Here is a 207,328-nt window from a genome sequence, read left to right on the forward strand (position 1 = left end):
AAGTATTCTCTTATTTCTATCTGGGGCAGTTGATGATTGAATTTGATAAGCTACAAGAGCTCAATATTGACTATGAAAACTTGCCAACCCTGATGGAGCAGGAGTTGGCTAGAAAATGGTAGCTTCTTATTGTTCAAAATATATCAGGGGATCACTCAGTGCGCGGGCAAGACAGGTTTTTTATGATGTACAGAGGTCATGTGTTTATAAACCAGATTTTTGTAATAAACCGTTATTTTGCCAAGACCATTTTTGCCAAGACCATTTTTGCCAAGACCATTTTTGCCAAGACCATTTTTGCCAAGACCATTTTTGCCAAGACCATTTTTGCCAAGACAAATAACGATAACCAGCGACACACCGTATTTTATACGGATAACATGGCTAACTACTTCCGGTACAATATTGATTCAATTAGTCAAATTTAAAGGTGCCGTTTATGTACTCCAGCTCGGAACTACAGATAAAGTTATCAGCCAGTCATTTATTAGAAATGATTAAAACTAAATTCCAGGATTATAGGACGGAATACCTAAATCAAAAAAAAAATGAACACAGAATAGGCCCGCCAATAACCTGGCCCACACATCCTGTTGCCCATATTGAGTTTTGTAAAACAATATATCTGGAAACAAAAAAAATTTTTGATGTTCATCAAAATGACTTATCTCCTGCAGATAAAATGGTTGTTTTGAAGGATTATATGCAACTGTGGAAAGATGTAGACGGTTACCTGGATATTAAACACACGGAATTTTCCGTGCAATATAAAGATGCTAGATTTTTTAAGTATGCAATTTCTTACAATCCCCAAGTTCCAATGTGTGCTGGATTTAATTTGAAAAATATTGCTTTTAGAAATTTTCGTAATAACGGCATCATTTTTCCATCAGTTAATTTTACGAATGCTGATTTTAGTCATACTAAGTTGTGTGACATTAGTTTTTATGACTGTAATTTTATTGGCAGTAATGCAGAAAAAACAAACCTGCTTCAATGTAAATTTGAAAAATGTAATCTTGAGGGGGTTGATTTATTAAATGCTTATCTGTGGGAAACAGTATTTAGAGAATGTATTATGTATAAAACCCAATATAATAAAAAAGCTGATAGTTTAAATATAATTATCTCTAAATGTTTTAAAGATAACCTTTTAAGCGCGAGTTGTGACGGAAAACTCAACGAGGCAGTGCGATTAGTAGAAACGTTCCCAGATTTAATACATTCAAAAACTGATGCAGGAAATACTCCCTTGCATTTAGCAGCAATGACGGGACAAGTTGAAGTAATTGAATTTTTATTAAAAAATGGAGCAAGAATAGATACAGTCAATCATGCTGGGTCGAACCCATTTCATAAATTTTTGCAGTTTCTTGATCCCTATTTAACAGAAACTTTTGAACGAATCGTAAACCTTTTCATAGAAGCTGGACTTGATCTAAATAAAACTTCTCATGTTTCTAAAAGTTACTTAGGCCAGTTGGCATCCTCTGGAGACTTGGAAGCCTGTAAAATTCTTGTAGCAAAAGGTGCTGATTTTAATATCCAGGATCAGTTTGGCTTTACTCCTTTGCATTACGCTTCTTGTGGAGATAAAAATGATTATTTTGAAAAGGAGCAAGAAGAGGTCGCTAAATGGCTTGTTAGTATCGGTGCCGATAAAAATATTAAAGCCAATAATGGTAAAAGGGCTCTAGACTTTGCTGAGGAATTTGAACATAGAAGCATTGTTGATTTATTAAGACCTAATCCCCCCTATCCATTCTTCTTGCACTATCTAAAAGTAAAACCCAAACAACTTACCCCCGAAAAAGTGGCTAATGCTTTATGGTTATCCGATAAAGATGCTAAAACTACCCAAGTATCTAAATCAGAATTTCGATTATGGGCTAGTAAACAAGAGCTGCACTTTAATCCAGACGATGTAGAACACTGTCTATCATCCTATGTGATGAAAAAATAGTTATAAATAGATTATGGGCTGTTGACAATTCAAGTTTCGACGTCCTGCGACTTGTTGGCGGGATCTAATTCAATCTTTATAGGCGCAATATATTCTTGTTTTGCGCAAGATCTCTCGATTCCGCGAACAAGTCGCGGAAAGTGGGCTTGAAAATAATGTAATGTCAACAGACCTAAATTACTGTCATTATTTTTTGCACTCATACACAATGCTGGAGTCATCTTTATCCGGTTCAGCGGATCGATTAAATGCTTTTATCATTTTAATTTCTTTAAAACCCGCTTCTTTCAGCAGATCCATTAAAATTGCGGGATCGTCATAGATTCGAACATTAAAACGCTCAATTTCAGTTTGAATGATCTGCCCTTTTTCAACAAGCTCATATTTATCAATTGAATAACAAACTTTGTTTTCAAAGGTTGTGAGCCGATTGACCAATATTAAATTACCATCTGGCTTGTCACAAGCAACACCTCGCCAAACTCCAAGTTGCTCCGGGACTATTTTAGATGTTTCTGCTTCAAACAATAAAATTCCCTCAGGATTCAAATGATCATAAAAAAGCTTCAACGATTTTTTTATTGTATCTAAATGAATCAGGTGCCCAAATGAACCACTGGGAATAAAAATCAGATTATATCTTTGGGTGCTACTTAAATCTTCAGCAAAACCTTGCCATACATCGGGCTTTAGATGCTGCAATTGAGCTTTAGCATGTAAGGCAGCCAACATGTGCTCACTGGCATCAAAACCTGAAATTTCAAAATGTTCTTTAAGTAGAGGCAATAAAAATCGCCCGGATCCACACATCGGTTCTAAAGCAACTCCACCTGCATTGGCGACGTAAGAACGATAAAATGCATAAGCGTCCTCGGGTGGTTGAGGTCTGATTAAATCATAAAACTGTGTGCATAAATTAAGGTAACTATCTAAATTTTTTTCCATGATGACCTTATACTAAGGAACAAATCTTTGCAAAATCCAGGATTCATGAATACAGGTTGCTTTTAATGAGTCCGATATTCGATGTTCATTTAATTGATAAAATTTTATTTCTTTTGGAACAATGGTATAACCAACATATTCTCGAGGCCTTTCCGGGAGAGTTTTTTTATATTTCTCCCTTAAAATAACCAACTCTTCGTCTAGTTCATGTTGTTGTTTTATCGTCTGGCCTGATTTGGTGCCATAAACTAAAAATCGTAATCTTCTCTCTTGATCATAAGTTTCCCAATTTTTTACGTTTTCAATTTCGTCCAGAGGATTTATTCTGCCTGAAACAGTAATTTGTCTTTGTGTATTGGGTAACATAAAAGTAAAAGAAACATTGGGATTGACGGAAATATGCCTTACTTTAGCGCTACCCAACTGAGTAAAAAAAATTAAACCCTGTTCGTTTATTTCACGGATAGCCACTGTACGGCTTTTGGGAAATCCCTGTTCATCTACAGTACTGAGAACTCCCATCTTAAAGGGTAGTGATTCCGCTTCTACCCAAGCATTAATTAAGCGTACCAACCACCAGTAATCAACATGTTCAGGTAACTCTTCGAGAAGCCAGTCTCTGTCGGTTAATTTCATTTCTATAGGCACATTTTGTAATCGGATGACGAAGATTATACTACTACTTTAACAATCAGAATATTATTCTGTCTATCAATCGATTGATTTCTACTATAATCTGTAACGCCTCAATTAAAAGTTGAATTTGATAATCTTTATAGTTACTTATAAAAGAACAGGAGAGTAAAAATGTCTGATGAAATAAATCCGTTATTTACAGCTAAGGCAACTGCCGTTGGCGGACGAAATGGTCGAAGTGAAGCGAGTGATGGCTCAGTGGCAGTTAATCTTTCTGTGCCAAAAGAGTTAGGCGGTCAAGGCAAACCAGGAACGACTACACCAGAACATCTGTTTGCAGCGGGTTATGCTGCCTGTTTTGGCGGTGCACTTGATTATGTAGCCAAACAACACAAAAAAAATGCGACTGAAGCTAAAATTAACTGCGCTGTTTCAATTGGACCTCGGAAAAAAGGTGGCTTTGGAATTTCTGTTCACATGCTTATTGAAGATAAGAGTTTAAAAAAGGAAGAGTTGGCAGAATTGGTAAAAGAAGCGCACGAGCAGGTTTGCCCCTACTCCCATGCTACCCGTGGTAACGTTGATGTAGTATTTGACGTAATTGGTTCTTGAATGCACTGATTGTAGAATTCGTTGGGTCAGTGACCCAACGAGCTACTGTTAGAAATGGAGTCACACTTACTGTCTGATGCACTTTTGATTGTTATAAGGACGGATGTATTCAACAACCTTAAGTTCATTTGGTAAATTTGATTCATCATAAAACAAATCTTGGTCTTTATTATTCCCTGATTCTTTTATAAAGACTTTACCCTCTTTTCCTGCCCCGCACAGAGTTTTATAAGCTACAAGTCGATGACACACCGAGGATAATCCATGCTTGAGTTCATTGATATAATCATCTGAAGATCCCATATTGCATGAATACAGTTCAATTTGTTTGAGTTCTTTATCTGCAAGCTCTAGATCCTCTGTTATCCATTCAATATAGGAATCTGCATCAAGCCCGGCAATTAGATGTTCATTCAGACAACCCTGGGCAATGATCAGGAGCGAATCTCCGGTTGAAACATGATCCAGGAATTGAGTTATCGATTCAGGATCATCCAGGAAAACAAGCTCACAAGGATATCCATAACGATCTTGTGTAGTAATGATTTTTTCTTGAGTTTGTTCATCTGGGGCATAGATAAAACGCTGTTTTTGTTTTGTTTGTAGTCTTAGTAAATAGCTGATTTCAGTATTGGAATTCAGTTCATGAGCAGATTCCTTTGGCTTATAATCTGAATCGGAGTACCGTTCAATAATTACAGTCTTACTTGATTGACAGTTTTTGGCCTCAGAGTTACTAAATAATGAATGTACACCTGACAGCCTGTCTTTTTTTTCATTTGACATGACTCTATTTTAAACCTTTAAGTACAAAATTGGCCCATTATAACACAAATTAAGTCGATCAGAACCAATGATAGACTTTATATATACAACGCTTAACCTGTAAATTGTTTATAGCTGCTCCCTTCTCCCTCGAGGGCTACCCTGTGGATAGATTTCTGTATAAAAAAATCAACAAACCATGAAATAGTAAATCATTTTTTGAATTCCTTCTCAAAATATTCTAAAGTGAATCATTGAGTTAATTAAATAACAATGAACTGTTCAGGAACAATAATATTATGACAACCTATATGTTCCCAGGCCAAGGATCACAGGTAATCGGAATGGGACGCGAATTATTTAATGAATACAATTCCTATGTTGAGCAAGCAAACAGCATTCTAGGATACGATATTGCCGCCTTATGCCTGACAGATGAAAATCAATTACTCAACCAGACACAATATACTCAACCCGCCCTCTTTGTTGTGAATGCCCTCTCCTATTTTAAAAAACTACAAGAACAACCTGAAAAGCCTGAGTATGTGATGGGGCATAGTCTGGGTGAATATAATGCACTTCTCGCTGCGGAGGTGTTCGATTTTGCAACTGGTTTAAAATTAGTGCAAAAACGAGGAGAACTCATGAGTGCAGCACTGGGTGGTGGTATGGCTGCAATTATTGGCTTAAAAGCAGAGCTAATAGATGCTGTACTCCAAGACCATCAACTCAATACCTTGAGTATTGCGAATTATAACTGCTATACCCAAATAGTTATTTCCGGACCAGCGAAGGATATTTTGTCGGCGCAACACTATTTTGTCACAGCTGGAGCCATGGCGTATATTCCTTTAAAGGTTAGCGGAGCCTTTCATTCACCCTATATGAGCAAGGCGCAAGAAGTATTTTCAGAATTTATTAAACAATTTACCTTTTTACCACCACGAATTTCAGTCATCTCAAATGTTACTGCCAAACCTATGATGGTGAGTGATATTCCATCAAGTATTGAAAAGCAAATTACCCACCCGGTTAACTGGTCACAAAGCATTGAATATTTGCTAGATCAAGGAGAAACCGATTTTATAGAAATTGGCCCCAGAAAAGTACTGACAAACCTTGTACAAAATATTAAAACGGGCATGTAACATTTAAGTTCGTTTTATCCAGAAAATCACTTATGGTGGTAAACACAAGAAATAACGTCCTCATTCACATCGTCAATACTTCCATCGCTATGATAATAATGACCCTTAATCAACAACTGGCTGCCCATTAGAGTCATAGTGACTTTGCTAAAAAATACATTTAAAGAACGTGCCTGATTCACAAAGAAATCGGTATTAATAAAAATTAACGCAGAATAATCATTACTCCAGCGGACTGTAGTTGTGTTTAGCTTTGTCTCATTTGAATTAGAAGAAGAGCTCGACTTGATTTCACCCAACTCATACTGTTCCTCCATAAAACCATAGGAAATCCTGAATTGAGTCCCATCATGCTTGATCGTGATGTCTACCGCAGGGTTATTATCACACTCTCCCTCCCAGATTCCAGAGAAATTAAGTTGCTGAGCTTGAGGTTTAGCAATAGTGTCTGAAAGCGATTTTTGAATTTTATAGGATTGGTGATGCCATGGTAACGCAGATACATTATTAATCAGACACATCAGCGTTAAAGCAGTAAATAAGAATCGAATCATTTGAACATCCTTGTATCACTACAGAATAAGATAAAGTACATATTGAATAACAGTTTAACTTAAAACCATGGAATAAAAAACTTCTGCAAGGGAGGGCTAAAGCAGAATCGCCTTGAATTTGAGCAAAAAAAAAGCCTGATTGAAAAATCAGGCTTTTTGCAATGAGTGTATCACATACTAAGTCTTGTATCGGATTCGACATCAATGTCTTCATTTACTGCATCTTCTGCCTTCACGTCTACCTCATCCTTAAGCGTTACAGCTGCGTCTGGCGTAACAGGAGTTGTAGATGGGCTTGCACTTTCTTTAAAGAAGCTAAAGAGGCTCTTCATTACGTTAGTCATTATTCCTTGCAAGAAAGAAGTAATGGGTGTTAGCAAGAAGTTAACAAACGCAGCACCCAACTCTTTTTCTATTGCTGGTTTCGCTCTATTAATTGCATCAGCACTTTGTTGTTTAAAAGCATCAACAGACAGTTTTTTTGCTTGAAAACAGGCATCACCTAAATCAGACAGCTTGTCATGCAACAGATTAGCAAGAGTGAATCCTAATTGTTCGGAAGCAGATAAGTCACCCTTTTGTAAGTTCGTATCTATCTTTTCTTTATAGCCCGCCAATAAATTTCTAAATTTCTTTCCTATAGTACCGAGAGTACTGTCTAAAGACTCCGTACCTTCGACTATAACTGATTCCAGTTTTTCCGCAGCGCTTTGGCCTAGTTGAGCACCTAAGGATGCAACACCTTCTGTAACATGCCCTTTTATTTCATTGATTGTTGTATCAAATGCTGCCATTGCAACCTCCTTTATAACGCGTTTTTTAGTTTGACTGACTAATTCACTTGCAGCAGAACCTGCTTTACCCAATAAATCTTGAATTGTTTCAACAACACCTGATGGCTCATTAACTGCTATAGGTTCTTGGGGGTTAGTACTCGGTACATCAGGCTTAATTTTATCCATGACCATTCCTACAGTAGTCCGGCCTATAGATCGCCCCACTGCTTGAGATGCACTATTCAATATTCTTGATGCTGTATTACTTACAGCGGAAGTTACGGCACTAATCGAATTGGTTACTCCTGAATAAAGACTTGAAAGTATTGACATGATTTCTCCGCTTTGTTTAAGTTCAAGCCAATAGTAACGTCAGATGCTTAACAATTTATTAACTGTTCTTAACAATACAGTAACATTACTGATAATTTACGCTGGGCTGTATTATTTTTATACATTGGCGGTTTTGAGTGTTTTATTTCGGAGTGCTGAATTTCATATAGGTATGTTATGAAGAGTAACTCACATTCACATTGTCTATGCTTCATTATTATTTATTAATTGTTCCTATGGATACTACTTGTACACACACATCAATAAGAATATGATCTCAATCCAATGAATATCCAATTTAAGCTTTAAATAATGAACCATTTGTTCGCTTTCATTTTAGCAATCATCAGTCTCAGTAGTACTGCCAATACACTAACAAAAAAAGACTACACTTCGTTACTAAAAGAATACAATGCCTGTTTTATACTCTACAGTGTTAACGAATCCAGGATAATCAGCGAGTATAATCCTGATAATTATTGTAATGAACGAATTTCACCAGACTCCTCTTTTAAAATTCCCTTGTCGCTAATGGCATTCAACCAGGGCATTATTAATCAAAATACTACCTTTAAATGGGATGGAATTAAACGAGATTTGCCTGACTGGAATCAAAATTTAAGCCCACATACCTGGCTTAAATTTTCTTCTGTTTGGGTGTCTCAACTGCTTACCCCACAATTAGGTTATGCCCGTATAAAACATTATCTTGCTGGCTTTGATTATGGCAACCAGGATTTTACTGGTGATCCTGGAACGAATAACGGATTGACCTTTGCCTGGTTGGGAAGCAGTCTGAAAATATCCGGCTTTGAACAGCTGAAATTCCTGAACAGCATGCTGAATAATGAGTTGCCAATCAATAGCGAAGCTGTAAATCAAACCAAGAACAATATGTACTTGGGAACTTTGGATAATGGCGCAGAATATTATGGAAAAACAGGTTCGGGTCGGCATGGCAGAAACGAGCGCTTATCCAATCCAAGCAAACTGAGAGATGGCTGGTTTGTTGGATTCATTAAACAGGGTAATCAACAGTACATTTTTGTCAGTAATCTGACTGATAAAGTGCCCGCATCAACCGATAAATCCTATGGCTCGGTCGCTTTATTGCCTGCTGGTAGCCAGGTTTTAAAACCAATAACCTTGAAGTTACTTAATACCTATTTTTCTAAATAATCAAGGTCGGCCAAGCTTAAAGCCATAAATACCATTATCAAATGAATGCATCTACATAAATTGCTTTGTGATTTTCTTGCGCTTCAATATCCGCAGTTTCTTCATTTCTCACAGCGTATTGCTCGAATCCTTTGAGATGAAAGGTCTTGCCAAAAAATGACACTGTATTTTTAAAAATGCTGTCCCCTGGTTTTCTGTTAACCTGATAATGAATAACAGGAACACCAATGGCTGAGACTAACATCAAGGCAACAATTAAATAAAAATAGTGCTGGTACCATTTCTCGCCACTTTCATCGACGAGCAAACCTAACAAGACGGGTAACATGATTCCACCTAGCGCACCAACTGTTCCAAATAATCCAAACATGGTAGAAGGACTCACTTTATTAAGTTTACCATCGTTGGGGGTAGACCATGAAGGTGAGGAAGCAATGCTCAATGGTGTAGTTAAATTAATTCCAAAGCCGGCATTATTAATAGCCAAACAGGTATAAAGCCCCCATCGTGGCAAATTACCTACAGCTAATGAGGTCGAACCAATAATAGCCATGGCACACCCAAGTAAATGTACCTTTACACCTCCGGATTTATTATCCCAATATAAAATCATTTTCGAGGCAACAGGTCGTGCAAGAATAGTAATCAGATTTGCCAAAGATGAGGTCACTACAGCTTCATCAGGTGTTAAACCAAAACCGTTAGCCAAAAGCCTTGGCAAAACAGATCTGGATACAAAAAAACTTCCCAGCGAGCCAAATAACGTAATCCCTAAAAGCAGAGACCGTCGGTCAAATAATACAGAGAAGTTTTCTTTCAACATGTCCAGGATTGAGACATCATTATAATTAGTTGTAAGAAAATCTTCTAACTGCCCGGATTCAATGGCTAATTGTTTTGCTTTCTCATGCGGAAATTGAGTGCTGAACTGATGATAAGGAGATGGATTTCCGAATGCCCACTCAATCAATCCTCCTGCAAGGATTAAACTGGAGTATATTGACAATGGAATATAATAACCGAATTGGCTTAAAAAATAAGACGCTATGGGTGTAGTTACAGCAGCTGAATCAACTAAAAACGAATACAGCAATTGTAAATTGGGAACATCACTTTTTTTAGGAACCCATTTTAAGGTATCGATCATCAGTAAATTGACACCAGCTCCATGCCCAATTAAAAAACCGGATGAAAGCATGATTCCATAGCGCCAATCAAAACTGTTAACCAAGGTAATGTCCGTACACGAAACTAAAACCGTCAGACCAGTCAAACCCATCAAAGAAAGTGCCATTAATGCTAACCCTTCCCTTTTGCCTCCGGTTTTGTTGACGCGCCATGTCATCGGGATATAAGTCAATAGATTAGAGATAATCGGTGAGACAATAAATAAACCAGCCAAAGCCTGGTTGAGTTCTTTCATCCCCATAAGAGGAATGACCATAGTGGATGAAGCACACCGAGTGGAATAAGAAGCTAAAACATCAATAACATAAGATCGTTTAAATGATCCCTCTAACTGAACTACAACACTATTGTCCGGAGTACTGTGTGTATCAACAGGATCATGAGCCACAACAGCAGGGTTAATGTCTGTATTGGCTGCTTCTTCAGTGATGCAATTATTTACTGTCCCTTCTGTTTCATTCGCAATATTTGAACTGTGTTCTGTCTTTATCATGCAATTAACACTTATACCGATTCAGTTACATCCTGTAATGCCATACTCAATGGCACTGCATCCTTGTATTTGAGCTCAAACCAATCATTTCATAGTGTCTCTCACTCCGTATTAAAAACGTGTTACCAGCTTAGGCATTAAGTTATTTTTTCTTTTTTTTTGATATATGAATTACTTTTTTAACCACGGCAATCACATCACCATCAGAATTTTTAACCTCTATAGTGAACTCTGGCTCAATTTTATGATGACGTTCAATTTCCTCTTTAAACAGTTCAATTTGTTCACTGCTTAATTCAAACTTGGCAAAAACAGTTCCTCTTGCCGGAATTTTATAACGTATAGAAGCCGATTTATCCCATACAATATAATTTTTTCCTAACAAATTCATCAGCATTAGCATATAAAATGGATCAGTCATCGAATATAAGGAACCGCCATAGTGGGTACCGACGTAATTTTTATTCCAAAATCGCATTTTCATTTGTACTTCGATGGAACTTAGATCCTTGTTAAAACGTTTAACGCTAATACCAGCACCCCAAAATGGAGGCCAGAAACGCATTAATTTAAAAATAGTTGAAAGTTTCATAAGATAATCCCAAAGCGAGCATTGATTTGATGTAACTAATTTATAACCCCCTACAGCTTCTAGCAAATTGATGCACAGCGCAAATCATATGAGACAATGTCTTTAAGAGATTGTGTGATTTGAGCTGATTTGGTTTGAGAAAATAAACCCAACCGGCCATTTAAATAATAATTTATACCGAAAGCTATGAGATAACCAACACCCAGCAGTGCACAAACCATAGCTATTTCTGCCAATATCCATTGAAGGTCCCGATGAACCTTCAGCATATTTTTTGAGTTCTGAATATCTGAGAGGCATTTTTTTTTATACCGTAACATTACTGATGGATTGAGATGTTTCTCAAGATAATGAGTATTTCGAGTCACTGTTGTTTTCAAATGGTGCATCACATCTGCTGCAGCAATAAACCCTCTGTTACGTAAATCCGCCTCTTTATGTTTCATAATATTCAGCTGTTTTTTTATGAGGATGATTTGGGGATTGGCTCTTAGTTTAAATTCATTTAGAAAGGATGGATTAACGTATTGCGGATCCTCCATTTTATAATGCTCTGTACTAATTTGTGACAATAGAGAAATTACCTCATCAATTGATGGCCTTTCTTGAGGTTGTTGCATCAACATTCGGTTTAGGCTCCCCTTAATTAACTGCTGATCTGCCTCATCAAGATACAACTGAATTTCAGGAAGTGAGAATAAGTGCTCATTAGTAGATTTGGTTTTTATAAAGTCATAATTTTTTGAACGGTTGATGTAATAATTCTGATGCGGATCACCCCACAAATAGCTTAATACCCTGCCTGCTGAATAAATATCGGACTTGGGTGTATAAACCGGTCTACTCTCAAAAGATTCGGGAGAGCGATACGCTCGTGTACCAAGCCTACGAAAATCTTGATGTTCCTGAACCATCGCAAAACCATAATCAATCAAGATGACCCTGGGAGGATCCTGACTGAAATCGATCATTATGTTTCCAGGTTTTATATCTCTATGAACCAATTGTCGTTCAGTGACCTGAGATTTGATAGCATTTAAGATTGCCAAGGTTAATTCAAGACGTTTTTGCACGGTCAGGCTGGGTATTTTATCGATAATATGGGTGCGCTTTTGGGGGTTTAAAACCTGCTCAAGGGTATATCCTTTAGCCTGCTCAATGACCAAATAACTTAGTTTACCTTGGGCCTGTTCAGAAAACACAGGCTTCTTGACACGCAAATGCGCGGCCTGAGCCAGTCTATCGTATTCATTAAAAACTGATCGCGTTTTCTCATTATCAAGATCCTCCTGGATTTTAACCACTTTTGGCCTTCCAGTTTTAGCGAGTATTCGCCCGTCTTCAATACGGATAAAAGTAGCAATAATAGGATAAACTACCGCATAACCGCCTTTACCTAGAGGCATCTTATTTGTGTCAAATACAGATAATTTATAACCGGATTTACCTTCTTTACGCTGACTCTTAATGAACGACTGAGTAAAATTAAAGTGATATTGAGTATTATTGTAAATGTACTCATAACTCCGCTTGTTGTGCCACATTCCATCCGTAGTACTGCTTTGTAAAAAGGAATTCAGAGCCAATTCATGATCGCTAGTTCCTGCACTCCATTTATAAATTTGTACTGGTTCAACAGTAACTTGCATTGTTGGGATCATAATCGGGATTAAAGATTAATAAGACCACGATTTTTTTTATAATACAATAGCACCGCATAATTGTTAAATAATTTGAACTCATCGACAAATTCTCATTCAATATTTCATTAATTTATAGTATAAAATGAATTTTTTACATCAAGGAGAGAGTTGTGGGTAAACTGAATGCGGGTGGAATGGCTGCACTTGAAACAGAACGAGCAAAACGAAATGATGAATTAAGATCCTTAGTTTCAAGCCCTTTTGATTCAGGAAATTTAGAACAGCTGAATGCATTGAAAAAATACATCAATGATTTTGAATACAGTGTCAATCAAATGTATGTATACCAAGCCTTAAGCAATGGTCTCAAAGCATGGGGAGGATCGTTTATTGTCGCACGATTTTTACCCATCCCTGATTTTATTAATCCAATCCTGTCGGCATGTCTCTATTTTGGTGTTGCCGGGTTTATACTTGAGCGATTCAGTATCTCTGATTTTTATAATCAATTAAACGAGATGAAGCAGTTATACAACTGGTGTTTAAAAGGTGGGAATACTCATTATGATGAACGCATTGATAATACTCAGGGTCTTTTAAATCCTGATATTCAACGGATGATACAGTTAATGGCACCTTTATGTACGACTGAATTTATGATGGCCTGGCCCAATGAAGCAGAACGAGCAGAAGAACCAACAGGTTATATTTCCAATGCCATTTCAATCGGTTATTCGTTCATGTCATCACCTTTCTCTCTTTTCTCAAAATCCCCACTACCAAGTGGTGACCAAAGAATAAAGTTGCATGATTTAAAGATAAGCGTCGAAACTCGAAAATTAGATCTCAATGCCTATACTGGATTTAAACAAGCCATCGATTATTTCATGACAACACTGACGAATACCGATTACAAAGCATTGTTATGGTCAAAATGGGATGATCTTAAGAAGCTAGCACCGACTCCTGTCGCTGCACTGCTCTCTTCTCCGAAAATGGATTAATTATAAGACCAACTGATCTGCGCTGTAGATCAGTTGGTGTGGTTATGAATTATTTTATTTAGAAAGGCTGTATATAATGACATGTATTTTTAGCGATCGGATGCTTCTTGATCAAGAATATAAGCGCTTGTTTTTGGAGAAATTATCATCCAAGGCTAAATTAAAGGAGTGTTTATCTGCTCGCTATGATAAAAAAGAAATTACCGATGCTGAATTAAATGGTCTATTGCTCAATAATCATAAAAAAATCTATGATTTTATCGGCAAAAGTAATAAAAATCGAGTTCGTCATTTTTTCGGATCAGTAACACAAATTGATTTACGAGATTCACAAGTACGATTGATAGACAGAGTAATTCTTGACAGCATCCATTTTGAAGTAATTAATAGGCTCTTACTTAGGTTCATTGATGAATACAGTAAAAATCAAACAGACATTGATAAAGAATGGGATCAAGAAATTCAAAGCTGCGAGGAACGTGATAACCTGCCGATAATGCTTATTATTCAAAATGGGATAAAAGCAAATAAGCACAGAGTATTTAATGATCTGGTTTTCCCCAAAAAGAAAGCAGCCGCACTTTTTCACTTGAAAGGACAAAACATCACGCCTAATGAACACCTTTTCATTAATTGGCTACCTCCCTCTAAATCTCATTCTCGCATGAACGGGTCTCAATTATTGTATGCAGGCATTGCGTTAATTTTAACCGTGTTATCTGCCTTTTTTATTTATATGATTTCATCAAATCTGGCAGGTTCTGCAAGTTCAGCATTTAGTGCGTCAGCTGTTGCAACTTTGAACCCAATTGGTTTTGCAAGCGGACTGCTTGTTGCACTCATCTTAAGTGGAATAATAAGTAATGCCTGTTCTAATTCGAAAACAAGATTAATTAATCCCTCTTTAAGCATTCAAAAACATCAGTCAGATCTAGAGTCCACAGAATATATGTTTAGCAAATTGTCTAAGAAAGAACATATTGCTAAATCAGATATAGAGCCTCCAACAACAGGTGTTCGAACATTATTCGCAAATGACGATACCACAAATAATCAACCGCTAACAACAGATAATGCTGATTTAAATGGACATAGTAAGGGTTTTAATCAGAATCGATGATCCACCGAATTATTTAAGGTGCAAGTATTCACGCTTGACCGTTCATTGTGTGTTGAAAAAAAGCCCGGTTTTTTTGAAGAATCTCTACTTTCGGTATTAAATACATCAATTGTAGAGGATTGATTATTAGAGGATAAAACACCGCAATAGGCGCTTTTTATATCCTTCATTGCATCAAAATCCTCAGCTTTGTTTTTAACACTGACAAGATAGTCCCAATCAAAATCAATCATATCAAGATCAGTAAAGGTTTTTTCAACCTCTGCAACCGCCTTGACCATGATGTATTTATTACCAGAATAAGTCCCCATTGATTCGGATTGTAGAGATGGCACTACAACTGGCGCACCGGTAATTTTGCAATATTTCGCAGCCATCACTAAAGTTTGATGAGCCAGCTCGTCCATTAGATCAGAGTCTAATTTGCCAAGTAAAGTATCAAACACAGATTTAAGGTGTTCCGCAATAAAATCGTAATTAGAAAAGCAACGAATTAAATCTGCACTATGAACCAATTTAAATATTTGCTTGAATAGTTTTATTTTCGTCCGACTTTCTTCCGTTATGTACTGGTGTTGATATGAGTATATTGGATTAGGGCTTTTATAATCAAAACAGATCGTAATCGCATCGACTAATACTGGATCGTATCCTAACTTTAAGGCTATTTGTCTAAAAATTTCAGCCGAACGTGGACTATAACTCCTATCACCCGACCATCCCAATTCATTGGTTCTTCCTGAGCGATATAAAAACAAAGCCAACTCGAGGCAGTTTTTCTCTTCAAGTGAGAGAGATAAAAGAGCATTAAAACTATCTGAATCCAGAGTACCTTTGAACATAAACTGCATCAATTTTAGTACGCTATTAAATAATTGAACCAAACGGATACTGTGTGTAGTTCCATGATTTGAACGAAATGCATATAGATTGCGCCTAAAATCATATTCCAGGGGCATGTCTACGTAAGGAACCTCTATAATGTCTTCAGACAAACATCGAAATAATCGATATTTAAGCCCTTGTGGATTAGGTAAGCGCCAATAATCTATAAAATGCTCCAGTTTTCTATGCGTAACCAGAATCCTGTGTTGAAACTCTACCGAATACTTTAACTCAACCGGGAGTTTGATCAGTTCTCGATCTTCCCCGACGATCAATAGTTTTTTAAGCGTCTTAAATTCGCCCTTTGTTAACTCAAGATGAAGGCCCACGCCAACTTGTAAATGCTCAAACCACTCTAGAGCGGGATGTTTGATGTCTTTAAGAAATTGAGTAATACTTTGGCTCAACTTCTCAAGATCCGTGGCTTTTATATGCTTTTGAAATGCATTGTCTATTTTAAAAGCATATATATTAGGATCAACGTATTCAAATTTGAACAAATGCATTCAATTTCCTTTTCCACTGTCTCATCGTTAACGACAGTACATTGGCCTTACTCTGAAGTGCTCGATTCGAGTCAATTGACTAATCCATAGTATGCGTGTGTACTGCAGACTTTTTGCTCCACAAAGGGTTTATGAAGCATTCTTCAACTCGCCTTATGATATCTGCTCATTTTATGACAGGAATAAAGTACAAACACCAAAGAGATTTTGGCAAAATTAAAGTAAGCATATTGTATCAAAATTGAACCAATACGTCTACCACGGATGTCCCATTAAAAATATGACGTCTTTCCGAGCGTAGCGAGGAATCTCCTGCAGGATTGCACGATCCATTAAAATGCGGCCATTAAAATCATATCAAGAGTTGAGTCTCCCCAACCAGCCTTTTTCTACAGAAGCGGTGCTCAATTCTGCCATGTCCTTTATCGATTTTCTCATAAAAATCGGTGATTTTAGAGTTATTCGTTTTTGCCACTTCAGTCTCTAAAAACAAGCGAATATCATGATGTAGTATGCTGTGATTAGCTTTTAATGCGAGAACATAATCAGCAAATTCCTTGGAAAAAACAAAGAGTTTAAAAGGTAATGATAATTAATACATGAATTCAGATTGTGCCAATTTGCAGGAGATTCCTCGCTACGCTCGGAAAGACGTCATATTTTTAATGGGACAGCCGTGTACGTCTACAGATATATGCAACTAAGCACATTAGTTAGTGGAGAGCTTCAAAAACAACTCACTACCCTTCTCAGAAAATAAAAAGCACTCGTCCTCATCGAATTTAGAAACAGCCTCCTTTTTTTCCACAAACTTGCTCAGGTCTCGATCTACTTTGACGAATGGAATAAAGAATTTTGAACTATGCCGAATTTCATCTGCCACCTTTTTTTCAACAATGCCCTTAGTTGGTCCTTTAACGGCCATAACAGACAAATCATCCACTGTTTTTTCAAATTCTTCGCGGAGATGAGCCGCTAAATTGAGGTAATTTTTATAGACTAATTGTTCAGCTATTTCAGGAGTTAATAATTTAGGAACAAACAAACGTACCTGTAATGTATGCTGATTTCGCACTCCTCTACCTGGTGTTTTTAACTGTACCAAAGTCTCGAGAGCGCTGGGATTCTCCGGGTCTACTATCCCGTTTTGTTTTGAAATGTACGCGATTTCATCAACCAAATGATGAGGAATTAAATATTGATAAAGAACGCCCTGCTTTCCAAAGCGTTCATCTGTAACCAGTTTTTGGAATTTCGCGTAGAGCTCATTTCGTTCTAATTCGTATCCAAATAATAACCCCATTTGATCCAGAATATTATTGATTAAACATTTGAAATCAAGTCGAGTAACTGATGAATTATTATAAAAATAATCTACTGTGGATTCATCAGAAGCATAATCGGCATTTTGCCACAAGCTGGGATTACACGATAATATATGCCATAAATTATATTCGCTATTATCAAGTGCCTGATCTTGAGACATTATTTGTTTCATGCGCTCAAAGCTTTCACATACTTTGCCTATAGGCTTTGATTTAATACCACGTATCCAGGCTATAGATTTTGATCCATCATTAAGCTCTGCCAATTTACGACAGAACAAATCCAATGCATAGCTGGCTTTAGTTGTAGAGTGATAAACACTGACATGTGTGTCCAGGTATTGCCGTTCTACATCTATACACTGTTCCGTCGGGATTAGATCAATACTTTTTCGATTCCAGCCCTCAACGTACGCAGTATCCTGGCCATGTTTATTATGCGCTTTAAGTAAAAATCCACCTGAATTTATATCCGGTTGAGTATGATGCTCATGCTCAATCCATAATTGTGTTGGAGATTTAAATCCAGGATTGCATTCCGGCCTTACTCCAATAAGACGATAAAGCACTGTTTTGGGAAAATTAGCTGATTCTACAGCTAGTTTTCGGTTTCCATTATTTCTTAATTCAGTAAATTGTGCCCCGGTAACTGGGGCTCCTGTCCGGTTGCAAAGAGTTACTGCATAGGAAAGAAATTGATCCGAAATGCTACTAATATTGAAATGTAGGGCAAGTAATTTTTTTAGCTCCTCTTCAATCGGTTTTTTTATCTCCTCATAGTTCTCAAAACAACGAACCAAATCACTTTCATGACTTAACTTTAATAATTTAGTGAATAAATGTACCTTTTCTTTAGTTTCTTGAATACTTTGATTAGTGAGCTGAGGGAGTACAGAATGTTCCGCATGATAATCAAAACACAGTGCCAGAACATCAACTAATGCTGAGTTAAACTCTAAATCCAGTGCAATTTGCCTGAACACAGCAGCAGAACGCGGGCCATAAGTAAGGTCACTCTGCCAACCTCGTTCATTGGTTCTACCCGACCGGAATAAAAATGCCGCTAGCTCGAGGCACGCGACCTCTTCGGCAGTTAACGATTGGGCAATATAACTGCTTTCTTTATTTCCATATAATCGAATACAGGTAAGATAATTTGAAGTCAGGAGCATTTGCCTGATGGCATGAGTCGTACCATGATTCGGATGATATGCTATAAGTGCGTGATGTTGTAAAAAGTCATTAGGCTCATCTATATAAGGATTTTCAATAATGTCCCTGGATAATAGTTCATAAAGTGCAAACTTTAATCCATTGGCAGATTCCCAGTAGCGTTGAAAGTCCTCCAAACTTCTGTAGGAAAAAGATACAGGAAGATTCGGTTCTACAGGCGAAGTTTGTAATTCCAAAGGCAGCTTGACTGTTTTTTTGTAACTGCTGGCCAAGAGTAACTCATAAAACTCCTGTTCAAGTGTTTCTTTATCAAATTGAAATTCATGATATTGATCAGCGGACAAATCCAGTGCACTTAACTGATGGTCACAAAGCCATATGTTCAGATCTGAAGTAAAGGCGGGTAGATCGGAATTTTTAATGTATTTTACAAACTTATCATTAACAATCAGTTTATAACATAGAGAGTCATCTTTACTTAAGAGTAGTTTAATCATACTAATTATTTAACATTCGGTTTAATATATGGGCAGTGCTGGTCAGTATATCAAACGAATATTAAGTAATTCTTAACGGCTATTATTAAGTAAAATTTGAGCGGTAAAACTGCTTCGTAAATAAAACCCTCGAGGTAAAGTCTTTACTTTATTGCCATTCGCATCATAACAATAACATAATGACTTACCGTGTGCTGCTTTAGGCCTAACTTGCAAATAATTACCGACGGTTGCGTTGAGGTGCTCCAGATGTCCAGAACTGATTTGCCAGGTTAAATAATCCCAATCTGATGACAGCACGTCTTCTTCTTGTTCACTTGGAGACCATAAAAATCCATTCCCTATACGTCTGTGTTCAAAAGGAGCATCTTTGTCACCCTCAATCGGTATCCATAACACCCGCTTTAACTTGGCATAACATTGTGAAGTCCTCCAGTTCTGATGATGAATCGTCAACAGTGGAATGGACGTAACAAAGGTTGATTCTGCCGGCCTTCCGGATTTTGCAATCGGCAGTGTTTTGAGTTCAATTCCCAATTCTTGGAAATCAGGCTCTGATTTATTCTTGGCATCCGTACCCAGGACATGTTCCAAGGCCATGCCAACCCATCCTTTTCTATGAACGGGATTTGAAGGGATCGCTATTTTTACTTCCATACTTAACTGAGCAAAACTTAATCCTTGCAGACGGTTGCTTCGTGTGAGTAATTCGTTCTCAGTCGTTGGGGGATTGATTTTTGGAGTAAAAATCTGCATGTCCTTCTTTAAATTCTACAGTTATAGGTTCAATAGGCGGTTTTATCCCCGCTGCTTTAAATTGCGCGGTAATAGCAAACAAAACTTTGGAGCGTATTTCAACGCGATTATGAGCCTGAACATTGATAAAATATCGTGCTTCAAATTCGATTAATGCTGTATCAATTTTTTTCAAGAACACCTGAGCGGGAGGATCACCCACTATCTCAGGAATAATAGCCAGAACGTCTAGAATCAACTGTTGAATCATCACCGGATCATCTGCTCTGCTCACTTTAATTGGGATGACTGTTCTTACAATGCCATCCTGATGTGTCAAGTTTGTAAAGGGCTTATTGAATGTTTCCGCGTTAGGTATCAACACTTGCGTGTTATCCCAGGATGATACCCGCATTGAGCGGATGCCTATGTGTGCAACCTGGCCTTCGTACTCACCGATGGTAATCAAATCACCTTCCCTGACAGGGCGCTCAATAAGCAACATAATGCCACCCACAATGTTTGAGGCGAAATCTCGTAATCCAAACCCCATCCCAACTGCCAAGCCCCCTAAAATCATGGACATGCCACTGAAATCAAGACCCAGAACATGCAAGGTGATAAAACTACCCAACAAAATGACCGCGTATTGAGTAAAAACAGATAAGCTATTTCTTATCCCTACGTCTTTGGCGTTTTTAAAAAGCCAGCGATAGCAAAACTCCCGCGTCCACTTTGCCGCCCATACAAATATAGCCAATAGAATAAAAAATTCGATAACACTAAAAACGGTAATATGTATTCCAGTAAAATTGACAATACTGTATTGAGCCAATTTTTCAATGCTAATAATCACCAAAGAATCTGAATGCCATCCAAACAATTGGAATAAAATAAGAACGCTCAGCAAGAATAAAACAATGCGTAGTATGCCATCCAGGGGCTTTAGAAACACCTCAATCCATAACCAGCCATTTTTAAGTGAGGAGATCATCCATTCAGAGAGCAGTTCCAAAGCATCAAATACTAAACCTCTGGCAAGAATATATCCAACAAGCACGGTAAGAATGTACGCTTGATAACGGCTCATAGTCCATGCCAAATTAACAAAGCCTAATAAACCGATTATAGCCGTTGTAAATAAAGTGATTGGAACCAGAATGACTAATAGTGAAATAGCATTTTTCACATATCTTTTTTTACCTTTTAATACAGGCCTTAACAAATAAGGTATAACATCCTTACTTTTCCAGGCAACCAAAGAAACAGCAAGGATAAACAGCATGAATAAACGGTTAAATATATCTTGAAGTAATAAATTCAATGGAAGTATATGGCTGAATACCATCAGTGCAGTAGTCCATCCTCCAAACAGTAATAACCATTTGAGTCGATAATACAATTTTACATCTTTGCCTGAAGAATCAGTAATTCGTTCTAATAAAACCAATCGTGCAATTAAAATAAGCAGTCGAAAGGTAAACCATACAGTAATGAGATTGAATAATAATTGGTAATTGGAGAATGAAATGTTGGTGATATAAAGTACAACCCATACCATGGCAAAGATACAAAGATACGGGATGTTTCTTTGTACCAAAGTCAAAGCACCGTCGTACAGATATCCTGTTAAACGGGATCGTTCTTTATCACTGCTCAGTGTTTTCAAAAATCGGTTTAGGAGATAAAAAATGGCAATTATCAAACCCAGTGTTGTCCATAAAATGACAATCGGCAGAGTGTCCAACCAACTGTAACTATCATATACCTTCATAGTTAAGGTTTTAATGTATTTATAAAATAAATTGGGCATATCAATGAGTTTGTGCAAAATTATTGACCAACTATTCATGTTGTATTCTGCAAGGGGTTGCCGTACTGAAGTCTGTTTTTTAAGTTCATTTTGATACTCATCCAGACTTTTAATCAATTGAATTTTTTGAGTTTCTGCATCTTTAAGTTGTTCTTTTATACTGAGCTGCAAAGAGCTAATTGATTTCTTCAGTTCAGGTTTTATTGACAGGTTAGTCTCGGCGTTAAGCGTTTGTACAATCTGCTGTAAAGCCTTTTCTATGGTTGTGTATTGATTAATGGATTCTCGATAAGTATCAGTGACAAGCTGCAAGGTTTTTGTATCTGAATTATTTAACAAGAGAATTTTTGCTTTAATTACTTGCTTTTGAACCGTTAATCCATCCAGATATTGATGAATTACAGCGATATGCTGATTATTAATAAAAAAACGAGCTTCAAGATCAATCTGTTCATCTGCATTGCTGCCTGGGTGTGAACTACCCTGTTTAAACACATTATTTTGATATAACAAGCCAAGTTCTTTATTCAGTTCTGCTCTTAAGGACTTAATTTGAACTAATTTTTGCTCCAGTTCAAAATTTGATTTCCAAAGTTTTAATTTCTTTATTTCATCATTTAAAACCACTTGAAACTGTTGTGCCAAATCAAGATTTTCATTAATCAACTCTATAGTCTTCTTATTGACAGTCAATAAAGTTTCTACTTTACCCACCCGCTCTTGAACACTGACATCCCCATTTGCAATGGGCAGCTGCTGTAAATATTTTAGACGTTGATTCAAGTATGTTAGTTGCTTGTTCTGGTTTTCAAGAAAACCTTCAAAGGTCTGAATTTTAGCACGGTTCATGGTCAGCAAAGCGCTTGTTTGCTGCATTTTAGCATTGTACTGCTGTTCATCTAACGGTACTGTTTGCTGCTTTGCATCGTTGATGGATATGGTTAAATGGGTTTTTTCCTGAGCTAAATACTCAACAAGAGTCGCGTTTATTTGTTCATCAGGCAGGGTAACGGGATTAGAGGGCGATGCGGTATGTAACTGCCCACTCAGACCAAGGAGCAGTATGAAAAACATAAACGACATACACCACCATCTCTTCGAGTTGGAGGTGTATGTGCCCATTTTATTTTGTCGTATTAGTGGGTGCAAGTCGTATTCCCAATTCATTCAATTGTGCATTACCAGTCGGAGATGGAGCACTGGTTAAAAGACAGGATGCTGTTTGTGTTTTTGGAAAAGCAATGACATCTCTTATGGATGAAGAGTCAGTTAGCAACATGGCTAATCGGTCGATTCCCAAGGCAATTCCACCATGCGGCGGTGCTCCATACTGTAACGCATCCAGCAAGAAGCCAAATTTCTCACGCGCCTCATGCTCATCAATACCGAGCAGATCAAAAACAGTCTGTTGCAATTGAGGCTGATGGATACGAATAGATCCGCCACCAATTTCATAGCCATTAATTACGATATCATAAGCCTTGGCTAGAGTGTTGGTTGGATTGGCTCGTAGTGCTTCAGGTGATAAATCCTGTGGAGATGTAAAGGGATGATGCATGGATTGTAAACGATTGTTCTGATGGTCCATCTCAAACATAGGCCAATCGACCACCCACAAGAGTTTCCAGTCATTGCTTAACAGATTACGATCATGACCGATTTTCACTCGCAAAGCGCCCATTGATTCATTAACAATGTGCGTTTTATCAGCACCAAAGAAAATGACATCACCGGTATGAGCTTCAACTCGTTTAAGAATTGAAACCACTGCGTCGTCGGAAAGGAACTTTAAGATGGGTGATTGAAGCCCAGCCATACCATCATCCAGATTGTTTACTTTAATGTAAGCAAGACCTTTGGCTCCATATATTCCTACAAATTGTCCATAACCATCCAGATCCTTACGGCTGAGATCACATCCATTAGGAAGTTTTAAGGCAACAACACGTCCATCACTGGAATTTGCAGCAGATGAAAATACATTAAAATCACAATCTTTAACCAAGTCAGCAACATCAACCAATTCGAGGGGATTTCGCAGATCAGGTTTATCACTACCAAACCGTCTCATGGCCTCAGCGTATGACATTCTGGGTAGTTTTTCTGGTATTTCGATATTCAGAGTATTCTTAAAGACAACTTTTAAGAGCCCTTCAATCAGTTTCAAAATATCTTCTTCATCGATAAAGGCCATCTCAATATCAAGCTGGGTAAATTCAGGTTGTCGATCAGCACGTAAATCTTCATCCCGAAAGCAACGAACGATTTGATAATATTTATCAAAGCCTGACATCATCAATAATTGTTTGAATAATTGGGGCGATTGAGGCAATGCATAAAACTGTCCAGGATGAACACGTGATGGCACCAGATAATCTCGAGCACCCTCTGGAGTCGCTTTAGTGAGCATGGGTGTTTCTATGTCAAGAAAATCCTGCTGATTCAGATAGTTACGTATGCAACTGGTTAATTTATGCCGTAACATGAGCTTATTCTGCATTGAAGTACGGCGTAAATCGATATAGCGATATTTATATCGTAAATCTTCGTTAACAATTTGGTGATCATCGGGCAAAAATGGGGGAGTTGGTGACTGATTCAGGATTTCCAGTCGAGTACCGACTACCTCAACCCGGCCAGTAGCCATTTTATCATTTATCATCCCTTCTGGTCGATTACGAACGATTCCAGTAATACGAACAACAAATTCAGATCGTAATTTTTCAGCAACAGCAAATGTATCCTGATTCTCCGGTTCATAAACCACCTGGAGCAAGCCGGAACGATCACGAACATCCAGAAAAACAACACCACCATGATCACGTCTATGATGTACCCACCCACATACAGTGACTTCTTGGTTTAAACAGGATTCATTCACAGATGAACAGTAGTGTGTACGCATAAAACCACCTTTATATTTTTATTGTGTTTTTGCCAATGCTGCCAACTGCGTTGGACTGCATCACGCCGAGAGATATTATAAATTTTAAAGCCTCATCCACGCTCATATTTAACTCTATTGCGTCCTTCTTCGGTACCATCATTAAAAAACCTGAGGTGGGATTTGGCGTTGTAGGGATAAATATAGAGACCATTTCTTCATTGGCTTTCTCATTGATTTCAGAATTCCCTGATCCTGTTTGAAAACCAACGCTCCAGATCCCTTTTCGCGGGTATTCAATGAGTAGCACTTTGCGGAACGCTTCGCTATTTGTAGATAATACCGTATTGATTACTTGCTTGACGGCATTATAAATAGATCGTACCAATGGAATTTTTGCAAGGATTGACTCACCCCAGCTCATTAGTCTTTGGCCAAAAAAATTGGTTGCAAAAATTCCTGTTGCTATAAGTAGCAACAAAGAAATAATGACGCCCACACCCGGGATATGTATTCCTAATAACTGCTCAGGCTGATAAGCCTTGGGAATTAACGCCATTGTATTATCAAGTAAATCAATAATAAAACGAAGAACGCCTATGGTGACTAATATAGGCAACCAAACTACCAGTCCTGCCAGCAGATAGCGTCTTAACGATACAGACCTCACTCAGAATCACCCTTGGTTGATTTGGCTGAATCAGAAGTTTTGGCAGGTGTATCCTTACTGGTTGTGTCAGTTGAGGGAGCTGCGCTCTTCTTTGATTCTGAAGATGTTTTGGATGTAGAGCCTTTGTCTTTAAAATCAGTGGCATACCAACCAGTACCTTTGAGTTGAAAACCGGCTGCAGAAATCAATTTGATTACTGACTGTTCAAAACATTTGGGGCACTGTGTTACTGGCTTATCTGTAAATTTTTGCATCAAGTCAAAATGATGATGACAACTTGTGCATTGGTATTCATAAATTGGCATCGAATATAGCTCCGTTAACTTCAAATATCTCAGATTTAACATTGCATTATAACCAAGTAATGATGGATGGACAACCTTTAAAATGAGATAGACCACGGCTGTCACATTAAAAATGCGAGGTCTTTCCGAGCGTAGCGAGGAATCTCCTGCGAATTGGCACAATCTGAATAAATGCATTAATTATCATTACCTTTTAACCTCTATGTTTTTACAAGGAATTTAATGATGTCATCAGAAGATGTCCCTGGATTTTTCTATCATTTCGACACGCTCGAAGCTCCATGAATTGATAGAAAGAAATTGTATCCTTTAATGGAACTATTATTTTTTGAACAGGTTACAAAATACCAAAAAGAAATTTAAGGATATGAGCATTAGGCGCCTGCAGAAAAAGGCTGGCTGGGGAGACTCAACTCTTGATATGATTTTAATGGCCGCATTTTAATGGGATCGTGCAACCCTGCAGGAGATTCCTCGCTACTCTCGGAAAGACGTCATATTTTTAATGGGACAGCCGAGTGCGATAGACCCTACATGACAAAAACTTTCCTGCCCGCCTGCACGGGCAGGAAAGTTGTTTTATCATGTACAGAGTGAGATAAATGTTAAAGATTAATCAGGAATCACCAGAATTTAAAGACCAACAAAAAACAAGATGATTAAAAAAAATTGCCACCTAAGATTTTATGCTGGATAAATTAATATCGATAAGATCACCGGCATAAGGCAAAGTTGCTAATAAAGGAAATTTCAGCAAGTTTTTTATAGTTTGAATATTTTCCTCAAGAAGCAACATATCCGGATCAAGGCAATTGGCAATCCATCCTGCACATTCAATCTGGTGCGCCTGTAGGGCAAGGCCTGTAAGTAAGGCATGATTGATACATCCTAATTGCATACCTACTACTAAAACTACAGGAATCTCAGTGAACTTAAGGAAGTCAACCCATGTTTCCTGGTCAGTTAAAGGAACCATTAACCCTCCAGCCCCTTCAATAAATAAAGTCTTCGCTCCCTGTACTTCCAAATTCAGACAATAATCAGCCAACTCATGGATATTAAGATGAGCTCCGACGTCATCTGCTGCCAAATGGGGAGAAACAGGTAGTGGAAAACGCCAGGGGTTGGTCTGCTCCATGGATAAGGGGCTGTTGTGTATCAGCTGTTCCGCATCAGAACTGATCAATTGGTTCTTATTTACTGAGCAACCGCTGGCCACTGGTTTTATGGCTACTGATTGAATAAAAAAATCAACTAATTTTCTGGTGACGTAGGTTTTTCCACAATCAGTATCAGTGCCGGTAATAAAGTATCGATTCATAATATAAATCCTGAAAACTTTTCAATAAATTCATCGGTGTGGGATAAAAAAGGCATATGAGCTGCTTTGTGAAACAAAATGTATTTGAAATCAGGATAAATGGTCTGCATGTAATGCATGGTCTTAACCGGGGTGATCGGATCCAAACGACCAAACATAAAACAAACAGGTAGGTTTAAGGAATTTAAACCATCCCTAAGATCCCACTCCTCTAAAATTTTGAGGCCAGACTCCAAACCGCATTGGGAAGGAAGCGCTCCCGTCTCGAAGTGAATCTTTTGTTTATTGAGTTGAAGGCTCACAAATTCTTGTAGTGTTTTAATAGTATCCTGAGAAAGATTTTGATAAAAGTGAGCAAATACATCTTTGGAAACACCGGGCCACTCTGGTTCAGACAGAAATCGTGGTGAACTGGTAATGTTTACTAGTTTAATGATTCGCTCAGGCTCCTCTATTGCCAGGCGAGTAGCGAATAATCCCCCAAGAGACCACCCTGAAAGTATAAACTGTGAAGGTAGTCTGGATAATAAATTCGCTTTAAAAGAATTCCAATCCTGCATGGGGCTCAAACCAAATCCCGGTAAATCTACCAGTATTATTTGGTATGCTGCTTCAAAGTGAGGAATCAATGAACGCCAGACTTGACTATCAAACCCCCAGCCATGGAAAAAAACCAAAGGTATTCCCGTTCCATAATTAGTAATGTGCAGATTCATAAATTTTATCTAAAGTATTGAACAGCGTGTTAATATGCTCTTCCTGGTGATTGAAATTCAAAATAATTCGTAAACCTGTTTGTTTGGTACTGACCGTTGGTGAGCGAATAGGAGAGCAACTCAACCCAGCCTTTCTAAGTTCCTTATCATAATGCAATGCTAAATGAGGACATCCTAATTGAAGTTGCTGAATGGGAGTGTTGGAAACGCTCCATTGTAATGGTGATGTGTTTATTTTCTGTTTAAAATAATCAATCAGCTGAACTAAGCGTCTTCGTCTATCATCTGCAAGTATAATGACATCCAGAGTTTTGAGTATGCCATAGCTTAAAGCAGGACTTGGAGCCGTGGAATAAATGAGCGAACGAGCTGCTTGTAAAAGTGCATTAATCCAAACTGTTGTTCCGGCGACTACAGCGCCTTGAGATGCAGCAGATTTTCCCAATGGAAGAACTCGTAAGGGTACTTCATTCTGCGTTAAGCCATAATAACTAACAGCTCCCCTGCCTTGTTCACCTAAAATACCAAAAGAATGCGCTTCGTCAACCAAAAGTACCGATCTTTTTTCTTCACATAATTCCGATATCGTGGAAAGGGGGGCAATCTGTCCGCTCATACTGAAGATACCTTCTGTAATGACGACATTCTCCTCAACTGTTCTCATCAGTTTGTGAGATAAGTCATCCATGTCATTATGAATGTATCGTGTGAACTCAACTTGAGCTAATCCCAATCCATCATAAATAGAAGCATGAACCCCTTTATCAATAAGGCAGCGAGCATTAATTTTACCCATTAAAGAGGCTACAGCCAGATTTGCCGCATAACCCGAAGAAAATAAAATACATTCATCAACGGCCAATAATTCGGCAAAAGCCCGCTCTGCCGCTTGATGATTTGCATGATAACCGCTTAAAAGCATTGATCCGCCACTACCTGATGGATACATGGCATAACCCTCTTGATACGCTTTAGTAATACGACGATCAGTACTTAATGATAAATAATCATTACTATCAAAAGGCATTAGAGCAGTTTGTTGCGCATCAGATACACGACGTGTTCTCAATAACCCTTTTTGACTCAAGCTCTCGGTATAATCTCTAATTTTTTGATTTAGAGTCATTAGACCATCTCGGTTAAGCCCAGTTTATTAAACAACGCTTTGTCCTTAGCTCTCTGAGGATTTTCTTCTGTTAATAATTTATCGCCGATGAATACAGAATTCGCACCTGCAAAGTAGCACAAAGCTTGTAATTCATCACTCATTTCAGTTCTTCCAGCCGTTAAACGGATAACGCTTGCCGGCATTAAAATTCGTGCAGTAGCAATAGTTCGAACCAGTTCGATGCCTTCAACCGGCTCCGCCTTGGCAAGACGCGTTCCTTCAACAGGAATCAGGCGATTAATAGGAACACTCTCAGGCGGCGTTTCCATATTAGCCAAAGTCAATAAAAACTCTATTCTATCTTCTCGAGTTTCGCCCAGACCAAGAATACCACCACAGCATACATTGATTCCTGCAGCCCGAACATTGCTGAGGGTATCCAGGCGATCGCTAAATTTACGGGTAGTCACAACCTGCTCATAATATGAAGGTGATGTATCGATATTATGATTGTAATAATCAAGCCCTGCTTCTTTTAATGACTTCGCTTGTTCCTGGTTCAGCATCCCTAATGTCATACAGGTTTCCAATCCTAGCGCTTTAACGCCCTCAATCATTTCTTTTAATTCAGGCATTACTTTATCAGGCGGACAACGCCATGCAGCACCCATACAAAATCGCTTCGCACCACCGTCTTTCGCTTCCTGGGCACTTTTTAATACTTCAGTTACCGACATTAACTTTTCTTTCTCAACATGAGTTTTAACATGTCCGCTTTGAGAACAATACCCACAATCTTCTGGACATGCTCCGGTCTTAATACTGAGCAACGTTGCAAATTGTAAGGAATTTGAATCATGGTGTGCTCGGTGCACTGTATGCGCCTGATACAACAAATTATTGAACGATTGTTGATAAATTGCTGCAATCTCAGATACGGTCCAGTTTTTCTTAGGCTCAGTCACAACTACCCCCTTTTATTCATAATGTTGAACATGATAAAGTCACGCCAACACTTGTCAACCAAAATTTTAAAGAATGGTCAACGTAAACAAACTCATCTCCAGAGATTTAAAACACATCTGGCACCCTTGCACCCAAATGAAGGATTTTGAAACTTCTCCGCCTTTGATTATTGAACGGGCTCAAGGAAGCTATCTCTACACCAATCAAGGTCCAATAATTGATGCTATATCAAGCTGGTGGTGTAAATCCCTGGGGCATGGTCATCCTGCGGTACTGAGCGCGATAAAGCAGCAAATGAATTATTTTGAACATGTAATAGGTGCCAATACCACTCATCCATCCATTGTAGAACTTGCAGAATTATTGACGGAAATAACAGGTAAACAACATGTTTTTTTTGCCAGCGATGGAGCCAGTGCTGTAGAAATTGCCATGAAACTGGCAATTCATGGAACGCAAATCAGAGGATTTAAAAATAAAAATGAATTTGTTGCGCTCAAAAATGGATATCATGGCGAAACGCTGGGCACTATGAGTGTCAGTGATTTGGGGCTGTATAAAGCTCCTTATGAACATTTTGGCGTAACATGCCATTTTATAGAACAAATACCTTATGTTTCTGACCCAACAGATCCTTTGTGGAATGATTGCGATGAACATTGGTCAGCAGTTATGAATCAACTCGACCCCCTCAGTGATAAGGTTTGCGCAGTGATTCTCGAACCTGTTATCCAGGGAGCTGGTGGCATGTTGTGTTACAGCCCTGAATTTTTAAAAAAACTGTCCAGTTGGACAAAGTCTAAAGGCATTTATCTAATCGCAGATGAAATTATGACTGGAATGGGACGTACAGGTGAATGGCTGGCCTGTCATCACGCAGGTATAGAACCCGATCTCATTTGCTTATCCAAGGGATTAACATCTGGTTCGCTGCCATTAAGCTGTGTCATGATAGACAATGCCATATTTGATTTGTTTTACGCTGATTACAGCTCAGGTAAGTCCTTCCTGCACTCACACACCTACAGCGGCAATCCTTTGGCAGTTAGCGCTGCTTTGGCGACAATCAAAACCTTTCATCATGAGCAAATCCTCAATAAATCCAGGTCACTGGGGCAAATGATGTTCCAAAAAATGCACCATATTGCTGAACAATCAGGTAAGTTAACTAATGTCCGAGGACTAGGAGCTGTGGTTGCTGCTGATCTCATCGATGCAGGTGATTGCCGTATCGGGAATCAAGTCTATCAACATGCGTTACACTATGGCGCACTGATTAGACCCATAGGAAATACAGTATATTGGATGCCACCTTTAAATACTGAACCCGAAACTATTGAGAAATTAGCGGAAATAACACTACACTCTATAGAGGAAGCCTATTTCAAAGCGCAACACTATGAGTAATGTATTAAAAGATATATCCCAGCTTATAATTCGACAATTTAAATATTTCTGGATTATCCTTACAGTTATTGTTCTTGCCTTGTCCCTATACTTCAACTGGAATTTAAGTATTAACAGGACTTACGAACAAGTTTCCACTATTGCGACAAAAATAAGTAATCGTGTTGATGGATTTATTGAAGATTTATTTCAGGAAGTATATACCTTGCCAGTATACGGTAGCAGCTTTTCTGATTGCCAATCCGAGTTGTATCCATATTTAGAGCACATTACATTAAACAATATGAATATCGCAGGGATCTCGATAAGTGATAAAAACCAACAATTAATCTGTTCTTCCTTGCCCAATAATGACACAGTGATTTCATCAGCACCTAACGCTCGTTCTTTGACAGGACCTTATCAATTACCCCTTTTCGACCAGCCCATGTATCTGATCCAACAAAAAATGGGCAACTATCGTATAGGGATCCTTGTCCTATCGTCTATTTTGCAAAATACACTTAAGGTATCAGACATCAGTATCAATTCAGTCGCTTTACATAATAATTTTGATAAAGAGGATGTTATTAAAGTTGAACGTACTGATGGCAGCACTCTCTGGAAATTAAGTCAAAAAATCGAAGTACAAACAGAAGAAATGGCCAACCAATTGTACGTCTCGGAAAAAGTACATAGTATCGATGGAATGGTGGTTGCCATTACAGAGAATCGACAAACATTAATCAGTAATCTCATCTATTATGAGCTTTTGGTATTACTGATTATTCTGATCTGCTCCACATTAATTTACCATGCTTTAAAAAAAATCATTACCAAACGCTACTCCCTGGAGGGAGCAATTAAACTTGCCATAAAAAATAATGAGTTTTATCCCGAATATCAGCCATTATTTAACTGTGAGAAAGGTTCCTTTAGTGGTGTAGAAGTCCTTGTTAGATGGCGAGATAGTGAGGATCAACTCATTATGCCCGATTTTTTTATTCCAGAGGCAGAAACTACAGGGCTTATAGTGCCTTTAACACTTCAGATTATTGAAGTTTCATTGAAAGAAACTCAATCCATACTGCAAAAAGATAACGAATTTCATATTGCTTATAATCTTTCAGCACTGCATTTTACAGATCCTTTATTTTTTACCCAGTGCAATCAATTAGCTCAGCAATTTTCCATATCTCCAAAGCAAATTATATTTGAGCTGACTGAGCGAGAACTATTGGATAAAAATAACAGTGTGTTCATAGGATCAATGAACAAATTAAGAGATATGGGCTACTCACTGGCCGTTGATGACTACGGTACAGGACATGCGAGCATCAGTTACCTGCAACATTTTCCATTTGACTATTTAAAAATCGATAAACTCTTTATACAGGCTATAGGTACCAAAGCAATTACAGAATCGTTAAATGATGCCATAATACAAATGGCAAAAGGTTTAAATTTAATTATCATCGCAGAAGGCGTTGAAACACAAGAACAAGTTGATTATTTATCAAACAATGGCGTGCGATTTCTACAGGGTTGGTATTTTTCAAAAGCATTGCCAATTGACCGATTAGTAACTCTTTTACAGGGAGAAAAAAGATGAACTATGCTAAGTGTTGTTTGCTTGTTTTGCTCTGCTTTCCTTGCTCTGGATTTTCTGCTTCTGAAAATGAAAATTCAACTTATTGGCAATGCATTACCCAAGACAAAGCAAATAAACAATGGACAGCGAGAAACAGTTATCAGAAGGTTGCCCTGAACATCGCCTTTTCCATGTGCAAAAAAGAAAGTGAATTTCCCACCAGTTGCAAGGCGTCCAAATCCAATTGTGAAGGATTTTATATGGGCATGAGTACCAAACCTCTCTGGCGCTGTACCGCCATGGATCAAACTGCTGTTCCATGGAATAGTAATTTTTACCCTCAACGAGATGATGCTGCGCTTGCTGCAAAAGCTTATTGTAGAGAAAACAGCAGCGTACCGGATACCTGTTACATTAATATGGTAACCTGCAAAAATTTTAATGAAGGATTTAACCTTCCATGATCTACAGTATTGGATTAACAGGTAATATAGCCAGCGGTAAAACAACTGTTGCACAGATTTTTTCTGACTTGGGAATTGAAGTTTTCAGTGCAGATCAAGTATCCAGAGAATTGACCGCTAAAAACACTGCCGCCTATTATGAGATAGTCAATCACTTTGGCTCCCAAACCCTTTTGGCAAACAATGAATTGGATAGAAGGCAATTAAGGGAGCTCATTTTTACTCAACCTCAAGAGCGACTGTGGCTGGAAAACCTGCTGCATCCACTTATCAGGCAGCAATTGGAACAAAAAATAAAGAACTGTGCCTCGCCCTATAGTGTAGTCGAAATTCCTCTCTTGCTCGATAAGAATCACTATCCTTATCTTAACAAAATTTTATTAGTCACAGCTCCGCTGGAAGTTCAGTTATTCCGTGTGATGGAGCGTGATCACTGTACAAAGGAACAAGCGATGGCTGTTTTATCGACTCAACCCATAATCAGTGAACGGTTAAAAATCGCAGATGATGTGATTGTTAATGATTCTGGATTTTCAGAATTAAAAGAAGCCGTACTCCGCCTACACTCAAAATATTTAAAATCACTGAAACAAACCTCCCTTTGATCGCTAATGCAGTCAGGATATTCACGAGATTCTGCGCATAAAGCGCAGAGCGTAGGTTAAAGAAGCACTTATCAACAGCCCCTAAAATACCGACAGAACCATGTATCAGGTGTAAACTCCAATTTGTGACAGAACCAACCTGGTGTACACAGACCATTAAAAGAGTAAATGTATGTATGACTTTATTACCAATAAACATGTAAAAATCTGGATTGGGCCGCTAAAGTTACAAAATGAACTTCGTTTGAGAAACTTGCGAACTATAAACCCAGACTGTGAACTTTATTTAATCTATGACCGTCGATTATTGTCTACTTCAGAAGATTGGTTTATTCAGAATTTATGTAAAGATCTTAATATTATGTTATTTGATGTTTTAGCTGATATTGTTCCGCAATGTGTTGCTACTGAGGAGCTGAATTTAATAGATGACTACAATGAAGCTATCCAATCAATTGAACAAGGAGGAAATCCAGCTGCAGCAAGTGATATTTTACGTTGGCTAAGTCCAATATATAAATTGGGTATCTATTCAGATATGGATGTATTCATTGATGTTAATAGCCTACCTAAGAGTATTAAAGTAAGTAAGCCATTGTTATTTAATTTAGGCAGTCTTAAAATTTTTGATACAGACTCCCCTGCGATCAACAATGACATTTTAGCTGTTGTTAATAGTAGCCATGCATTACCCCAAATTCAGAAAATTCAAGAGACCATACATAATGGATGCCGACTTTATAGAATGGGAGAAGATCCTTTTAGTTATTTACAGGAACTATATAGTTCTTTGCCTTATCATCCAGATACTTCTATTTTAACTTACTTCTTGTCTGGCTCTTTACCTTTTCATTCTGAGCTTCCTAGCCTTGCAGAAGGTAAATCGATTGGGCAAACACGCGCGGAAATCATTCGTATTACCAACAATAGTGCCAGTTTTCATGAATACTCTCCCTGGAAAAGTTTATTTTATAAAATCCTCTCACTAGGTTCAGATTCTTCATTAAATAAAATAATCAAAACGTATCGAATGGTGTTGTTAAAAGATAGTGTTATCTATACCAGCGGGCCTGGAGCCACATATGTTGCTCTTAATGAATATCCCCATTATCCAGGGGACTATTACAGAAAAGAAAAGGTACCCCATTCATTTGAGCATTATGGATTAGATAAACATTTTCTGACAGGCAATAGAGTACCTCTTCATTCAAGTTATATAGACTTAATTAAACTTTATAGTGCTCATCATAACGATCTATCGTGGTTGCAAGAAGGTAGAAATAGAATTGACGAGCATGAAGCTATAATCTCAAAAATTTCCACACGCATAACCGCATCGTTAAGTAATACAAACTTAATCAGTAACTGTGAACCATGCTTCCCAGCTAAAGCAATACCACCTCAAATAACTACCGAACTAGGCAAGCTAGCGCAATTACATATGAAACAACTGGCAGAGTTGCAGCACCAGTTTAGAATGAACACGGCGTGCATTGAGGAAAGAAACATTACATTTGCTAGTTGTTCAAAAGTGAGTGACGCTTTGATATGCGTTCAAACACAGGTCAACTTTCAATCTTCATCATTTTTTTCTACAAGTCAAACTTTTCCTAGAGACTTAGAGTATTCCTGTAGCTCACTATCAAACGGTGAGCCAAGTTTAGTATGTTCTACTCATTTTTCTCAAGAACTATGTGACATTGATAGTGTTTCAGATTCAAGTCCAAATTTAGTATCAACCCTTACTACCGCAGCCACTTACAGTGCTTTAGCAGCAGCTATTCCAGAAGCGGTAGGTGATGCGCTAAAACTGATATGTCATATTTCAGAACACCAAGCCAATTATGCTACCCAAGCAACCTTTCTTATTTTTATTGCTTTAACAGGATCATGGCTTTTTTTGGTTGTAGGGATGGTAGGACAATCAGTTGGAGAGAGGGTTGGACTGTCAAAATCGTCTGCTCGGCTATTCGGCAATACGGTAGCGCATAGTGTGAATATCGCACAAAACCTGGCTCCTTCTTCACTATTAACTATTGGAGTTGGACTAGCTGCCGGAAAATTTGGCTTATGGGCAGAAAAGAAAATTGCCAAGCAATTTGAAGGTCTTCAAACAAAAGGAACGTTAAGTATAAATTAACTAATGCTGATATAGGGACGGGGATCCAAATTGTGTAGGAAAATAACTCATTATACAATGACTATGCAAAATGAGCCATTGACAGTTCTAGAGCATTCACGGCTGTCCCATTAAAAATATGACGTCTTTCCGAGCCTAGCGAGGAATCTCCTGCAAATTGGCACAATCTGAATTAATGCATTAATTATCATTGGACGTTACATTACGTGAAGAGGATTCTCGCGTACGCAAAGATCATGCTCCTGAAAATAGGGCGATGGTTCGGCATATTATTTTGAACAGGTTACAAAATACCAAAAATAAATTTAAGGATATGAGCATTAGGCGCCTGCAGAAAAAGGCTGGCTGGGGAGACTCAACTCTTGATATGATTTTAATGGCCGCATTTTAATGGGATCGTGCAACCTTGCAGGAGATTCCTCGCTAGGCTCGGAAAGACGTCATATTTTTAATGGGACAGTCGTGGTAGAGCATTTAGAATCGGCTTTGATAAGAATGCGATCAGCGACCTTGCTTGATATTTAATATTCATTTTTCATTGCCAGTACCAAGAACTCTTTTATTTTCAATATCTTTTATGATAGTCTAAACGCACAAATCAACCTTTCGTACTTTAGTTACTTAAATGTATTTAAAAATCAAAGACTAACCTGTTACACCTAAATTCTCAGGTAATTTTAAATAAATAGTCTATCAAATTGATCAAAGTACTCAATGCAGAAGGTCAGATTATGCTAAGGATGGCTTTATTATATGTATAACAACACAATTACTTTTCAACTTGCAACTCATTTCTTACCACGAGTAGCACTACGGCTAGAGTATTTATTTAAAACGATTAATCAAGCGTGTAGTGAATCACATGAAGTAATACATCGATTTGCTTTAAAAAATATTATTGAAATCATTAATCTTGTTGAAAAACCTGAATTAAAAAGCCGTTTTATCAAAGAACTGATTCGAATTGAGCATGTATTAAAAAAAATTAACGTATTCGATAATATGGTGCTTTTTGATGATTTAGCAACTCAGATACATATTTTAAATCATGTCCCGGGCCGTTTTAACAACTCCATACATGATGATGAATTCCTTAAAACATTACGGCAAATTCATCATCCCAACACCAAAGAATGTGAGTTTAATTCGCCTCAACTGGTCCTTTGGTTTGAATCTGATGCGCAACTCAGACAGAAGAACATTAGCCAATGGGTCACTTCATTAAAAGATCTGGAAGATACCGTTAGAATTTATTTATCCTTACTGAGAGAGGCAGCCCAATACAATCCAATAACCGCGTTTAATGGCTTTTATCAGCACAATATATCGCCTAAATCGGCTAATCACCTGATTTTATTAAAAATGGATAAATCCATGGGAATCACGCCAAAACTGCAACTAGGACATAATAGTTTAACGATCAGACTCTACGAATTAACTACTGCTCAAGAAATTAGGGACCAATCAGTAGATATGGAAATAGCATTCTGCCAATTATAACCACTTCAATTTCGATAAGAGATCGGTTTATAAATGAAATTAATTACTTTAAACATTTGGGGTGGTCATCTGAGAAATCCTCTGTTGAAATTTATTCATAACAACAGGGATATAGACATTTTCTGCCTTCAGGAAGTTTATTACAACGCACACCGAACACTTGCAGACAAAGAACGCGAAATCAGTTTTAATATTTTTTCCGATTTGCAACGATTACTTCCCAATCATTACGCGATTTTTAAACCCGCCGTTGAAAATGTATATGGGATTGCAATATTAATCAAAAATAACATCGATATTATTAGTGAAGGAGAAATTAATATACATCAGAAACAACATTATCCAGGAATTGGACACAATCATGATAGAAATTTACAATGGATTGAATGTGAAATTAACTATAAGCCCTATTCAATACTCAATGTTCATGGACTATGGAATGGTAAAGGAAAAAAAGATACACCTGAGCGTTTAAATCAATCTCATCGTATTCGCCAATTTATGGATACCCTAAACACCCCTAAAATATTGTGTGGTGACTTCAATTTAAGACCTGATACAGAAAGTATGCATATTCTTGAAGAAGGAATGATTAATTTAGTCAAAACAAACAACATCCGCTCAACCAGAACTCGGTTTTATACTAAAGAAGAGAAGTTTGCGGACTACATTCTGACTTCACCTGAAATCAAGATCAATCAATTCAGGGTGATGGATGATGAAGTATCCGATCATTCCCCCCTACTGCTTGATTTTATATAAATGAATCAAATACCACTATAGGAAATCATGCAACTGTTTCTGAACTTTGAATCAGATTGATAATGGCCAAATTAGCTTGAGGAAACTCTTCAGGATTAAGATTGTCTTTATGAATCCATTTCATAGCCAATTGCCCCTCTTTACAGCGAGGTTTACCAATAAAATGAGTCACATGAAAAACAATTAACTGAACCGTTTTATCTGAATATTGATAATTAATCTCGCCAAGATAATGTGAATTTAACACAGTGAGACCAATCTCTTCACGTACTTCACGAACTAAAGCTGCCTCAGGAGACTCATCCTGCTCCAGCTTACCGCCAGGAAACTCCCAACATCCTCCATGCGGAACATGGAAAGGACGTTGGGTGATTAAAATGCGCTGCTGTTCATCTGTGATTATCGCAACTGCTACCTTCACACTAAACTACCATGACAGGATTTATATTTTTTTCCTGAACCACAAGGGCAAGGATCGTTTCGACCCGTTTTCTTTTCTTGGCGTCTGAATGTTTGTTCAAGGTGCTCCTCTTTGCCATTAGGATTCTCATGCTGCAAATTCATTTTACGAATTTGTTCTGCACGACGTTGCTCTTCTACTGCATTGGCATCTTCTTCAGTTTGAATTTCGACAGATAAGAGTAGCTTGATGACGTCATATTTTAAGTTATCCAGCATCATAGTGAAGAGACTGAACGCTTCCTTTTTATATTCCTGTTTCGGATCTTTTTGAGCATATCCACGCAGATGGATGCCCTGACGCAATTGATCCATTGCAGCCAGATGCTCACGCCAATGGTTATCCAGGGTTTGCAAAATGACTGATTTCTCAAACTGAGAGATAACAGGCCGGCCAGTTTTTCGTACTTTTTCATCATAGTGTTCTATTGCCAAAGCAAGAATTTTATCTTTGATTTGCTCAGGCTGAATACTGTGATCTGCATCGATCCATTCGTGAACCGGGGCTTTGATTTTGAACTCATCCAACAAAACATCAGATAATGCTTTTGGATCCCACTGATCTTCCAGGCTTTGAGGAGGGATATAAGTATCAACAAGACTATTGATGACTTCATCTCTCATCATTGCAACAACTTCTTCCGTGTCGGCCATCTCCATAATTGAAGCGCGTTGGGTATAAATCACTTGTCGCTGATCGTTTGCGACATTATCATAATCCAAAAGCTGCTTTCTGACATCGAAATGATGCCCTTCAAGTTTCCGTTGCGCATTTTCAATCGCTTTAGTTACCAAACTATGCTCAATAGGCTCACCTGGCTTCATTCCTAATCGACGCATCATTGATGCTACTCGTTCCGATGCAAAAATACGCATTAGATTGTCTTCAAGCGACAAATAAAATCGACTGCTTCCGGCATCACCTTGACGACCAGCACGACCTCTTAATTGATTGTCGATACGACGAGATTCATGACGCTCCGAACCAATAATTCTTAAGCCGCCAGATGCCAAAACTTCATCATGACGATTTTGCCATTCCGTTTTAAGTGCTTTTTTATCTTCATCAGTTGCCGTATCAGGCAATTGAGCCAAATCAGCGGACAAGCTACCACCCAAAACGATATCCGTTCCACGACCAGCCATATTGGTTGCAATGGTAACTGCACCAGGACGGCCTGCTTCAGCGATAATTTGCGCTTCTTTTTCATGGAATTTGGCATTGAGTACCTGATGTTTGATATTGGCTTTCTTCAGAAGCTGACTTAAATATTCAGATGCTTCAATCGATGCAGTTCCCACCAGAACAGGTTGATTACGAGTACTGCATTCCTTAATGTCTTCAATAATTGCCTGGTATTTATCCGATTGATTCAAATAAACCAAATCTGCCTCATCTTTACGCATCATGGGCTTGTTGGTTGGTATCACCACTACTTCAAGGTTGTAAATTTGTTGGAATTCATAAGCCTCGGTATCGGCTGTACCCGTCATACCCGACAATTTATTGTACATACGGAAGAAATTCTGGAATGTAATCGAAGCCAGAGTCTGATTTTCATTCTGGATTGCCACACCTTCTTTTGCCTCGACAGCCTGATGCAAGCCTTCAGACCAACGTCTTCCAGGCATGGTACGGCCAGTATGCTCATCGACAATGACGACTTGATTGTCTTTGACAATATAGTCAATATCACGATGAAACATCGCATGTGCCTTTAAAGCAGCATTGACGTGATGCATTAACATAATATTACTTGCATGATAGAGACTTTCACCGGGATCCAGCAGATTAGCCTTGGTAAGCAACTCTTCTATATGCAGGTGACCCGCATCAGTCAAATGAGCCTGTTTTTGCTTTTCGTCAATTGTATAATCACCCTGATCGCCCTCTTCTTCCTGTTTCTTTAATTGAGGAATCAGTTTATTAATTTTGATATACAGTTCAGAGCTGTCTTCTGCTGCTCCGGATATAATTAGAGGAGTTCGCGCCTCATCAATCAGAATCGAATCGACTTCGTCGACGATAGCAAAATTTAATTCCCGCTGAACTTTGTCTGTCAGACTAAACGCCATGTTATCGCGCAAATAATCAAAACCAAACTCATTGTTCGTGCCATAAACGATATCGGCTTTATATGCGTCCTGTTTATTGGCGTGCGACATGTCTGGATAAATAACGCCTACGGTCAAACCTAAAAATTCAAATATGGGCTTCATCCATTGACTGTCACGCTTGGCAAGGTAATCGTTAACTGTAACGACATGTACACCACGGCCGCTAATGGCATTTAGATAGGCTGGCAAGGTTGCAACCAGGGTTTTACCTTCCCCTGTTCGCATTTCTGCAATATTTCCTTCATGCAGAACCATTCCACCAATAAGCTGTACATCGAAATGACGAAGACCCAAAGTTCGAACAGACACTTCTCTGACTGTAGCAAAAGCTTCAGCAAGTAATTCGTCCAGGCTTTCCCCTTCATTATAGCGAGCCTTAAATTGTTGTGTCTTGGCAGCTAATTCTGCGTCAGTTAATGCCTTCATTTGCTGTTCAAATGAATTGACGGCCAATACTGCCTTTTCCATACGCCGTAATGTACGTTCATTTCGGCTTCCAAACATTTTCTTAATCAACGTATTCAGCATGGCCTGGATAATCCTCTGGAGGTTCTAAATAACAAACTCATTAATGTACTAGAAAACCGAATAAAATGCCACGAATACATGATGTTTGGATGAATAATTAAGGTAAAACTTAAATCTCATGGTCATCATAATATTAGGGGCTGTTGACAATTCATTATATTCAAGCCTACTTTCCGTGACTTGTTCGCGGAATCAATAGATCTTATGCAAAACAAGAATATAATGCGCCTATAAAGAGTGAATTGGATCCCGCGAACACGTCGCGGGACGTCGATACTTGAATTGTCAACAGACCCTAACTTCGATGAACATTTTTTATTGCATAAAAACACGTCATCTCGAGCCTTTGCGAAGCAATGCAGATCGGTTCTTCACAAACCCTGAATCAGCAGAAGTGCTTGAAAATCATCATCTGCACCTGCTGTACCTAACATTTTATTCTCTACTGGTGCATTTGCATTAAAACTGGTATGAGCACTCGGGTTCTTATGCGCAAAACCGGGTATAGGCACCTGGTGCCATACCCGGTAAGAAAAACGCTTATACAGAAAAGCGATAATGGAGACCTAATTCAGCCTGGTTGCTGTACACTTTGTTAAATCGTGTTGGTGCACCCGATGCTGGTGTATTGTTTGCTGCTACTGCATTATACTGACCTGAGTTTTTAACTTCACCAAGTGAAACAAAGGTGTAGTTAATATCTAAAAACAGACAATCGTTAAGATTAAATAAGGTACCTAATCCTGCCTGCCATGCAAAAGGTGTTGTTGAAGCACCAAATTCAATTTGATTGGCTAATGGCCAATAGATATCATTGGTTTTATTACGAGCGACCCCAACGCCACCCATGATGTATGGGTTAAATCCCATGGTGGAAAAAGAAGGACTTGATAAATAACCATTAAACATCACGGTAAAATTATTAAAATTACCTGAGGCTGTTTCTGGAGCATCATCTGTTACTGAATAACCAATATTAGGTCTACCCTGGAAAGTAACACCAGCGCGCAGATAGTCATTAAAAACATAACCAGCCCCAACGCCATAACCCCAGCGGTTATCAATAGAGGCAGCAACAGCCCGAATATTTTGTGGTCCGAAATAGGATGCAGTGTTGGCTTCAGAGTAATTTAACCAGTTGTAGTCCACCATACCCTGTATATAAAAACTGCTGGTTTCTTGAACACCCATATCTCCAGCAAAACACCCAAGGCTTACACCTAAACCGAGAATAATTCCGTATGTATTTTTATGCATTTAAGTTCCTTTGCTTGAAAAAATCTCGATGATTTTAATAGAAAAATTGACTTTAATGCAAACTATAATTCAGATTTTGGAGAATACACATTACCAGGACATTAATATACCTGTTCTAATGGTCATTATTTGGAGACACCATAAGGTATGTTTACAATTCTTCTCCTGGATCAACTATGTCTCTGTTAAGTAACCTTGTTGCTCGCAACTGTCTCTTGATCACATCTTGCCCACGACTAGCGGAATTGATCGCAGAACCAGGATGGCTGTGCTAAAACACGGGATCCCGCGGTCACAGCCACGGGATTTCGCATGATATGTGAGAGCATGCTGCATTTCGCAATCCCGCGGCGAAGACCGCGGGGATCCATAAAGTAAAACCGGACTGGTTTGTGAAGATGTGTATAAGATTCAGTTGCTCGCAACCAGGATTTTATGCACAAACTATTAGAAGCTTAAGAACCATGATCCTGGGAACAAGTCGCGGCAGGTAGTCTGCGGAGATGAATTGTAAACACGCTCTAATATTATGCTTCGTTATATGCAGTTCATACTGTTTCATAATCCCTTTTTGATTCCAAATCGTTTAGATAGTCGATTAGCTCTGCGCACCCTTCAGTATTTTTTGATTGTAAAAACTGCATTAACTTCTTTTTCCATTGACTTGCTCCGGGCAAACCATGAGCCAAATTAAAAATGGGTTTAATCAATAGACTTAGTGGAGTCCCTTTTTTGTGCTCAACAGACAGATAATCGAGATAGCGAATCAGTAGCGTGCTCCGCTTGATCTGCCCCGATTGTGGGTATAAAGCATGGTGAATCTCTGCTATGCGATAGGGATTATCACAGGCCAGGCGACCCAACATCACGCCATCGACATGCCTTAGGTGTTCTTCAATGTCCCGAATCGTCACAATATTTCCATTAATGATTATCGGAATATGAGGAATTTCCTGCTTAAGTCGATAAACATAGTCGTAATTGACGGGAGGAATAGTTCTGTTTTGCTTTGGATTCAGGCCACTCAACCATGCCTTACGAGCATGAACGATTAATTTATCACATCCGGCATCAATCAGGCGATGAGCAAAATCACTAAAAAAAGCATAACTGTCCTGATTGTCTATGCCTATTCTAGTTTTCGCTGTAACAGGAATGGTCACTGCCTGTTTTAATGCACGAATACACTTAGCAACCTGAACTGGCTCATTCATTAAGCAGGCTCCAAAACGACCAGCCTGAACCTTATCGCTTGGACAGCCTAGGTTTAAATTGATTTCGTCATACCCTTTCTGCTCAGCAATTGCTGCACATTGAGCAAGGGCATGTTGATCAGAACCGCCCAGCTGAAGTGCAATGGGATGCTCCATTGCAGAAAAAAACAAAGATCTTTCCGGATTATTAACAACTGCCCCGGTTGTCTGCATCTCGGTATACAATAAAGCATGAGGAGCCAATAAACGCATTAATACGCGAAAATGGGTATAGGTCCAATCTATCATGGGAGCAATAGATAATTTAGAGTCCAAGGTCGTTCACCAATTAATTAAAGTGAGAATTATAACGCAACACACGGCAGCTGAGCAAAATTTAAACTCCAAAATACTATTCCTGATTCATAACATTCATGGCCTGTATTAATAGTTGCACTCTGGAGCGTCCCATATAAAAATTGATATCCAATTTATAGGCGGCATGTAGGTGTTTGACCCGGTGATTAGGCCAGGTCTTTAAATCAACATTAAATGCAATGGCATCTATCTGAACTCCGCTTTTCGGAACCGCAAGTGTCATTTTCAAATGGTTTTTACCAACAAGACGCTGATCCAGAATTTCAAATACATTATCAAAAACCGGTTCCGCAAACTGCTGCCCCCAGGGGCCTGCCTGTTGAATTAACTGAGCTGTTTCCAAACTTAACTCTTCAGGTTGCAACGGCCCATCAGTTAATAACTCTCCCTCGCATTGAGACAGTTCGATGTGTTTATTCACTTCAGATACTAAAGCGTCACGAAACGAATCCAGGTTCTCCGGACGAATACTTAAACCAGCAGCCATGGCATGCCCTCCAAATTTGGTAATCAAACCTGGATGATCTTTATCTACTGCGGCCAATACATCCCTTATATTCAAATCAGGAACGGAACGGGCGGAACCTTTTAATTCATGCTCACTTACAAAAGCGAAAGCGATAACGGGGCGATGATATCGTTCTTTCATTCGTCCCGCTAAAATACCAATAACTCCCTGATGCCAGGTTTTATCAAAAATACATAATGCTATTGGCAAATGATTATTCTTATCTGGGTGAATAGACAATTTATCCAAAGCAAGCATGGCTTGTTCTTTCATTTCAGATTCTATGTGCTTTCGCTCCTGATTCAATTCATCCAATTGTTTGCAAAAGTTTTTTGCCTGAAGTGGATCGGATGTCATTAAACATTCGATTCCTAAAGCCATATCATCCAATCTCCCCGCTGCATTCAATCGCGGTGCAATGGCAAAACCCAAATCGGTTTCCCTTAACCGGGAACATTCTCTTCCTGAAATCTCAATTAAAGCCTTAATACCTTCTCTGCAAAGTCCCTGACGTATTCTGGCCATGCCCTGGTTAACCATAATTCGATTATTTTGATCCAACCCAACCACATCAGCCACAGTCCCCAAAGCAACCAAATCCAGAAAACTGGCCATATTGGGTTCAGGAATATTCATTTCAGCAAACCAATGCGCATTTTTTAAATGACGGCGTAATGCGAGCATGACATAGAATATAACCCCAACCCCAGCAATGGATTTGCTTGGAAAGGCACATCCTTCCTGATTAGGGTTAACTATGGCACAGGCATTAGGTATTGAATCAGCAGGAAGATGGTGATCCGTAATAAGCACATCAATACCCAAGTTATTTGCCCGCTCCACGCCATCAAAACTGGCAATACCGTTATCTACGGTAATGATTAACTGCGGTTTCCATTTGTTCGCCACGTCCACTATAGCGGGGGTTAGGCCATACCCGAATTCAAAGCGATTAGGTACCAGATATTCAACATGTTGGGCTCCCATAGCCTTTAAAGCCGTAATCGCTAAAGCAGTTGATGTTGCTCCATCCGCATCAAAATCGCCAATAATAAGAATTCTCTGTTGTTCTCTCAGTGCTTTTTCAAGGCGCCTACACGCCTCATTAATTCCCTTTAACGTGTTAAATGGAAGCAACGTTTGTAATTGTTTGTCCAGTTGCGACTCATCACGAATACCTCGACTCGCATAAATACGTTTTAATATCTCAGGAACATTAGGAAGATTTAAGGTATGAGTTGGGATATGACGTTGTTTAATGAGCATGGGTCAAACTTCTCCAAATTCGAGTAAACCAATTGTGTTTTTTATAAGCATAAGCGGAATCAAGCCAATACCAACGAGTTGACATGGTACTGAGTTCCTGTCTATGTTGAGAATCAAGTGATTCCATATCATTTATTAAAATAATTTGGGCATCACGGAGTTGTACTGATGGGCTGTATGGAATGACATTATTCGAACAAGCCTGAGCCATTGAGAAGAACGGTTCATCAGCACAAACAGGTATGGATTTTTTTGCGGATAAAGTACCGCCGCGCCAAGCCCAGACACCATTCAATAAAGAGGAATTAGGCTGTGAGGCAAAAAACATTTGGCATTCTGTAAAGAATTTCTGCCAATACATCGTTGAATCCAGCTCTGCTAATTCGGGCATCAATGAGTGACTGTAAAGACAATAAGCCGGCTTTGCATTTAAAGGAGGTTTATTGACTGCATGCAACAACCAGGTATTTGCGTCATGATAATAAAGAGTCAGACCATCCTCTTGAAGATAATTTGCCAATAATTTAAACCAGTAAAGTGACTCATCGTCACTTAGTTGCACATCTCGCCCCGCGGCAATGATCATGGCATCATTATGAGATGCCGTCCAATGGATTGGACTCAGAACCACCCACTCGCCCTCTAAATGATGGGTATTTCGAAGCAGATCAGCCAATGGTAAATTGAGCGGATCATAACCAAGACTTGCCAATAAATTTAGTGAAACCTGCTGCATTGATCTTAATGGGTTAACATCAAGGGGAATAGAAGCACAGTCTGCATTGATAATCACATCCATCTTTATACCGCCTTGAGTAAACCATCTCGCTTGAATAAAGCTTTCAAATTGCGTAAAGCCTGACGAGTTCGGTCCTTGTTTTCGATCAATCCAAAACGGACAAACCCGTCACCCTGCTGACCAAAACCAATGCCTGGCGATACAGCAACATGAGCCTCTTTTAATAAATATTTACTGAATTCCAACGATCCCATAGACAGATAATGGGGAGGAATTGGGGCCCAGACGAACATGGTTGCCTTGGGTCGAGTCACTTCCCATCCTATTTCATTCAGACCATCACAAAGAAGGTTCCTGCGTTGTTCGTACCGTTCTCTGATTTCTTTAACACAATCATCAGATCCTTCCAGTGCCGTAATTGCCGCTACTTGTATTGGTGTAAAGGTGCCGTAATCGAGATAGGATTTTATGCGGGTTAAGGCCGCGACCAGTTCTTCATTTCCACAGGCAAAGCCCACACGCCACCCTGGCATATTGTACGATTTGGACATTGAATACGTTTCAATAGCAATGTCTATGGCTCCAGGAACTTGTAGGATCGAGGGTGCTTTATACCCATCAAAAACGATGTCAGCATAAGCAAGGTCGTGGATTATCCAGATATTATTTCGTTTGGCCAGATCAACCACTCGTTCAAAGAAAGAATACTCAACACAATGTGTACTTGGGTTAGCTGGAAAATTAATAACCAAGGCCTTAGGTTTTGGCCAGCTTCGATTAATCGCATCTTCAACCGCTTCAAGAAACTGGGTTTCATCAATCAGAGGGATTTGCTTTACATTGGCACCAGCAATAATAAATCCATAAGTATGAATAGGATAGGCAGGATCGGGTACTAAAACGGTATCACCTGGACCTGTAATTGCCAATGCCAAATGCGCCAGCCCTTCTTTGGATCCAATTGTGGCCAATATTTGTGTTTCACTGTTTAAATGGACATCATAATTTCGAAGATACCATTGTGCCATAGCTCGCCTGAGCCGAGGAATGCCTTTGGACATTGAGTACCGGTGTGTATCAGGGCGTTGAGCGGCTTCAATCAGTTTGTTTACGATATGAGGCGGAGTCGGTTGATCGGGATTCCCCATACCAAAATCGATAATATCCTCTCCACGCGATCGCGCCTCAGTTTTTAATTGATTCAAGGTATTGAACACATAAGGGGGCAAACGGTTGATGCGTGGAAATTGACTCATAAGATTATCCTCTGTGATATACTGTAGCCACTATAACTTAATGAAATTTCTAAAACCATGAATATCAATCTAGAAGCATCAGAACAGCATGCTATTCAGGCATATGAAAATAATAAGATTCAGATAAATTCCATCATTTATGAGTCTAGTTTAATTGTTTCACGAGAAGAAATCATTATCGATGTTGCAATAAACAGCATAAAGGAAATCAATTCACCGTATTTGGAACTTATAACCAAATCAAATCCTGAAATAATCATCATCGGTCATGAAGATACTGGTGTATTTCCTCCTCTCTCAATAATCAGCGAATTATCAAGGATGGGAATTGGTATCGAAGCGATGTCAATAGGAGCAGCCTGCCGTACATACAACGTTTTATTAAGTGAACTTCGCAGGGTAGTCGCTGGTTTCATCTTTAAGTGAGAAGTACACAACCGCACTTCTCACTTATCAAAATTGAAACACTACCCTTTTAATTTTGAACCAGCTGATTGGACCTGTTGATTTATTAAGTCCTGTTGGTGAGCAACAATTTGTTTGAATAAACCATTGGTTTTTACTGCTTCATCTGCAGATATCTCAAGCCATGGGCTTTGATTATTTTCTCTTTTATGAAAACTCAACGTACCATCTGGAGAGAATCGTGCACTCATAAACCGATCATTGACATAAGCTGTGCCCGTGGTGCGGCTAATTCCAGCAACAAAGCCATGCGACCTGTCTTTCAGAACTCCCTTCAATTCCTGTGAATGCCCTCGCTCCATAGGTGCAGTAATTTGTTTCATGTAATCACTTATAAGCTCAATATCTTTAGCATGTTTTACTTGTGCCAGTTCTGATTTTATGGCGAAGAAGCCCCCGGATGACAGCACAGAACTTTTTGAAGTTAACTCATTAAATTCTTTTGCGACTTGTTCTGTAATTGCAACCTGTTGATCCGCTGAGACTGGCTGAAATTTCACCGAAGGATCACACGAAAAGGATATATGACTGTAGTGATGATTTTCAACCAATGCATTATAACCCTGGGGCAAGACGCGATGTAAAAAATATGGGAAGCTATATTTTGTAAACTCTTCATTAAATTGATAATCAGCGATATAATCATCCAGGGACGTATTGTCTTTAAGCTCCTTCATAAATGAACCTAACAGATCTTCTTTCACCCCAGCAGCTTTAATTGATAATACAAATGCATCTGTAGTTTGAGCATAATGAGCCAAACGATCCCCAAAGTTAGAACCAAACTTATCCTGTACTGCAATAGGTATATTGATGTTTTTTAGAGTTTCTATCTCTTGTTCTGATAAATTTTCATACAGGTGCTTCATGAGTTGGGTCATGGTCTTTGTGGGAGAGAATTCACTAATCAAACTGGAGCACTTTTTTAAAGTATCTAAAGACTCTGGATGTAAGCCATTTTCATCGATGTATTGAACCAACATATTAAAATAATCTTTAACATTTGACCTAAATTGAGCAACGATCATATCCGGGTTGGAAGCAGCTTCAGCATTGTACCAACTTAATGCCTGCTTCGGCGGTAGAGTATATGTTTTAGGGTCCATCGCAACAGCATTATTAATCATTCCGTATGGAGACGCCAATCCCCTATCTACAGCATTAACTGCTTGTGCCAATGCACCTGGACCAGAAATCCTAATTGTTGAGTCTTTTCTACCTGTCGTTCTATGGCTTTCATAATACTGAGATTGATGAGCCAGTTTATGCACCAAAGGTAAACTGTATAATTCGTCATAATTCCGCTGAATCACTTTTCGGTACGAATCAATCATGGGACCGTTTACTTCACTGGCAATCAGATCATTATTCAGTCCATTTGTCGTCTTATGAATTAAAATACCGTGTGTACACGATAAATTTCCTAGTGGTTCTCCTGGAAATACATCTTCAGCATCAAAATAAATACCACCCTGGTGGTATAAAATTTCAGCTCGCAAAATATCTGAAGCGGCGGCATAATTTGGCTGTTCAATAAATAATTCATCTTCATAATATTTTGAAGACGCCATATTCTCATAAATTTCACGTGGATAATTTACATCCTGCAATCGCTGTTGTTCCTTAATATCCGGATTAATGTCGTTAATTACAATGCCATTTGTTTTAGCCCAGAGTATCAAATTTTTATATAATTCCTGAAGTTCACTGGTTAAATAGGTTCTCGAATCCACCCATAAATTTAATGTGTAATCCGGGTTTTGCTTTTTCCAGTCAATCAGGTTTTTTTCACCATCCTCTCTTAATGTTCCGCCTAACCATATAGCATGGAGATTTTTCGGAATGATCTTGTCGGGCATTAAATTAGACTCCGTAATAAGCACTTAGGCTCATTATAGCACAGAAATCTTTATCTTGATTTATAACTGCCGTCTTGCTTCCAGGACATTAGGTATTTGCTCCAATTTAGTCAATAATCGGGACAAACTGTTTAATCCATCAATTTCCACTGTCAGTGTTATATACGCCATGTTTTCATGTTTATCTGTACTGGTTTGTAAGGAATAAACATGTGCTTTTTCATTAGAGAGTAATGAAGTAACGTCTTTTAATAATTCAGAGCGATCGAATGCTTTAATCAAGACATCCACAACGTAATTTTCTCGAGTAGAAGTACCCCAGTTAACTTGTAAGAAACGCTGTTTCTGCTTTTCGCTAGCATGAATTATGTTAGGACAATCCTTACGATGAATCGAAACTCCCCGACCTATAGTGATATAGCCCATAACTTCATCACCCGGAACAGGTTGACAGCATCGTGCCATAAAGGTTAACAGGTTACCGACACCCTCTATACGTAAATCACTTCCAGTTACTTCAGGCTTATGTTGAGGTTTGGCAAACTTGATTATATTGTGTTCAGTTGTCTCCGGAGGCGCCAGGCGATTCACTATCTGCCCTATTTTAATATCCCCACGACCAAGGCTGGCATAGAGATCATCAATTTTTTTATAGTTGAGGGCAACGACCACATCGCCAAGCTTATCCGATTTTATCCCCAGAGATTTCAATTCTTTATCTAATAATTCACGACCATCCTGCACATTGTCATCGTAATCCTGCATTTTGAACCAATGCAGAACTTTCGCTTTTGCTCTGGCAGTTTTTAAGTAATTTAGATGAGGATTTATCCAGTCCCTCGAAGGTTTGATTTCTTTCCCGGTCAATACTTCAACCCGATCGCCCGTTTTTAGTTGGTAAGTCAAAGGAACGATATGTCCATTGATTTTCGCCCCACGACATCTATGCCCCAAATCACTGTGCACATGATAAGCAAAATCCAAAGGAGTGACCCCTTGCTGTAAATCAAGAACATCTCCATCAGGAGTAAATACATAGACTCGATCTTCAAGGAACTCTGTTGCAATATTCTCTGCAACACCTTTATTGGTAGCCATTTCCTGATGCCATGCCAATACATCACGAAGCCATTCAATTTTTCTCTCATGACTTTCTTTTTGCTGAACACCACCTTCTTTATATTTCCAATGCGCAGCAACCCCCATTTCAGCTAGATCATGCATGTGAAACGTTCTGATTTGCACCTCAAATACTCGCCCTTCCGGACCTTCAACCGCAGTATGCAAGGATTGATATCCATTAGGTTTAGGATTGAAAATATAATCATCAAATTCAGCAGGAATTTGCTTCCACAAAGTATGAACCATTCCCAGAACTTCATAACATTGAGCTTCGGTATCGACTAAAACACGAACAGCGGTCGCATCATATATCTCATCCAGAGATACGTTCTTCCTCGTCATTTTTTTATAAATGCTATGAATGTGTTTCGATCTTCCGTACACAGCAAAATGCTGGGCGCCAGTAGCTTTAATCTGGTGATTTAATTGCCCCACAATCATGTTAACAAAATTATCCCTGTCCAGCCGCTTTGCTTTAAGCCCTTTTGCTATTGCTTTATATTCATCTGGATGCAGATAACGAAATGCCAGATCTTCCATTTCCCATTTTATCGCCCCGATACCCAAGCGATTTGCTAGAGGGGCATAAATTTCCATAGCTTCTGTTGCAAGCTGTATTCGTACCGCTTCAGATAAATGTCCTGCTGTACGCAAAACACACAAACGCTCTGCAAGTTTAATCAGAACAACGCGGACATCATCCACCATGGCCAATAACATTTTCCGGATATTGTCGATCTGATTTTTATTTTGAGGGTATTTATTCAGGGCCTGAAAATTATTCATGGCTCCCATCTTTTCAATACCCTTTACCAATTTTGCAATATTATGCCCTAATTGCTCTTCAACATCCTCATGAGACAAGTCAGAATAATGTACGTTTTCAAATATAATAGCCGCGGCTAGTGTTTCCTGATCCACTTCAAGATCGGCAAGTAAATCAGCCATGGACAAACCTTGTTGCAGACAAGACTGTCCTGTTTCAGTAGCATGTTCCTGTCCTGCGAGCTGACTTAAAGTACACGCATTACGAATGAGTTCAAGATTGTCCAAATACCCTTTGGAGCCAAGCTGATGAAGCCACATTTCAACATCAATACTTCCATCGGGCAGCAGTGGCGTCGTATCTTTTACTCTAACCATGAAATTTATCCTTTTTCAAACAAGGCTATTGATTCAACATGCGCAGTATGCGGAAACATATCCATCACACCCGCTTTAATCAATACATAGCCTTTTTGGTTTACCAGTACATCGGTATCTCTGGCTAATGTTATGGGATTACACGATACATAAACTATACGTTCAGGATTGATGGAGTCAATTTGTTTGACCAGTTCCAAGGCACCTGAACGAGGAGGATCAATAAGTATTTTGTTTACTGATTGGTGCGTCAGTTTACTGACTTCTGTAATATCATCTAAATTGGCTGCATAAAACTCCACATTGGACAAGCCATTCGCCTGAGCATTCATGTAGGCGCGATCGACCATGGTTTTACTGCCTTCAACACCAATAACTTTCGAACAAAATTTTGCCATCGGTAAAGAAAAATTTCCTAACCCACAAAATAAGTCTAGCACTTTATCAGAACTTTTCAGATCCATAAGCTCTATGGCCAGGGATACCATTTTTCTATTCAGCTCAGCATTAACCTGGGTGAAATCTGTCGGATGAAATTGAAACTTAATACCAAAGTCAGGCAATTGATACGTCAAATAATCACTGGCTTTTTCGGGATAATAACAATGTACAGTGTCCGGACCACCTGGCTGCAGAAATATTTTATAATGATACTGTTCAGCAAACTGTTGAATCTTAAGCTCGTCATTGGCATTGAGTGGCGATAAATTTCGAAATATCAACGCTATTTCAGAATCTCCAGCTGCAACCTCAATTTGAGCGATGCAATGTTTATCCTCCATAGAATCAATTAAGTTCCTCAAGGGGATAATGTCAGCGTCCAGTTTGGCGTGCAAAACAGGGCATTGAGTAATTTCAGCAATGTATCTCGGATTGTTCCGCTCCCTGAATCCAACGAGCGCAGACTGTTTTTTTTCCACAAAACGAACACTCAAGCGTGCTTTATTTCTGTAATTCCAGTGAGCACTTGTCAATGGGGGCAAAATGGATTGAGGACTGGTATGCCCAAAACGGGTTAATAAGTCCAACAATTGATCCTGTTTAAAATGTATTTGCTCCTGTTCATTCATATGTTGTAACGAACACCCACCACACAATTGATAATGTGGACATTTAGGTTCGACACGTAATGGTGATGGTTCAATGATGGAGAGCAATCTCCCTTCATCATAATCTTTTTTTACTCGAGTATATTGAAATTCAACCTGTTCATTGGGTAACGCACCTGAAATAAAAGTAGCTTTGCCATCGATACGCGCTACACCTTTGCCATCATGACTTAGATTATCAATATGTGCTCTTTGGGGGGCAGGATCCGGCCTGGATTTAACTCTCTTCATGGAAATTATCTCATTTAAGTATCACTTTATACAAAATTTGTGCTATTTTTAAAAGACTGCATGGATGCACAACATGAAATAAATGCTCATATAGTTAACATCTTAATCAAGGGAATGCATAATGTTGAAGAATATCACACGAGCTTTACCTTTGTCATTGTTAGTCGTTATCCCCCTTCATGCTAATAATGGCTCAAATAACTCCTATTTAATGCCTAAAACCCCTGTTGAACTTATGGAACAATACGGACCAGGCTTTGCCAGCCTGGAACACAAAAACTTAGGCGACCTTGTGCGATTACGCCTCTCTTCATCAAATTCATCTAGTGGCAGCTTCAAGTTAACCCTGCCAAACGGATTAAAACTTAGCTACGGTGAAATTGTCATGTACGCTGGCGATATTTTTGGAGACCCTGACAAAACAATCTCAAGCTGCTCTGAAAAAGAAAGGCTCTCCTGTTTTCAGGCACAGTTTGAGGCTATGGCGGTCAAAGGCACACTAAAGGATAAACAGTGTTCCAATCCAATAAATCAAGCGCTTAATATCAGAAATTATCTAATAGAGATCGAAAAAAAACTAGAATTATCACGCCAGAAGGGGCAAAGTGATTGGGATTTTTATAATAAAGAAGATGTAGACATCACCAGGAAATTAAACAAACTGACTTGCGGTGGATCAGTTATTAGCGCGTTCATTCCATTCGGTACTTATATTAAACTGGCAGAAGTCAATTACGATCATTTTGCGCCTGATTCCTTAATTGCTTATAAAACAGGCCATCGATTTGCATTAGAAACTGCATTGAAAGGATTTGCAAAAAAAGAAGCCGGACAAAATGAAGAAGCGCAGCAGTTACTCGAACTGGCTTATGCACAGAATGCTTTTGCAAACCATTACCTAACCGACTCATTCTCTGCTGGCCACATGAGAACACCACGACGCGCAATATCCGATAAAATACACTTGCCGGCCTCATTAAATCTTCTCATCGCTAACTTGATGCATAATGAGGACAATCAACACGGCTTAAATGTTGTGAATGCAGAAGGCACCAGTTGGACAGCCTATGGAGATGGCAATCTCTACAAACCAGAAGCTGAATTACAAAGAGCCGTTCTGCTTGATGCCATGCAACGATCAGCCGATGGAATTTATTCTACCTTCAGTACAGGGACAATACCCGACAGTTATCCGGAAATGAGCTTATTTCCCGACTATAATGCAATTGAGCAGTTAAATGATACTGCGCCTCTGTTTAAAGTAGAGAATGGCAAACTTTTAAAACGAGTTAAAAACAATGATTACTATGACCATCGTTGGACAAAGCACTGGAGTGGGTTCTTTACCTTGCTGGAGTTTCAGATAACTCAATAGATCTAAGGACACATCAGTGAAGAACCATTTTTAATAAATTTTTGCCTCAATTGATTTTTAACAGCCTGTCTCATCGTTTTATGTGACAGGCTTTAAATCAACAGCCAGAGGAAAATGATCCGAGTCACCACCATAATAGACTTGTGCATTAGTTTCAATAAAGGAGTTGTTGTAAAATATATGATCTAATTGTTGTTGCACCATAAATAAACCAAAGCGCCACTGCCAGGTACTTTTCTTTTTGCCCTGTTGGAATTGCACATCGGTAAATCCATGTTGATTTAAAAACTGGGTAACCAATCCCTGAGTACCCTCATTAAAATCACCAGCAATCACAGTTGGTAAATAAGGCTGGATGAATTGATAATAAAATTCGATTTCCCGCTCCCTGATAGCTGGCGTTGAAAAATAAGCACTCAAATTAAAATTCAAATTATCTTTACTGATTAATGGAGGAGTTAAGTGCAGATTCGCAATTTGCACTTTTCCGTAAGGGCTGGCAACATCAAAAATCCATCCAGGGTGCCAACCTATAAGAGAATGTGTATATTGCTGATCTCTTACTGGGTATTTAGTCAGTACAGCAAGTCCCCCGCCATCATCTTTAGGTTTAAATAGCTGATAAGGATAAAGTTCAGAAAGGTGCTCCTTAAAGTAGTTTTGCCAAAAGGCAGTCGCTTCCTGTAGCAAAACAATGTCACCATCCAACAGTTTTATTGCATCAACCGTTTTCTGCGGCGCAGTAATCGGCCAGGTACTGTTACCCCAGTTTATATTATACGTTACGATTCGGAGATGATTGATGTTTTTTTGTACCACACGATCATTGCCCATAAATTTAGCAGAGCATGAGGGCAATATTAAGAGAATGACAAACAATTGAAACCATGTTCTCCTAAATACCATTCTTAATCCTTAATTGTTCTATTCCAGTTCGTCACAAATAATTCCAAGCAGGAGGTTAAAGGACTCTATGGCTCGTACAGCACATATATCAATTTCCTGAATTGCACGCAGCAAATGATCTAGAAGCAGCTCATTTTAAAAAAAAATAATCGTTCAAAAGCTATCCCAATGGATTCATTATTACATAGTAATTCAATAAGTTATAGATTAACTCTCTTATACCACACGACTGTCCCATTAAAAATATCACGTCTTTCCGAGCGTAGCGAGGAATCTCCTGCAAATTGGTACAATCTGAATTAATGCATTAATTATCATTACCTTTTAAACTCTTTTTTTACAAGGAATTTAATGATGTCATCAGAAGATGTACCTGGATTTTTATATCATTTCGACACGCTCGAAGATCCAAGAATTGATAGAAAGAAATTGTATCCTTAAACGGAACTATTATTTTTTGAACAGGTTACAAAATACCAAAAAGAAATGTAAGGATATGAGCATTAGGCGCCTGCAGAAAAAGGCTGGCTGAGGAGACTCAACTCTTGATATGATTTTAATGGCTGCATTTTAATGGGATCGTGCAACCTTGCAGGAGATTCCTCGCTACGCTCGGAAAGACGTCATATTTTTAATGAGACAGCCGTGTCTTATACCAGCACTTTTTCAATTCAGCGAACCACAGAGCAGTTTCAATTTAAATAATTTGGATTGGTTTATTGATTTAATTAGTCACCCATATAATACTAAACCTAAGTCCATTGAATATTCACTATTAAAGAATTATTACGGAAAATAATTAATCTAGAGGAAAAGTATGTCCATCAAACTAAAAAAAGGATTTTGGCTCATATCATTATGCTCCCTTCTATCGTTCTATATATCCTCATCAACTGCATGTACTCGTATACTTGTTACGGATAAAAAAAACGCAGTCATGGTAGGTCGCAGCATGGACTGGAATGAAGACATGGGTACCAATTTGATTGTTTATCCCAGAAATATCAGTCGATCCGGCAGTGATCCAGCGAGCATGACTCAAAGCAACTGGATATCATGGATTTCAAAATATGGGAGTATTGTGGCTACAGGATATGAAGATTTTACAACAGATGGGTTTAACGAAATGGGACTTGCCGCCCATGTCCTATGGCTGGAGGAGACCGACTATGGAATTCGCGATCTATCCAAACCCGGTTTATCCATTACTCAATGGATGCAATACTATCTTGATAACTTTAAAAATGTAGAAGATGCCGTCCATTTTACCCAATCCAATCCAATTCAAATCACCCCATATTTTCACCCAGCCACACAACAATGGGGAAAATTACATTTGGTTCTTGATGATGCTTCTGGCGATTCTGCAATTTTCGAATACATCAACGGAACATTGAACATCTACCATGATAGAAATAACACCACAGTAACCAATGATCCAACTTATGATAAGCAACTAACTAACTTAACTCGATACAAAGTATTTGGCGGTAGCAAACCCTTACCCGGTACTACCAGTTCCACACATCGTTTTGTTCGCGCCCATTTTTATTCACTAGCCTTACCAGAGTTCAGCTCAACACAAAATGAGTTGGCCGGGATATTGGCAATAATGAATAATGTGGCTTATCCCTACTCTTCAAAAAATACATCATTAACTATATGGCGTGTTGTTTCAGACTTAACCAATAAAATTTATTATTTTCAATCTACAGAAAACCAGAATTTAATTACGGTACATCTGGATCGTTTTGATCTCAACCAGAATGTGATTAAAAAACTGGATTTGGCTAATCATCCTGAATACGTCGGAGACATGTCCGACAAATTTAAGGTGGTTGACCAGGTGTTGTAGACCATTTTTAACCACATCAGAACCGTGCACCCTGATGTTGAAAACCCTTTGAGACGGCGCGTTAACCTAATGTGCATGATGATAAAGATCGGTGTCGCGCCTCCTTCAGGCGAACGGTTCACGTGACATTAGGTTTAAAAAGACTAAAGTCCTGAAAAAGAGGAAATGGATAAAATCCTAACAAATACTCTCACTCAAGCACATGTTACTGATATAATTAAAACATTCATTTCTGCAGAAAGAATCTATTCAGCAATAAAATAAAAAGGAACACGATTTGCCAAAACACAATAACGAATTATTTCAACTGGATCAATTCCCTCTCTTTGATAAAAAGCTGGCGCTAAAAAATTGCGGAAACGAATCCATTTTATTAGAGTTGCTCACTTTAATGACATTAAAACAAATACCCGATGATTTAAATCGTATTAAAACTGCATTTAATAATCAGGACTATCCTTTAGTAGAACGCATAGCTCATAGAATTAAAAGTGGCGCGATGTATCTGGGTACAACACGTATGAAATTAGCCTGTCAGTATGTTGAAAAATATTGGAAATCAGGCGAGCGTGAATTATTCAATCAATTGTATGCTCAGGCAGTCCAGGTGATTGAAGAGACAGGACAATATATTGCTGATTGGTTACAAAAACAGATAGTTAAATAAGTTGTCTGGCACATTCTCACAGGATTCAAACTTAACGCATTTAGATAGACAACAAATGCAGACCCGCCATAAGAATACAGATTAGAGTAATGATGAACACCATTCTTAATTGCAAATATCTTTGTGCTTTTACAACACCATGATGAGCCATAACTCTAAGATGCCCTAATTTCTTTTTTGACATTCTGGTAAAACGATTAACAGGTCGTCCATTAGATTTAAACAGGATTGGAGTGGATTTTTGAAAATAGGCCGATCCATAATCCACAAGTAATTGTTCTCCCGGCATAACATCACGTGTTGTAAGGTATACCATGAAAGACAAGCCGTTTATTATGTAAATACTGCATTTGGAATTTGAAAACAGCTGATTTGAAGAGTCAGCAGACGGTGCATTTGTATCAGGATTTGGCGCATGATTGATAAATCGTGTTATATTCCCGTAATTTCTGCCATCAAGAATCATACTCAAACTGTCTCCGTTCTGTTTGTATGAATAATTTAAGATGGATGGTAGATTGACTTGTTTTACTCCAGTGTAGATCCCCAAGAACTCACCTGCTTTTATTGGCTCTCTGCAAAATACACCAAATCCCATAACTGGATTGATATAGCGTAATTCGAGTCTGGACAGATTGGCGGTGTGTCCAAAAACTTCATAAAAAGGTTCTTTATCAGGATAAAACAAATCTCCATTTACCGAAGAAGGAAGCTGATCAACAGTAAAAGTATCATTAATGACGAAATCTTCAGAATATTCAAAAGAATCTCTCATTAATGTACTGACAATTTTATTTAACTGCATAACAGAAATTAATTCAGTAGCTGGTTTCGTTCCATCTATAGAAAAATAGAGTTCCTCCGGTACTTTATTCTGTTGAAATTGACAAGAGGGTTGTATTTTAAAAACACAAAGATTGGGATTATCTGCGTGCAATAAAGTTTTATAAACAAAAACAGCAGAATAAAATAATTGCGTAATGTTATCATACTCATAAAGATAAACATGATCAGCTGAATGCACAAAAGGCTCTGATAATAAAGGATGAACAAAATCTTCCTGCTTGATAAATTCACTTAGAGGCACTTCGCGTTTATCAGGAAAGGAACACACTCCGCTATTAAGATTAATCGCCACGGAATGATCATTTGAGTCAGGATTTTTATTAGTAAGAGAAATAGTAACCAATTTTACTCCCTGATTAGTGCTTTCAGCCCTCGGAATTCCCCAATCATGAGCGCTGCGAAGAATCTCCCAAAACAATTGATATATCTGATTAAGAAAAACTCTTAAATTAATTGACCTCTATTTTAAACAATAAACCATGAGTTTTTCATAATTCGTTTATTTATTATATAGTAACTCCCAAGGTTGTGGATAAGATTGGTTTTAAGGTAACCAATACGTACTCACGTCATCCTGAACGAAGTGAAGGATCTCCTGAATCTGGCTCGGTTCCGGGCAGTTTGAGATCCTTCGCTACGCTCAGGATGACGTACCAGGGGAGTTACTTATTATATAGTAACTAGACCTCCAGAAGCATTACAACCATTTCAAGACACTGATAACATAAACAATCCTGGCCAGCCTCTGAATTTGCTCCTGCCTCTTATAAACAAGCTCGATAGGATTTTTAAAATTATCCGGAATTTTTGTATCAAGTACAGTGAGGAAGAAATCACTAAAAAACGTCCCAAAAGACTAGAAGGAAAAATAGGAAGATAGTGACCACCCGGATATGAGCAGTTTAAAATGGGTGAACCCACCAATTCTATTATTTACCACATTCGGGAGGTATAAAACTCACCCTATACCTAGAAAGATAATGAATAGAATTGGATTTCACTAAAAGGTGCAATACCATTTATGAGATTAGGAAATAATTTACTCTGTAGACAAAGAAGCAATAAATTCGGTCACCTGTTTTGGCGTTAATTCATAGGTCTGACCTCGAGTCAAAAATCTGGGCATGGACAGCATCCCATAACGGATTCGAATCAAACGGCTTACCTCGACTCCTTGCGACTCCCAAAGCCGTCTGACCTCACGATTTCTTCCTTCATTTAAGGTAACATGATACCAGCTGTTAGTGCCTTCACCACCACGAAACTCGATTTTGGTAAATTGAGCCATGCCATCATCCAATTGAACACCTTTTTGTAAATTCACTAATGCTTCAGGACTTACCTGACCATGAACCCTAACTGCATACTCTCGCTCCAAACCGTATTTTGGATGCATCAGTTGGTTGGCTAATTCTCCATCATTAGTAAAAATAAGTAACCCTGAAGTATTCAGATCCAGCCTTCCTACCTGAACCCAACGGCCTTGGCGAAGATGGGGCAAATTATCAAATACGGTTTTCTCGAACTTAGGATCATGTCGGCTGGAAATTTCACCTACAGGCTTATGATATAGGAGTATTCGAGTATTTTGTTTAATTTTTAATGGATTAGAAATCAGTTTACCTTTTACGGTAATTTTATCATTCGCTCCAGCAGAGTCACCTAACTTAACGGGCTTACCATTAACCTGAATCCAACCATTTTCTATCCAACGTTCCATTTCACGACGAGAACCAAGTCCAGCCTGGCTTAATATTTTTTGTAACCGTTCATTGCTCATTCAGTAATACACTCTTCATTAGGTTGGTTTGCACTATGCAAAGTTAATGTTTCCAAAACTTCAGGCAGGGATGGAAGTTCATGTAAATAAGTCAAATTAAAATAATTTAAAAACTCTTTGGTTGTAGTATATACAGCCGGTTTCCCGGCAACGTCCTTATGACCGGCAATACGAATCCATTCTCTCTCCATCAAGGTTTTCATGATGTGACTGCTCACCGCAACACCACGTATTTCCTCTATATCGGCCCTTGTCACAGGTTGCTTATAAGCAATTATTGCCAAAGTTTCAAGTAATGCACGCGAGTATTTACTCGGTTTTTCTATTTGTAATCGAGCGATCCAGTTGCTGTAGGAAGATTTCGTTTGCATCTGATATCCTCCAGCCACCTCAATTAACTCAAATGAGCGAGTCTCATAATCGGTTTGTAACTGAGAAATAATTTGTTTTAATTGAACACGATCAGGACGCTCCCACTCATCAAATACTTCGAGCAACTGATCCAGGGAAAGAGGATCGGAACTACTCAACAAAAGTGCTTCAACTATATTTTTTAGTTCATTTTCATCCATATCACGCAGCCTGTAGATGGATGGGAGAAAAAGGCTGATTTTGAGTGATGACGATTAAAGATTGTCTTGCCAACTCAAGAATGGCTAACAAAGAAACAACTAATCCCATGCGTCCTTCTTCGGGGAGAAACAATTGGGTAAATTCCAAGACCTTATGCTCCTGTAGCTTTAATAAAACAAGACTCATGCGCTCACGAACAGACATTGCCTCTCTGGCAATTTGATGATGAGTCATTTGTTCTTCTCGCAACAATAATCCTTTCATTGCCTCAATCAAATCAGATAACTCAACATCAGGATGAACTTTTATTGTTTCAATTTCATCTGGAGTAATTTGAATAATAAAATTATCCCTGTCTTTTCGAGGAAGAGCATCAAGTAGTTGGGCGGCTTCCTTGATTTGTTCATAAGCCTGTAACTTTCTAACCAAAGTCATACGAGGATCTTCCTCTTCCCCATCTTCAGAGTTTGGGGTAACAGGAAGCAATAATCGTGATTTGATTTCCGCTAGCATTGCTGCCATGAGTAAGTAATCAGCGGCCAATTCGAGCCGTCTGCATTCCATCAATTGAATGTATTGGAGATATTGCCGAGTAATGCTGACCATGGGAATATCCAGAATATCTATATTTTGTTTGCGAATGAGATATAAAAGCAGATCCAATGGCCCGCTAAATGAATCCAACAAAACTTCCAATGCATCCGGCGGTATAAATAAGTCATCAGGAACCTGAGTAAGTTCCACTCCATCAACAATGGCTCTTATCTCAGGTTTATTGGATAACTCGACATTCATTAATAATCCAATCCCATTACTTCTCTAACGGTATTCATATTTTTAATAGCTTCCTCCCGGGCAGCCTCACTTCCTTCAGAAACGATGCGTTTCACTGAACCCAAATCAGATTCATAATCCGCTATTGATTCCTGAATAGGTTGCAATTCCTGATTAATTGCATCAATTACCGGACGTTTACAGTCTATGCACCCGATACCCGCAGATCGGCATCCTGTTTGTACCCAATCTTTAACATCATCTTTTGAATAAATTTTATGAAATTGCCAAACCGGACATTTTTCAGGTTCGCCAGGATCGGTACGCTTGATTCGAGCGGGATCTGTAGGCATTGTTAAAACTTTCTTTTCCACTTGCGCCGGTTCTTCACGCAACATAATCGTATTATGATAGGATTTTGACATTTTTTGACCATCAGTCCCGGGCATTTTAGCTATTTCAGTTAGCAATGGTTGAGGTTCTGGTAATATAATTTTACCACTGCCTTCGAGGTAGCCCAATAAACGCTCTTTATCACCAATAGAAAGGTTTGATTGATCCTCAAGAAGCGCTTGAGCAGTTTTTATTGCTTCATGGACTCCATGTTCCTGAAATTGTCTTCGTAAATCGGTGTAAATTTTGCTGTTTTTCTTACCCATTTTCTTTATTGCTTCAGTCGCCAATTCTTCAAAATTGGCTTCTTTGCCATAAATATGGTTAAACCGACGAGCTATCTCGCGTGTTAATTCAATATGAGCGACCTGATCCTCACCAACAGGAACATAATCCGCGTGATACAATAACACATCCGCGCTTTGTAATACCGGATATCCTAAAAACCCATAAGTAGACAAATCTTTTTCTTTTATTTTCTCTTGCTGGTCTTTAAAACTAGGGACTCGCTCTAACCATCCAAGCGGCGTTATCATCGATAAAAGCAAATGCAACTCAGCATGTTCGGGCACCCATGATTGGATAAATAGTTTAGACAGCCCAGGATTTACTCCACAAGCGAGCCAATCGATGATCATGTCCCAAAGGTGATTTTTTATAAAACTTGAATGTTCGTATTGTGTAGTCAAGCCGTGCCAATCGGCAGCAAAAAAGAAGCAATCGTATTGATGTTGTAATTTAATCCAGTTTTTTAAAACACCGTGATAGTGTCCAAGATGTAATCTTCCACTGACACGCATTCCAGAAACCACTCGTTTATTGGAAGTAAATAATGCTGACATCAATATCCTCTTTATTTGTTAAAAATCATACAAAAGTCTGAAATTTGTCTTAATTTCATAATCCTGAACGCAATGAAATATCTCCAATTACTGACCTATGCCAGTTGAGGAGACTGTTCACAGCGGTCAATCCGTGGAAATTCGAAGTATAGCGCTTGCTTATAGAGCAACCGAATTCCCGCGGCTTGAACGCGAGATCCAATATCTAAACTCCGCAATCCTGGATTCCGCGGTCAAGCCGCGGAAATTCGAAGTGTAGAACTTGCTCGTACCTTCATCGAATTCCCCCGGCTCGAACGCGAGATCCAATATCTAAACTCCGCAATCCCGGATTCAGCGGTCAAGCCGCGGAAATTCGAAGTGTAGAACTTGCTCGTACCTTCATCGAGTTCCCACGGCTCGAACGCGAGATCCAATATCTAAACTCCGCAATCCTGGATTCCGCGGTCAAGCCGCGGAAATTCGAAGTGTAGAACTTGCTCGTACCTTCATCGAGTTCCCCCGGCTCGAACGCGAGACCTAATATCTAATCTCCGGAATCCTGGATTCCGCGGTCAAGCCGCAGATATTCGGTTTATAGGCATAGCTATTACCATCACCGAATTCCCACGGCTCGAACGCGGGATCCAATATCTAAACTCCGCAATCCTGGATTCCGCGGTCAAGCCGCGGAAATTCGAAGTGTAGAACTTGCTCGTACCTTCATCGAGTTCCCCCTGCTCGAACGCGAGATCCAATATCTAAACTCCGCAATCCTGGATTCCGCGGTCAAGCCGCGGATATTCGGTTTATAGGCATAGCTATTACCATCACCGAATTCCCGCGGCTTGACCGCGGGATCCAGTAGTTTAACACCGTACCCCAGAACACTAAGTTAAACCGCAGGGCAAAAATCTCAAATAGTCCAACAGTCAACAGCAAATTCAACCTGAAAAAATCCCCATAGTGACTAAGAAATCTCACAATCATTAACTAACTGGACTGATTTTACTCAAACCAGACTTTGCTATCAAATTCTCAAAGCTCTGAACCCAAATAAATCACCTCGATTTATCTAAAAGGCTCGGGATCACCTTTCCCTTCTCGGATAATAACCGGATAATCACCAGTTAAATCGACTACAGTGGTAGGTTCATGCCCACAGTTGCCGCCATCAATAATCAAATCAGTCTGATTGCCTAAAAGATCCTTGATTGCTTCAGGTTCACTTAACGGTGCCTGAGCTCCTGGAAGTATCAAAGTAGTGCTCATCAAGGGTGCCTCAAGACTATCCAAAAGAGACAACGTAATTGTATTATCAGGTACCCTAAGCCCCAAAGTTCGTTTTTTAGGATGAAGCATCAAACGAGGAACTTCATGTGTTGCATTAAGAATAAAAGTATACGATCCAGGCGTAAAGGCTTTTAAAAGCCTGAAAATGGAGTTGGATACTTTGGCATAAGTGCCGAGTTGAGACAAATCACGACAAACCAGAGTCATGTTGTGATTTTTATCTAACTGCCTTAAACGCCTGATCCGTTCAAGAGCTGATTTATTGCCCAGGCTACAGCCCAAGGCATAACCCGAATCGGTTGGATAGACTATTAATCCACCATCTTCAATAATGGATACCGCTTTTCTAAGTAAGCGAGCCTGTGGATTATCAGGATGTAATGCATAAAACTGACTCATAAAGTCCCCTGTTCAATGTTCCATTCTTGCCAAATAGGCGTACAGTTTACTGGTAGTTTCTGTTGACGTCCAAGATTTATTCGAGATAATGCATCACTATGGTAATCAGAACCAGATGAAGCCAACAAATTAAAACGCAAACATGTTGCTGCCATCTCTTTTATCTGAGACACATTCATTTCTCCGGAAACCACTTCCAGACCTTCTCCACCAGCTTCTTTAAACACATTGATTAACTCATGCAATTTTGAACGCGTCAATCCATATTTAAGCGGATGAGCTATTACAGCCTGCCCTCCCGAATGAATAATTCCCTCCACTGCTTCCTGTATACTAATCCAGGGTGTTGGAATATAAGCAGCTTTACCTCGTCCCAGAAACTGTTTAAACGCAGATTTCATATCTCGAGTCTTACCTTCGTTTATTAAAATCTGAGCAAAATGAGGACGCCCGACGCGCTCATGTCCGGCAATCTGACATGCTTTTTCATAAGCATTATCGATTCCAACCAATTGAAGCGACTCGCCTATTTGTTTGGCGCGAGCCACTCGACTGCCGTTCTGATGAGCGATTAATTCATTAAGCTCAGGAGTATGATTCAGTTGGTAGCCCAGAATATGAATATCGTATTTTTTCCACCGCGTACTGAACTCGATACCAGTAACAATTTTAATTCCAGTATGTTGTGCTGCCTGGTTCAAAGCCACATAACCAGCGACAGTGTCATGATCAGTAAGAGACAAGCATTTAATCTGATGATGCAGCGCTTTTTGAATCAATTCTTCCGGGCTAAGTGCTCCATCTGAAAAATAACTGTGGCAATGAAGATCGATCATAAAAAGGATAACCACTTTAAAAAAACAAAAATTATAGCATATTTATACATTTAATCAGACAGAATATGGTTTATTAAATAACAAAATATTCCCCGAAATCCTTGAATTACTTGCAGATCATAGCACTTTTGCACTATTCTTAAAGTAAGGTTAGTAATTAAATAAATCACATTGAGCAGTACACTGAACAAAGACATCATTAAATTACCCTTTCTCAGTACCCAGGAACTGGCAAACCTGTGCGGCGTTTTACACAGTAACCTGAAGTTTCTTGAAGAACACTTTAACGTAACTATTAAAATCAAACAGCAATCACTTGAAATTTACAGTCAATCCGAACATCATTTTGAAGAAATTAACCACATTTTTACGTTACTCTATCCTTTAAGCAAAAAAGCGATCAGTATTACAACCCTGCGTGGTTTAATTAATAAGGATTATCAAACAGCAATGACTCATCATATCAAATTATCTCGTAAATCAATTTCAGCGCGAAATAACAAACAGGCAGCCTTTCTTGACTCCATCGATAAATGCGACATTACTTTCGCCGTAGGGCCTGCTGGAACTGGTAAGACATACCTGGCTGTTTCCAAGGCAATTGAATGTTTTGAAAAAGGTGAAGTACAAAGACTGATTTTTGTTAGACCCGCGGTGGAAGCCGGTGAAAAATTGGGATTCCTTCCAGGTGATCTGGTAGAAAAAGTACTACCCTATCTAAGACCAATTTATGATGCGTTATATGAAATGATTGGGTTTAAAGAAACTCAGAAAATGATTCAAAGCGATATTATCGAAGTATTGCCTCTCGCATTTATGAGGGGACGCACCTTAAATGAATCATTTATTATTCTGGATGAAGCCCAAAATACAACAGTCATGCAGATGAAAATGTTTTTAACCCGTATGGGCTTTGGCTCTAAAACTGTCATTACAGGAGACATAACCCAGGTTGACTTGCCTAAAGGGATTGAATCAGGACTTGCTCATGCAATTCACTTATTTAAAAATATCCCTGATATCAGTATTAATACATTTACGAGCCGAGAAGTTGTTCGCCACCCATTAGTATCCCAAATTATCGATTGTTACGACCACGAGCATTCAGGAAAATCGAAATGACGTATCATATTGACGTACAAAATGCGACTAACGATACCCTGCCCCTTTCAGAAACCGATTTAACGGCGTTGGCAAATCTGGCACTCAGAGATCACCAGAGCGATGCGGAACTAACTATTCGTTTGGTTGATGCTGAAGAAATGACGTTTCTGAATAATACTTACAGGCAACAAAATAAAACGACCAATGTTCTCGCTTTTCCTTGTGATTTACCCGATGCTGTTGAATTAGAATGCCCTCTTTTAGGTGATATCATCATCTGTCCTCCTGTTTTACTAGAGGAAAGTATGCAATTGAATAAATCACTACAAGAACATTGGGCCTTAATCGTTATTCATGGTGTCCTGCATTTATTAGGCTATGATCATATTAAAGACGAAGATGCGAAAATCATGCAGGATCTTGAGATTAAATTATTAGCTGAATTAGGATATGGTAATCCTTATGACTTAGAGGGAAATGATCTTGAGTAAAGAGGAAGAAAACGGTTCGTGGTTTGTTCGATTGAAACAATTTTTACACGGTGAACCTCAAAATCAGGAAGAACTGGTGAGCTTGTTAAGAGACGCTCAAATTAGGTCACTGATCAACTCAGAAACCCTTGCAATGATTGAGGGCGCAATTTTGTTTTCCAAAATGCGGGTCAGAGACATCATGCTGCCTAAAAATCAAATGGTGCATATTAATCAGGATGATGAATACGCTGAGATCATTAAGGTTGTTACCCAAACCGGCCACTCCAGATTTCCAGTCACAGGTGAAAACACCAACGAAGTTGTAGGTATTTTACATGCCAAAGATCTATTGCGATATCAACTGGAACACATTGAAACCTTCGATCTGCTGGATATTTGCCGTCAGGTGACCTTTGTTCCGGAAAGCAGACGTCTTGACAGTTTACTTAGTGAGTTTCGTAGTAACCGGAATCATATGGCCATTGTGGTTGATGAGTATGGAGAAGTATCAGGATTTGTTACTATTGAGGATATAATAGAGCAAATTATTGGTGACATTGAAGATGAATTTGATATAGATGAAGATGCTTATATCAAAACTCATGACGATCATTGCTACATCATCAAAGCACACACGCCTATAGAAGAGTTCAATGAACAGCTCCACGCTCATTTTAGCGATGAGACATACGATACTATAGGTGGTATAGTGATGAATAATTTTGGTTATTTACCAACCCGTGGTGAAATTATAACCATTGATAATTTTGAATTTAAAATTATCAATTCTGATGCCAGAAGAATTAAATTATTAGAATGCATTGATAAGCGAACTTTAGAGAACGCCAATACACCTGCTGAAGGATAACTAATGAATAGCACTATTCTTATAATAGATGATGATGCAGAACTCACCGATTTATTAACCCAATATCTCGAACCAGAAGGGTTTGATGTGGTTTGTGTCCATGATGGCGAGAATGGTGTAAAAAAAGCACTAAACCAGGTATTTGACGCAATAGTACTTGACGTTATGCTTCCCAAATTAAATGGATTTGAAGTTTTAAAAGCCATACGTGAACATCTGGAAACTCCTGTTCTAATGTTGACTGCACGAGGTGACGACATTGACCGCATCGTTGGATTGGAAATCGGGGCTGATGATTATTTACCAAAACCCTGTAATCCTCGAGAACTGGTTGCACGATTAAGGGCCATTTTAAGACGCACTCAAAAAATTCCAACACCCAAACCAATTATTGAACAACACAATATCGTGGTTGATTGTTCCAAAAGACACGTCACCATGGCTGGAAACTATCTTGAATTAACCAATGCTGAATTTAATATTTTAGAGATGTTAATTAAATCCCCAGGCCAAGCTTTTTCTAAAGAGGAACTCACGGAATATGCACTGGGACGAAAATATACTGCCTATGATCGCAGTATTGATGTTCATATCAGTAATTTAAGAAACAAATTGGGCGATAACCCTCAAGGTGAACCTCTGGTAAAAACAGTGCGTGGTTTTGGATACATGTTTAATGCGTAGTTTGTACTGGAAAATATTTGTTTCATTTTGGTTGGCAACCGTTCTAATTATTTTCACTACAGCCTTGGTCACAAGTCAAATCGCTCAAAAATCTTCTCAACCGGCACGAGAAGAAATGTTTATGGACAGTTATGCCAATGCGGCTGTCGCAACGTTCGAATCAGGCCAACAATCTGCTCTACTAAAATGGCTAAATCAAATAGGTCTTTCTCGACATATGTCAATTTACCTGTTGTCAAATACTGGTGATATTATTGGCACACAGACACCACCTGAAAATGTGAAGCAGGTATCCAAAAATCTGATAGATGATCAACTACCCAGTGAAGGTATTTTTAAATCAGGGAAGTTAATTGTAAGCCATGAAATATTATCTACTTCAGGGAAGTACTATAGACTAGCCGCGGTCAGTGAAAAGCCAATTTCCTATTTTGTGCAGATTCCATGGGCAGGCCTGACCATTCGTCTGACTCTTGCTACGGTTATTAGCGGACTCATTTGTTATTTATTATCACTTTATTTAACACAACCGCTTCGATCATTAGGCATGGCCGCAAAATCAATAGCCACGGGTAAATTAAACACACGAGTCGGTCATTTTAGAGGTCATAATAAAGATGAAATTGCCGAACTAAGCCATGAGTTTGACCGAATGGCAGAACAACTGGAGGCATTAATCACCTCAAAGGAACGCTTGCTGCAAGATATTTCTCACGAACTGAGATCACCACTGGCGCGATTGAATATTGCCATTGAATTGGGAAAAAAGAAGACCAATCATTTAGCAGATCCAGAATTTAATCGCATGGAATTAGAAAGTTTACGGTTAAATAAATTAATTGGAGAGATACTGGATTTCGCACGATTGGATAAATCCACAACGGATCTCGACCTTTCTAAAGTCAATCTGAATGAACTGATAGCGGATATCGTCAATGATGCAAATTATGAATTTGAAAAAGAATCCGTTCATATTTCCACTGAAAATACCGTTCCTTGTGAACTTATTATCGATAAACGACTTATTCATAGAGCCATAGAAAACATCGTACGAAATGCCTCGCATTATTCCCCAAAAGATCAATTAGTGATTATTTCAACGCATTTTACCAACAATCAAGAACATATCTGTATTGAAATTAAAGACAAAGGCCCCGGAGTTCCGGAAGATCAATTGGAAACTATATTTAATCCTTTTTATCGAGTCGATACCTCCAGGACCAAAAAAACAGGTGGCTTTGGATTGGGTCTGGCAATTGCATCCAGAGCAGTTGCGCTACATCACGGCACTATCACAGCTAAGAACCGTGAAGATGGAGGGTTGTTGGTACAGATTACCCTACCGCTACACAGAGAGCATATTGCTCATTAATTCATACGCTTAAACACTAAGTACAATACATATTGCACTGGCGTTATGCTCCATATTTAAGTATTATGATCAAATAGTTGTATCTTGGATTTAAACACAATGACTCAGGCAAAAAAAATAAGTAAAGCCAGCAGTTATTTCTTTTTAATAGGATTTATTGTTTCAAAAATCCAGTATCTTCCTATTCTATTTGTTTCAATCATTCCCAATATAATCTCTCTTTGCTCTTATTTTATGGCCTATGGATTATGGTTTATTTCGAGCCATTTTCTGGATAGCAACAAACCTGACAAAAAGGAATGGTACGGTTTCGCCCAGTTTAAAGAACAATTTTTATACGCTGCGACCATAGGACTTATAGCGTCACTAATCAGCATCGCCTCCCTATTCTTCCCTGTGCTGATTGTACCAACAACCTGGCTTTTTTTTACCAGCAATCTGTTTTGGTCAATTGGAGAATACAATAAATTAATGCATCCCTCTGAGTCTGATGTAAATTTTTCATACAGCTACCAGCAAGCCAGTCTATCTTATGCAGTCACTATGACGACTATTGCATGCACTACTGCACTAAGTGCCACGTTAATCTTTATTGTTCCTCCAATAACCATGCCCATACTCATTGTTTCAACAATAATCAGTTCAGGGCTAGGTGTATTGTCTTGCGAATACTGGCTAGATTATACATTCGGAAATCATAAAAGAACGCCTCCAATGACTCAGAGTTATCATCAGGTAAGCAATTCGTTGGGGGCTGCTGCTCCTTCCAATCCAAACAACGAATCACCAGAGCCCTATCATGGAGAGGCACTGCTCAAATCAACATCGATCATTGCGTCCAATAATGAAACAAAAGAATCCGATTTATCCATTCAGTCTTGTACACCGAGTCGATAATTTAGTATATTCTGCACGCCAATAAAGAGACTCACTATGGATAAATTGATTTCACGAATGATTAATAATGCTCATGAAGCATTAAAACATGCTTATGCGCCCTATTCTAACTTTAATGTCGGATGTTGTATTTGTACTCCAGATGATACCTTATATACTGGCGTCAATGTAGAGAATAGCTCTTATGGTTTAACTGTTTGTGCAGAGGGGTCAGCTATCTGTCAAATGGTTACAGCGGGTGATCGCAAAATTAAAAATATAGTAGTGTTAGCTTCGAATAATTTATTATGCCCGCCTTGTGGCGCCTGCAGACAAAGAATTTATGAGTTTTCAATTCCCGACACCATGATTTATTTATGCAATAACAATTCAGTACTTCAAAAATTGACGATGAATGAACTGATGCCATTGGCTTTTGATATTAAACCTTAATTGGACAATAGAATGACTCAATCTGTAAAAAACAAAACTTTTGCTCATTTAGCAGCAGAACATATACAAAAATTAGTTCCTGGGTTTAAACCCATTGTTGGAGTAATTTTAGGCTCAGGACTAGGTCAGTTTGCAGAAGAACTGGATGATGCTGTTGTTATAAACTATACCGATCTGCCCGGGTTCCCAAATCCTACAGTTCAGGGGCACGGCGGTAAATTAATACTGGGATATTGCAGCGGCATTCCAGTAGTATGCTTACAAGGTCGGGCACATACCTATGAGGGTCTGGAACATTATGACACCGTAAAGACCTACGTCCGTACTTTGAAATTATTAGGATGCACTCATTTTATAGCCACCAATGCCTCTGGCTCACTCAGAGAAGACGTTGGACCCGGTGAATTAATGCTGATCACCGATCACATTAATTTACAACCCAGTAATCCTCTCATTGGGCCAAATGATGATGAGTTTGGGCCAAGATTTTATCCTCTTGATAATGCTTATGATAAGGTCATGCAGGAACAACTGTTAAATACAGCCAAAAAGAACACAATTAAGCTGAATCAAGGTGTGTATATCTCAGTATTAGGTCCACATTATGAAACAGCAGCCGAAATACGGGCTTTTAAAATATTAGGAGCAGATGCTGTAGGTATGTCTACTGTCCCTGAAGTATTGGTTGCAAATCATTGCGGCATGCACGTAGCCGTCATCGCAATGATCACCAATTACGCGACCGGACTAGCTACAACCAGCCACAACCATCAGGCTGTAGTTGAAATGGCCTCCAGTGCTGCAGTAAAACTCAATACCCTGCTAAAACAATACATAATGGAACTATAGTGTCGCTTGAATTTCAATTAAATCAACTATTAGAACAGCTCCTGACTTCTCAGTCAGCAGGAACTGTTTCTAAAGAACAATTAATTCACTCAATAGATTTAACTCTATTAGAGCCCAATGCCACAACAGAGTCCTTAGCTTTATTAGGTGATAGAGCCAACACGCATCATGTTGCTGCCATCTGTGTTTTACCAGAACACTTACCTCACTTTCACCTCCCTACTCCTGTGAAGTTGGCTACCGTGATTAATTTTCCGCATGGGAATGATGAGTTGTTGCATACTCTGGCAAGTATGGATCATGCCATTCAGCTTGGTGCCAATGAAGTTGATTTTGTATTGCCTTATCAGGATTATCTGTCAGGGAGCAGTCAAAAAGCCTTAAATCATTGCGATGTGATCATAAAAGCTTGTAAAAAACAGGAAGTTACAATCAAAATTATATTGGAAACAGGTGCCTTTCCTGATATGGAACACATCTATAATGTCAGCAGAGAATTAATAGCGATGGGAACGGATTTTATAAAAACCTCTACCGGTAAAATCGCGCAAGGAGCCTCTCTTCCTGCTGCCTTTGCCATTTTGAGTGCACTTAAGGAGGCAGGAGATACTCAATGCGGGATCAAAATATCAGGAGGAATCAAAACAAGTCAGCAAGCCCTAAACTACGCTTGTCTTTCTGAGTTGATGCTGGGCAAAACAATTAGTAAGGATTGGTTCAGAATAGGCGCCAGTTCTCTTTTAAACGATTTGCTAAATGGTATATAAATACCTGTATGGCACGCTTCTTAAAATTGATTCAATTGCCATCATTGGAGCAAGAGCCGATAAAAACAGTTTAAACTTTAATGAAAACTCAGCTAGAATGGCAAAGCATACAATCAATAACAATTGGAGTTTAAATCACTATGACCATTAATGCCGCATTTAAATCCATTTTAGTCCTTTTATTGGCTCTTGTATTAGCAAGCTGCAATAAAGATCTACCTCCTGGTGAATATGATGCAAATGAAATTGGAAAAATTAAGAAAGTAATCCCTGGAGTTATCATTTCCAAGAGACCGGTCAATTTACATCGTCAAAACACAGACAGCAGCACTCCGTCAAAAAACAATGCTGAAGGTGGTTTTATCGATGGCGGTTATAATCAGACTCGTGGAGTTGAATACGTAATCAAATTAAACTCCGGAAGCATTATTTCAGTCGTTCAATCTGAAGATTTGAAACTGAAAAACAAACAAAAAATACTGGTCATCTATGGCAGACATACTCGCGTTGTTGCCGATAATGGCAGTGATGTCTATTAACAACGATCAAGGCTTTGTTGCTAATCATCAAAGCCTTATTCATTCTCCTTCTCCTGCACTATCAGTCTTAGAATGAATAAGCTCTAAATAATAAAACTCATATCCCCTCTTTCTATCAATTGACTTAATGATTGTCATTTTAACATCATATATTTTTTTAATAGCTGTTATTAATTTTTTAAATGTCCATTTAATCACAGCTTAACTTTCATCCAGTATATTGTTCATATTATATACAAAACAACCTCATTAATTGATCAACCGAGAATTAAAATGCCACAGCGTCATATTATTCTAAACAACAAGGGTCTGTCATTAGCTGCACAGGGACACTTTAAAAAAGCTCAAATGCAATTTAACCAAGCAATAAGACAAAAAAATGATTTTTACGATGCCTGGTTAAATAAAATACGAACTCATATTATGCTTAAAGAATTCGTAGAGGCTTTGGTCTATCTTGAGCGTCTTGATAAAATCACTGCAGGTTTAATGAAAATTAAGAAAGATATTAAATTCCTTTATGATCAGATGTATTTCGGAGTTAGTTACAAAAGTGAACAAAAAATTGAAAATGAACCAATATCTCTAGAGCAGTTGTTTCGACAAGATATTTGTGATGAGCAATATCTTCATGAGCTACAACAATTAAAAGACGAACATCAATTTGTTTCTCGGTGGGAGTATGAGCAGCAAATTGAATGGATTGAACGGTTGATTCGGTTTTGCTTGAAGTATTATACCAACCCACCGTATCTATTTGTTAACTATAAATTTTTAGAAGAGAATCAAGATGGTTTCAGTCAGGCATTTTACACAATGGGCAACAAATACTCAGGGCGTTTAATTGATTTTAGCAATCATGGAAATCAAATCAATCATTTAAAAGAAGTTATAGCTGGATACATACAAAATACTCAAAATGAAATTTTATCCGTGGACGCGATCGACATTTTGCACATGATTTTTGTCACAATACATTTTCTTCCAAGAGAAAAACGAGGCGGATTAGTCGACCACCTTCCCTGGGGTAAAAACTCATGGTATTTGTTGGAGTTTTGTGGAGCTATCATTAAAAACTTCAATGATAAAACTGGAGTGCCTATACTTTACACTAGTGATTTGGATAAACATTCCACCAAAATACTCTATACCTTTCAAAATGTACAAAAAGACAATTTATGCTTGGTTAAAATTGCCATTCCTCAAATTTTACAATCCGACCTACCAATCATGCTAAATTTTTTTTCCAATCTCAACAATCCTTCAGGACCAGTTTCGATGGGTGATTTACCTAATCTAAGACCACTGTTATGGAAACATAAACATCTTTTTAACTTCACACGTCTCATTAGTATATTGCCATCAGAACGAAAACCAGTGAAAATTATTAGAAATGACAAACTGGATTTCATCAAACTCACACCTTTAGCACAATTAGTCCTTCTTGATAAACCTGATTTTTCCTCCAGCCTAAAAGGCAGGCTCTCTTTGATACGACGTTTACAATTGATCGGGGAACTGTTTACTAAGAAACATTTAGGTGATGAGTTGGATAAAGTAACCTATATTAATCCCAAATACCTGACATCTATCCGCAATGCCTTATGCCATATTGAAGATCTTTTATCCTATGATGAGATAGATGATTTAGAACAGAACGCATACCCACTCGACCAGATCTATGATGAACTGTCTCGATTAAACAAAAATGTTTATAAAGAAATAATCAAATTTCAAAGTCAATTTCCCCGTTGGATTAATACTAAACAGCCTTATTCAAAGTGGATTAGTTCCGTTTCGACTTATTGGGAAGCGACAAAGGAAGTCTATCGCCCTAAAAGTACCTTTGATAATGAACAATATTGTCCAAATACTAATCTTCTAGCTGAGAGTGAAATTAATTTCATTCTATGTCGTCTTAAAGATGGTGAATATAAAGAAAAAATTAGTCAGATGTTAAATGGTACTATACCATTTCGACAAACCGATAATAAAGAACTTCCTTTAATTGTTAGCGAAGGCATTAAACCCAAAATTATACGCAAACCTTTACAGGTTGCTGCCAAAACATACAATCGTTTAAGAAAAGAAGCTCAGATCGCCCTGGCAAAACAAACGAGAATGAGAAAAGCTGAAATCGAAAGAATAAGAAACGCAGAAATGCAGGCACTTTATCCTGAATTACTTAAATTAAGTACCAGACTAGAAACTCTGTATCGTCCAGGTCATTATATAAATCGTGATGAAGCTATCGCGTTGTTCAATTGCTTTAAATCACGCATTATAAAACTCAGAGAGTTATTTGTTCTTTCAGGACTAGATTTTGCCATTAAGGAAGATATATCCTCAGATATGGTCGCTCAAATGATCGTTAGCGACGTTGAATTGCTTTTCGCCAGCACCTATTTGGTTGGTCAAATAATCGAGATAGTGAATAAATTTGTTAGCTTAAACATCATTAACGAAATGACTCCTTATTTAGCGACAAATATTGAAGACTATATTGCCTTAAGAAATGGTCTTGAACACAGCAGTCCTATAGACGATAGTGAAATGAATTTATATATCCACATGCTTAGTAAAGTGAACATTAAGCTGTCGACTCTAATTTTTGATTTAGTTTCTACCCATTACAATGCAATTGTTAATCACATACCTCAGAATATACCTAATGAGCTTGTCGAAATAGGGCGCAAACAACAAAAAACTGTTATTGATTTTTCTCAAACATCACCGATTTCACCTGCCAGATATGATTTTATAAGAAGCAGCACTGATCAATACAATTTTTTTAGCAGCGTTATTCGCAGTAGCGCGGAAGACAGCCCCTTAATGCCGGATACTGGTTCGTATAATAACAATAATGCTTGTTCAAGCAGCTCAAGCAGCTCAAGCAGCTCAAGCAGTTCAAGCAGTTCAAGCAGCTCAAGCAGTTCAAGCAGTTCAAGCAGTTCAAGCAGTTCAAGCAGTTCAAGCAGTTCAAGCAGTTCAGACAGTTCAACTTTGACAGCTTATTATACCAGCTATGATGCACTTACACTATTTAGCTCTTCAGAGGATTTACCAGAAAAAAATAACCAGGAGTCAACCATTTCCCTAACAAAGTGATGATGTACGAGATGTAACATTTAATCTACAGGATTAGACAATTTGTAGAGGGCTTAACGCAATAGTACATACTTAAAATATTCATTAATCACACCCTGTACATGGTAACTTGTATTGATGTGCATATTTAAAGACATATAAACTAGCTTAGATAGTAGCATGAATTACTACATACCTATCCAAACAGCAGCCCACATGAGCATCCCATAATAACTGCTCACTAAAAAAGCTCTAAAGCACTCTTTTGGATTTCGATTATGGATAAGCTTGATTTGATAAAGTAATATCCAAGCACCAGCGCACCATATAAGATAAAATCCAGAATTGGTTTTAAAAAAATAAGCCCAGAGCAGCCACAGTGAATGGAGAGTAAACAACAACACCGCGATTATAAAGCGATCGTATTCAGCAAAATAAATCGCTGTTGATTTCACTCCAATTTTTAAATCATCTTCTTTATCGGTCATGGCGTACATAGTGTCGTAGGCGACTATCCATGCGAAATTTATTAACAGCAAAAGAATCAAATTACCATTCATAGGCGCGTATGAAGCAACATAAGCCATAGGGATACCCATTGAAAATGCTAATCCGAGTACAACCTGTGGTGCATTAAAAAAACGTTTACAAAAGGGATAGAGAAAGGTAATAAATAATGAAACCAAGGCCAGATAAAAACAGGCTTGAGGCAGATTGATTAATATAATTAACGAACAAAAAAGCAGAAATATAAGTACTAAAAAAGACTCAAACAAACTGACTTCACCAGATGTTAAAGGCCGTAACTTGGTCCTTGCGACATATCGGTCAACGTTTCTGTCTGCTATATCATTAATAACACACCCCGCAGACCGCATGAATACCGTACCCAATAAAAATAAGGTGAATAATTTTAACGACGGGTTTCCTTTATTCGCTATCCACAAAGCCCAGGCAGTCGGGTACCAGAGTAATAAAATTCCGACGGGTTTATTTAATCTTGCTAACCGCCAATAAGCACTCCATTTTATCACGTAACACTCTCAATTTGTGGTAATAATATTTCTACCAAATAAAAACGATGCTTCTGATCTACTGTATATTCAGCCAGTCGAACCCAAAGTATTCCGTTAGCGGATTTCAAATGGTTTTTAACCCACTGGAATTCGATGCACTCAGAATCGACAGGATAACAGATCATCTGTATTTTTTGGACTCTGGGTTCTCCAAAAATTAAATTTCGAATTGATTCGTTGCTCAATCGATTAAAAAAATCCTGATGTGAATCATAACAACTTTGAGGAATAATAGTTCGAGCATACCAATACTCAACCCCATTATTTTTCATCAATATTTCTCTTAAAAAAACACGATCATCCTGTATGTGCAACACATATCTAGTCCACCAGTCAGTATGAGCCCAATTTTGAAAAACACGATCCAGTTCAGCGCCACCCATTGACGAAATTAATTTAGCCGTAAGAGAATCCTCATATTCCAGCCATTTCCTGAGCGATGCGGAGGCTGTGGATTGAGTTGTATATATAGGCTGGTTGTTGATGAACATAGATACTTTTACCGAATAACCAATCGCTAGAATAGTACAAAATTAACCAAATTGGGACAAGTAAATTCCTTAATCGAGTATCATTTTTTTGTCTCAGCAGCATTCACATCACTAAACTTGCTCTTTGTGTATAAAATATCAATTTCAGAGTTCAAAACAGTTCCTAAAATGGGCAATATAAAGCGACACAAACTCAGTGTTTCGCTTTATATTACATAGTTCAGACTGAAACACTCGATGCCGGATATGAATATTCTTCGTCATCCGAATCATGTTCATTCATTTCTGATCTGACCTGAGTGAACAACTGATGTGATTTCCAGTATGTCGCTTTTTGCTTCAAACTAAAAAGCTCCGCTGGCTTTACAAAATGCAACGCACGGATTGCTGAATCTTTATTATCAAATACGTGCAACAATCTGTTTTCATCAATTTTTGCAAAATCGGTCAAAACCATCCCCTTTTTTAGCAAAGAAACCAGAAGATCATGGTGAAAACACAAGGTCATTAATTTTATATTGGTCATACCAGGCAGCTTTCGAAACGACTCCAAAGGACACCCTTTTTTCATAAGAAAATGAGCAAACCGTTGTTCCCGGTAATAAACAGGATTAATGCCTATGGGAATGGAAACAGCTTCATCATATTTCCGTTCTGGAAAAGTGGGGGCTAATTTTTTGGTGATAACAAAATTAAGTTCGGGGCAGTATAGTCTCCTGGTGATAAAGCCAGACAAATCGGAACGGCACTCAGGAAGATGATACCAATCATGAATTAATCGTTCAGGACTCACTTTGTTGATTTCAGCATCCAGTGTGATTTTATCTTCCTCCTGAGGCCTATGAGCCCTTAGGGTCATGAGCGCCAACTCTCCATTTTTTTTATGACGATAGCTTATCTCGCAACGGTTATCAGCATACCTTATATTAAACAGACCACCGAAGGTCCGTGCTGTTCCTTGTGTAGGGGGCCATTCAGGAAAGCGAAACTCCATTTTGGGAACAGGAGGTGCGGTGTGATTTTTTCCTGTGATTTGCTCCAAAGTCACAAGGCTTAAGATGTCCTGCAAATTTATTAAAGTAAGTAACTCAGGTTTCATCTCTTTTATTTGCTGCAAGCTGATTCCTTGTTTTAAAAGAGTAGTGAAATTGAATTGATGTTCTACAAGCAGCGATATTCTACTTTCACTAAAGTGATGCTCATGTCGCAACATATCCACAGTCAGATGATAAGAAGCAAGACACTGTACAAAACGTACTTCATCAAAATAAGTGTTCGAGGTTCCTTTGATCTCATCTTTAATACTCAATATGCCTGCTGCTGAAATAAATTGCTCCAAATACTCATCGACTTCTCCCTCAGTCGTAAATACTAAAGCAAGATGTTGTTTCGTGGCATATTTTATTATCACTCCAGGAGCTTTTTTGGTATACCAGACGTTGACCAAAACTTCATTTTCTCTTGGTATAGCGTCTTTAAATATGGGCAATAATATAAGCTCATTAAGTTTATAAAAGGCAAATTTCCCTTCTATAATGGATTTATCTTTTTTATTTAACTTAACCATTATTGTTTTATCTTTTCGAGATAAACTGACATTGTACCCATCGATATCTGCAGATAAATCATCAGAATTCATCATGTTAAAATTCCCTTTAACCAGCAAAAGCTGCATCATCATAACGAGCAGCTACTGTATCGTATCTTATCTATTTTTGACAATACTATGGGGTATGTTGACAATTGGCCCGTCCCGTACAAGTGTATTGTTTTTTCCTGGTTCTTGATTACATCCTTACCCATACCTCAACGATTTCTCTGGCTTTGATCACTGGATTCAGAATAAGTGCGCTGGAACATTAGATTAACTACATCTCAGTTAAGCCTGGTTGCTCGCAACTGTCTCTTGAGCACATCTTGCCCACGACTAGCGGATTTGATCGCAGAACCAGGATGGCTGTGCTAAAACACGGGATCCCGCGGTCACAGCCGCGGGAATTCGCATGATATGTGAGTGCATGCTGCATTTCGAAATCCCGCGGCGAAGACCGCGGGATCCATAAAATAAAACCGGACTGGTTTGTGAAGATGTGTATAAGATTCAGTTGCTCGCAACCAGGATTTAGATATATTAACTTTTCTGTATCGCAGATCCTATAATTCTGGTTGTAATCAAACCAGCTAATTGATATTAAGAAATAGTTAATCCAAAGAATAGAGCGGGACTTATTGTTCAAAGATGTGAAGACGATTCAGGGATAATCAGAAGCACCTGGATAAAGAGAAGCCATTGCCAACACTGATTTACAACCTCAAAATGATTCCATCATCATACCGTTAATTCTTACTCTGCCCAACCGGTTTACAATGATCTTTATTTTTTCAAGCGTACGAGTATTCGTTAAAGTAAAGGTCCCATTGCTTATCCCATGTGCGGTATCAGGAGAAAACGCTATTTTATGTGTCGAGCGAACACCTGCCCACTTTATCGTCCAATGACGATAATTCCATTGCCATTGATGAAGAACTTCATCCTCAGCCACTTTTTTATTAAAGCGTGTTAAAACCACCCCTTTTGACCAATTAAAATTTGGATCCAGCGGAGCAAGGTACACAGTGTGGCCTCGACTAACAGCTTGAAGCCGTGCATATTGTACGATAGATCTGATGTTATCTTTTAATGCCTGCTTTTCATTGTTATCTCTCAATTGACTTGATGAGCTGATGCTTATCAAGGCGAATCCGGTTATCAGAATTAAAACGAACACGAGCTCTATAGATGTAAATCCTTTTGTTTTCATAAGAAGAGTTCAATTAATGCAGTTCTGATTTTATGGAATGGAGTATCTTAAATAGTTCTCTTTTTTCCCCTGGATTACTAATTAATTGTTCCGGTGATGCACCAGATAATATGGGGCATTGAAACTGATCGGAATAGTTGAATTCACTATGCTCAGAACCTAATATTAAAATCGCTTTAGGATGGTTCTTACGAGAAAAAGAAACGTCGTGTAATGAGTCACTGACGAGTATTTCAGAATCATTTACCCCAAAATATGCAATTATTTTGTTTAAAAGACTGGCCGCTTTATTGTTTAATTGAGGCTGTATAATAATGATAAGTGAAGGCGAATCAGAAACAGGTTCATCTGTAGAATGTTCCAAATCGGGACAGCTCTCTTTACTTACCCAGGGAGTAATGCCTAATTGCTTCAAATAATAAAGAGTTAGATTGCTGTACATACCAGTTTTAAATCAAAAAAAATGAGTATATCTTGAAAACCCCGTATAGTCAGCATCTAAATAATGAAATCCTCTGTACATGACAAAAAAGCGGTCTTGCCCGCAAAGGCGGGCATCCATTCATCAAAATAAACCGAAGCCAAACAGCTTTCCTGTGTGCCATTTAAAACGCCCAAAGCGACACAAAACATTTGATACCACTGATCAATATAGGAAAACCTCTGTTGGCTGGTTTTTTGGATTAAATATTCACCTACCTGGTCAATTATGAGCAACAACTACTCAATCAACGTGGTATTATTGACACGATTTTTGTTTGTGCAAAAGCAATACAATTCATCCGTACTTTATACGGTTACAATAATATTTTGTTACCCGTTAAAATAGTTCTATTTTTGATTCAGGCAAATAAGGAACAGAGCAATACAATGCTCTTAGTGTTATGGCCTTCGTTTCTCTAATCTGTTGATTACTCCATAATGGCAACTTAGTGGCAAAACATTTGATGGTTCAGGAATGTGAGTCTATTAACTCTAATGAGGCAGTTTTTTATGTACGGTGATGCTCTTTTTATGTTTGGTATTCATGCAAAATTTGCTCAAATTAAAAAATCCCGGTTCGTGGGAAAGAAAGTTGTAACGCACTACTATGACGATCACTGGAAAAGAATAGCATGTGGAACTTCTGTTAGAATTGCCGTTGAAAAAAATAGGGGAGCAATTGAGCTTCACACTGTTTATTTCGATCATACCGGGACCCAATGCGGCACATCAAAAAGCACTTTTTCGGATGGCTATCTCCCTAAATATACAACAATCTATTATAACCAAAGAGGACAAAAGGTGGGCAGCTCAAGTTCGACATTATATAAAAATGATTCGGAACATTTCCGTACCACATATAAAGATGATGAAGGAAGAATTTTTGCTGATTCAAAATCCTACAGTGCCGGTTCCGATTACAATGAAACTACTTATAGAGTAGATGCTCGTAACAAGGTACTGCCCATGCGGGAGGAGTTAGCAACAATTTCTTATGGTTCTTTTTATCAGCAACCAAAACCAAAAAGAAAAACGCCCCTTCCTATGCCAACTCCGAGGATTTATAGCCCAAATCATCGATATGTTCACCCATTAGATTATCCAAGTTTATACGACAGTTATAGTGAATTTAGTAAAAATCCAAGAGCTATAAATGCGATTTTCCAACCCTCAGTCAGCCTGGAGGAAACATTGTTACTATTGCACAACCGGGCAAGCAGATCTCCCTCTGGACCCGCTGCTGCGGTTCTTCGTATTTTTCAGATCACAATAAAAATCGAAGATCGCAACAACAAGGATTTCCTGATACATATCTTTACTGATGAAAAATTGTTTTCCAAAGCGAGATTACCTATAGAAGTCTTACGTAATACAAAAATTCCCATAGCCAGAAGAGTATCTCCTGATGACGATAGCTGCTGTTGTATTTCGGGGCTTGCCAGTCTGTTTGGCAGGGGTAGTTAATCTTTTAACTTTTTCAATTAACAGCCAGGGAAAACATGGCATTGGTCATCATTTTGATGATTTAGCGTTTATTAAACCCCAGAACGGGATTTTTACAACAATATTGGCATCATAACTTCCCGAATTTACCAAGTTATAATCGATTTATTGAATTGATATCACGTTCTGTCTTCCCATTAACCCTATTCACGCCACTCAATGGCGAGCAAACTCACTAGCTAAATATAGGCCGATCCCTTTCCATGCTCCCGTCACTAAAGTCATCATAAAAAACTCCTTTTTTTATAGTTTGCATCGGCTCCAATTTGTCTTTTAAATGAAACAACAATTGGGTAGCTGCAGCATGCTGACCTTTATTTAATAATTTAAATACCCTTAACGTTTGAGGTAAAGATAAATCCCATTCAGCATAATATTCAGGCTTTAGTAATTTTATTGTATTAAATGGAAGTGTTTCGATTTCTTTTAGAGTTTTGAACAGAGTTTGCCTGGGATTATTCCTCAACTCTTTAATTAAATTGATAATGATATGTAGAATAATATGCGTTTGATTTTTAATCTTGGCAAAATGATCCAGACATATATAAGGATTATGTATTTTTAAGGAATGGCGAGCATACTCAAGAGCGTTCTTGTCATTACTTGAGCGCACCAAATCCGGTGATAATTTAAGAAATATCGGATATAAAGCATGTAATACATCATGATGTTCTAATTCCAAACTCGAGTGATGATGAAAAACTGCATTACCAAAAAAGGTAAGCGGACTTTGTTCAGAATCCTCACTATTCTTTAGGTTAAATTTATCGACGTGTTCTTCTTTCTTATTTTTGTTTACTTCGTCTGATTTTTTATGAAAAGAAGACAAGGGGCCAAAATATAAAGATCTCAATTCAAGCGATTGCTTCATTAATGCAGTGCGGTTTGGTAATGTAGATTGTGATATCAAATTATTTACAATATCAAACCAATGTTTATCTCCTCGATAACAACAATATGCTAACAAATCTCCTAAAGAATTGAATGTTGAATACATCAATTCCTGATTTTTATTAGTGCAGTTCTCTTTTGTTCCATAACGAGCTTTCAAATAATCCTGTGTTGCTTCATATCCCCTTTCAATCATTTTAAACTGACTTTCTATCGCCACACTGAATCCTGAAGTTGGAATATCATCAACATTGGGAACTATAGCTTGATGAGCATATTGTCTTAATTTCAATCGATCTTTAACCCATCCGCTGGCCGGATCATTAACGCCCGTTATGAAACTGTATATCCAATTAAGAACCACATTTTCTCGATACACTTTTTGCATAATGCGATCGATTGCAGTTCTTTCAGTGCCATTATCGAATTGAACGGCAAGAAGTTTCAAATCATTTCCATGCTCTGATTCAAGCAATGTAGAATGATCATCAGAAAACACTTCTGTTGGAAAATTGCTTAAAATTCCACCATCATTATGAGCTTCACCATCAATCAATTCAGCTTTATAAACAATAGGAAATTTAGCTGATACTTCCACTGATTTTGTAAATTCCATATCAGGTGTTCTGGCCAATGAAAAATAGGTCGTTTTACCTTGTTTTTTATTGGTTGCGGTAACCGTAATTTCCTTACCTAAACCACAACCAGGACATTGTTTTCTAATATCATCCAACGTTCTGTAGGTAATTACTCCTTGCGGAAAAGGGATGTTAAATTGAGCAACAATTTCCTTTAACTTGTTGATTAGTGCGTAATCCAGCGCTGCTTTTAAAGAATCAGAACCCGATAAACCATCAAAATCGATATCATAATGAACTAAATGCTCTTGCTTGAAATTACGAAAAAGTACTGCAATTTCAGCTGCAGAATAGCCTAAATAACACAGCATGGCCATAATCGCACCGGCAGAACTTCCTGCGAAACGATTGGGTTTGATGTTGGCCTCATTAAGTGCTTTCCAGACGCCAACATGCGCAAAAATTTTGGCTCCACCGCCACAAAAAACAAGATTCTCTATGTCCGGTTTGTTTTCTCTAACAATGATTTCTTTTGTAACAGAACGTTGAAATATCTTTATCGTATTTGTTTCATATAACAAAGATAAAGCATTATTTGGCACAATCTGTTCACTGCGGACAGACTCCTTTACAAACCAGGAGTAAATCCAATTCCATAATCTGATATACCAAGCGTCATATGCATTTAAATTATGAGTTTTTCTGTATGAACTCATTTCTTGAAACCGTGCAGCTGGATTGATAACATCAATAGCTTGGGGGTGGGCACGTTTACATATCACTTCAGGGCGAATATTTTTGAAATGTTCATTAACTAATTGATCAACCAATTCATTGGTTATAATCACTCTTTTTGTATTACCTAGCGGTTCACTTCGAGAATCTTCAGGATCTTTATATTTTGTTCCTGTTGGAGGTGCAAGAAATTGGTTAAAACCAATTAAAATTCCCTTGTCGCCATGACTAATTTCAACTCCAGTCAACTGATAGTGAAGTGACAGCTCTAAATCAGTGATTTTCCAATAATCGGATTGATTGTTACTCAACCAGTTATTTAAAGTATTCCACCAACTCAATCTCTGCTCAGCGGTGTAACCACGATATTCATTTACATTAACGCTACTGAAATATACTTTTTGTTTTTCATTTTGATGAGGCGCAAGCAGCCACTGGAGAAATAGCTCTTTTTTTTCTTCACTAAGCCTGGAAAAGTCGAACATCATTCGTTCGTTATCGAACAGGTAGTTACCCAAGGCAATTTTATTATCTGGAGCCAATCCATTAACTCTTAGGCGGCCTAGATAAGCAGTTATAATTATTTTTTTTAGAAGCTCTAAATTTTTAGGGTATTTTGTGTCAGATTCCAGCAGCTGACTTATTATGTGCTGTGGGGTCATCACTTCATCCTTAAGTCTGAAAATCCGTTAAAAAAGCATCAGGAAAAACGCTGGTCTTTTTAAAATATTCATTAATTCTCAATATAACAATTATCATAAATTTCCACGGATTAAAATAGAACAAAGTAATTCTAAGAGAAATGGCCATAAATTATACCATATGACCAATAGATTTAATAGATGGGTTAAGATAAATCAGACAGGATTTTATTAATAATTTCTGCAGGATTGGGCGCTTGGGTAATTGGTCTGCCAATAACTAAATAATCGGTTCCTTCACTAGCGGCTTGTTTAGGCGTCATAATCCGTGATTGATCATCATTCGAATCATTAGATAATCTGATCCCCGGAGTTACCGTAATAAAATCATCCCCACACTGGTGCTTAATGGTTCTGACTTCATGAGCTGAACTGACAACACCATCAAGGCCTGCATTTCTTGCAAGCTGAGCCAGCATGAGTACTTCATTTGCTAATTGGTTATTAATGCCAACATCGCGCAATTCGTGCTCAACATGGCTGGTTAATATTGTGACGGCTATCAATAGCGGTCGTTCATTTCCATACCCTTCCAGAGCTTGCCTTGCGGCATTCATCATCTTGATGCCACCCAGAGCGTGAACATTCATCATCCAGACGCCCAAATCTGCAGCTGCTTTACATGCCTGAGCTACGGTATTAGGAATATCATGAAATTTTAAATCCAAAAAGACTTTAAAATTTCGATCAACCAATTGTTTTACAAAATTCGCACCATAAAGAGTAAACAGTTCACTGCCCACTTTTAATCCACAGTTTTGTGGATTAATCGAATCAACAAGTGATAACGCAAGATGTTCCTCATTAAAATCAAGGGCGACAATTAATTGAGAAGTCATTTAAACAACTGCCTCTTGTTGAGCAAGCAAAGCTTTCTTTACCGCTGTCACCACGATAATTTGTTCTTCTATTTGTAAATATGGGTGCATAGGCAAACTAATGACCCGATTACTCGCCAACTCAGCAAATGGAAAATCACCGGTACGGTAATTCAGATAACTTAATGCTTTTTGATGATGCATAGCTACAGGATAATGAACTGCTGTTGGAATCCCTGACGCCTGCATTGATTTTTGAAACTCATCTCTATTGTCTACTTCAATGGTGTATTGAGCGTACACACTGGTATTGTGGCTTTTTATAAATGGAGTCCTGACCAAAGGCTCCAGAAGTTCATTGTATCGCTGTGCTACTTTTTGACGAAGAATGATCTCATCAGGAAATATCTTCATTTTTTCAATCAAAACAGCCGCCTGAATTGTATCCATACGCCCATTAATTCCGACTCGACTATGACAATAGCGTGCATTTTGGCCGTGTATTCTGATTTCAATTAATCGTTGTGCCAAAGTATCATCATTGGTAAAACAAGCTCCTGAATCTCCATAGCCGCCTAAAGGTTTGGACGGGAAAAAACTCGTACAACCAATAGTAGTTAAAGCACAGGAATATTTATTTTTATAGGTAGCTCCAAAACTTTGGGCGGCATCTTCTATAACAGGAATTCCATACTGAGCAGCAATAGCATTGATTTCATCATAATCAGCACATTGACCGTACAGAGCTACAGGCATTATTGCTTTTGTTTTTTTAGTAATTGCTGCTTCTAATTTTTTAGGGTCAAGATTATACGTCAGGGGATCAATGTCTACAAAAACCGGTGTAGCATGACACAGGCTGATGACTTCGGCTGTTGCAAAAAAGCTAAATGGGCTGGTAATAACTTCATCACCCGGCTGAATATCCAAAGCCATTAAGGCCATTAATAAGGCATCAGTCCCACTGGAATTAACAATAGCATGCTTAACTCCTATAAAAGATGCTAATTGCTTTTCAAGCTCGGCAATCTCAGGCCCCATAATGTACTGGCCATGATCTAGTACATTTTTTATACTTTTAAGTACGTCATTTTCGATCAATGAATATTGTTTTTTCAAGTCAATAAATTGCATTATAGTCTCATAATTTGTATGTAATTTTATTTAATATCAATAGGTTAATAAAACACTCAATAACTTATCAAACCATCCAGTCAGGAACTTCCTTAACGCATTGGCAAATCTTCTAAAACTGTACAAGAATCACCGCTTAGAAAAAATAGCTCGTTGCCTTGAGAATGCTCAGTTCACCGTATTTTTAAAAGTTACTCTCTCAAAATCGGCCTATTTTATAAGTCCAATAAAGAAATTCAAAAGCAAACCTATCCTAATCACCCTCTAAACCATGAATTGGTTTCATTCTACCCCACTGTTTACAACTTGGACAATGCCAATGCAAATGTTTGCCACCAAATCCGCAATGACCACATCGATAAACAGGTTTATTGTCTAAAAATTTACTTGTAATATCATAAAGCATCTGTAATTTATCGCGTACTTTTCCATGGGCAGACTCCAGATGCCAATAAATCAATCGATTTAATCCCCGAATTGAAGGATGCTTGCTCAGTTTATCTGCAACAAAATCAATTGCGGTATCCATATTTTTAGTCTGGCGTAAATACTCAGCAATGACGAAAATCACAGAGGCTCTGGGATGTTCAACCAGAGTCTGTTCCAGATAATGAATACAATCTGCCATTGTATCCAGTTCCTTATGACAGAAAACCAAAGGTTCAATAATTTCAGTCAAAAATTCAGCATCTTGAAGAGGCACTCTCTTTAAAGAGCGTATTGCTTGTTTGTACCTTCCCTCTTTCATTTCGATACTTGCATTCATTAAACTGGCTCTAACTGATTGTGAGTCAACATTCATTGCCTGTTTTATACAATATACTGCTCTATCCAGAGCATTGACTTTTAAAGCCTGACTCGCCATTTCACAGTAATAATGTGCGGCCTGATTGTGTAAGCTGTTCCCAGTTGAAATTTCCAGTTTTTTAATAACATCCAATGCTTTTTCCCAAGCCTTTTCCTGTTGGTAAATAGCCAACAATCCTTGCAAGCTACTGGTTTCCTTGCTTCCACCTAATTCGACAACCTCAAGGAATATGCGTTCCGCGCGATCAAACACTCCTGCGCTCATATAGTCCTGGCCTAAAGCCATTAACGCCTCTTTTCGTTGTAAGATACTAAGCTGAGGGCGTGCAATCAAATTCTGGTGGATTCGGATAGCCCTATCGACCTCACCACGCCGACGAAACAAACTGCCTAATGCCAAATGAGTTTCTACAGTATCACTATCAACTTCCAGTAATTTAATAAATATATCTACGGCTTTATCCGATTGTTCGTTTAATAAATAATTTAATCCAACAACATATTCTCGAGACAAACGGTTAGAAACATGAGTATTTTTTTCAGAATTACTACGATGTGCGACCCACCATCCTGACCAGGCAGCAGCAGGCAATAATAGTGGCCATAAATTAATCATTTATTAATTTCCCTCTCTTTGCATATCGAGTTCCTGGTAATAAAGGAATTAATGTTGATCCTGTAAAGGAATAGATCGTAAATTTTTAATTTCTTTTTCAGTAAGTTTCAATTGATTTTTTATTCTATGACATTCAATTTTTAAACGCCAATATCTGCCGATAAACAGTATAAATCCAATAAATATACCAACACCCAACATGACTGTCATCAATACGGATATAGGCATGGACACTGTTTTAAAATAAAAGTTCACAGCGACCGAAGAAGCATTTAAAGCAGCAAAACTAACACCAATAATAATTAGTACAATATAAGTAACCAGCATTAATATGCGCATTCAGGAATCCTTGTATCTTCAAACTGCCTCATCATAACATGATCATTTCAAATAAGTCAGTTGAAATGAACTTTAAATAAATGGAATTATCACTTAATTAAATGGTGCAGATTCGGTATATAACGACACCATTTAAATTAATATAATTGAATGGTACTAGGGTTTATTGACAATTCATTATGTTCAATCCTACTTTCCGCGACTTGTTCGCGGAATCGATAGATCGTGCGCAAAACAAGAATATATTGCGCCTATAAAGAGTGAATTGGATCCCGCGAACAAGTCGCGGGACGTCGAAAATTGAATTGTCAACAGACCTTAATAAACTGACTTTCGGCAGTTTTTACATCCCCTTATTTTTAAATAAAAAAAGCGTAGTCAATAACTACGCTTTTTTATGTTGTGACCGTTTAGAGACTATTCGCCTTCTTTACTGGCCATTTTTTCTTTCAATAAATCACCAAGAGTTGTTGAAGTACCTTCAGCTCTTGAGTATTTCTTAATTGCTTCAGCTTCATCTTGTGCGTCTTTAGCTTTAACAGAAAGGCTAATTGAGCGATTTTTTCTGTCAACGTTGATGATTTTGGCTTCAATTTCATCACCCTCTTTAACAAGAGTGGTTGCGTCATCAACACGCTCATCAGAAAGCTCACTGGCACGAATAGTACCGGTAATGTCATCAGCTAATGCAACAGTCACTGATTTAGCATCAACTGCTGTTACAGTACCTTTAACAATGGCACCTTTAGTGTATGAATCAGCAAAACTGGTGAAGTTATCCCCTTCAAGCTGCTTTAAGCCTAAAGAAATACGCTCACGCTCAGGATCAATAGCCAGAATAACTGCTTCTAACTCCTGACCTTTCTTAAATTGTTTCACTGCTTCTTCGCCAGGTACAGTCCAGGAAATATCAGACAAGTGAACCAGACCGTCAATTTCTCCATCCAGGCCAATAAAGATACCAAAGTCAGTAATTGAACGAATTTTACCACTAACTTTTTGACCTTTGCTGTGAGATGCAGCAAATTGTTGCCAAGGATTGCCAACACATTGCTTCATACCTAAAGAGATACGACGTCTGTCTTCATCAATTTCAAGAACCATAACATCAACTACATCACCCATTGAAACGACTTTACTTGGATGAACGTTTTTGTTGGTCCAATCCATTTCGGACATGTGTACCAGACCTTCAACGCCTTCTTCAATTTCAACAAAGCAACCGTAATCAGTAATGTTGGTTACTTTACCTTGTAAACGTTTGGTTAAGGGATAACGCTCTACCAAATCAACCCAAGGATCATTGCCTAATTGTTTCATACCTAAAGAAACACGGTTTCTTTCGCTATCAAAACTCAATACTTTTACTTTAACATCCTGGCCTACTGATAATAATTCACTTGGATGTTTAACACGTTTCCAGGAAATATCAGTGATGTGTAACAAGCCGTCAATGCCACCCAGATCGATAAATGCACCGTAATCGGTAAGATTTTTAACGATACCATGAAGCTCTTGGCCATCATGCAGTGACTCAAGCAGAGCCTGTCTGTCTGCACTGCTTTCTTCCTCGACAACTGCACGACGAGAAACAACGATATTGTTTCGCTTCAGATCCATCTTGATTACTTTGAATTCAAGTTCTTTACCTTCAAGGTAAGAAGGATCTCTTACAGGTCTAACATCTACTAACGAACCAGGTAAAAATGCACGTATGGTTCCAATTTCAACGGTAAAGCCACCTTTGACTTTGCCAGAAATGAGACCAGTAACTGTTTCATTATTTTCATGGGATTTGGATAATTTACGCCAGGCTTCCTGACGTTTGGCTTTTTCTCTTGAAAGCAGCGTTTCGCCGTGGCCATCTTCAACTGAATCCAATGCCACTTCGACAGTATCACCCAGGCTAATTTCCAGTGCGCCATCTTTGTCATAAAATTCTTCTACGGCTACAATACCTTCGGATTTTAATCCAGCATTTAAAGTGACGTAGTCATCATCTATACCAATAACTTTGGCAGTAATAATCGCACCAGGATAAAATTGAGCGCCGATAATACTTTGCTCAAATAGTTCTTTGAAACTTTCAGACATGTTAATAAACTCTTTAGTAAAAAAATGAAAGAATGAGTTCCGCTCACCTTTCCCCCAACAAACAACACTCTATAAACTTTTCAATCGTTCATCCAATAATTTTAATACATTATTGAACACTTGTACAATTGATAATCCAGTTGTATCGATCTGCACTGCATCCTCTGCCGGTTTCAGCGGAGCATGAGTCCGTGCGGTATCCCTTGTATCACGTTTAACCAGTTCTTCAACAACCTGGGCGAGGCTAACATTAATTCCTTTATCTTTCAACTGTAAATACCGTCTATTTGCTCTTTCTTCCTCATTTGCGTAGAGAAATATTTTCAAAATAGCGTCAGGAAATACCACTGTACCCATATCCCTTCCATCAGTAACCAAACCAGGATGCTGGGCAAAATCTCGTTGCCGTTCAAGTAAAGCTTGTCTTACCTCAGGTATTACCGCAATTTTTGAAGCATCTTGACCGCATTGTTCACTACGAATAGGCTGTGACACATCTTTATCATCAAGAATGACTTTGGTTTCATTCAGTTCAGAGGATTCAAAACGCAAATCCAGAGTCACTGCCAAATCAATCAAAGGATTGATATCATTAAAGTCCAGTCCTTTTTGTCTGGCCGCATAGGCAAGAACACGATAAATAGCGCCACTGTCCAGCATATTCCAATTAAGATGTTTCGCAAGCAAATGACAAATCGTTCCTTTACCGGTTCCACTAGGTCCATCCAACGTTATCACGGGTACATTTTTATCAAACATTATCAATTATGTCCTCTATTCTAAAATCAAGGGTATTGGCTGTTGTTACAAAATCAGGAAATGAAGTGGCTACATTGGCGCAGTTAAGGACAGTTACGGACTTTTGAGCTACCGCGCCTGCGATTGCAAAAGACATCGCAATGCGGTGATCACCAAAGCTGTCCACTACGCCACCCTTGAGCATTCCGCCTTTAATCTGTATTCCGTCATCAAATACACAGACATCAATACCTAACTGTTCTAATCCGTTTGCCATGGACCCAATGCGGTCACTCTCTTTCATACGCAGCTCTTTGGCACCGCGAAGAGTAGTTACTCCATCAGCGCAGGCAGCCGCGATAAACAATATAGGAAACTCATCTATTGCAAGAGGTACCATCTCCTCAGCAATGTGAATTCCTTTTAGTTTTGCAGATTTAATGCACAAATCAGCGACAGGCTCCTCGCCATGAAATCGCTTGTTCACAAGAGTTATATCGGCTCCCATTTCCATTAAAATATGGATAACTCCGATGCGAGTAGGATTGATCCCGACATTACGGATGACAATATTTGAACTTGGGATGATTGTTGCGGCAACAATAAAAAAGGCTGCTGAGGAAATGTCGCCTGGCACGATGATGTGGGTACCCTGTAACGTTCCATTAGCGTTAATCTCTATAGTATGCCCATCGTTTTTAATAGGATATGAAAATGTTTTTAACATCCGCTCTGTATGATCTCGACTCACACCGGTTTCTGTAATTCGTGTTGTTCCCTCGGCATAAATACCCGCTAGCAAGATGCAGGACTTCACCTGCGCACTGGCCTCAGGCATGACGTAGTCAATTGCCTTTAATTTTTGCCCACCTTTAATAGTGATTGGGGGTTTCCCTTCATGAGTATTTACAGAGGCACCCATTTGGCTCAAGGGTTTACTAATACGAAGCATGGGTCTTTTTAATAAACTTTCATCCCCTGTTAATGTGCTGTCAAAATCCTGCGCGGCAAGTAAACCAGCTAACAACCGCATACTGGTTCCTGAATTGCCACAATCAATGATACGATCCGGTTTTTTTAAACCATGCTTTCCAACACCATGAATTAGCACTTGCTGCTTATGAGGACCCTCAATAGCGACTCCCATTGATTGGAACGCTTTGATTGTAGCCATGCAATCCTCACCATCAAGAAAACCTTGCACTTCCGTAATACCCTTGGCTATCGCACCAAATATAATGGAGCGATGGGATATAGATTTGTCGCCTGGGACATTGAGTTCACCCTTGATTGAATGGACGGGGTGACTTACAAAATTCAGTCTGCTCACTGGTTATGTTCCTTTGCAAATTCAGTCATGAAATCAATTAAAGCGTCAACACCCGCCATTGGCATTGCATTATATAAACTGGCTCTAAGCCCCCCGACATACCGATGACCTTTTAGTGCACATAAACCGCGCTGCTCAGCCAATGCAATAAATTGATCTTCCAAAGACGGTTGTTTCAGAGAAAAGCACACGTTCATGAGGGAACGCGCTTCTCTGTCTATAGTCGTAGTATAAAAGTCAGAGGCGTCAAGAAATTGATATAATTTTGCGGCTTTTAAGCAATTTAAGCGAAATAATGCTTCTACCCCACCTTGATCCCGAATCCAATCAAACATCTTGGCAGCAAGATAACAGTTAAACACAGGAGGAGTGGCATAAAGCGAATGATTCTTTGCCTGAGTTCTATAATCTAACATCGTGGGTATGACCGGATTGGCTTCCCGTTCTAACAAATCATTGCGCACGATAATCAATGTCAAACCTGCATTGGCAATATTTTTTTGAGCTCCGGCAAAAATCAATCCATATTTCCTGATATCAAGTGGTTCACTAAGCAAACACGAGGTCATATCAGCAATTAAGGGGATACTTCCAGTCTTGGGGATGAAAGGAAACCGGACTCCATTGACCGTTTCGTTAGGAGTGTAATACACATATTGAGTATTATTTTTTATTTCCCAACTTTTAGGATCAGGTATTGATTGATAACCTTTTGACTCTTCATTGAAGCAACAGTAGGCATTTTTTAACATGCTCGCTTCCTGAAAAGCCATGTGAGACCAAATGCCGCTAACCAGGTACCCAGCCTGCTCCCCGGGATGTAAGAAATTCATAGGGATCATGGCAAACTGAGTACGAGCAGCTCCTCCAAGAAAAAGAACCTGGTAGTTGTCAGGAATACCAAGCAATTGTCTGAGTGACTGTTCAGCATACTCCAGCATATCCATTACATGGGTAGTACGGTGTCCTACTTCAAGAACGGACATTCCGAGGTTGTGCCAATCAAGTAGTTCTTCCTGAGCCGCTTTAAGTACTGGCTCAGGGAGCATTGCTGGTCCTGCACCAAAATTATAAATCCTGGTGTTCATTGTTATTTTCTTCAGTATCGGTTGCTAATTCTTCCAATTCCTCAGTCTCTTCACCCAAATCTTCAATTTTTTGCATGCCCACAACCAACTCTCCAGAACTGACGTTGATTAAACGGACTCCTTGAGTATTTCGCCCGATAACGGATAGCTCATTGACCTTAAAGCGCACTAGTGTTCCTTTATCGGTAATCAACATCGCTTCATCGCCATCAGTAACCTGTATTGAACGGACTACTTTACCGTTTCGCTCAGTGACCTGAATTGAAATAACACCTTGCCCACCTCTACCGGATACACGATATTCGTCAATATCCGTGCGTTTTCCATATCCATTTTCTGTGGCTGTTAAAATAGTACCGTTTGGATGAACAACAACAAGAGATTTAACCTCTTGTCCCTCTTCAATTCTAATTCCTCGCACTCCACGTGCAGTGCGCCCCATCGGCCGTACTTTACTTTCAGCAAAACGTATAACTTTTCCTGCATCAGTAAACAGCATGATGTCACGTTCACCATCAGTAATATCGACACCGACCAAGCTGTCGTCTTCATCCAAATCTACAGCAATAATACCGTTTGAGCGCGGACGACTAAAGGCATCCAGAGGTACCTTTTTGACAGTTCCTTTTTTGGTTGCCATAAATACATAAGACCCATCTGTGTATTCACGAACAGGAAGCATCGCATTGATTTCTTCACCTTCTGCTAGTGGAAGGATGTTTATTATCGGACGTCCACGTGAAATGCGGCTAGCCAAAGGAAGCTGATATGCTTTTAACCAATAGAGTTTACCGTGGTTAGAAAAACACAATAAGGTATCATGAGTACTTGCAATAACAAGACGCGCAACAAAATCTTCATCTTTAACGTGAGTTGCAGATTTTCCTTTACCACCCCGACGCTGGGCTTGATATGCGGATATGGGCTGATATTTTACATAGCCTTGATGAGATAAAGTGACCACCACGTCTTCTTCAGTAATCAAATCTTCTATGGTTAAATCTTCCTGAGAAGCAGTTATCTCAGTACGTCGCTCATCACCAAACTGAGTTTTAATATCAATTAATTCTTCACGAATAACCTGCATTAATCGCTCTGGAGATGCCAGAATATCCAATAGCTCTTTAATTAACTTCAATAGCTCTTCAAATTCATTCAGAATTTTATCCTGTTCAAGAGCGGTCAACCGATGCAATCTTAATTCAAGTATCGCCTGTGCCTGAGCTGCTGACAATCTGTATCCGTCTGCGTTTAAACCGAACTCATCAGTTAAATCATCAGGCCTTGATGCATTGGAACCGGCTTTATCAAGCATTGCTTTAACCAGACCAGGTTGCCAGGATTTAGCTAGTAATGCCTCTTTCGCCTCTTGCGGGGTTGGCGATTGTTTAATTAGAGCAATCATTTCATCTATATTTGCCAATGCAATGCCTAAACCTTCCAACAAATGCGCACGAGCTCTGGCTTTTTTCAATTCAAAAAGGGTACGTCGAGTCACTACTTCACGACGATGCTTAATAAAATACTCCAGTATCTGTTTTAAGTTCAGGGTACGTGGCTGTCCATCTACCAGCGCAACCATGTTAATACCAAAAACATTTTGCATCTGGGTATGAGCAAACAGGTTATTTAAAATGACATCTGCAACTTCATTTCTTTTTAATTCAATAACAACACGCATGCCCTGTTTATCAGACTCATCTCTAAGTCCGGAAATTCCTTCGATTTTCTTATCTCGGACCAGTTCAGCAATACGCTCTACCAAACGAGCTTTATTAACCTGATAAGGTAGCTCGTGAATAATAATTGCCTGACGGCCTGAATTCTCGTCCGTTTCAATTTCGGTTCGGGCACGAATAATAACCCGCCCCTTGCCGGTACGATAACCTTGTATAATACCCGCACGGCCATTAATTATCGCAGCAGTTGGAAAATCCGGACCGGGTATGATATCCATAATATCTTCAAGACTTGTATCCGGATCATCAACCAAGGCAACACACGCATTAATTACTTCTGTTAAGTTATGCGGTGGTATATTGGTTGCCATACCCACAGCAATCCCAGAGGAGCCATTGACTAGCAAATTGGGAATGCGCGATGGTAAAACAACAGGTGCAAATTCTGTTTCATCATAGTTTGGACTGAAATCCACGGTTTCTTTGTCCAAATCAGCCAGTAATGCATGTGCCACTTTAGACATACGAACTTCCGTATATCGCATGGCAGCGGGAGCATCACCATCAACGGAACCGAAGTTACCTTGTCCATCAACCAAGAGATATCGCATTGAAAAAGGCTGTGCCATACGTACAATAGTATCATAAACAGCCGTATCCCCATGCGGATGGTATTTACCTATGACATCCCCGACAACACGTGCGGATTTTTTATAAGGTTTATTCCAGTCATTACCCAATTCACTCATAGCATAAAGTACACGTCTGTGTACGGGTTTCAACCCATCACGTACATCAGGCAAAGCCCTACCTACTATGACGCTCATCGCGTAATCCAGATAGGATTGTTTTAATTCGTCTTCAATATTTACGGGTAAGACTTCTTTGGCTAAATAAACCATGATTTGGACGTATCCTTATTCGATGATTAATATTAATTTTGGGTAAGAGGATACCATACCGACGGGTGTAATTGAATCATCTTGAATCTTTGTAAGCGACTGCTTTTTTTTTAGGTGATAAAATAGGCATTTTTATAAAATTTCGCTTGATGCCCTCATATTTTTCTGTTCATCTATAAAAATCTAAACCATAATTACGTTATGGGATGATATGATTAGTATTAATTCGATTTAAAACATTCATCTTAGCTTAATTCATGGCATTTTAAAGATGAACTTGATGTTTAAATTGACTGTAAGTGCCCATTTTTATATAGTTCCGCGCACTACCGAAAGTAAGAATGCTGATAATGCATGCAATTAATCAGGAGACACAATGACACAAAAGACTGCAAAACTTAGTATTGAAGGTCAAGACACGCTTGAATTACCCATCTACAGTCCAACCTTGGGAAATGATGTAATTGATATTACCCAGCTTGGTTCTAACGGCGTGTTTACCTTTGATCAAGGTTTTTTATCAACGGCCTCCTGCGAATCGAAAATTACCTATATCGATGGTGATCAGGGAATTTTACTGTACCGAGGCTATCCAATAGAACAATTAGCTGAAAAGAAAGATTTTCTGGACGTCAGCTACCTTTTGCTCAATGGTGAATTACCCAATGTTGAGGAGAAGAAATCTTTTGTAAGCCTAATCAACAACCATACAATGGTACATCAACAAATGTATCAATTTTTGAATGGTTTCCGACGCGATGCTCATCCAATGGCGATTATGGTTGGTATCGTTGGAGCGCTTTCAGCGTTCTACCATGATTCCATGGATTTGAATAATGAACATGACCGTTTTATATCGGCTATTCGCCTGGTGGCCAAAATGCCTACTCTGGCAGCTATGAGTTATAAATACTCCACAGGCATGCCTTATATGTATCCGCAAAATAAAATGTCTTATGCTGAAAATTTCCTGCATATGATGTTTGGTGTTCCATCTGAAGACACTACTCCCGATCCCGTTTTAGTGCGAGCTATGGATACTATATTCATTCTCCATGCAGATCATGAACAAAATGCGTCTACTTCAACAGTACGCCTGGCAGGTTCTACCGGAGCAAATCCCTTTGCCTGTATATCAGCTGGTATTGGCGCATTATGGGGACCTGCTCATGGCGGTGCGAATGAAGCGTGTTTAAATATGCTAAAAGAGATCGGTGATGTCAGCCGAATCGAGCATTATATCAAGCGTGCAAAAGATAAAAACGATCCGTTCCGATTGATGGGCTTTGGTCATAGAGTATATAAAAGCTATGATCCACGAGCAAAAGTCATGCGTAAAACCTGCTATGATGTCCTTGAAGCAGTAGGTGCAAAAGATGAGCCTCTGTTTAAATTAGCTATGGAATTGGAACGTATCGCTCTTGAAGACGACTATTTCATTGAGAAAAAACTGTATCCAAACGTAGACTTTTACTCAGGCTTGACTTTAAGTGCTATAGGTATCCCAACAAACATGTTTACTGTAGTGTTTGCTTTGGCTCGTACTGTTGGATGGATGAGTCACTGGATGGAAATGGTTGCCAGCAAATCACGAATCGGCAGACCACGTCAATTGTATACTGGCGAAAAAAACCGTGATGTTATTTAACCAATAACGACATTCAATACCCGTATTATCACTGCGTAATATGGGTAATATTTTGTTTTTGACTTTGTTTTCTACTACCTCACATATTGTGGGGGGTATCATCATCCCATAAAGCTCTTATTACACAAGTCTCCTGAGCACTTAAAGGTCACTGCCATTAAGTTAAGGGATATTTGTAGGTTGGGCCTTGCCCAACCTACATTTTAAATGTGTATTGTTCTTAGCTTAATGGCAGTGCACCTAATGGTGCCCTAAAGTTGGAATTGGAAATTCAGGTGCGAGCTTGGGAGCTAAAGATTTCCACAATTTCATACTTAAATTACCAGCATCTTCCTTGGATTTTTTCGTCGTATTAAAAGCAATAAAAACTAATTTCTTTTCAGGAAGAACAGTGAATATTCCACTGTATCCACCAAAACTGGGATTCTGAAGGAGCCAGTGATTAATCACAACAAAACCCATAGCGAAATAGGCATCACGTTTATTTGTCCCTTTGCCAACTGTATCTGGAGCGCGTAATATTTTAGACGAATCCTCGGTCAGCATACTCCCGTTCATCCATGCATTTGCCCAAACACCCAGATCATTTATGGTTGAGATCATTGCCCCAAATGAAGTCCAGGAAGGATTCCAGAAAGTAGAATCCTCGTACACTCCTCTATCCTGGCTGAAGGCGTGCAATACAGGGCATGGAATATTGGCGGTACGAATGAATTGAGAATGTGTTAAATCCAATTTATCCAGAAGATCAGACTGGTATAATTCTTTAAGCGATTTGTGGCTTACTCGGCTTAATATATCCCCTAATAGAACATAATCCGTATGAGAATATTTTTGATTTGTTCCAGGTTGAAATACTGGGGAATCCATCATGGCGTATTGAATGATCTCATTATCAGTCCACTGCTTAAAAGGATGTTTGGTACTTACCTCAATAAATTTCTTATTGTACACATAGTCAGGATAACCGCTGGTGCTATTCGCCAACATTTTCAAAGTGACTCGATTTGCATTAGGAAGATCGGGAAACCAACGGGAAACTTTATCATCCAGTCTAACGATCTTTTGTTCAACCATTTGCATCAAGAGGGTTGTTAACATTGTTTCAGTAATACCGCCAATTCTAAAATGCATTGCTGTTGTAGCAGGAACGGCTGTCATGGATTGGCCAAGTGCATTAATGCTAATTGGTTTGCCATTGATCCATAAACCGTAGGTCATAGCCTTAACAGGATGATCTTTAGCGAAATTATTAATTTCAGTATCAATCCAGTTTTTATCGATCATCGAATAAACATCTATATTTAAAAGCATGAAAGCGGCAGTAAACAGTACGCTTAATATACGATTTCTAGAATTCATCCTAATTCCTTTTATTAATTGGATTACACTTTTTTGAAGGGCAACCACAGTCTGATACCATGTACAATAATTCATTTAAATTTCGGACTTAACACGGCTCAATGCCCTGTTCCATCCCTCAAAATCCCTTTCTACCTCGTTAATATTTCTTTTCGGTTTCAACTCTTGTTCAGTATCCCATACTTGATGCACCGCAGACAATGATTCAAATACACCATACCCAACAGCAGCGAGAATAGCAGCACCTCTTGCTGTTGTTTCAATATCTCTGGGTTTTTGAACAGTGAGTTGGCATTGATCCGCTAAAAACTGCAAAAACCATTGGTTAACCGCCATTCCTCCATCCACGCGTAATAAAGTCAAATCCAAACGACTGTCTTCTCGCATACAACTTAAAACTTCACGGGTTTGGTAACAAACCCCCTCCAATGCAGCTCGTGCAAAATGAGCTCTGTTTGTGGAACGTGATAGCCCGAATACTGCAGCGCCTTTTGTTGATATCCAATGAGGAGCACCTAAACCTGTAAAGGAAGATACGAAATACACACCGTCATTACTCTCCAGACTTTGAGCCAAGGTTTCCGTTTCACTGGAACTGGAAATCAATTTCATCTCATCACGTAACCATTTTACCGTCGTACCGGCATGATAAATACTGCCTTCCAATCCATACGCTATGGTGTCTTTAATTTTGTAGGCAATAGTAGTGAGTAATTTATGCTGTGATAGAACGGGATTTTTGCCTGTATTCAGCAATAAAAAACCACCTGTACCAAAAGTTGCTTTAACCATGCCATCCTCAAAACAACCTTGGCCAATTAATGCGGCTTGCTGATCTCCAGCTACACCGTTAATAGGAATTTCATAACCCAACCACTTGCTATTAATAACGCCAAAATCTCCGTCACTGGCACATACCGAAGGTAATACGGATTCCGGGATGCCAAAAAGCTCCAATAGTTCTGGGTCCCATTGTTCATTTCGGATATTAAATAACATGGTTCTTGAGGCATTGGTCACATCGGTTAAATGCTTGTTGCCATCATTCATTCGCCATATTAGAAAACTGTCAATCGTTCCAAAAGCCAGATCACCGTTTAAGGCCAACTCCCTTGCCTCTGGAATATGTGCCAAGAGCCAATGTAATTTGCTTGCGGAAAAATAAGGATCTGGGAGCAATCCTGTTTTTTCCTGGATCATCAAAACAAACTTGGAAAGAGAGTTGCAATAATCCTCAGTGCGCCTGTCTTGCCAAACAATTGCTGGAGCCAAACAGGCTCCCGTTTTCTTGTTCCAGATTACTGTAGTCTCTCTTTGATTGGTGATACCACAAGAAAGTATTTGATGAGCATCGACACGGTTCACTACATCACGGACAGCCGATAAAGTTTTTTGCCAAATCTCCTCTGGATCATGTTCAACCCATCCGGGATATGGATAATATTGAGTGAGCGTATACTGACTGCTTGTAACCAATTCCCCTTGTAGGGTGTATAGCATAGCTCGAGTACTGCTCGTTCCCTGATCAATGGCAAGTATATAATTCATTATCACCAGTCTCTTAATTTCATTTACACCAGTGTAAACTTTTTTTTAAAAGACAAAAACAGGCTTTCGTTTTATTTATATTGCACCCGGAAGGAATAGCACTACAAAGTAAAGCGCGAAATCGTTCATAGAGAGTTTTTAACATCCATCTGCAGGTCAATTATTTTCAAATCCAAGAGTGTGAAACCATTTGGAGTAAAGGTCATTTTAATCTTTATTTTTAAAACATTGGTTCAATATCTTCCACTAACCCTTGATAGTGTTCTAAAATCAATAAAATAATGACAATCAGGTACATTCATGTCTTCACTATTGCTGGAAAAAAAGATAGAAGAGCTGCAATCAAGAATATCATCTCTTGAAAGCAAACTGGAAATTAATAAGCCACCTGTAGAAATAGCCTTTCAAGAAGAAGTTAAGGTTACTCCCAAACCAATATCCGGAAACTTGTTAGGCGTAGTCTCTTCGATTTGTTTTATTCTGGCCGCTGGATTTATCTTTAAGTTATCCATTGACTCGGGTTGGCTTACCCATGAAAAACAATTGGGTCTTGCTTCATTACTAGGATTGGCTCTGTTTGCTGCCGGAATTTTAATTTCCAATACTGATAAATTATATGCCAGTTTTCTACCCGCAGCCGGGTCAACCATTTTATATCTGACTTGTTTTGCTGCGTTTCAATTTTATTTTCTCATATCCTTTCAAACTGTTATTGCCATAACCTGTATTATTACTGCCATCTCTCTTTGGTTTTATATTCAATTTAAACATGACATTTATGCTGTTATCGCTGCAATCGGAGCTTATAGTGCCCCATTTGTCACTAACGTTGATACTAACGCTTTTTTCTCTCTGTATTATTTCATTATTTGTTCTTTAACTTTTGCGACTCTTTCAATATGGGTGCAATCCCGTACTTTAACTGTAATTTCATCCTATTTGGCTATCTCGATTACTGCAATTATAGGGTTGAATTTGCATATGAATGCCATCATAGCAAGTGCACTGGCCCTAAATTTTCTTATTTTTTCCATGGCAACTTATTTTTATACACGTCTTACCCATAATGCACTCACTGTAAAGGAATCCTGGAGTTTATTTCCGGTGCTTCTGGTATTTTATGCTATGGAATATTATTACATCAGCAGAATGAACCCAGCCCTCGCATCTTTGGTTTCAATTGCTGCAGCTGCTTTTTTGGTTGGCTTGAATCTCTCTGCTAAAAGAAAATCACCCGATAGTATATTATCCAGTAGCGGTCTCGTTTTAACCTTTGTTACCCTGGTTTTCTTCCATTCCATATATCTGGAACTGTTACCTCCCGAGATCAAGCCCTGGTTATTTGTGATCATTGTTATCGGGTATAGCCAACTCCATGAGAAGATATGTTTAAAAAGCATAAGTAATATTAAAATTATTCCTATTATTGCCTTATCTTCAATTTTGGGAATTGAATATCTGAATATGCTGAGCCATCTGCTCTTGCAATTTAATTTACCCTGGGCAGTCGTTTCATGGTTCTCGTTTTTGAGTCTCTGGTTTGTAATCATAAAACATTATAGTGTCTTAATAAAAAACAAGAACTACATCTATTCCATTCTGGCAGCAGCCCATATTTTGTGTATCATGGCCCTTTATCAAATGACCATTAACTATGGCTCGCTTGCTGTTTCTGGCTCATGGCTTATTTATGCACTCATAGTCCTTTCCTTCTCATACATTAAAAATGATCTTATTATGGCGAAATCCGTTTTAATTGTATTAAGTTTTGCTGCCGGCAAAGCCCTGATTTATGATGCAGCCTCAACGCCCAATATTTACCGAACACTAAGCCTGATATTAACGGGGATAGTTCTCTATACCTCAGGGTTAGTCATTAGAAGAATGGCTCGATAGCCGTTAAATGGATGAGTTAAAAACTCTCGGTACCCGCTTAAAACAGCAAATCCAGATTAAGACACTGTATCACTCTACTAATTTTAATCTAATCCATGTATTTTATAGTTTTATAAGGGAGAAAATTCCATGGCTGGAAAATCAAGATACAGTACACATGAAATCGTAAATACATTTCGTTGCGTAGCTCTTTTAATGCAACGGTACCCTGAATTATTAAATAACCAGGGAATCTTTAGAATTACTGGCTCAAAGTCAGAAACAGAAGAATTATTAAAGCAACTGATTGATCAGGGCTTTAATTGGAACATATTGGAACAATATCTTTTTGCTAACGAGCAGTCCAACAGCGATAACGTACACAATACATTAGGTATGTTTAACCTTGTATTGAAGGATATTCTATTACTGGACACAAGCGATGAGATGTTGTCTGTATTTACAAAAAAGCTCCACCGTTTAATTGGCTCCGGAGATTTAAATGGAGACATCATATCAGAGGCCATAATCCTCCTGGATGAATTTATCGACAAACTTCTTTTATCAAAATCTCTGGAACACCAACGAACAGGCGAAATGTTGTACCACTACTGTTATTTAATGCATATAGCCTCTTCATTTGAAACAACAAATAAGATGTCAGCAAAAAATCTGGCAATCATTTTAGCGCCACATTTAACGAATGAATTGGAATTACTTGCTACAGATAATTTGTTAACTCTGACTGAATTTACAATGGGAAAATTAGTACCAATACTGGAGCGTTATATTAGCAGCCCCCTCACTGACAAGCCTTTTTCAGTACGCCATGCAGATAAATTGAACCATTTAATTGAAACACGTCACATCATTATGGATAAACTAATCGAAATGAAAGCGGCAAATAAAAAACAAACCGTAGATCCTATGAGAGAACTCATGGTACACATTTCAGAAATGGAACATCAAAAAGCGGAGTTATCAACAAAAATTCATGATGAACCGCACGACTATTGTGAGAAAAGACATCTAAAAAAACAGCTAAAAAAATTAAACTCGGATATTGACGAGCTGAACCTTGAAATAATTACATTTAGAGATCAGATAGAAGAAATGAACGATGCACATGCCGGGCTAATCGATATAACGCATAAATTATCATTATCTGTCGATAATCTTGCTCATTTATTGCCAATACCTGAAGACACAGATAAGGAGCAGTTCGATCATACCAGCAGCTCAACAGCATCAACTTCTCACCGATTTAGTGTATTTCGAGAATATACGAAGCCCCCTGCTCCCCTGGAGGCTGATGATGCAGAAGAATTTGCGGTTGTTCAAGAGGATCCGGAAGATAAGCACCACAGTTTGAATTAATATGGTTGCCTTAGTGGCTGTTGACCTTTCATCTATAGACCCTACTTCCTGCGCTTTATGCGCAGGGTCTATACGGATCTCACTAAAATGAACTTACTATGATTGAGATCCTTACTAGATTCCACGTATAAAGCGCGAACACAGGCTAAGGGAGCACATGTCAACAACCCCCTTGTTTAGCATCATAAGGATTATAATGAGCCAAAACATAGAAAACGATTACCAGGCAAAAAATAACTCGATATGGAAAATCGTCATCTGCTGTATTATTTTCTTTATCCATACTGTCAGTTGTGCCACTGAGAACGATTTCCAAATTTGGACTAACACTACGGCCATTGGTTCGATATCGAAAAAACACCCCAAATTTAAATATTGGCTCGAATATCAAGCCAGATTTGGAGATGATTCTTCCAAACTGTCACAACTCTTATTACGCCCGGGCTTAGGATACCAGGTGCTTCCGACCACAAGTTTCTGGCTTGGATATGCATGGATTCGTACAGCACAACCATTCAGCATAAGGCCGATTGAGGAAAACAGAATCTGGCAGCAATTACTTTGGAGCAAGAGGTTCAGCCAGGTTACAGGTACGCTTAGATCTCGACTTGAAGAACGTTTTATACAAGACAGGAATCATACCGCCTGGAGATACAGACAATTATTTAGATTAGCCTATGCAATCCCTAATCATGAACAACTAAGTCTTATTGCAATGGATGAGCTTTTTTATCACCTCAACCATTTTAACATCCAGAGAAATGTTGGTTTAGATCAAAATCGAGCTTTTATTGGCCTCGGTTACAAAACCACTCAAGTGAGTACTATTGAACTTGGATACCTTAATCAATACATCAAAAGACCATTAAGAGAACACTTTAATGGAAATTGTTTGTACATGAGTCTTCTCTTTAATTTTTAGGTCCTGTTGACAGGTTATCTAATTATTTTCAACATACCTAGATAAGCTACTCAGCAAAATAAATTGCTTTATGAAGAATTTAAATCATTTGAAATAGCGAATTCAAATATCTTTTCACCAAAAGATACTTTACTATTAAATTATACTTTTTCTTCTGGCGGAGACAAAAACATGGGACAGGTTTTTGATGTTGCAATTATTGGAGGAGGTATCAATGGTTGCGGCTGTGCTGCAGATGCAGCTTTGAGGGGACTCTCCGTTGTACTTTTTGAACAGGATGATTTAGCCTCTAAAACCTCGTCAAGCAGCACCAAATTAATTCATGGTGGTTTACGTTATTTAGAACATTATGAATTTGGAATGGTTAAAAAAGCACTGAATGAACGTCAAACTTTATTAAATCTGGCTCCACATTTGGTCCATCCCCAATCATTTATCCTGCCCTACCTAAAGCACATGCGTCCCTCCTGGCTATTAAGATTGGGATTGTTTTTTTACGATCATTTAAGCCGAAAAAACCATTTACCAAACAGCAAAACCATACACAGATCTCCAAAAAACACCTATTTTAATCCATTGATTAACCAATTAAATCGAGGTTTTTTATTTTACGACGCGTCAACAGACGATGCACGTTTGACGATTATTAATGCCATTCAAGCAAAAAATCATGGGGCAAGCATACGCCCTCATGCTAAAGTGATTCAAGCGGAAGTAGTGAATAACCTATGGCAATTAACCATTCAACCAAGTAACGGTCCTATTTATAAAACCTATGCGAAATGCATTATCAATGCCTCTGGACCCTGGGTTAAATCCATAGCCCAGCTAACACAATCTTCTATTAAAAACGAGATGACCCTTGTAAAAGGAAGTCATATTGTAGTGCCTCAAATTTACGAGGGAAAGCACGCCTACTTTTTACAGCATGATGATAAACGGGTCGTATTTGTCATACCCTTTCATGGCTTTAGCATGATTGGCACTACCGATGTGGAATACACCGGTGCTCTGGATCATATTGAAATTAGCGAAGAAGAGATCATCTATTTAACAACTCTGGTTAATTCATATTTTAAAATTAAAATTCACAAAGAAGATATTATATATTCATGGAGTGGAATAAGACCTCTTATTGCCAATCAAGGGAAAGATCTTAAGTCGTTAAGCCGTGACTACAGTTATGAATTCAATACAGTACCAGCTCCGATTATGACCATTCTTGGTGGTAAAATCACAACGTACAGACAATTAGCGGAAGACATTGTGGATCAGCTGTCTTCAATATTTCCCAAGATGCATCCGTCTCGAACCAAAACCACTCCACTGCCTGGTGCCACATTAGGTATAATGAGTTTTAACGAATATGTGATCTATGCCAGAGAAAAATATCATTGGCTGGATCCTGAATTACTCAACCGCTATCTCTATAATTATGGCAGTCATACTGAACTGTTCCTTTCTCAATGTACAAATATTGAAGCAATGGGAAGAAAATTTGGAGACAGTCTCTATCAAGTTGAGGTGGATTACCTGATTTTAGAGGAGTGGGCAAAAAGCGCCGATGATGTACTAGAGCGACGAACCAAACTTGAACTGTCAATGGACGTCGCCAGTAAAAATGAACTAAAAGAATATATAGCGAATCTTACTGCTTATCCTGCTCAAGTTGAGCCCGTATTTCAGTAACATCAGCATCCAGGGCCTGTTGAGCCAATTCCTTTAGCGTCGGCTCGGGCATACTTCCTGCGCCCGAGTAGATCACTATGCTGTCTTTGAATACCATAAGATGGGGAATGGAGCGAATCTCAAAAAATTCAGCCAGATCTTGTTGCTCTTCAATATTGACCTTGGCAAATACAATACCTGGAAATTGATCAGATACTTTTTCATAGGCCATTGAAAACTGTTTGCACGGAGCACACCACTCAGCCCAAAAATCAATAAAAACCAATTCATTTTCGTTAATTAATGATTCAAAATCAGCGCTAACTAAAGTTTGGCTTGGCATATTTATTCCTTAACTTCAAGTAACGTCACAATTTCATCAAAAATTTGATCTACAGTTCCTGTACCAACAACTGTGTGAAATTGAGGTGCGTCACTAGAGCCTTCATTAGCCCAATTTTTATAATAAGTAATTAACGGTGCAGTTTGAGAATGATAAACCTCTAATCGTTTACGCACGGTTTCTTCCTTGTCATCATCACGTTGAATCAAGGGTTCGCCCGTCAGATCGTCAACTCCAGGATTTTTGGGTGGATGATTGATAACGTGATAAACCCGTCCAGACTGTTGATGAATTCGACGTCCACTAATCCGTTCTATAATCTCGTTATCATCTACTGCAATTTCAATCACATGATCTAAAGAAATTCCGGCGTTCTTTAAAGCATTTGCCTGAACAATGGTTCTGGGAAAACCGTCAAATAAAAATCCGTTTGCGCAATCTGGTTTTTTTAAGCGATCCTCAACCAAACCAATTATAATATCATCGGATACAAGACCGCCTGCTTCCATAATCTTTTGAGCGCTTAAACCCAAGGGAGTACGCTGAGCTATTGCTGCTCGTAACATATCTCCTGTTGAAATTTGAGGAATTTTATAACGTTCAATTAAACGCGAAGCCTGGGTTCCTTTTCCTGCACCCGGACCACCTAAAAGCATTAACCGCATCAAAAACTCCTTAATAATTGGTCTAAATTTAAAGACTGGAATTATAGTATAATACCAATCCAGTGAAATATTATAAAATTTTTAGTGATTGATCTCGCGCCAGACACCAATCACTTAATCAGATCCATGAATGGGATTTCATTGTCCCCGGACATGAGTTAAGTTGCATGGCATAAGTTTGTGATTTTACTTTCACTTTACGCGCCACTGATATAAGCCAGGGCTTCTGCAGATAAGTTTTTCTCTGATATCCGCCAACTCCCTCATGATAAGCCAAATAAAGCGAATAAGCGTCTGTTCTCGGTATTCCGGCTTTGACAGCGGCTTGATTGGCATACCAGCCGATAAAATCAACTCCATCAGCAAAATCATCGCGAGAGGACCAAAACCAGCCATTGTCTTGCTTGTACTGTTTCCATGTTGACCGTAATGCCTGGGTATAACCGTAAGCTGTTGAAGGTCTTTTCCATGGTATTATCCATAAGAGTTTAGTACGGGGCGGCCTCGCACTGGCGTCGAATTTAGACTCCTGATGAATAATAGCCATTTGGACTGGAACAGGAACTTTCCACCGTTTTTCTACATCTTTAGCATCAGAATACCACTTAGGATATTGTTTAAATATATTGCATATATTATTTACATCTCTGGGCGGATGACTTACACAGGAGCTAAGCAGCAATACCGAGAATAAAAGAGTAAACAGTTTATAATTCATGATATTAATAAGTTAAAAATCCAGGTATGTTGTACCTAAAGAAACTATAGTAGCAAATTTAATCTTCACAATCCATGCCATTTACAGGTCGAAACAAGAACATGAAGAACCTGGCTATATCCTACAAAAGACAATAGTTGTCACCAGACCGTCGTGTTCCTAATCAATAGCCATACCTTACTCCCCATGATACAATTTTAATTTATTAACTCCCATTAATGGCATCATGAGCGTACTCGTATTTGATATTGAAACCATACCCGACATCGATGCAGGTCGAAGATTATATGATCTGGATGGTTTATCCGATAATGAAATCTCGCAAGCCATGTTTGCGCTACGGCGAGCAAAATCAGGGAACGATTTTCTTCCTCACTACCTACAAAAAATTTGCGCTATTTCATTAGTACTCAGCCAAGGTTCTCAGCTTAAAGTATGGTCTCTCGGAGATGAGAATTCTGATGAAAAAGAATTAATTACTCGTTTTTTTGCCGGTATTGATAAACACACTCCAACACTGATCAGTTGGAATGGTAGCGGTTTTGATTTACCAGTTTTACACTATCGCTCTTTATTGCACGGTATAAGTGCCCCAACTTACTGGGAAACTGGCGAACATCAGCAATCCTTTAAATGGAACAATTATTTAAGCAGATTCCATTATCGCCATATTGATCTGATGGATCTTATTGCAGGATATCAAAATAAAGCCTTTGCACCGCTAGATGACATATCCACCCTGCTCGGTTTCCCGGGTAAAATGGGAATGAGCGGATCAAAAGTATGGGAACACTATGCTGCAGGTCAGATTAAAGAAATAAGAGATTATTGTGAGACTGATGTCCTGAATACCTACTGCGTTTATTTGCGTTTTGAACTGATCAGAGGAGTCATTAATCATGATGAGTACTCAAATTCTATAACTCGCTTAAAAACGTATCTGAGCCACCAAGAAGACAAACATCATCTGCAGGAATTTTTACGCCAGATGATGTGAGTTTTTTTTTCATATTGATTGATATTTCTATCGAAAAACGGGGTAGAGCAGGTATATACTATACTACTGTTCAATAAAATTTGATTCATAAGGCACATGCTATGTCTGAACCAATTATTAATATATCACGCAGACATGCCATAACCTTTGCCTGTTTTTTAGTCTTGTATGAATTTCTTACGTATATAGCCAATGACATGATCATGCCCGGGATGATTCATGTAGTGACTTCATTTAATGCGCCTGAATCTATGGTTGCAACCTCACTTACAGTATATATTCTCGGTGGAGCCAGTCTCCAGCTAATCCTTGGTCCAGTGTCTGATGCCTATGGCAGAAGACCCATGATGTTACTTGGTGCAAGCTTGTTCTTCGTGTTTACCTTACTGATTGCCTGTTCACACTCCATGGATCAGTTTCTGACAGCCCGATTCTTCCAGGGTATGGGATTATGCTTTATAGGCGTTATTGGCTATGCAACCATCCAAGAGCTGTTCGAAGAAATGGACGCTGTTCGCTTAATAGCAATCATGGCTAATGCTGCGATTTTAGCACCCCTGTTAGGACCAATATTAGGTGCCATTATTATTCACTACACCTCATGGAGAGTTATCTTTGTAATGATCGCTCTCTGTGCTATTTTGGCTCTTTGGGGGTTGTATCGATACATGCCTGAACCAATAGGTCAAATCAAAAAAGACGGTCACCAGATCCCAAGAGCATCATTTTCATTGCCCACTGTATTTAAAAACTACTGGGAATTACTCTCTAATGCGACATTTTGTTACAGTGCCTTGGCAATAGCCCTGGTTGGCATTCCCTGCATTGCCTGGATTGCCCTGGCGCCAATAATTATGATCACAGAGGCGAAATTAACAGTCATTCAGTACGGATTATGGCAACTGCCAATTTTTGGCGCAACGATATTAGGAAACTGGTTTTTACACCGCCTGACCTACAAGATGGAACTTAAAAGCATTATTTATTTGGGTTGCGTCATATTAACCGCAGGAATTATTCTAATGGCTGTATTACCTTATTTCTACGGAAATAATTACATCTATTTAATTCCTGGTGTAATTATTTATTTTTTTGCATTAAGTATCATTAACGCACCGTTAAACCGGTTCTGCTTGTTTGTCACTTCAGTAAGCAAAGGAACCGCATCTGCCCTGATCAGTTTAAGTGTGATGATTGTTGGAGCCATCGGTATTGAGCTTGCAAGCCTGTTTTATCACAATCATAACAATCTTCACTTCGGACTTTATTGTAATTTGGTTGAATTGTTGTTTTTGATATTCATTACATTGACTTTTATACGGCAAAATAAATCATCTGTTTTAGAAAATACATCAGCATTATGACCATACAAAGCCAGTACTTCGTTATTTGAATACCCAATTCAAGCGCTATAGAATACCAATCGAAGATTAAATCACTAAGGATGCATTATGACATTAAGCAGCAAGTTTCAAGCTATTGATAAACAATTTGAAGTATTTCAAAATTTAATTGAAGATGAAAGGCAAATAGCTCAACGCGAATGCCCTGATCTAATATCCGAGGGTCATAATGATGTTTTAATAAACACAAGAAAAGACCTGCAAAAAATAAGGGACTTTTATTCTGAACGATTTTATAGCAAGCACTCCATTTCTCAATCAGAAGTATTAGATCATTACAAAAAGCTGTATACAATAATTTCTCAAATAAGCCAGAATACCATATCCCTGGATAGCGCCTTAAAGGCAATTGAAGCCAACTCTAAAGAGTGGAGAGATACACTCGTTTATAAGACTATACTCAGTGTCTGTTATTCAATTGCATGGCTTATACCCGCTATTGGCGGTTTGGCCATACTTCCTTTCGTATTACCACTAATGCCATTGAGTGCTTATATGGGGGTGTCTATCCTTATCGCAGGAACATCATCAATAATACTTACCCTCTCAAAAATTGTGGATAACATCTCCAGTATTGAATCCACTACACCCGTAAGTCAAAATACCGCGCTAGAAAGCACATTTATTAAGAATATACATCGATTTTATCAACCCAATTTTAGAGCAAATGATGATTTGGGCAACAACCTGGAGCATCGGGAAGAGAGCACTGAACAAAGTGAACTTTCGTTATAAATCTCATTATGTTTCGTAAGAGTTATCTGATTAATGCACCTCTTTACGAGGTGCATTTCTTGCCACACTAATGGAGTAACTTGAAAAAAAATCAATGCCGCCCCGTTAGAATGTAGTTAATGTCGGTGAGCAGGATGTGTTTCTTTTATCAAAAATGCAGAGATTAGCAAGCTTCCCAAAAAGCACAGTGGCATGACTAATAAAGCCGTTTGGTAACTGGAAATATCATATACATGAACCCCATTGACCAATCGCCAGGACCCAGTGTTCTGCAGAATATAACCAACCATAGGCTGAAAGATTGCTCCACCAATTAAAACAGATAAATTATTAAATCCTGATGCGGTGCCAACCAACTCAGGGGGGTTGTTTTCTTTAACGACAGCAAAGCTTACAGTCTGTCCCCCGGCACCCAAACCAAGAATAAACAAAATAAGGTAAGAACAGCTATAAGGCAGATCTGGATAGTAAAGCAATGTTAACGTTGCAAACAATCCTAATACAGCACTAATAATCAAGGCGATACGCCGGCTTTGAATGCGATCACTCAGCCAACCTAATAAGGGGCTTCCTATACCGATTCCTATCCAGATCATACTGCATAACCCTGATGCAGCAACCACGCTAATTTGATATTTTTCCTGTAAATAAGGGACACCCCATAGTGCAGCAAAAACTGCTATAGGAGTCCAGATGGCAAAAGCATAAGCACCTGTAATCCATGTATGGGCATGCTTGCATACAGCAACCAGACGCTTCCATTCATCCCTTAAATAATGTTCAGGAATCGACTGATTCTGTTGATGAGGATAATCGCGAATAAAAGCCCAAAAAAAGCCAGCCAGGATAAACCCCACCGCTGACAAAATGAAGCTTGCATTACGCCATCCAACATGATCAATTAATGCAGCAAGAGGCATTTCACCAAACATGGCACCTACTGAACTCATCAACTGAGCAATACCTGCAAGTATGGCGAAATAATACGGTGGAAACCAGCGTGAAATAAGCACCAGTACACCGATAAAAGAAAATGCAGAGCCTATACCAATCAAAAATCTTCCGATGCACGCAGTGAACACACTGTCAGTTGAAGCAAAAAATGCAGAGCCTATGGCGCATAAAATAATGGCAAATGTCATTAGTTTTCTGGGACCATAGCGATCGTACAAAACACCGGCAGGTAACTGAGATGGAGCATAAGCATAAAAATAAAAGGCTGAAATAACACCAAATCCTTGACCAGTCACACCAAACGTTTTCATCATGGATTCTGCCATGACACTTGGCGCAACCTGAAGAATAAATTCATACAAATAGAATGAAGCTGCGAGAAAAAAAATAAAGTACGCTGCTGCCAGACTATCACCCACTCCATCTTTTGCTTTTACGGTGTAATGTGCGCTCAATTTAAATTCACTCTGTTGAGAATTGCCCATTTAAACGCAAGGCGATTTGGTTTGTCAATATCATTTTATTATAGGGTATACTGCACCCAAAATTGCAAGATCTTTCGCACCAGTAATTGCAGTTAAATTGACCGGGATATTGTTCAAGGTTTGAGAAGCGAGCCAGGCAAACATCATCGCTTCCAAATAATCAGGACTGGCACCTGCCTCAGCAACACTGCATACCTTCATCTCAGGTAATAAACGTGCCAGAGAGTGAAGCAAGTGCGTATTATGAGTGCCTCCACCGCATAAATAAACGTGTTTCATTGCGACCTGATTGCTGTTAATAGCGCTGGCGATTGTTCGTGCAGTCAGAGCCAGTAAGGTAGCTTGAACGTCTATAGGATTGTATTGCTCAGTCATGTGCTTTTCTAACCAGGCCAGGGAAAAATATTCCTTACCAATACTCTTGGGAGCGGGCAAAGAAAAAAATGGATCCTCCAGTAATTGCGTCAATAAAGGCTCAATTACTGTTCCTTGTTTTGCCCAGGAACCTCCAGCGTCGTAGTTTTTTTGTATATGACGCATAATCCATGCATCCATCAAACAGTTTCCCGGTCCCACATCCCAACCACGAGTTGGATAATCAGGCTTAATAAGGGTCACATTGGAAATACCTCCAATATTAACCATTGCGATTTCAAAATCAGATTTAGAAAATAATTCATGGTGATAAAGTGGTGCAAATGGGGCTCCTTGCCCACCATTAACCAGGTCTCTGGTGCGAAAATCAGCGACTACCGTTATTCCAGTTAATGAAGAAATAGTATGCCCACATCCTAACTGCAAGGTATAAGGAATGGCACAAGAACTGTCATGACACACTGTTTGTCCATGACTTCCAATTGCCATGATCTCTGTTGGAGACACTTTAGCCTCCTGTAACAGTTCCTTTACAGCGAGAGCGAACTCTCTGCCAATTAATGTATTGACTTGACAGATTGAGGCAAGACTTAGTGAGTTGCCATTCACCAGTTCATCAATCCGCTGCTTTAAATCGTCACTGTATTTTTTGGTAATTCCACATTCCAGTTTATTAGAAGGCAGGTCAACCAAAGCGGCATCTATACCGTCCATGCTGGTGCCAGACATTAAACCGATATATAAACTCATGGAATACCTTAATTAATGATATAGTTAGTATATAGTACTAAATACGAAGATAACTGACAAAGTTCTCATAGAATTAGTTGCATTACAGGTATTATCGTTAGGATAACTGGATTTAATATCAAGGATATGAAACTCGTGACAAAAACCCCATTTTTTTATATTGCTTGTCTTTCAGGTTTTTCATTAATAACCTTTGATTTATATCAACCTGCATTACCAACCATTATCAATTATTTTCATACCACCCATGAATTAGGACAACTGACTCTAAGCGTATACCTCTTTGTGAATGGATTAGCGCAGCTCGTTTGGGGACCTTTGATTGATCATTTTGGTCGGCTGAGATCCCTTACTGTCAGTCTGTCGCTATTTTTGGTTGCTACCTTGATCTGCATTGAGTCCAATTCAATCTATATGTTAATTGCAGGTAGAGCCTTGCAAAGTTTCTTCATCTGCTGTTCCGGAGTCATCGCCCTATCTTCAACCCGAGATTATGAGATGACCAAAGAGCGTGCCAATATCATTTCACATATCTCGATGATTGTATCTATTTCTCCAATTTTTGCCCCTATGATTGGTGCATTAGTTTTTATTTATTTAGGTTGGAAAGCTACTTTTATATCCATGGGAATAGTTGGTTGCATCCTGCTGTTTCTGGCCAAACCGCTTTTAAAAGAATCGCCTTCGTGGAGCAGGCATAAATCAACATTTTCATTTTTAAAGTCACTGAAACAGTACATGCATATTATTCAAAACAAACAACTGCTTCTAGGGATGATTATACTTACGGCTTCATTCACTAACATTATGATCCTAATCGTCAATATCACTTACTTAATCATTGATCAACTTCACTACTCGCCGACAACGTTTGCATATATCTTTGCTTTCAATGGATTCACAATGATCCTTGGAAACTACATTGGTATACGCCTCAGAGATTATTTTTCCACAAAGTGGAATATGTGTTTTGGTAGTCTTATGATCATTTTTGGAGCGTCCATTTCACTCATCCTCTATTTATCCATAGGGTTTAGCTTGAGATGCCTGCTTCCTTTATTATTAGTCACCCTGGGAGTGACCATAACCAATCCTCCAGCTCTATCTCTGGCACTGAAAGATTTTAACGAACTGGCCGCATCAGCAACTGCGGTGATCAATACGATGCGCATGAGTACAGCCGCTTTGATTGCTGGCTTAATTGGCATTGTACTAACTACCAATGATTACATTCTTCCACTCAGCATGATTACTTTGGGATGTGTGTGTTTCATTTTTAGCTTGCTTTATAAAAACTAAGTCGACTAGGGGCTGTTGATATTTCATTATTTTCAAACCTACTTCCCGCACTTTATACCTTAACAATCTTCATATTTTTAAGCGTAGCAACTGTCTTGAATTAACATTCAGAACAGTTGCTACTCTAGCTGTGCTCTACATGACAAAAAGCGGTCTTGCCCACGCAGGTGGGCAACCATTTAAAATTTGGCATTTGGCACGGCAATAATTTAATATAACTCATTGCTCCCACATTCCGCACCTGAATTCTGAATTACGTCATTCCCGCCTATTCTGAGTCATAGACGAAGCCATTACTTGCAAGCGGGAATCTATAACCACACTTGAACGAAGCGGCTTTCTGCTTTTGTTTTTATAAATAAGCTCTCCAGTAGCGTTCTCCAAGGCAATCAAGAATAATTTTGTGCCTGTCATTCAGATTTAAAATGACCTTTACATCGACGCCAGCAGTGAGTTCATGAACGCCAGTGAAACAAGAATAAAACAGCCGGTTTCATCCTCTTTTGTTTCCTTTTTTTGAAGGCTGGTCGCAAGCTTCGCCGTTACCTGATATTGAATATCACCTATCGCATTGGCTCCGGGGCAGCCTCGCCCCTGATAACTAATGTCTTTGATAATTTCAATATCGAATGCCAGAGTGTAGTCCCCTGCTGCTCCAACCACAGGTTCAAAGCCTTTCTTGCATCTGATTCGCAGGAGAACGTTTGTCGACACAACTTCTTGAACGATTTCATCGATTGTTCAGTGCACTTAAGAATGTTTTTATGCAAGGTACGCAATTCCCGTTTGGTAGCTTGTGTGCTATGGATAAACAACCACTTTTGAGATACTCCGCCATACGATGATTCAACCCACGCACCGGTATACCCTTCACAGATTGGTTCAAACAACAGCTGTTCCTGATTTTTTATCAGATTTTTTGCTTCAACCAGTTTTTGTGGAACACGGGTAATGAAAAGTTGCTTCTGCATGCACTGATTGGCAAGGCAAGCCCAAGTGAAGAATCACTTTTTCAGCCAGGTCTTGATATAAATTCGAAACCCCATGTTCATAAAGCTTATCCAGGCATCGCCCAAGGGCGTCATCATTGATATGTTCAGGCTTTATTCCAGTGCCCAAAAGACATTCCACCGGTTTATCTGCAAAATAATCCGGGTACATGTGGAGAGTTCAACTCACAAAGCCCAGGCCATTTAATATCATCGCAACCAGTAGTTGCCCATAACTAATGTGGCGATGCTGTGATTGGTTGGGGAGTTGGTGATCAACAAACTCTGCAATTCCAAGCCCTTGACATAGAGCAGAAACCAGATCAAGGTGATCAACAGATTTGGATGTATAAGCTTGAAGAGTCACTTTTCTTTCACCAAAAGTAAGTAATAGATCAAAATCAAAGATCTGTGTCAAGTTTTTTAAAAAAACACGGCAGGCTGAAAATAAAAGAGAGACAGCAGAGAATGACTCTCGTTCAAGTCTGGTTATTGATTCCCGCTTGCAAGTAATGGCTTCGTTGGTAACTCAGAATGGGCGGGAATGACGTAATTCAGAATTCAGGTGCGGAATGACGGTTACAATTCAACTTCGCAGACTATTTGCAGCGACTTGTTCCTGAACGATCCTCACAAAAATCAACTAGAGCTAAAGTAGGTTGGGCCTAGGCCAACCTACTCGAGCTTTTTTTGGTTGGACTAAATATTTTAATAGATAATATTAATCGTTTTAAGATCCCCTCAGCCCTGACGGAGAAGGACTTTTAGCGAGATTTCGATAACATTTCGAATTAAAGATTTAGCATTTCGTCAAGAAAAACTTAAGGCTAATTGGAAGAGCGAGCAAGACCGCTTTTCGTCATGCACAGAGTCAATTTTCAATAAAATCTTGGCGATGGTTCATTGATTTTAAAACATCTATAGAAATTATCAGTAGTTATTCGTGCAATTGTTTCATAATCCATTCCCCTTAACTCTGCAATCGCTTCAGCAACGTGTTTTACCAGCGCTGGATGATTTTGCTTTCCTCGAAAAGGAACTGGAGCTAAATAGGGAGAATCGGTTTCAATAAGCATCCGGTCTAATGGAATCTGTTTTGCAACTTCCTGTAATGCTACAGCATTTTTAAAGGTAACAATGCCAGAAAATGAAATGTAAAAATTAAGGTCTATGGCCCTTCTGGCAATTTCCAAATCTTCAGCGAAGCAATGCATTACTCCACCAATGTTTTGCGCATTTTCTTCAGCCATTAATAAGAGGGTATCTTCTGCTGCTTGGCGAGTGTGAATTATCAAGGGTTTTGAGGTAATTAATGCGGCTTTGATATGCTCTCTAAATCGCGCTCGCTGCATTTCCTGAGCTTCATCAGTAAGGGTTCGATAGTAGTCAAGCCCCGTTTCCCCTATTGCGATGCAGGCAGGGTTGGCCGCCAAATCACAAAGTAGTGCTGCTGTTACGGGAGTTTCCATTTCGCTATTAGGATGGACTCCCACCGAGATATTAATATTAGAATACGCGGCGGCTATAGCTTCCAAATGAGGGTAATCGCTTAATTCAACACAGACTGTTAGAAAATGCTGAACTCCATTTTCTTTTGCACGTTGTATAACCTCAGAGAGATTATTATTAAAATCAGCTAAATCAATGAAATTTAAATGGCAATGTGAATCGACTAACATGTGAATCCTCTATATAAATCAAGTCAGATAGTATCGGTCATCTGGGTTGATTTTAACATTCCTGCCAAATAAGTTTCTATTTTATTGCATAGATATCTGCTGTTCTCACCCTGGAACTGCACCCCTATTCCCGATGGCTTGTTACCTTGTGCTCCTTTTGGAGTAATCCAAACTACCTTACCATTCACAGAATAAGCATCCGGCTCATTAACTAATTTTACTGATAATTGCACCAGTTCACCTAGAGGATAAATATGATTAGTTCGTATAAAGATCCCCCCGCCTTTAACGAAAGGCATATAAGCCAAATACAAAGACGCCTCACTGGTAAAGGAACAGTTTATTAGTTGAATCTTTTCCGCCATACCCCCTCCTCTTTTATCCTGATCGAGATTAGGTACCTGGTATTAATGAAAACAACAAATCTTCTAAAACCAATGTATGATTTACATTCATATTATGGCTTATTTTTCTCAATAATGTATTTATTTTGTCAATTTGGGTAAAGATTGAAATCGGAGTCAGTAATGTCAATAACTTATCTAGCTGAAGAGCTGCTGGACCTGTTACAGTCATTTTGAGTACATGCATGTTTTGTATTTGAGAAAATACTAAATATAAAAACCACAAAAAACTGCCTAATTCAAATTGAGTCCATTGAGCGGCTAAAGCACAGGGGTGTTGCTTGCGCTCAATCAAAGCAATGAGTCCATCTAAAATGATATCGGCTTGTTGCAATAGCTGCGCTCTTTCAGATTCCGGTGTGTAGTGTTTACCTAGCATCAATAAGTTATTAGCAGCTGAATCATCAGCCATAGAAAACGTAATAATCTGGCATCGACTCAGTACAGTGGGAAGTACCGTACTTATCTGCTGAGCTATCAGGACGAACACCGTATGTTGTGTGGGTTCTTCCAGTATTTTTAATAATGCATTTGCTGAAGCAGTATTCATACGGTCAGCAGATTCGATGACAATTAATCGATGTCCGGATCGTTGAGGTGTTAAATAAGCTGAACTCTGTAGCTCTCTGATTTGATCTACTTTAATGGCACCACCAGTCTTTTCAGGTTTAATCCATTCAACATCCGGATGTTCCATCCGCTCAACCATCTGACAATCACTACAGCACAAACACGGCTCATTCTGACCTGATTTGCACAGTAATAAGCTCGTTGTCATTTTGACAAACAACTCAAGATCACAATGTAAAGGTCCAACCAAAAGCATAGACTGAGGAACACGTTGGTGAACAAACGCAGATTGAATTTTTTGCCACTGTTCTTGATGATTATGGTTCATAGCGATTGATAAATCGATTAATTGCCTCTTGAATTGCAGATTCTACTTCAGTCAGAGAACGACTTGCATCAATGGTAACACAATCAAGATTCTTTTGAATGTGCTCTATATAGGTTTGGTGTACGCGATGAAAAAACTCAAGGGATTGCTGTTCAATTCGATCAAACGCACCGCGTTGCCTCGCTCTTTGCATTCCAATTTCTGGAGAAATATCGAGATACAAGGTCAAATCCGGTTTAAAGCCATTAAGGCAAAAAGCTGATAAACTGTTTATCATATGAAGATCGAGACCTCTACCACCACCTTGATAGGCAATAGTAGATAATTCAAAACGATCCGCAATAACCCATGTTCCTTGCTGCAAAGCGGGTTTAATGACTTGTTCAAGCAATTGAATGCGTGCGGCATAAAGCAAAAGCAATTCCGTTTTATTATCCAGAACATCGGTGTATTCAGGATTTTTAATAACACTCCTTAATATCTCGCCTACAGCGGTTCCGCCCGGCTCTCGTGTAGTGATAGTCTGGATATCGCGTTTTGATAACTCATCAATAACGGTTTTTACTGCAGTAGACTTACCGGCTCCCTCCAATCCTTCAATTACTATTAATTTTCCAGTGAACAATGCCATTAATAGTCCTTACGTTGATATTGATTAATCGCTTGTCGCTGCTGCTCATAGGTTTCTGAAAACTGGTGAGAACCATCTCCTTTGGCAACAAAATATAAATATTTGGATAATTGGGGATGAGCAGCTGCATCAATGGACTCTTTGCCTACCATCGCTATAGGTGTTGGAGGTAGCCCTCTGAATTTATATGAATTGTACGGTGAGACAATCAAAAGATCATTATGGGATAATTTACCTTTGTAAGCACTGCCGAGTGCATAGATTACCGTAGGATCCATTTGCAGGGGCATTGATTTCTTTAACCGATTCACCATCACACCGGATATCAGTTTCCGTTCCTGGGGGATAGCGGTTTCCCTTTCAATTATTGAAGCAGCAATGAGTAATTCATAAGCATTTCGGTAAGGTAAATCAGGCGCTCTATGTGACCAGGTATCATTCAAATACGTCATTAAGTTACGATGAGCCTGTTCAAGGAGGGTTTTGCTGCTGCTACCGCCTCGATATTGATACGTATCGGCCATAAGTAATCCTTCTGCATTAGGATACTTACCTTTAATCGATAACCAATCATCAGGATGATAATTCAAATAAGGGGCTTTCATTAAATCCTGAGCCACTTTTTGTTGTGTCGTTCCTTCAATAATAGTAAATTTTTGAGTTATCACATCACCATCTACAATTCTTTGCAGTAACTCCATCACCGTCTCACCGGGCTTTATTTGGTACACGCCAGCTTTAATGTGATGAGAGAGTCCTTGAAAGCGTATAATGAACAGCAAAAGCCTTGTTGATCGAATCAGCTTTTTTTCTTTTAATAACTGAACCACTTGATAGGCTGATGCAGAGCGGTCGATACTGATTATTTGTGCTGCGTCGTTTTTAGGGATAACAGGAGATTGTATTAAACTGTAGATATTCCAGCCGATAATAAAAAAAGACATAAAAAACGCAGCAACAATACACACTACCAGTTTTTTATGTCTTCGGGATTCCATCTAGATTCGCTTAAATAGCAGACTGCCGTTTGTACCACCAAAACCAAGTGAATTACTTAAAACGTAATTAATGGTTCTTTTTTGTGGTGTATGCGCAACATAATTTAAATCACAACCCTCATCAGGGTTATCCAGATTTATAGTTGGAGGGGCAATTTGATCTTTGATTGCCAAAACACTGATAATGGCTTCTACCGCTCCAGCAGCACCTAATAAATGTCCAGTCATTGATTTGGTAGAGCTCACAGCCAGGTCGTAAGCATGTTGCTGAAAAATACGTTTAATAGCTTTGGTTTCATTCATATCATTGAGATACGTTGAAGTACCATGAGCATTAATGTAATCAACTTGTTGCGGATTAATGCCCGCATCATGAATGGCAGCTTCCATAGCGCGCGCCGCCCCATCAGCATCTTCATCAGGTGCTGTGATATGATATGCGTCACCAGACATACCAAACCCAGCTAATTCGGCATAAATTTTTGCTCCACGAGCTTTTGCATGCTCATACTCTTCCAGAACAAGAATACCAGCACCTTCGCCCATAACAAAACCATCTCTGTCCTTATCCCAGGGTCTTGATGCTTTTTCTGGTTCGTCATTGCGTTTGGATAAAGAGCGAACGGCTGAAAATCCAGCAAGACAAAGTGGTGTTGTGGTCATTTCTGCACCACCGCAAATCATGACATCTGCATCACCATAAGCAATAATTCGGCCGGCAAGTCCAATATTATGAGTTCCAGTAGTACATGCAGTGACTACAGAAATATTAGGGCCTTTTAAATTATGCTTAATAGAAATCTGTCCAGCAACCATATTAATGATGCCTGCTGGAATAAAAAATGGTGAAACTTTACGCGGGCCACCAGAAACCAGCTTATCCTGATTGTTGGTAATTGTTTGAATTCCACCAATACCAGCGCCTACAGCAACACCCGTACGACGTGATAAGGCTTCATCAATCTTCAATCCAGAATCAAGCATGGCCTCTTCAGCAGCGGCAATTCCATATTGCGTAAATACATCCATTTTACGAGCGTCTTTGATAGGCACATAGTTCTCAACATTAAAATTCTTGACCTTGGCCCAAATTTTAGTGCTGTATTCACTGGTATCAAAACCTTCTACCATACCTACACCACTAACCCCTGCCAATATATTTTGCCAAGATTCTTGCACATTAAGTCCGACCGGGGTAAGCATCCCCATGCCAGTTACAACCACACGCCGTTTATTCAATCAAAGCTCCTCGAAAAATTAAGCTTCTTCTTTATTTAAATTTGATTCAATGTAATCAATAGCTTCTTGAATCGTAGTAATTTTCTCTGCTTTCTCATCAGGAATTTCAGTTTCAAACTCTTCTTCCAGAGCCATTACCAATTCCACTGTATCAAGAGAATCAGCACCCAGATCGTCAACAAATGACGCATCATTTTTTAACTCTTCTTCCTTAACACCCAATTGTTCAACAACAATTTTACGTACACGGTCTTCAACTGTACTCATAACTTGATTTTCCTCTTTCGGTTGATAGAAATAATTAAAATACTGACGGTTAGTTTATTCAATTATACAGATAACGCAAGAGCATTTAATTCATATACATGCCGCCATTGACATGAATTGTTTCACCTGTAATATATTTAGCACTATCTGACGCTAAAAAAACAACAGCATCAGCTACATCCTCCGCTTGCCCTAATTTACGCATTGGAATTCTTTTTAGCATTTCTTCTTTTACCATATCAGGCAAGGAAGTGGTCATATCGGTATCGATAAATCCTGGTGCAACCACATTAACAGTAATGCCTCTACTACCAATTTCCTGAGCTAAAGACTTGGAAAAACCAACAACGCCAGCTTTTGCCGCAGTATAATTGACCTGACCAGAATTACCACTAGCCCCGACTACTGAGCCCACAGAAATTATTCGTCCCCAACGAGCTCTAAACATGGGCTTCAAACATGCCTTGGACATTCTATATATTGAGTTGAGGTTGGTTTCGATAACCTTGTACCATTCCTCATCATCCATTCGCAATAGCAAATTATCTGCAGTTATTCCGGCATTATTTACCAGAATTGAAGGACATTGATTGTTCTCGGTTAATTCAGACATTAATTGATCAATTTGTTCAGCGTTAGTTACATCCAGAACAATACCTTTACCAGAAAGTTTTTCCTTTTCAAAAAGAGCATTAATTGAAGTTGCTCCCTGTTCAGTAGTTGCAGTTCCAAAAACAAATGCACCCTGCTTTGCCAGTTTAATAGCAATAGCCTGTCCAATGCCGCGACTGGCACCTGTTACTAATGCAATTTTACCTTCTAAAGTTATCATTAAGTTTCCTCTTAAGCTGGAGTATGTAATTGTTCTACAATCTGATCCAGGCTAATCGTGTCATAAACACTGACAGCATCCAGGCTTCTGTCTATTCTTTTGATAAGACCATTTAACACTTTTCCTGGACCACACTCTACAATTAACTCGATACCACGATTTTTAAACATTTGAATCGTCTCAACCCAGCGTACTGGGCTATACAACTGCTCTTTTAACTGTTTTCTTATGTGTTGAGCGGAATAATAAACACTTAAATCCACATTACTCACCACATCGATTGAAGGATTTTTAAATTCAGTATTTTCAAGGCTTTCTGCAAAAAGCTCGGCTGCTTCAGTTAAAAGAGGACAATGACAAGGCACGCTGACAGGAATTACTTTTGCCAAACGAGCGCCTGCTTCATTGGCCAATTCGATCATATGTTCTACTGCAGATGTATGACCAGCAACTACGACCTGTCCAATAGCATTAAAATTTGCAGGAGTAACCTTCTGGCTATCAGTACTGGCTTCTGCACACAAACTAACGACTTGTTCGTCAGTTAAACCAACAATTGCTGCCATAGCTCCCATCCCAAGTGGAATGGCATTTTGCATAACCTGGCCTCTGCGAGCCACCAATTGCGCTGCATCCGATAATGATATTGAGTCAGCACAAACCAATGCAGCATATTCGCCTAGACTATGACCAGCCATGATCAGAGGTTGTGACAATTCTTGTTGCATTAATAAACGATAAACGGCGACATCAGCTGTCAACATGGCAACCTGGGTATGTTCGGTCTGATTTAGTTTCTCAGCGGGTCCATTCTGAACCAGATCCCAAAGATCATAACCAACAGCCTCAGATGCTTCAGCAAAGAGATCGGTAACAATAGGATATTGAAGGGAAAAATCAGATAACATCCCTACAGATTGTGATCCTTGACCAGGAAATACAAATGCTGTGTTAACCATAATTGAAAAACCCTATTAATTAATAACGAATAACCATTGCGCCCCAAGTCATTCCACCGCCAAATGATTCAATTAATAATAACTCATCTCGTTTAACCTGGTTGTTTCTAATTGAATGATCCAACGCTAAGGGTATCGAAGCAGCAGAGGTATTGCCTTGATTACCAATAGTAACGATAACTTGTGACATGGGAAGAGATAATTTTTTAGCAATCGCTTGAATAATGCGTATATTTGCTTGATGAGGAATTAACCAATTAATATCCGATTTATTTAATTTACTGATGGCTAACACTTCATCAACAACATCACCCATAATATTAACAGCAATTTTGAATACTTCATTACCACGCATACCAATTGTTGCGCGTTGTTCTTCAAATGTTGCATTAGGTAATGTCAACAGTTGTTCTGCGTCATATGCAGAGTGTAATATACTACCCAATATACCTTGGCGTTCACTCGCACTTAATACTACAGCACCAGCGCCGTCGCCAAACAGTACACAGGTTGACCTGTCAGTCCAATCAACGGCTCTGGACATACTTTCAGCCCCAATCACCATAATATGACGAGCGGCACCAGCGGCTATATACTGCTTTGCTATATCCATAGCATAGACAAAACCACTACATGCAGCCCCGACATCAAAGGCTGGAATAGGCTTTTTTATTTTTAATGCGTGTTGTACATGGCATGCAACGCTTGGAAAAAAATGATCCGGTGTGCAGGTAGCCACGAGGATTAAATCAATTTCCTCAGCGTCAAGTCCTGATGAAGCGAGAGCGTGCTCTGCTGCTCGAGATGCCATAAAGGACGTAGTTTCATGAGGTTCTGCAATACTGCGACTACTAATCCCGGATCTGGATACGATCCATTCATCATCGGTATCAAGTATTTTTTCAAGTTCAACATTAGTGAGTTTTCTTTCAGGTAAATAACTACCCGTGCCACTAATTACAGCATTCGTCATAACAGCAATCCCTGATTTATAAAATCGTTTATTTGATCACGTACTAAATCAACAACATTATTTTGTGCTTCAAGAACAGCTTGCTCAATAGCATATTCAAAACCCACTTCATTGGCTCCACCATGGCTTTTAATAACAATACCATTTAAACCCAGCATACTGGCGCCATTATAGCGGGAAGGATCCAATCGATTTTTCAGGTATTTCAAAGCAGGTAACGCAATAAGACCAGCCAACTTGGTTAACCAATTCCTGTTAAATGACTCTTTCAGCAGAGTCATCAATAGTTTGGCCAAACCTTCACTGGCTTTTAGCGCCACATTGCCAACGAATCCATCACAAACAACCAGATCAACATCACCAGTATAAAAATGGTCACCTTCTACATAGCCGACATAATTCATCACAGAGCATTCTGCCAGCATATGAGCAGTGCGTTTGACCTGATCATTACCTTTAATTTCTTCTACGCCAATATTCAAAAGAGCAATTTTGGGCTTGGGTTTCTTTTCAATAGCCTGAATTAAAGCAGAGCCCATTACCGCAAATTGAAAGAGATGTTCGGCACAGGAATCAACATTAGCTCCGAGGTCAATAACCCAGGTTTTTCCTTTAATGGTTGGTAACTCAGAAATAATTGCTGGTCTGTCAATTCCAGGCAGTGTCTTTAACACAAAACGGGCCGTTGCCATTAAAGCACCCGTATTACCCGCGCTTACACAGGCTTGTGCTCTCCCTTCCTTGACCAAGTTAATCGCTACTCGCATAGAAGAATCTTTTTTATTACGTAACGCATGTGATGGCAATTCATCCATAGTTACAACTTCTGATGCATGAACAATTGTAAATTGATTTGAAGACAACACCCCATGCTTCTTCAATGAAGCACTCACCTTATCCTGCACACCGACAAGGAGTATTTTCAGGTTTGGATTTTTTTTAGCTGCGCGCACACAGGCGGGAACCACTACGCTTAAGCCATGATCCCCACCCATCGCATCAACGGCAATGGTGATATTGTTCAAGAATATTACTCTTGTTCTTCGTAAGCTGATGAAGAATCAGTATCGATAACTTTTCTTCCACGATAATAACCATCTGGAGTCATATGATGACGAAGATGAGTTTCACCAGTAGTAGAATCAACAGATAATGTTGGCTTGGTTAAGCTGTCATGAGAACGACGCATATCACGACGTGAGCGTGATTTTTTATTTTGTTGTACTGCCATTGTATTACTCCTAAACAATTTGCATTCATAAAGCGGGAATATTACCGATATTTTAACTTCAATCCAAGTGTTAATTGAACAAAATATCAATATGTTTCAATTTTCCCAGTTAAAATATCATTAACTTCACTGCCACAATCCTCAATTTCAGGATGAAACTGTGGTGCATACAGATGTAATTCATCAACGACCAGTTCTAGTAAATCCACCTGCCAGTTTGATGAAACAATGCTTTCATAAAACTCAAGAATCTGCTCAGCCCGCTCATCACTTCTGCATACAGCAAGAGTCGTTTGATTGTTATAATGGCTTGGAAACTCGCACAGGCATCGTTGACAGATAACAACTAAATCACCGGTTGTTTGCATATGGATTAAATAGTAATCATCTTTAGCTTCAATACTATAAGTAACCGTTAACTGGCAAGGACCGCAGATAAAAGCGGGTAACCTATCTGTTAAAGTCAGTATTTGAATGTGTTGACCTTGTTTGGCCAGTTCAGGTAAATGAAGCATTAATCAAACGTCCAAAGTAATTATTATCCGACAATGTGTTGAAAATATCAACCAATTGATCTTTTTAATACAAGTAAATTACATCAATACAGCGAATTTTATCATCTTCATAACTTCAGTACAAAGAAATGTAGACACTTGATGTTATTTACTGAATCAGCCTTATTTTATCTGTATCAGGAAACTTGATAAATCGTCCCCTCCTTCTTTTGACGTTTTTGTGAGATAATGAAGGTCTTATAGGGTCTGTAGACAAATGCTCCCTTCACTTACGTTCCGTGTTGTATGCGCGAAATCGAGAGAGAGTAGCATTATAAATAATTGCATATTAGTGAAACCTGCATAAAGCGTAGGAAGCAGGTGTAAACAGATGAGATGCCTACCGACCCAAATATTCTTTTAATTTTTAACGGTAATAAGCTGTATGAACGCTAAAGTTATTGTAGGCATGTCGGGTGGAGTAGATTCCTCAGTAGCGGCCTGGCTGCTAAAAGAACAGGGGTATCAGGTTGAAGGTCTGTTCATGAAAAACTGGGAGCAGGATGATACTGACACCTTCTGCCCTGCTGCACAGGATCTGGCAGATGCTCAGGCAGTTTGTAATCAATTGCGCATACCTCTTCATAGTGTTAATTTTTCAGAGCAGTATTGGGATAGAGTGTTCGCTCATTTTTTAAATGAATACGAGCATGGAAGAACTCCAAATCCGGATGTTTTATGCAATAAAGAAATAAAATTTAATGCCTTTTTAAATCATGCTCTGGAGCTGGGGGCCGATTATATTGCTACCGGACATTACGCCAAAAACAAAATTGAAGGAACATTAGGTTATCTGTATAAGGCGAAGGATAGAGATAAAGATCAAACTTATTTTCTGCATGCAGTAGAACCCTCTGCTCTGGCAAAAACGCTCTTTCCTATTGGTGATTACAATAAGTCGCAAATACGAGATTTTGCCAAAGAATTGGGATTGGTAACCCATGCTAAAAAGGACTCTACGGGTATTTGTTTTATAGGGGAAAAGCGATTTAAATCTTTTTTAAAGGAATTCATTCTGGCTAAACCTGGTGATATAAAAAATACGGACGGCAGAACCCTTGGAACACATGATGGATTAATGTTTTACACCTTGGGACAACGCCAGGGATTAGGAATAGGAGGCATGCAAAACGCCTCAGATGAGCCGTGGTACGTGGTTGAAAAGGACGTAAAAACTAATACTTTGTACATAGCTCAAGGCAGTCAACATCCCATGCTGTATGCCCAGGGGCTAATTTGTGGCCCTATACATTGGTTGGCAGAGTGTCAGGATAAATTACCCATCACGTGTTATGCTAAAACCAGATATCGGCAGGCAGAACAGGCATGCATGATTTCACCGCAGGACGGAAACCAGCATTACGTCATGTTCTCTAGCCCACAAAGAGCAGTTACACCAGGTCAATATGTCGTTTTTTATGATAAAAACCAGTGTCTGGGCGGAGCGACAATAGAACAAATCATCAGATAATGGTTATAATATAATATACAAAGTTGTACCTTTTATCTAACCGGAGTATACGATGGCTGCAGTTGATATAGCCCCAACAACAAGTGACGTTCATTTTTCTGTAAGTGCGGCAGATAAAGTAGCAGAATTAATTCGAGAAGAAGATAATTTCAACCTTAACCTACGTGTTTCCATCACAGGCGGAGGTTGTTCCGGATTTCAATACGGGTTTAGTTTTGATGAACAAATCAACGATGATGATACCATAGTGGAACAACAATGTTCTGATGGCCAATCTTCAGTAAAACTATTGATTGATTCAATGAGCTATCAATACCTGCATGAAGCAGAAATCGATTACATTCAGGGAATTCAAGGCGAACAATTCGTCATTCGCAATCCCAACGCAAAAACAACCTGCGGATGTGGCTCGTCATTCAGTATGGATGATGAAGATTAGGGCCTGTTAACAACTGCCTCCACACCCAGGATTAAATGATAAAAGCCACTTCCAGAAATATGGAAAGTGGCTTTTAATTTTACAACGAAAATACGTCCATGTGCACACATCAATAAGGTTTGATGATTACCTTCGTCCCAATTTTCATAAAATTATGACTTAACCAATAAGCATCATTAGGCTTCACCCGGACGCATCCATGGCTTGCATTATAGTTAGGTACATCATATGACCCATGTACGGCATAGTACTTACTAAAGAACATGCAATATGGCATCGGTGCACCACCACCTCCAAGCGGATATCTACTTGATTTACATCCCGGGCCACCTTTACTGATGATTCGGTAAACACCTGAAGGAGTTTTACACCCTCTGCGAATATCAGGACAATAGCTTTTACCCCCGGAACCTCTGCCTGTGCGCACCACTTTGCCGTTTTCATTAATGGCTTTCCAGGTCAGTGTATTAGGATTAAAAATAAAGGTATTACCTGCTGAATAGGCGGATTGATATAAGAAAGCTATACACAAAAGAAACAAAAAACGTATCAAAAACATAAAACGAAAGTTGGACTTTTCCATGATTATTCCTATTTCATTTCCATCAACTTCAATTTTAGTAGAAATTTTAAACAAATCAAACTTCAATTGTATCTTCTCACCACGTCATCCCTTCCCGGAACCAGCAAGAGCTTGGTTTTCCAGTCGGGTGGTGAGTTCCCTTTAATTTGTTCAAGCTAAATCGATAAAGCATCTTGTTCAATTTAGGGTCTGCTAACAATTCAAGTTTCGACGTCCCGCGACTTGTTCGCTAGATCCAATTCAATCTTTATAGGCGCAATATATTCTTGTTTTGCGCAAAATCTATCGATTCCGCGAACAAGTCGCGGAAAGTAAGCTTGAATATAATGAAATGTCAACAGCCCCTAATAAATCCAGAAGTGATGAGGCTGTCTAATTAATTCAACTCATATTGCTGTTTTTACAGGCAAATTAGAATATTTTGTCCTAATATATATTTGAGACCCCAAAAAAGGATAATTCATCATGACAAGGAAATTGCTTCTCGCAACAACCATAGCCTTAAGCAGTGCATTAATTCCCTTTGTATCCAATGCGGAGGATACTCCCAGTCCTAATGAGATGCCAAAAGACAGCTGGCTAAGCTCAATGGCTCCTTTACTACCGGATCTTATCTGTAAAGGTTTTATCCAGGATGCTGATTTGAAAAAACGATTTGATGAAATCAAAATGACTTATGAGCAATGCGTCACACTAATACCCGAAAGCACTAATAAATGCCAAAATGAACTTTATGGCAGCATGCCAGATAAAATTAACAGTGAAAGCGCTGCGGTTTGGGGTAGATCATTGGGTGAATGTATCGGTAAAGATTTCGCCGAAAAATATTTGGTTCCTAAAAATTAAAAGGAAAATTCAACATGCAGCCAGCCCGCACTAATTATTAAATGCTGGTTGGCTTCTAGCCCAAAATAATCCGTTTTAATTTATATATCGGACATCTACAAGGAATAACGCTTGTTTAGCGTTTAATATTACGTTTCATCACTCCAATGATTCACACCTGACTTCTTTGCCAAAAAATTCACAAAGTCATGATGTGCCGAAAGCTCTTCATCACTAGCAACGACCACAATGGGATTCGTCAAACATAATGCAGTGAGTTCATTTACATTATTGTTTAAGTTACTGGTCACCGTTTCTGACTCTGAAAATAAACTGGTCTGACCACCCGTCATGGCCAGATATACAAACGCCAGGATTTCGGCGTCCAACAATGCTCCGTGTAACTGCCGATTAGAGTTATCAATACTGTACCGTTTGCAAAGCGCATCAAGGCTATTACGCTGCCCCGGATGCTTCTCTCTCGCCAACTCCAAAGTATCAAAAATATCGCAATATTCTTCTAATTTTTTCTTCCAATGGATGTGTTTCAATTCAGAATTGAGGAATCCAACATCAAAGGGTGCGTTGTGTATCACTAATTCAGCACCACCTACAAATTGAAGAAACTCGGAAACTACATCTTTAAACAGGGGCTTATCCTGTAAAAACTCATTGCTGATGCCATGCACACGAAAAGCGCCTTCATCCACTTCTCGCTCAGGATTCAGATAAACGTGATAGTGCCTACCAGTTAGTTTACGATCAATTAATTCAACACAGCCAATTTCAATAACTCGATGTCCTTGTTCAGGCCCTATACCGGTTGTTTCTGTATCTAATATTATTTGCCTCATCAATCCACCCTATCAGGTTAATTCAGTGATTCCCTGGTTCGCTAAGGCATCAACCAAATCATTTTCCAAATGACCTGAATGCCCCTTAACCCAATGCCAGTTTACTTTATGAGTGGAAGCGAGTTTGTCTAACGACATCCAGAGATCGGCATTTTTTACGGGTTCTTTTTTTGAATTACGCCAGCCATTTTTTTTCCAGGACGCTAACCATTCCTTCATGCCCTGCTGGACGTATTTAGAGTCAGTATATAAATCGACTTCACAAGGACGTTTTAATGATTCCAGTCCTTTAATCGCCGCCATTAGCTCCATGCGATTATTTGTGGTGTGAGCTTCCCCACCGTGGAGCGTACGTTCAACCCCCTGATATCGGAGTAATACACCCCATCCGCCAGGGCCAGGATTTCCTTTACAAGCACCATCTGTATATATTTCAACGATCATAAGAATAAATCAGTACAAAGTTCCAAGTCAGGTTGCATAGCATAACAAGAAAAATCAGTTACACCAGCACGTTTTAAAACATCTTCATCAATAAATAAATTTCCAGTTAGAGATTTCGAGGGTTGATTCATAATCCAATAAGCTGCATCCGCCATAATCTCGGGTTTACGGCTGGCCAGATAGATTTCCTTGGGAAAATGAACTCTTATGGCATCTGTAGCAATAGTTGTTCTTGGCCATAGAGAATTGACTGCAATTCCCACCTCTCTGAACTCCTCAGACAAGCCCATGGTGCACATGCTCATACCGTATTTGCTAAGAGTATATGCCAAATGTGATGCAAACCATTTTCTGTCCATATTCAGCGGAGGAGATAAGGTTAAAATATGAGGGTTAGGACTTTTTAACAAATGAGGTATAGCTGCCTGAGAGCATGCAAAAGTTGCTCTGGTATTGACCTCCTGCATTAAGTCATAACGCTTCATCGGAGTATTGAGTGTATCGCTTAAACTGATCGCACTCGCATTATTAATCAATACATCCAGCCTGCCAAAAGTTTCTATGGTTTTATTCATCGCTTGTTGAATCTGAGATTCATCACGCACATCAACCATTAGAGGTAATGCTTGTCCACCTAGTTCTTCTATTTCTTTTGCAACAGTATAAATAGTCCCTTCAAGTTTAGGATGTGGTTCCGCTGTTTTAGCAGCGATGACAACACATGCTTTTTCAGCAGCGCATTTTAAAGCAATTGCTCGACCTATTCCTCTACTGCCGCCGGTAATAAAAATTACTTTGCTCATGAACTCTTCCTTATTTTGATTCCAGCAATATAGGCCAAAAAGAAACGCATCAATGCTCCATAGGGTGGGTACAAAAAAACTCCTGGCGAAAAAGATCCTTTTACCAATATGGGCTTTAATTTGGAAAAGGCATCAAAACCCTCTTGCCCATGATATTGCCCCATTCCACTAGAACCCACACCGCCAAAGGGTAAATCGTCAACGGCTATATGCATTAGCGTATCATTAATCGTTAAAGCACCAGACAACGTTCTGGTTTGAACCATCTTCTTCTCAAGAGTGTCTTCCCCAAAGTAATAAAGCGCTAAGGGATTGGGTAACGTGTTAATAACGGCTATTGCATCCCTAAACGTTTTATAACCAAGCACCGGCAAAATAGGACCAAAAATTTCCTCCTGCATGATCTTCATATCGGAAGTGACATCAAATATCAAAAATACTGGAAGTTTATTGGAACTGTCTTTTAACTCACCAAACTCGACAACTCGAGCACCTTTTGCTCGAGCATCTTTAACTAAATCCAATAAGCGTAACTTATGGTTGTCATTAATAATATTGGAATAATTGTCATTATTCATCAAATCAGGGTAATGCTTTTGAATGAATTTATTGAACTCTTCTTCAACAATCCCTTCCCAACCCTCCGGTACTAACAGATAATCAGGAGCAATACAGGTTTGAGCTGAATTAAACAATTTCCCCATGAACAATCGATTAAAGTATTTTTTATTCATTGTGGAAGACAAGAGAGCAGGAGATTTACCGCCTAGCTCCAGTGTTATCGGTGTCAGATGGTCACTTGCGGATTTCATAACCAACTTTCCAACCGCGGTCGATCCAGTAAACATTAAATGCCCAAAGGGTAAAGTTGAAAATTGTTTGGAAACCTCAACATCACCCGTAACAATCTGTACGTAGTGATCCAAGCCTGCTGAGCGAACAATCGATTGAAGTACTAATCCCGTATGATTGGACAGCTCAGACATTTTAATCATGACTCGATTACCCGCAGCCAAAGCATAAACTGCTGGGACTATTGAAAGATAGAGCGGGTAATTCCAGGGTACCAGATTACCTATAACGCCTAAGGGTTGAGGCACTGTATAAGCAGAAGCGGGAAACAAAAGCCAGGACACCTCTCTTCGGCGCTTTTTCATCCAACGCTTCATTTTTTTTAAGCAATAATTAATGGCATTGATTGTAGGGAAAATTTCCAGAAATAAGGTTTCCTCCACGGCCCTATGAGTAAAGTCTTTGTTTATTGCTTCAGCAATAGCATAGGCTTCACTCTGTAACGCCTTTTTGATGGCCACCAAATTTTTTTTTCTATCCTGCGCAGAAGGATAAGGATTTAATTGGTGCTCATCCTCCAACGCTTTGAATTGAGAATTTAAGTCCATATTATCGGGCCTTATCCAATAGTTTCAACATTCAAATTAGGTAAAGTAAAATCTTCAGCAAGTATCCTCTGTTTTATTTTCGCAATGTCGGGCGCAAAATATCGGTCTTTATCGTAAGGAGCTATATCGTCTCTTATTTTTCGATATATTTTGTACAACTGAGGAGATGTTTTTAATGGCTTATGAAATTCCAGTCCCTGACATGCAGCAAGCAACTCAATAGCAAGGATGGTTGCTGTATTATCGTTCATTTCATACAAGCGACGAGCGGCACTGGTAGCCATAGAGACATGATCTTCCTGATTTGCAGATGTTGGGATGCTGTCTACTGAATGAGGATGAGCCAGAGCTTTATTATCGCTTGCGCAGGATGCTGCGGTAACATGGGCTATCATAAAACCAGAATTCAACCCACTTTCTTTGACCAAAAACGCCGGTAAACCACTAAAATTCTTATCAATCAGCAACGCAATCCGCCTTTCGGAATTTGCACCCATTTCAGCAATAGCCAAAGCCAGATTATCTGCAGCCATGGCAATAATTTCACCATGAAAATTTCCTCCTGATAATATGTCGCCATCCTGAGCAAAAACTAATGGATTATCTGAAACAGCATTCGCTTCAACCTGAAGCGTAGAACCTACAAACTGCAATTGATGAAGCACTGCTCCCATAATCTGAGGCTGACAGCGAAGTGAATAAGGATCCTGTACTCGATTACAGAGTCGATGTGCTTCCCGTATCTCACTTCCAGATAATAAACTGCGATACATCGAAGCCACTTGCGATTGCGCTTGATGACCACGAGCCTGATGAATTCTGTCATCAAAAGGAACATCACTTCCATTGGCAGCATCTACAGACAAGGCTCCCGCAACTACAGCGGTTTCAAAAAGGGTTTCACAGGTAAATAATGCCATTAACGCCAGAGCGGTAGACACCTGTAAGCCATTAAGCAGAGCCAACCCTTCTTTAGCTTCCAATACAACAGGAGTTAATCCAGCAATTTTTAATCCTTCAACAGCACTGATTTTCTTACCTTTGTACCGTACAAAGCCTTCGCCAAGCAAAGGTAAAGACATATGCGCCAAAGGAACTAAATCCCCAGAGGCACCAACAGAACCCTTTGCCGGAATACATGGATACACTTTATGATTATAAAGTTGCACCAATGCTTCAACAACTTCAATCCGTACTCCTGAATAGCCTTGGGCCAAATTATTAATTTTAAGCAGCAAGATCAATGCAACCACATTATCTGGAAGCAGTTCACCTGTTCCACAGGCATGGGATAGGACAATATTTCGTTGCAACTGTTTTAAATGGTCGTTAGAAATAGTCTGATTCGCCAAAGATCCGAAACCCGTATTAATTCCATAAACTGTTCTTTTCTCTTTAACAACATTTTTGACTGCCTGATGCGACGCATCGATTAAACCCAATGCGGTATCCGACAAGGAACAAAGCAACCCATTAGAAATAGCATATTTAATAGACTTCAGGGTCAATTTCCCTGGTTGTAAGATAAACCCTTCAGACATTTACTCGCTCCTCTTGAGATTCCATTGGCAACCATAATGAATTTTCTTTTGCACACTGTTTTGCGAGTTCATATCCCGCATCAGCATGCCTCATAACCCCTGTTGCCGGATCGTTATGTAAGACTCTGGCCAATCGCTGTGCTGCCTTTGCAGTACCATCCGCGACAATAACTACCCCTGCGTGTTGGGAAAACCCCATGCCAACTCCACCACCATGATGGATGCTGACCCAGGTAGCACCACTGGCACAATTTAACAATGCATTGAGGAGCGGCCAGTCTGATACTGCATCACTTCCATCCAACATTCCCTCAGTTTCTCTATTAGGACTGGCAACTGACCCGGAATCCAGATGATCCCTGCCAATTACAATTGGCGCTTTCACTTCTTTATTTTTAACCATTTCATTAAAGGCTAAAGCCAAACGAGCGCGATCTTTGAGTCCAACCCAGCAAATTCGTGCGGGAAGCCCCTGAAAAGCGATTCGCTCCTTGGCCATATCCAGCCAATGATGTAGGTGCTTATCGTGCGGAATCAGTTTTTTAACCATGCGATCGGTTGCATAAATATCCTCAGGATCTCCTGATAAAGCAACCCATCGGAACGGTCCAATTCCCTCACAAAATAAGGGTCTGATGTAGGCAGGAACAAATCCTTCAAATGAAAACGCCTGATCTTCCCCTGCTTCCAGTGCCATTTGACGGATGTTATTTCCATAATCAAAAACAGGAATTCCCTGCTTTTGAAATTGAAGCATGGCATGAACTTGAATTGCCATTGATTTTTTAGCCGCTTCAACAACTTTGGCAGGATCAGTTTTTCTCATGTTAATAGCCTGCTCCACAGTCCAACCTGCAGGAAGATATCCATTTAGGGGATCATGGGCGCTGGTTTGATCAGTAACCAGGGATGGTTGAGCACCACGTTGAATCAATTGAGGATAGATTTCCGCAGCATTTCCCAGAACAGCAACAGATAATGGTTGTCTTTTTTGGCATGATTCATTAATCCATGCCAGAGCTTCATCAAGATTATCGGTATATTTATCAAGATACTTCGTTTTAATGCGTTTTTCTATACGACTTAAATCACACTCAACAGCGAGAACACTGGCTCCAGCCATAGTGCCCGCTAAGGTTTGGGCTCCCCCCATACCCCCTAAACCACCAGTTAAAATCCAGCGCCCTGATAAATCTCCGTTATAATGTTTTTTTGCAGCAGCAATAAAGGTTTCAAACGTCCCTTGAACTATTCCTTGTGAACCAATATAAATCCAGCTTCCGGCGGTCATTTGACCGTACATCATTAAGCCCTTTTTATCCAACTCATTAAAATATTCCCAATTAGCCCAGCGAGGAACTAAATTTGAATTGGCAATAAGGACTCTTGGTGCATCTTCATGGGTCGTAAAAACACCAACGGGTTTCCCTGATTGAATTAACAAAGTCTGATCATCATCCAGGACCTTTAATACCTCGACGATTTTATCAAAGCATGTCCAGTTCCTGGCTGCTTTCCCAAGCCCGCCATAGACAATTAAAGAATCAGGATCTTCTGCGACATCAGGATCCAGATTATTGCACAGCATTCGTAAAGCAGCCTCAGTCAACCAACTCTTGGCTTGTTTTTCCGTGCCTTTATTCGCAGTAATTACTCGTTTATTCTTGTTATTATTCATCAAGAACTCTCCATTGCTAAAAATTAGAAACATCATACACGAGACAACTTTCTGCGTGAATGCAGTATTCCGTTAATTTAATGAGTTTATTACTATTTATAGATACTGTTACAAAAACCAGCCCAATGAACATTCAGTAGTCAGTGTGTTTTGCACTATGTTATACTTTACCTCAATTAAAACCAATAAAGTGTGAACCGTGTTAAATCAAATAGATAAACATCCAAAGTCATTACGAATATTTTTTGCAACAGAAATGTGGGAACGATATGGCTTTTACGTAGTGCAATCATTATTAGCCCTGTATCTGGCCTTTCATTTTAAATGGAATGATAAACAAATTTATGCTTTGGTTGGTTCCTTTACTGCTCTAACGTACCTCTCGCCTTTAGTCGGTGGATGGATTGCTGACAAACTGATTGGACAAAAACGAGCGACATTGCTAGGGGCCTTCGTTTTATTTTTGAGTTATTGTCTTTTATCAATTCTGGATAATAATCTTGCACTGACCACCTCCTTAGCTGGTATTGCGGTAGGAACCGGTTTATTGAAACCGAATATTTCTTCTCTTCTAGGCAATGAATACCCCGTTGGTTCACCAAAAAGGGAAAGTGGTTTCACTATTTTTTATATGGGAATAACAACGGGTATTATCTTGGGCACTACGTTGCCCAGCCACTTAACTGAACTGTTTGGCTGGTCAGGCTCCTTTATCAGTGCTGCAATAGGAATGATTATAGCGTTCATGGTATTTCTGTATGGCGTTCATCAATATAAAATCAATGACTATAATCCCTTTGTATTTGAATACAAAAATATCGCACGTGCGCTCATACTGATGGTGGGATTATGGGCATTATCTTTTTATATTCTGAATTATCCCAAACTGGCTAATCTGATGTTCGGTTTAGTGGTATTATTTTCGGCCATATACATTTTGTATTCAGTAAATCGAGAAGATTCGGATCAAGCACGTCAAACATTGGTCATTGGATTGTTATGTATCATATCAGTGATGTTTTGGGCTTTTTACTTCCAAATGTTTATGTCATTGACCCTGTTCATATCTCGAGTAGTACAACCTACCTTTTGTGGGATTCAAGTACCTCCACCTTATTACATCACCATACAAAGCATTGGAATGCTTATTATTGGCTATTTTTTAGCTAAAAAACATCATCACCTTAATCTGATTGAACGTGGATTAAGTACAGGAAAAAAATTCGTATTGGCCATGATCTTTATGACATTAGCCTATTCCATTATTGCCATAGTAAGTACCTTTGGCGCTAAAGAATTACTCCTGTCGCCAATACTTATTGTTCCGGCCTATTTAATGATCTCTTTGGCCGAGCTGTTCCTTTCTCCAGTTGGTTTATCAGCCATTACTGTTCTTGCGGACAAAAACAAAGTGAGCACCATGATAGGCATATTTTTTGTGTCTCTCGGGATAGGTGGGTTTTTATCTGGCAAACTGGCTTCCTTAACGGCCATTCCTCCAGGAGAAACGAACATCGCTGTGTTGAAATCGCTCTACTCCGCTGCTTTTATTCAACAATTAAGCATCTTGTTTATGGCAACGCTGGGATGTCTGGTTATATTTGCAGTTATCAAATTTTTATTAACACATATTCAGGTATCAGAATAATGACGTATAACCCTTTTTATATGCTCCATTTACTGATATCATTTAGCGCTTTTTGATGGAAGATTAACACACCTATGTCTGCTCAGAACCTTATGTTAAATACCTTATTAAAATCACTAGAAGACATCCAGGCAATTGATGTCAAGGTGATTGATGTTCATAAACAAACTACCATTACTGACTATATGATTATTGCTTCTGGTCGTGCCTCACGCCATGTAAAAGCCATAGCCCAAAAAGTAATGGAAGACATGAAGCTGTCTGGACTACCACCACTCAGTTCTACTGGAATTGAAAGTGGCGATTGGGCTTTGATCGATTTTGGAGATTTCATTCTTCATGTCATGCAACCTGAAAGCAGACAGTTTTATAATCTCGAAGGATTGTGGGAAGAACAACCAGCTTCCTGAACACCCTATGCTTAAAATTACGATCATCACCTTAGGCAATAAAATGCCTGACTGGGTAATTAAAGGCTCTAATGAGTACATCAAACGATTCAAAGAGGGTATTCAGTTAAAAGTGACTGAAATCCCTCTGATGACTCGGAGCAAATCATCTGATCTGTCCCGAATCATGGAGAAAGAGTCTGCCATGATCCGGGAAGCAATACCTAATGGAGCACGAATTATTGCTCTTGATATTGAAGGAAAAACCTTCAGTAGTGAAGAATTAGCCATAAAGATTACTCAATTACAACAAATATCAAGTCACTTTTGTTTTATTATTGGCGGGCCTGAAGGACTGTCCAATGAAATTCGTCAGCTTAGTGATGAACGTTGGTCTTTATCCAAATTGACCCTTCCGCATCCATTGGTTCGAATTATTCTGCTTGAAACCTTATATAGAGCCTGGACCATCATCAACAACCATCCTTATCATAAGTAAAAACAAAGCAAACTTGTGTTCCAGCAGGCTCATCACCCAGAGCAGTAACCACTGTCCAGGCAGGAGACAGGAGATTCCTCGCTACGCTCGGAAAGACGTCATATTTTTAATGGGACAGCCGTGGGAGACGCGTATATTTGTTGGTAAATAATTCCATTTTAAGTTACTATCACCATTTTGAATTGTACCCTAAACTTTACTGTGTGCGATGCCTCTGAATCAGTCGTTCAAAAATTATCGAGCAGAATCACAAAATCAGCGTTTCCGGCTTAATTTATTAGTAGCCATGTTAATTATTTTGTCTTTAATATTGATTCTAAGATTAGCCTATCTGCAAATCTCGGAATTCAAACGTTATCAGACACTGTCTTTAAAAAATCAAATGAGCATTATTCCTATCGCACCTCCCAGAGGCGTAATTCTTGACCGTAATGGAGTCTTACTTGCGGAAAATGTTCCTGTTTATGTACTCGAAATAATTCCGGAACATGTTAAAGACATGAAAAAAACGTTGGCAAAACTCCGCGAGTTAATTCCTTCTATTTCTGATGATGATATAGAAGCATTCAATCGTGCTCGGTCACAAAACCGCTCCTTCGTACCTATTCCAATCAAACTTAAGTTAAGCCAGGAAGAAGTCGCTGTTTTTGCCATTAATCAATATCACTTTAAAGGAGTGAGCATCAAGGCTCGATTAATGCGTCATTATCCGCTAGGTGAAATGACAGCACACGCCTTAGGTTATGTAGGCAGAATCAACATCGACGAATTAAAAAAAGTAGATCCTACCAACTATCGCGCGACCAACTTTATCGGCAAGGCCGGGATAGAAAAATACTATGAAGATATTCTTCATGGAAAAGTAGGCTATCAAATGACAGAAACGGATGTCAGTGGACGTACGTTGCGAGTCATCAATAAAGTTAATCCGCATTCAGGGGCCAAACTCTACCTCAGCCTTGATGTACGATTGCAAGAAGCAGCTTATAACGCACTCAAAGACAAACGAGGTGCAGTAGTCGTTATTAACTCACACAATGGTGAAGTATTGGCCATGGTCAGTTCCCCCAGTTTTGATCCCAATATTTTTGTGGGAGGCGTAAGCACCAAGGATTATAAAATTTTATCCAATGCCTTGCAAAGACCGCTTTTTAACAGGGCTGTGCGCGGTGTGTATCCCCCGGCTTCAACAATTAAGCCATTTGTGGGGCTGGCAGGATTGGATAAAGGTTTTGTAACTACTGCTACTGAAATATGGGATCCAGGTAAATTCAAGCTCCCAACAGCCAGTCATGTCTATCGAGATTGGAAAAAAACAGGGCATGGTGTCATTAATTTTAAGCGCGCTATTACTGTCTCCTGTGATACCTATTTTTATCAGCTCGGGCATAAAATGGGAATAGCCAATATAGAAGACATGCTGGTAAAATTTGGCTTAGGCCAATTGACTCATGTTGATCTTCACGAAGAAGCCAATGGCATCATTCCCAGTGCTCGCTGGAAAAAACAAACGAAGGGAGTTTCCTGGTACCCCGGTGATACTTTAATCTCTGCAATAGGTCAGGGGTTCATGTTAGCAACCCCTTTGCAGATGGCTAATGCTACAGCGTCTTTAAGCCAACACGGACAAAGATTCAGACCCCATTTACTCACTAAAACAGTCAACAGTGATAACGGCGAAATTGAAGAATACAAACCAGTTGAAGAGTACCCTGTCTATCTGAGAGATGAGTCCAATTGGGATATAGTCGCTGATGCAATGCATAATGTGCTTACGAGCAACGAAGGAACCGGTTATCGATTTGGCCGCAATCCACCCTACCCCGTTGCCGGAAAAACAGGAACTGCACAAGTATTTAGCGGAAGACAATATGAAAAAGCAAAATACGAAGACATCCCGGAAGCACTCCGCGATAACTCGTTGTTTATAGCGTTTACCCCCGTGGATAAGCCGGATATAGCTATAGCAGTGGTCGTAGAAAATGATGTCATTGCATCAACAGTAGCTCGCAAAGTCCTGGACGCTTATTATCAAATACATCCAATTAAAGTGAATCCATGAACAGACATCATTCAAAACCCGTATACCGATTTACAGCAAAAGCATTACATATGGACTTTCCATTGCTAGGTTTGTTGCTAACTTTAATTACCTTTGGTCTTTTAATACTGTACAGCGCCTCCAATGCGAATATGGGAATGATTTTTCGTCAATCCATGCGACTCGTAATAGCCACTCTGATTATGCTGGTCCTCGGGTTTATCCCGCCACACAAATACAAAATCTGGACTCCATGGATCTATGGCACTGGTTTAGGTTTACTTCTGGCTGTAATGTTAATGGGTAAAATTGGTAAAGGGGCTCAAAGATGGCTTGAGTTAGGATTGTTCCGCTTTCAACCATCCGAGATAATGAAACTTGCTGTCCCCATGATGGCGGCTTGGTATTTTGACCGCCAGGCTCATCCCGGTAGTCTCCGATCAATTGCAGTAGCTTCAATTATCATTTTTATTCCTGCAGTATTAATTGCCAAACAACCCGACTTGGGGACAGCAATCATGGTTGCGTCTGCAGGCCTATGCGTGGTTTTTCTCGCGGGAATTCGCTTTAAATTAATTTTATTACTTGTCGTACTGATGGGGTTAGCTGTCCCTGTTGTCTGGCATGTAATGCATGACTATCAAAAACAACGTGTATATACCCTCCTTGATCCCGAGCAAGACCCACTTGGTGCAGGCTATCATATTATCCAATCCAAAATAGCTATTGGTTCGGGTGGACTTATGGGTAAAGGATGGTTAGAAGGCAGTCAATCGCATTTGAACTTTTTACCTGAGCATGCCACAGACTTTATCTTTGCAGTCAGTGGCGAAGAGTTTGGTTTTGCCGGAGGATTTGCAATTATTGCGCTTATTGTTTTAATTTCACTTAGAAGTTTAAATATCGCCAGCAATGCCCAAACTACATTTACCCGATTATTAGCCGCCAGTCTGGCAATGTCCTTCTTTTTATCAGGCTTTGTGAACATCGGCATGGTAATGGGAATTATTCCGGTGGTAGGAATACCCCTACCCCTGGTCAGTTATGGTGGTACCGCTATGGTCACCTTTTTAGCCAGTTTCGGGATATTAATGTCCATAAGCTCGCATCGGATTCTTTTTAACAGTCTGAATTAAGTAAGGCGGCAACTGGCGCGTAGCTTCGTCTGTGAATAATACAGGGACCAAGCTGACTCAAAGCCTCCCTGTGCGCAACAGTCGGATAACCTTTGTGTCCTGCAAAACCGTATCCCGGATAGAGTTTATCAAGCGCTTTCATTTCCTCATCACGTGCAACCTTTGCCAGTATAGAGGCCGCGCTAATAGCAGGAATTAAACTGTCTCCCTGAACAATCGCTTTACAGGGCATAGAAACGTTTGGAATATGTATACCATCCACCAGAACTCCTTGAGGCTGAATCGGTAAGGCTTCTATGGCGCGCTGCATCGCCAGTAAGGTGGCATAATGAATATTCAACTCATCAATCTCCTCCACTTCAGCACGCCCATAAGCGAAAGCCAAAGCCTGCTCCTGAATGTGTCGAGCTAACATTGTGCGTTTCTTTTCACTCAATTTTTTTGAATCAGCCAAACCTTCTATTGGTTCTTTCAAAATGACTGCCGCAGTAATGACTGCTCCGGCAAGTGGACCACGCCCTACTTCATCCACTCCTGCAATTAATGATTTACTATCAAAATCCATTGCCATACTCCCAATTACTAGTAAGGTGCAAGATAATACCTGGATAAAATTGATTTATCACCTAAGAAATGCGATCATGCGTGCAAATAATTAGCAAATGAAAGACAATGAGTAAAATTCGATGCGCGGTAATTGGTGTTGGCTATCTAGGTAGATTTCATGCACAAAAATATCAATTAATTCCTAATGCGGAATTGGTTGGAGTTTGTGATGTTAACCCTGAAGTAAGTAAAGCAGTAGCCCAGGAGCTTGATGTCACTCCATTTTTTGATTACCGTGATTTATTTGGCAAAGTAGACGCAGTCAATATAGCGGCGACTACCAACAAACATTACGAAATTGCAAAAGCGTTTTTAGAGCAAGGCATACATGTTTTAATCGAAAAACCAATCACTGAAACAGTGGCTCAGGCAGAAGAATTAATCCAGATAGCTGCTCTTCATAATGCCAAATTACAGGTAGGGCATCTGGAACGCTTTAATTCCGCCCGGCTTGCCGTGGACCCGTACCTGGAAAACCCTTTGTTTATTGAATCAGAACGTCTGGCACCATTTAATCCACGGGGAACCGATGTCAACGTCATCCTGGATTTAATGATCCATGACATTGATATCATTCAAAACATGGTCAAAAGCCCAATTACCTCTATTGTTGCCCAGGGCACACCCATATTAACCAAGGCAATTGATATTGCTAACGCCAGAATTACCTTTGAAAATCATTGCGTAGCCAATGTAACAGCCAGCCGCATCAGTTTCAAAACAGAACGAAAGACGCGAATCTTTCAACACAAGTCTTATATTTCTATTGATTATCACAAAAAGCAATTCGCCGTTTTTAAAAAAGGGAATGGCGAAATGTATCCAGGAATTCCTGATATTACCAGCGTCTCAGAGGAGTTCGAAAAAGGCGATGCTTTATTAGAAGAAATAAAAGCGTTTATTCACTGCATAGAACAGGACAGTGTGCCATTAGTGACTGGAGAAGAAGGTCGGGATGCCCTTGAAACAGCAGAACATATAACGGCTTTAATCCATAATAATCTAACAGAACGCTATGCAGAAAGCTAAGCATATTGTCATTATTGCGGGTGAAGAGTCTGGTGATATCCACGCCTCAGAACTTATAAAACAGTTAAAAACTGCTCATCCGAATATTCGCATTAGTGGAATTGGAGGCAGGCACATGCAGGAAGCCGGAGCGGAGCTTGTCTCCGACCTGGCGCGATATGGCGTTACTGGATTAACAGAGGTCATTGCTTATTTAAATATTATCCGCAAAGCATTTAATGCCATTAAACGGCATCTTGAAACGCAAAAACCCGATTTGCTCATATTGGTCGACTATCCAGGTTTTAATCTAAGGTTAGCCAAGTATGCCAAAAAAAAACTAGGGCTTAAAATACTCTATTACATCAGTCCACAAATTTGGGCATGGAAAGCAAATCGTATTCATACCATCAAGGAATGTGTTGATAGAATGGCGGTGATTCTGCCTTTCGAAAAATCCATTTACGAACATGCAGGCGTACCGGTCAGTTTTGTCGGGCATCCGCTTGTTGACAAAATGTCGCAGACAACCGATACACTATCCAGCAGAATGTCATTACAATTACCATTGGATGCACCGATTTTTGCCTTACTTCCTGGCAGTCGTACCCATGAAATTGAACGCCACATGCCTGTTCTTAGGGACACCGCGATTCGAATCCATCAAAATGACCCGAACATTCGTTTTGTTATTCCGATTGCAGGAACTATTAACGCAGATAAGATTACTTCTTATTTCAAGGATGTGAAGCTACCAGTGACCTTTACGCATGGAAGAGCTATTGAATGTATGTCCGCAGCCAATTTTGTAATCGTTGCCTCTGGAACAGCCTCTCTTGAATGTGCCCTCCTCCAAAAACCCATGTGTATTATCTATAAGTCGTCCCTCTTAACCTATCACATGGCGATGCGTTTGATTAAGGTAAAATTTCTTGGTTTATGCAACCTTCTTGTCAATAAAATGATGGTTCCCGAGTTTTTGCAATATGATTGTAACGCTATTGAATTATCTCGATATATTTCAGATTTTTATCAGGATACGGAGCAGCCAGCTAAAATGATTAGCCAATTATCTGCCTTAAATGAATCTTTGTCTTCAAACAAATCCGACTGCTCTCTGTTTGAACTTGTAGCGAGTGAATTGCCCTAATAAAATGCAGAGTTTTCGCTAGAAAATCTAGATAATCAATTAACCTTCATGTACAATTAATTTTGCTTTCATTAATACGTGTAAGCTATTGGACTGTATGATTTAATTAATAATAAGGAAGTTAAGATGAATGTCATTGATACACAAGCGACTACTCAAAGCACCAAACAAGAACAAGGTTTACAAGATTTAGTGTACAGTTTGGTCACTCGCTTTCTTGCCGAAAATAAAACAAAATCAATTGATGATCTTTATGACATGATATTGTCAGAAGTTGAGCCTCCTTTACTTCAGGCTGTTATGGAAAAACGCCGTGGCAATCAATTGCAGGCTGCTAAGATGTTGGGTATCAGCCGTGGTACGATCAGGAAGAAACTACAACGTTATTTCGGCACCAAGTATTTTCGCTTGACAGACGAATAAGAGTTACTTTATTCGTAACAGGCTCGTTTAACGAGCCTTTTTTTTGTTTAAAATCCAGGATAGAAATACAACACTGATGTCAGTGCCATACCTCAACATTCAAAATAGACATGAATTGTGCCAATAAGCTCTGAAAGATAATTTTTTTCAAGTGCATCCCCGCTCTTCCAATTAGCCTTAAGTTGTTCTTGACGAAAAATTTAAGGCTAATTGGAAGTCCCCGCTTTCGCCAGGATGAGAGGTAAGAATGTGAGGCTCTTTTCGTACATGCAGCCCCACAAGAGGTTATATAAAAATGGCTGAAAGTCCTTACGAGGAAACCAGAAGCTTATTCACTCTATTGACGAAATCAGCAGGATTATCCAATTGACCGCCTTCAGCTAAAACAGCCTGTTCAAACAGCATGGTCACCCATAATTCAAATTGGCTGTCATCCTGAATATCATGCAGACGTTTAATCAGGGCATGCTCTGGATTAATTTCGAAAATAGGTTTGCTGACCGGAACTTGCTGACCTGCCGCCTGCAAAATCCGTTGCATTTCCAAGCCCATATCCTGTTCATCCGCAATAATGCATGCAGGAGAGTCAGTTAATCGATTGGTAATTAATACATCTTTTACACGCTCATTCAAAATGGTTTTGATGTGTTTTATTACTGGCTCTAAAGTTTTTTCCTGTTCTTTAATCTGTTCGGCTGATTCATCATCATTGAATTCAACTTTACCCTTGGATATGGATTGCAGTTTTTTCCCTGCAAACTCATTCATGTACCCTACAAGCCACTCATCGATTTTATCACTTAACAACAGTACTTCGATGCCCTTCTTCTTGAATATTTCGAGGTGAGGACTATTTTTCGCAGCATTATAACTGGATGCGGTAATATAATAGATTTTATCCTGGCCTTCCTTCATCCTGCTTACGTACTCTTCTAAAGAGACATCTTGCTTCTCGGATCCGCTCGTTGTTGTAGCAAAACGCAATAACTTGGAAATTGCTTCCTTATTAGAAAAATCTTCTACCGGTCCCTCTTTAAGTACCAAGCCAAATTCATCCCAAAATTTTTGGTAGGTTTCTTTATCGTTTGCACTCATTTTTTCTAACATGGATAAAATACGTTTGGTACATGCGGCACGAATGCTTTCAACCTGTTTATTATCCTGTAAGATTTCTCGAGATACATTAAGAGGTAAATCACTGGCATCTACAATACCTTTAACAAATCGTAAATATCTGGGTAAAAACTGGGTTGCATCATCCATTATAAAAACACGTTTAACGTACAGTTTTAATCCATGCTTTACTTCATGTTGCCATAAATCATAAGGGGCATGACTTGGTATATAAAGCAATGTAATGTATTCATGCTTCCCTTCTACATGGTTATGAGACCAGGAAAGGGGATCCATATAATCGTGTGAAATGTGCTTGTAGAGCGTTTTATACTCTTCATCACTAATGTCCGACTTTTGCATAGTCCATAATGCAGTTGCTTTATTTACCGTTTCAAATTCGCTGGATTCTTTGGACTCTTTGGATTCATTGTCTTCATCGGAGATTTTTTTCATCTCTATAGGCCAGCAAATATGATCAGAATACTTACTGATTATGCTACGAATTCTCCAATTACTAAGAAACTCATCATTCTCATCTTTCACATGAAGGGTTATTTCTGTCCCACGAGATGCTTTCTTTTCATAGCCAATGGTAAACTCACCATCACCAGTTGACTCCCAGACAATCCCTTCTTCAGGCTTCATGCCAGCACGTCTGCTTTTAACGGTTACCTTATCGGCCACTATAAATGCGGAGTAAAAGCCCACTCCAAATTGACCAATTAATTGAGAGTCTTTAGATTGCTCACCAGTTAACTGACTCATAAATTCTTTAGTACCGGATTTGGCTATAGTACCCAAGTTCTCAACAGCCTCATCCCAGCTCATACCGATTCCATTATCGCTGATCGTAATGGTTTTAAGTTTTTCATTAACCTGAATTGTAATTTTTAAATCGGAATCATTTTCAAACAAGGTGCTGTCAGAAAGAGCTAGAAAGCGTAATTTATCCAATGCATCAGAGGAATTGGATATTAACTCTCTGAGGAAAATTTCTTTGTTGCTGTATAATGAATGGACTACCAAATGCAGCATTTGCTTTACTTCAGTTTGAAATCCCATTGTTTGTTGTTTACTAACCATTATCCGATCTCCTGTTACTCATTAACGAAACAATGAGATTCATATAAGGGTATATTATTAAATTTCAAGGGGGTGAAGAGGAATTATTGTGATTTTAAATACAAAAAATTGAGGCATGGATGTAGAACCTACTCAGTATATTTGGAAATTTTATCACTCTGAATCCTGTGAAGTTGATATCAAAATGTAAGATGACCAACAATTGAACTTCCAATTAGCCTTGAGTCTTTCTTGGCAAAATGCTCCCTGTTTCTTTTCAAGTTTTGTAAGAATCTCCTTCTCCCGAAGGAAGAAAGGCAATCTAAATCATTCAAAGCACTACAACTCAAATCCAGCCATCGTTAAAATGCCACCAGAATGAATAATTAAAACATTACCTTTCAAGTTCTTATTCTTGATATACGTTCTCGCTGAATGAAATAATTTTGCAGAATAGATGGGATCAGCCAGTATTCCCTCTTCTCGAGCCAATCGTCTGATTTCATGTTTAATCGCCTGATTTACAGAGCCAAATGATTTCGCTGTTTGCGGATAAAAACAATACACTTGAGGAGGTACTTCTCCTATCCAATTCTTCAGTTTCAATCTAAATGTGTGCTCGTCATCCGCTAATAAAAGCACATGTATCGATGCCTGATGGTTTCGTTCGGCCATGCCTTTAATTAAAGCCGCAGCTGAAAACCCCGTACCTGCATCTACAAAAACATGTTGAAAGATAACGCCGAATGATTGCTCATTATGAATTATATCTGCAGCAATACTCAACGCACCAACCATGGCTTCTGGAACACTGGCCCCCTCGGTCAATACAAATCCAGGTTCCTTAAGTTCATTCAAGTAATGATTAGCAAAATCTTGAACGTGTGGCCAATCCTCCCGAGTCACCCAGATAATTTCCTGCTCCTCAAGAAATAAACGACTTAATTTAAAATTACCCTGGATCTCCGCATTTCTGGGTTTAATTAAAAATGCGGTAACTTTCAATTGGTGTTCTCGAGCTAATTGAAGCGCTGAAAGCAAATTATTAGACTGAGGACCTGCGATAATGATCAAATGCTTAATCCCTTTATTAATTAAATAAGGCATTAAGCTGGAGTATTTGCGAATTTTTGACCCGCTGATACCACATCCTAATTCATCATCACGTTTGGCATAACACACTACCCCATTATCTGGAAAATGGTTTAATCGATGAATTCGGCTTTCTAAATTCCACATAAATTCCTCTTAACTACCAGAGTGAGACTGTATTAACCATTCACGCTTCGACATCCAGCGACATATTCGAAGGATCCACTCACTGTAGCCTGTTTGCTCGCAAACAGGATCATGGGTTCTCAAGCGTCTAAATCGAAGCTTGTAGTTGGTGCATAAAATCCTGGTTGCGAGCAACTGAATCTTATGCACATCTTCACAAACCAGTCCGGTTTTACATTATGGATCCCGCGGTCTTCGCCGCGGGATTTCGAAATACAGAATGTACTCACATATCATGCGAATTCCCGCGGCTGTGACCGCGGGATCCCGTGTTTTAGCACAGCCATCCTGGTTCTGCGATCAAATCCGCTGGTCGTGGGCAAGATGTGATCAAGAGACAGTTGCGAGCAACCAGGCTTAACTGTTGACAATTCAGGTTTCGACGTCCCGCGACATGTTCGCGGGATCCAATTCAATCTTGATAGACACAATATGCTCTTGGTTTGCGCCAGATCTCTCGATTTCGCAAACAAAGCACAGGAAAGCTGGCCTGAAAAGAATGAAACTTCAACAGTCCCTAATGAAATCCAAATGATGTTCTGAAGAAGATTGCTCATTAAATCGGTATCCTGAATCAGAAAAATTCTTAATCTGTTCTAAAGTATCTACTTTATTCTGCATCAGGTATTTCGCCATCAGCCCTCGTGCTTTTTTAGCATAAATACCAATCATTTTTGTTACGTTATTCTTACGTTCATAAAAATTTATTGTGACAATGGGGTATTTAATATTTTTGATATCTACTGCTTTAAAATATTCAGTGGATGCCAGATTAATAAGAACAGGATTCGCTTGAGAGGCTAGTTCTTCGTTTAATGCCTTGGTAATCGGCTCACGCCAAAACTCATAGAGATTATTGCCTTTAGGATTTTCCAGGCGAACCCCCATTTCAAGTCTGTAGGGTTGAATTCTATCCAGGGGTCTTAAAAGTCCATAAAGACCAGATAGAATTCCCAAATGAGATTGTGCATAGTCAATGTCTTCATTCATCCAGGTATTGGCCTGGAGCCCTTGGTATACATCCCCCTGAAATAAATAAATCGCAGGATAAGATTGCAAGACAGAAACGTCTTTAAAGTGAAACTGTTGATACCGATCATAATTCAAAACAGCGAGATCCCTGGATAAATCCATTAATTGAGCAATATCCTCAACAGATTTAGTTTGCATAATTTTAGCCAGTTTTAGGGCATTTTTGATTAACACAGGCTCTGTTGTGTCATTAATATAAGGTTTGGAGACAGGCAATAATTTTTTTGCAGGTGACAAGAGAGTAAACATGAAATGGATACCTATGGGTAGCAATTAAATCGACAGGTAATCTATCAGTATTTAAAACAAACGCCAAGATGGAAATAAACTTAACGCGAAGATTTAACGAATTAACGCTACAAACGATGCAGATACCATTTCTTAATTACTTTGCTGTGCCAGAGGATTGAAATGAGTTTTCTTCATTCCCTGAACCATACCAACTCGAGGTCTGTGCATAAAAATGGTAATGCTGTCACTAGTTAGAAGCACCTCACCCTCAGAGTTTATCACTTGAACCGCTATGGTATGCTTCCCTCTATAGATTCCATTTAATTGAAACAGAAGGTTCTGTTGAGGTTCTCCCATGGGAGCGCCATCAAAAATGATCTGCACACTATCACCCTGCGCCAGAGTGGGTTCTAATTCAACAGCGACAACGACATAACCTTGGTTGTTGCGAATGGTTGCCTCATTAAGAGGTTGTATGATCCCTATTTTAGTATATTTATGTTCTTCTAATGTGGATGTATCGTTTTTGTCTTGATTTTGAGTATCACCACCTGATGACTTCACAGGTGGTGTATAGCTTTGAGCATCAGGTATTTTTAATTGCTCAGAACCTGGATGAGGTCTATCACTAAAATGCACTACACCCTGACTGTCAGTCCATTTATAAATTTGCGCATGGGAAGCGCAAATCAATACCATACAAGAAACAGCCAGAAGTAGTTTTTTCATTAATACATTCCTTATAGACTATAATATAGCTCAAATTCATAAGGATGAGTTAAACTTCTGATTTTAGTAATTTCTTTTTTCTTCATGGTAATGTAGTTGTTGATAAAATCTCTGCTGAACACATCGCCATGTAATAAAAACTCATAATCTGCTTCCAGGTGCTCCATCGCCTGCTCCAGAGATGAGCATACTGTTGGAACATCAACAAGCTCTTCAGGCGGCAAATCATAAAGATCTTTATCCATAGGTTGACCAGGATGAATTTTCTTCTGGATGCCATCAAGACCCGCCATCATCATAGCAGAGAATGCCAGATAAGGATTTGCTGTTGGATCAGGGAAACGTACTTCAATACGGCGCGCCTTGGGATTATTGACATGAGGTATGCGAATTGCTGCTGAACGGTTTCTGGCAGAATACGCCAATAAGACCGGGGCTTCAAATCCTGGAACCAAACGTTTATAACTATTTGTTGAAGGATTGGTAAACGCATTTAATGCACGAGCATGTTTAATAATACCACCAATGTAGTAGAGCGCAGTGTCAGATAAACCAGCATATTGGTCACCAGAAAACAAATTAACACCATCTTTACTTAAAGATTGGTGACAGTGCATACCACTACCGTTATCGCCCACTAAAGGCTTAGGCATGAACGTAGCCGTCTTGCCATAATTATGAGCTACGTTATGAATTACGTATTTTAAAATTTGTATTTCGTCTGCCTTTTGGGTCAAAGTATTAAAGCGTGTTGCGACTTCACACTGGTTTGCAGTGGCCACTTCATGATGATGTGCTTCAACAACGGTACCTAAAGATTCTAAAGTCAAACAAATTGCCGAACGAATATCTTGAGAAGAATCAACTGGGGGAACAGGAAAATAACCACCCTTTAGAGCAGGTCTGTGTCCAATATTACCGCCTTCCATTTCTTTTCCGGAGTTCCAGTGAGCTTCATCAGAGTCAATAAAATAAAAAGAACCACTGATGTTGGTTTCCCAGCGAACATTGTCGAAGAGGAAAAACTCAGGCTCTGGACCAAAATTCACTACATCAGCAAGTCCGGTAGATTGCAAATACGCTTCAGCGCGTTGAGCTATGGAACGAGGGCAACGATCATAACCCAGCATAGTCTGAGGATCGACAACGTTGCATCGTATAAATAAAGTATTATCCTGGAAAAAGGGATCGAGCTTAATTGAATCTAAATCAGGCATCAGAGCCAAGTCAGATTGGTGAATCTTCTGCCATCCATCAAAGGACGAGCCATCAATCATTTTTCCATTTTCGATAAAATCATCATCTATTGCTGAAACAGGTAAGGTGATGTGTTGCTCTTTACCCCGTATATCAGTAAATCTCAGATCAATAAATTTTGCATCATGTTCCTTAATTGCTGTAAGTACTACATTTTTACTCATCTTTTAGTCTCCAGGATAGTCCGATTGTAGTTTACCTTAAGTGACTTATTAATCCCAATAGATTACACTCTATAGTTTTCTACTTTATCAAAGTTAATATGGGCGCGTACCAATATCAAGCGCTAAAAAAAAATGGCAGTGCTAACAAAGGCGTCATCGAAGCCGATTCAGAGCGTCACGCACGCCAATTATTAAGAGAACAAGGTTTAATCCCAACCCAGGTACATGCTTTGGCACAGCAACGTACAGGAAATACCAAAGGTAAAATTTCCGCTGCCGATCTCTCACTTCTCACCCGACAATTAGCGACATTGCTTGCAGCAGGGATTCCTGTAGAAGAATCATTACGAGGCGTCAGCGAACAAACTGAAAAAGATAAAGTAAGAGAAATCATAATAGGTATTCGTGCCAAGGTTCTTGAAGGGTATGGATTGGCTCAGGCGATGTCCTATTACCCCAATGCTTTTCCTGAGCTGTATCGTGCAACAGTCGGTTCAGGCGAACAAACCGGGCGTCTTGATTTGGTTTTGGAAAAATTGGCGGATTACACTGAAAACCAACAGCAAACCAGACAAAAAGTACAGCAGGCTCTCATATACCCTATCTTAATGATTCTCGTTTCTACTGCAATAATCAGTTTTCTTCTCACTTTTGTTGTACCCAAAATAATCGAGGTGTTTACCAGCAGCGGCCAAACCCTGCCCGGAATGACAGAGGTTTTAATTCGCATTAGTGACTACATTAAATCTTATGGTCTCTATACTTTAGTGGCTTTAATAATCCTGTTTGCAGGCTTCAAAAAAAGTCTGAGCAATATTAAAGTCAAAACTGCCTGGCATCGACTGTTGCTGAAGTTACCCATTATTTCTTATCTTGTAAAAACTATTAACGTTGCACGTTATATTCATACCTTTGGCATTTTGTTTGCTGCCGGAGTTAGTGTGCTGGAAACCATGCGTGTCTCTGCAAGTCTGGTAACCAATGTGGTAATGCGGCAATCATTTGATACTGCCACACTTCGAGTCAGGGAAGGCAGCGGAATTAGCGAAGCACTAAAAGAAACTCATTACATCAGTCCAATGGCCATTCATTTGATTGCCAGCGGAGAAAAAAGTGGACAGCTTTCAAACATGATGGAACGAGCTGCGTCTCATCTGGATAATGAAGTAAAACGGCTTATTGATACCTCATTAACTTTGTTAGAGCCTTTGGTAATTTTGTTTATGGGTGCCGTCGTATTATTTATTGTTTTAGCAACGTTATTACCTATATTTTCTATGGAACAACTGGTGACCTGATCGAGATTCATGATCTATTCATCAGGTCAGCAGAAGCATGTTATACTGGTACATTTGATTTTAAGAGGAACTATGATGAACAGGCAAAAAGGCTTTTCTTTGATTGAAATTATGGTCGTTGTAGTGATTTTAGGCATTCTTGCTTCAATTGTTGTTCCCAAAATTATGGGACGACCTGATGAAGCACGAAAAGTAAAAGCAAAACAGGACGTACTGGCTATTCAAAATGCACTGGATTTATATAAACTGGATAATGGTTCTTATCCAACCACTGACCAGGGATTAAGTGCCCTTGTTGAAAAACCCTCCAGTAATCCTTCTCCTACGAACTGGAAACAATACCTTAAGTCAGTGCCTAAAGATCCATGGGGTAGAGATTATCTGTACTTGAATCCAGGACAACATGGAGAAGTCGATGTATTTACACTTGGTGCAGAGGGACAACCTGGAGGTACAGGTATCAATGCGGAGATTGGTAACTGGGATGACCACTAATCGAGGATTTACCTTAATTGAGATTTTGATAGTCATCGTGATTTTAGGCATTACTGTAGGTTTTGCCCTCATCGCTTATGGTGACTTTGGCGAAAGCAAGCGTATCCAGTTTGCAGCGGAACAATTAGCAAACACGATACGTCTTGCTCAGCAGCAAGCAATATTGGAAAGCAGTACCATGGGGCTTCGAATCGATAGTTCCAGCTATCAAATTCTAAAGCTTCAGGACGCTACTGAATGGAGCGCAGTATCAAATAAAGGAATTTTCAAAATTAATTACTTCCCAAAAAACACAGTTATAACACTTAAAACGGGAAACAAGCCTGTCCAGGGAGTACCCGCCATTATACTACACTCTTCCGGAGACATTACTCCTTTTACTATGGTATTCAGCACCATTAAAGAAGAAATGATTACCACACTGAGCGCTACACCGAATGGCACCCTATCTTTTAGCTCGGCCAAATCCAAATGACATCTAAACCTAAATTAGAACGTTGTATTTCTGGATTTACATTAATTGAAGTATTGCTCGCCCTCGCAATCATTGCTATAGCCTTAACTGCTCTATTAAAAGCAACTGCTCAAAATATTGAAAACACCAACCGAATTAAAGAAAAATCCATCAGTCATTGGATTGCGATGCAAGGTGTTTCAATGATTCAATTAAATTTAATACAGACAAATCAAAGTCAAGAATCAACACAGGCAACAACAATGTTAGGCCAACAGTGGTATTGGAGAGCAAAAATCAGTACTACTCCATTCAACAAAGTACAACAAATCACCATTTCAGTAAGTCCTAAACAAACAGGGCCTTTCAGAGAAGAATTGGTTGCATTCAGGTATCTGCCATGAAGAGAAACAGAGGCTTTACCTTGATTGAAATTTTAATTGCTCTAACCGTATTTGCCATTTTAGCATCAATTACATCCTCCGTCCTGTATTACTCCTTTAATGCCCGAACTCGAGTCAATGAACAGGCTGATCGTTTGAATTCACTTCAACTAGCAATCAGCATCATTCAACAAGATACAACACAAACCATCGAGCGTCCTATAAGAGGAAATGAAATGCGTTTGTTTCCTGGATTTGTTGGCCAGGAACGATATCTGGAATTGACTCGCGATGGGGTTGCTAATCCCAAAAGTAGTGAAAAACGCAGCACTCTAAAACGCATTGCACTGGTTTGTGAGGACGATAAGCTCATCCGCCGAACCTGGTCCAGCCTTGATCCAGTAAACAGAAACATGCATTTGGATAAAGTATTAGTCAACAATTTAAACGATTGTTATTTCAATTACTTAAATCAAAACCTGCAGGTCTTGTCCGAATGGCGCGAGCAAGCGCTTGCTCAAAACCAACGCAAAGAGCCGCTACCCAAAGCGATCCAAATTAATTTAGTACTAAATGATTGGGGTAAATTGAACTTATTGTTTATCATACCTGGAGCTCTTTATGCACCCAAGTAATACAGCCCGAGGAGGTGCCCTTCTTACGGCTTTATTTATTATGACACTGGTTGCAATTGTTGCTACAGCAATGAGTACGCGATTACAACTGGATATATACAGAACTCGTCTAATGATCATCCATGATAAGCTCTATCTTGCTTCTCAAGCAGTGACATTCTGGTCGCTAAGCGAACTAAATAATAAAAAAAATACATTTAACAAAGCAAATGAACAAGGGATGGTGGATGAATTCCCTAAAAACAGAGCTTCTCTATATCATCAAGTCACTTTATCAGGCGGACTTTATGACTTACAGGCTCGATTTAATTTGAATAATCTAATAGAAAAAAAGTTTACCTTACCGTTCATTAATCTCATTGGTACTGTTGATTCCAAAGCAAATCAGATGGATAAAATCAATTTGACAAAGGCATTAAAGAATTGGCTGCTAAATTATGATCTGTCTCGTGGTAAAGACATTTTTACTTCCTACTACCACGCGCAAAATCCACCCTACAATCCTGGCCATCAACTGATGAAAAGTCGTTCAGAGTTTCGTCTGATTAAGGATGTATCAGCTTCTCTCTATTTAGCTTTGGAGCCCTATATTACCGTATTACCAGAAACGACCCCCATTAATATTAACACCGCGCCCAAAAGCATATTGATGTCTCTGGGTAATGGGCTTAGTGAAGCTCAGACGAATGAATTAATCATGGCCAGGGGTGAAGCGGGAATTAAAGATGTTAAAGAAATTGATGAATTAATTAAAAAAATTGATCTGCCCAAGAATCAAGTAACTATAGAAAGCAAATATTTTCTCAGCGTTGCTTTTGCGAAAAGTGATGATTTTAAATTAATTATTTACACTTTAATTCAACGTGATAAGGACAAAAAAGGTACTGTATCTGCAAGCATTCTAAGACAAAGCTTTAATTATTTTTAAACTAGATGTCTGAACGATCCTCGCTTTTTAAGAGCAGCAACAGTCTTGATTTTTAATTAAAGACAGTTGCTACGATCGCTGGATGAATCAACTATATCTTGGTATGAAGTAGCCTGGTTGCTCGCAAGTGTCTATTGATCACATCTTGCCCAAGACCAGCGGATTTGATCGCAGAACCAGGATAGCTGAGCTAAAACAGGGGATTCCGCGGTCACAGCCGCGGAAATTCGCATGTTATGTGAGTACATGCTGCATTTCGAAATCCCGCGGCGAAAACCGCGGGATCCATAAAGTAGAACCGGACTGGTTTGTAAAGATGTGTATAAGATTCAGTTGCTCGCAGCCAGGATTTTATGCACAAACTCTAAGCTTCGATTTCGAAACTTGAGAAACCATGATCCTGTTTGCGAGCAAACAGGCTTGTGGATTCCGCGGTCACAGCCGCGGAAATTCGAAGGTTATGTGAGTACATGCTGCATTTCGAAATCCCGCGGCGAAGACCGCCGGATCCATAAAGTAGAACCGGACTGGTTTGTAAAGATGTGTATAAGATTCAGTTGCTCGCAGCCAGGATTTTATGCACAAACTCTAAGCTTCGATTTCGAAACTTGAGAAACCATGATCCTGTTTGCGAGCAAACAGGCTTGTGGATTCCGCGGTCACAGCCGCGGAAATTCGCATGTTATGTGAGTACATGCTGCATTTCGAAATCCCGCGGCGAAGACCGCGGGATCCATAAAGTAGAACCGGACTAGTTTGTGAAGATGTGCACAAGAGACAGTTGCTCGCAACCAGGTTTTATGAGCACTAGATTCTGAGAATCGAGGCGTCACCCTGTTTGCTGGCAAACAGGTTACTTATGCAACTCTATGCAAAAAGCGCGGAACGTAGGCTAAGGGAGTAATGATCAATAGCTCTAATCATCGTAATTCACTTGAGCTTCTAAAGGACCAAGTTCCTTGATGTATTTATCGCCCTCGATTTTGTCTTTCTCAGTGAGTTTCCCTTCAAGTGCCTTAAGCTGTTTAAGCGCATCTTCATTTTTATTGTCTGAAGCAATCTTAAGCCATGCATAGGCTTTTATTAAATTTTTCTCGACGCCTAATCCAGCCATATACATATAGCCTAATTTTGCTTGTCCGACGGGATTACCTTGAGAGGCTGATTTTCCAAACCAGTAGGCGGCCTGTTGATAATCTTTATCAACTCCAGTTCCTGTGAGTAACAACTGACCAATTTGTGCCTGTGCTTCTGGTTGTCCTTTTTCAGCTGCAGCCTGATACCAATACGCTGCCTTTTGAGGATTGGCGTCAACACCATAACCTTTCAAGTAATAATATGCCAAATAAGTTTGTGCATTGACATGCCCATGGTTTGCCGCTTGTGAAAACCAATAAAATGCTGCTGCGTCATCTGCAGAGACACCACCTTGCTGGCCAGTATACAAAAGACCCAGACTGTACTCCCCTTTCTCATCCCCCTGTTCCGCAGCTTTTTGATACCATTCCAGAGCTTTGTTTACATCTTTAGGGGTTCCTTTACCCGTCATGTATTGATATCCCAGATTAACCTGTGCCTTGCTATATCCTTGATCTGCAGCTTTTCTGAACCAGGTAAATGCATTTTCTTCACTAGCTTGAACCCCATCGCCAGTAGCGTACATTAAGCCAATATTTCTTTGCGCGATTGGATTACCCTGTTCCGCAGCTTTCATATACCATTTAAATGCTTCAGTAAAATTCTGGGTTACTCCTTTTCCTGTATCATATAAAAAACCCAGGCTTAACTGTGATAACGCATTATTTTTTTCAGCAGATTTTAAGTACCAGTTTCGTGCTTCATCATAGCTTTCGGGAACGCCATATCCATACTGATACATACGTCCTAACAGATACATGGCTTCCTCATTCCCTTCTTTGGCTGCCTGCATTAAATGAGGATATGCCGTTGTATAATCACCATTTTCATAAGCAGCAAATCCAATAAGTTCATCTGCGAATGCTGTATTTATTGCCAACAGCATTATTCCTAGAATAAACCCTCGCATGAGTTCTCCAATTCAACTCCCTTAACATAAAGATTAGAATATGGAGCCAACAAAGCAAGTAATTGAACAAAATTAGAAGGTTAATTACTGAGAACACCTGGTTCCTTGAAGAATTTTTTAACTCGTTGAAATAAGTTGTCGTTGCGAACAATGTGAAGCCGTACAGCATTTGAACGAAGATTCGAGCTGATTCGTTAACGCACGAAATAACGTATTTTTTGCAATAAATAAATTTTGCTCACAGTGCCTAAAGTTAAAAAAACAAGGAACCCGTGCATTCTGAATGTCTTGAAATCGGACATTTCTTGTGCCTTGTTGAGGATATCCCTTGTGTTATTCGGGATGATGGTTCCTGGTTTCGTCACTCTGAGCCTTGATAAGGATCTCGCAATCCAGACAGAACAAAGTTCAGAATGACGAAGTTTATGTATTTATAGAGGAGTTACACTATGGGCTGTTGACATTTCATTATGTTCAAGCCCACTTTCCGCGACTTGTTCGCGGAATCAATAGATCTTGCGCAAAACAAGAATATATTGCACCTATAAAGATTGAATTGGATCCCGCGAACAAGTCGCGGGACGACGAAACTTGAGTTGTCATCAGACCCTAATGCAGAAGCCTTATATTTATAAAGCTTCAAATATCGCGGCAGCACCCATTCCTGTACCTATACACATAGTAACCATTCCATAGCGACCTTTGGTTCTTCTTAAACCATGAAGTAATGTAGCTGTTCTGACTGCTCCTGTAGCACCCAGTGGATGTCCTAAAGCAATAGCACCTCCAAGCGGATTTACCTTATCTGCAGGTAGATCAAGTTCCTTGATCACGGCTAAGGCCTGAGCAGCAAAAGCTTCATTGAGCTCAATCCAATCCAGTTGATCCAGAGTAATTCCAGCACGTTTTAATGCAACAGGAATTGCTTTAATAGGTCCTATTCCCATAATTTCAGGAGGCACACCGGCAACGGCAAAACTCAATAGTCGTCCCATAGGCTTCAGATTGTATTTTTTCAATGCCTCTTCACTTGCAAGCAATGCAATTCCAGCACCATCGCTAGTCTGAGAGCTGTTTCCCGCGGTTACAGTTCCTCGCGCGGCAAATACAGGTCTTAGTTTGGAAATGACCTCATAGGAAGTATCCGCTCTTGGCCCCTCATCCATACTCACCATTTTTTTCTTGATGCTCACAGATGACGTATTAAGATCCGCATGTCTCACGGTGATCTCAATAGGACTAATTTCAGATTCAAAATCACCTCGTTGCTGAGCTGCTACTGCTTTTTTATGGCTCTCCGCAGCAAACACATCTTGTTGTTCACGTGATATTTCCCAACGTTTTGCAACATTCTCGGCCGTAATACCCATTCCGTATGCGATAGCGATGTCCTCATCCTTAAAAATCACAGGATTTGCTGTATATTTATTGCCACCTAAAGGAACCATAGACATACTTTCAACACCACCAGCCAAAGCTAAATGCATCTCTCCGTTATTAATGGATGCTGCCGCAGTGGCAATACTCTGCACCCCTGAAGAGCAAAACCGATTAATCGTCATCGCAGGTGTGGATTGAGGCAGATCAGCCAATAATGAAGCGATACGAGCGACATTCATACCCTGCTCGGCTTCAGGCATGGCACATCCTATTATCACATCCCCTATTTCCTGCCAATCTACAGATTGATGTTTATGGGTTAAACATCTGATCGTGTGAGCTAATAAATCATCGGGTAAAGTGTGGCGAAAAACGCCTCTTGGCGCTTTGCCAACCGGAGTGCGCAATACATCTACTATATAAACATTGGTCATTATTAAATCTCCTTCTTAATTGCGCAGTGGTTTACCAGTCTCTAACAAATGACTGATCCTTGCCTGAGTTAATGGAGTCTCAGCCAGAGTGATAAAAGACTTCCGTTCCAAAGTCAAAATCCATTCCTCATTGACCAGTGTGCCTTGATTTACATCACCACCACAAATCACTTTAGCTAGCTCATTTGCAAGAAAATAGTCATGTTTGGAGATGAAACCACCTTCTAACCAGTTGATTAATCCCGCCTGCAACCGAGCGTGACCTTCAATACCAGCCACTTTAAAGTGTTTACTGAGCGGAGGTAAATAACTTGCTGCCTGCATGGCTTTGACTTGAGCCAATGCTGCAAATAAGACTTCATCTGCATGCATCACAATAGAATCTGAATGACGCAAATACCCCATCTGCATGGCCTCCACTGCACTTCCAGCGACCTGTGCAGTTGCAATCTGTTGATAATAGGGTTGAATAAAAGTTAACAAATCTGCTTGCTGGGCATGATTGGCTGCACGCAATGCCATTTCCTTGCATCCCCCACCAGCAGGGATTACTCCAACGCCAGCCTCAACCAGACCTGGGTATGATTCAAATGAAGCCACTACTGCATCACAGTGCATCATCAATTCACAGCCACCACCTAAAGCCCTGCCCCTCAATGCAGCTATAGTAGGAATTGAACTATACTTTAAGCGCATGGCTACACGCTGAAATTGAGCAATCATATTATCCAGGGCTTGAAATCTGCCTTCCTGAATTAACATGGAAACACCACGTAAATCAGCTCCTGAACTAAAATTGGAGGCATCACGCTGATAGATAATGAGTCCCTGACATTGTCTCTCGGCAATTTCAAGAGACTCCTCCAGACCATCCAGAACGGATTGGCCTACGGTATTCGCCTTACTTTTAAAATTAACTACCGCTACATCATCTTTCAGATGCCACAAACACACGCCTTCATTTTCATAAATAACATCGACTGGATGCTGAGATTCTTTTAGTACACTATCATGGAAATATTGACGCTGATAAACAGGTAAGGAGCTTCGAGGTTGATACTGATTGTGTTGCGGTGAATAAGCACCTTCCTCTGTATAAAATAAATTAATAGCGTCCAGCCAACCAGGTAATGCTACATTATTTAACGATGCATTTGATTTAATGGATTGATTTATATACCCGGTCATCTTACGTAAATCAGCTAATTGCCAGGTTTCAAAAGGCCCTTGCATCCAGCCAAATCCCCAACGAATGGCTAAATCAACGTCTCTTACATTATCAGCAATTGATTCCAGGTGGTATGCGCAGTAATGAAATAAATCCTTAAAGCAAGCCGCTAAAAACTGAGCTTGTTTATCAGATGAAGAGACCAGATTGTGCATTCGTTCGACGGGGTCATTAATCTTCATTATTGCTTTCAGTTCATCACTCACTTCTGATTTGGAAGGAACATATGTGCCTGATTTTATGTCATAAACTTCAATGATTTTGCCATTTTTCCTATAAATCCCCTGGCCTGACTTTTGCCCAAGATGTCCTTCTTTTATCAAGCCCAGCAACCACTCAGGTAATTGAAAGCTGTTATGCCAGGGATCATCTCTAAGCTGATGATGCATGGTATGAATAACATGTTGCATGGTGTCCAAACCAACTACATCCATTGTTCGGAAGGTTGCAGATTTAGGTCTTCCCAATAGAGGACCTGTTAGAGCATCCACCTCATCTAATCCCATGTTCATCGCCATAGTGTGATGCAAGGTTGTTAACAGTGAAAAGACTCCAATGCGGTTAGCGATAAAATTGGGAGTATCTTTTGCCCTTATCACTCCTTTGCCTAAATGACTGGTTAACCAGGTTTCCAGATTGTCCAACAATCTTGGTGATGTGGTGCTTGCTGGAATAAGCTCGGCAAGATGCATGTATCGAGGTGGGTTAAAAAAGTGAACCCCACAGAAATTATGTCGATGCTGTTCTGGCAATACATCACATAAAGAATTAATACTCAACCCTGAGGTATTGCTTACCAGGATAGTCTTTTCTGACAGGTAAGGTGAGATTTTTTTATATAATTCTTCTTTCCAATCCAATCGCTCAGCGATAGCTTCAATAATTAAATCGCATGAAGACAAATCGGCCAGGTTATCCTTATAATTTCGAGCCTTTAGGTATGCGGCTGTTTGCGCTGACGCAAGAGGCGCAGGTTTTAACTTAGTCAAATTAGCGATTGCCTTGTCGATTAAACCATTAACTGGCCCCTCCTTAGCTGGCAAATCAAATAACAAAGTTTCTATTCCTGCATTAACACAGTGCGCAGCTATTTGAGCACCCATAACACCTGCACCCAGAACCGCGACTTTCTTGATGAAAAATGGTTCCTGCATTATTGTTTCCTCTTGATTGGTCATAAAATTAATAAAAATCACCGATTTTTTTAGCTAAACCAGGGGCTGTTGACAATACGAATTACCGCAGCTTGACCGCGGAATCCACAATCACCAGACTCAACCCTAGATCCCGCGGTCAAGCCGCGGGATTTCGGCTGAGATGTAATTCGGATCAACCCTTCGAATTTCCGCGGCTTGACCGCGGAATCCACAATCACCACCCCAAATCCTGGATCCCGCCGGCAAGCCTCGGGATTTCGGCAGAGATATAATTCAGCTCTACTCTTCGAATTTCCGCCTTAAGACAAATTAAATCGAATGCCTTGAGCCAAAGGCAGTTCATCCCCCCAATTAATGGTATTGGTTTGACGTCGCATGTACGCTTTCCATGAATCAGAACCTGATTCTCTACCCCCACCAGTTTCTTTTTCACCACCAAAAGCCCCGCCGATTTCAGCTCCTGAAGTACCAATATTGATATTTGCAATTCCACAATCACTGCCGCAAGCACTTAAGAACCGTTCGGCATTTTTTAGATTCTGGGTGAATAACGCAGAAGACAGTCCCTGAGGAACACCATTCTGCAGAGCTATTGCCTCATCTAAAGAGCGATAAGACATTACATAAAGAATAGGCGCAAAAGTTTCTTCTTGCACAATATCCCAATGATTTTTAACATCACAAACCAGAGTAGGCTGAACAAAGGAACCAGCATGATTTATAACATCACCACCAAAAACAATCTGACCGCCTGCTTCCTTGATTCTGGAAATTGCATTCTTAAATTGCTCTACGGCACCGTGATCAATTAAAGGTCCCATTAAATTACGACTGTCCAATGGATCACCAATAGTAATCTGCTCATACGCATGCTGTAATCTCTTGATAACATTCTGATACTGAGATTCATGAACAAACAGACGTCGCGTAGAAGTACAGCGCTGACCTGCAGTTCCCACTGCACCAAACACAATCGCGGGAATAGCCAAATGTAAATCCGCTGATTCATCGAGAATAATTGCGTTATTTCCACCCAGTTCTAAAATTGTTTTCCCCAGGCGTGCCGCAACTTTAGCTGAAACCTTTTTCCCTACAGCAGTAGATCCAGTAAAGGAAATTAATGGGATTCGTGCATCATCCACCATCGCTTCAACTACATCATGCGATTCAGGAATAATCAGGCTGAAGATTTCAGGGCAGTTATTGCTCCTCAAAACGTTATTGCATATATGTTGTACAGCCACAGCACAAAGTGGTGTCTTAGCCGAAGGTTTCCAAACAGTAACATTACCGCAAATGGCAGCTAAAAACGCATTCCAGGACCAAACGGCAACGGGAAAGTTAAATGCAGAGATTACTCCAATAATTCCATATGGATGCCACTGCTCATACATTCGATGATTTGGACGCTCTGAATGCATGGAATTTCCATACAACATTCTGGATTGCCCCACTGCAAAGTCTGCGATATCAATCATTTCCTGAACTTCGCCATCACCTTCCTGTTTCGACTTACCCATTTCAAGTGAAACCAGACTGCCTAAACTGTCTTTATGCTCTCTCAAAGCTTGACCAATTTGTCGAATAATTTCACCTCGCTTGGGCGCGGGGACTTTTTTCCAGGCCTCAGCCGCTTGTTCTGCACGATGCATAACCTGCTCATAATCATCCATAGTGCATGTGGCAATTTCAGCGAGTTTTTCTCCGTTTGCAGGACAAAATGAAGATAAAGTATGATGATGAAGTTTACTCTGCCAACCCTGACCACTAAAGGCGCCTGGATTGACTTCCTTGATATTTAATTGCTGTAATATTTCCACGGAAAGCTCCTAAGCGTAGTATTGACCAAAGCGATTATTCAGAACCCTATCCAGATGGAACTGTTCCTGTAAGATTAATCCTTTGTACTCATTTGCCTGACCCAATACCAAATCCACCACAGCACAAACACCAGAAGCAGTACTTACTTGAATAGCAGACCATTCCAAACCACGAATAGTTTCAGGATACACTTTTTTGACATAACTTTTTTCAGTCAACTCACCTTGCTTGATTCCTTCAACAGTCACATAAACAATAACTATGTCCTGATAAGTTTTAGGAATTGCGCTTTCCAATATGCGTTTTAGAGTAGATCGATCTTCATTTAATCGCAAATCATTCATTAATAAGCGCATTTTTTCACAATGCCCAGGATATCGCATTGTCTTATAATTCATGGATTGAACTTTACCCGAATAGAGCTCACCCAAACTACCCAGACCACCAGAAGTATTGAATGCCTCATATTCACAACCGTCGATTTGTATGGATTCCAAACCTTCCAGAGGCGCCATCACAACAGATTTGCCGGCTTCAATACCATAGCATGGATTTCCGTACTCATTAATCACCCCGTCAGTAGACCAGGTTAATGAATAATGAAGGGCATTATTAGCTCGCTGAGGCAGTGCGCCCACTCTTAATTTAGCATGATGGCATTGGTCAAATTCCTGCATCAGAGTGTTTGCCGCGATGCTGATGAAACCAGGAGCCAGACCGCATTGTGGTACAAATGCAGTTTCAGCATTCTCTGCGATTGCTTTAACCGCTTCGGTAACAGCAGTATCTTCGGTTAAATCAAAATAATGAGCTTTAGCAGCTTTTGCAGCAAGTGCCACATGTGTATTTAAAAAGTACGGTAAACTAGAAATGACTGCGATAATATTGTGTTTTTCTAAATAGGCTCGAGTGGATTGTTCATCTTTAACATCCAAAGCAACCGTTTTTATTTCAGGCAATGCGGCTAATAATCGTTTAACATCAGAACCATTAAAATCCACATCTGCCAAATGAACTTGATAAGACCCGCTATCAGCCAATAAACAAGCAATCAAGCTACCTATCTTCCCAGCACCAGTAATCATTACGTTATACATACAATCCCTCTCCTTTGTAAAACGTGTTTATCCTACACAAAATAAAACTGATTTGATAGACAGAACAAAAAAATCCATGCAGGAATGTAGTAAATTTTCAGTTGATAATCCTGCCATATCGCTTCTCTTTTCTATATAACTTGACCTTAATGGCTTAGTCATTTATCTTGACCACTTTAATCAATACGATTAGTTCATGAAGCCAGCAGCTCTTACCAACACCTTATTAATGGAATCTTCAATAAAGAACAATTATTTGACTTATCTTTCAGTTTTTTTTGCAGGTCTCTTGGGCCCTTTGGGGTTTGCCCCATTCCATATGCCCGGAATCACTATTATAAGTCTGGCGCTGTTATTTTCGTTGGCGCTCAACTGTACCAGGAAACAAGGTCTAATGCTCGGCTTCCTCTTTGGATTAGGTTATTTTGGTTTTGGGGTATCATGGGTTATTGTCAGCATCCACGATTATGGCGAATTAAACTATCTGCTCGCAGGAATAACGACTCTGGCTTTTATCGCCTACCTGGCATTATTCCCTGCTTTGGTTGTGTGGTTATTTAAAATACTTGAGCAACCTCCCTATAAACTGCTTACCCTGTTGTTGTTTAGTACTTTATGGTGTTTTAGCGAAATAATTCGAGCCTCCCTATTCAGCGGTTTTCCCTGGTTAATCGCCGGAACCACGCAAATCGATACCCCGCTTAAATACCTTGCGCCAATTATTGGCCTTCATGGTTTAAGTTTCCTGTGTGTCTTTCTTGCCTGCCTATTAGCGGTTGGAATTCGCGAACAATCAATCAGGCGTTTTTACTATCTCAGCGCTTTTGTCTTAATCCTAATCATTCCTGCTGCCGGCAAATACATCCAATGGACACAGGTTAAAAATGATCCCGTTTCTATAGGAGTTATTCAAGCCAACCTGTCCATGCGTGATAAATGGGATGAAAGTTTATTTTGGAAACTTTTAAAATATTACGAACAAACAACCGAACAGCTTTTGGGAAAACAATTAATTATTCTACCAGAGTCTGCAATACCCTTGCCTGCGAGCTATCTTGAGGATTATTTGGATCGTCTTCATGAGAAAGCATTAAAAGCAAAAAGCGCCCTGATTCTTGGTATTTTACAACCAACGGACACTAATGAGACACATTACCATAATTCGATCATAAGCCTCGGAACGGCACGAGGGGTACACGTTAAAAATCACCTTGTTCCATTTGGAGAATACATACCCAAGCCCTTTGTAGCAATTAATCGGTGGATGAATTTACCCGAACCCAATATCCTTCCAGGAAGACCACATCAGCCATTAATCAATGTCGCGAATCATCCCATAGCCAGTTTAATCTGTTATGAAATCGCTTATCCCAATATCGTCAGATTGCAGATGCCCATGGCTCAGTGGATCATTTCCATTAGCGATAACGGTTGGTTTGGCCGTTCACTCGCCAGCTATCAGCAGTTACAAATGGCACAAATGCTGTCTTTGCTTACTGGAAGATACCAGGTTGTAGTGAATAACGATGGATTATCCTCTGTAATTAATAATCAGGGAGAGGTTCTCGATAGCCTTCCACCCTTTAGTTCTGGTATTTTACAAAGTGAGATTTTTCCTGCCGTAGGATCCACACCCTGGATTCATTGGAATGAATACCCGGTGATTTTTTTATGCTCATTAATTCTTATTTTTGCACTACTTTTGCAGGTTAGACGATTAACTAAGCAATAATCTATTGCTGGCGAGGACAAGAGGGGTTATCCTAAGCGCTTTACAGTCACTAATTTAATTGGACTATGGATATTACCTATAAACCCCAAGAAGTTGAAGATCAAGCTCAACAATATTGGCATAAAAAACAATCATTTAATGTAACCGAAGATTTAAACAAAGAGAAGTTTTATTGTTTATCTATGTTCCCCTATCCCAGCGGAACCCTACACATGGGGCACGTCCGCAATTACACCTTGGGGGATGTTATAGCCCGTTATCAACGAGCCCTTGGTAAAAACGTCCTTCAGCCTATAGGATGGGATGCCTTCGGCCTTCCTGCTGAAAATGCCGCAATTAAAAACGGGATCCCGCCAGCAGTATGGACCAAGAAAAATATTGCTGCAATGAAAGAGCAATTTTTACGATTGGGTAATGCTTATGACTGGAAACGCGAATTAACCACCTGTGATCCTGAATATTATCGCTGGGAACAATGGTTTTTCATTCGATTATTTGAAAAAGGCCTGGTCTACAAAAAAAATGCCGTAGTAAACTGGGATCCAGTTGACCAGACTGTTTTAGCAAACGAACAAGTGGTTGATGGTCGGGGCTGGAGATCCGGTGCCTTAGTAGAACGAAAAGAAATATCGCAATGGTTTATAAAAATTACATCCTATGCTGATGAATTGCTGAATTCTCTGGATACTTTGGATGAATGGCCAGCTCAGGTAAAACAGATGCAGCGCAACTGGATTGGTAAATCCATTGGGACAGAAATCTATTTCAATGTAAATAATTACCCAAAACGCCTTAAAATCTATACGACTCGACCAGACACGCTGATGGGCGCAACGTATCTTGCAGTGGCAACCGATCATCCGTTAGCAAAGGAAGCAGCAACTCACAACGAAGAGGTTAAAGCCTTTTTAGACAGTTGCCAGGGAACAAAAATGGCCGAAGCAGAACTGGCCACTATGGAAAAACGTGGGATTGATACAGGAATGACTGCAGTTCATCCCATCACGGGTAAAGATATTCCTGTCTGGGTTGCCAACTTTGTCCTCATGCAATACGGCTCAGGAGCTGTAATGGCTGTTCCTGCTCATGACCAACGTGATTGGGAATTTGCCCATAAATACCAACTTCCAATTATAGAAGTGATAAAACCGGATCACGAGAAACAGCATGATCTGACTCAATCAGCTTATACTGGTGAAGGAACATTAATCAACTCAGGACAATTTGACGGATTACATTCTTCTCAGGCCGTGGAGTCAATCACCCAGTTTCTTGAAACGCATGAAGCAGGTAAAGCAACGATTAATTACCGTCTTCGTGACTGGGGTGTTTCCCGACAAAGATACTGGGGAACTCCTATTCCCATGATACTCTGTGAACAATGTGGCGTGGTACCCGTTCCGGAAGAGGAGCTTCCAGTCACATTACCAGAAAATGTAGAATTTACTGGTGCAGGCTCTCCTCTTGCGCAATGCCCTGAATTTGTTAACGTATCCTGTCCAAAATGCGGACAAGATGCAATTAGGGAAACTGATACCTTTGATACCTTCGTAGAATCTTCCTGGTATTACGCTCGTTTTGCCTGCAAAGGCCAGGAAAGTGCCATGCTTGACGATAGAGCCAAGTACTGGACACCAGTTGATCAATATATTGGCGGTATCGAGCATGCAGTCATGCATTTACTTTATGCGCGATTTTTCCATAAATTGATGCGTGATGAAGGTCTTGTTAATTCAGATGAACCATTTAAAGCCTTGTTAACCCAAGGTATGGTATTAAAAGATGGACATAAAATGTCCAAATCCATCGGCAATGTGGTTGATCCCAATCATCTGATTGATACCTATGGCGCGGATACAGCCCGTCTTTTTGTTATGTTCGCAGCACCACCAGAACAATCATTAGAATGGTCTGATGCTGCAGTTGAAGGCGCGCATCGTTTTCTCAAGCGAGTTTGGGCTTTTGCTCATCAACACATCAATTTATTCATTGATATTAATGACATTATTTTAAGTGGTAATGGTATTATCGATTGGCAACACACTGAAAATCGTTTAAAAAAATCACGACATGTTGTTCATCAAATACTGGCTCAAGCAAATAATGACTACGAGAGAAATCAATTTAATACCGTTGTTTCGGGTTGCATGAAATTATTTAACGAAATCTCATCGTATACCATCGAAACCGAAGACGATAAAATGTTCATCCATTCAAGCATGAGCATTCTGCTTAAATTGCTTGCGCCAATAACACCCCATATTTGCCACCATATTTGGCAGCAACTGGGCTTTGAAAAAGCAATTATTGATGCGCCATGGCCAAAAGTCGATAAAAGTGCGTTAAAAACAGAAGAAGTAGATTATGTGGTTCAGGTCAACGGAAAGCTAAGAGCGCAATTTACAGCAAGTGCTGAGGCTACAGAAGATGAATTAATTGAGGCAGCCAAGCAGCATGCCAAAAGTTTTCTGGAAAACCTTAGCATCAAGAAAGCTATAGTAGTCTCACACAGACAACTAATTAATCTGGTTGCAGGTTGATGAAAGCAAAATATTGCATCACCGTGCTTTTGACCATTCTTTTAACCGCCTGCGGATTTCATCTGCGTGGGATAATTGATGTTCCAGAGTGGCTCAACAATGTATCCATTATCTCCAGGGATGGAGATAAAGATTTAATTTCAAAAATGAAAACACAATTGGAAGGATACAAAATTGATGTAAATCCTGATCCTGCCACCGCAAAATATTGGTTAATTATCAATAAATCCAATGTACAGCAACAAATCATCAGTATTGGTGCCAGCACCAATCCAAGACAGTATCAATTAATAATGACTACTCTGTTTTCTCTACAAACATCGAAAGGTCAAATAATTAAAGCCCCAAAACAAGTCATGGTCACTCGTCAGCTCACTATCAATAATGACAGAATCCTAGGTTCTAACGAGGAGCAAGCTATTTTATTAAACGAAATGCACCAAGACACGGTTATCCAAATTCTTAACCGAATTAGCCATAAATAGTTGATTCTTTCTGTTGAGTTAATCACAATCGCAAACAGCATTTTGGTGGATGGATATAAACTTACAATTAAAAAAATATATCATGCAGATAAAACATCAATTGCTTAAACAGCAAATCCAGAAAAAACTTGACCCAGTCTACGTATTAACTGGACAAGATAACTACCTTATTGAGGATTCCCTTAATAGTATCAAGTCATCGATTAAACAGATGCATGACTGTGATGAAAAAATAATTGCCGTTCAATCTTCGGAAGACTGGAACACCGTGATGGAGGAAGCAAACAGTTACTCCTTATTTTCCGATACGATTTTACTCAATATTCTCTATGATAAAAAATCCATAGATGCTGCAGGAAAAAAAATTCTTACTGCATACCTTAACGCAATTAACCCTCGCTGCTTTATTATTATCAGAGCGCCAAACATTCCAGCAAAACAATTAACCTGGTTGTCCAATCACAATCAGGTTCTGGTCGTAGTAGCCTATCCATTAAGCTCGGATGCAATGAAAAGCTGGATTCAATCTCAATTTAAATTGAACTCATTGAATAGTACCCCTCAAATAGCCGACCTAATTTACCAATATACTCAAGGAAATATGCTTGCTTGCGCTCAGGTAATTGAAAAAATTGCCTTATGCAACCCTCCGGGTAGCCAGATTACATCTCAATTGGCATTAGAGCACTTATTCGATCAGTGCGATTATTCTCTGTATGAACTGGTTGATGCATGCCTGCTAGGACAAGCAGATAAAGCAATCCAAATCCTGAGACAAGCGGTTAACAGTAAATCTGAACCAACATTAATTTTATGGATGCTTACTCAAGAGGTACGTTTATTACTCCAGTTATCTTCTTTGGTTCGACTAGGAACAAATATTAAAAACGCCTGCAGTGAATTAAAAATCTGGGCTCAACGAGTCAATTTATATCAATTAGCCATCAAGCGATTCGATGAGATGCATTTACAGCAGCTGCTCTGTTATTGTAAAGCTATTGATGAACAGATCAAATCCAGCCTCAATACCCAGGTATGGAATTCCCTGGAAAAACTGACCCTGTCTCTTAGTTTAGGAACGCAATGCACAGTATAGCAATCTTTGGAGGAACCTTTGATCCGGTTCATAACGGGCACATCGAAACAAGTATTACCCTGCAGAATTATTATCAATTTAATTCCTATTATTTTCTGCCCTGTAAAATACCGGCAATAAAACCCCCTGCACATGCGAGCAATGAACAAAGAATAGAAATGCTCAAGCTGGCTTTAAAAAAACTGCCAGAGTTTAGTATCGATTTAAGAGAAATCAATCGCGACTCTCCGTCCTATATGGTTGAAACTTTACAAAGCTTTAGAAAGGACTATCCACACGCATCAATTAGCTTAATCATTGGATATGACTCTTTTCTTTCATTGCCTCAATGGTATCAATGGAATCAAATCAAAGAACTAGCCAATCTGGTAGTCATTAACAGAGAGCACTACAAGAGAACTCCTGTACCAGAAGCCCTTGCACACCTCATTGCCGCTAACAAAAATTGTTCTAAAAAAGAGTTATTAAACAGTGAATCAGGAATCATCTGCTTTTTTGATGCAGGAGATTATGCAATATCGTCAACTGATATACGCAATAAACTAAAACAAAACCTGGATGTTAATAAAGAATTACCCAAAAAAGTTTATGAGTACATTAAGTTGTGGGCATTGTATCAATAATGTTTTCGGTTTGATCTACAGCTTTAACCTGTTTAATAAATTCAGGCAAATGAGCGTAGAGCAATGAAACCACGGGATCAAAACGCGCATAAAGCTTTGAATCATTAGAGTACTGTTGATACGGCAAGGAAGTCATTTTAACTGCAACCATAAGAAGCGCAACGATAAACACACCTCGTACAAATCCAAATCCCATACCCAAGGTTCTATCCGTACCACTTAATCCGGCACGTTTTAATATAAAGCTGAGAATGGCATTAATCACACCGCCTACGAATAAAGTGCCGAACATGATGATTATAAAAGCAATAGCGGTGCGTGCTGATTGTTCCTGTATATAAGATTGAAGCCAGGGATCGAGACTTTGCGAATAGTTAATTCCTAACCATATAGCCAGAACCCAGACGCACAATGCGACGAGCTCTTTTACAAATCCTCGAAATAATCCAGTCAAAACGGATAAACTAATGACAGAAATGATGGCAATATCAACCCATTGTAGTTGCATGGTTAACTCACTCCGGTATTCACAATGAAGCCATTAAGCTGCATGGCACTAGCTAATTGATTTTTTAATTTCATTACATCCAGTTTGCGAGGGGAGTGCCCAACGTATACTTTATATACGGCTCCATTTCTGCTGGCAGTCTTTATAAAATTCGCTTTATAGCCCTTGGTTTGTAAGCGTTTTACCAGTGATTGTGCATTGGATATTTGGGAAAAAGATGCCAATTGAAGCGCGTATAAGTCTTTTTTATTTGCAGGGATGTTTTTGGCTTTGGCGACAGAAAGCACTTTTGTCGATTTTGGAATCGGTTTATTGCGTGCGGCGACAACAGGTGCTGGACTTTTACGTTTTACGGCAGCTGCAGCTACGGTTTGTTTCACTACGGTTTGTTTCGCTATCGTTTGCTTTGCAGTGGATTTAGCAGCCTGATTTAATGCAAGTTGAACTGGTTCTGATTTAAGTTCAGGTTCAATGTTCGCCACTGAAACAGCCTTATTCGTATTCACCAGATCGGACTTAATTGGTTCTGCCCGAACCAACTCAGACAACTGATTCTCATCAGAAACCGCAGGAATTTTAACTTTAGCGACCTTGATGGTTTTAAAAACATCCTTCTCATTGGTAGAAACCACATCAGGTACTAAAGGTTTTGGTGGTAATTTGATATTAACACTGTAATTATTTTCAAGATTTTGGCTGGATTTTTTCAAAACGGCAGGTGCAAATATTGCGCCTAATGAAATAATAACGGCCAAACCAATTAAACGATGTTTCAGTTTCTCATCCATTACCAGTTTCATTGACTCTCCTTCTGCTCCAAAGTGTTATGTTGGGCAGCCATTACCTGACTAACCGTAAAAAATGAACCATAAACAACAATTAAATCTCCAGCTTCAGCATTATTCCAAGCCTGTTCAAAAGCAAGAAGCGGAGAATTGTAGCATAAATCTGCACCAATTTCTGCCCCCTTGAATTGCGACAACAGAAAATCTGCGCTGGCAGCTCGTTTGTTATCTAATTGTGCAGGATACCATCGATCAACACAATCCCTTAGAGGTATAATTAAACCAAAAATATCTTTATCTCTCAATGCGGAAAATACTGCATGTACCTTACTTTTGATTCTCAAGTGTTTGACTCGCTCTGCCAAGAGACGGGCAGATTGAGGATTATGCGATACATCGTATAATACAGTTACATCCCCCCTTTTGCACAACTGCAATCTTCCTGGCAAAAACAAAGACTTCATTGCAGCACGATAATGTTCATTTGATACAGGTAATTCCCCTTCCAGCAATAAACAGGCGCTAATAGCAGCGGAAGCAGATTTTAGTTGTATGCAAGGAATTGGCAGTTCAGAGATCGTTCTGCCTGCAAAATCAAAGCTCCAAATCGACTCATGAAGCTGGAATGAAAAATTCCTTGAATACAAAAAACTCGGTGAATCAAGGTCTTTTGCCACATGAAGAATGCTTGCGGGAGGATTTACATCTGCATAAATAAATGGTTTTTTCAATCGCAAAATACCGGCTTTTTCATTGCCTATGGCTTCCAGAGTGGTACCCAAAAACTCCTGATGATCGTAGTCAATAGTCGTAATAATTGCTAAGTCTGTATCAATAATATTTGTCGCGTCCAGTCGACCGCCCAATCCCACCTCAAGAATCAGCACGTCAAGATGTTGATTTTTGAAATACCATAATGCAGCCAATGTCGTCATTTCAAAATAGGTCAGATGAACGTCATCGCGTCCCTGTTCTATAACCTGAAAAGCATGACACAAATCCTTATCCGCTATAGGCTTTAAATTGACTCGAATGCGTTCATTAAACTGGATAAGATGCGGGGAGGTGTATGCCCCAACCCGATACCCGGCGGTATGGTATATTGTTTCAAGAGCAGATACTGTAGAGCCTTTACCATTAGTACCCGCCACAGTAATTATTTTACAATCCAGGGCAAGCAGATCTAATTCTTTTGCTACTGCCCTGATTCGTGTTAAACCCAATTGGATTTCCTGAGCATGACGGGATTCCAGATTAAGTAACCACTGGTTTAAATCCCACTCACTTGACGGACTAGGCAAATTGACTCCCTAAATTTTTACCCGTCAATTTGGCGACTAATTCAGAAATCGTAGAACGCAGATTCTTGCGTTCAACTATCATGTCTATATGTCCGTGCTCCAGCAAAAACTCACTTCGTTGAAATCCTTCGGGTAATGTTTGTCTCACAGTCTGTTCAATAACTCTGGGACCTGCAAAACCAATTAAAGCATTAGGTTCCGCTATAATGACATCCCCCAGACTGGCAAAGCTGGCAGAAACACCACCCATAGTTGGATCAGTCAATACGACAATAAAAGGCAATCCGGTTTCAGCGAATTTAGCCAAAGCAGCTGAAGTTTTAGCCATTTGCATTAAAGAGAACAAACCTTCTTGCATCCGAGCGCCGCCACTTGCAGTAAAACAGATGTAAGGGCGTTTTTCCTTGGTAGCAATATTGATTGCACGAACAAATTTTTCACCGACGGTTGCCCCCATTGAACCACCCATGAAATTAAATTCAAAAGAGCTGACTACAATGGGTTGTTGGGATAAGGTTCCCTTAACAACAACAAGAGCTTCTTTTTCACCAGTAGCTTTTTGAGCTTGGGAAATTCTGTCTTTATATTTTTTAGAGTCCCTGAATTTTAATCTGTCTTGCGGCTCAAGATGTGCTGCAATTTCTTCCTGACCAGCCTCGTCAAGAAACTGAGCAATTCGTGTGCGCGCTGAAATTCGATGATGAAAATTGCATGATGGACATACCATGAGGTTTTTTGCCAGCTCAGTACTGTAAAGCACTTCATTACATCCTGAACATTTAACCCATAATCCTTCAGGAACCCCTTTCTTCTGTGAGGTTTCAGTACGTATCCTGGACGGTAATAGTTTTTTAAACCAGCTCATAAATTAGAACCTATATATATAGTGAATCGATTATTATTATACACAAAAGAGAAGATATACTTAACACATCATGCTCTGCCATTCATTATCAGGAACCAAGTGACCAAGTCATGGGACTAAAACTTCCAGATACAGCCCCCTGATGGGATCACATTCACGTTCCGCATTTTCTCATTATTAATGATTTAAATCTACCCAACACATGCTCTACACCACTTTTAACTCATAATGACCAAAATCATAACATCCTAATTTTATTAGCCAATTTTTTGTATTTTTTAAAAAAGTGTACTAAGCGCACTAAAGTTTTTCGGGTCTGTTCCGATAACAATAGTGGGTACGGTAAATTTGCAAGAAAAATAATGAATTTATCGAACAATAAACAAGGATTCAGGTCTGAGGAGACTAAATCATGGCTCAAGTAATTAATACCAACGTAGCGTCGTTGACGGCCCAAAGAAACCTCGGGGTGTCAGGGAACGCAATGCAAACATCAATTCAACGATTATCATCCGGTTTTAGAATTAACAGCGCAAAAGATGACGCTGCCGGTTTGGCAATTTCTCAACGTATGACGGCCCAGATTCGCGGTATGAACCAGGCTGTTCGAAATGCTAATGACGGTATCTCACTGGCTCAGGTAGCTGAGGGTGCGATGCAAGAAACGACCAACATCCTGCAACGTATGAGAGAATTATCAGTACAGTCCGCAAACTCAACTAACAACTCATCTGACCGTGAATCTATTCAGAGTGAGGTATCACAATTACAAAGTGAGTTAGATCGTATTTCTAATAATACAGAATTCAACGGTCAAAGAATTCTGGACGGCTCATTCACTAACGCCAGTTTCCAGGTCGGTGCGAACGCTAACCAAACCATTTCGTTCAGCATTGGTAGTGTTAAAGCATCCTCAATTGGAGGTATTGCTACTGAAACAGGTACTGAGGTATCTGGAGCTGCAGCTACTGACATTACGATTTCCATTGGAGGTGGTTCATCCACGACCATCAACTCATCTGCCGGATTTGCAGGCTCGCTTGATGGTCAAGACGGTACATCTGCATATGCTAAAGCTGCTGCCATTAACGATGCTGGGGTAGCCGGATTATCTGTAACTGCATCTACTTCCGGTACTCAAACAGTAGGAGCCATCGGTGGTACTGCTGCTGATACTTACAACTTGACAATTAACGGTGTTGCGATATTCACTGGTCAGGACGTTGCAACAGCAATGACCAACTCCACCCTCCGTGACGCAATCAATGGTGTAAGTGATCAAACTGGTGTGATTGCAAGCTTAAATGGTGGTGACTTAACCTTAACTGCAGCTGATGGTCGTAATATTACCGTAACTGAAAGTGGTACCGGTTTTACTGCGGGTACTGATGGTATAACTGTTACAGGCGGTGACTTCGATGGTGTATTACGGGGAAGCCTGTCAATAAGCGCTACAGATACAATCAACATTGGTGGTACAGTAGCTACTGTTGGCCTGAGCGCTGCAATTGCAAAAGACTCTCTAGGAATTGACTCTCTGGATGTGAGCACTGCCGATGGAGCCCAAACTGCAATCAAGCGTATTGACTCAGCATTGAACAGTGTAAACGCCAACCGCGCAAGCATGGGTGCGTTGCAAAACCGATTTGACTCTACAATTGCTAACCTTCAAAACGTATCAGATAACTTATCCGCTGCTCGCAGTCGGGTTCTTGATGCTGACTACGCTGCAGAAATGGCAAATTTAACCAAGAATCAAATCCTGCAACAAGCTGGTACAGCAATGTTGGCTCAAGCGAACAGCATGCCACAATCTGTTCTATCCTTGTTAGGTCGGTAATGAAGTAACAATTAAGGTGCAGCGTTTGCTGCACCTTAATTAGTTTGTACCCCAAAGTAATTTGGGTATAAAGGAGTATGAAATGAAAATTGAATCTACACCTTCAATCAGTCAAACAAACCAGAATGAATCTCTGCTTGACGCAGATGAAGTTGCCAGTGTGGAGCAACAAAGCACTGTAGGTTCTGTCAAGGATCCTGAAACAAAGCAGACATTGGATGAAGCAACAGGTCTGATTCAGACCATTGTTTCCGATAAATTGTCAGATAAAGTAATACGCAAAATGCCATCAGATGAATACTTGCATTTATTAAGTTTGCTTGATGAAATAATAAGTGGTTCTATAGATAAGCACGTTTAATAAATGGACCTGTTCAATGTGAATTAATAAAGAGTACCATTTTAAACCAATTTAATTAAGGGACTATATGAGTTTATCATCACCAGGCGTGGGTTCAGGACTAGATGTAAAAACTTTGGTTGATGCATTAGTCAAAGCCGAAATTACACCAGCACAGGTCCGTCACGACAAACAGTTAACTAACGTAAACACTGAATTGTCCGCAATTGGACAATTAAAAAGTTATTTATCTAATTTCCAGGCCTCTTTAACCAAGTTATCGGACTTAAGTCAGTTTTATAACATGAAATACTCTATGAGCGATCAGGATTATTTCTCAACATCGATAACACCACAGGCAGTTAAAAGTTCATACCAGATTGAGATTCAAAAGCTGGCTCAACAACAAAGCCTTGCCAGTAACTACATGACCAATACCGGCAGCGGTACTATGACGATAAATTTTGGCACCTATAATGGCGATAAGACCGTATTTACTCCTAACGCTACAGCCACGCCCTTATCCGTTACGATTGCTCCAGGAAGCGACAGTCTTGCCGCAGTACGTGATGCTATTAATAACGCAGGAACATCCGTAACCGCCAGTATAGTACAAGACAATACGGGATCGCGGCTTACCCTAACCTCCTCAAAAACCGGCGAAAATTATGCTATGAAAATTACGGGAGACATTGCTGCATTAAATTATGATCCTACAGCAGGGATCAATGCGTTAACAGAAACAATAGGTGCACAAAACAGTCTTGTAAAGATTAATGGACTAACATTAAGTCAAAGCAGTAACCAGTTACAGGATGCGATAGCCGGTGTCACACTTAACTTAAAAAAAGCAGAGATTGGAAAACAGATCACGTTAAATGTTGATGATAATAAAGATCAATTGTCCAGTTTGGTGAATGATTTTATTAAACAATATAATGACACGATGACCTTTCTCACCAATTTAACCGGTTACAATTCTACAACCAAACAAAGCGGAGTATTTCAGGGTGATCCTCAATTTCGAAGTCTGAAGCTCAATCTGAACAAATGGGCTACCAGTCCAATAAACACTGGATCCAGTCCTATCAAATCATTAGCTGATTTAGGTATTACCACCAATAAACAGGGTTTATTGGAAATCAATCAAGATAAATATAAAAAAATCCTTGACACTAATTATAAAGATATTGGTTCCTTGTTTGCAAAAACAGCCTCAGCAACTGATGCAAACATTCGAATCAAATCAGTCAATACGAATGTAAAAGCAGGCTCTTATGATGTAGCTCTGAGTGAGTTTACACCAGGCGTCAGTATGTCAGGAACTATCGGTTCTCTTTCTGCGACCTCCTCTGACGGTATCACGCTAAAAGGGAGTGGAGCACTGAGCGGATTATCCCTCAACGTCCTGTCTGGCTCTACTGGATCACGAGGACAAGTGGTAGTCACAGATGGCATCGCAGTATTAATGAATTCATTAATAGATTCTTATATGGGTACCGAAGGAGACTTAAATGTCAGAGCAACTCAGTTAAACAATCAGGTGAAACAGTTGGGAAAAGTTCAAGACGTTATCGATACACGCAGCGACTCCATTCAAGCCAGGTATTTAAAACAATTTACTGCGCTTGATACACTGCTGACCCAACTTCAAAACACCAGCGGATTTTTAACTCAGCAATTGGCTAATTTACCCCAAATTAAAAAATAAAATGAGACTACAGAGATGAAAAATCCATACGCACAAATTTCAAATCAATACAAATCAATTGAATTGCAAACTCGTATTGATACGGCATCCCCTCATGAACTCATTGAATTACTCCTGCAAGGGGCGCGATCGCATATAGCCACCGCACAAGGAAATATCCAAAGGAAACAAATTAAGGATAAGGGTGAGCACATTGGAAAAGCAATCACCATTGTAGAAGGTTTAAAATCAAGCCTGAATCAGGATCAAGGTGGTGAAATCGCTGTAAATCTTCACAAGATATATGAATACATCCAGCATATATTGCTGAAAGCCAATCTGAACAATGATGAAGATTTGTTAGCTCAGTCGAATATGTTGCTCGCTGAAATTCATCAAGCCTGGCAATCTATAAGTTCCAGTGCTGAATCTTAGGTTCTGTTGATAATTCAAATTTCGACGTCCCGCGACTTGTTCGCGGGATCCAATTCAATCTTTATTGGCGCAATATATTCTTGTTTTGCGCAAAATCTCTCGATTCCGCGAACAAGTCGCGGAAAGTAGGCTTGAAAATTATGAAATGTCAACAGCCCTTAGGTTCTGTGAACGAATTTTTAATCTATTGCAAATAAGTCGTCATTGCGAACAAAGTGAAGCAATCCATTACAGCGTGTTAGCGAAGATTCGATCTGGATTGCTTCGCCAACATTCGCAATGACGGTTTTTTATGCAATAATTAAATTTTGTTCACAGAACCTAGTATTTAAGTAATATCCATTAAAAAATGTTAAGTAAATATACTTTTTGCCGCTATAAAAGATACGATGAATAAAAAATTGAAATCATTATGAACAAAATTTTGATATCAATATCCGCACTGCTTGGGTTTATGTTAACGAGTCACACCAGCTTTGCCTATGTTCGTTACGGCGAAACCTTATGCAATAAACCTGATTATTTTTGTATGAAAGTTAAAAATGGAGAAAGCTGGGAGGAATTATTTCCCAATATTGAAGAAAGAGATATAGTTCGACGCATAAATCGTATGAATATTAGCTTAAAACCGGGAATGACGATCGCCATTCCTAAAAACATAGAGCGCCTGACTATATATGATGTATCTCCTTTTCCGCGCTATATAGAATCTGACGGCGAAAAAACCATCTATGTAAGCCAAAAAAAATTAGCCTGGGGAGCTTATGATGAAGATGGAGAACTGCTCTGGTGGGGACCCATTTCTTCAGGAGTGGGAAAATGTAATGTTGCCGATGGCTGTGGCACCCCTACTGGCTCGTTTCGCATTATTAGAAAACAGGATATAGACTGTGTCTCAACGGTATTCCCGCGCAGAGCCAATGGAGAAAGCGGCGGCGCTTTAATGCCCTACTGCATGCATTTTTTTAGAGGATTTGCCTTACACGGAAGCTATGATGTTCCCGGCTACAGAGCTAGCCATGGCTGTGTTCGAATGTTCATAGAGGATGCCCGATGGCTCAACGAAGAATTTATTGATCTTCCAGGTGGTGGAATGAAGGGAACTCGCGTGGTTCTTGATGCTCCCGATGACCCTAATGAGCAATAAGTACTCATACCCAGCTCAATAGACAAATAAAGAACAAAATGGTACTATTTTAATGAGTGATATTTGTCTTTAGGTATGCTAACTTATAAAGTTGACTTTGTGATTAAAAAAACCGCACCTCTGACGGAACCTAAAGGGATATTGTACCCCCCGTCTTTTATCGTTTTTGTTTGGTCTGTAATTCTCGCAAAATCAAATTACCTTGGTAAACCTGGAGATCAATAAAATAATGGCTCATTATAATACACAGTCAGAATCAGTGCAGACAACTGCTATTCGATCCTTTATGCCCTGGATGGTTTGGGGTTTAGGATGCCTATTTTACTTCTACGAGTGTCTGCTACAAGTTTCTCCCAGTGTCATGAGCAATGAATTAATGAGAGATTTCTCAGTAACCAGTCAAACTCTGGGTATACTCTCCGGAGTATATTTTTACTCCTATGCTGCCATGCAATTGCCCGGTGGAGTATTAATGGACTATTTTGGTCCTCATCGCCTGTTAACTGTAGCTACAGTAGTGTGTGCCCTCAGTACAATAGCTTTTGGTATGACTGATAATTTTTTTATGGCATGCATTGCTCGACTTATGATTGGTTTTGGCTCTGCTTTTGCAGCAGTTGGTACGATGAAATTAGCGGCAAACTGGTTTCCAGCACAAAAATTCGCTTTATTGACAGGTCTCATGGTCACTATTGGAATGTTGGGAGCCATAGGCGGAGAAACGCCCCTGGCCCTCCTCATTGATGGCTTTGGCTGGCGTCATAGCATGATCATCATGGGCGTCATTGGAATGCTCCTTGCAGTTTTAATCATTTTAATCGCCCGAGATACCCCTAAAAATTATAAACCTCCAGTACACCAACATCCGGTTGACGATGAAGAACGCTTGCTACCTAGTTTAATAGCTTTGATCAAAAACAAACAACTATGGCTTGTTGCCACTTATGGTGGCCTTATGTATATGGCAACACCCGTTTTTTGTGGACTATGGGGCGTTCCTTTTCTAATGAATAAAATGTTGATTGCCAAATCAACAGCAGCAAATTATATTTCGCTTGTATTTATTGGATGGGCGATAGCCAGTCCTCTATGGGGGATATTCTCCAACCGCATCGGTTTACGAAAACCCCCTATGTATATAGGATGCATTGGCGCGTTACTCTGTTCCAGCATCTTTATTTTTGTTCCTGTCAGCTCATCATTGATAATGCAAGTCCTGCTCCTTGCCTTTGGGATTTTTTCGGCTGGCTTTCTGCCTGCATTCTCCGTTGCAAAAGAGTTGTGTAACAAGAAATACGTTGCTACAGGACTGAGCTTTATGAATATGATGAACATGGTGGGCATTGCTCTGGCACAACCCCTGATAGGTTATGTTCTCGATAAAATGTGGCAAGGTGAAATGAGTGGTACCATTCGAGTTTACCCACTTGCTGCGTACCATACCGCCTTGGCAATACTGCCTTTGGGTATGATCATTGCGCTGCTTATTTTACCAAAAATTAAAGAAACCTATTGCCAAAGTGTACATTAATGAAATAATACGGCGTTTTAAAAGTAGAAAATTATGGCTAAAAAATTATATATTAAAACCAATGGTTGCCAAATGAATGAATACGATTCATCAAAAATGGCAGAAGTCTTAATGGAATCTCATGGTTTGGTTAAGACCGATCAAGTAGATGACGCTGACGTCATATTGCTGAATACTTGCTCTATCAGAGAAAAAGCTCAAGAAAAAGTATTTTCACAGTTAGGTCAGTGGCGAGAATATAAGGCAAAAAATCCTCACGTTGTTATAGGTGTTGGAGGATGTGTAGCCAGCCAGGAAGGGGCTGATATTATAAAAAGAGCTCCTTTTGTTGATATTGTTTTTGGTCCTCAAACCTTGCACAGGCTCCCTGCTCTGTTGAATGAACGTCTTGAAAAAAACAAATCAGTTGTTGACATCAGCTTCCCTGAAATTGAAAAATTTGATCATCTACCTGCCCCAAGAGCTGAGGGTCCAACAGCTTTTGTATCGATTATGGAGGGTTGCAGCAAATATTGCAGTTTTTGCGTGGTTCCCTACACCCGCGGAGAAGAAATCAGCAGACCATTTGATGATGTGCTGGCTGAATGCTACCAACTTGCAGCTCAAGGCGTAAGAGAAATCAATTTACTGGGACAAAATGTGAATGATTATCGTGGAGCCATGGAACACGGGGAAACCGCTGATCTGGCACTATTAATTCACTATATCGCTGCAATTGAGGGAATTGGTCGAATTCGCTTTACTACTTCTCATCCTTTAGCTTTTTCGGACAATCTAATCAATGCTTATGCTGAAGTTCCTGAACTGGCCAATCATTTACATCTTCCTGTTCAAAGCGGTTCCGATCGTATTTTAGGATTAATGAAACGAGGTTATACCGCTCTTGAATTTAAATCCAAAATCAGAAAATTACGTAAAATCCGCCCTGATATCCGGTTGTCTACCGATATTATCGTAGGTTTTCCTGGTGAAACAGATAAAGATTTCCAGGACACTATGGATTTGGTTCATGAGATTGGTTTTGATACTTCGTTCAGCTTCATCTATAGCCCAAGACCAGGAACGCCTGCGGCCAATTTACCTGATGACACTCCGTTGGAGGTAAAAAAACAACGCTTGCAAATCTTGCAAAATCGATTGTTACTAAATGCTTCTCGTTACAGCCAATCCATGATAGGCACTACCCAAAGAATTTTAGTTACCGGATTTTCCAAAAAAGATAATAATCAATTGGCTGGCCGTACTGAATGTAATCGTGTGGTCAATTTCGAAGGCGCAGAACAGCTTATTGGCCAATTTGTCACACTACAAATTACTGACGCGTTGCCAAATTCATTGAGAGGACGCCTGACCGAAGTTGAGATGCAACCAGTCTGATGATAGAACACATTCAAAAGCAAATTACAATTCCTCGCGAGTATCACAGTCAACGTATCGACAGTGTACTCGCTCAACTGTTGCCGGAATATTCACGCTCACAAATCAGCAACTGGATCAAATCTGGTGCGGTGACATTAAATAACAAGCCATGTAAACCCAAAGACAAAACACTGGACGGAGATCTGATAAAAATTCATGTTGATTTGAATAGAATCGATACTGATTTTACCCAGTGCGAACCAGAATCTATTCCCCTTGATATCATATACGAAGATGACGATGTTCTGGTTTTAAATAAGCCTGCGGGGCTAGTGGTGCATCCAGGTGCAGGGAATAAAGAACATACTTTAGTCAACGCCTTGCTGCACCATGCATCAGCTCTTCAACATTTGCCGAGAGCAGGAATAGTTCACCGTCTGGATAAAGATACAACAGGATTATTGATTGTAGCAAAATCACTAATGGCGCATACCTCTTTAATTCGCCAAATGCAGGCACGCGACATAAAACGAAACTACATCACCTTGGTACTCGGTCATGTGATATCTGGAGGAACGATTGACACAGGTTTTGGCAGACATCCTAGAAACCGGCTTAAGATGGCAGTTACTGGACAAGGCAGACAGGCTATTACTCATTATGCAATTAAAAAACACTATAATGACTTCACGCTTTTAGATGTGAGCCTGATGACAGGAAGGACTCACCAAATCAGGGTTCACCTGGCTCATATCAATCATCCTGTTGTTGGTGACCAACTTTATAATGGACGAATCAAATTCCCGCTGAATGCCAACGATCAATTAAGAATGCAACTTCAGCAATTTAAACGACAAGCACTTCATGCTTGCTCCATTACCTTTCGTCACCCCAAGACAGAAGAGGAATTGACATTTAAAGCCCCAATGCCTGATGATTTCAAATTATTGCTGGAAACCCTGGATGAGCATTATGAATACTAGATTAGCCAATTGGTCCGCTCCACGAAATATTACAGCCTTATCGACTACTCGCCTGTCAGGGTATAGTGTCTCGCCGTATAATGAAAATAATCTTGGTTTACATGTAGGTGATGATCCCCTGCATGTTATGAAAAACAGAGAACAGCTGAAAGAGATTTTGCGTCTTTCGGAAGAGCCTGTCTGGTTAGAACAAACACACAGCACCACATGCGTCATTCCTGAAGCAGACTCGAATCGGTGTGCCGATGCAGCAATAACTCGCTCCCCATTACATCCCTTAGTCATTCTGACAGCAGATTGCCTCCCCATTACTCTGTGCAACGTACAAGGTGATGAAATCGCAGCCATCCATGCCGGTTGGAAGGGTTTATTTAATGGGATTGTAGAAAACACTCTGTCTAAAATGAACAGCGATACGTCAGACTTACTGGCCTGGATTGGTCCGGCAATCTGCCAAAATTGTTACGAAGTGGGAGATGAAGTACATCAATCCTTTACTGAAAAATACCCTTTAAGTCATGTAGCATTTAAACCCACGGGCAGCAAATGGCTTGCAAATTTGCCTAAAATTGCCAAATTAATCCTTAATTTACATGGAGTAACAGCGGTTTATCAGTCGGATTTATGTACTTTTGAATTAAAAAATGAGTTCTATTCCTATCGTAGACAATCACAAACAGGTAGAATAGGTACTTTTATCTGGTTTAACGATCAACCTCGGGATGAATAAAATGATAAAACACTTAAAGTTATTAGCAAGCACCTTACTTCTCTTAACAGTCTCTTTAGCAGTGCAAGCTGATGAGACTGTTATGCCTAATTTGGCACCCGTTTTAAAAAACATAATGCCAGCAATTGTTAATGTTGCCGTCCAGGGTTATTTACCCAATGACGCCTCAGCCTCAGGAAGTGATGATGATGCGGCTCCAGAAAACAAGCGTCAGTCTCGAGTTCCTGATAAAGGCCGTAAATTTGAAAGTATTGGATCTGGCGTCATCATAGATCCCAAGTCAGGCGTCATTGTCACCAATGACCATGTTATACGTAACGCCAATTTAATTACCGTAACCCTTCAGGATGGAAGACGTTTGAAAGCACGCTTGATTGGTGGAGACAGCGAAACGGATCTGGCTGTACTTAAAATTGATGCAAAAAATTTAAAATCACTGGTAATTGGTGATTCAGATAATTTGCAAGTAGGTGATTTTGTTGTTGCAATAGGTAACCCATTTGGGTTAAACAGCTTTGGTAACAGCCAATCGGCTACTTTTGGTATCGTTAGCGCACTGAAACGCAGCGATCTGAATATTGAAGGTGTAGAGAACTTTATTCAAACTGATGCAGCGATTAATCCAGGAAACTCTGGAGGAGCGCTGGTTAACACTAAAGGCGAATTGATAGGAATTAACACCGCCATCATATCCCCATACGGCGGGAACGTCGGAATAGGATTTGCCATCCCAATCAACATGGTTAAAGATGTTACCCAACAAATTATCAAGTTTGGTTCTATCCATAGAGGGCTGATGGGAATCTTTGTTCAGCACTTAACTCCAGAATTAGCACAATCTATGGGGTATCCTGAAGACGTCCAGGGAGCGCTGGTATCACAGGTTAATGAAAATTCTCCTGCTGAAATTGCCGGATTAAAAGCGGGTGATATCATAGTACAAATTAATGATACCAAAATCACTCAAGCAACTCAGGTTAAAACAACGATTAGTTTATTGCGGGTCGGATCTACAGCAAAAATCATGATTTTACGTGATAATAAGCCCTTGACATTAAATGCCGAAGTGACTGATATCAAAAAACATGAGCAAAAACTGCAATCCAACAATCCATTTCTTTATGGACTGGCTCTACGCAATTTTGAACAAGAATCACCGCCTCACGGTAATGTTATTGGAGTACAGGTTGTAGGCGCGTCAGAAAGCAGTGCTGGATGGAGAGCAGGTTTACGTCCTGGTGATATTATTATCTCCGCTAATAAAGTCCCAACCAAAGACGTAAAAACATTACAATCCATTGCTCAAAATAAAAAGCAGCAATTATTAGTTCAGGTATTACGTGGCCCAGGAGCTTTATTCCTGTTAATCATTTAATTCCTCATATTCATAAAAGCGCAGACATCAATAAATTCTCTCATGATGTCTGCCTTTTTTAATCGGCCAAGCCTCTAAATATTATCCTTGATAATCCCAAAAAAATAATAATCGCTTTAAAACTAACCTGTTCACAGGTCACTCTTTGATTCATATACGCATCTTACTCTCAAGTTGATGTTCTGAATCAATGCTTTCTTCCTCGTCAATCAAAGGACTCATCAATAATTCTTGTCTGGAGCCGGTAGTTAACTCCGTTTTATCAGTCGATGTAACCTCTTCTACCAATTCATCTATTTCCCTCCTCGTCCTGGGGACGAATTTTTGACTACGAGTTACAGATTGGTTAAAACAATCATAAAGTTTCTGTTTTAGTGCCTCATTATCACTATCTGATACATATTTCAGGACGGCACTATGTGCCTTTTCAGTCAATACAACAACTTTGCCAGGGTTTTCCTTTAACTGTGATTCAAACTCTTCTATCATTTTTTGAGGTGATTTTTGAAATTCTACTGTGATCGTATGTTCATCAATTTTTGATTTTATTTTACTATTAACTAACCCAGCTAACGCGGTTTTAGAATAACTGCCTTCCTTTTCAGCTAGCTTTTTACTACCTACAGGCACGGTAATCTCATCAGTGCTTTGAGGCTTTTGCTCAAAAAAACTTGCTATCAGTTTAAATGGCTTGGCTATCGTTTCTGCAATAACTTCCACGCCCTTTTGTATCGCTGCTAAGGGAGCCAATACTATCATTGGTAGTAGTGCCATGAGAGTTAATCCAACTTTTAATCCCGTAGAATTTCGACTGTAGACGAGACTTAAAGTATTTAAAATATCATTAAAACCCGCTTTTGGATTTAGCAAAGAACCAATAATAATGCCTGGTGTTTTGGCTAAACCAACCAATACACCAAGTACCAAACCGGCATTTTGCTTTGTCTTTGAAGCCTCAGGATCCATATATATTGAAAAGGCATATCCCAAAGCTCTATCTAATGGACGTGCAGTAGTTATTAGTGTAAAAAAATTACTTGTTTTTCCGCCATTAATGGCTTTACTTGTTAATTTGGCGTTTTCCAGTACCTGCTGTGGTGTTCCAAAAAAGTCTAAGGCGCGTGTTTCCATTATTGAGTGCAATAGTGGATCATGTTCTGCTCCTGCGGATAAGACTTCTATTGAAGTAAGTGAACAATTATTGGTATGTAAATTGAATTCTTTCTTTTGGGGCCCAGCTACAATTTCATGCATTTTTTTTAGCATAGCCTCAGGATGTAAACCTCTTTTACCGTTCACCGCTAAAGGCAATAATACCCTATGATCAGGAGGAACACCGGCTATGACATAGAGATCTTTATTGTTCTTATAGAATTCATCAAATTTATTTAATTTCATTAAATCTATTTTTGCTATATTTAATTCTTGCAGTAATTTTTTATGATTTTGTTCATAAAATTGAATTTTACCCAAGAAGACTTTTTCTAATAAGGATAAGTTATCTCGAATTGTTTTGACATTCTCTATGGGAATAATTCTGCATGGTTTATCAAGTAACTCTTCCCAGTTGTTTAGAGCGTTGTTTAATCGAAGCTCTAGCTCTTTTGTTAATTTTACACCATGATTTTCATAGTGCATTAATTCGTTTTTGAGGTCTTTAAGTGCTTCCAGGCGTTTTTCATCTTCGGGGCTTTTATTTTTATTTCTTGATAGTTTATTAAACGCATTTTCTACTTGTTTTAAAATTACACTTATTGACTCAACTGAAATATCACCATATTCCAGCTGTGTCTCCAATTCTGGGAATGCTTTTTCTAAAGCGGCATTAATCGCTTTTGATAATATAACTGGTTCAACATGTTCTGTTTTAAAGGGATCAAGGGCTTTTGCTAATTCATCTAACTTATTTTGGGAAAATTCCACTCGTTTTTGAAGTCCATCTATTTTAGTTTCTAAAATTGTGGTGAGATTTTGGTTTTTAATCTCTTTTTCAATTATTGCTTTTTCTTTCAAGAGCTCGTGTGTTTTCTTTTTTATTTGGGAAGTAAGATATTTTATAAATTTATCAATTTCCTTCTCAGTAGGAGGATTTTTTGATTTATTATCTGATTTCTTGGTTGTAGATTTACCTCCATTTAATTGCTCTAAATAGCCATCACAAATTTCATCAAAATTTAAATTTAAATTCTTAAACATCAACCGAGTAGATCCACTCGCATTATAACTATTGAGACCATTAATTTTAATTTGTACACGCTCAATTAAATTGAGTTTTTCGTCAATTTGAGCGAGTTGTGCTACTTGTTGATATCTTTTTAATAAAACTTCGGGTAAATCACGTTGATGTATCATGACAGAAGGTGCGTAGTCTAATACGCGCTCTCTTAACTTACCTCGATGTACTCGTTGCTCTGGCTGAAAGTATTCTTTCCATTCAGGCGCATAATGAAATTCTTTGCCTTCACGCTCATTTAAATAATCATCTTTTTCTGTTTGAAGCCTCCCAGGCCACCAACTCCAATCAATTTCAAAAAAAGATTGTTCATATGAACTATTTTCAGTTGGGATTATGACACCCGAGGAATGATATTTTGCTTGTCGTACTTCAACACGTTTTCTACTGACAGGAATTAATTTTTCAACTGACTCAAGATATTGATCAAAGGTTATCGTTTCATCATTTTTTTCTGTGCAAAATTGTTCAAATGATTGTTTGCAGCAATATTGTTCTATCCATTTTTTGATTTGTTCTGTAATGGGTAACTTCATATTTATCGCAGCATGACCAACATTTCCTCCAAATAGAGTTTGATCCGCAATAGTCATCATTCCATTACTAGGCCTATCCTGAGTACCCCAGGTTTGGACAGTAATATCAAATAAAGAATCATTTGCTTCTAAATGTTCATCTTTGGAGCGAGACATATATAGTTCTCCATGCGAATAAAGCAAAGACACATTAATATTTCAAATGTTCATATTTTAATTATATCAGACAAATTCCAAACAGCTTTCAAGGGGGTGTTTGTAGATAATTAAAATAAGCGTTTACCTCCATCGCTAAAGCTAATTATGGTAATGCTTTGAAAGTGTTAATTTATGATTATTCACAATTTTTCATAGAGTTAGTTAAGGCAGGTGTTGAAGCAAGATGTACTAAATATGATGGAGAGTAAGTAATAATCAGGTGCAGACGAGCAACACTATCTTTATCAACCAGCTGATAGTAGGAAAACAGTTCAACTAATACATGCATCAGACTTTTATCAACTTGTTTATATCATTCGATATAAATTTGTTGTAAATCCATGCTCAACTAATATGATGCACCAACCAAATCAGAGCTGTTCATAGGTCTTAGTAAGAAAATCTATAATTCATCTTTCCTGCATATCAGCTGATGTCTGATATAAGGCAACTTATCAACAGCTCAAAAGTGCGTTAAGAAGTTAAAGTCATTCCTGACTCATTTCGATGCTCTTGTGCTTGCTCTTCACCCTCATGCTCACTGTTACAAACAGCATTCGCGTCCATTACCTCAGTAACATGTACCTTATCAGCTTTTGTAGCTGTCCATAACCGAGCAGGCGTGTCTCGTAAAATATCTGCAGGGGTTGAAACTTCCCTCTTTGGTACATCAGGAATAGATGAGAGTATTCGTGATGTGGAACTATCATTTTCTAATAATGGATTCGCTGTATTTAGATCAGCTTCGTTACTATTTGCATTAGCCTTCAGCTTTTCTTTTTCACTTAATTGATTGACTAAAAATTTAGTAATTCCCATTGAAATAGTCGCTCTAAATACAGAAGCAGTCAAAGATGAAATGGTATCAATAACAGCATTAGTTGTTTTTTCAACCCAATCAGACGCGACAACAGCCAGAACTCCTAATACAGCACTCAATATAATCGCCGAACCAATCCCTACCGCTGCAGCTAAACCTGCCGGAGGAAATAGAATAAACAGTCCCGTTAGCAAAAGTGAAACTCCCAGCAAAGCATGTCCTAATGGTTCACTCCAATGAATACCGGATTCATGCGACTTTTTAGAGAGTATTTTTTGTGCTTCGCCCTGTTTTTGTTCACGTAGTTCTTTCATAGAAGATTGAACTTCTGATGGCTTTATCTGCTCATCTTTTTCAGTTTTGAATTGACGCAATTGATTCATCATTTGTTTCTTCTGGTTGTACGCAACTGCTGCTCCGTGCATAAACTCGAACATTCTCAGGTTGGTTTCTATGTCGTGTTGTGTTCTTCTGTATACAAACTTGGCTTCAGGCAAACCTTTAGCGCCAATTTCAGGATGAAATTGAGTAGTGATAATTGGAACACCATTGATATTTTCTGTTAATTCGTTGGATTGATTATCACTTGCTATGCCTGACTCGATAAAACCTTTAGGTAATTTAGATATTATTTGACTGTGTGCACCAAAAAAATTACCTTCATAATGTGTTGCAGTAACATCTTCAGTAAACTCTCGCCCACCAAATATCTGAGCCGCCATGGTGTCTTTATTTATTCTGATCGTATCGTAATTCATGTAGCATTGCGTCTCTAACTGCGTTGCTTTCAGATCAGCAATTTCCCCACCACCATATACAGCGATCACCTGATGTCCTCCGCAGACACCCAGTATTGGCATTCCTTTTTCGATGGCAACATGGACTAATGCAAGTTCTGCTACCGTGCGAGAAAAGTCATAAGGCTGCCCTTCTTCTCTCTCTTTATTAAATAATTCAGGATCAATCATTGCATTGTTGCCCGATAAAGCCAGACAATCAACGTCCTCTAGGACTTCAGCGGCTCGAGCCTTAGCATGTGCAAAAAGGATTTGTCGTCCTTGAGGATCTTTATAGAGCTCTTGAAATTGTTCATCAGGGATATCTTCCAGCATCATTCTGTAATCAGCATCCACAATAGTAGAACCAACGTGTTCAAATGCTTCTTTTAAAGAAATAACACTGCTTCCACCAACAATAGGACTGAAAGTAACCGCGACTTTTGTCATATACCCTATCACCCATACAATGAAGTTGAATCCATTATAAACTGCCAGTATTAAATAAACCTTAAGTGATTCCAAATAAAACACTTATCGAGTTACTTAATATAGATTGTTATAGAGCGGAACGATATGGCACAAACTCTGTGCCTGGAAAATTAAAAAAATTAAAAAAAACAGGCTCACACTCTTGACATCAGAACGTGAAAAAGACAAAATCACGCCTCTTGTGGCTATGTAGCTCAGCCGGTTAGAGCGCGGCACTCATAATGCTGAGGTCGGTGGTTCGAGTCCACCCATAGCCACCAATTCGCTTCCTTATAAAAATCCTTAAGTTAGTTATCAAAAAAGCTATTGTAACCAGTCAATTTTAGTTATTATGTTAGCATTCATGACTTTACGGTTTTTAAATGCGCTCTTTAGTAATTGTACTTTTAGCCTTGATGTGGTCTTTCTTAATTCATGCTAATGACGTTAATATTTCGACCATCACTAAAAATGGCTCGACTATATTTTATCTACAGGCCGGTGCATTTAATTTAAAGAAAGATGCAGAACTACGCCAACAGGAACTTGCAAAGCTAACAAATCAAAAAATTGAGATTAAAAATCTTGCTGATAAGCATCTGTACCTTGTTCAAATTGGGCCAATAGAAGATTATCAGACCGCCAGAGAACTAAAAAACGCCTTGTCTCAAAAACCAGATAACCAACAGAATAGCGCAAGCGCAAAACCTGCCTCATCTCTTGGCGCTGGACAGGTGCCTCAAAATCCAGAACAATCGCACTCTCTTCCCCCTTCCAGTAAGCTGTGGAATTTGAGAAATGCAGATATCCGTGCCGTCATAGCGGAAGTATCACGAGTCACCGGTAAAAACTTTGTGATTGATCCCAGAGTACAAGGAAAGATATCGATCATCTCTTCATCTCCTCTATCCAATCGTGAATTGTACCAAGTATTTCTCTCAGTACTGCAGGTATCAGGTTATGCAGCCATTCCTAACGGGGAAATCATTAAAATTATACCGAATATTGATGCGAAGACCCAATCGCCAGATCTGCTTAATGATATGAGAAATCCTCCCAGGGGGGATGACATGATGGTCTCTGTCATTCCGGTGCATTATGTTCCGGCTGAACAGCTTGTTCCTGTATTGCGCCCGTTGATGCCCCAGTGGAGCAGTGTTTCTGCTTATGCCCCCTCCAATATGCTCATCCTGTCCGGAAGGGCAAATAACATCAAAAGTCTGACGGATATTATCAGACAGGTTGACACCTCTTCGTCAAACGGAATTGATATGGTACCATTGAAACATGCGCTTGCCATGGATATAGCCAACACCCTGAAAGATTTAGTTAAGACGCAACCCAGTATAGGAAGCAGGACGCAAATTACCATTGCAGCAGATGATCGTTCTAATGCTATTTTAGTTAGTGGCAATAAAACCGATAGAATCAGACTGCGAATGTTAATATTAAAATTGGATAGAGAAAGTTCAGAAGGCATTAACTCCAATACGCAAGTAGTTTATTTGAATTACCTGAGAGCTGAGGATTTGGTCCCCATACTCGCAGGCATTGCTCAGGCAAATTTCAGCGGTAATGTGGGAACAACGATTGGCACCATTACTCGTCCTGCATTAGACAGCACCAATCCTGCCTCCAATCTGGTCAGTTTAAGCGGAGCAGATGGCCAGAGTTCATCACAATCGATGTCAGCTAACTCAGGTCTGAACTCATCTCAGGCAACGGGAAATACCACATCAGCAAACACTCAAAATGAAGGGTCTACCAAGCCGACGGTACAAATTATTGGAGAACCCAATACCAACTCCATTATAATCAATGCTCCTCCTTCAATTATTCGCATACTGAAAAATGTAATCGCTCAATTAGACATCAAACCAGCCCAGTTATTGATCGAAGCTTTAGTTGCAGAAGTTGATGAAAATGATGTTAATAATTTAGGTATTGAATGGGGTTCTGATCTGCAAACTGGAGATCCCAAAAAATTCAGACCAGGCTTTGCCATTATAAACAGCAAAACACGGACTGATAATTTTCAGGCACAGATTTATGCTTTGGCTCGAGAACAAAAAGCCAATATATTATCAACTCCATCAGTAGTGGTTCTGGATAATCGCCAGGCTAAAATTCTCGTAGGTAAACAGGTATCTGTAGCTTCAACCACACAGCCTAGTAACGCAGGAGGCTCGACTAATGGAGGAACGCCATTCACAACGTTCGACAGGGTTAATGTGGCTTTGCACCTTTATGTAAGACCGCAAATCACACGTGGTCAGGGAATTCAAATGCAAATTGACCAGGGTAACGACACCCTTGATCCAGCCAGCACTACTGAAAGTTCTCTTAACCCCACGTTTAAAATCAGCAGCATCGTGACCTCCGTGCATGTTGAAAGCGGGGATATTGTTGTATTAGGCGGTTTAACCCAGGACAGCCTTGGAAATGACAATAACCGCATCCCCATCCTTGGTGACATACCTGGACTTGGTAAACTGTTTCAACACAACATTCGGAATCGAGACAAACGTGTTCTCATGGTCTTTATTAAACCGATTATACTTCGTAATGAGCGAGACAACCTAGAGGTTACCGGAGCAAAATACAATGACGTTCGCCAATACCAATTAGACTGGATACGGTCACAGGAACAATATGAAGAATTGAATAGTCAGACCTTATTACCACCGTTAACCCAAGGGAGTTTGCCTGTACCCTTTAGTGGCCGGCCTAAAAACTTATCAAAAATGACCAAGTAAACTATGGATAAAGACGACAAATCACTGACTCTGCCCTATAGCTTTGCTAAAAACAATGGAGTAGTGGTCAGCGAATTTAAAAATGGAACTGCAATTGTATACCATTTACCGAACACTTCGTTACAGGCACTGGTTGAAGTTAAGCGCATACTTCAGTGTGATCTGGATTTAAAACGAATAGATGAGTCTGCTTTTCAGCAACACCTGGCGCATATCTATCAATCCAAATCATCCATTCTGGATGCAGCAGAAGGAATGGAAGATGATATGGATCTCTCCATGCTGGCCAGCCAGCTTCCAGTGAGCGAGGATTTATTGGAAAACCAGGATGATGCCCCAATTATTCGCTTGCTAAACGCATTATTTACTCAAGCTATTAAACAAAAAGCTTCCGATATCCATATCGAAACGTATGAAGATAGAGTCCTGGTGCGCAATCGAATTGATGGAGTGCTTCAGGAAGTTCTTGAAATTCAAAGAGCTATAGCTCCTTTGGTCATTTCAAGGGTCAAAGTGATGGCAAAACTGGATATTGCTGAAAAACGAATTCCCCAGGACGGCCGTATTTCCTTACGAATTGGCGGTCACAACATTGACGTCAGGGTTTCCACCCTTCCCTCAAATCATGGCGAACGAGTGGTTTTGAGGATATTGGATAAACAAGCTGCACAACTGGATTTAAACCTGTTAGGAATGCCCAAATCGACACTTAACGCGATGCGTAAGATGATTTCTGAACCCCACGGCATCATTTTAGTTACTGGCCCTACAGGGTCGGGTAAAACGACCTCTTTATATGCCATGCTCACAGAACTAAATCAGGTGACGCGAAACATTCTTACAATCGAAGATCCAATAGAATATGATTTGGCAGGCATAGGACAGACTCAGGTTAATACCAAGGTTCAAATGACTTTTGCCAAAGGCTTAAGAGCGATATTACGACAAGATCCCGATGTAGTTATGATTGGAGAGATTCGGGATCTGGAAACAGCAGAAATCGCTGTTCAGGCAAGTCTGACCGGACATCTTGTTTTATCTACTCTACATACCAACAGTGCTCTGGGAGCGCTAACCCGTCTGCGTGATATGGGAGTCGAATCATTTTTAATGTCCTCCAGTATCGTCGGTTTAATTGCACAACGACTTGTAAGAAAACTCTGTCCTCATTGTAAAACACCTCATCAATTGCGTGTCGATGAGAAAGAACTGATGGGACTTGCTCCAGATGCTGATGTTTCCCAAGTTTTTGAACCTAAAGGTTGTGATTTATGTAATAACCTGGGCTATAGAGGCCGAACGGGAATTTACGAACTGATAACCATTGATGAAACACTGAGAGGCATGATACATCGCCATGAAAACATGCAAACACTGGAAAATTATCTAAGACCCACAACTCCAAGCATTCGAGATGATGGTTTTAAACGCGTACTTTGTGGTGATACGTCACTGGCAGAAATCCTCCGAGTCACAAGCCAAAATTAAAAACAGTTGATAAATAAGGAATTATTTTCACTAAATAATGTTCTCATCGTACTATTTAGTTTTATACTATTAAAGATGTGAAGCATTTTATACGTTAATAGTTGCATAACTGGGCAGCTCGACAAATGAAGCAGCCCTCCCTATAACCATAATAGATTATCTGCGGGAACAAAATGAGCCTGCTCAATAAACTTTCATAAAACTCATGATTGACAACAATGAGAGCAAGGAGCACAATATTACCTCAGAAATTAAGCGAGTACATCATGGCTAATTCCTATTTACAAATCTGGTTACAAAGACAAATCGCTGCAAACACTTTTCCCGCAGATCGTGAGGACTGGTACATTAGTAAAGGGTACGGAACTACTGAATCAACACTGGATGAACGGTTCGCTCTCTTTGAACAATCAATTCGTCAAGAAGAAACGCCATACTATGAATTATTTCGTGATATAGCCCTTCAACGCATTGAAGTTGACGTCACTCTGGCAAATCAAACCCCTTGCCGAACTGAAGTGATTGCCTTCCATAACAACAATAACCAAGATTTATTGTCACCTGGCTATGGTGCAGGAAAGCATATTGTCTATTTTACGGGTATTGCTTCTCTATACCAAAATTGTTTTGGAGACATCACAGAAGCGGTGCGCATAACAGAGGCCAGTTATTATGCATTTGAATACCCTGGGATGAGACATCTGGGAGGAGAAGTTCTCGAGGTGAATGATTTGGTTAATACGGGAATCGCCGTAACAAATGACTTGCTTCGAAAAGGTATATCCATTGATGACATAATTTTTCAAGGTGACTCCTTTGGAGCCGCAATTGCCAGGAAAGTAAGCGATCAATTTAAGCTACAGGCTGGGGTTGAAATACGATGTATTTTGAATAACACCTTTTCAACTTTTCAGGAAGCAGTGCAAAATGCATTAAACCAATCTATCTGGCAGACACCATTGAAACCTGCGGTGAGGCCTGTGCTTCAATATCTTGGCTGGGATATTCGTCCTGGAGACCTCTACGGTCAAGATACTCCTTACCGGATACATGTGAATCACGTTGGAGATCTGACTCTTGGACGTGCAACTCTGGCTGAATTAATTGAATCTAATTCTCAACTGCAGGATTTCGTTGATCCCTGCCCTGAAGATTATCGCGAGATAAGAGACTCATACAATCATTTGCATTGGGCTAAATTAAGCGCGTATGGTGAACAATATCTGGAAACGAAATACGGTAGAAACAGTGAGGGATTGATCGATACGCATTTGGCAGATTTGACTCTTCTGGTTTATGAAGACGGACAAGGAGTCTATAATAAATTGATTTGTAAATATCTGAGTGACAGCAATCAATACGTTATGGCTCATCCTCAATCCCTAACGCTCGAACAGTTACCTCAGCCTCTTCAGTCAGATACAGTTTCACTCTGTGAATTGATGCTACCATCGTTCCTCAATCCTTTTGGATTTTTTAGTAGCGAAAGCACCGTTCACAATGAAACGGAGCATTCTTATTCACCAATACCCAGTATTGAGCCATGATGAGCCACGCATTAATGGTCCATATGAACACCAGTTCGATGGGCCATTAACCTACTGGGTTAAATCAATATTCTTTGATTCTAAGCGCTATTCCCTATTCTCTGTAAACTAGCCAAATTCAATAGTTTTACCATGCGTGATTTCATAAAGTACCGAATTTACCTTAAATTGCCCCTTTTCATTAAAGCAGTTAGCTAGCGTCATATACAATAAATCATCCATACTAAATACCTTCGCACTGACTCCGCCATAAGTAGGAATATTCTGAATGATGCTGAAATGCCCTTCATTCCATTGATATAAAGGTGATTGCAATTCAGTGATCTCCCTGGAGCCTTGAGTCATTTTATAATTTACCCTCATGAGATAATGGTGATCATTTAAGAAAAAATAGGCAAAGTTTCGACCACCTGGACCAGGTAAATCCTGGAATCGAATAAACTGATTTCCATTCCATTGATAGATATATGAGTCGGTTACACTATTTGCATAAGCAAGATAATGTTGGTCGTTTAGCCTGAAAAACTCAAACGATTGAGCACCCTTTCCTTTAAATTGCTGGTGAATTTTAAATTGTGTCCCATCCCAACGGTACAATGTGCCACCATCCAGATGGTCAGCAAATGCAAGATAAGGGACGGAATCAAGGATGTACATATTAAATGATTCCCCCAATGACGAAGGTATTGTTTGAAACGGAATAAACCGGTTGCCATCCCACTCATAAATTATTGAATGTGCAGTGTTCGCAGGGACCTTATCATCCGGAGAAACCTTACCGTTAGCAAATGCGAGGAAATGACGTGTACCTATATTGAAATAATAAGATTGTCTGGCGCCATGAGTTAAAAATTGCTGGATGGGATAAAAATAACGCCCATCCCAACGATACAGCATTGAATATGTTATAGGGTTAAATGGCGCCTTAGGTCCAGAATAAAGACTGGCAACCGCTATGTAGGAGTTTTCACCCATAGTAAAAAAAGTGGCACCGGTATTCCCATGCCCCGGGATTCGTTGGTACTCCTTAAATTGTTCACCTTGTTTCTTATAAATGATGACATCAACATCTGCGTCTCCCTGAAAACGTGTTATCGAAGTTTGAGGAAGATCTTTCGCTAGCTGCGCAGCTGCAATGTAATACTCACCATTCAATTTGAAAGGTGTCAGTTCTCTGGCACCAGTAGTATTAAAATACTGTACAGGATTTAATAAATGTTCAGATAATGCGGGAATCGAGAAGCTGATCATGAAAAAATACACTATTTGCCTTACTAAATTCATATATCTTCCCTAATCCAGTTCTTAATATATCTTTACAATATCACAATATAAAATCTATTGACCCAGCCAGCTTATTTTCGCAATACTTTAAAGATGAATACATTATAAATGGACTTAAATGAAACTTATTAACGTAAACCTCATTGTATTATTCTGGTGTTTAACCTGTGTTAGCCCATTTAATTTCGCAGCAGAAACAAATACTTATACTACCCCGATTCAATTTATGAATCTATATTTTGATTTTACAGGATCTGATGAAGCCGACTTCCCTAAAAATAAAACAACAATTGGCGATTATTTAATGCAATCAGAACAAGCCAAGAATCAAGATACTCCTTATAATGGCCCCTTGGTGATGTTTTTGGATTCATCTCTCTATATTTACGATCAAAACAGAAAATTGCTTTACAGCCAATTATTACGTACCAACAGAACCTCCGGATTTTATGAGTTGACCGCCGTATCTCATATTGGGCCGGCTCTCGCCTACCTTGCCAAAATAAAGGAAAACGGTGATCAATCATGGAAACCGGCTATGGCGAGTCTATTAGAGGATATCAGACAGGTCAGAGTCTTAAATTCAGAAGCAAATGATAACTGGCTGGATAAGGCCAATATCAAATCCTGGCAACCACATAAACAACAAATACAGGCCATGATTGATTACGCTTTGTCTATGGCAGGTAATTATATTGTTTCGGTTCAAAATGGAGCGCCATTTGATTTGTATTCATTACAAAAGAATTTTTTAGATGGCAATAAGGACTATCCCATTCCTTATAACTCAGTAATGATTGGCACTTTTATGTTAACTGCCCTACAAAGTATGGCTGAAGTTCATGATGGACTGGTTAATTTACATCTGGACTGGCCACATGCCATGGTTATTGTTCGCAATGTGGCAGGCTCCAATGTTTCTGCAGGTCTAACCTCTGGAACAAACTGGATAATCCCTTTTATCAATGCATTATCCAATAATCAAATACCCTCAGACAGAATACTGATTGCTCCTTACGCGCAAATCAAGGATGACATTGGAAAAGATCCCCTGCCTGTAGCTTCCTATCACTATTACACTGAGGCAGTTTGGGGAAGTATTTATAATCGAAGTAAAATAGCTCAATCAGTTTTTACACAATTACAGACCATCTATATGCCCGGAAGGCCAACAATACCCGGAGATTATCAGTACAGCCAGGCTTCAGACATAACTGATTTTATGATACGCCTGAAATTCTCACTTCTTGATCCACGTGAATTACTCTCTAACACTGTAGGCTTCTGGATGGCAGGTGAAATGCGCCATAAAAACTGGGATTACTCCAAAATAGAGATCCCAGGTTTAACTACGGGATTTCCTGCTGGAATAAAAGAATACCCTGAGCAAAACCCGGATATTTCCAATCCGGCAAGGGCTGCGCTATTAAATCAGGACATCAACTGGCATTTGTAATCAACTATTCATTGAGCGAACCGCAATGCCACATTAAATACTCAAACAAGTCCTTAAAGAGGCTGGTGCGGCTTCATGATAGACACGCACATTAACAGGTTCATGTATTTGTTCTTTAAGTGCTCTGATCAATTCCAGGGTAAAAACATAACTTTGCTTTATGGTTAATTGATTTTCAATAATCAGAGTATAGAGTTGAACACCAGGTAACTCTTTCATAATAACATAGGTCTTCTCTTGATCGACAACCAGGGGTTTGCTATGAAAGACATTGCTCTGGCTCAAGACATGTGCTTCTAAAATAATCTGATCCAGCATTGATTTTTCTTTGTAGATACTCTCCTGTACTTTCACCAGTCGTACTCTATCAGGTTTACGCTCTTTTACTTGCAGTTCCCCGCCATCATCAATGGATAAAGTGAATCGACAACGATAAAAGATTCCGAAGCTGCCAGAGCCAAAGACCTCATTATCCATCACTTCGTAGCGAACTCTGGGACCAGGGATGCCCTTGCGTTCTCGCCCGGAACTAAAATGTTTAATGATGCTAAAATTGAAACTTAAACGCTCATACTCACCTGCACTCCAATAATGGACGGTAGGACTGTTTAGTAAAAGTTGGATTATTGCTTATCAAGTGTCCTTAAATCATCAATGCCTATCATTAAAAGTGCTCCATCCATAGGGTCTGTTGACAATTCAAGTTTCGACGTCCCGCGACTTGTTCGCGGGATCCAATTCAATCTTTATAGGCGTAATATATTCTTGTTTTACGCACGATCTATCGATTCCGCGAACAAGTCGCGGAAAGTAGGATTGAGCATAATGAAATGTCAACAGCCCCTAACTAATAGGTCACGGCTGCAAATCATACTTTTTTATTTATTGAAGCACAAATCGATTTTATTTGAATTACATTCGATTGGAATAATGAATCCGGCATCTGTATAGTCCTCGTATAGATGACAAGGATAGGAGCAGAACTGATCGCCTTTAGGGATATAAGTGGAATAAACCAATCTCATAAACTAAAATATAAGAATTAAAAGCAAATTTAGAATGCCAGTAAATGGAGACTGCTATGAGTGGGAATCATCAAGATATTTCATTGGGTTTTTCTCATAGACGCTTTGTCGGAGGGGCACATCTCTGTATGCTTTATCGTGACGACACCGAGCGACGTGGCGTCATATCCAAATACATCGAATCCGGTTTACTCAATGATGAAAAAATTGGTTATTTTGTCGATACGATGAAACCTGAGGAAGTAAAGGCCTGGTTAGCAGAACTCGGAGTTGAAGTTCCTGATGGAAATCAAGTAACCCTTTCACCCGCACAATCAACTTACTGCCCACATAACAAATTTGTACCCGAAGAGATGCTGGATATTCTTCGACACTATTATGAACAATCAATTGCCGAGGGATATACAGGCGCCCGCCTGTCTGGAGAAATGACTTGGTCTCTTAGAAATATACCAGGGTCCGAAAGATTGGTTGAATACGAAGCATTGATTAATACAATTCTAAAAACCCATCCTATTACTGCATTATGTCAATATGACGCAACCAAATTTGATGGAGGAGTACTATTTGATATTTTACAAGTACACCCATTAATGGTTGTTCACGGACAAATTGTAGAAAATCCTGCTTATATTAGGCCAGAGGAGTTTTTAAAAGAATATTATAAAAGAACGTAATCATGCATTCCTCGTCTAATGTTCAAGATAAATCCCTCTTATTGCGCTTATACGCTGCACATAGCGCGTTATTTGCTTTTAATACAATAAAAGGAATAATGAGCTTTCTTAAACGAGCTATTAATGATATACCCGGTGTCGAGCATAATGAAGTTTTTTTAATTGATCCCACAAAAACCGATAAGGTTGTTTTAAACTCACCATTTATTGGTCAGATAAATCTAAAAACTGGAACCTTCTCCCGAGATAATTTTTTTCAATTATGTAGTTCGTTGGAGAAAAAAAATATTGAAGTGTATCCTGTTAAAACAGCTGATGTTTTTTTTGGCCTTATTGCCATTAAAGCAAAAAATATAAAACAATTCCAAATGTATGACCCAATAGTAAATAGTTTTGCAGTATCTGCTTCAATTATTTTAGACAATAATTATCAAAAAAATCTTCTTGAAGTCAGCAACAACGAGTTGATGATGCACAGACATCATCTTACAAAATTAGTTGAATCACAGACTGCCTCCTTGAATGAAGCGAATACAAAACTGGCCAGTATTTTGGATAAAACCGTTGAAGCGATAGCATTGATAACAGAAGAACGAGATCCCTACACAGCAGGCCATCAATTCAGAGTAGCAAAATTAGCAGAGGCTATTGCAAAAAAACTAGAGTTACCTGCTGATGATCTGCACAATGTCTATTTGGGTGCATTAATTCATGATATAGGCAAAATTCGGGTACCAACCGAAATCCTCATTTCGCCTGCCAAATTATCCAAAATCGAATTGGAATTTATTAAAATACATCCCCAGGCAGGATATAAAATTGCTCAATCGGTTCCTTTTAATCAAACCATTTCTGATATTATTCTTCATCACCATGAGCGCTTGGATGGTAGCGGGTATCCGGATAAATTGACTGATAAAGAAATCCCCTTAACTACCAAGATAGTGACTGTAGCTGATGTATTCGAAGCAATGAGTTCCCATCGTCCCTACAGGCCCAAGCACAGCGTCCTGGAAACACTAGATGAGTTAAAAAGGGGAGCAGGAATACTTTACGATAAAACAGTGGTCACTTGTTGTATTGAGCTGATTACCAAAGATTGTTACATACTGCCTCTCCCCACCTATCTGGATAGAGATTAATAATGCAAAATTTTATCTAGTCCGTTTGAGATAATCTTCGCAACGATGATAAGGATCCTGAGCAATTAACTCCTCGGCTTTGTGCGCAAATACAGAAAAACGTTGTAAAGCCTTTTGACGATTATCCATGAGCATTTTAGGAAGTGCTTCACCGGAGTGATCCTTTTGCATTACAGATTTTACAAGTTTGGAGCTGACCGTATGAGCTCGTATGATGGGGTTAGGGAATGAGTGATAAACACCTAAACCATCCAGAGGGACGATATTATCCACGATGGGAGCTTTATTCATCCATCCCGTATATCCCTCCTCCTGTTTCTTGATTGCTTTAAGCGTGCTTCCAATTTCCTTGTATCTAACGGCCAACAATCTTGATAAGGTATCCAGTAAGTCTTGAGGTAATTGATGATTAATCCATTGTTTCAGATTCCCGGTGCGAATCAACTCGCGTCTATTTCGGGTTGATTCAAGTAAAGCAGCCCTCTCCTTGGCTATGCCGTCAAGCTGATTTGCGAGTTCATCCAACTTAACAAGCATCATGCCTAAAGGATAGATTGATTGTGCTGAACTACGATCCTGATAATCCCAGTGATCAGGGTTGCTTTCAGGAAGATATGGGTATTTTTGTATGGTTTTTGTGATGTTAATGGCATATATAGCATCATGCAAACTATCCAGAGATTTTTTCAAATCAAGAGTCTGATAAATGATCTCTGTTTTAAATCGCCTTTCAGGACGTCTCTGCGTAGACGACTCAGCGCTTTCACTCGTTGAATGGATTTTTTCACGAGACATTTTATGCTCCATGTTAAAACACTATGTACATTATAGCACACGATAATTTAACCAAGTGCTTACGATTAACATGGTTGGTCAGTTATGAAAAACATGCGATCAAACTCAAAACGGCTCTCCATGAGAAAGGCTTCAAAAACGAACTGAGATAGTGGCTCAACTATGTCTTAGCATCAGGTAGCTGCCGTTAAATAAATCTAAGCCGAATTCCCGCGGCGAAGACCGAGGGATCTAATACTTCAATGCCACCATCATGGATCAACTATGTCTTAGCATCAGGTAGCTACCGTTAAATAAATCAGGCCGAATTCCCGCGGCGAAGACCGCGGGATCTATTACTTCAATGCCACCATCATGGATCCCGCGGACATAGCCGCGGGAATTCGGTTGAGATGGGGACAAATGATGCACTTAGAATATCTGTGGCTTTAATCCTAGGGTTCAGGATAACTGCGCTAGATTATTAGATCCTGAGGTCACAGACGTGGG

178 protein-coding genes, 1 tRNA gene and 1 pseudogene are annotated in these 207,328 nt (G+C 39.4%); 79 read left to right on the forward strand and 101 right to left on the reverse strand.

Translation table 11 applies throughout. The annotated features are described in order from the left end of the window. The first annotated feature begins 182 nt into the window (after nt 1-182). On the forward strand, nt 183-428 hold the full coding sequence (locus tag ELY21_RS15700) for a hypothetical protein (RefSeq protein WP_199741626.1): 246 nt from the start codon (nt 183-185) through the stop codon (nt 426-428). An 11-nt stretch (nt 429-439) separates the two neighbouring features. Further along, nucleotides 440-1,963, forward strand: coding sequence for an ankyrin repeat domain-containing protein (locus ELY21_RS03230; protein WP_127106833.1), 1,524 nt, complete (start codon nt 440-442; stop codon nt 1,961-1,963). 186 nt (nt 1,964-2,149) lie between these two features. Here ELY21_RS03230 and ELY21_RS03235 read toward each other — a convergent pair whose 3' ends face one another. After that, nucleotides 2,150-2,908, reverse strand: a complete 759-nt coding sequence (locus ELY21_RS03235; RefSeq protein WP_199741627.1) for a bifunctional 2-polyprenyl-6-hydroxyphenol methylase/3-demethylubiquinol 3-O-methyltransferase UbiG — start codon at nt 2,906-2,908, stop codon at nt 2,150-2,152. Nucleotides 2,909-2,920: 12 nt separating this feature from the next. After that, complete coding sequence (locus tag ELY21_RS03240) at nt 2,921-3,544, reverse strand: pyridoxamine 5'-phosphate oxidase family protein (RefSeq protein WP_127106837.1); 624 nt, start codon at nt 3,542-3,544, stop codon at nt 2,921-2,923. A gap of 171 nt (nt 3,545-3,715) precedes the next feature. Here ELY21_RS03240 and ELY21_RS03245 point away from each other — a divergent pair, with 171 nt between their 5' ends. Further along, complete coding sequence (locus tag ELY21_RS03245; protein WP_127106839.1) at nt 3,716-4,156, forward strand: organic hydroperoxide resistance protein; 441 nt, start codon at nt 3,716-3,718, stop codon at nt 4,154-4,156. 66 nt (nt 4,157-4,222) lie between these two features. On the opposite strand, the gene ELY21_RS03250 is transcribed toward ELY21_RS03245, so the two are convergent. After that, entirely contained in the window at nt 4,223-4,942 is a 720-nt protein-coding gene (locus ELY21_RS03250) for a hypothetical protein (RefSeq protein ID WP_127106841.1), read from the reverse strand. Between the two features lie 278 nt (nt 4,943-5,220). Between ELY21_RS03250 and fabD (ELY21_RS03255) the strand changes: the two genes are divergently transcribed. After that, complete coding sequence (gene fabD / locus ELY21_RS03255; protein ID WP_127106843.1) at nt 5,221-6,069, forward strand: ACP S-malonyltransferase; 849 nt, start codon at nt 5,221-5,223, stop codon at nt 6,067-6,069. 26 nt (nt 6,070-6,095) lie between these two features. Here the strand turns inward: fabD (ELY21_RS03255) and ELY21_RS03260 are convergent, their stop codons facing one another. Both ELY21_RS03260 and ELY21_RS03265 read right to left on the reverse strand, forming a co-directional pair. Further along, complete coding sequence (locus ELY21_RS03260; protein WP_127106845.1) at nt 6,096-6,623, reverse strand: hypothetical protein; 528 nt, start codon at nt 6,621-6,623, stop codon at nt 6,096-6,098. Nucleotides 6,624-6,793: 170 nt separating this feature from the next. Further along, entirely contained in the window at nt 6,794-7,732 is a 939-nt protein-coding gene (locus tag ELY21_RS03265) for a hypothetical protein (RefSeq protein WP_127106847.1), read from the reverse strand. A gap of 312 nt (nt 7,733-8,044) precedes the next feature. On the opposite strand from ELY21_RS03265, the gene ELY21_RS03270 reads away from it, so the two are divergent. Then, nucleotides 8,045-8,911, forward strand: a complete 867-nt coding sequence (locus ELY21_RS03270) for a penicillin-binding transpeptidase domain-containing protein (protein WP_127106849.1) — start codon at nt 8,045-8,047, stop codon at nt 8,909-8,911. A gap of 37 nt (nt 8,912-8,948) precedes the next feature. Here the strand turns inward: ELY21_RS03270 and ELY21_RS03275 are convergent, their stop codons facing one another. From ELY21_RS03275 to legK1, 3 genes are all read right to left on the reverse strand, one after another. Next, entirely contained in the window at nt 8,949-10,592 is a 1,644-nt protein-coding gene (locus ELY21_RS03275) for a nitrate/nitrite transporter (RefSeq protein ID WP_127106851.1), read from the reverse strand. A 142-nt stretch (nt 10,593-10,734) separates the two neighbouring features. Next, nucleotides 10,735-11,184: a DUF4442 domain-containing protein gene (locus ELY21_RS03280; protein WP_127106853.1), complete on the reverse strand. Its 450-nt coding sequence runs from the start codon at nt 11,182-11,184 to the stop codon at nt 10,735-10,737. Nucleotides 11,185-11,243: 59 nt separating this feature from the next. After that, the gene (legK1, locus tag ELY21_RS03285) at nt 11,244-12,833 is read right to left on the reverse strand and encodes a Dot/Icm T4SS effector kinase LegK1 (protein WP_158618504.1); all 1,590 of its coding nucleotides are present in this window, start codon (nt 12,831-12,833) and stop codon (nt 11,244-11,246) included. Between the two features lie 164 nt (nt 12,834-12,997). Here legK1 and ELY21_RS03290 point away from each other — a divergent pair, with 164 nt between their 5' ends. Beyond that, nucleotides 12,998-13,831, forward strand: a complete 834-nt coding sequence (locus tag ELY21_RS03290; protein WP_127106857.1) for a hypothetical protein — start codon at nt 12,998-13,000, stop codon at nt 13,829-13,831. Between the two features lie 76 nt (nt 13,832-13,907). Next, nucleotides 13,908-14,951, forward strand: coding sequence for a hypothetical protein (locus tag ELY21_RS03295; protein ID WP_127106859.1), 1,044 nt, complete (start codon nt 13,908-13,910; stop codon nt 14,949-14,951). On the opposite strand, the gene ELY21_RS03300 is transcribed toward ELY21_RS03295, so the two are convergent. The 11 genes from ELY21_RS03300 to bioB form a co-directional block, all read right to left on the reverse strand. Then, a complete protein-coding gene (locus ELY21_RS03300) occupies nt 14,939-16,342 on the reverse strand; it encodes a SidE phosphodiesterase domain-containing protein (protein WP_127106861.1) in 1,404 nt (467 codons plus the stop codon). The genes ELY21_RS03295 and ELY21_RS03300 overlap by 13 nt on opposite strands. Before the next feature lie 709 nt (nt 16,343-17,051). Next, nucleotides 17,052-19,337, reverse strand: a complete 2,286-nt coding sequence (locus ELY21_RS03305) for a SidE phosphodiesterase domain-containing protein (protein WP_127106863.1) — start codon at nt 19,335-19,337, stop codon at nt 17,052-17,054. 72 nt (nt 19,338-19,409) lie between these two features. Beyond that, complete coding sequence (mutH, locus tag ELY21_RS03310) at nt 19,410-20,093, reverse strand: DNA mismatch repair endonuclease MutH (RefSeq protein WP_127106865.1); 684 nt, start codon at nt 20,091-20,093, stop codon at nt 19,410-19,412. Beyond that, entirely contained in the window at nt 20,053-23,034 is a 2,982-nt protein-coding gene (locus tag ELY21_RS03315; protein ID WP_233588651.1) for a mechanosensitive ion channel domain-containing protein, read from the reverse strand. Before ELY21_RS03315 ends, mutH begins: the two co-directional genes overlap by 41 nt. Beyond that, entirely contained in the window at nt 23,009-24,790 is a 1,782-nt protein-coding gene (gene aspS, locus ELY21_RS03320) for an aspartate--tRNA ligase (RefSeq protein WP_127106869.1), read from the reverse strand. Before aspS ends, ELY21_RS03315 begins: the two co-directional genes overlap by 26 nt. Before the next feature lie 10 nt (nt 24,791-24,800). Further along, complete coding sequence (locus ELY21_RS03325) at nt 24,801-25,439, reverse strand: DUF502 domain-containing protein (RefSeq protein WP_127106871.1); 639 nt, start codon at nt 25,437-25,439, stop codon at nt 24,801-24,803. Continuing rightward, nucleotides 25,436-25,744 (reverse strand): FmdB family zinc ribbon protein, encoded by a 309-nt coding sequence (locus ELY21_RS03330; protein ID WP_127106873.1) that lies wholly within the window; start codon nt 25,742-25,744, stop codon nt 25,436-25,438. Before ELY21_RS03330 ends, ELY21_RS03325 begins: the two co-directional genes overlap by 4 nt. Before the next feature lie 676 nt (nt 25,745-26,420). Continuing rightward, on the reverse strand, nt 26,421-27,065 hold the full coding sequence (bioD, locus tag ELY21_RS03335; RefSeq protein ID WP_127106875.1) for a dethiobiotin synthase: 645 nt from the start codon (nt 27,063-27,065) through the stop codon (nt 26,421-26,423). After that, nucleotides 27,062-27,781 (reverse strand): alpha/beta fold hydrolase, encoded by a 720-nt coding sequence (locus tag ELY21_RS03340; RefSeq protein ID WP_127106877.1) that lies wholly within the window; start codon nt 27,779-27,781, stop codon nt 27,062-27,064. The genes bioD and ELY21_RS03340 overlap by 4 nt, the downstream gene beginning before the upstream one ends. Continuing rightward, entirely contained in the window at nt 27,762-28,907 is a 1,146-nt protein-coding gene (locus ELY21_RS03345) for an aminotransferase class I/II-fold pyridoxal phosphate-dependent enzyme (RefSeq protein WP_127106879.1), read from the reverse strand. The genes ELY21_RS03340 and ELY21_RS03345 overlap by 20 nt, the downstream gene beginning before the upstream one ends. Further along, nucleotides 28,907-29,854, reverse strand: a complete 948-nt coding sequence (gene bioB, locus ELY21_RS03350) for a biotin synthase BioB (RefSeq protein ID WP_127106881.1) — start codon at nt 29,852-29,854, stop codon at nt 28,907-28,909. The genes ELY21_RS03345 and bioB overlap by 1 nt, the downstream gene beginning before the upstream one ends. 73 nt (nt 29,855-29,927) lie before the next feature. Between bioB and bioA the strand changes: the two genes are divergently transcribed. From bioA to ELY21_RS03390, 7 genes are all read left to right on the forward strand, one after another. After that, nucleotides 29,928-31,262, forward strand: coding sequence for an adenosylmethionine--8-amino-7-oxononanoate transaminase (gene bioA / locus ELY21_RS03355; RefSeq protein WP_127106883.1), 1,335 nt, complete (start codon nt 29,928-29,930; stop codon nt 31,260-31,262). After that, entirely contained in the window at nt 31,255-32,853 is a 1,599-nt protein-coding gene (locus tag ELY21_RS03360; RefSeq protein WP_127106885.1) for an EAL domain-containing protein, read from the forward strand. Before bioA ends, ELY21_RS03360 begins: the two co-directional genes overlap by 8 nt. Next, the gene (locus ELY21_RS03365) at nt 32,850-33,296 is read left to right on the forward strand and encodes a hypothetical protein (RefSeq protein WP_127106887.1); all 447 of its coding nucleotides are present in this window, start codon (nt 32,850-32,852) and stop codon (nt 33,294-33,296) included. The genes ELY21_RS03360 and ELY21_RS03365 overlap by 4 nt, the downstream gene beginning before the upstream one ends. Further along, nucleotides 33,293-33,901 carry a dephospho-CoA kinase gene (coaE, locus tag ELY21_RS03370; protein WP_127106889.1) on the forward strand — a complete coding sequence of 203 codons (609 nt, stop codon included), beginning with the start codon at nt 33,293-33,295 and terminating at the stop codon, nt 33,899-33,901. Before ELY21_RS03365 ends, coaE begins: the two co-directional genes overlap by 4 nt. Before the next feature lie 172 nt (nt 33,902-34,073). Continuing rightward, the gene (locus ELY21_RS03375) at nt 34,074-36,041 is read left to right on the forward strand and encodes a glycosyltransferase family 88 protein (RefSeq protein WP_127106891.1); all 1,968 of its coding nucleotides are present in this window, start codon (nt 34,074-34,076) and stop codon (nt 36,039-36,041) included. Between the two features lie 753 nt (nt 36,042-36,794). Further along, on the forward strand, nt 36,795-37,541 hold the full coding sequence (zapD, locus tag ELY21_RS03385) for a cell division protein ZapD (protein ID WP_127106895.1): 747 nt from the start codon (nt 36,795-36,797) through the stop codon (nt 37,539-37,541). Between the two features lie 33 nt (nt 37,542-37,574). Next, complete coding sequence (locus ELY21_RS03390) at nt 37,575-38,303, forward strand: endonuclease/exonuclease/phosphatase family protein (RefSeq protein ID WP_127106897.1); 729 nt, start codon at nt 37,575-37,577, stop codon at nt 38,301-38,303. 25 nt (nt 38,304-38,328) lie between these two features. Here ELY21_RS03390 and mutT read toward each other — a convergent pair whose 3' ends face one another. The 7 genes from mutT to alaC all read right to left on the reverse strand — a co-directional run bounded on the left by mutT (nt 38,329) and on the right by alaC (nt 48,005). Next, complete coding sequence (gene mutT, locus ELY21_RS03395; RefSeq protein WP_127106899.1) at nt 38,329-38,724, reverse strand: 8-oxo-dGTP diphosphatase MutT; 396 nt, start codon at nt 38,722-38,724, stop codon at nt 38,329-38,331. Then, nucleotides 38,721-41,408, reverse strand: coding sequence for a preprotein translocase subunit SecA (gene secA, locus ELY21_RS03400; RefSeq protein ID WP_127106901.1), 2,688 nt, complete (start codon nt 41,406-41,408; stop codon nt 38,721-38,723). The genes mutT and secA overlap by 4 nt, the downstream gene beginning before the upstream one ends. 540 nt (nt 41,409-41,948) lie before the next feature. Continuing rightward, the gene (locus ELY21_RS03405; RefSeq protein ID WP_127106903.1) at nt 41,949-42,665 is read right to left on the reverse strand and encodes an outer membrane protein; all 717 of its coding nucleotides are present in this window, start codon (nt 42,663-42,665) and stop codon (nt 41,949-41,951) included. A 548-nt stretch (nt 42,666-43,213) separates the two neighbouring features. Further along, the gene (gene dusA, locus ELY21_RS03410; protein ID WP_233588655.1) at nt 43,214-44,131 is read right to left on the reverse strand and encodes a tRNA dihydrouridine(20/20a) synthase DusA; all 918 of its coding nucleotides are present in this window, start codon (nt 44,129-44,131) and stop codon (nt 43,214-43,216) included. A gap of 139 nt (nt 44,132-44,270) precedes the next feature. Then, complete coding sequence (gene recJ, locus ELY21_RS03415; protein ID WP_127106905.1) at nt 44,271-46,010, reverse strand: single-stranded-DNA-specific exonuclease RecJ; 1,740 nt, start codon at nt 46,008-46,010, stop codon at nt 44,271-44,273. Further along, nucleotides 46,000-46,809, reverse strand: coding sequence for a hypothetical protein (locus ELY21_RS03420; RefSeq protein ID WP_127106907.1), 810 nt, complete (start codon nt 46,807-46,809; stop codon nt 46,000-46,002). Before ELY21_RS03420 ends, recJ begins: the two co-directional genes overlap by 11 nt. A gap of 2 nt (nt 46,810-46,811) precedes the next feature. Further along, nucleotides 46,812-48,005, reverse strand: a complete 1,194-nt coding sequence (gene alaC / locus ELY21_RS03425) for an alanine transaminase (protein ID WP_127106909.1) — start codon at nt 48,003-48,005, stop codon at nt 46,812-46,814. A 57-nt stretch (nt 48,006-48,062) separates the two neighbouring features. On the opposite strand from alaC, the gene ELY21_RS03430 reads away from it, so the two are divergent. Continuing rightward, a complete protein-coding gene (locus ELY21_RS03430; RefSeq protein WP_127106911.1) occupies nt 48,063-48,431 on the forward strand; it encodes an Mth938-like domain-containing protein in 369 nt (122 codons plus the stop codon). A gap of 41 nt (nt 48,432-48,472) precedes the next feature. On the opposite strand, the gene ELY21_RS03435 is transcribed toward ELY21_RS03430, so the two are convergent. The 3 genes from ELY21_RS03435 to rlmD are packed head-to-tail and all read right to left on the reverse strand — an operon-like array spanning nt 48,473 to nt 53,934. Beyond that, nucleotides 48,473-50,329, reverse strand: a complete 1,857-nt coding sequence (locus tag ELY21_RS03435) for a TcdA/TcdB catalytic glycosyltransferase domain-containing protein (protein WP_127106913.1) — start codon at nt 50,327-50,329, stop codon at nt 48,473-48,475. A gap of 60 nt (nt 50,330-50,389) precedes the next feature. Beyond that, nucleotides 50,390-52,594 (reverse strand): GTP diphosphokinase, encoded by a 2,205-nt coding sequence (relA, locus tag ELY21_RS03440; RefSeq protein ID WP_127106915.1) that lies wholly within the window; start codon nt 52,592-52,594, stop codon nt 50,390-50,392. 5 nt (nt 52,595-52,599) lie between these two features. Next, nucleotides 52,600-53,934 carry a 23S rRNA (uracil(1939)-C(5))-methyltransferase RlmD gene (rlmD, locus tag ELY21_RS03445; protein WP_127106917.1) on the reverse strand — a complete coding sequence of 445 codons (1,335 nt, stop codon included), beginning with the start codon at nt 53,932-53,934 and terminating at the stop codon, nt 52,600-52,602. A gap of 121 nt (nt 53,935-54,055) precedes the next feature. On the opposite strand from rlmD, the gene ELY21_RS03450 reads away from it, so the two are divergent. Further along, a complete protein-coding gene (locus ELY21_RS03450; RefSeq protein ID WP_127106919.1) occupies nt 54,056-55,309 on the forward strand; it encodes a phospholipase in 1,254 nt (417 codons plus the stop codon). A gap of 78 nt (nt 55,310-55,387) precedes the next feature. Here the strand turns inward: ELY21_RS03450 and ELY21_RS03455 are convergent, their stop codons facing one another. Further along, complete coding sequence (locus tag ELY21_RS03455) at nt 55,388-56,215, reverse strand: endonuclease/exonuclease/phosphatase family protein (protein WP_127106921.1); 828 nt, start codon at nt 56,213-56,215, stop codon at nt 55,388-55,390. Nucleotides 56,216-57,032: 817 nt separating this feature from the next. Here ELY21_RS03455 and ELY21_RS03460 point away from each other — a divergent pair. Both ELY21_RS03460 and ELY21_RS03465 read left to right on the forward strand, forming a co-directional pair. After that, nucleotides 57,033-58,070, forward strand: coding sequence for a linear amide C-N hydrolase (locus ELY21_RS03460; protein WP_127106923.1), 1,038 nt, complete (start codon nt 57,033-57,035; stop codon nt 58,068-58,070). Between the two features lie 277 nt (nt 58,071-58,347). Beyond that, nucleotides 58,348-58,737: an Hpt domain-containing protein gene (locus ELY21_RS03465; RefSeq protein ID WP_127106925.1), complete on the forward strand. Its 390-nt coding sequence runs from the start codon at nt 58,348-58,350 to the stop codon at nt 58,735-58,737. A 40-nt stretch (nt 58,738-58,777) separates the two neighbouring features. Here ELY21_RS03465 and ELY21_RS03470 read toward each other — a convergent pair whose 3' ends face one another. The 7 genes from ELY21_RS03470 to ELY21_RS03500 form a co-directional block, all read right to left on the reverse strand. Next, the gene (locus tag ELY21_RS03470) at nt 58,778-59,926 is read right to left on the reverse strand and encodes an SET domain-containing protein-lysine N-methyltransferase (protein WP_127106927.1); all 1,149 of its coding nucleotides are present in this window, start codon (nt 59,924-59,926) and stop codon (nt 58,778-58,780) included. A gap of 696 nt (nt 59,927-60,622) precedes the next feature. Then, nucleotides 60,623-61,363 (reverse strand): 23S rRNA pseudouridine(2605) synthase RluB, encoded by a 741-nt coding sequence (gene rluB / locus ELY21_RS03475; protein WP_127106929.1) that lies wholly within the window; start codon nt 61,361-61,363, stop codon nt 60,623-60,625. Beyond that, nucleotides 61,360-61,935 carry an SMC-Scp complex subunit ScpB gene (scpB, locus tag ELY21_RS03480; RefSeq protein ID WP_127106931.1) on the reverse strand — a complete coding sequence of 192 codons (576 nt, stop codon included), beginning with the start codon at nt 61,933-61,935 and terminating at the stop codon, nt 61,360-61,362. Before scpB ends, rluB begins: the two co-directional genes overlap by 4 nt. A 1-nt stretch (nt 61,936) precedes the next feature. Then, nucleotides 61,937-62,731 (reverse strand): ScpA family protein, encoded by a 795-nt coding sequence (locus ELY21_RS03485; protein ID WP_028384554.1) that lies wholly within the window; start codon nt 62,729-62,731, stop codon nt 61,937-61,939. Beyond that, nucleotides 62,731-63,945, reverse strand: coding sequence for a tryptophan--tRNA ligase (locus ELY21_RS03490; protein WP_127106933.1), 1,215 nt, complete (start codon nt 63,943-63,945; stop codon nt 62,731-62,733). The genes ELY21_RS03485 and ELY21_RS03490 overlap by 1 nt, the downstream gene beginning before the upstream one ends. A 1,050-nt stretch (nt 63,946-64,995) precedes the next feature. Continuing rightward, on the reverse strand, nt 64,996-65,616 hold the full coding sequence (locus tag ELY21_RS03495; RefSeq protein WP_028384552.1) for an L-threonylcarbamoyladenylate synthase: 621 nt from the start codon (nt 65,614-65,616) through the stop codon (nt 64,996-64,998). Beyond that, the gene (locus ELY21_RS03500; protein WP_199741628.1) at nt 65,613-66,452 is read right to left on the reverse strand and encodes a PHP domain-containing protein; all 840 of its coding nucleotides are present in this window, start codon (nt 66,450-66,452) and stop codon (nt 65,613-65,615) included. Before ELY21_RS03500 ends, ELY21_RS03495 begins: the two co-directional genes overlap by 4 nt. A 171-nt stretch (nt 66,453-66,623) precedes the next feature. Between ELY21_RS03500 and ELY21_RS03505 the strand changes: the two genes are divergently transcribed. The 11 genes from ELY21_RS03505 (at nt 66,624) to ELY21_RS03555 (ending at nt 77,545) form a co-directional block, all read left to right on the forward strand. Continuing rightward, entirely contained in the window at nt 66,624-67,574 is a 951-nt protein-coding gene (locus ELY21_RS03505; protein ID WP_127106935.1) for a PhoH family protein, read from the forward strand. Beyond that, nucleotides 67,571-68,047, forward strand: a complete 477-nt coding sequence (gene ybeY / locus ELY21_RS03510; RefSeq protein WP_127106937.1) for an rRNA maturation RNase YbeY — start codon at nt 67,571-67,573, stop codon at nt 68,045-68,047. The genes ELY21_RS03505 and ybeY overlap by 4 nt, the downstream gene beginning before the upstream one ends. Next, entirely contained in the window at nt 68,034-68,897 is an 864-nt protein-coding gene (locus tag ELY21_RS03515) for an HlyC/CorC family transporter (protein WP_115343520.1), read from the forward strand. Before ybeY ends, ELY21_RS03515 begins: the two co-directional genes overlap by 14 nt. 3 nt (nt 68,898-68,900) lie before the next feature. Continuing rightward, nucleotides 68,901-69,581, forward strand: a complete 681-nt coding sequence (gene cpxR, locus ELY21_RS03520) for a two-component system response regulator CpxR (RefSeq protein ID WP_028384547.1) — start codon at nt 68,901-68,903, stop codon at nt 69,579-69,581. Next, nucleotides 69,574-70,953: a two-component system sensor histidine kinase CpxA gene (cpxA, locus tag ELY21_RS03525; protein ID WP_127106939.1), complete on the forward strand. Its 1,380-nt coding sequence runs from the start codon at nt 69,574-69,576 to the stop codon at nt 70,951-70,953. The genes cpxR and cpxA overlap by 8 nt, the downstream gene beginning before the upstream one ends. Before the next feature lie 99 nt (nt 70,954-71,052). Next, nucleotides 71,053-71,850, forward strand: a complete 798-nt coding sequence (locus ELY21_RS03530) for a hypothetical protein (protein WP_127106941.1) — start codon at nt 71,053-71,055, stop codon at nt 71,848-71,850. A gap of 36 nt (nt 71,851-71,886) precedes the next feature. Then, nucleotides 71,887-72,282 (forward strand): cytidine deaminase, encoded by a 396-nt coding sequence (cdd, locus tag ELY21_RS03535; protein WP_127106943.1) that lies wholly within the window; start codon nt 71,887-71,889, stop codon nt 72,280-72,282. 12 nt (nt 72,283-72,294) lie between these two features. Further along, entirely contained in the window at nt 72,295-73,131 is an 837-nt protein-coding gene (locus tag ELY21_RS03540) for a purine-nucleoside phosphorylase (RefSeq protein ID WP_127106945.1), read from the forward strand. Further along, on the forward strand, nt 73,131-73,898 hold the full coding sequence (gene deoC / locus ELY21_RS03545; RefSeq protein ID WP_127106947.1) for a deoxyribose-phosphate aldolase: 768 nt from the start codon (nt 73,131-73,133) through the stop codon (nt 73,896-73,898). The genes ELY21_RS03540 and deoC overlap by 1 nt, the downstream gene beginning before the upstream one ends. Nucleotides 73,899-74,038: 140 nt before the next feature. Further along, complete coding sequence (locus ELY21_RS03550) at nt 74,039-74,437, forward strand: hypothetical protein (RefSeq protein ID WP_127106949.1); 399 nt, start codon at nt 74,039-74,041, stop codon at nt 74,435-74,437. Nucleotides 74,438-74,710: 273 nt separating this feature from the next. Then, nucleotides 74,711-77,545, forward strand: coding sequence for a tetratricopeptide repeat protein (locus tag ELY21_RS03555; protein ID WP_127106951.1), 2,835 nt, complete (start codon nt 74,711-74,713; stop codon nt 77,543-77,545). 167 nt (nt 77,546-77,712) lie between these two features. On the opposite strand, the gene ubiA is transcribed toward ELY21_RS03555, so the two are convergent. The 5 genes from ubiA to ELY21_RS03580 all read right to left on the reverse strand — a co-directional run bounded on the left by ubiA (nt 77,713) and on the right by ELY21_RS03580 (nt 82,334). Continuing rightward, entirely contained in the window at nt 77,713-78,558 is an 846-nt protein-coding gene (gene ubiA / locus ELY21_RS03560; protein ID WP_127106953.1) for a 4-hydroxybenzoate octaprenyltransferase, read from the reverse strand. Next, on the reverse strand, nt 78,555-79,091 hold the full coding sequence (locus ELY21_RS03565) for a chorismate lyase (protein WP_127106955.1): 537 nt from the start codon (nt 79,089-79,091) through the stop codon (nt 78,555-78,557). Before ELY21_RS03565 ends, ubiA begins: the two co-directional genes overlap by 4 nt. Nucleotides 79,092-79,311: 220 nt before the next feature. Continuing rightward, nucleotides 79,312-80,733, reverse strand: a complete 1,422-nt coding sequence (locus ELY21_RS03570) for a hypothetical protein (RefSeq protein WP_127106957.1) — start codon at nt 80,731-80,733, stop codon at nt 79,312-79,314. 670 nt (nt 80,734-81,403) lie between these two features. Beyond that, nucleotides 81,404-81,892 carry a GspH/FimT family protein gene (locus ELY21_RS03575; RefSeq protein WP_127106959.1) on the reverse strand — a complete coding sequence of 163 codons (489 nt, stop codon included), beginning with the start codon at nt 81,890-81,892 and terminating at the stop codon, nt 81,404-81,406. A 13-nt stretch (nt 81,893-81,905) separates the two neighbouring features. Next, nucleotides 81,906-82,334 carry a DNA polymerase III subunit psi gene (locus ELY21_RS03580; protein WP_127106961.1) on the reverse strand — a complete coding sequence of 143 codons (429 nt, stop codon included), beginning with the start codon at nt 82,332-82,334 and terminating at the stop codon, nt 81,906-81,908. 79 nt (nt 82,335-82,413) lie between these two features. Between ELY21_RS03580 and ELY21_RS15985 the strand changes: the two genes are divergently transcribed. Beyond that, on the forward strand, nt 82,414-82,605 hold the full coding sequence (locus ELY21_RS15985; protein ID WP_127106963.1) for a transposase: 192 nt from the start codon (nt 82,414-82,416) through the stop codon (nt 82,603-82,605). Between the two features lie 247 nt (nt 82,606-82,852). Next, nucleotides 82,853-83,839: a hypothetical protein gene (locus ELY21_RS03590; RefSeq protein WP_127106965.1), complete on the forward strand. Its 987-nt coding sequence runs from the start codon at nt 82,853-82,855 to the stop codon at nt 83,837-83,839. Nucleotides 83,840-84,053: 214 nt separating this feature from the next. Here the strand turns inward: ELY21_RS03590 and vpdC are convergent, their stop codons facing one another. From vpdC to gyrA, 10 genes are all read right to left on the reverse strand, one after another. Beyond that, on the reverse strand, nt 84,054-86,744 hold the full coding sequence (vpdC, locus tag ELY21_RS03595) for a Dot/Icm T4SS effector VpdC (RefSeq protein WP_127106967.1): 2,691 nt from the start codon (nt 86,742-86,744) through the stop codon (nt 84,054-84,056). A 185-nt stretch (nt 86,745-86,929) separates the two neighbouring features. Next, on the reverse strand, nt 86,930-87,622 hold the full coding sequence (gene pyrF / locus ELY21_RS03600; protein WP_127106969.1) for an orotidine-5'-phosphate decarboxylase: 693 nt from the start codon (nt 87,620-87,622) through the stop codon (nt 86,930-86,932). Next, entirely contained in the window at nt 87,623-88,735 is a 1,113-nt protein-coding gene (locus ELY21_RS03605; protein WP_127106971.1) for a DegT/DnrJ/EryC1/StrS aminotransferase family protein, read from the reverse strand. A gap of 253 nt (nt 88,736-88,988) precedes the next feature. Then, nucleotides 88,989-90,158: a lipopolysaccharide assembly protein LapB gene (gene lapB, locus ELY21_RS03610; protein WP_127106973.1), complete on the reverse strand. Its 1,170-nt coding sequence runs from the start codon at nt 90,156-90,158 to the stop codon at nt 88,989-88,991. A 48-nt stretch (nt 90,159-90,206) separates the two neighbouring features. After that, entirely contained in the window at nt 90,207-90,497 is a 291-nt protein-coding gene (locus ELY21_RS03615; RefSeq protein WP_028384529.1) for a LapA family protein, read from the reverse strand. Nucleotides 90,498-90,914: 417 nt separating this feature from the next. Continuing rightward, on the reverse strand, nt 90,915-92,591 hold the full coding sequence (gene rpsA, locus ELY21_RS03620; protein WP_028384528.1) for a 30S ribosomal protein S1: 1,677 nt from the start codon (nt 92,589-92,591) through the stop codon (nt 90,915-90,917). Between the two features lie 69 nt (nt 92,592-92,660). Further along, entirely contained in the window at nt 92,661-93,350 is a 690-nt protein-coding gene (cmk, locus tag ELY21_RS03625) for a (d)CMP kinase (protein WP_199741630.1), read from the reverse strand. After that, the gene (gene aroA, locus ELY21_RS03630; RefSeq protein WP_233588656.1) at nt 93,343-94,650 is read right to left on the reverse strand and encodes a 3-phosphoshikimate 1-carboxyvinyltransferase; all 1,308 of its coding nucleotides are present in this window, start codon (nt 94,648-94,650) and stop codon (nt 93,343-93,345) included. Before aroA ends, cmk begins: the two co-directional genes overlap by 8 nt. A 5-nt stretch (nt 94,651-94,655) precedes the next feature. Further along, entirely contained in the window at nt 94,656-95,747 is a 1,092-nt protein-coding gene (serC, locus tag ELY21_RS03635) for a 3-phosphoserine/phosphohydroxythreonine transaminase (RefSeq protein WP_127106979.1), read from the reverse strand. Beyond that, nucleotides 95,728-98,328: a DNA gyrase subunit A gene (gene gyrA / locus ELY21_RS03640; protein ID WP_127106981.1), complete on the reverse strand. Its 2,601-nt coding sequence runs from the start codon at nt 98,326-98,328 to the stop codon at nt 95,728-95,730. The genes serC and gyrA overlap by 20 nt, the downstream gene beginning before the upstream one ends. Nucleotides 98,329-98,704: 376 nt before the next feature. On the opposite strand from gyrA, the gene gltA reads away from it, so the two are divergent. After that, nucleotides 98,705-99,976, forward strand: coding sequence for a citrate synthase (gene gltA / locus ELY21_RS03645; protein WP_127106983.1), 1,272 nt, complete (start codon nt 98,705-98,707; stop codon nt 99,974-99,976). 240 nt (nt 99,977-100,216) lie between these two features. On the opposite strand, the gene ELY21_RS03650 is transcribed toward gltA, so the two are convergent. After that, nucleotides 100,217-101,338, reverse strand: a complete 1,122-nt coding sequence (locus ELY21_RS03650; RefSeq protein ID WP_158618505.1) for a serine hydrolase — start codon at nt 101,336-101,338, stop codon at nt 100,217-100,219. 75 nt (nt 101,339-101,413) lie between these two features. After that, nucleotides 101,414-102,886: a glycerol kinase GlpK gene (gene glpK, locus ELY21_RS03655; protein ID WP_127106987.1), complete on the reverse strand. Its 1,473-nt coding sequence runs from the start codon at nt 102,884-102,886 to the stop codon at nt 101,414-101,416. Between the two features lie 300 nt (nt 102,887-103,186). On the opposite strand from glpK, the gene ELY21_RS03660 reads away from it, so the two are divergent. From ELY21_RS03660 to glpD, 4 genes are all read left to right on the forward strand, one after another. Continuing rightward, on the forward strand, nt 103,187-104,782 hold the full coding sequence (locus tag ELY21_RS03660; protein WP_127106989.1) for a DUF2339 domain-containing protein: 1,596 nt from the start codon (nt 103,187-103,189) through the stop codon (nt 104,780-104,782). A 129-nt stretch (nt 104,783-104,911) separates the two neighbouring features. Then, nucleotides 104,912-106,138 carry a RhoGAP domain-containing protein gene (locus ELY21_RS03665; protein ID WP_127106991.1) on the forward strand — a complete coding sequence of 409 codons (1,227 nt, stop codon included), beginning with the start codon at nt 104,912-104,914 and terminating at the stop codon, nt 106,136-106,138. Between the two features lie 196 nt (nt 106,139-106,334). After that, nucleotides 106,335-107,060, forward strand: coding sequence for a DUF2490 domain-containing protein (locus ELY21_RS03670; protein ID WP_127106993.1), 726 nt, complete (start codon nt 106,335-106,337; stop codon nt 107,058-107,060). Nucleotides 107,061-107,231: 171 nt separating this feature from the next. Further along, nucleotides 107,232-108,749 (forward strand): glycerol-3-phosphate dehydrogenase, encoded by a 1,518-nt coding sequence (gene glpD / locus ELY21_RS03675; RefSeq protein ID WP_127106995.1) that lies wholly within the window; start codon nt 107,232-107,234, stop codon nt 108,747-108,749. Here glpD and ELY21_RS03680 read toward each other — a convergent pair. From ELY21_RS03680 to ELY21_RS03690, 3 genes are all read right to left on the reverse strand, one after another. Beyond that, on the reverse strand, nt 108,709-109,071 hold the full coding sequence (locus tag ELY21_RS03680) for a co-chaperone YbbN (protein ID WP_127106997.1): 363 nt from the start codon (nt 109,069-109,071) through the stop codon (nt 108,709-108,711). The two genes, glpD and ELY21_RS03680, sit on opposite strands and share 41 nt — an antisense overlap. A gap of 2 nt (nt 109,072-109,073) precedes the next feature. After that, nucleotides 109,074-109,736 (reverse strand): adenylate kinase, encoded by a 663-nt coding sequence (gene adk / locus ELY21_RS03685; protein WP_127106999.1) that lies wholly within the window; start codon nt 109,734-109,736, stop codon nt 109,074-109,076. 118 nt (nt 109,737-109,854) lie between these two features. After that, nucleotides 109,855-110,454, reverse strand: a complete 600-nt coding sequence (locus tag ELY21_RS03690) for a hypothetical protein (protein WP_127107001.1) — start codon at nt 110,452-110,454, stop codon at nt 109,855-109,857. Nucleotides 110,455-110,680: 226 nt separating this feature from the next. Between ELY21_RS03690 and ELY21_RS03695 the strand changes: the two genes are divergently transcribed. The 3 genes from ELY21_RS03695 (at nt 110,681) to ELY21_RS03705 (ending at nt 113,589) form a co-directional block, all read left to right on the forward strand. Further along, the gene (locus tag ELY21_RS03695) at nt 110,681-111,451 is read left to right on the forward strand and encodes a 3'-5' exonuclease (RefSeq protein ID WP_127107003.1); all 771 of its coding nucleotides are present in this window, start codon (nt 110,681-110,683) and stop codon (nt 111,449-111,451) included. Between the two features lie 101 nt (nt 111,452-111,552). Then, nucleotides 111,553-112,815 carry an MFS transporter gene (locus ELY21_RS03700; RefSeq protein ID WP_127107005.1) on the forward strand — a complete coding sequence of 421 codons (1,263 nt, stop codon included), beginning with the start codon at nt 111,553-111,555 and terminating at the stop codon, nt 112,813-112,815. A gap of 87 nt (nt 112,816-112,902) precedes the next feature. Beyond that, nucleotides 112,903-113,589, forward strand: a complete 687-nt coding sequence (locus ELY21_RS03705) for a DUF5638 domain-containing protein (protein WP_127107007.1) — start codon at nt 112,903-112,905, stop codon at nt 113,587-113,589. A 116-nt stretch (nt 113,590-113,705) separates the two neighbouring features. Here the strand turns inward: ELY21_RS03705 and ELY21_RS03710 are convergent, their stop codons facing one another. Together ELY21_RS03710 and ELY21_RS03715 are read right to left on the reverse strand one after the other, a co-directional pair. Next, a complete protein-coding gene (locus ELY21_RS03710) occupies nt 113,706-114,998 on the reverse strand; it encodes an MFS transporter (RefSeq protein WP_370272471.1) in 1,293 nt (430 codons plus the stop codon). Nucleotides 114,999-115,058: 60 nt separating this feature from the next. Then, nucleotides 115,059-116,153, reverse strand: coding sequence for an anhydro-N-acetylmuramic acid kinase (locus tag ELY21_RS03715; RefSeq protein WP_127107011.1), 1,095 nt, complete (start codon nt 116,151-116,153; stop codon nt 115,059-115,061). A 135-nt stretch (nt 116,154-116,288) separates the two neighbouring features. On the opposite strand from ELY21_RS03715, the gene ELY21_RS03720 reads away from it, so the two are divergent. Beyond that, on the forward strand, nt 116,289-117,452 hold the full coding sequence (locus ELY21_RS03720; RefSeq protein WP_233588653.1) for an MFS transporter: 1,164 nt from the start codon (nt 116,289-116,291) through the stop codon (nt 117,450-117,452). A gap of 432 nt (nt 117,453-117,884) precedes the next feature. Here ELY21_RS03720 and ELY21_RS03725 read toward each other — a convergent pair whose 3' ends face one another. From ELY21_RS03725 to ELY21_RS03800, 15 genes and pseudogenes are all read right to left on the reverse strand, one after another. Further along, nucleotides 117,885-118,166 (reverse strand): hypothetical protein, encoded by a 282-nt coding sequence (locus ELY21_RS03725; RefSeq protein WP_127107015.1) that lies wholly within the window; start codon nt 118,164-118,166, stop codon nt 117,885-117,887. 210 nt (nt 118,167-118,376) lie between these two features. Continuing rightward, nucleotides 118,377-118,808, reverse strand: a pseudogene (locus ELY21_RS15780) (DUF4277 domain-containing protein). A 511-nt stretch (nt 118,809-119,319) separates the two neighbouring features. Further along, a complete protein-coding gene (locus ELY21_RS03740; RefSeq protein WP_127107021.1) occupies nt 119,320-120,120 on the reverse strand; it encodes a TatD family hydrolase in 801 nt (266 codons plus the stop codon). A gap of 23 nt (nt 120,121-120,143) precedes the next feature. Then, nucleotides 120,144-120,485 carry a PilZ domain-containing protein gene (locus ELY21_RS03745; protein WP_127107023.1) on the reverse strand — a complete coding sequence of 114 codons (342 nt, stop codon included), beginning with the start codon at nt 120,483-120,485 and terminating at the stop codon, nt 120,144-120,146. A gap of 28 nt (nt 120,486-120,513) precedes the next feature. Next, on the reverse strand, nt 120,514-121,422 hold the full coding sequence (locus tag ELY21_RS03750; protein ID WP_127107025.1) for a DNA polymerase III subunit delta': 909 nt from the start codon (nt 121,420-121,422) through the stop codon (nt 120,514-120,516). Next, nucleotides 121,412-122,053, reverse strand: a complete 642-nt coding sequence (gene tmk / locus ELY21_RS03755) for a dTMP kinase (RefSeq protein WP_127107027.1) — start codon at nt 122,051-122,053, stop codon at nt 121,412-121,414. Before tmk ends, ELY21_RS03750 begins: the two co-directional genes overlap by 11 nt. Continuing rightward, complete coding sequence (gene mltG / locus ELY21_RS03760) at nt 122,053-123,051, reverse strand: endolytic transglycosylase MltG (protein ID WP_127107029.1); 999 nt, start codon at nt 123,049-123,051, stop codon at nt 122,053-122,055. Before mltG ends, tmk begins: the two co-directional genes overlap by 1 nt. Next, nucleotides 123,052-124,290 carry a beta-ketoacyl-ACP synthase II gene (gene fabF, locus ELY21_RS03765; RefSeq protein WP_028384503.1) on the reverse strand — a complete coding sequence of 413 codons (1,239 nt, stop codon included), beginning with the start codon at nt 124,288-124,290 and terminating at the stop codon, nt 123,052-123,054. It lies immediately after the preceding gene. A gap of 18 nt (nt 124,291-124,308) precedes the next feature. After that, on the reverse strand, nt 124,309-124,557 hold the full coding sequence (gene acpP / locus ELY21_RS03770) for an acyl carrier protein (protein WP_018576556.1): 249 nt from the start codon (nt 124,555-124,557) through the stop codon (nt 124,309-124,311). A gap of 85 nt (nt 124,558-124,642) precedes the next feature. After that, a complete protein-coding gene (fabG, locus tag ELY21_RS03775) occupies nt 124,643-125,389 on the reverse strand; it encodes a 3-oxoacyl-ACP reductase FabG (RefSeq protein ID WP_127107031.1) in 747 nt (248 codons plus the stop codon). 11 nt (nt 125,390-125,400) lie between these two features. Then, entirely contained in the window at nt 125,401-126,348 is a 948-nt protein-coding gene (fabD, locus tag ELY21_RS03780; RefSeq protein ID WP_127107034.1) for an ACP S-malonyltransferase, read from the reverse strand. A gap of 19 nt (nt 126,349-126,367) precedes the next feature. After that, complete coding sequence (locus ELY21_RS03785) at nt 126,368-127,321, reverse strand: beta-ketoacyl-ACP synthase III (protein WP_127107036.1); 954 nt, start codon at nt 127,319-127,321, stop codon at nt 126,368-126,370. Continuing rightward, nucleotides 127,318-128,346, reverse strand: coding sequence for a phosphate acyltransferase PlsX (gene plsX, locus ELY21_RS03790; RefSeq protein WP_127107038.1), 1,029 nt, complete (start codon nt 128,344-128,346; stop codon nt 127,318-127,320). The genes ELY21_RS03785 and plsX overlap by 4 nt, the downstream gene beginning before the upstream one ends. Before the next feature lie 5 nt (nt 128,347-128,351). Beyond that, nucleotides 128,352-128,552 carry a 50S ribosomal protein L32 gene (gene rpmF / locus ELY21_RS03795; protein WP_028384498.1) on the reverse strand — a complete coding sequence of 67 codons (201 nt, stop codon included), beginning with the start codon at nt 128,550-128,552 and terminating at the stop codon, nt 128,352-128,354. A gap of 86 nt (nt 128,553-128,638) precedes the next feature. After that, nucleotides 128,639-129,067, reverse strand: coding sequence for a metal-binding protein (locus ELY21_RS03800; protein WP_127107040.1), 429 nt, complete (start codon nt 129,065-129,067; stop codon nt 128,639-128,641). Between the two features lie 424 nt (nt 129,068-129,491). Between ELY21_RS03800 and mnmA the strand changes: the two genes are divergently transcribed. Next, complete coding sequence (gene mnmA, locus ELY21_RS03805) at nt 129,492-130,577, forward strand: tRNA 2-thiouridine(34) synthase MnmA (RefSeq protein WP_127107042.1); 1,086 nt, start codon at nt 129,492-129,494, stop codon at nt 130,575-130,577. Between the two features lie 52 nt (nt 130,578-130,629). Then, nucleotides 130,630-131,016 carry an iron-sulfur cluster insertion protein ErpA gene (gene erpA / locus ELY21_RS03810; RefSeq protein ID WP_028384495.1) on the forward strand — a complete coding sequence of 129 codons (387 nt, stop codon included), beginning with the start codon at nt 130,630-130,632 and terminating at the stop codon, nt 131,014-131,016. 109 nt (nt 131,017-131,125) lie between these two features. On the opposite strand, the gene ELY21_RS03815 is transcribed toward erpA, so the two are convergent. Then, nucleotides 131,126-131,599, reverse strand: a complete 474-nt coding sequence (locus ELY21_RS03815; RefSeq protein ID WP_127107157.1) for a L,D-transpeptidase — start codon at nt 131,597-131,599, stop codon at nt 131,126-131,128. A gap of 465 nt (nt 131,600-132,064) precedes the next feature. Between ELY21_RS03815 and ELY21_RS03820 the strand changes: the two genes are divergently transcribed. Continuing rightward, nucleotides 132,065-132,445, forward strand: a complete 381-nt coding sequence (locus ELY21_RS03820; RefSeq protein WP_127107044.1) for a hypothetical protein — start codon at nt 132,065-132,067, stop codon at nt 132,443-132,445. Nucleotides 132,446-132,573: 128 nt separating this feature from the next. On the opposite strand, the gene dnaQ is transcribed toward ELY21_RS03820, so the two are convergent. From dnaQ to hutU, 6 genes are read right to left on the reverse strand one after another with little or no spacing between them, the layout of a single operon-like run. After that, nucleotides 132,574-133,278, reverse strand: coding sequence for a DNA polymerase III subunit epsilon (dnaQ, locus tag ELY21_RS03825; RefSeq protein WP_127107046.1), 705 nt, complete (start codon nt 133,276-133,278; stop codon nt 132,574-132,576). 12 nt (nt 133,279-133,290) lie between these two features. After that, a complete protein-coding gene (rnhA, locus tag ELY21_RS03830) occupies nt 133,291-133,722 on the reverse strand; it encodes a ribonuclease HI (protein WP_028384491.1) in 432 nt (143 codons plus the stop codon). Next, nucleotides 133,719-134,525 carry an NAD(P)-dependent oxidoreductase gene (locus tag ELY21_RS03835; protein ID WP_127107048.1) on the reverse strand — a complete coding sequence of 269 codons (807 nt, stop codon included), beginning with the start codon at nt 134,523-134,525 and terminating at the stop codon, nt 133,719-133,721. Before ELY21_RS03835 ends, rnhA begins: the two co-directional genes overlap by 4 nt. After that, a complete protein-coding gene (locus ELY21_RS03840) occupies nt 134,522-135,925 on the reverse strand; it encodes a coniferyl aldehyde dehydrogenase (protein WP_127107050.1) in 1,404 nt (467 codons plus the stop codon). Before ELY21_RS03840 ends, ELY21_RS03835 begins: the two co-directional genes overlap by 4 nt. 11 nt (nt 135,926-135,936) lie before the next feature. Beyond that, the gene (gene hutH / locus ELY21_RS03845; RefSeq protein WP_127107052.1) at nt 135,937-137,466 is read right to left on the reverse strand and encodes a histidine ammonia-lyase; all 1,530 of its coding nucleotides are present in this window, start codon (nt 137,464-137,466) and stop codon (nt 135,937-135,939) included. After that, nucleotides 137,459-139,144, reverse strand: a complete 1,686-nt coding sequence (gene hutU, locus ELY21_RS03850; protein WP_199741631.1) for a urocanate hydratase — start codon at nt 139,142-139,144, stop codon at nt 137,459-137,461. Before hutU ends, hutH begins: the two co-directional genes overlap by 8 nt. 211 nt (nt 139,145-139,355) lie before the next feature. On the opposite strand from hutU, the gene ELY21_RS03855 reads away from it, so the two are divergent. From ELY21_RS03855 to rodA, 5 genes are all read left to right on the forward strand, one after another. After that, the gene (locus ELY21_RS03855; RefSeq protein ID WP_127107159.1) at nt 139,356-140,792 is read left to right on the forward strand and encodes a peptide MFS transporter; all 1,437 of its coding nucleotides are present in this window, start codon (nt 139,356-139,358) and stop codon (nt 140,790-140,792) included. A gap of 74 nt (nt 140,793-140,866) precedes the next feature. After that, nucleotides 140,867-141,202, forward strand: coding sequence for a ribosome silencing factor (gene rsfS / locus ELY21_RS03860; protein WP_127107057.1), 336 nt, complete (start codon nt 140,867-140,869; stop codon nt 141,200-141,202). Nucleotides 141,203-141,209: 7 nt separating this feature from the next. Continuing rightward, entirely contained in the window at nt 141,210-141,680 is a 471-nt protein-coding gene (gene rlmH, locus ELY21_RS03865) for a 23S rRNA (pseudouridine(1915)-N(3))-methyltransferase RlmH (RefSeq protein WP_127107059.1), read from the forward strand. Nucleotides 141,681-141,888: 208 nt separating this feature from the next. Beyond that, nucleotides 141,889-143,742: a penicillin-binding protein 2 gene (gene mrdA, locus ELY21_RS03870; RefSeq protein ID WP_127107061.1), complete on the forward strand. Its 1,854-nt coding sequence runs from the start codon at nt 141,889-141,891 to the stop codon at nt 143,740-143,742. After that, nucleotides 143,739-144,857: a rod shape-determining protein RodA gene (gene rodA, locus ELY21_RS03875; RefSeq protein ID WP_028384482.1), complete on the forward strand. Its 1,119-nt coding sequence runs from the start codon at nt 143,739-143,741 to the stop codon at nt 144,855-144,857. Before mrdA ends, rodA begins: the two co-directional genes overlap by 4 nt. Here rodA and rnhB read toward each other — a convergent pair. Then, nucleotides 144,841-145,422 (reverse strand): ribonuclease HII, encoded by a 582-nt coding sequence (gene rnhB, locus ELY21_RS03880; protein ID WP_127107063.1) that lies wholly within the window; start codon nt 145,420-145,422, stop codon nt 144,841-144,843. The genes rodA and rnhB overlap by 17 nt on opposite strands. Before the next feature lie 107 nt (nt 145,423-145,529). Here rnhB and ELY21_RS03885 point away from each other — a divergent pair, with 107 nt between their 5' ends. The 3 genes from ELY21_RS03885 to ELY21_RS03895 all read left to right on the forward strand — a co-directional run bounded on the left by ELY21_RS03885 (nt 145,530) and on the right by ELY21_RS03895 (nt 148,044). Further along, a complete protein-coding gene (locus ELY21_RS03885) occupies nt 145,530-146,492 on the forward strand; it encodes a Gfo/Idh/MocA family protein (RefSeq protein WP_127107065.1) in 963 nt (320 codons plus the stop codon). Then, entirely contained in the window at nt 146,479-147,621 is a 1,143-nt protein-coding gene (gene lpxB, locus ELY21_RS03890) for a lipid-A-disaccharide synthase (RefSeq protein ID WP_127107067.1), read from the forward strand. The genes ELY21_RS03885 and lpxB overlap by 14 nt, the downstream gene beginning before the upstream one ends. A 126-nt stretch (nt 147,622-147,747) precedes the next feature. Further along, nucleotides 147,748-148,044 (forward strand): helix-turn-helix domain-containing protein, encoded by a 297-nt coding sequence (locus tag ELY21_RS03895; RefSeq protein WP_018576869.1) that lies wholly within the window; start codon nt 147,748-147,750, stop codon nt 148,042-148,044. A 309-nt stretch (nt 148,045-148,353) separates the two neighbouring features. Here ELY21_RS03895 and htpG read toward each other — a convergent pair whose 3' ends face one another. The 5 genes from htpG to glnA all read right to left on the reverse strand — a co-directional run bounded on the left by htpG (nt 148,354) and on the right by glnA (nt 154,913). Further along, entirely contained in the window at nt 148,354-150,243 is a 1,890-nt protein-coding gene (gene htpG / locus ELY21_RS03900) for a molecular chaperone HtpG (RefSeq protein WP_127107069.1), read from the reverse strand. 318 nt (nt 150,244-150,561) lie between these two features. Next, on the reverse strand, nt 150,562-151,461 hold the full coding sequence (locus ELY21_RS03905; RefSeq protein WP_127107071.1) for a pyridoxal-phosphate dependent enzyme: 900 nt from the start codon (nt 151,459-151,461) through the stop codon (nt 150,562-150,564). A 546-nt stretch (nt 151,462-152,007) separates the two neighbouring features. After that, entirely contained in the window at nt 152,008-152,781 is a 774-nt protein-coding gene (gene yaaA / locus ELY21_RS03910) for a peroxide stress protein YaaA (protein ID WP_127107073.1), read from the reverse strand. A gap of 132 nt (nt 152,782-152,913) precedes the next feature. Then, nucleotides 152,914-153,492, reverse strand: a complete 579-nt coding sequence (locus ELY21_RS03915) for a DUF4124 domain-containing protein (protein ID WP_127107075.1) — start codon at nt 153,490-153,492, stop codon at nt 152,914-152,916. Between the two features lie 11 nt (nt 153,493-153,503). Beyond that, complete coding sequence (glnA, locus tag ELY21_RS03920) at nt 153,504-154,913, reverse strand: glutamate--ammonia ligase (protein ID WP_127107077.1); 1,410 nt, start codon at nt 154,911-154,913, stop codon at nt 153,504-153,506. 98 nt (nt 154,914-155,011) lie between these two features. Between glnA and lspF the strand changes: the two genes are divergently transcribed. The 6 genes from lspF to gspK all read left to right on the forward strand — a co-directional run bounded on the left by lspF (nt 155,012) and on the right by gspK (nt 159,106). Further along, a complete protein-coding gene (gene lspF, locus ELY21_RS03925) occupies nt 155,012-156,211 on the forward strand; it encodes a GspF family T2SS innner membrane protein variant LspF (RefSeq protein WP_127107079.1) in 1,200 nt (399 codons plus the stop codon). 75 nt (nt 156,212-156,286) lie between these two features. Next, nucleotides 156,287-156,706 (forward strand): GspG family T2SS major pseudopilin variant LspG, encoded by a 420-nt coding sequence (gene lspG, locus ELY21_RS03930; RefSeq protein WP_028384472.1) that lies wholly within the window; start codon nt 156,287-156,289, stop codon nt 156,704-156,706. Beyond that, nucleotides 156,696-157,181, forward strand: coding sequence for a type II secretion system minor pseudopilin GspH (gene gspH, locus ELY21_RS03935; protein ID WP_127107081.1), 486 nt, complete (start codon nt 156,696-156,698; stop codon nt 157,179-157,181). Before lspG ends, gspH begins: the two co-directional genes overlap by 11 nt. Beyond that, on the forward strand, nt 157,178-157,564 hold the full coding sequence (lspI, locus tag ELY21_RS03940; RefSeq protein WP_127107083.1) for a GspI family T2SS minor pseudopilin variant LspI: 387 nt from the start codon (nt 157,178-157,180) through the stop codon (nt 157,562-157,564). Before gspH ends, lspI begins: the two co-directional genes overlap by 4 nt. Then, nucleotides 157,561-158,178 carry a GspJ family T2SS minor pseudopilin variant LspJ gene (gene lspJ, locus ELY21_RS03945; RefSeq protein WP_127107085.1) on the forward strand — a complete coding sequence of 206 codons (618 nt, stop codon included), beginning with the start codon at nt 157,561-157,563 and terminating at the stop codon, nt 158,176-158,178. Before lspI ends, lspJ begins: the two co-directional genes overlap by 4 nt. Further along, on the forward strand, nt 158,165-159,106 hold the full coding sequence (gene gspK / locus ELY21_RS03950; protein WP_127107087.1) for a type II secretion system minor pseudopilin GspK: 942 nt from the start codon (nt 158,165-158,167) through the stop codon (nt 159,104-159,106). Before lspJ ends, gspK begins: the two co-directional genes overlap by 14 nt. A gap of 916 nt (nt 159,107-160,022) precedes the next feature. Here the strand turns inward: gspK and ELY21_RS03955 are convergent. The 5 genes from ELY21_RS03955 to ELY21_RS03975 form a co-directional block, all read right to left on the reverse strand. Then, nucleotides 160,023-161,153 carry a tetratricopeptide repeat protein gene (locus ELY21_RS03955; protein WP_028384467.1) on the reverse strand — a complete coding sequence of 377 codons (1,131 nt, stop codon included), beginning with the start codon at nt 161,151-161,153 and terminating at the stop codon, nt 160,023-160,025. Nucleotides 161,154-161,782: 629 nt separating this feature from the next. Next, entirely contained in the window at nt 161,783-162,967 is a 1,185-nt protein-coding gene (locus ELY21_RS03960) for an acetyl-CoA C-acyltransferase (protein WP_127107089.1), read from the reverse strand. Nucleotides 162,968-162,982: 15 nt separating this feature from the next. Then, nucleotides 162,983-165,349 carry a 3-hydroxyacyl-CoA dehydrogenase/enoyl-CoA hydratase family protein gene (locus ELY21_RS03965; protein WP_127107091.1) on the reverse strand — a complete coding sequence of 789 codons (2,367 nt, stop codon included), beginning with the start codon at nt 165,347-165,349 and terminating at the stop codon, nt 162,983-162,985. Between the two features lie 302 nt (nt 165,350-165,651). Beyond that, nucleotides 165,652-167,172: an aldehyde dehydrogenase family protein gene (locus ELY21_RS03970; protein ID WP_127107093.1), complete on the reverse strand. Its 1,521-nt coding sequence runs from the start codon at nt 167,170-167,172 to the stop codon at nt 165,652-165,654. A gap of 9 nt (nt 167,173-167,181) precedes the next feature. Beyond that, nucleotides 167,182-168,270, reverse strand: coding sequence for a saccharopine dehydrogenase family protein (locus ELY21_RS03975; protein WP_127107095.1), 1,089 nt, complete (start codon nt 168,268-168,270; stop codon nt 167,182-167,184). Nucleotides 168,271-168,466: 196 nt separating this feature from the next. On the opposite strand from ELY21_RS03975, the gene lnt reads away from it, so the two are divergent. The 5 genes from lnt to nadD all read left to right on the forward strand — a co-directional run bounded on the left by lnt (nt 168,467) and on the right by nadD (nt 174,746). Next, complete coding sequence (gene lnt, locus ELY21_RS03980; protein WP_127107097.1) at nt 168,467-170,002, forward strand: apolipoprotein N-acyltransferase; 1,536 nt, start codon at nt 168,467-168,469, stop codon at nt 170,000-170,002. A gap of 65 nt (nt 170,003-170,067) precedes the next feature. After that, nucleotides 170,068-172,542: a leucine--tRNA ligase gene (gene leuS, locus ELY21_RS03985; RefSeq protein WP_127107099.1), complete on the forward strand. Its 2,475-nt coding sequence runs from the start codon at nt 170,068-170,070 to the stop codon at nt 172,540-172,542. Next, nucleotides 172,542-173,027 (forward strand): LPS assembly lipoprotein LptE, encoded by a 486-nt coding sequence (gene lptE / locus ELY21_RS03990; protein ID WP_127107101.1) that lies wholly within the window; start codon nt 172,542-172,544, stop codon nt 173,025-173,027. Before leuS ends, lptE begins: the two co-directional genes overlap by 1 nt. Nucleotides 173,028-173,109: 82 nt before the next feature. Beyond that, nucleotides 173,110-174,123 carry a DNA polymerase III subunit delta gene (gene holA, locus ELY21_RS03995; RefSeq protein ID WP_127107161.1) on the forward strand — a complete coding sequence of 338 codons (1,014 nt, stop codon included), beginning with the start codon at nt 173,110-173,112 and terminating at the stop codon, nt 174,121-174,123. Further along, nucleotides 174,111-174,746: a nicotinate-nucleotide adenylyltransferase gene (nadD, locus tag ELY21_RS04000; protein WP_127107103.1), complete on the forward strand. Its 636-nt coding sequence runs from the start codon at nt 174,111-174,113 to the stop codon at nt 174,744-174,746. Before holA ends, nadD begins: the two co-directional genes overlap by 13 nt. Here nadD and ELY21_RS04005 read toward each other — a convergent pair. Genes ELY21_RS04005 through accD form a run of 4 tightly spaced genes read right to left on the reverse strand, consistent with a single transcriptional unit; the run spans nt 174,721 to nt 178,205 of the window. Beyond that, a complete protein-coding gene (locus tag ELY21_RS04005; protein ID WP_127107105.1) occupies nt 174,721-175,254 on the reverse strand; it encodes a CvpA family protein in 534 nt (177 codons plus the stop codon). The genes nadD and ELY21_RS04005 overlap by 26 nt on opposite strands. A gap of 2 nt (nt 175,255-175,256) precedes the next feature. Then, nucleotides 175,257-176,054, reverse strand: coding sequence for an SPOR domain-containing protein (locus ELY21_RS04010; protein ID WP_127107107.1), 798 nt, complete (start codon nt 176,052-176,054; stop codon nt 175,257-175,259). After that, nucleotides 176,051-177,340 carry a bifunctional tetrahydrofolate synthase/dihydrofolate synthase gene (gene folC, locus ELY21_RS04015; protein ID WP_127107109.1) on the reverse strand — a complete coding sequence of 430 codons (1,290 nt, stop codon included), beginning with the start codon at nt 177,338-177,340 and terminating at the stop codon, nt 176,051-176,053. Before folC ends, ELY21_RS04010 begins: the two co-directional genes overlap by 4 nt. Continuing rightward, entirely contained in the window at nt 177,333-178,205 is an 873-nt protein-coding gene (gene accD, locus ELY21_RS04020) for an acetyl-CoA carboxylase, carboxyltransferase subunit beta (RefSeq protein WP_127107111.1), read from the reverse strand. Before accD ends, folC begins: the two co-directional genes overlap by 8 nt. Before the next feature lie 412 nt (nt 178,206-178,617). Here accD and ELY21_RS04025 point away from each other — a divergent pair, with 412 nt between their 5' ends. The 10 genes from ELY21_RS04025 (at nt 178,618) to ELY21_RS04070 (ending at nt 189,635) form a co-directional block, all read left to right on the forward strand. Continuing rightward, nucleotides 178,618-180,045: a flagellin gene (locus tag ELY21_RS04025; RefSeq protein ID WP_127107113.1), complete on the forward strand. Its 1,428-nt coding sequence runs from the start codon at nt 178,618-178,620 to the stop codon at nt 180,043-180,045. 82 nt (nt 180,046-180,127) lie between these two features. Then, nucleotides 180,128-180,406, forward strand: a complete 279-nt coding sequence (locus ELY21_RS04030; RefSeq protein ID WP_127107115.1) for a hypothetical protein — start codon at nt 180,128-180,130, stop codon at nt 180,404-180,406. 67 nt (nt 180,407-180,473) lie between these two features. Further along, nucleotides 180,474-182,096 carry a flagellar filament capping protein FliD gene (fliD, locus tag ELY21_RS04035; RefSeq protein ID WP_127107117.1) on the forward strand — a complete coding sequence of 541 codons (1,623 nt, stop codon included), beginning with the start codon at nt 180,474-180,476 and terminating at the stop codon, nt 182,094-182,096. 15 nt (nt 182,097-182,111) lie between these two features. Further along, nucleotides 182,112-182,510, forward strand: a complete 399-nt coding sequence (fliS, locus tag ELY21_RS04040) for a flagellar export chaperone FliS (protein WP_028384450.1) — start codon at nt 182,112-182,114, stop codon at nt 182,508-182,510. 454 nt (nt 182,511-182,964) lie between these two features. Continuing rightward, a complete protein-coding gene (locus ELY21_RS04045) occupies nt 182,965-183,657 on the forward strand; it encodes a L,D-transpeptidase (protein WP_370272473.1) in 693 nt (230 codons plus the stop codon). Nucleotides 183,658-183,886: 229 nt separating this feature from the next. Beyond that, on the forward strand, nt 183,887-185,188 hold the full coding sequence (locus ELY21_RS04050; RefSeq protein ID WP_127107121.1) for an MFS transporter: 1,302 nt from the start codon (nt 183,887-183,889) through the stop codon (nt 185,186-185,188). A gap of 33 nt (nt 185,189-185,221) precedes the next feature. Next, nucleotides 185,222-186,565 (forward strand): tRNA (N6-isopentenyl adenosine(37)-C2)-methylthiotransferase MiaB, encoded by a 1,344-nt coding sequence (miaB, locus tag ELY21_RS04055; protein WP_127107123.1) that lies wholly within the window; start codon nt 185,222-185,224, stop codon nt 186,563-186,565. Then, on the forward strand, nt 186,565-187,530 hold the full coding sequence (gene rluD / locus ELY21_RS04060) for a 23S rRNA pseudouridine(1911/1915/1917) synthase RluD (RefSeq protein ID WP_127107125.1): 966 nt from the start codon (nt 186,565-186,567) through the stop codon (nt 187,528-187,530). The genes miaB and rluD overlap by 1 nt, the downstream gene beginning before the upstream one ends. Continuing rightward, entirely contained in the window at nt 187,520-188,260 is a 741-nt protein-coding gene (gene pgeF / locus ELY21_RS04065; RefSeq protein WP_127107127.1) for a peptidoglycan editing factor PgeF, read from the forward strand. The genes rluD and pgeF overlap by 11 nt, the downstream gene beginning before the upstream one ends. Before the next feature lies 1 nt (nt 188,261). Next, nucleotides 188,262-189,635, forward strand: coding sequence for a Do family serine endopeptidase (locus tag ELY21_RS04070; protein WP_127107129.1), 1,374 nt, complete (start codon nt 188,262-188,264; stop codon nt 189,633-189,635). Between the two features lie 150 nt (nt 189,636-189,785). On the opposite strand, the gene ELY21_RS04075 is transcribed toward ELY21_RS04070, so the two are convergent. Both ELY21_RS04075 and ELY21_RS04080 read right to left on the reverse strand, forming a co-directional pair. Continuing rightward, entirely contained in the window at nt 189,786-192,560 is a 2,775-nt protein-coding gene (locus tag ELY21_RS04075) for a protein SidG (protein WP_127107131.1), read from the reverse strand. Between the two features lie 516 nt (nt 192,561-193,076). Further along, complete coding sequence (locus tag ELY21_RS04080) at nt 193,077-194,648, reverse strand: gamma-glutamyl-gamma-aminobutyrate hydrolase family protein (RefSeq protein WP_127107133.1); 1,572 nt, start codon at nt 194,646-194,648, stop codon at nt 193,077-193,079. A 225-nt stretch (nt 194,649-194,873) separates the two neighbouring features. Here ELY21_RS04080 and ELY21_RS04085 point away from each other — a divergent pair. The 4 genes from ELY21_RS04085 to sdbB all read left to right on the forward strand — a co-directional run bounded on the left by ELY21_RS04085 (nt 194,874) and on the right by sdbB (nt 200,460). Then, nucleotides 194,874-194,950: transfer RNA gene (locus tag ELY21_RS04085), tRNA-Met, on the forward strand. A 102-nt stretch (nt 194,951-195,052) separates the two neighbouring features. Next, entirely contained in the window at nt 195,053-197,425 is a 2,373-nt protein-coding gene (gene lspD / locus ELY21_RS04090) for a GspD family T2SS secretin variant LspD (RefSeq protein WP_127107135.1), read from the forward strand. A 3-nt stretch (nt 197,426-197,428) separates the two neighbouring features. Further along, nucleotides 197,429-198,913 carry a GspE family T2SS ATPase variant LspE gene (gene lspE, locus ELY21_RS04095; protein ID WP_127107137.1) on the forward strand — a complete coding sequence of 495 codons (1,485 nt, stop codon included), beginning with the start codon at nt 197,429-197,431 and terminating at the stop codon, nt 198,911-198,913. A gap of 266 nt (nt 198,914-199,179) precedes the next feature. Next, entirely contained in the window at nt 199,180-200,460 is a 1,281-nt protein-coding gene (sdbB, locus tag ELY21_RS04100; RefSeq protein WP_127107139.1) for a Dot/Icm T4SS effector alpha/beta hydrolase, read from the forward strand. Nucleotides 200,461-200,568: 108 nt separating this feature from the next. On the opposite strand, the gene ELY21_RS04105 is transcribed toward sdbB, so the two are convergent. Then, nucleotides 200,569-201,744 (reverse strand): hypothetical protein, encoded by a 1,176-nt coding sequence (locus ELY21_RS04105; RefSeq protein ID WP_127107141.1) that lies wholly within the window; start codon nt 201,742-201,744, stop codon nt 200,569-200,571. A 118-nt stretch (nt 201,745-201,862) separates the two neighbouring features. On the opposite strand from ELY21_RS04105, the gene ELY21_RS04110 reads away from it, so the two are divergent. Continuing rightward, nucleotides 201,863-203,200, forward strand: a complete 1,338-nt coding sequence (locus ELY21_RS04110; RefSeq protein ID WP_158618507.1) for a DUF5624 domain-containing protein — start codon at nt 201,863-201,865, stop codon at nt 203,198-203,200. A gap of 33 nt (nt 203,201-203,233) precedes the next feature. On the opposite strand, the gene ELY21_RS04115 is transcribed toward ELY21_RS04110, so the two are convergent. Continuing rightward, on the reverse strand, nt 203,234-203,680 hold the full coding sequence (locus ELY21_RS04115; RefSeq protein ID WP_127107143.1) for a hypothetical protein: 447 nt from the start codon (nt 203,678-203,680) through the stop codon (nt 203,234-203,236). Between the two features lie 601 nt (nt 203,681-204,281). Between ELY21_RS04115 and ELY21_RS04120 the strand changes: the two genes are divergently transcribed. Both ELY21_RS04120 and ELY21_RS04125 read left to right on the forward strand, forming a co-directional pair. Then, entirely contained in the window at nt 204,282-204,902 is a 621-nt protein-coding gene (locus ELY21_RS04120) for an MEDS domain-containing protein (RefSeq protein ID WP_158618508.1), read from the forward strand. 98 nt (nt 204,903-205,000) lie between these two features. Further along, nucleotides 205,001-206,044 (forward strand): HD-GYP domain-containing protein, encoded by a 1,044-nt coding sequence (locus tag ELY21_RS04125; RefSeq protein WP_158618509.1) that lies wholly within the window; start codon nt 205,001-205,003, stop codon nt 206,042-206,044. A 12-nt stretch (nt 206,045-206,056) separates the two neighbouring features. Here the strand turns inward: ELY21_RS04125 and ELY21_RS04130 are convergent, their stop codons facing one another. Beyond that, nucleotides 206,057-206,839 carry a hypothetical protein gene (locus ELY21_RS04130; protein ID WP_127107149.1) on the reverse strand — a complete coding sequence of 261 codons (783 nt, stop codon included), beginning with the start codon at nt 206,837-206,839 and terminating at the stop codon, nt 206,057-206,059. Nucleotides 206,840-207,328 lie beyond the last annotated feature (489 nt).

Origin of the sequence: Legionella sp. km535 (assembly GCF_003990085.1) — a bacterium.
Taxonomy (GTDB): domain Bacteria; phylum Pseudomonadota; class Gammaproteobacteria; order Legionellales; family Legionellaceae; genus Legionella; species Legionella moravica.

Coding starts and splice junctions, on each gene's coding strand:
- ELY21_RS15700 (WP_199741626.1), top strand. CDS start 183: ATGATGTACAGAGGTCATGTGTTTATAAACCAGATTTTTGTAATAAAC.
- ELY21_RS03230 (WP_127106833.1), top strand. CDS start 440: ATGTACTCCAGCTCGGAACTACAGATAAAGTTATCAGCCAGTCATTTA.
- ELY21_RS03235 (WP_199741627.1), bottom strand. CDS start 2,908: ATGGAAAAAAATTTAGATAGTTACCTTAATTTATGCACACAGTTTTAT.
- ELY21_RS03240 (WP_127106837.1), bottom strand. CDS start 3,544: ATGAAATTAACCGACAGAGACTGGCTTCTCGAAGAGTTACCTGAACAT.
- ELY21_RS03245 (WP_127106839.1), top strand. CDS start 3,716: ATGTCTGATGAAATAAATCCGTTATTTACAGCTAAGGCAACTGCCGTT.
- ELY21_RS03250 (WP_127106841.1), bottom strand. CDS start 4,942: ATGTCAAATGAAAAAAAAGACAGGCTGTCAGGTGTACATTCATTATTT.
- fabD (WP_127106843.1), top strand. CDS start 5,221: ATGACAACCTATATGTTCCCAGGCCAAGGATCACAGGTAATCGGAATG.
- ELY21_RS03260 (WP_127106845.1), bottom strand. CDS start 6,623: ATGATTCGATTCTTATTTACTGCTTTAACGCTGATGTGTCTGATTAAT.
- ELY21_RS03265 (WP_127106847.1), bottom strand. CDS start 7,732: ATGTCAATACTTTCAAGTCTTTATTCAGGAGTAACCAATTCGATTAGT.
- ELY21_RS03270 (WP_127106849.1), top strand. CDS start 8,045: ATGAACCATTTGTTCGCTTTCATTTTAGCAATCATCAGTCTCAGTAGT.
- ELY21_RS03275 (WP_127106851.1), bottom strand. CDS start 10,592: ATGATAAAGACAGAACACAGTTCAAATATTGCGAATGAAACAGAAGGG.
- ELY21_RS03280 (WP_127106853.1), bottom strand. CDS start 11,184: ATGAAACTTTCAACTATTTTTAAATTAATGCGTTTCTGGCCTCCATTT.
- legK1 (WP_158618504.1), bottom strand. CDS start 12,833: ATGCAAGTTACTGTTGAACCAGTACAAATTTATAAATGGAGTGCAGGA.
- ELY21_RS03295 (WP_127106859.1), top strand. CDS start 13,908: ATGACATGTATTTTTAGCGATCGGATGCTTCTTGATCAAGAATATAAG.
- ELY21_RS03300 (WP_127106861.1), bottom strand. CDS start 16,342: ATGCATTTGTTCAAATTTGAATACGTTGATCCTAATATATATGCTTTT.
- ELY21_RS03305 (WP_127106863.1), bottom strand. CDS start 19,337: ATGATTAAACTACTCTTAAGTAAAGATGACTCTCTATGTTATAAACTG.
- mutH (WP_127106865.1), bottom strand. CDS start 20,093: ATGCAGATTTTTACTCCAAAAATCAATCCCCCAACGACTGAGAACGAA.
- aspS (WP_127106869.1), bottom strand. CDS start 24,790: ATGCGTACACACTACTGTTCATCTGTGAATGAATCCTGTTTAAACCAA.
- ELY21_RS03330 (WP_127106873.1), bottom strand. CDS start 25,744: ATGCCAATTTATGAATACCAATGCACAAGTTGTCATCATCATTTTGAC.
- bioD (WP_127106875.1), bottom strand. CDS start 27,065: ATGAATCGATACTTTATTACCGGCACTGATACTGATTGTGGAAAAACC.
- ELY21_RS03340 (WP_127106877.1), bottom strand. CDS start 27,781: ATGAATCTGCACATTACTAATTATGGAACGGGAATACCTTTGGTTTTT.
- ELY21_RS03345 (WP_127106879.1), bottom strand. CDS start 28,907: ATGACTCTAAATCAAAAAATTAGAGATTATACCGAGAGCTTGAGTCAA.
- bioA (WP_127106883.1), top strand. CDS start 29,928: ATGGTCAACGTAAACAAACTCATCTCCAGAGATTTAAAACACATCTGG.
- ELY21_RS03360 (WP_127106885.1), top strand. CDS start 31,255: ATGAGTAATGTATTAAAAGATATATCCCAGCTTATAATTCGACAATTT.
- ELY21_RS03365 (WP_127106887.1), top strand. CDS start 32,850: ATGAACTATGCTAAGTGTTGTTTGCTTGTTTTGCTCTGCTTTCCTTGC.
- coaE (WP_127106889.1), top strand. CDS start 33,293: ATGATCTACAGTATTGGATTAACAGGTAATATAGCCAGCGGTAAAACA.
- ELY21_RS03375 (WP_127106891.1), top strand. CDS start 34,074: ATGTATGACTTTATTACCAATAAACATGTAAAAATCTGGATTGGGCCG.
- zapD (WP_127106895.1), top strand. CDS start 36,795: ATGTATAACAACACAATTACTTTTCAACTTGCAACTCATTTCTTACCA.
- ELY21_RS03390 (WP_127106897.1), top strand. CDS start 37,575: ATGAAATTAATTACTTTAAACATTTGGGGTGGTCATCTGAGAAATCCT.
- secA (WP_127106901.1), bottom strand. CDS start 41,408: ATGCTGAATACGTTGATTAAGAAAATGTTTGGAAGCCGAAATGAACGT.
- ELY21_RS03405 (WP_127106903.1), bottom strand. CDS start 42,665: ATGCATAAAAATACATACGGAATTATTCTCGGTTTAGGTGTAAGCCTT.
- dusA (WP_233588655.1), bottom strand. CDS start 44,131: ATGCGTTTATTGGCTCCTCATGCTTTATTGTATACCGAGATGCAGACA.
- recJ (WP_127106905.1), bottom strand. CDS start 46,010: ATGCTCATTAAACAACGTCATATCCCAACTCATACCTTAAATCTTCCT.
- ELY21_RS03420 (WP_127106907.1), bottom strand. CDS start 46,809: ATGGATGTGATTATCAATGCAGACTGTGCTTCTATTCCCCTTGATGTT.
- alaC (WP_127106909.1), bottom strand. CDS start 48,005: ATGAGTCAATTTCCACGCATCAACCGTTTGCCCCCTTATGTGTTCAAT.
- ELY21_RS03430 (WP_127106911.1), top strand. CDS start 48,063: ATGAATATCAATCTAGAAGCATCAGAACAGCATGCTATTCAGGCATAT.
- ELY21_RS03435 (WP_127106913.1), bottom strand. CDS start 50,329: ATGCCCGACAAGATCATTCCGAAAAATCTCCATGCTATATGGTTAGGC.
- relA (WP_127106915.1), bottom strand. CDS start 52,594: ATGGTTAGAGTAAAAGATACGACGCCACTGCTGCCCGATGGAAGTATT.
- rlmD (WP_127106917.1), bottom strand. CDS start 53,934: ATGAAGAGAGTTAAATCCAGGCCGGATCCTGCCCCCCAAAGAGCACAT.
- ELY21_RS03450 (WP_127106919.1), top strand. CDS start 54,056: ATGTTGAAGAATATCACACGAGCTTTACCTTTGTCATTGTTAGTCGTT.
- ELY21_RS03455 (WP_127106921.1), bottom strand. CDS start 56,215: ATGGTATTTAGGAGAACATGGTTTCAATTGTTTGTCATTCTCTTAATA.
- ELY21_RS03460 (WP_127106923.1), top strand. CDS start 57,033: ATGTCCATCAAACTAAAAAAAGGATTTTGGCTCATATCATTATGCTCC.
- rluB (WP_127106929.1), bottom strand. CDS start 61,363: ATGAGCAATGAACGGTTACAAAAAATATTAAGCCAGGCTGGACTTGGT.
- scpB (WP_127106931.1), bottom strand. CDS start 61,935: ATGGATGAAAATGAACTAAAAAATATAGTTGAAGCACTTTTGTTGAGT.
- ELY21_RS03485 (WP_028384554.1), bottom strand. CDS start 62,731: ATGAATGTCGAGTTATCCAATAAACCTGAGATAAGAGCCATTGTTGAT.
- ELY21_RS03490 (WP_127106933.1), bottom strand. CDS start 63,945: ATGTCAGCATTATTTACTTCCAATAAACGAGTGGTTTCTGGAATGCGT.
- ELY21_RS03495 (WP_028384552.1), bottom strand. CDS start 65,616: ATGAGTCAGTTTTATGCATTACATCCTGATAATCCACAGGCTCGCTTA.
- ELY21_RS03500 (WP_199741628.1), bottom strand. CDS start 66,452: ATGATCGATCTTCATTGCCACAGTTATTTTTCAGATGGAGCACTTAGC.
- ybeY (WP_127106937.1), top strand. CDS start 67,571: ATGACGTATCATATTGACGTACAAAATGCGACTAACGATACCCTGCCC.
- ELY21_RS03515 (WP_115343520.1), top strand. CDS start 68,034: ATGATCTTGAGTAAAGAGGAAGAAAACGGTTCGTGGTTTGTTCGATTG.
- cpxR (WP_028384547.1), top strand. CDS start 68,901: ATGAATAGCACTATTCTTATAATAGATGATGATGCAGAACTCACCGAT.
- cpxA (WP_127106939.1), top strand. CDS start 69,574: ATGCGTAGTTTGTACTGGAAAATATTTGTTTCATTTTGGTTGGCAACC.
- ELY21_RS03530 (WP_127106941.1), top strand. CDS start 71,053: ATGACTCAGGCAAAAAAAATAAGTAAAGCCAGCAGTTATTTCTTTTTA.
- cdd (WP_127106943.1), top strand. CDS start 71,887: ATGGATAAATTGATTTCACGAATGATTAATAATGCTCATGAAGCATTA.
- ELY21_RS03540 (WP_127106945.1), top strand. CDS start 72,295: ATGACTCAATCTGTAAAAAACAAAACTTTTGCTCATTTAGCAGCAGAA.
- ELY21_RS03550 (WP_127106949.1), top strand. CDS start 74,039: ATGACCATTAATGCCGCATTTAAATCCATTTTAGTCCTTTTATTGGCT.
- ELY21_RS03555 (WP_127106951.1), top strand. CDS start 74,711: ATGCCACAGCGTCATATTATTCTAAACAACAAGGGTCTGTCATTAGCT.
- ELY21_RS03565 (WP_127106955.1), bottom strand. CDS start 79,091: ATGTTCATCAACAACCAGCCTATATATACAACTCAATCCACAGCCTCC.
- ELY21_RS03570 (WP_127106957.1), bottom strand. CDS start 80,733: ATGATGAATTCTGATGATTTATCTGCAGATATCGATGGGTACAATGTC.
- ELY21_RS03575 (WP_127106959.1), bottom strand. CDS start 81,892: ATGAAAACAAAAGGATTTACATCTATAGAGCTCGTGTTCGTTTTAATT.
- ELY21_RS03580 (WP_127106961.1), bottom strand. CDS start 82,334: ATGTACAGCAATCTAACTCTTTATTATTTGAAGCAATTAGGCATTACT.
- ELY21_RS15985 (WP_127106963.1), top strand. CDS start 82,414: ATGACAAAAAAGCGGTCTTGCCCGCAAAGGCGGGCATCCATTCATCAA.
- vpdC (WP_127106967.1), bottom strand. CDS start 86,744: ATGACCCCACAGCACATAATAAGTCAGCTGCTGGAATCTGACACAAAA.
- pyrF (WP_127106969.1), bottom strand. CDS start 87,622: ATGACTTCTCAATTAATTGTCGCCCTTGATTTTAATGAGGAACATCTT.
- ELY21_RS03605 (WP_127106971.1), bottom strand. CDS start 88,735: ATGCAATTTATTGACTTGAAAAAACAATATTCATTGATCGAAAATGAC.
- lapB (WP_127106973.1), bottom strand. CDS start 90,158: ATGATTAATTTATGGCCACTATTATTGCCTGCTGCTGCCTGGTCAGGA.
- ELY21_RS03615 (WP_028384529.1), bottom strand. CDS start 90,497: ATGCGCATATTAATGCTGGTTACTTATATTGTACTAATTATTATTGGT.
- rpsA (WP_028384528.1), bottom strand. CDS start 92,591: ATGTCTGAAAGTTTCAAAGAACTATTTGAGCAAAGTATTATCGGCGCT.
- cmk (WP_199741630.1), bottom strand. CDS start 93,350: ATGTTTGATAAAAATGTACCCGTGATAACGTTGGATGGACCTAGTGGA.
- serC (WP_127106979.1), bottom strand. CDS start 95,747: ATGAACACCAGGATTTATAATTTTGGTGCAGGACCAGCAATGCTCCCT.
- gyrA (WP_127106981.1), bottom strand. CDS start 98,328: ATGGTTTATTTAGCCAAAGAAGTCTTACCCGTAAATATTGAAGACGAA.
- gltA (WP_127106983.1), top strand. CDS start 98,705: ATGACACAAAAGACTGCAAAACTTAGTATTGAAGGTCAAGACACGCTT.
- ELY21_RS03650 (WP_158618505.1), bottom strand. CDS start 101,338: ATGAATTCTAGAAATCGTATATTAAGCGTACTGTTTACTGCCGCTTTC.
- glpK (WP_127106987.1), bottom strand. CDS start 102,886: ATGAATTATATACTTGCCATTGATCAGGGAACGAGCAGTACTCGAGCT.
- ELY21_RS03660 (WP_127106989.1), top strand. CDS start 103,187: ATGTCTTCACTATTGCTGGAAAAAAAGATAGAAGAGCTGCAATCAAGA.
- ELY21_RS03665 (WP_127106991.1), top strand. CDS start 104,912: ATGGCTGGAAAATCAAGATACAGTACACATGAAATCGTAAATACATTT.
- ELY21_RS03670 (WP_127106993.1), top strand. CDS start 106,335: ATGAGCCAAAACATAGAAAACGATTACCAGGCAAAAAATAACTCGATA.
- glpD (WP_127106995.1), top strand. CDS start 107,232: ATGGGACAGGTTTTTGATGTTGCAATTATTGGAGGAGGTATCAATGGT.
- ELY21_RS03680 (WP_127106997.1), bottom strand. CDS start 109,071: ATGCCAAGCCAAACTTTAGTTAGCGCTGATTTTGAATCATTAATTAAC.
- adk (WP_127106999.1), bottom strand. CDS start 109,736: ATGCGGTTAATGCTTTTAGGTGGTCCGGGTGCAGGAAAAGGAACCCAG.
- ELY21_RS03690 (WP_127107001.1), bottom strand. CDS start 110,454: ATGAATTATAAACTGTTTACTCTTTTATTCTCGGTATTGCTGCTTAGC.
- ELY21_RS03695 (WP_127107003.1), top strand. CDS start 110,681: ATGAGCGTACTCGTATTTGATATTGAAACCATACCCGACATCGATGCA.
- ELY21_RS03700 (WP_127107005.1), top strand. CDS start 111,553: ATGTCTGAACCAATTATTAATATATCACGCAGACATGCCATAACCTTT.
- ELY21_RS03705 (WP_127107007.1), top strand. CDS start 112,903: ATGACATTAAGCAGCAAGTTTCAAGCTATTGATAAACAATTTGAAGTA.
- ELY21_RS03715 (WP_127107011.1), bottom strand. CDS start 116,153: ATGAGTTTATATATCGGTTTAATGTCTGGCACCAGCATGGACGGTATA.
- ELY21_RS03740 (WP_127107021.1), bottom strand. CDS start 120,120: ATGTTAGTCGATTCACATTGCCATTTAAATTTCATTGATTTAGCTGAT.
- ELY21_RS03745 (WP_127107023.1), bottom strand. CDS start 120,485: ATGGCGGAAAAGATTCAACTAATAAACTGTTCCTTTACCAGTGAGGCG.
- ELY21_RS03750 (WP_127107025.1), bottom strand. CDS start 121,422: ATGAACCATAATCATCAAGAACAGTGGCAAAAAATTCAATCTGCGTTT.
- tmk (WP_127107027.1), bottom strand. CDS start 122,053: ATGGCATTGTTCACTGGAAAATTAATAGTAATTGAAGGATTGGAGGGA.
- mltG (WP_127107029.1), bottom strand. CDS start 123,051: ATGGAATCCCGAAGACATAAAAAACTGGTAGTGTGTATTGTTGCTGCG.
- acpP (WP_018576556.1), bottom strand. CDS start 124,557: ATGAGTACAGTTGAAGACCGTGTACGTAAAATTGTTGTTGAACAATTG.
- fabG (WP_127107031.1), bottom strand. CDS start 125,389: ATGATAACTTTAGAAGGTAAAATTGCATTAGTAACAGGTGCCAGTCGC.
- fabD (WP_127107034.1), bottom strand. CDS start 126,348: ATGGTTAACACAGCATTTGTATTTCCTGGTCAAGGATCACAATCTGTA.
- ELY21_RS03785 (WP_127107036.1), bottom strand. CDS start 127,321: ATGACGAATGCTGTAATTAGTGGCACGGGTAGTTATTTACCTGAAAGA.
- rpmF (WP_028384498.1), bottom strand. CDS start 128,552: ATGGCAGTACAACAAAATAAAAAATCACGCTCACGTCGTGATATGCGT.
- ELY21_RS03800 (WP_127107040.1), bottom strand. CDS start 129,067: ATGCTTCATTTACCTGAACTGGCCAAACAAGGTCAACACATTCAAATA.
- mnmA (WP_127107042.1), top strand. CDS start 129,492: ATGAACGCTAAAGTTATTGTAGGCATGTCGGGTGGAGTAGATTCCTCA.
- erpA (WP_028384495.1), top strand. CDS start 130,630: ATGGCTGCAGTTGATATAGCCCCAACAACAAGTGACGTTCATTTTTCT.
- ELY21_RS03815 (WP_127107157.1), bottom strand. CDS start 131,599: ATGGAAAAGTCCAACTTTCGTTTTATGTTTTTGATACGTTTTTTGTTT.
- ELY21_RS03820 (WP_127107044.1), top strand. CDS start 132,065: ATGACAAGGAAATTGCTTCTCGCAACAACCATAGCCTTAAGCAGTGCA.
- dnaQ (WP_127107046.1), bottom strand. CDS start 133,278: ATGAGGCAAATAATATTAGATACAGAAACAACCGGTATAGGGCCTGAA.
- rnhA (WP_028384491.1), bottom strand. CDS start 133,722: ATGATCGTTGAAATATATACAGATGGTGCTTGTAAAGGAAATCCTGGC.
- ELY21_RS03835 (WP_127107048.1), bottom strand. CDS start 134,525: ATGAGCAAAGTAATTTTTATTACCGGCGGCAGTAGAGGAATAGGTCGA.
- ELY21_RS03840 (WP_127107050.1), bottom strand. CDS start 135,925: ATGGACTTAAATTCTCAATTCAAAGCGTTGGAGGATGAGCACCAATTA.
- hutH (WP_127107052.1), bottom strand. CDS start 137,466: ATGTCTGAAGGGTTTATCTTACAACCAGGGAAATTGACCCTGAAGTCT.
- hutU (WP_199741631.1), bottom strand. CDS start 139,144: ATGAATAATAACAAGAATAAACGAGTAATTACTGCGAATAAAGGCACG.
- rsfS (WP_127107057.1), top strand. CDS start 140,867: ATGTCTGCTCAGAACCTTATGTTAAATACCTTATTAAAATCACTAGAA.
- rlmH (WP_127107059.1), top strand. CDS start 141,210: ATGCTTAAAATTACGATCATCACCTTAGGCAATAAAATGCCTGACTGG.
- mrdA (WP_127107061.1), top strand. CDS start 141,889: ATGCCTCTGAATCAGTCGTTCAAAAATTATCGAGCAGAATCACAAAAT.
- rodA (WP_028384482.1), top strand. CDS start 143,739: ATGAACAGACATCATTCAAAACCCGTATACCGATTTACAGCAAAAGCA.
- rnhB (WP_127107063.1), bottom strand. CDS start 145,422: ATGGATTTTGATAGTAAATCATTAATTGCAGGAGTGGATGAAGTAGGG.
- ELY21_RS03885 (WP_127107065.1), top strand. CDS start 145,530: ATGAGTAAAATTCGATGCGCGGTAATTGGTGTTGGCTATCTAGGTAGA.
- lpxB (WP_127107067.1), top strand. CDS start 146,479: ATGCAGAAAGCTAAGCATATTGTCATTATTGCGGGTGAAGAGTCTGGT.
- ELY21_RS03895 (WP_018576869.1), top strand. CDS start 147,748: ATGAATGTCATTGATACACAAGCGACTACTCAAAGCACCAAACAAGAA.
- htpG (WP_127107069.1), bottom strand. CDS start 150,243: ATGGTTAGTAAACAACAAACAATGGGATTTCAAACTGAAGTAAAGCAA.
- ELY21_RS03905 (WP_127107071.1), bottom strand. CDS start 151,461: ATGTGGAATTTAGAAAGCCGAATTCATCGATTAAACCATTTTCCAGAT.
- yaaA (WP_127107073.1), bottom strand. CDS start 152,781: ATGTTTACTCTCTTGTCACCTGCAAAAAAATTATTGCCTGTCTCCAAA.
- ELY21_RS03915 (WP_127107075.1), bottom strand. CDS start 153,492: ATGAAAAAACTACTTCTGGCTGTTTCTTGTATGGTATTGATTTGCGCT.
- glnA (WP_127107077.1), bottom strand. CDS start 154,913: ATGAGTAAAAATGTAGTACTTACAGCAATTAAGGAACATGATGCAAAA.
- lspF (WP_127107079.1), top strand. CDS start 155,012: ATGGGCGCGTACCAATATCAAGCGCTAAAAAAAAATGGCAGTGCTAAC.
- lspG (WP_028384472.1), top strand. CDS start 156,287: ATGAACAGGCAAAAAGGCTTTTCTTTGATTGAAATTATGGTCGTTGTA.
- gspH (WP_127107081.1), top strand. CDS start 156,696: ATGACCACTAATCGAGGATTTACCTTAATTGAGATTTTGATAGTCATC.
- lspI (WP_127107083.1), top strand. CDS start 157,178: ATGACATCTAAACCTAAATTAGAACGTTGTATTTCTGGATTTACATTA.
- lspJ (WP_127107085.1), top strand. CDS start 157,561: ATGAAGAGAAACAGAGGCTTTACCTTGATTGAAATTTTAATTGCTCTA.
- gspK (WP_127107087.1), top strand. CDS start 158,165: ATGCACCCAAGTAATACAGCCCGAGGAGGTGCCCTTCTTACGGCTTTA.
- ELY21_RS03955 (WP_028384467.1), bottom strand. CDS start 161,153: ATGCGAGGGTTTATTCTAGGAATAATGCTGTTGGCAATAAATACAGCA.
- ELY21_RS03960 (WP_127107089.1), bottom strand. CDS start 162,967: ATGACCAATGTTTATATAGTAGATGTATTGCGCACTCCGGTTGGCAAA.
- ELY21_RS03965 (WP_127107091.1), bottom strand. CDS start 165,349: ATGCAGGAACCATTTTTCATCAAGAAAGTCGCGGTTCTGGGTGCAGGT.
- ELY21_RS03975 (WP_127107095.1), bottom strand. CDS start 168,270: ATGTATAACGTAATGATTACTGGTGCTGGGAAGATAGGTAGCTTGATT.
- lnt (WP_127107097.1), top strand. CDS start 168,467: ATGAAGCCAGCAGCTCTTACCAACACCTTATTAATGGAATCTTCAATA.
- leuS (WP_127107099.1), top strand. CDS start 170,068: ATGGATATTACCTATAAACCCCAAGAAGTTGAAGATCAAGCTCAACAA.
- lptE (WP_127107101.1), top strand. CDS start 172,542: ATGAAAGCAAAATATTGCATCACCGTGCTTTTGACCATTCTTTTAACC.
- holA (WP_127107161.1), top strand. CDS start 173,110: ATGCAGATAAAACATCAATTGCTTAAACAGCAAATCCAGAAAAAACTT.
- nadD (WP_127107103.1), top strand. CDS start 174,111: ATGCACAGTATAGCAATCTTTGGAGGAACCTTTGATCCGGTTCATAAC.
- ELY21_RS04005 (WP_127107105.1), bottom strand. CDS start 175,254: ATGCAACTACAATGGGTTGATATTGCCATCATTTCTGTCATTAGTTTA.
- ELY21_RS04010 (WP_127107107.1), bottom strand. CDS start 176,054: ATGAAACTGGTAATGGATGAGAAACTGAAACATCGTTTAATTGGTTTG.
- accD (WP_127107111.1), bottom strand. CDS start 178,205: ATGAGCTGGTTTAAAAAACTATTACCGTCCAGGATACGTACTGAAACC.
- ELY21_RS04025 (WP_127107113.1), top strand. CDS start 178,618: ATGGCTCAAGTAATTAATACCAACGTAGCGTCGTTGACGGCCCAAAGA.
- ELY21_RS04030 (WP_127107115.1), top strand. CDS start 180,128: ATGAAAATTGAATCTACACCTTCAATCAGTCAAACAAACCAGAATGAA.
- fliD (WP_127107117.1), top strand. CDS start 180,474: ATGAGTTTATCATCACCAGGCGTGGGTTCAGGACTAGATGTAAAAACT.
- fliS (WP_028384450.1), top strand. CDS start 182,112: ATGAAAAATCCATACGCACAAATTTCAAATCAATACAAATCAATTGAA.
- ELY21_RS04045 (WP_370272473.1), top strand. CDS start 182,965: ATGTTAACGAGTCACACCAGCTTTGCCTATGTTCGTTACGGCGAAACC.
- ELY21_RS04050 (WP_127107121.1), top strand. CDS start 183,887: ATGGCTCATTATAATACACAGTCAGAATCAGTGCAGACAACTGCTATT.
- miaB (WP_127107123.1), top strand. CDS start 185,222: ATGGCTAAAAAATTATATATTAAAACCAATGGTTGCCAAATGAATGAA.
- rluD (WP_127107125.1), top strand. CDS start 186,565: ATGATAGAACACATTCAAAAGCAAATTACAATTCCTCGCGAGTATCAC.
- pgeF (WP_127107127.1), top strand. CDS start 187,520: ATGAATACTAGATTAGCCAATTGGTCCGCTCCACGAAATATTACAGCC.
- ELY21_RS04070 (WP_127107129.1), top strand. CDS start 188,262: ATGATAAAACACTTAAAGTTATTAGCAAGCACCTTACTTCTCTTAACA.
- ELY21_RS04075 (WP_127107131.1), bottom strand. CDS start 192,560: ATGTCTCGCTCCAAAGATGAACATTTAGAAGCAAATGATTCTTTATTT.
- ELY21_RS04080 (WP_127107133.1), bottom strand. CDS start 194,648: ATGACAAAAGTCGCGGTTACTTTCAGTCCTATTGTTGGTGGAAGCAGT.
- lspD (WP_127107135.1), top strand. CDS start 195,053: ATGCGCTCTTTAGTAATTGTACTTTTAGCCTTGATGTGGTCTTTCTTA.
- lspE (WP_127107137.1), top strand. CDS start 197,429: ATGGATAAAGACGACAAATCACTGACTCTGCCCTATAGCTTTGCTAAA.
- sdbB (WP_127107139.1), top strand. CDS start 199,180: ATGGCTAATTCCTATTTACAAATCTGGTTACAAAGACAAATCGCTGCA.
- ELY21_RS04105 (WP_127107141.1), bottom strand. CDS start 201,744: ATGAATTTAGTAAGGCAAATAGTGTATTTTTTCATGATCAGCTTCTCG.
- ELY21_RS04110 (WP_158618507.1), top strand. CDS start 201,863: ATGAAACTTATTAACGTAAACCTCATTGTATTATTCTGGTGTTTAACC.
- ELY21_RS04120 (WP_158618508.1), top strand. CDS start 204,282: ATGAGTGGGAATCATCAAGATATTTCATTGGGTTTTTCTCATAGACGC.
- ELY21_RS04125 (WP_158618509.1), top strand. CDS start 205,001: ATGAGCTTTCTTAAACGAGCTATTAATGATATACCCGGTGTCGAGCAT.
- ELY21_RS04130 (WP_127107149.1), bottom strand. CDS start 206,839: ATGTCTCGTGAAAAAATCCATTCAACGAGTGAAAGCGCTGAGTCGTCT.